The 209,393-nt window shown below is 63.1% G+C and carries 180 protein-coding genes, 1 tRNA gene and 2 pseudogenes; 62 read left to right on the forward strand and 121 right to left on the reverse strand.

The window, feature by feature from the left end; translation table 11 throughout:
- Window positions 1-340: 340 nt before the first annotated feature.
- From ABDW57_RS15485 to ABDW57_RS15495, 3 genes are all read left to right on the forward strand, one after another.
- Window positions 341-1,648, forward strand: a complete 1,308-nt coding sequence (locus ABDW57_RS15485; RefSeq protein WP_343731075.1) for a histidine kinase — start codon at window positions 341-343, stop codon at window positions 1,646-1,648.
- Window positions 1,649-1,680: 32 nt separating this feature from the next.
- A complete protein-coding gene (locus ABDW57_RS15490) occupies window positions 1,681-2,448 on the forward strand; it encodes a LytTR family DNA-binding domain-containing protein (RefSeq protein ID WP_343731076.1) in 768 nt (255 codons plus the stop codon).
- Window positions 2,449-2,530: 82 nt separating this feature from the next.
- Window positions 2,531-3,688, forward strand: coding sequence for a PAS domain-containing sensor histidine kinase (locus tag ABDW57_RS15495; RefSeq protein WP_343731077.1), 1,158 nt, complete (start codon window positions 2,531-2,533; stop codon window positions 3,686-3,688).
- 6 nt (window positions 3,689-3,694) lie between these two features.
- Here the strand turns inward: ABDW57_RS15495 and ABDW57_RS15500 are convergent, their stop codons facing one another.
- From ABDW57_RS15500 to ABDW57_RS15510, 3 genes are all read right to left on the reverse strand, one after another.
- Entirely contained in the window at window positions 3,695-4,756 is a 1,062-nt protein-coding gene (locus ABDW57_RS15500) for a porin (RefSeq protein ID WP_343731240.1), read from the reverse strand.
- Window positions 4,757-4,904: 148 nt separating this feature from the next.
- Window positions 4,905-5,558: a class I SAM-dependent methyltransferase gene (locus ABDW57_RS15505; RefSeq protein WP_343731078.1), complete on the reverse strand. Its 654-nt coding sequence runs from the start codon at window positions 5,556-5,558 to the stop codon at window positions 4,905-4,907.
- A 13-nt stretch (window positions 5,559-5,571) separates the two neighbouring features.
- Window positions 5,572-6,513: a CysB family HTH-type transcriptional regulator gene (locus tag ABDW57_RS15510; RefSeq protein WP_343731079.1), complete on the reverse strand. Its 942-nt coding sequence runs from the start codon at window positions 6,511-6,513 to the stop codon at window positions 5,572-5,574.
- Window positions 6,514-6,666: 153 nt separating this feature from the next.
- On the opposite strand from ABDW57_RS15510, the gene ABDW57_RS15515 reads away from it, so the two are divergent.
- From ABDW57_RS15515 to ABDW57_RS15555, 9 genes are all read left to right on the forward strand, one after another.
- Complete coding sequence (locus tag ABDW57_RS15515) at window positions 6,667-8,361, forward strand: nitrite/sulfite reductase (protein WP_343731080.1); 1,695 nt, start codon at window positions 6,667-6,669, stop codon at window positions 8,359-8,361.
- Window positions 8,348-8,932, forward strand: a complete 585-nt coding sequence (locus ABDW57_RS15520; protein WP_343731081.1) for a DUF934 domain-containing protein — start codon at window positions 8,348-8,350, stop codon at window positions 8,930-8,932. The genes ABDW57_RS15515 and ABDW57_RS15520 overlap by 14 nt, the downstream gene beginning before the upstream one ends.
- Window positions 8,933-8,943: 11 nt before the next feature.
- Window positions 8,944-9,660 carry a phosphoadenylyl-sulfate reductase gene (locus ABDW57_RS15525; RefSeq protein WP_343731082.1) on the forward strand — a complete coding sequence of 239 codons (717 nt, stop codon included), beginning with the start codon at window positions 8,944-8,946 and terminating at the stop codon, window positions 9,658-9,660.
- Window positions 9,661-9,670: 10 nt separating this feature from the next.
- Window positions 9,671-10,600, forward strand: coding sequence for a sulfate adenylyltransferase subunit CysD (gene cysD / locus ABDW57_RS15530; protein ID WP_161011862.1), 930 nt, complete (start codon window positions 9,671-9,673; stop codon window positions 10,598-10,600).
- Window positions 10,600-11,892 carry a GTP-binding protein gene (locus ABDW57_RS15535; protein ID WP_343731083.1) on the forward strand — a complete coding sequence of 431 codons (1,293 nt, stop codon included), beginning with the start codon at window positions 10,600-10,602 and terminating at the stop codon, window positions 11,890-11,892. Before cysD ends, ABDW57_RS15535 begins: the two co-directional genes overlap by 1 nt.
- 118 nt (window positions 11,893-12,010) lie before the next feature.
- Window positions 12,011-12,730, forward strand: coding sequence for a uroporphyrinogen-III C-methyltransferase (cobA, locus tag ABDW57_RS15540; protein WP_343731084.1), 720 nt, complete (start codon window positions 12,011-12,013; stop codon window positions 12,728-12,730).
- Window positions 12,731-12,810: 80 nt separating this feature from the next.
- Window positions 12,811-13,512, forward strand: a complete 702-nt coding sequence (locus ABDW57_RS15545) for a hypothetical protein (RefSeq protein WP_343731085.1) — start codon at window positions 12,811-12,813, stop codon at window positions 13,510-13,512.
- A complete protein-coding gene (locus ABDW57_RS15550; RefSeq protein ID WP_343731086.1) occupies window positions 13,512-14,276 on the forward strand; it encodes a glutaminyl-peptide cyclotransferase in 765 nt (254 codons plus the stop codon). The genes ABDW57_RS15545 and ABDW57_RS15550 overlap by 1 nt, the downstream gene beginning before the upstream one ends.
- Before the next feature lie 5 nt (window positions 14,277-14,281).
- Window positions 14,282-15,094: a MipA/OmpV family protein gene (locus ABDW57_RS15555; RefSeq protein ID WP_343731087.1), complete on the forward strand. Its 813-nt coding sequence runs from the start codon at window positions 14,282-14,284 to the stop codon at window positions 15,092-15,094.
- A 7-nt stretch (window positions 15,095-15,101) separates the two neighbouring features.
- Here ABDW57_RS15555 and ABDW57_RS15560 read toward each other — a convergent pair whose 3' ends face one another.
- The 3 genes from ABDW57_RS15560 to lptF are packed head-to-tail and all read right to left on the reverse strand — an operon-like array spanning window position 15,102 to window position 17,784.
- The gene (locus ABDW57_RS15560; protein ID WP_343731088.1) at window positions 15,102-15,479 is read right to left on the reverse strand and encodes a CbiX/SirB N-terminal domain-containing protein; all 378 of its coding nucleotides are present in this window, start codon (window positions 15,477-15,479) and stop codon (window positions 15,102-15,104) included.
- Window positions 15,479-16,648 carry an LPS export ABC transporter permease LptG gene (gene lptG, locus ABDW57_RS15565; RefSeq protein WP_343731089.1) on the reverse strand — a complete coding sequence of 390 codons (1,170 nt, stop codon included), beginning with the start codon at window positions 16,646-16,648 and terminating at the stop codon, window positions 15,479-15,481. Before lptG ends, ABDW57_RS15560 begins: the two co-directional genes overlap by 1 nt.
- Window positions 16,645-17,784, reverse strand: coding sequence for an LPS export ABC transporter permease LptF (lptF, locus tag ABDW57_RS15570; RefSeq protein ID WP_343731090.1), 1,140 nt, complete (start codon window positions 17,782-17,784; stop codon window positions 16,645-16,647). The genes lptG and lptF overlap by 4 nt, the downstream gene beginning before the upstream one ends.
- Window positions 17,785-17,871: 87 nt before the next feature.
- Between lptF and ABDW57_RS15575 the strand changes: the two genes are divergently transcribed.
- Entirely contained in the window at window positions 17,872-19,368 is a 1,497-nt protein-coding gene (locus ABDW57_RS15575) for a leucyl aminopeptidase (protein WP_343731091.1), read from the forward strand.
- A 26-nt stretch (window positions 19,369-19,394) separates the two neighbouring features.
- Here ABDW57_RS15575 and ABDW57_RS15580 read toward each other — a convergent pair whose 3' ends face one another.
- Both ABDW57_RS15580 and ABDW57_RS15585 read right to left on the reverse strand, forming a co-directional pair.
- Window positions 19,395-19,838 (reverse strand): hypothetical protein, encoded by a 444-nt coding sequence (locus ABDW57_RS15580; protein ID WP_343731092.1) that lies wholly within the window; start codon window positions 19,836-19,838, stop codon window positions 19,395-19,397.
- A 101-nt stretch (window positions 19,839-19,939) separates the two neighbouring features.
- Complete coding sequence (locus ABDW57_RS15585) at window positions 19,940-20,350, reverse strand: hypothetical protein (RefSeq protein ID WP_343731093.1); 411 nt, start codon at window positions 20,348-20,350, stop codon at window positions 19,940-19,942.
- Window positions 20,351-20,746: 396 nt separating this feature from the next.
- Here ABDW57_RS15585 and xth point away from each other — a divergent pair, with 396 nt between their 5' ends.
- Window positions 20,747-21,511, forward strand: coding sequence for an exodeoxyribonuclease III (gene xth / locus ABDW57_RS15590; RefSeq protein ID WP_343731094.1), 765 nt, complete (start codon window positions 20,747-20,749; stop codon window positions 21,509-21,511).
- Here the strand turns inward: xth and ABDW57_RS15595 are convergent.
- From ABDW57_RS15595 to prpB, 8 genes are all read right to left on the reverse strand, one after another.
- Window positions 21,481-24,747 carry an EAL domain-containing protein gene (locus ABDW57_RS15595; protein ID WP_343731095.1) on the reverse strand — a complete coding sequence of 1,089 codons (3,267 nt, stop codon included), beginning with the start codon at window positions 24,745-24,747 and terminating at the stop codon, window positions 21,481-21,483. The two genes, xth and ABDW57_RS15595, sit on opposite strands and share 31 nt — an antisense overlap.
- Before the next feature lie 133 nt (window positions 24,748-24,880).
- Window positions 24,881-26,545: a cation acetate symporter gene (locus ABDW57_RS15600; protein WP_343731096.1), complete on the reverse strand. Its 1,665-nt coding sequence runs from the start codon at window positions 26,543-26,545 to the stop codon at window positions 24,881-24,883.
- A complete protein-coding gene (locus tag ABDW57_RS15605; protein ID WP_343731097.1) occupies window positions 26,542-26,850 on the reverse strand; it encodes a DUF485 domain-containing protein in 309 nt (102 codons plus the stop codon). Before ABDW57_RS15605 ends, ABDW57_RS15600 begins: the two co-directional genes overlap by 4 nt.
- 70 nt (window positions 26,851-26,920) lie before the next feature.
- Window positions 26,921-28,789, reverse strand: a complete 1,869-nt coding sequence (locus ABDW57_RS15610; protein WP_343731098.1) for a propionate--CoA ligase — start codon at window positions 28,787-28,789, stop codon at window positions 26,921-26,923.
- A 24-nt stretch (window positions 28,790-28,813) separates the two neighbouring features.
- On the reverse strand, window positions 28,814-29,995 hold the full coding sequence (gene prpF / locus ABDW57_RS15615; protein WP_343731099.1) for a 2-methylaconitate cis-trans isomerase PrpF: 1,182 nt from the start codon (window positions 29,993-29,995) through the stop codon (window positions 28,814-28,816).
- Window positions 29,996-32,593: a Fe/S-dependent 2-methylisocitrate dehydratase AcnD gene (gene acnD / locus ABDW57_RS15620; RefSeq protein WP_343731100.1), complete on the reverse strand. Its 2,598-nt coding sequence runs from the start codon at window positions 32,591-32,593 to the stop codon at window positions 29,996-29,998. It abuts the gene before it with no gap.
- Complete coding sequence (gene prpC / locus ABDW57_RS15625) at window positions 32,590-33,738, reverse strand: 2-methylcitrate synthase (protein ID WP_343731101.1); 1,149 nt, start codon at window positions 33,736-33,738, stop codon at window positions 32,590-32,592. Before prpC ends, acnD begins: the two co-directional genes overlap by 4 nt.
- 95 nt (window positions 33,739-33,833) lie before the next feature.
- Window positions 33,834-34,721, reverse strand: a complete 888-nt coding sequence (gene prpB, locus ABDW57_RS15630) for a methylisocitrate lyase (RefSeq protein ID WP_343731102.1) — start codon at window positions 34,719-34,721, stop codon at window positions 33,834-33,836.
- Window positions 34,722-34,866: 145 nt separating this feature from the next.
- Between prpB and prpR the strand changes: the two genes are divergently transcribed.
- The 4 genes from prpR to ABDW57_RS15650 all read left to right on the forward strand — a co-directional run bounded on the left by prpR (window position 34,867) and on the right by ABDW57_RS15650 (window position 39,262).
- Window positions 34,867-36,465: a propionate catabolism operon regulatory protein PrpR gene (gene prpR, locus ABDW57_RS15635; protein ID WP_343731103.1), complete on the forward strand. Its 1,599-nt coding sequence runs from the start codon at window positions 34,867-34,869 to the stop codon at window positions 36,463-36,465.
- Window positions 36,466-36,661: 196 nt separating this feature from the next.
- Window positions 36,662-37,525: an alpha/beta hydrolase gene (locus ABDW57_RS15640; protein WP_343731104.1), complete on the forward strand. Its 864-nt coding sequence runs from the start codon at window positions 36,662-36,664 to the stop codon at window positions 37,523-37,525.
- Window positions 37,526-37,529: 4 nt separating this feature from the next.
- Window positions 37,530-38,564 (forward strand): histidine kinase, encoded by a 1,035-nt coding sequence (locus tag ABDW57_RS15645; protein ID WP_343731105.1) that lies wholly within the window; start codon window positions 37,530-37,532, stop codon window positions 38,562-38,564.
- The gene (locus tag ABDW57_RS15650) at window positions 38,564-39,262 is read left to right on the forward strand and encodes a LytTR family DNA-binding domain-containing protein (RefSeq protein WP_343731106.1); all 699 of its coding nucleotides are present in this window, start codon (window positions 38,564-38,566) and stop codon (window positions 39,260-39,262) included. The genes ABDW57_RS15645 and ABDW57_RS15650 overlap by 1 nt, the downstream gene beginning before the upstream one ends.
- On the opposite strand, the gene ABDW57_RS15655 is transcribed toward ABDW57_RS15650, so the two are convergent.
- The 5 genes from ABDW57_RS15655 to clpS all read right to left on the reverse strand — a co-directional run bounded on the left by ABDW57_RS15655 (window position 39,259) and on the right by clpS (window position 51,122).
- On the reverse strand, window positions 39,259-41,694 hold the full coding sequence (locus tag ABDW57_RS15655; RefSeq protein ID WP_343731107.1) for an FtsX-like permease family protein: 2,436 nt from the start codon (window positions 41,692-41,694) through the stop codon (window positions 39,259-39,261). The genes ABDW57_RS15650 and ABDW57_RS15655 overlap by 4 nt on opposite strands.
- 114 nt (window positions 41,695-41,808) lie before the next feature.
- Window positions 41,809-45,114, reverse strand: a complete 3,306-nt coding sequence (locus ABDW57_RS15660; RefSeq protein ID WP_343731108.1) for a PDZ domain-containing protein — start codon at window positions 45,112-45,114, stop codon at window positions 41,809-41,811.
- 9 nt (window positions 45,115-45,123) lie between these two features.
- Window positions 45,124-48,429 carry a S41 family peptidase gene (locus ABDW57_RS15665; protein WP_343731109.1) on the reverse strand — a complete coding sequence of 1,102 codons (3,306 nt, stop codon included), beginning with the start codon at window positions 48,427-48,429 and terminating at the stop codon, window positions 45,124-45,126.
- A gap of 87 nt (window positions 48,430-48,516) precedes the next feature.
- On the reverse strand, window positions 48,517-50,823 hold the full coding sequence (clpA, locus tag ABDW57_RS15670) for an ATP-dependent Clp protease ATP-binding subunit ClpA (protein WP_343731110.1): 2,307 nt from the start codon (window positions 50,821-50,823) through the stop codon (window positions 48,517-48,519).
- The gene (gene clpS, locus ABDW57_RS15675) at window positions 50,820-51,122 is read right to left on the reverse strand and encodes an ATP-dependent Clp protease adapter ClpS (RefSeq protein WP_008446470.1); all 303 of its coding nucleotides are present in this window, start codon (window positions 51,120-51,122) and stop codon (window positions 50,820-50,822) included. Before clpS ends, clpA begins: the two co-directional genes overlap by 4 nt.
- A 324-nt stretch (window positions 51,123-51,446) precedes the next feature.
- On the opposite strand from clpS, the gene ABDW57_RS15680 reads away from it, so the two are divergent.
- Window positions 51,447-51,650 (forward strand): cold-shock protein, encoded by a 204-nt coding sequence (locus tag ABDW57_RS15680; protein WP_008446468.1) that lies wholly within the window; start codon window positions 51,447-51,449, stop codon window positions 51,648-51,650.
- 69 nt (window positions 51,651-51,719) lie between these two features.
- Here ABDW57_RS15680 and ABDW57_RS15685 read toward each other — a convergent pair whose 3' ends face one another.
- Window positions 51,720-52,307, reverse strand: coding sequence for a hypothetical protein (locus ABDW57_RS15685; protein ID WP_343731111.1), 588 nt, complete (start codon window positions 52,305-52,307; stop codon window positions 51,720-51,722).
- 119 nt (window positions 52,308-52,426) lie between these two features.
- Window positions 52,427-53,680: an NADP-dependent isocitrate dehydrogenase gene (gene icd, locus ABDW57_RS15690; RefSeq protein ID WP_343731112.1), complete on the reverse strand. Its 1,254-nt coding sequence runs from the start codon at window positions 53,678-53,680 to the stop codon at window positions 52,427-52,429.
- A 117-nt stretch (window positions 53,681-53,797) separates the two neighbouring features.
- On the opposite strand from icd, the gene ABDW57_RS15695 reads away from it, so the two are divergent.
- Window positions 53,798-54,355: a pseudouridine synthase gene (locus ABDW57_RS15695; protein WP_343731113.1), complete on the forward strand. Its 558-nt coding sequence runs from the start codon at window positions 53,798-53,800 to the stop codon at window positions 54,353-54,355.
- A 79-nt stretch (window positions 54,356-54,434) separates the two neighbouring features.
- Here ABDW57_RS15695 and rpsT read toward each other — a convergent pair whose 3' ends face one another.
- A complete protein-coding gene (rpsT, locus tag ABDW57_RS15700) occupies window positions 54,435-54,701 on the reverse strand; it encodes a 30S ribosomal protein S20 (RefSeq protein ID WP_055937377.1) in 267 nt (88 codons plus the stop codon).
- A 195-nt stretch (window positions 54,702-54,896) separates the two neighbouring features.
- Here rpsT and murJ point away from each other — a divergent pair, with 195 nt between their 5' ends.
- Window positions 54,897-56,435 (forward strand): murein biosynthesis integral membrane protein MurJ, encoded by a 1,539-nt coding sequence (gene murJ, locus ABDW57_RS15705; protein WP_343731114.1) that lies wholly within the window; start codon window positions 54,897-54,899, stop codon window positions 56,433-56,435.
- Between the two features lie 59 nt (window positions 56,436-56,494).
- On the opposite strand, the gene ABDW57_RS15710 is transcribed toward murJ, so the two are convergent.
- From ABDW57_RS15710 to gspG, 12 genes are all read right to left on the reverse strand, one after another.
- Window positions 56,495-56,998, reverse strand: a complete 504-nt coding sequence (locus ABDW57_RS15710; RefSeq protein ID WP_343731115.1) for an FxDxF family PEP-CTERM protein — start codon at window positions 56,996-56,998, stop codon at window positions 56,495-56,497.
- Between the two features lie 230 nt (window positions 56,999-57,228).
- Window positions 57,229-57,951, reverse strand: coding sequence for a type II secretion system protein (locus tag ABDW57_RS15715; protein ID WP_343731116.1), 723 nt, complete (start codon window positions 57,949-57,951; stop codon window positions 57,229-57,231).
- 1 nt (window position 57,952) lies between these two features.
- Window positions 57,953-58,324: a type II secretion system protein gene (locus ABDW57_RS15720; RefSeq protein ID WP_343731117.1), complete on the reverse strand. Its 372-nt coding sequence runs from the start codon at window positions 58,322-58,324 to the stop codon at window positions 57,953-57,955.
- 2 nt (window positions 58,325-58,326) lie between these two features.
- On the reverse strand, window positions 58,327-58,797 hold the full coding sequence (locus tag ABDW57_RS15725; protein ID WP_343731118.1) for a type II secretion system protein: 471 nt from the start codon (window positions 58,795-58,797) through the stop codon (window positions 58,327-58,329).
- A gap of 2 nt (window positions 58,798-58,799) precedes the next feature.
- Window positions 58,800-60,797 (reverse strand): secretin N-terminal domain-containing protein, encoded by a 1,998-nt coding sequence (locus tag ABDW57_RS15730; RefSeq protein ID WP_343731119.1) that lies wholly within the window; start codon window positions 60,795-60,797, stop codon window positions 58,800-58,802.
- On the reverse strand, window positions 60,797-61,342 hold the full coding sequence (locus ABDW57_RS15735; protein WP_343731120.1) for a hypothetical protein: 546 nt from the start codon (window positions 61,340-61,342) through the stop codon (window positions 60,797-60,799). Before ABDW57_RS15735 ends, ABDW57_RS15730 begins: the two co-directional genes overlap by 1 nt.
- Complete coding sequence (locus ABDW57_RS15740) at window positions 61,339-61,902, reverse strand: hypothetical protein (RefSeq protein WP_343731121.1); 564 nt, start codon at window positions 61,900-61,902, stop codon at window positions 61,339-61,341. Before ABDW57_RS15740 ends, ABDW57_RS15735 begins: the two co-directional genes overlap by 4 nt.
- Window positions 61,887-62,435 carry a hypothetical protein gene (locus tag ABDW57_RS15745; RefSeq protein WP_343731122.1) on the reverse strand — a complete coding sequence of 183 codons (549 nt, stop codon included), beginning with the start codon at window positions 62,433-62,435 and terminating at the stop codon, window positions 61,887-61,889. Before ABDW57_RS15745 ends, ABDW57_RS15740 begins: the two co-directional genes overlap by 16 nt.
- Window positions 62,432-63,226 carry a hypothetical protein gene (locus ABDW57_RS15750; RefSeq protein WP_343731123.1) on the reverse strand — a complete coding sequence of 265 codons (795 nt, stop codon included), beginning with the start codon at window positions 63,224-63,226 and terminating at the stop codon, window positions 62,432-62,434. Before ABDW57_RS15750 ends, ABDW57_RS15745 begins: the two co-directional genes overlap by 4 nt.
- Window positions 63,219-64,889 carry a GspE/PulE family protein gene (locus tag ABDW57_RS15755; protein ID WP_343731124.1) on the reverse strand — a complete coding sequence of 557 codons (1,671 nt, stop codon included), beginning with the start codon at window positions 64,887-64,889 and terminating at the stop codon, window positions 63,219-63,221. The genes ABDW57_RS15750 and ABDW57_RS15755 overlap by 8 nt, the downstream gene beginning before the upstream one ends.
- Complete coding sequence (locus tag ABDW57_RS15760) at window positions 64,886-66,076, reverse strand: type II secretion system F family protein (RefSeq protein WP_343731125.1); 1,191 nt, start codon at window positions 66,074-66,076, stop codon at window positions 64,886-64,888. The genes ABDW57_RS15755 and ABDW57_RS15760 overlap by 4 nt, the downstream gene beginning before the upstream one ends.
- An 11-nt stretch (window positions 66,077-66,087) precedes the next feature.
- Complete coding sequence (gene gspG, locus ABDW57_RS15765; protein WP_343731126.1) at window positions 66,088-66,519, reverse strand: type II secretion system major pseudopilin GspG; 432 nt, start codon at window positions 66,517-66,519, stop codon at window positions 66,088-66,090.
- Between the two features lie 324 nt (window positions 66,520-66,843).
- Between gspG and ABDW57_RS15770 the strand changes: the two genes are divergently transcribed.
- Entirely contained in the window at window positions 66,844-67,557 is a 714-nt protein-coding gene (locus tag ABDW57_RS15770) for an NF038120 family PEP-CTERM protein (RefSeq protein ID WP_343731127.1), read from the forward strand.
- Between the two features lie 22 nt (window positions 67,558-67,579).
- Window positions 67,580-70,744 (forward strand): S8 family serine peptidase, encoded by a 3,165-nt coding sequence (locus ABDW57_RS15775; RefSeq protein WP_343731128.1) that lies wholly within the window; start codon window positions 67,580-67,582, stop codon window positions 70,742-70,744.
- Between the two features lie 27 nt (window positions 70,745-70,771).
- Here ABDW57_RS15775 and epsA read toward each other — a convergent pair whose 3' ends face one another.
- From epsA to ABDW57_RS15795, 4 genes are all read right to left on the reverse strand, one after another.
- On the reverse strand, window positions 70,772-71,569 hold the full coding sequence (gene epsA, locus ABDW57_RS15780) for an XrtB/PEP-CTERM-associated transcriptional regulator EpsA (RefSeq protein ID WP_343731129.1): 798 nt from the start codon (window positions 71,567-71,569) through the stop codon (window positions 70,772-70,774).
- 2 nt (window positions 71,570-71,571) lie between these two features.
- On the reverse strand, window positions 71,572-72,270 hold the full coding sequence (locus ABDW57_RS15785) for a winged helix-turn-helix domain-containing protein (protein ID WP_343731130.1): 699 nt from the start codon (window positions 72,268-72,270) through the stop codon (window positions 71,572-71,574).
- 110 nt (window positions 72,271-72,380) lie between these two features.
- Window positions 72,381-73,025: an NF038129 family PEP-CTERM protein gene (locus tag ABDW57_RS15790; RefSeq protein WP_343731131.1), complete on the reverse strand. Its 645-nt coding sequence runs from the start codon at window positions 73,023-73,025 to the stop codon at window positions 72,381-72,383.
- A gap of 15 nt (window positions 73,026-73,040) precedes the next feature.
- Window positions 73,041-76,034 carry an ExeM/NucH family extracellular endonuclease gene (locus ABDW57_RS15795; protein WP_343731132.1) on the reverse strand — a complete coding sequence of 998 codons (2,994 nt, stop codon included), beginning with the start codon at window positions 76,032-76,034 and terminating at the stop codon, window positions 73,041-73,043.
- Window positions 76,035-76,223: 189 nt separating this feature from the next.
- Between ABDW57_RS15795 and ABDW57_RS15800 the strand changes: the two genes are divergently transcribed.
- Window positions 76,224-76,817, forward strand: a complete 594-nt coding sequence (locus ABDW57_RS15800; protein ID WP_343731133.1) for a PEP-CTERM sorting domain-containing protein — start codon at window positions 76,224-76,226, stop codon at window positions 76,815-76,817.
- Here the strand turns inward: ABDW57_RS15800 and ABDW57_RS15805 are convergent.
- The 3 genes from ABDW57_RS15805 to ABDW57_RS15815 all read right to left on the reverse strand — a co-directional run bounded on the left by ABDW57_RS15805 (window position 76,780) and on the right by ABDW57_RS15815 (window position 80,456).
- The gene (locus ABDW57_RS15805) at window positions 76,780-77,799 is read right to left on the reverse strand and encodes a TIGR03790 family protein (RefSeq protein ID WP_343731134.1); all 1,020 of its coding nucleotides are present in this window, start codon (window positions 77,797-77,799) and stop codon (window positions 76,780-76,782) included. The genes ABDW57_RS15800 and ABDW57_RS15805 overlap by 38 nt on opposite strands.
- Window positions 77,800-77,868: 69 nt before the next feature.
- The gene (locus ABDW57_RS15810) at window positions 77,869-79,284 is read right to left on the reverse strand and encodes a mannose-1-phosphate guanylyltransferase/mannose-6-phosphate isomerase (protein ID WP_343731135.1); all 1,416 of its coding nucleotides are present in this window, start codon (window positions 79,282-79,284) and stop codon (window positions 77,869-77,871) included.
- Complete coding sequence (locus ABDW57_RS15815) at window positions 79,281-80,456, reverse strand: NDP-sugar synthase (protein ID WP_343731136.1); 1,176 nt, start codon at window positions 80,454-80,456, stop codon at window positions 79,281-79,283. The genes ABDW57_RS15810 and ABDW57_RS15815 overlap by 4 nt, the downstream gene beginning before the upstream one ends.
- A gap of 268 nt (window positions 80,457-80,724) precedes the next feature.
- On the opposite strand from ABDW57_RS15815, the gene ABDW57_RS15820 reads away from it, so the two are divergent.
- Window positions 80,725-82,605, forward strand: coding sequence for an acyltransferase family protein (locus ABDW57_RS15820; RefSeq protein WP_343731137.1), 1,881 nt, complete (start codon window positions 80,725-80,727; stop codon window positions 82,603-82,605).
- Between the two features lie 60 nt (window positions 82,606-82,665).
- Here ABDW57_RS15820 and ABDW57_RS15825 read toward each other — a convergent pair whose 3' ends face one another.
- The 21 genes from ABDW57_RS15825 to ABDW57_RS15925 form a co-directional block, all read right to left on the reverse strand.
- Complete coding sequence (locus ABDW57_RS15825; RefSeq protein WP_343731138.1) at window positions 82,666-83,814, reverse strand: NDP-sugar synthase; 1,149 nt, start codon at window positions 83,812-83,814, stop codon at window positions 82,666-82,668.
- Between the two features lie 91 nt (window positions 83,815-83,905).
- Window positions 83,906-85,387: a hypothetical protein gene (locus ABDW57_RS15830; protein WP_343731139.1), complete on the reverse strand. Its 1,482-nt coding sequence runs from the start codon at window positions 85,385-85,387 to the stop codon at window positions 83,906-83,908.
- On the reverse strand, window positions 85,371-86,348 hold the full coding sequence (locus ABDW57_RS15835; RefSeq protein WP_343731140.1) for a glycosyltransferase family 2 protein: 978 nt from the start codon (window positions 86,346-86,348) through the stop codon (window positions 85,371-85,373). The genes ABDW57_RS15830 and ABDW57_RS15835 overlap by 17 nt, the downstream gene beginning before the upstream one ends.
- Window positions 86,349-86,384: 36 nt before the next feature.
- Complete coding sequence (galE, locus tag ABDW57_RS15840) at window positions 86,385-87,383, reverse strand: UDP-glucose 4-epimerase GalE (RefSeq protein WP_343731141.1); 999 nt, start codon at window positions 87,381-87,383, stop codon at window positions 86,385-86,387.
- Window positions 87,380-88,528: a glycosyltransferase family 4 protein gene (locus tag ABDW57_RS15845; RefSeq protein ID WP_343731142.1), complete on the reverse strand. Its 1,149-nt coding sequence runs from the start codon at window positions 88,526-88,528 to the stop codon at window positions 87,380-87,382. Before ABDW57_RS15845 ends, galE begins: the two co-directional genes overlap by 4 nt.
- On the reverse strand, window positions 88,528-89,550 hold the full coding sequence (locus tag ABDW57_RS15850) for a polysaccharide pyruvyl transferase family protein (RefSeq protein WP_343731143.1): 1,023 nt from the start codon (window positions 89,548-89,550) through the stop codon (window positions 88,528-88,530). The genes ABDW57_RS15845 and ABDW57_RS15850 overlap by 1 nt, the downstream gene beginning before the upstream one ends.
- A gap of 454 nt (window positions 89,551-90,004) precedes the next feature.
- On the reverse strand, window positions 90,005-92,347 hold the full coding sequence (locus ABDW57_RS15855; RefSeq protein ID WP_343731144.1) for a hypothetical protein: 2,343 nt from the start codon (window positions 92,345-92,347) through the stop codon (window positions 90,005-90,007).
- A 217-nt stretch (window positions 92,348-92,564) separates the two neighbouring features.
- Entirely contained in the window at window positions 92,565-93,695 is a 1,131-nt protein-coding gene (locus ABDW57_RS15860) for a glycosyltransferase family 4 protein (RefSeq protein ID WP_343731145.1), read from the reverse strand.
- The gene (locus ABDW57_RS15865) at window positions 93,692-94,807 is read right to left on the reverse strand and encodes a glycosyltransferase family 4 protein (protein ID WP_343731146.1); all 1,116 of its coding nucleotides are present in this window, start codon (window positions 94,805-94,807) and stop codon (window positions 93,692-93,694) included. Before ABDW57_RS15865 ends, ABDW57_RS15860 begins: the two co-directional genes overlap by 4 nt.
- A gap of 6 nt (window positions 94,808-94,813) precedes the next feature.
- Window positions 94,814-97,105, reverse strand: coding sequence for a hypothetical protein (locus tag ABDW57_RS15870; RefSeq protein ID WP_343731147.1), 2,292 nt, complete (start codon window positions 97,103-97,105; stop codon window positions 94,814-94,816).
- Window positions 97,102-98,337, reverse strand: coding sequence for a glycosyltransferase family 4 protein (locus ABDW57_RS15875; protein ID WP_343731148.1), 1,236 nt, complete (start codon window positions 98,335-98,337; stop codon window positions 97,102-97,104). The genes ABDW57_RS15870 and ABDW57_RS15875 overlap by 4 nt, the downstream gene beginning before the upstream one ends.
- On the reverse strand, window positions 98,330-99,781 hold the full coding sequence (locus ABDW57_RS15880) for a hypothetical protein (protein ID WP_343731149.1): 1,452 nt from the start codon (window positions 99,779-99,781) through the stop codon (window positions 98,330-98,332). The genes ABDW57_RS15875 and ABDW57_RS15880 overlap by 8 nt, the downstream gene beginning before the upstream one ends.
- A 105-nt stretch (window positions 99,782-99,886) precedes the next feature.
- Window positions 99,887-100,576, reverse strand: coding sequence for an exosortase-associated protein EpsI, B-type (gene epsI, locus ABDW57_RS15885; RefSeq protein WP_343731150.1), 690 nt, complete (start codon window positions 100,574-100,576; stop codon window positions 99,887-99,889).
- Window positions 100,573-101,475, reverse strand: coding sequence for an exosortase B (gene xrtB, locus ABDW57_RS15890; protein ID WP_343731151.1), 903 nt, complete (start codon window positions 101,473-101,475; stop codon window positions 100,573-100,575). The genes epsI and xrtB overlap by 4 nt, the downstream gene beginning before the upstream one ends.
- Before the next feature lie 11 nt (window positions 101,476-101,486).
- Window positions 101,487-102,353: a chain length determinant protein tyrosine kinase EpsG gene (gene epsG / locus ABDW57_RS15895; RefSeq protein WP_343731152.1), complete on the reverse strand. Its 867-nt coding sequence runs from the start codon at window positions 102,351-102,353 to the stop codon at window positions 101,487-101,489.
- A 14-nt stretch (window positions 102,354-102,367) separates the two neighbouring features.
- A complete protein-coding gene (gene epsF / locus ABDW57_RS15900) occupies window positions 102,368-103,774 on the reverse strand; it encodes a chain length determinant protein EpsF (RefSeq protein ID WP_343731153.1) in 1,407 nt (468 codons plus the stop codon).
- 58 nt (window positions 103,775-103,832) lie between these two features.
- On the reverse strand, window positions 103,833-104,621 hold the full coding sequence (epsE, locus tag ABDW57_RS15905) for a polysaccharide export protein EpsE (protein WP_343731154.1): 789 nt from the start codon (window positions 104,619-104,621) through the stop codon (window positions 103,833-103,835).
- Window positions 104,622-104,648: 27 nt separating this feature from the next.
- The gene (locus ABDW57_RS15910) at window positions 104,649-105,605 is read right to left on the reverse strand and encodes an EpsD family peptidyl-prolyl cis-trans isomerase (protein WP_343731155.1); all 957 of its coding nucleotides are present in this window, start codon (window positions 105,603-105,605) and stop codon (window positions 104,649-104,651) included.
- A 276-nt stretch (window positions 105,606-105,881) separates the two neighbouring features.
- A complete protein-coding gene (locus ABDW57_RS15915; protein ID WP_343731241.1) occupies window positions 105,882-107,252 on the reverse strand; it encodes an undecaprenyl-phosphate glucose phosphotransferase in 1,371 nt (456 codons plus the stop codon).
- A gap of 9 nt (window positions 107,253-107,261) precedes the next feature.
- The gene (epsL, locus tag ABDW57_RS15920) at window positions 107,262-108,494 is read right to left on the reverse strand and encodes an XrtB/PEP-CTERM-associated polysaccharide biosynthesis outer membrane protein EpsL (RefSeq protein WP_343731156.1); all 1,233 of its coding nucleotides are present in this window, start codon (window positions 108,492-108,494) and stop codon (window positions 107,262-107,264) included.
- A gap of 39 nt (window positions 108,495-108,533) precedes the next feature.
- Entirely contained in the window at window positions 108,534-109,190 is a 657-nt protein-coding gene (locus ABDW57_RS15925) for a CAAX prenyl protease-related protein (protein ID WP_343731157.1), read from the reverse strand.
- 211 nt (window positions 109,191-109,401) lie between these two features.
- Between ABDW57_RS15925 and ABDW57_RS15930 the strand changes: the two genes are divergently transcribed.
- From ABDW57_RS15930 to ABDW57_RS15950, 5 genes are all read left to right on the forward strand, one after another.
- Window positions 109,402-111,312, forward strand: coding sequence for an ATP-binding cassette domain-containing protein (locus tag ABDW57_RS15930; RefSeq protein ID WP_343731158.1), 1,911 nt, complete (start codon window positions 109,402-109,404; stop codon window positions 111,310-111,312).
- Window positions 111,313-111,317: 5 nt separating this feature from the next.
- The gene (locus tag ABDW57_RS15935; protein ID WP_343731159.1) at window positions 111,318-112,046 is read left to right on the forward strand and encodes a hypothetical protein; all 729 of its coding nucleotides are present in this window, start codon (window positions 111,318-111,320) and stop codon (window positions 112,044-112,046) included.
- Window positions 112,047-112,090: 44 nt separating this feature from the next.
- Window positions 112,091-112,165: transfer RNA gene (locus tag ABDW57_RS15940), tRNA-Arg, on the forward strand.
- Window positions 112,166-112,546: 381 nt separating this feature from the next.
- Window positions 112,547-113,089: a hypothetical protein gene (locus tag ABDW57_RS15945; protein ID WP_343731160.1), complete on the forward strand. Its 543-nt coding sequence runs from the start codon at window positions 112,547-112,549 to the stop codon at window positions 113,087-113,089.
- Window positions 113,090-113,205: 116 nt separating this feature from the next.
- Entirely contained in the window at window positions 113,206-113,406 is a 201-nt protein-coding gene (locus ABDW57_RS15950) for a hypothetical protein (protein ID WP_343731161.1), read from the forward strand.
- A gap of 36 nt (window positions 113,407-113,442) precedes the next feature.
- On the opposite strand, the gene ABDW57_RS15955 is transcribed toward ABDW57_RS15950, so the two are convergent.
- The 14 genes from ABDW57_RS15955 to ABDW57_RS16020 all read right to left on the reverse strand — a co-directional run bounded on the left by ABDW57_RS15955 (window position 113,443) and on the right by ABDW57_RS16020 (window position 132,458).
- A complete protein-coding gene (locus ABDW57_RS15955) occupies window positions 113,443-114,846 on the reverse strand; it encodes an oligosaccharide flippase family protein (protein ID WP_343731162.1) in 1,404 nt (467 codons plus the stop codon).
- Window positions 114,847-115,017: 171 nt separating this feature from the next.
- A complete protein-coding gene (locus ABDW57_RS15960; RefSeq protein ID WP_343731242.1) occupies window positions 115,018-115,407 on the reverse strand; it encodes a RidA family protein in 390 nt (129 codons plus the stop codon).
- The gene (locus ABDW57_RS15965; RefSeq protein ID WP_343731163.1) at window positions 115,407-116,567 is read right to left on the reverse strand and encodes an acyl-CoA dehydrogenase family protein; all 1,161 of its coding nucleotides are present in this window, start codon (window positions 116,565-116,567) and stop codon (window positions 115,407-115,409) included. Before ABDW57_RS15965 ends, ABDW57_RS15960 begins: the two co-directional genes overlap by 1 nt.
- Window positions 116,567-117,367, reverse strand: a complete 801-nt coding sequence (locus tag ABDW57_RS15970) for an enoyl-CoA hydratase family protein (protein WP_343731164.1) — start codon at window positions 117,365-117,367, stop codon at window positions 116,567-116,569. The genes ABDW57_RS15965 and ABDW57_RS15970 overlap by 1 nt, the downstream gene beginning before the upstream one ends.
- Window positions 117,368-117,376: 9 nt before the next feature.
- Window positions 117,377-117,856, reverse strand: a complete 480-nt coding sequence (locus ABDW57_RS15975; protein ID WP_343731165.1) for a MarR family transcriptional regulator — start codon at window positions 117,854-117,856, stop codon at window positions 117,377-117,379.
- Window positions 117,843-120,158, reverse strand: coding sequence for a bifunctional salicylyl-CoA 5-hydroxylase/oxidoreductase (locus tag ABDW57_RS15980; protein WP_343731166.1), 2,316 nt, complete (start codon window positions 120,156-120,158; stop codon window positions 117,843-117,845). The genes ABDW57_RS15975 and ABDW57_RS15980 overlap by 14 nt, the downstream gene beginning before the upstream one ends.
- 1 nt (window position 120,159) lies before the next feature.
- Complete coding sequence (locus ABDW57_RS15985; protein WP_343731167.1) at window positions 120,160-121,773, reverse strand: AMP-binding protein; 1,614 nt, start codon at window positions 121,771-121,773, stop codon at window positions 120,160-120,162.
- Window positions 121,774-121,856: 83 nt separating this feature from the next.
- On the reverse strand, window positions 121,857-122,570 hold the full coding sequence (locus ABDW57_RS15990) for a response regulator (RefSeq protein ID WP_343731168.1): 714 nt from the start codon (window positions 122,568-122,570) through the stop codon (window positions 121,857-121,859).
- 78 nt (window positions 122,571-122,648) lie between these two features.
- Window positions 122,649-127,529 (reverse strand): two-component regulator propeller domain-containing protein, encoded by a 4,881-nt coding sequence (locus tag ABDW57_RS15995; RefSeq protein ID WP_343731243.1) that lies wholly within the window; start codon window positions 127,527-127,529, stop codon window positions 122,649-122,651.
- Between the two features lie 60 nt (window positions 127,530-127,589).
- The gene (locus tag ABDW57_RS16000; protein ID WP_343731169.1) at window positions 127,590-128,765 is read right to left on the reverse strand and encodes a patatin-like phospholipase family protein; all 1,176 of its coding nucleotides are present in this window, start codon (window positions 128,763-128,765) and stop codon (window positions 127,590-127,592) included.
- 37 nt (window positions 128,766-128,802) lie between these two features.
- Window positions 128,803-130,581, reverse strand: coding sequence for a gamma-glutamyltransferase (gene ggt, locus ABDW57_RS16005; RefSeq protein WP_343731170.1), 1,779 nt, complete (start codon window positions 130,579-130,581; stop codon window positions 128,803-128,805).
- Between the two features lie 14 nt (window positions 130,582-130,595).
- The gene (locus tag ABDW57_RS16010) at window positions 130,596-130,940 is read right to left on the reverse strand and encodes an SMR family transporter (protein WP_343731171.1); all 345 of its coding nucleotides are present in this window, start codon (window positions 130,938-130,940) and stop codon (window positions 130,596-130,598) included.
- Between the two features lie 26 nt (window positions 130,941-130,966).
- Window positions 130,967-131,725, reverse strand: a complete 759-nt coding sequence (locus ABDW57_RS16015) for an SDR family NAD(P)-dependent oxidoreductase (protein ID WP_343731172.1) — start codon at window positions 131,723-131,725, stop codon at window positions 130,967-130,969.
- 46 nt (window positions 131,726-131,771) lie between these two features.
- Entirely contained in the window at window positions 131,772-132,458 is a 687-nt protein-coding gene (locus ABDW57_RS16020) for a YjjG family noncanonical pyrimidine nucleotidase (RefSeq protein ID WP_343731173.1), read from the reverse strand.
- Window positions 132,459-132,626: 168 nt separating this feature from the next.
- Here ABDW57_RS16020 and ABDW57_RS16025 point away from each other — a divergent pair, with 168 nt between their 5' ends.
- Window positions 132,627-133,070 carry an OsmC family protein gene (locus tag ABDW57_RS16025; RefSeq protein WP_343731174.1) on the forward strand — a complete coding sequence of 148 codons (444 nt, stop codon included), beginning with the start codon at window positions 132,627-132,629 and terminating at the stop codon, window positions 133,068-133,070.
- Here ABDW57_RS16025 and ABDW57_RS16030 read toward each other — a convergent pair.
- The 8 genes from ABDW57_RS16030 to ABDW57_RS16065 form a co-directional block, all read right to left on the reverse strand.
- Window positions 133,057-133,494: a hypothetical protein gene (locus ABDW57_RS16030; RefSeq protein ID WP_343731175.1), complete on the reverse strand. Its 438-nt coding sequence runs from the start codon at window positions 133,492-133,494 to the stop codon at window positions 133,057-133,059. The genes ABDW57_RS16025 and ABDW57_RS16030 overlap by 14 nt on opposite strands.
- 71 nt (window positions 133,495-133,565) lie before the next feature.
- Entirely contained in the window at window positions 133,566-135,704 is a 2,139-nt protein-coding gene (locus tag ABDW57_RS16035; RefSeq protein ID WP_343731176.1) for a sodium-translocating pyrophosphatase, read from the reverse strand.
- 130 nt (window positions 135,705-135,834) lie between these two features.
- Window positions 135,835-136,491 (reverse strand): adenylate kinase, encoded by a 657-nt coding sequence (adk, locus tag ABDW57_RS16040; protein ID WP_176648666.1) that lies wholly within the window; start codon window positions 136,489-136,491, stop codon window positions 135,835-135,837.
- A 174-nt stretch (window positions 136,492-136,665) separates the two neighbouring features.
- Window positions 136,666-137,412 (reverse strand): 3-deoxy-manno-octulosonate cytidylyltransferase, encoded by a 747-nt coding sequence (gene kdsB / locus ABDW57_RS16045; protein WP_343731177.1) that lies wholly within the window; start codon window positions 137,410-137,412, stop codon window positions 136,666-136,668.
- A gap of 3 nt (window positions 137,413-137,415) precedes the next feature.
- Entirely contained in the window at window positions 137,416-137,592 is a 177-nt protein-coding gene (locus ABDW57_RS16050; protein ID WP_008446346.1) for a Trm112 family protein, read from the reverse strand.
- Entirely contained in the window at window positions 137,573-138,631 is a 1,059-nt protein-coding gene (gene lpxK / locus ABDW57_RS16055; protein ID WP_343731178.1) for a tetraacyldisaccharide 4'-kinase, read from the reverse strand. The genes ABDW57_RS16050 and lpxK overlap by 20 nt, the downstream gene beginning before the upstream one ends.
- Window positions 138,618-139,052, reverse strand: a complete 435-nt coding sequence (locus ABDW57_RS16060; protein WP_343731179.1) for a biopolymer transporter ExbD — start codon at window positions 139,050-139,052, stop codon at window positions 138,618-138,620. The genes lpxK and ABDW57_RS16060 overlap by 14 nt, the downstream gene beginning before the upstream one ends.
- A gap of 9 nt (window positions 139,053-139,061) precedes the next feature.
- Complete coding sequence (locus tag ABDW57_RS16065; RefSeq protein WP_343731180.1) at window positions 139,062-139,667, reverse strand: MotA/TolQ/ExbB proton channel family protein; 606 nt, start codon at window positions 139,665-139,667, stop codon at window positions 139,062-139,064.
- A 1,087-nt stretch (window positions 139,668-140,754) separates the two neighbouring features.
- On the opposite strand from ABDW57_RS16065, the gene xseA reads away from it, so the two are divergent.
- Window positions 140,755-142,104 carry an exodeoxyribonuclease VII large subunit gene (xseA, locus tag ABDW57_RS16070; RefSeq protein WP_343731181.1) on the forward strand — a complete coding sequence of 450 codons (1,350 nt, stop codon included), beginning with the start codon at window positions 140,755-140,757 and terminating at the stop codon, window positions 142,102-142,104.
- Window positions 142,105-142,215: 111 nt separating this feature from the next.
- Here the strand turns inward: xseA and ABDW57_RS16075 are convergent, their stop codons facing one another.
- Entirely contained in the window at window positions 142,216-143,208 is a 993-nt protein-coding gene (locus ABDW57_RS16075) for a glucokinase (RefSeq protein WP_343731182.1), read from the reverse strand.
- 225 nt (window positions 143,209-143,433) lie between these two features.
- On the opposite strand from ABDW57_RS16075, the gene ABDW57_RS16080 reads away from it, so the two are divergent.
- The 4 genes from ABDW57_RS16080 (at window position 143,434) to ABDW57_RS16095 (ending at window position 147,120) form a co-directional block, all read left to right on the forward strand.
- Window positions 143,434-144,414: a substrate-binding domain-containing protein gene (locus ABDW57_RS16080; RefSeq protein ID WP_343731244.1), complete on the forward strand. Its 981-nt coding sequence runs from the start codon at window positions 143,434-143,436 to the stop codon at window positions 144,412-144,414.
- A gap of 107 nt (window positions 144,415-144,521) precedes the next feature.
- Entirely contained in the window at window positions 144,522-145,100 is a 579-nt protein-coding gene (gene sodB, locus ABDW57_RS16085; RefSeq protein WP_343731183.1) for a superoxide dismutase [Fe], read from the forward strand.
- A gap of 77 nt (window positions 145,101-145,177) precedes the next feature.
- Window positions 145,178-146,218 carry an L-glyceraldehyde 3-phosphate reductase gene (mgrA, locus tag ABDW57_RS16090; protein ID WP_343731184.1) on the forward strand — a complete coding sequence of 347 codons (1,041 nt, stop codon included), beginning with the start codon at window positions 145,178-145,180 and terminating at the stop codon, window positions 146,216-146,218.
- Window positions 146,218-147,120, forward strand: a complete 903-nt coding sequence (locus tag ABDW57_RS16095; protein WP_343731185.1) for a LysR substrate-binding domain-containing protein — start codon at window positions 146,218-146,220, stop codon at window positions 147,118-147,120. The genes mgrA and ABDW57_RS16095 overlap by 1 nt, the downstream gene beginning before the upstream one ends.
- On the opposite strand, the gene ABDW57_RS16100 is transcribed toward ABDW57_RS16095, so the two are convergent.
- Window positions 147,121-147,480: a hypothetical protein gene (locus ABDW57_RS16100; protein WP_343731186.1), complete on the reverse strand. Its 360-nt coding sequence runs from the start codon at window positions 147,478-147,480 to the stop codon at window positions 147,121-147,123.
- 152 nt (window positions 147,481-147,632) lie between these two features.
- Here ABDW57_RS16100 and ABDW57_RS16105 point away from each other — a divergent pair, with 152 nt between their 5' ends.
- The 7 genes from ABDW57_RS16105 to ABDW57_RS16135 all read left to right on the forward strand — a co-directional run bounded on the left by ABDW57_RS16105 (window position 147,633) and on the right by ABDW57_RS16135 (window position 154,147).
- Window positions 147,633-147,950, forward strand: a complete 318-nt coding sequence (locus ABDW57_RS16105) for a DUF4148 domain-containing protein (RefSeq protein ID WP_343731187.1) — start codon at window positions 147,633-147,635, stop codon at window positions 147,948-147,950.
- 6 nt (window positions 147,951-147,956) lie between these two features.
- On the forward strand, window positions 147,957-149,390 hold the full coding sequence (locus tag ABDW57_RS16110) for an efflux transporter outer membrane subunit (protein WP_343731188.1): 1,434 nt from the start codon (window positions 147,957-147,959) through the stop codon (window positions 149,388-149,390).
- Between the two features lie 163 nt (window positions 149,391-149,553).
- A complete protein-coding gene (locus tag ABDW57_RS16115) occupies window positions 149,554-149,937 on the forward strand; it encodes a MarR family transcriptional regulator (protein ID WP_343731189.1) in 384 nt (127 codons plus the stop codon).
- 10 nt (window positions 149,938-149,947) lie between these two features.
- Entirely contained in the window at window positions 149,948-152,182 is a 2,235-nt protein-coding gene (locus ABDW57_RS16120; protein WP_343731190.1) for an FUSC family protein, read from the forward strand.
- Entirely contained in the window at window positions 152,172-152,372 is a 201-nt protein-coding gene (locus tag ABDW57_RS16125; RefSeq protein WP_343731191.1) for a DUF1656 domain-containing protein, read from the forward strand. The genes ABDW57_RS16120 and ABDW57_RS16125 overlap by 11 nt, the downstream gene beginning before the upstream one ends.
- 22 nt (window positions 152,373-152,394) lie before the next feature.
- Window positions 152,395-153,255 (forward strand): efflux RND transporter periplasmic adaptor subunit, encoded by an 861-nt coding sequence (locus ABDW57_RS16130; protein ID WP_343731192.1) that lies wholly within the window; start codon window positions 152,395-152,397, stop codon window positions 153,253-153,255.
- Window positions 153,248-154,147, forward strand: coding sequence for a LysR family transcriptional regulator (locus tag ABDW57_RS16135; protein ID WP_343731193.1), 900 nt, complete (start codon window positions 153,248-153,250; stop codon window positions 154,145-154,147). The genes ABDW57_RS16130 and ABDW57_RS16135 overlap by 8 nt, the downstream gene beginning before the upstream one ends.
- Here the strand turns inward: ABDW57_RS16135 and ABDW57_RS16140 are convergent.
- From ABDW57_RS16140 to ABDW57_RS16165, 6 genes are all read right to left on the reverse strand, one after another.
- A complete protein-coding gene (locus tag ABDW57_RS16140) occupies window positions 154,107-154,589 on the reverse strand; it encodes an ester cyclase (protein WP_343731194.1) in 483 nt (160 codons plus the stop codon). The two genes, ABDW57_RS16135 and ABDW57_RS16140, sit on opposite strands and share 41 nt — an antisense overlap.
- A 117-nt stretch (window positions 154,590-154,706) precedes the next feature.
- Entirely contained in the window at window positions 154,707-155,453 is a 747-nt protein-coding gene (locus ABDW57_RS16145) for an SDR family oxidoreductase (protein WP_343731195.1), read from the reverse strand.
- Complete coding sequence (locus ABDW57_RS16150; protein ID WP_343731196.1) at window positions 155,453-155,785, reverse strand: hypothetical protein; 333 nt, start codon at window positions 155,783-155,785, stop codon at window positions 155,453-155,455. Before ABDW57_RS16150 ends, ABDW57_RS16145 begins: the two co-directional genes overlap by 1 nt.
- A gap of 22 nt (window positions 155,786-155,807) precedes the next feature.
- Entirely contained in the window at window positions 155,808-156,464 is a 657-nt protein-coding gene (locus tag ABDW57_RS16155; protein WP_343731197.1) for a thiol:disulfide interchange protein DsbA/DsbL, read from the reverse strand.
- Window positions 156,465-156,547: 83 nt separating this feature from the next.
- A complete protein-coding gene (locus tag ABDW57_RS16160) occupies window positions 156,548-157,420 on the reverse strand; it encodes a cobalamin-binding protein (protein ID WP_343731198.1) in 873 nt (290 codons plus the stop codon).
- Window positions 157,420-159,375: a TonB-dependent receptor gene (locus ABDW57_RS16165; RefSeq protein ID WP_343731199.1), complete on the reverse strand. Its 1,956-nt coding sequence runs from the start codon at window positions 159,373-159,375 to the stop codon at window positions 157,420-157,422. Before ABDW57_RS16165 ends, ABDW57_RS16160 begins: the two co-directional genes overlap by 1 nt.
- A 137-nt stretch (window positions 159,376-159,512) precedes the next feature.
- Here ABDW57_RS16165 and ABDW57_RS16170 point away from each other — a divergent pair, with 137 nt between their 5' ends.
- Entirely contained in the window at window positions 159,513-160,307 is a 795-nt protein-coding gene (locus ABDW57_RS16170) for a class III extradiol ring-cleavage dioxygenase (RefSeq protein WP_343731200.1), read from the forward strand.
- Here ABDW57_RS16170 and ylqF read toward each other — a convergent pair.
- On the reverse strand, window positions 160,304-161,254 hold the full coding sequence (gene ylqF / locus ABDW57_RS16175; RefSeq protein ID WP_343731201.1) for a ribosome biogenesis GTPase YlqF: 951 nt from the start codon (window positions 161,252-161,254) through the stop codon (window positions 160,304-160,306). The genes ABDW57_RS16170 and ylqF overlap by 4 nt on opposite strands.
- Window positions 161,255-161,354: 100 nt before the next feature.
- On the opposite strand from ylqF, the gene ABDW57_RS16180 reads away from it, so the two are divergent.
- The 3 genes and pseudogenes from ABDW57_RS16180 to ABDW57_RS16190 form a co-directional block, all read left to right on the forward strand.
- The gene (locus ABDW57_RS16180) at window positions 161,355-163,340 is read left to right on the forward strand and encodes an oligopeptide transporter, OPT family (protein WP_343731202.1); all 1,986 of its coding nucleotides are present in this window, start codon (window positions 161,355-161,357) and stop codon (window positions 163,338-163,340) included.
- Window positions 163,341-163,395: 55 nt separating this feature from the next.
- Window positions 163,396-165,372: a S9 family peptidase gene (locus ABDW57_RS16185; RefSeq protein WP_343731203.1), complete on the forward strand. Its 1,977-nt coding sequence runs from the start codon at window positions 163,396-163,398 to the stop codon at window positions 165,370-165,372.
- A 95-nt stretch (window positions 165,373-165,467) separates the two neighbouring features.
- Window positions 165,468-165,668, forward strand: a pseudogene (locus ABDW57_RS16190) (glutathione-dependent formaldehyde dehydrogenase); the annotation flags it as partial.
- On the opposite strand, the gene ABDW57_RS16195 reads toward ABDW57_RS16190, so the two are convergent.
- Window positions 165,665-166,591, reverse strand: a complete 927-nt coding sequence (locus ABDW57_RS16195; RefSeq protein ID WP_343731204.1) for a histone deacetylase family protein — start codon at window positions 166,589-166,591, stop codon at window positions 165,665-165,667. The pseudogene ABDW57_RS16190 and the gene ABDW57_RS16195 sit on opposite strands and share 4 nt — an antisense overlap.
- Window positions 166,592-166,657: 66 nt before the next feature.
- On the opposite strand from ABDW57_RS16195, the gene ABDW57_RS16200 reads away from it, so the two are divergent.
- The 5 genes from ABDW57_RS16200 (at window position 166,658) to ABDW57_RS16220 (ending at window position 172,509) form a co-directional block, all read left to right on the forward strand.
- A complete protein-coding gene (locus ABDW57_RS16200; RefSeq protein WP_343731205.1) occupies window positions 166,658-167,578 on the forward strand; it encodes a MoxR family ATPase in 921 nt (306 codons plus the stop codon).
- Between the two features lie 6 nt (window positions 167,579-167,584).
- Complete coding sequence (locus tag ABDW57_RS16205) at window positions 167,585-168,580, forward strand: DUF58 domain-containing protein (protein WP_343731206.1); 996 nt, start codon at window positions 167,585-167,587, stop codon at window positions 168,578-168,580.
- Entirely contained in the window at window positions 168,577-170,604 is a 2,028-nt protein-coding gene (locus ABDW57_RS16210) for a DUF3488 and transglutaminase-like domain-containing protein (protein WP_343731207.1), read from the forward strand. The genes ABDW57_RS16205 and ABDW57_RS16210 overlap by 4 nt, the downstream gene beginning before the upstream one ends.
- Complete coding sequence (mltB, locus tag ABDW57_RS16215) at window positions 170,595-171,740, forward strand: lytic murein transglycosylase B (protein WP_343731208.1); 1,146 nt, start codon at window positions 170,595-170,597, stop codon at window positions 171,738-171,740. The genes ABDW57_RS16210 and mltB overlap by 10 nt, the downstream gene beginning before the upstream one ends.
- A gap of 418 nt (window positions 171,741-172,158) precedes the next feature.
- Window positions 172,159-172,509, forward strand: coding sequence for a hypothetical protein (locus ABDW57_RS16220; protein WP_343731209.1), 351 nt, complete (start codon window positions 172,159-172,161; stop codon window positions 172,507-172,509).
- A gap of 67 nt (window positions 172,510-172,576) precedes the next feature.
- Here the strand turns inward: ABDW57_RS16220 and cysM are convergent, their stop codons facing one another.
- Window positions 172,577-173,479, reverse strand: a complete 903-nt coding sequence (gene cysM, locus ABDW57_RS16225; RefSeq protein WP_343731210.1) for a cysteine synthase CysM — start codon at window positions 173,477-173,479, stop codon at window positions 172,577-172,579.
- A 146-nt stretch (window positions 173,480-173,625) separates the two neighbouring features.
- Between cysM and ABDW57_RS16230 the strand changes: the two genes are divergently transcribed.
- Window positions 173,626-175,395 (forward strand): FAD-dependent oxidoreductase, encoded by a 1,770-nt coding sequence (locus tag ABDW57_RS16230; RefSeq protein WP_343731211.1) that lies wholly within the window; start codon window positions 173,626-173,628, stop codon window positions 175,393-175,395.
- 41 nt (window positions 175,396-175,436) lie between these two features.
- On the opposite strand, the gene ABDW57_RS16235 is transcribed toward ABDW57_RS16230, so the two are convergent.
- The 17 genes from ABDW57_RS16235 to gyrA form a co-directional block, all read right to left on the reverse strand.
- Window positions 175,437-176,759 carry an MBL fold metallo-hydrolase gene (locus tag ABDW57_RS16235; protein ID WP_343731212.1) on the reverse strand — a complete coding sequence of 441 codons (1,323 nt, stop codon included), beginning with the start codon at window positions 176,757-176,759 and terminating at the stop codon, window positions 175,437-175,439.
- Window positions 176,759-178,111: a M28 family peptidase gene (locus ABDW57_RS16240; protein ID WP_343731213.1), complete on the reverse strand. Its 1,353-nt coding sequence runs from the start codon at window positions 178,109-178,111 to the stop codon at window positions 176,759-176,761. Before ABDW57_RS16240 ends, ABDW57_RS16235 begins: the two co-directional genes overlap by 1 nt.
- 62 nt (window positions 178,112-178,173) lie before the next feature.
- Window positions 178,174-178,485: a helix-hairpin-helix domain-containing protein gene (locus tag ABDW57_RS16245; protein WP_343731214.1), complete on the reverse strand. Its 312-nt coding sequence runs from the start codon at window positions 178,483-178,485 to the stop codon at window positions 178,174-178,176.
- A gap of 101 nt (window positions 178,486-178,586) precedes the next feature.
- Entirely contained in the window at window positions 178,587-179,510 is a 924-nt protein-coding gene (gene rfaE1 / locus ABDW57_RS16250; protein ID WP_343731215.1) for a D-glycero-beta-D-manno-heptose-7-phosphate kinase, read from the reverse strand.
- Window positions 179,511-179,522: 12 nt separating this feature from the next.
- A complete protein-coding gene (locus ABDW57_RS16255) occupies window positions 179,523-180,890 on the reverse strand; it encodes a UDP-glucose/GDP-mannose dehydrogenase family protein (protein ID WP_343731216.1) in 1,368 nt (455 codons plus the stop codon).
- A 54-nt stretch (window positions 180,891-180,944) separates the two neighbouring features.
- Window positions 180,945-182,120, reverse strand: coding sequence for a lipopolysaccharide assembly protein LapB (lapB, locus tag ABDW57_RS16260; protein ID WP_343731217.1), 1,176 nt, complete (start codon window positions 182,118-182,120; stop codon window positions 180,945-180,947).
- Between the two features lie 15 nt (window positions 182,121-182,135).
- Entirely contained in the window at window positions 182,136-182,438 is a 303-nt protein-coding gene (locus ABDW57_RS16265; RefSeq protein WP_176648707.1) for a LapA family protein, read from the reverse strand.
- A gap of 107 nt (window positions 182,439-182,545) precedes the next feature.
- On the reverse strand, window positions 182,546-182,851 hold the full coding sequence (locus tag ABDW57_RS16270; RefSeq protein WP_008446215.1) for an integration host factor subunit beta: 306 nt from the start codon (window positions 182,849-182,851) through the stop codon (window positions 182,546-182,548).
- A gap of 13 nt (window positions 182,852-182,864) precedes the next feature.
- On the reverse strand, window positions 182,865-184,541 hold the full coding sequence (gene rpsA, locus ABDW57_RS16275) for a 30S ribosomal protein S1 (protein ID WP_343731218.1): 1,677 nt from the start codon (window positions 184,539-184,541) through the stop codon (window positions 182,865-182,867).
- Between the two features lie 74 nt (window positions 184,542-184,615).
- Window positions 184,616-185,284: a (d)CMP kinase gene (gene cmk, locus ABDW57_RS16280; RefSeq protein WP_343731219.1), complete on the reverse strand. Its 669-nt coding sequence runs from the start codon at window positions 185,282-185,284 to the stop codon at window positions 184,616-184,618.
- Window positions 185,285-185,289: 5 nt separating this feature from the next.
- Window positions 185,290-186,603: a 3-phosphoshikimate 1-carboxyvinyltransferase gene (gene aroA, locus ABDW57_RS16285; RefSeq protein WP_343731220.1), complete on the reverse strand. Its 1,314-nt coding sequence runs from the start codon at window positions 186,601-186,603 to the stop codon at window positions 185,290-185,292.
- A gap of 96 nt (window positions 186,604-186,699) precedes the next feature.
- Window positions 186,700-187,659, reverse strand: coding sequence for a prephenate dehydrogenase/arogenate dehydrogenase family protein (locus tag ABDW57_RS16290; RefSeq protein WP_343731221.1), 960 nt, complete (start codon window positions 187,657-187,659; stop codon window positions 186,700-186,702).
- Window positions 187,660-188,769 (reverse strand): histidinol-phosphate transaminase, encoded by a 1,110-nt coding sequence (hisC, locus tag ABDW57_RS16295; RefSeq protein ID WP_343731222.1) that lies wholly within the window; start codon window positions 188,767-188,769, stop codon window positions 187,660-187,662. It abuts the gene before it with no gap.
- Between the two features lie 17 nt (window positions 188,770-188,786).
- Window positions 188,787-189,860: a prephenate dehydratase gene (gene pheA / locus ABDW57_RS16300; protein WP_343731223.1), complete on the reverse strand. Its 1,074-nt coding sequence runs from the start codon at window positions 189,858-189,860 to the stop codon at window positions 188,787-188,789.
- Window positions 189,860-190,942 (reverse strand): 3-phosphoserine/phosphohydroxythreonine transaminase, encoded by a 1,083-nt coding sequence (gene serC / locus ABDW57_RS16305; RefSeq protein ID WP_343731224.1) that lies wholly within the window; start codon window positions 190,940-190,942, stop codon window positions 189,860-189,862. Before serC ends, pheA begins: the two co-directional genes overlap by 1 nt.
- A 19-nt stretch (window positions 190,943-190,961) precedes the next feature.
- Window positions 190,962-191,498 (reverse strand): DUF2059 domain-containing protein, encoded by a 537-nt coding sequence (locus ABDW57_RS16310; RefSeq protein ID WP_343731225.1) that lies wholly within the window; start codon window positions 191,496-191,498, stop codon window positions 190,962-190,964.
- Window positions 191,499-191,579: 81 nt separating this feature from the next.
- The gene (gyrA, locus tag ABDW57_RS16315; RefSeq protein ID WP_343731226.1) at window positions 191,580-194,210 is read right to left on the reverse strand and encodes a DNA gyrase subunit A; all 2,631 of its coding nucleotides are present in this window, start codon (window positions 194,208-194,210) and stop codon (window positions 191,580-191,582) included.
- A 407-nt stretch (window positions 194,211-194,617) separates the two neighbouring features.
- On the opposite strand from gyrA, the gene ompA reads away from it, so the two are divergent.
- The 6 genes from ompA (at window position 194,618) to ABDW57_RS16345 (ending at window position 199,901) form a co-directional block, all read left to right on the forward strand.
- Window positions 194,618-195,334, forward strand: coding sequence for an outer membrane protein OmpA (ompA, locus tag ABDW57_RS16320; protein ID WP_343731227.1), 717 nt, complete (start codon window positions 194,618-194,620; stop codon window positions 195,332-195,334).
- Between the two features lie 125 nt (window positions 195,335-195,459).
- Window positions 195,460-196,305, forward strand: a complete 846-nt coding sequence (locus tag ABDW57_RS16325) for a hypothetical protein (protein ID WP_343731228.1) — start codon at window positions 195,460-195,462, stop codon at window positions 196,303-196,305.
- Window positions 196,211-196,912: a bifunctional 2-polyprenyl-6-hydroxyphenol methylase/3-demethylubiquinol 3-O-methyltransferase UbiG gene (gene ubiG / locus ABDW57_RS16330; RefSeq protein ID WP_343731229.1), complete on the forward strand. Its 702-nt coding sequence runs from the start codon at window positions 196,211-196,213 to the stop codon at window positions 196,910-196,912. Before ABDW57_RS16325 ends, ubiG begins: the two co-directional genes overlap by 95 nt.
- Before the next feature lie 8 nt (window positions 196,913-196,920).
- Entirely contained in the window at window positions 196,921-197,601 is a 681-nt protein-coding gene (locus tag ABDW57_RS16335) for an HAD-IA family hydrolase (protein WP_343731230.1), read from the forward strand.
- A gap of 81 nt (window positions 197,602-197,682) precedes the next feature.
- Entirely contained in the window at window positions 197,683-198,696 is a 1,014-nt protein-coding gene (locus ABDW57_RS16340; RefSeq protein WP_343731231.1) for a hypothetical protein, read from the forward strand.
- Between the two features lie 110 nt (window positions 198,697-198,806).
- Entirely contained in the window at window positions 198,807-199,901 is a 1,095-nt protein-coding gene (locus ABDW57_RS16345; protein WP_343731232.1) for a hypothetical protein, read from the forward strand.
- Here ABDW57_RS16345 and ABDW57_RS16350 read toward each other — a convergent pair.
- A complete protein-coding gene (locus tag ABDW57_RS16350; RefSeq protein WP_343731233.1) occupies window positions 199,898-201,169 on the reverse strand; it encodes an aminotransferase class I/II-fold pyridoxal phosphate-dependent enzyme in 1,272 nt (423 codons plus the stop codon). The genes ABDW57_RS16345 and ABDW57_RS16350 overlap by 4 nt on opposite strands.
- 139 nt (window positions 201,170-201,308) lie before the next feature.
- On the opposite strand from ABDW57_RS16350, the gene ABDW57_RS16355 reads away from it, so the two are divergent.
- Both ABDW57_RS16355 and ABDW57_RS16360 read left to right on the forward strand, forming a co-directional pair.
- The gene (locus ABDW57_RS16355) at window positions 201,309-202,181 is read left to right on the forward strand and encodes an RNA polymerase sigma-70 factor (protein ID WP_343731245.1); all 873 of its coding nucleotides are present in this window, start codon (window positions 201,309-201,311) and stop codon (window positions 202,179-202,181) included.
- Between the two features lie 88 nt (window positions 202,182-202,269).
- Window positions 202,270-202,734 (forward strand): carboxymuconolactone decarboxylase family protein, encoded by a 465-nt coding sequence (locus tag ABDW57_RS16360; RefSeq protein WP_343731246.1) that lies wholly within the window; start codon window positions 202,270-202,272, stop codon window positions 202,732-202,734.
- Window positions 202,735-202,862: 128 nt separating this feature from the next.
- Here ABDW57_RS16360 and ABDW57_RS16365 read toward each other — a convergent pair.
- The 4 genes and pseudogenes from ABDW57_RS16365 to ABDW57_RS16380 all read right to left on the reverse strand — a co-directional run.
- Window positions 202,863-203,039 (reverse strand): annotated as a pseudogene (locus ABDW57_RS16365) (helix-turn-helix domain-containing protein); the annotation flags it as partial.
- A 919-nt stretch (window positions 203,040-203,958) separates the two neighbouring features.
- Window positions 203,959-204,459, reverse strand: coding sequence for a PIN domain-containing protein (locus ABDW57_RS16370; protein WP_343731234.1), 501 nt, complete (start codon window positions 204,457-204,459; stop codon window positions 203,959-203,961).
- Window positions 204,441-204,929 (reverse strand): hypothetical protein, encoded by a 489-nt coding sequence (locus ABDW57_RS16375; RefSeq protein WP_343731235.1) that lies wholly within the window; start codon window positions 204,927-204,929, stop codon window positions 204,441-204,443. Before ABDW57_RS16375 ends, ABDW57_RS16370 begins: the two co-directional genes overlap by 19 nt.
- A gap of 113 nt (window positions 204,930-205,042) precedes the next feature.
- Window positions 205,043-205,363, reverse strand: a complete 321-nt coding sequence (locus ABDW57_RS16380) for a type II toxin-antitoxin system MqsA family antitoxin (protein WP_343731236.1) — start codon at window positions 205,361-205,363, stop codon at window positions 205,043-205,045.
- A gap of 556 nt (window positions 205,364-205,919) precedes the next feature.
- On the opposite strand from ABDW57_RS16380, the gene ABDW57_RS16385 reads away from it, so the two are divergent.
- The gene (locus tag ABDW57_RS16385) at window positions 205,920-207,434 is read left to right on the forward strand and encodes a hypothetical protein (RefSeq protein ID WP_343731237.1); all 1,515 of its coding nucleotides are present in this window, start codon (window positions 205,920-205,922) and stop codon (window positions 207,432-207,434) included.
- 217 nt (window positions 207,435-207,651) lie between these two features.
- Here the strand turns inward: ABDW57_RS16385 and ABDW57_RS16390 are convergent, their stop codons facing one another.
- Window positions 207,652-207,927, reverse strand: a complete 276-nt coding sequence (locus ABDW57_RS16390) for a type II toxin-antitoxin system MqsA family antitoxin (protein ID WP_343731238.1) — start codon at window positions 207,925-207,927, stop codon at window positions 207,652-207,654.
- A gap of 569 nt (window positions 207,928-208,496) precedes the next feature.
- On the reverse strand, window positions 208,497-209,105 hold the full coding sequence (locus tag ABDW57_RS16395; protein ID WP_343731239.1) for a hypothetical protein: 609 nt from the start codon (window positions 209,103-209,105) through the stop codon (window positions 208,497-208,499).
- Window positions 209,106-209,393: the final 288 nt, after the last annotated feature.

Genomic DNA, 209,393 nt, shown 5'->3' on the forward strand with positions numbered 1-209,393 from the left:
CATTTAATGCTTTTTGTTGCAGCACCAAATGCCCACACTTATCGACTGTTAATTTTTAAAGATCGTTACTGCTTGCTGCGAAGCGTTTTGTTCATCAGCACAGAAGCGAGATTATGAAGCGTTTCGTACATCTCGTCAACCCCTCGTTTCTTCATCGTTTCGCTTTGCAGCGTTGCGGTGTTTCGCGAGGGACCGAACTATAGCAAAGCCTTGCGCGGTTTGGCAAGTACTTCCTTTTACTTTGCCGTCCAATCCCCGTTTTTTGCAGACTGTCGCAATCGCATGGCGCGCCAGGGCGTGGCTCGTTACACTTGCATCATGTTAAGTGTGAAAGTCGTTCATGTTCCCTACGCCTAAAGTGCAAGACACCCTGAAAACCGCCGGCAGCCTGCTGCATCGCGGCTTTGACGCGACCGCCACCTGGGTCACCCAGCTGTCGTGGTGGAAGTTCCTGGTGTTTGCCGTCCTGATGCTGATTGCCGGCTCCATCCTGCAGGACGAGCTGTTCTCCTCCGGCCCGGTGCAGGACGAGATTGACCGCGGCGCGCACATGCAGAAGCGCAAAAGCGGCGACACGAATATCCTGATCGACGACAGCGGCATCCACTTCAACCCGCGCGGCAAGATTCGCAACAAGAATAGCGAAGATGCCACCCCGCCGGTGGCGGCGCCGGAAGCCCCCGAGGCGCCGGCCGCCCCGGAAGCCCCCGAAGCCCCTGCGGCGCCAGCCAAATCCGGCAAATCCGGCACCGCCTCGGTCCCTGCCCTGCCAACGCTGCCGGGTGAGGAAGTCCATATCGACCTGCCGCCGCAAATCGGCGAGGAACTGTCCAACGCGATTGAAGAAGCGGTGGACGATGCCGCCGAGCAGAAAGTGGCCCGCTACCACGGCCAGGCCTCCACCTGGTTCAAGAGCTTCATCACGCTGCTGGTGCTGGCCCTGTTTGGCACCAAGGCACTGATGGGCGGCAAAAAGCGCGCCGAGGCCGAAACCCAGACCGCCAACGCCGCCGCCGAGCGCGAATCCATGCAGCGCCAGCTGAGCGAAGCCAAGATGCAGATGATGCAGGCGCAAGTCGAGCCGCACTTCCTGTTCAACACCCTGGCCTCGGTCGAGCACCTGATCGAGACCGATCCGCCGCGCGCCTCCGCCATGCAGCGCAGCCTGATCAAATACCTGCGCGCGGTGCTGCCGCAAATGCGCGACAACGCCCTGATCACCAACCTCGGCCGCGAAGCCGACATGGTCGAGGCCTACCTCAACCTGCTGAAAATGCGCATGGAAGAGCGCCTGACCGTGCACTTCGACATCCCGGACGGCCTGCGTACCGCCGCCTTCCCGCCCATGATGCTGCAATCGATGGTGGAAAACGCCATCAAGCACGGCCTGGAAGGCAAGCCGGAAGGCGGGACCCTGAAAGTGCGCGCCGACGTGGCGCACAACAAGCTGCGCGTGATCGTCACCGATGACGGCCTCGGCTTTGGCGCCAAGCCCAGCGACGGCACTGGTCTGGGCCTGAGCAATATCCGCGAGCGCCTCAAGCTGCTGCACGGCGAGCAAGGCCAGTTGCTGATCGCCGCCAACAGCCCGAGCGGTGTGATCGTCACCATCGAAGTGCCCTACCAGCTGGCGGCAAAATCAAGTTAAAATTATTTAAACAACCATCACACCTGAACACGATGCCTACAGCAATCATTGCAGATGACGAACGTTTAATGCGCGACCAGTTGCGCATGCGCCTGGGCCAGGTCTGGCCCGAGCTGGAAATTCTCGGCGAGGCCAAGAACGGCGACGAGGCCATCGAGCTGGTCGACCAGCTCAAGCCGGACTTCACTTTTCTCGACATCCGCATGCCGGGCAAGACCGGCATGGAAGCGGCGGCCATTATTGGCAACAAGAGCAACATCGTGTTCGTGACCGCCTACGACGCCTACGCGGTGGAAGCGTTTGAGCGCGGCGCCATCGACTACGTGCTGAAGCCGCCTGAACAGGAGCGCCTGCAGGTCACGGTCGAGCGCCTGAAAGGCCGCCTGAACAAGCCGGCCGCCGCCAGCGACGTCAACGCCAGCGTGACCGCCATGCTGGCCCAGCTGACCGAAAAGATCGCCGCGCCCAAGCCGCAGCACCTGCAGTGGATCCAGGCCAGCATCGGCCAGGACCTGCGCATGATTCCGGTCGAGGAAATCCTGTTCTTCCGCTCGGACGAGAAATACACCTGCGTGCAGACCGAGAAGTACGAAGCCCTGATCCGCAAGCCGGTGCGCGACCTGGCCGAGGAGCTGGACCCGGCGCTGTTCTGGCAAATCCACCGCGCCACCCTGGTCAACGTCAACGCCATCGAGGGCGTGACGCGCGACATCCGCGGCCGCCACCTGGTGATGATCAAAGGCCGTTCCGACAAGCTGGAAGTCAGCCGCAGCTTCCTGCATCTGTTCAAGCAGATGTAAACGACTGAGTTACATCAACACCCCTGCCGGACGACTGAATTAGTGTGACTCCATGCGGCCCGTTGGCTGCATGGAGACACGCATGGCGCGCCGGCTTCCTCCCCTTCTTCTGCTTGCCGCACTGGCCTTGACCGCGCGCCTGTCGTGGCGCATGGGCTGGTCCTGCGCGCGCACCGCCAGCGCCACGCGGCGCAGCCGCGGCATCATCCAGCATGCCACCGACGCCATCATTTCCACCGACGAGCATCAGCGCATCCTGCAGGTCAACCCTTCGGCAGCCAGCATGTTCGACACCACCGCCCAGGCCATGCAGGGGGCTTCGCTGGCGCAATACATCCCGCGCGACCAGCGTCAGCGCCCCCCCAACGGCGTCGGGCAATACTTTGGCGCCACCGGCATCCGCATGCGCGTCAAGGGCCGCCGCACCAGCGACTATGCGGTGACCGGACTCAAGGCCGGCGGCCAGCACTTCCCGCTGGAAGGCAGCATTTCGTCGCTGAGCGAAAACGGCAAGCGCATCTACACCATCATTTTGCGCGACATTACCGAACGCAAGCAGGTGCAGGAGCGGCTGGAACAATCGTATTCGCAGTTGCGCGAACTGTCGGCGGCGCTGCAGACCATCCGCGAGGAGGAGCGCAAGCACATCGCGCGCGAACTGCACGACGACCTCGGCCAGCTGTTGGCCACGCTGCGCGGCGATCTGGCGCTGCTGCAGCGGCACAGCAGCAACAGCGCTGCCGCCCGCAAGCTGCAAAAAGGCATGGACGAGTTGCTGATGTCAGCCATCACCTCGCTGCGGCGGATCGCCAGCAACCTGCGACCGCGCGCGCTGGATGAAGGAGGCTTGTATTTCGCGCTGGAGAGCTTGCGCCATGATTTTGAAGCGCGCAACAATATCCGCTGCACACTGGACGCCAATGAAGAGGATTTGATACTGGACGATGCCTACAGCACCGCCATCTTCCGCATTGCACAGGAAGCGCTGACCAACATCACCCGCCACGCCGAGGCGCACAAGGTGGCGTTGTCGCTGTATCGCCAGGATGGGGCTTTGCACATCACCATCCACGATGACGGCCGCGGCATCGCCGGGCAGGACATGGACAAGGCCTCGTCCTTCGGCCTGATCGGGATGCGCGAGCGCGTCTGGGCACTGGATGGCGATATCGCCATCGTCAGCGACGGCGGCACCCGGATCATGATCCGGCTGCCGCTGCCGCCCGCCGAAACGGCTTAGACCCGCTTAGAACGCGTGACGCAGGCCGATGTTGAAGGCCTTGTCGCCGCTACCAGCTTCGTTGTTGTTACCCACGGTGTAGCCGGCGCCGTTCTTGTTCTTGATCTTGGCGTAAGCGACGTAAGTCTGGGTACGCTTCGACAGCGAGTACAGGTAACCCAGCGCCCACTGGTCGGCGTCCTGGTTGTTGGCGGTCTTGTCGTTCTTGCGGATGTACGAAGTCATGATGGTGCCGTTGCCAACTGGGATCTGGGCGCCGATCAGGACGTCGTTGCTGTCCAGCGAAGCTTTAGGCGCCACGGTGTAGCCGTAAGCATTGGCCACCGGGATCTGGGCGCTGTTCACGCCTTTGTCCGCACTGTAAGCGAAGTAAGCCTTGATGACTTTGAAGTCGTAGTTGGCGGCGAACATGGTGTTGCGGCCGGTGTCCTGCACCTTGGCCGGGGTGGTGCCGACAGCAACGGTGTCGTTGTTCTTGTTGTTGTACACCAGGCGCGCGTTCAGCGGGCCTTGGCCGTAGTTCAGGCCCAGACCGAACTGGCGGCCGGCGGTCGAGCTGCCAGCCTGCTCGCCCAGGGCGTACAGGGCGTCGGCGCTGAAGCCTTCCATGACCGGGGTCGAGTACACCAGCGCGTTGCTCACGCGGGTGTTGGCGCCGGCGGTAGGGAACAGGTTTTTGATCGAACCAGCATAGCCGGCGCCGAACGGATCAGCCACCTGGCTTTGCGCCAGGTACAGCATGGTGTATTGGCGGCCGATGGTCAGCTGGCCGGCGTCCTTGCTTTTCAGGCCCACGAAGGCTTGACGGTTGAAGATGGTGTTGGCGCTGTCCAGGGTGCCGTCGTCGGCTTTGAAGCCGGTTTCCAGCTGGAAGATGGCCGACAGGCCGTTGCCCAGATCTTCGGTGCCGCGGAAGCCCAGACGGGATTGGCCGCCAATGCCGCTGGTCACTTTGGTCAGGGAGCCGGCCGCACCGCCACGCTCACTAACCACACCGACGTCCACCAGGCCGTAGATGGTCACGTTCGATTGAGCTTGGGCTTGCGCAGCGAAGCCGCCGATGATCAGTGCTGCCAGAGTAAGTTTTTTCACTTGATGTTCTCTACTTAAGGTTGATAGAAACTGCGTGTTGATTCCACGGCCGGAATCATGCCTATCAATTACTTCAACAATGTGACAAAGGTCATTTGTTGTAAATCAACATCAAGTTTGCAAGTTATTTGAGGCGGCAGCTCAACAGATAGTAGTACTGCAGCCGCTCGATGCGGATCTGCTTGGCGTGGTTGGCGAAACGCTTGCGCAGGGTGCTGTCGGTCAGGTAATTCTTCATGATCTCGTAGCGCTGGCCGTCGTCGGCAGTGAGCTGCTGGAAGGTATTGCCCTCCGCATCGGTGCGGGCGATAACGGTGGAGTTGCCATCGACATAAGATTCATCGAGGATGACCAGCAAAATATCCTTGCCCAGCTTGGCGCGCAGGGTCTTCAGGTATTTTTCCTGGTCTTCGCGGCGCACGTGGCACCACAGGTTGCCGATGAAGACGGCGGTGTATTGTCCCTCCATGCCGTCCGGCAGGTTGAAGGCATCCAGCTGGCCGAAGGTGACCACGTCCTCGTCCAGGCCGCGGGTTTCAGCCAGATCCAGCATTTCCTGCGAAATATCGGTGGCGTAGACCGATTCGGCGGTTTCCGAGATCAGATCGGTCCAGTAGGCGGTGCCGCAGCCCAGTTCCAGCACTTTGTGGTCCTGGAACAGCTCGGCCACCATTTCCTGCAAATCGTCGAGGTCATCGTAGCGCTCTTCCTGGGCGTAGACCTGGTCGTAGTTGTCCGCGTTGACGGCGTAATATTGTGTCAACTGGTTGGTAATCATGATGTTGCTTTCTTTATAGTTCGTAATTGTCTTTTTCGCCGCTCATGGCCTGCTCGATCAATTTGCGGTTGAGCGTCGGCGTCAGCAGTTCGATAAAGGTGTAAATATAGCTGCGCAGGTAGGCGCCCTGCTTGACCGCCACCCGCGACACATTCATGCCGAACAGGTGGCCGACCGGGATGGCGCGCAGGTTCTTGTCGCGCTCGGCGTCAAACGCCATGCCGGCAATGATGCCGATCCCCATGCCCAACTCCACGTAAGTCTTGATGACGTCGGCGTCGATGGCTTCCAGCAGCACGTCCAGCTTCAGACCGCGCAGGGAAAACGCGTGGTCGATCTTGCTGCGGCCGGCAAAGGCGCCATCATACGTGATGATGGGGAAAGCCGCGATCTCTTCCAGCGTCGGCTGCTTGTTGCGCAGCAGTGGATGGTCGGGCGGCACCACCACCACGTGCTCCCATTGATAACATGGCAAGGTCACCAGGCCGGTGACGCCGGCGATCGATTCGGTGGCGATGCACAGGTCGGCCTGGTCGCGCTGCACCATCTCGGCAATCTGCTGCGGATTGCCTTGCAACAAAGATAATCTTACTTTTGGAAACTTCTGCATGAAAGCCTGCACCACCTTGGGCAGCGTGTAGCGCGCCTGGGTGTGGGTGGTGGCAATCGTGAAGCTGCCGCTGTCCTGGGCCGCATATTCCTTGCCGATGCGCTTGAGACTGTCGATTTCCTGCATGATCAGCTCGACCGACTCCAGCACCAGCCGCCCCGGCTCGGTCAGGCCGCGGATACGCTTGCCGTGCCGGGTGAAAATATCCACCCCCAGTTCTTCTTCCAGCTCGATAATCGCCTTGGACACGCCCGGCTGCGAGGTAAATAGCGCCTTGGCGGCGTCGGTCAGGTTGTAGTTCTGGCGTACTGCTTCGCGCACAAAGCGCAGCTGGTGAAGGTTCATTGCAGGTCTTGGCCCATCTTAAAATTATTAGCGTCCATGCTTATGCCCAATCCTTATATAAGCAAATAAAGACTAAGTCGTATGGAATAAAGACGAAGTTTATTACTATTAGCGCTAGTTTGGGGAATCAGCGACTATCCAGGAAGAATATTCATGTATCAATACGACCAGTTTGACCACCTCATCATCCGTGAGCGCATCGCCCAGTACCGCGACCAGGTACGCCGCCGCCTGGCCGATGAGCTGACCGAAGCCGAATTCCTGCCACTGCGCTTGCAAAACGGCCTGTACATGCAGCGTCACGCCTACATGCTCCGTATTGCCGTGCCTTACGGTTTGTTGGCAAGTAAGCAAATGCGTATGTTCGCACATATCGCCCGCAAATACGACCGCGGCTATGGTCACTTCACCACCCGTCAAAACATACAGTTTAACTGGATTGAGCTGGAACAGACCCCGGACATCCTGACCGACCTGGCCTCGGTGGAAATGCACGCCATCCAGACCTCGGGCAACTGCATCCGCAACACCACCTCCGATCCCTACGCTGGCGTGGCCGCCGACGAGATCATTGACCCGCGCCCGTACGCCGAAGTGCTGCGCCAGTGGTCGACCTTCCACCCTGAATTCATCGCCCTGCCGCGCAAGTTCAAGGTCGCCATCAACGGCGCCGTGGAAGACCGCGCCGCCATCGCGATTCACGACATCGGTCTGACCGTGGTGCGCAACGAAGCCGGCGAAATCGGCTTCAAGTTCATGGTCGGCGGCGGCATGGGCCGCACCCCGATCATCGGCAGCGTGATCCGCGAATTCCTGCCATGGCAGCACCTGCTGACCTACACCGAAGCCGTGATGCGCGTGTATAACCAGTACGGCCGCCGCGACAACAAGTACAAGGCCCGCATCAAGATCCTGCTGAAAGCCATCGGCGTGGAAGAATTCACCCGTCAGGTCGAGGAAGAATGGGCCGACCTGAAAGATGGCCCGGAAACCCTGACCGTGGAAGAAATGCAGCGCGTGATCGACTACTTCCAGCCGCCGGCCTACAAAACGCTGGAAGACAGCGACGTGGTGGCTGCGCAAGCCGGCAACAAGGCCTTCGCCAACTGGATCAACCGCAACGTCAAGCCACACAAGGTGCCGGGCTACGCGGTCGTGGTGCTGTCGCTGAAGAAGACCGGCGTGCCGCCGGGCGACGCCACCGCCGAGCAGATGGACTTCATGGCCGACCTGGCGGACCGCTACAGCTTTGGCGAACTGCGCGTCACGCACGAGCAGAACGTGGTGCTGGCCGACGTCGAGCAGTCGCAGTTGTTCGCGCTGTGGCAGGAAGCCAAGGCGCACGGCCTGGCGACGCCGAACATCGGCCTGCTGAACGACATGATCTGCTGCCCTGGCGGCGACTTCTGCTCGCTGGCCAACGCCAAGTCGATCCCGATTGCCGCCGCCATCGCCGAGCGCTTCGACAACCTCGACTTCCAGCACGACATCGGCGAGATCGAGCTGAATATCTCCGGCTGCATCAACGCCTGCGGCCACCACCACGTCGGCAATATCGGCGTGCTGGGCGTGGACAAGGACGGCAGCGAATGGTATCAGGTATCGATCGGCGGCGCGCAAGGCAACAACGCCGCCATCGGCAAGATCATCGGCCCGTCGTTCTCCGCGCTGCAAATGCCGGAAGTGATCGACCGCCTGCTGCAGGTCTACCTGCGCGACCGTTTTGAGGGCGAGACCTTCGCCGAATGCGTAGCACGCATCGGTGTCGCCCCGTTCAAGGAATTTGTGTACGCCACGCCGATCGCTGAAAAAGGCGGCCGCCTGGTTGGAGAGGATGAATATGTCTAAGCATTTGATTATCAAGGGCCGTGAAGTTGTAGAAGACGACTGGCAGGTACTGCGTCTGGCCGAACCGGTGGAAGGCGCGCCTGCGCACGATCCGGCCACCGTGGCCGTCCCTGAAGGCAAATTCATCGTGCCACTGAGCCTGTGGCTGGTGCAGCGCGAGCTGCTGGCGGCGCGCACCGCCGCCGGCGAGATCGCGGTGTGGATCGCCTCCGACGAACGTCCTGAAACGCTGAAAGGGCTGCTGGACCAGTTCCCGCTGATCGCCGTCGACTTCCCGAAATTCACCGATGGCCGCGGCTACTCGATCGCCTACAATCTGCGCACCCGCCTGGGCTGGACCGGCGAACTGCGCGCCATTGGCGACGTGCTGCGCGATCAGCTGTTCTCTATGCAGCGCGTGGGCTTTGACGCCTATTCGGTGCGCGCCGACCGCGATCCGCACGACGCGCTGAAAGGCCTGTCCGATTTCTCGGAAACCTACCAGGCTTCGGTCGATCAGAAAGTGCCGCTGTTCCGCCGCCACCCGCGCCCTGCGCCGGCAGCGGTCAACAACGACGGCGCCGGCATTTGATTGGAGTAGTCATGAGTGACCTGAGCAAGCTGATTGCGGACACGCGCGCCACGCTGTCCCGCATCGCCAGCGACTTTAGCACTGCCGTCTTCGCCTCCTCGCTGGCGGCCGAAGACATGGTGCTGACCGACCTGATTCTGAAGGGCGGCTACGACATCGGCATCTTCTCGCTTGAAACCGGCCGTCTGCACAAGGAAACGCTGGACATGCTGGACAAGGTGAAGGCGCATTACGGCTACGATATCGCGGTGTTCAAGCCGCAGGCCGAAGCGGTGGATGCCTACGTTGCGCAGCATGGCCTGAACGCCTTCTACGACAGCGTCGAGATGCGCAAGGAATGCTGCCGCATCCGCAAGGTCGAGCCGCTGGGCCGCGCCCTGTCCGGCAACAAGGCCTGGGTCACGGGCCAGCGCCGCGCGCAAGCCGCCACCCGCTCCTCGCTGATGGTGGAGGAAGACGATCCGGCCCACTTCATGACCAAGTTTAATCCGCTGGCCGACTGGTCGGAGGAAGATGTGTGGAACTACATCCGCGAGAACAAGGTGCCGTACAACGCGCTGCATGATCAGGGTTATCCATCGATCGGCTGCGAGCCATGTACCCGCGCCATCCAGCCGGGTGAAGATGTCCGCGCCGGCCGCTGGTGGTGGGAGAATCCGGAATCGAAAGAATGCGGCCTGCACGTGGTGGACGGTAAACTGATACGCATTAAATCTGTCGCAGCTTGAAAGAATTCAAATGAACGCTCTAGTAGAAAACAACGCGCACGTCAATTCGCGCCACCTCGACGCACTGGAATCGGAAGCGATCCACATCATGCGCGAAGTCGCTGCCGAATGCAGCAACCCTGCCCTGCTGTTCTCGGGCGGTAAGGACTCGGTGGTCCTGCTGCGCATCGCGGAGAAGGCTTTCCGTCCGGGTAAATTCCCGTTCCCGCTGGTGCACGTCGATACCGGCCACAATTTTGAAGAAGTCATCACCTTCCGCGACAAGCGCGTGGCCGAACTGGGCGAACGCCTGATCGTCGGTTCGGTGGAAGAATCGATCCGCAAGGGCACCGTGCGCCTGCGCAATCCGCAGACCGATTCGCGCAATGCCGCGCAGGCGGTGACGCTGCTGGAAACCATCGCCGAACACGGCTTCGACGCCTGCATCGGCGGCGCCCGCCGCGATGAAGAGAAGGCCCGCGCCAAGGAGCGCATCTTCTCCTTCCGCGATGAATTCGGCCAGTGGGATCCGAAGTCGCAGCGCCCGGAATTGTGGGACCTGTATAACACCCGCGTGCATCCGGGCGAGAACATGCGCGTGTTCCCGATCTCCAACTGGACCGAGCTGGATGTGTGGCAGTACATCGCCCGCGAAAAGCTGGAACTGCCGCCGATCTACTTCGCGCACGAGCGCCAGGTCATTCCCCGCAACGGCCTGCTGGTGCCGCTGACCGATCTGACCCCGGCACGCGAAGGCGAAACCGTCGAAACCCAGGTGGTGCGCTTCCGCACTGTGGGCGATATCTCCTGCACCTGCCCGGTGTCCTCGGACGCGGCAACCGTGGAGCAGATCATCGCTGAAACCGCGATCACCCAGGTGACCGAACGCGGCGCCACCCGCATGGACGACCAGACGTCCGAAGCCTCGATGGAAAAACGTAAAAAAGCAGGATACTTCTAATGACCACCACTACTCACGAACAAAGCCTGCTGCGCTTCATCACCGCCGGTTCCGTCGACGACGGCAAGTCCACCCTGATCGGCCGCCTGCTGTTCGACAGCAAAGGCATTTTTGCCGACCAGCTGGACGCCATGTCGCGCTCCAAGCACAAACGCACGGTGGGCGACACTGTCGACCTGTCGCTGCTGACCGACGGCCTGGAAGCCGAACGCGAACAAGGCATCACCATCGACGTGGCCTACCGCTACTTCGCCACGCCGAAGCGCAAGTTCATCATCGCCGACACGCCCGGCCACGAGCAGTACACCCGCAACATGGTGACCGGCGCCTCGACCGCCGACGCCGTGATCATCCTGGTGGACGTGTCGAAAGTGAAGCTGCGCGAGGATGGCGGCGTCGACCTGCTGATTCAGACCAAGCGCCACTCGACCATCGCCCACCTGCTGCAGATCGAGCACGTGATCGTGGCCGTCAACAAGATGGACCTGGTGAACTACGACCAGGACATTTACAACCGCATCGTCAAAGCCTACGGCGAGTTTGCCGCCTCGCTGGGCCTGAAGGACATCACGCCGATTCCGCTGTCCGCCCTGACCGGCGACAACGTGGTGGAAAAGAGCGAGAAGCTGGACTGGTATCAGGGGCCAACCCTGATCGAGCTGCTGGAATCGCTGTCGGTGTACGACGAATCGCACGACGCGCCGTTCCGCTTCCCGGTGCAGCTGGTGGCGCGTCACAACGGCCACGAAGCCAACGACTTCCGCGGCTACATGGGCCGCATTGAAGCGGGCAAGGTGTCGGTGGGCGACAAGCTGGTGGTGCAGCCATCGGGTCAGAGCGCGACCGTGAAGGACATCGTCACGCTGGAAGGTTCGCATCAGTCGGCGGTGGCGGGACAGTCGGTCACGCTGTTGCTGGAAGAGTACCTGGACATCTCGCGCGGCGACCTGCTGGCCAGCGCCGACCAGCCGGCCACGCAGCTCAAGCAACTGAAAGCCGATGTGTGCTGGATGTCCGACGAGCCGCTGGACGTGCGCCGCAAGTACTGGATCAAGCATGGCACCAGGCAGACCTCGGCCAAGGTGAAGGCCATCGAGTCGCTGCTGGACATCAATACCCAGCAGCGCCACAGCGCCGATGGCCTGAAGCTGAACGACATCGCCACCATTGAGCTGAGCGTGCAGCAGCCGCTGGCCGCCGACGCCTACAGCGACATCCGCGCGACCGGCGCCTTCATCCTGATCGATGAAGTAACGCACCAGACTGTCGCCGCCGGCATGATCCGTCTGTAACCGTCATCATCGTCATCCCGGCGCAGGCCGGGATCCATGCTGAGCATGCGTGCCAGCGCTCTATGGATTCCGGCCTGCGCCGGAATGACGACGCCACCGCCAACAAAAGAATCCCGCCATGGCCACTCCTGGAAAAGTGTATCTGATCGGCGCCGGCCCCGGCGCGCAGGATCTCATTACCCTGCGCGGCGCGCGCCTGCTGGCGCAGGCCGACATCGTGCTGCACGATGCGCTGGTGACGCCGGAAATGCTGGATCTGTGCCCGCAGGCCGAGAAAATCCCGGTCGGCAAACGCAGCGGCCAGCGTTCGGTGGCCCAGCAGGTCATCAACCAGCAGCTGGTGGAAGCGGCGCAACGCGCGCAGCTGGTGGTGCGCCTGAAAGGCGGCGACCCGATGATGTTTGGCCGCGCCGACGAGGAATTGCGCGCGCTGGAAGAAGCCGGCATCGAGGTGGACATCGTCCCCGGCATCACCACCGCGCTGGCCGCGGCGGCCGCCGCCAAACAGCCGCTGACCAAGCGCGGCATCGCCCGCAGCGTGGCGTTCTTCACCTCCTCCACCGCGCCGGAGCACTCGGACCACGACGCCATTCCGGAAACCGACACCCTGATCCAGTACATGGGCGGACGCGAAGCCATCGCCACCGCCGAGCGCCTGCTGGCGCACGGCCATGCGCCGGACAAGCCGGTGGTGGTGATCGAAAACGTCAGCCGCGCCGATCAGCAGATCCAGCGCATGACCATCGCCCAGCTGACGCAGGGTCTGGGAACGCCGCACGGACCGGTGCTGGTGATGATCGGCGAAGCCATGCGCCCGCGTGAGCATCAGCGAGATTAGCAAGGCAATAGTCATCCAACTCCGCGCCTGACTTCCATTTTTCAGTATTAGAATAGCCATTCCCACCACCTGAGGTAGTAATGGACATCGTTCAAAGACTGGAAAGCGCCTGGCAAACCCACGCCGAGGGCCATTTTGAAGCCGCCTTGCAGGAATATCGCGCGCTATTCGATGACGCCGAGGCAGCCTCGCTGCGCCTGTCCTACATCCTGGCCGCCTGGGCCAAGCTGGCCGAGGAATACCTGCCGGCCCACCATGCGCTGGTGGACCTGCGCAACCGCCTGACCGCCGAGCTGCAGTCAGCGCCGCAGCTGTTCCATGACATCCGCATTATCAATGACAAGCTGGGCGACCTGCAGAACACCTACCACTTGTTCAAGACCCTGCCGGAAACACAGGCGCAGCAAAATGCGCGTGCCGCCCTGCCCTCCATCATGGCTTGCGGCGACTACGCGCTGGCGCGCCGCTACCTGCCGCAGCCCGAGCACCATCTGGCGCTGGCGGCGATGCAGCTGAATGAGCTGAAGAACAACATCAATGTGCTGACCAACGAAGGCATGGCCGACATGCTGGCCGAAGTGTTCAACTACACCACCGAAGTGACGCTGGTGCTGGACTTGCTGAACGGCTGCGGCGATACTGACGCCGCGGCGATCGCACGCCAGCAGGCCGTATCGCTGGTGCAGTCGCCGGAAGCGCGCGCCTGCGTGCAGGCGGAGCTGGATGCTCCCGGCACCACGCTGGACGCCATGGTTGAACTCCAAAACTCGGTAACCGCATAGTGAAAAAGATTGTCGCCCAAGTTCTCCTGCTCGCCTCCCTGCTGCCTTCAGCCCATGCGGCCATCCCCACTTACGACTACAAAGTCGTGCGCAGCTATCCGCACGATGCACAGGCCTTCACCGAGGGACTGCTGTACCGCGACGGCTTCCTGTACGAGAGCACGGGCCTGAATGGCAAATCGTCGATCCGCAAGGTCGATCTGGCCTCGGGCAAAGTCCTGCAAAGCAAAGACATCCCGCCACAGTATTTCGGCGAAGGCCTGACGGTATGGGGCGACACCCTGGTGGGCCTGACCTGGCAAACCCAGACCGGCTTTGTATTCGACCTGAAGACCTTTGAGCTGAAAAGCCAGTTCGCCTATCCCGGCGAGGGCTGGGGCCTGACCCACAACGGCAAGGAACTGATCATGAGCGACGGCAGCTCGACGCTGCGCTTCCTTGATCCGAAAACCTTCCTTGAAGTGCGCCGCATCAAGGTGACGGCAGACGGCATCGCGGTCGATCAGCTGAACGAGCTGGAAGTGGTGGAAGGCGAAATCTACGCCAACATCTGGCACACGAACACCATTGCACGCATCGATCCCGCAAGCGGCAAGATCATTGGCTGGATCGACTTCGGCAAACTCTATCCCGACGCCGGCAAAGGCCAGAACGCCGAAAACGTCATGAACGGCATTGCCTACGACGCCGACAAAAAGCGCCTGTTCGTCACCGGCAAACTGTGGCCGAAAATTTACGAAGTCAAAATCGTTCCTCGAAAATAAAGCCCATGACCAAGCGCGCCTGGATTGGTATCGCAAGTCTGACGCTGGCGGCAACGGCGACGGCGCAGACGCAGGACCCCAGTCTGCCGCTATGGGAAGCGGGCCTGTTTGGCGGCGCGGCCACCACACCGGCCTACCCCGGCGCCGAAGACCGCTCGACCCGCGCGCTGGTGCTGCCGATGCTGATCTACCGCGGCAAGGTGCTGCGCTCCGACCGCTCCGGCATCGGCGCGCGCCTGATCAATACCGACCGCGTTGAACTGGATGTGGGCTTTGCCGTTTCGCTGCCGGCACGCTCAAAGGACGTGGCAGCGCGCGACGGCATGCCGGACCTGAACTCGCTGCTGGAATTCGGCCCGCGCCTGAAGGTGCAACTGCCCGGGCACACGCGGCTGGAACTGCCACTGCGGTTGCCGCTTGAGCTGCGCAATGGCTTTGAGCGCCGCGGCCTGGTATTCGAGCCGCGCCTGGTATTTGAAACCGCCGGCGCGGGCGGCAAATGGACGGCCGATGCCAGTATCGGCGCAGTCTATGGCAATACAAAACTGAATCAGTATTTTTACGAGGTCGCGCCGCAATACGCTACCGCCGCACGCCCACAGTATCAGGCCAGCGGCGGCCTGATGATGACGCGCCTCGGCCTGAGCCTGTCGCGCCGGCTGTCGCCTGACTGGCGCATCTTCGGCTTCACCCGCTACGACAATCTGAGCCATGCCGCCAACCGCGACAGCCCACTGTTCCGCAAGAGCAGCGGCCTGTCAGCCGGCATCGGCTTCAGCTGGACCGCACACCGTTCAGCGGCGCGGGCGTGGGAATGAGCGGCGATCAGCCGGGCAAGGCGCCAACGCAGTAGTCGGACAGCGCTTGCAGCACGGCGGCGTTTTCACCGGCCGCTTCCACCACCTTGAGACTCACCTGCGGATAGGCCACGCGCAGGTCGTCCAGCATCACCGGCAGGTCGCGCAGCACATGGCCGCCCTGGCCGAGGAATACCGGCACCACGGTGATGTCGTTGATGCCGCCGGCGGTCAATGCAGCCACCAGCTCCGGCAGACGTGGCGACATCAGCTCCAGAAACGCCAGCTCCACCTTTACCTGCGGTTCGCGCGCCTGCGTCATATCACGCAGGCGTTCAAACGGCGCGGCCCATGACGCGGCACGGGCGCCGTGGGCAAACAGAATCAGTGCGCGTTGAGTATTCATCAGTGTCGCTCCACCCACCACATGGCCCATATCGCCAGCAGCAGGAATAATAAACTTGGCGCGATCGCGGTCAGGATCGCCGGCCAGGTACTCAGCACGCCCAGGTGCGAGAACAGTGTATTCACCAGCAGGAAGCTCACGCCCAGCATGATGCCGAGGAAGATCTTCAGGCTGACGCCGCCGCTGCGCGTGTGCAGATAGCCAAACGGCAGCGCCAGCGCCATCAGCACAAAAATCGCCAGCGGATCGAACAGCTTTTTCCAGAACGCGATCTTGAAGCGCTCGGTTTCCTGCTTGTTCTCCTGCAGGTGGCGGGTGTACACCGCCAGTTCGTTGGCCGACATGCGCTCCGGGTCCGAGCGCGACACCGACAGGATCTTCGGCGTAATCTCGGACAGCAGATCCTTGGTGGCGCTGCGGCGCGTCTCGATCATGCTCGATTCCTGCGCGTAGTTGTTCGCCAGCGTGGCCTCGATGCCTGGCTTGAGCAGCTCTGGATTGGTGAAGATATTTTCCGTCACATCCTTCAGCAGCCACTTGTTATTGCCCTGGAAGGTACCCGACTTGGCCAGTGTGATGGAGCGCAGGCGGAAGCTGGTATCGAACTCGTACAGCTTGACATCGATCAGCGTGCCGTCCGGACGCACCTCGCGCACGTTGAAGAAGCGTGAGCCCAGCACCGTGCCGGTCATGCCTTCCGACTTCACGATATCCTTGGTCCACAAGCCGGAACGGAACTCGGTGGAGATGGCCGCGCCGCGCGCGGTCAGCTTGAATTTTTCCGCCAGCGGCGCGGTGCGCGGCACCACCAGCTCGCCGACGATGAAGGTCAGGATCACCAGCACCAGGCCGATCTTCGCCAGCATCCACGCCACCATCCCTGTCGACATGCTGGAGGCGCGCATGATGGTGAATTCCGACGTCGCCGCAAACTGCGCCATCGTGTAAATGGTGCCGATCAGCGCCGCCAGCGGCATCACCTCATACACGTGGCCCGGCAGCTGCACCAGCACGTACATGAAGGCATATTGCACCGCGTAGCCATTCTTGCCGACCTTCGGCAGTTCGCCGGTCAGGTCCATGAAGGCTTGCAGCGCCAGGAAGGCCACCAGTACAAAGGCGACCGCTTGCAGTATCGAGACCGCGAAATAGCGTTGCAGGATTTTCATTGCGATACAGCCTTCTTGTCAGCGCCATGGCGGCTGCGCTTGAGCGCAGCCAGCAACGCCAGCGGGTGATAACGATGGTTCAGGTTCAGGCGCCACGCGAACAGGGCAAACACCAGCAGCAACGCCACCAGGTGCAGCGGCCACCACGACACCGCAAACGCCGCCTTGCCCTGCCGGACGCTGGCCTCGATCAGTTTGACGAAGTTGTTATAGCTGAAGAAGATCAGCAGCGCGATGATCAGATTGGCCGAGCTGCCGGCACGCGGATTGACAAAGCCCAGCGGAATCGCCAGCAGGATCAGCACCAGGCAGGTGAGCGGCGAGGCTGCGCGCCACAACAGCTCCGCGCGCGCGGCGTTGCTGGTGTCATTCAGCAGCTGCATGGTGGGCGTGCTGTCGGTATCGCGGTCGCCGTCCAGCTCCTGGGTTTGACTGGTGACGCGCATGCTGTAGCTCTCGAACTCCATGGTCTGGAAGTCCGCCTGCCCCGGCGTGCCCTGGTAACGGCGGCCGTTTTTCAGCACCAGATATTTTTCGCCTTTCGGCCCGGCGTTGATCACGCCCTCGCGCGCGACGATGACGGCCGTGCCCTTTTCATCGACCGTGTTGACGAACACGTTCTGCACCACCGCCGTCTTGCCGGCCACGCCTTCCACAAAGAAGATGCGATTGGCCGATGCCGATTCCTTGAACTGGCCGGGCGAGACCTTCTGCAGGTCCTCGCGCTTTTCAAAGCGCTCCACGTATTCCGAGCTTTTCTGCTTGGCCCACGGCGTGGCGACAAAACTCAGCATGCCGGTCAGGATCACGATCGGCAGGCCAAAAGTCAGAACCGGGACTATCCATTTGGTGAGCGACAGGCCGGACGCGAACCACACCACCATTTCGGAATCGCGGTAAGTCCGCGTCACCACCATCAGCACAGAAATAAAGCTGGTGAGGATGAGGATAGTTGGCAGATAATTCAGCGTTGCGAACACGATCAGCGCGATCACGTCACTGGACGCCACCTTGCCGCCGGCGGCCTTGCCGAGGACGGCGATCAGGGTCCAGGTCACGCAGATGCTGAACAGGACCGTGAAGGAAGCGCCGGCCGTATTGGCCATTTCACGTCGTAGGGCGCGTTGAAAGATCATTGAAGATTATAATTCGGTAGTTTGGCTCATATATAAGCTATATGGGACCATAAAAGTTTTAAGTACGTACACGACACGGAGAATCAAATGGACTTTAGCATAAAAGCATTCGACACAAAAAACACCATCGCTACGGCCAAAGCCGGCGTCATCGCCGTCGCGGTCTTCGAGAACAAGAAGCTGTCGCAAGCTGCCAAGGCGCTGGATGGCGCTGGTGAAATCACCGCTGCGCTGAAGTCCGGCGACATTACCGGCAAAACCGGCACCACTCTGCTGCTGCGCGGCCTGAAAGGCGCCGCCGCCGAGCGCGTGCTGCTGGTCGGCCTGGGCAGCGACGAGGCGGTCAGCGAGAAAAGCTTTGCCGGCGGCGTGGCTGCGACACTCAAGGCATTCTCCTCCCTCGGCACGAGCGACGCTATTATCGCACTGCCGATGACCGAAGTGAAAGAGCGCGACGTCAATTGGGCGATCCGCAATGTGGTGCAGAGCGCCCATGAATCGGTGTTCCGTACCGATGGTCAAAAGAGCAAGAAGGATCCGGCACCTGCCGGCGTGAAGAAGATCGCCCTGGCCGTGCCAAACAGCGCCGCCACCAAGCTGGCGCTGGCGCAGGCCGTGGCCATCGCCAACGGCATGGACCTGACCAAGGAACTGGGCAACACCTCGGCCAACGTCTGCACCCCTACCCACCTGGCCAACGTTGCCAAGAAACTGGGCAAGGATTACAAGTTCGACGTCGAGGTACTGGACCGCAAACAGCTGGAAGCGCTGAAAATGAACAGCTTCCTGTCGGTCACCAACGGCAGCGAGCAGCCGCCGAAATTCATCGTCATGAAACACATGGGCGGCAAGGCCAAGGATGCGCCGGTGGTGCTGGTCGGTAAAGGCATCACCTTCGACACCGGCGGCATCTCGCTCAAGCCAGGTCCTGGCATGGACGAGATGAAGTACGACATGGGCGGCGCCGCGTCGGTGCTGGGCACCTTCCGCGCCATCGGCGAGATGAACCTGAAGCTGAACGTGATCGGCATCATCGCTTCGTGCGAGAACATGCCATCGGGCCGCGCCACCAAGCCGGGCGACATCGTCACCTCGATGAACGGCCTGACCATCGAGATCCTGAACACCGACGCCGAAGGCCGCCTGATTCTGTGCGACGCCCTGACCTACGCCGAGCGCTTCAATCCGGCCGCCGTGATCGACATCGCCACCCTGACCGGCGCCTGCATCGTCGCCCTGGGCCACCATAAGAGCGGCCTGTTCACGCGCGACGACGAAGTGCACAACAAGCTGGCCGACGAGATTCTGGCCGCCGGCAAGAACGCCAGCGACACCGCATGGCGCCTGCCGATCGGTGAAGAGTACAACGAGCAGCTGAAGTCCAACTTTGCCGACCTGGCCAACATCGGCACGCCGGGCGGCGCCTCGTGCACCGCGGCGGCGTTCCTGGAAAACTTCACCCGCAAGTACACCTGGGCGCACCTGGACATCGCCGGCACCGCGTGGAAATCGGGTGGTAACAAAGGCGCGACCGGCCGTCCGGTGCCGCTGCTGTCGAACTTCCTGATTAATCGGGCCAGCTAAGCGCTCGAACCAGGCGTTCGCATTAATCAGAACAGGGTCACGCCGGGCGCCGGCGTCGGCCCCTCCTCCTTCTCCTGCGCGGGATGCATGACAACGGTCAGCGTGGCCGGATAGTCATAGCCTGCGCCGGTATTCCGGTCCACCACATAGCCCACGCCGGCCGTCAGTGCCAGATTGCCCCACAGGTTGGCGTCCGCCCTGGACTCGACCTTCTCATATGCCCAGCCCTTGCCCGCCTTCTGGCAGTCGATGCGCAGCGGCCCCGCGCTCTTGCGCAGCGTGACGCGGCCCGGCGTCGTCACAAACCATTTGCCCACATCGTTATACAGCACGCAGCCGACACCAGCGATCTCGCGATGATCGAGCACGGTTTGCACCATGACGCTTTGTTCGGTGGATTCTGTCAGGGAAGCGCAGCCGGCCAGCAAGGCCAGTAGCGCGGTGACCGCGAAGGCGGGGCGGAGATACATGGTCTGTCTCGGAAAATGGAGTCAGACCAGTGTACCAGCCCGCCGGCGGTTTTATTCGCTTAATCAAGCGGCGTAAAGCGTTGCACTTTACGCCTTATGGCTCACGCGTTGTGGCGGTCCGGCGTTTTGGCAGCGACCGGCGCATCGACCTGTTCCTGCTGCTTCTTCTTCAGGCCCTGCACCACTTTCAGGATGTCGTCCATGCCGCGCTCACCGCCCAGCGAGGAAAACGCATCCAGCACTTCGTTCAAGACCTGATTGCGCACGGCGGCTTCGTCAGGCTTGATTGCAGGCGGACGCTGCACGGCTTCGGCGGCGCGCTTTTCAGCAGCGGCGGCCTCTTTTTGCGCGGCGGTCTTTCGGCCGCCCGGCGCTTTGCCATGCTCCAGCGCCGCTTGCCAGATAACCCAGCGGCGTTGCGTTTCGAAGACCAGATATTCATCTGGCTTGTCTTCACGGCGACGAACGATATGGCCGTCGCGCTGTGCCCATGCCTCAAATGCAGATCGCATTTTTTATTCCTTTGCAAATGCGCTAAGCGCGATTCACTGTAAAAACGACTGTTTATTTCCGTATAGTATCATTTATTGCGTCGTCACAACGCAAAAATATACAATATTGATGTTTTCTTAGTTGCTAAACGGAAACACAAGTTTTCCACTTAATTTGTATTAGTATATTTCTATTTTGTTACCTTGTCTTGCCTTTCGGTTCTATTTTGACAACAGCGAGACAGTATTGGCAATTTTTTTTTGATTTCACACATTTTGCAACATTTTAGGCCCTGAGTGGCGCGCACGAAAGGGTTTTTCATGTTTTTTCATACACCTTAGCAGAGCGGCAACTACATGTGTTAAATCCGGATGCTGTAAGATGCAAGTTACTGACCCTCAAGCATGAAAGCAAATATGAAATTAGCCACGTGGAATGTTAACTCTTTGAACGTAAGACTGCCGCACGTTATGAAGTGGCTAGAGGAAAACCCTACCGATGTGCTAGCAATTCAAGAAACAAAATTAACTGACGACAAGTTTCCACTGGCCGAACTGGAAGCCGCCGGCTACCACGTTGCCTACACCGGGCAAAAGACCTACAACGGCGTGGCCATCATTTCCAAACTGCCGATCCACGATATCGTCAAGAACAATCCCAAATTTGAGGACGCCCAGCAGCGCATCGTGGCCGGCACCATCGACGGCGTGCGCGTTGTGTGCGCTTACGTACCTAACGGCCAGGCGGTAGGCTCAGAGAAGTTTGACTACAAGATGGCGTGGCTGAACGCCTTCCATGACTGGATCCAGGAACAGGCAGCGGCATACCCGCAGCTGGCGGTGGCAGGCGACTACAACATCGCCCCCGAAGACCGCGACGTGCACGATCCGGCGGCGTGGGAAGGCATGGTACATGTGTCGCCGCAGGAGCGCGCGCAGCTCCAGCGCCTGCTGGACATAGGCCTGACCGATGCCTTCCGCATGTTTGAGCAGCCGGAAAAATCGTTCAGCTGGTGGGATTATCGTGGTCTCGGCTTCCGCCTGAACAAAGGCCTGCGCATCGACCACCTGCTGTTGTCGGAAGCGCTGAAACAGCGCTGCACCGCCTGCATCATCGACCGCGTGCCGCGCAAATGGGACCAGCCGTCGGATCACACGCCGGTCGTCGCCACCTTCGCCTGAGCGCGCGGCAGCAGCAGCTGGGCCGTTGCATGCGGCACCGGCTGCGAGAACAGATAGCCCTGGGCGAACTGGCAGCCATGCTGCTGTAACAGGGCGTACTGCCCTTCCGTCTCCACGCCCTCCGCCACCACCGATAGCTGCAGGCTGTGCGACAGCGCGATGATCGCCGCCACAATGGCGCGATCTTCCGCGCTCTGCTCCAGATCCTTGATGAAGGCGCGGTCGATCTTGATCTTCTTGACCGGGAAGCGCTTCAGGTAAGCCAGCGAGGAATAGCCGGTACCGAAATCGTCGATCGACAGGCGAATGCCCATGGCGTTGATGTGGCCGAGAATTTCCAGCGTCTGTTCGCCATGCTGCATCAGCGCGGTTTCGGTGATTTCGAATTCAATCAGCGCCGGATCGATGCCGGTGTCGTCCAGGATGCCGCGGATCGATTCCACCAGCCCGCGGTGCATGAACTGGCGCGGCGACAGGTTGACCGCCAGCGGCACCGGCGTCATGCCCTGGCTTTGCCAGCGCATGCTCTGGATGCAGGCCTGCCGTATCACCCACTCCCCGATCGGCACGATCATGCCGTTTTCCTCGATGATGGGGATGAACTGGTCGGGCGTCACCAGCTCGGTGCCGCCGCGGCGCCAGCGCAGCAGCACTTCCATGGCGTGCAGGCGGCGCGTGCCGATATCCATGATGGGCTGGAAGTACAACTCGAATTCGTCGGCCGCCAGCGCACCGCGCAGGCTGGACTCCAGTTCGAAGTGGCGCGCCGCAGTCTGGTTCATCGCCTCCTTGAAGAACTGGTAGTTGTTACGGCCGCTGGCCTTGGCGTGGTACATGGCGCCGTCGGCGTTGCGCATCAGCGTTTCCACGTCGCCGCCATCATCGGGGTAGACGCTGATGCCGATCGATGGCGTGATGTGCAGGTTGCGGCCTTCCAGCGGGAAGCTCTCCGACAGCGCCTCGATGATTTTCTCCGCCACCTGGCTGGCCTCATCCGCACTGCGGATGCCCGGCACCAGCACCACGAATTCATCGCCGCCCAGCCGGGCCACGGTATCGCTGGCGCGCACCGCGCGGCACAGGCGGCTGGCCACTTCCTTCAGCAGCTGATCGCCGGTCATGTGGCCGAGCGAGTCGTTGATCATCTTGAAGCGGTCAAGGTCGATGAACATCACCGCCAGTTTGCGCTCGGTGCGCTGCGCCGCCAGCATGGCGCGGTCCAGCCGGTCCGACAACAGCGCGCGGTTGGGCAGGCCGGTCAGGCTGTCGTGATACGCCATGTGGTGCACGCGCGCCTCGGCCTGGCGGCGCTCAACAATCTCGCCCTGCAGTTGCGCATTGGCGCCGGCCAGTTCGGCGGTGCGCTCCTGCACCCGCAGTTCCAGCTCATCGCGCGCGCGGGCCACCGCTTCCGCCGCTTCGCGCCGGGTGGTGATGTCGTCCACCAGCCACACCGAACGCCCGGTGGCTTCGGCCAGGTCGAACGGCCGGCCGGACAAGCGCGCCCAGAACGTGCTGCCATCCTTGCGCACCAGCTGATATTCGGAGACGTTGACCTGGCCGGCATGGAAGTCGCGTGCCGTTTCGGCGCGGGCTTGTTCCCATGCCACCTTGTCTGCGTAGAACGCCTGCACACTCAGGTGATTCATCTCGCCCGGCCCGTAGGCGAACAGTTCTTCCATCTTGCGGTTGCAGCGCAGGTTGCGGCCATTCTCCACCACCGAGATGCCCAGCACCGCGCTGTCGAGAATCGCCTGATTCTCCAGCAGCGCGTTGCGCAACGCCTCCTCGGCGCGCTTTTGCTCGGTGCGGTCCTCGATCACCCAGATGGTGCCCTGGGTCGGGTCTTCCGGATTGACCACGTAGCCGATCAGCTGCGCCCACAAGGTGGTGTCGTCGGCCCGGCGCATTTCGATCTCGGTCTGGAACGGCTTGCCGATCGAGAGGAAGGGATAAGCCTCGCCGCCCAGCTTGTCGTAGGACTCCTGCGACGGATACAGCGCGCGGCCCGGCAGGCCAAGGCCGGAAGTCTCGGTGTAGCGGAACATCTCGGCAAAGCCGCGGTTATAGCGCGTGATCACGCGGTTCTTGGTGAACAGGATGCTCATCGAGGCGTTGGTCATGATGGCCTCGACTTCCATCTGCGTCTGCAGCGAATGGGTCACGTCTTCAAGAATCCAGATGGTGCCGCCGCCGCGGTGCTCGTCGTCCACCGCGCGGGCGCGCACGCGGCACCAGAACAAGCTGCCGTCCTTGCGTTTGAATTCGTAGGCGTCTTTTTCAAACGGCTGGCCGGAACCCAGCAGCGGCCCGGCCTCCTGGCCAAACGCTTCGTAGTGCTGCTGCGACTGGAACAGGATCTGCGACGGCTGCCCTTCCATCTCGCCCGGCTCGTAGCCGAACATCTGCGCCAGGCGCGGATTACAGCTGCGCATCAGCTGCGCGCGCGTAAACAGGATGCCGACCGAGGCGTTGTCCAGGATGGCTTTCTGCTCCAGCAGCATGCGGCGCAGTTTTTCCTCATCCAGCCGATGCTCGTTGATGTCCTCCATGATCCACATATTGCCGTCGGCAGTGTGCATCGGATCGATGGCGCGGCCGTACAGGCGGGCCCAGAACAGCGTACCATCCTTGCGCCGCACCTGAATCTCGGCGGTGTAGGACTGGCCCTGCGCCAGCTTCGGACCAGCCTCCTGACTCAGCTTGATGAAGTCCGCCTCGCCGGGATAGACGATGGCGCTGGAGGCGCCTTCCAGTTCGTGACGGCTGTAGCCCAGCATCTCGGCACAGCGGATATTACATTCGAGGATAACGCCGTCCTTGCTGAACAAGATGCCCACCGCCGCATTTTCAAGAATGGCACGCTGTTCCAGCAGCGTTTTGCGCAGCGCGCGCTGGTCGCGCTGGGCTTCGGTGACGTCGTGGAAGACGATGGTCACGCCATCGAGACCGGCGGCCGCCGGCAAGGGCTTGGACCAGGCCTGCACCGACAGGTACTGGCCATCCGCGCACGTAAGGCAGCTGTCCCAGCGTTCCGGATTGTGCAGGCTGGCCAGGCTGGCGGCGCGCACATGGCGCGCAAACAGGTCGCCCACCGGCCGACCGCACGGATCGACGCCCAGCAAGGCAATCAACTCGGCATTCGCAGCCAGCACCAGGCCCTCCGCGCTGCAAGCGCAGGCGGGCACGCCGATCAACGCCAGCGCGTCGGCTACGAAATCGGTAGTGGTGGGCACTTGATACCTGGGAAGCATAGTTGGCAGATGATAAACCACATTACTGGCCTCCGCCATCAAACCCGTTAGCGCGCGCTCCTAAAAACGACAATGCCCGGCGAACCGGGCATTGTTGTACATCTTGCTTTTTTTATCAGTGCGCGGTGGCGCCAGCGGCGCCGATGCCGGTCTCGGAGCGCATCTGCTGCGCCTCATAACCAGCGCGATCGATGCGCGCGCGACCGCTCTTGTCCAGCAGCGAGAACACGGCGATGCAGATGAAGGCCAGCGGCATCGAGAAGATCGCCGGCGACGCGTACGGGAACAAGGCGCTGCTGTGACCCAGCACGTCCACCCACACCGACTTCGACACCACGGTCAGCCCCACAGCGGTAATCAGGCCGACAAAGCCGCCGATGGTGGCGCCGCGCGTGGTGCAGTCCTTCCACAGCACCGACATGAACAGCACCGGGAAGTTGGCCGATGCCGCAATCGCAAACGCCAGCGAGACCATGAAGGCGATGTTCTGCTTTTCGAACACGATGCCCAGCACCACTGCCACGATGCCGAGAACGATGGTGGTGATCTTCGATACTTTCAGCTCGCTGCCGGCGGCAGGCTTGCCCTTCTTGATGACGGTGGCGTACAAGTCGTGCGACACAGCCGATGCGCCGGACAGGGTCAGGCCAGCCACCACCGCGAGGATGGTCGCAAACGCCACCGCCGAGATGAAGCCCAGGAAGACGTTGCCGCCCACGGCTTTGGCCAGATGCACCGCCGCCATGTTGTTACCGCCCAGGAGTTTGCCGGCTGCGTCCTTGAATTCCGGATTGGTGCTCACCAACACGATGGCGCCGAAACCGATGATGAAGGTCAGCACGTAGAAATATGCGATCCAGGTGGTGGCCCAGAACACCGACTTGCGCGCCTCCTTCGCGCTAGGCACGGTGAAGAAGCGCATCAGGATGTGTGGCAGGCCGGCGGTGCCGAACATCAGCGCCATGCCGAACGAGATGGCGGAGATCGGATCCTTGATGAAGGTGCCCGGCCCCATGATGGCTTCCTTGTTCGCGTGCAGTTCCACCGATTTGGCGAACAGCGCCTCAGGGCTGAAGTTGAACTGCGCCAGCACGGCAATCGCCATGAAGCTTGCACCGCCCAGCAGCATCACGGCCTTGATGATCTGCACCCAGGTGGTGGCGGTCATGCCGCCAAACAGCACGTAGATCATCATCAGCGTACCGACCAGCACCACGGCGACCCAGTATTCAAGGCCGAACAGCAGCTTGATCAGCTGGCCCGCGCCAACCATCTGCGCGATCAGGTAAAACGCCACCACCACCAGCGTACCGGAGGCCGAGAAGATGCGAATCGGCTCCTGCTTGAAGCGGTAGGCGGCAACGTCGGCAAATGTGAAGCGGCCCAGGTTGCGCAGGCGTTCCGCCATCAGGAAGGTGATGACCGGCCAGCCGACCAGGAAGCCGATGGCGTAGATCAGGCCATCGTAACCGTTCAGGAACACCGATGCGGAGATGCCGAGGAAAGATGCGGCCGACATGAAATCGCCAGCGATGGCCAGGCCATTCTGGAAGCCGGTGATGCCGCCGCCAGCCGTGTAAAAGTCCGATGCGGAGCGGGTCTTGGCCGCCGCCCATTTGGTAACGAACAGCGTGAAGACCACGAAGGCCGCGAACATGATGATCGCGGTCCAGTTGGTCGGCTGCTTGACAGCCTGGCCCAGATCGCCGCCGGCTGCGAAAGCGGCGCCGCTGGCGGCCAGCAGCGTCAACGCCGTGATATTGCGCTTAACGGCATTCATGCTTGCACCTTCTCGTGGATCGCCTGGGTCAGTTCGTCGTAGCGGCTGTTCGCGCGGCGCACATACACGCCGGTGATCAGCACCGTGAAGACGATGACGAACAGGCCAATCGGCATGCCCCAGGTCATGACGCCGTCGCCGGTTTTCTTTGCGAGGAATTCTTTGTCGAACGCGATCAGCAGGATGTAGCCGTAGTAGACCAGCATCATGAGCGCAGTCAGCGCCCAGCCGAAGCGGGAGCGCGATTTGACCAGCTGGTGATAGTTGGGATCGCGCTTGATTTTTTGTACGAGGTCGTCGTGCATGATGTGTCTCCTTTTTTAATTTATGCTGCCAGATTAAAGCCGGAGACTTACCGCTCGCTTACGCGCACAATTATTTTTGCAGCACCCGCTCGATCTGCTGCAACGATGAAGGATCTTCAATCGAGGTCAGGTCGCCGGGATTGCGGCCTTCGCAGATCGCTTGTATTGAACGGCGCAGCAGTTTTCCGGAGCGCGTCTTCGGCAGCTGCGTGACGAAGTACACGCGGGCAGGCCGCGCCACCGCGCCCAGCTGGCGATCCACCACGGCCATGACGTCCTGCTCACTGGTAGCCGCGCTGGCGTCCTTGAGAATCGCGAACGCCACTGCCACCTGCCCTTTGATCTTGTCTTCCACGCCGACCACCGCCACTTCCGAGACGTTGGGGTGACTGGTGATGGACTCTTCGATCTCGCGCGTGCCGAGCCGATGGCCGGCGACGTTGATCACATCGTCGGTGCGGCCGAGGATAAAGTAGTAGCCGTCCGCATCGCGCACGCCCCAGTCGAAGGTGGAGTACAGCATCTTGCCGCCGGATTCGGTCCAATACGTATCGATGAAGCGCTGATCGTTGCCGTACACAGTCTGCATGCAGCCCGGCGGCAGCGGGCCCTCGATCATCACCACGCCTTTTTCATTGGCCGCGCATTCCGCACCGGTGGTCTCGTTCACCAGCTTGACCTTGTAGCCGTACATCGCCACGCCCGGGCTGCCAAGTTTTGTTGGCGCGTCCTCTATACCCTTTGCGATAGACAGGATAGGCCAGCCGGTTTCGGTCTGCCAGTAGTTGTCGATGACAGGCACGCCGAGTTCTCCGGCGACCCAGCTGGACGTCGTTTCATCCAGCGGTTCGCCGGCGAGATACAGCGCCTTCAGCGACGACTTGTCGTGCTTGCGCATGAACTCCGGCGGCTGTTTGCGCAGCACGCGAATCGCGGTTGGCGCCGAAAACATGCGCGTGACCTTGTACTTCCCGACGATGCTCCACCAGATGCCAGGGTCCGGGCAGATCGGCAAACCCTCGTACATGATGGTAGCCATGCCGGCAATCAGTGGGCCGTAGACAATATAGGAGTGCCCCACCACCCAGCCGATATCGGACGTAGCAAAGAACGTCTCGCCAGCGTTACCGCAGAAGTTGTGCTTCATCGACGCCGCCAGCGCCACCGCGTAGCCGCCGACATCGCGCTGCACGCCCTTCGGTTTGCCGGTGGTGCCGGAGGTGTACAGGATGTAGGACGGCTCGTTCGACTCCAGCCACGTCACCGGAACTTGCGCCGCCAGATGTGAAGCGCGCAGCGCGGCGTAATCGACGTCGCGGCCCTCCACCTTGTTCATTGGCGCCAGGCCGCGATCCACCAGCAGCACGCGCGATGGCTTGGACGATGACAGCGCAATCGCCTCATCCAGCAGCGGCTTGTAGGGAATGGCTTTGCCGTTGCGCGAGCCGGCGTCGGCGGAGACGATCAGCACCGGCCTGGCGTCGTCGATGCGGCTGGCCAGGCTGTTGGCGGCAAAGCCGCCGAACACCACCGAGTGCACCGCGCCAATGCGGGCGCAGGCCAGCATGGCGAATGCGGCTTCCGCGATCATCGGCATGTAGATCAGCACGCGGTCACCTTTGCGCACACCGAGCGACTGCATCATGGCCGCCCAGCGCTGTACTTCCGCGCGCAGTTCGTTGAAGGAGTAGCTGCGCTCCGTGCCGGTTTCGGTGGAAATGGCGATCAGCGCCGGCTTGTCGCCTTGCGTTGCGCACCAGCGGTCCACCGCGTTATGACACAGGTTAGTCCTGCCGCCCACAAACCAGCGGGCAAAGGGCGGGTTCGAGTAATCCAGCACCTGGCTGAATGGCGTGTTCCAGTCGATGAGCGCAGCTTCGTCCTGCCAGAACTGTTCAGGCGTGACGATAGAGCGCTGATAAAAATCAGCGTACTTCATGTCTCCTCCGTTTTTTGTCACTGCTCAAGCGGGTACGCGTACCCAGCCTTCCATCAGCACCCGCGCGCTGCGGCTCATTACCGCTTTTGTCACGCTCCATTCTCCGTTCTGCTGCACCGCCTCCGCGCCGACCCGCAAGGTGCCGGATGGATGGCCGAAACGCACCGCGCCGCGTTCACCGCCGCCGGCCGCCAGATTCACCAGCGTGCCGGGAATGGCGGCGGCGGTGCCGATGGCGACAGCGGCCGTGCCCATCATGGCGTGATGCAGCTTGCCCATCGAGAGCGCGCGCACCAGCAGGTCCACATCGCCCGCCGCCACAGGCTTGCCGCTGGACGCGGTGTAGTCCTTGGGCGGCGCCACAAACGCCACCTTGGGCGTGTGCTGGCGCGTGGCCGCTTCGCTCAGTTCCTTGATGAGGCCCATGCGCAGCGCGCCGTGCGCGCGAATGGTTTCAAACATCGCCAGCGCCTTGGCGTCGCTGTTGATGGCGTCTTGCAGCTCGGTGCCGGTGTAGCCGATGGCGCCGGCGTTGATGAAGATGGTCGGAATGCCAGCGTTGATCATGGTGGCCTTCAGCGTGCCGACGCCGGGGACTTCAAGATCGTCCACCAGTTGGCCGGTCGGGAACATCGAGCCGCCGGCGCCCTCCTCTTCCGCCGCCGGGTCCATGAATTCCAGTTGTACTTCGGCGGCCGGGAAGGTCACGCCATCCAGCTCGAAGTCGCCGGTCTCCTGCACCTCGCCGTCGGTCATCGGGATGTGGGCGATGATGGTCTTGCCGATATTGGCTTGCCACACGCGCACCACGGCCACGCCGTCGCGCGGCACGCGGGCCGGATCAACCAGTCCGCCGCTGATGGCAAACGCGCCCACAGCTGCAGACAGGTTGCCACAATTGCCGCTCCAGTCGATGAAGGCCTGGTCGATGGAAACCTGGCCGAACAGATAGTCCACATCGTGCTCCGGACGGCTGCTCCTGGCAAGAATCACCGTCTTGCTGGTGCTGGAGGTTGCGCCGCCCATGCCGTCGATCTGCTTGCCGTAAGGGTCCGGGCTGCCGATCACGCGCAGCAGCAACTGGTCGCGCGCGGCGCCGGGCTGCTGCGCCGCTTCCGGCAGATCCTGCAGACGGAAAAACACACCCTTGCTGGTGCCGCCACGCATATAGGTGGCGGGGATTTTGATTTGCGGTTTGTGCGTCATTTAAGCTGCCTTTGCCGATTCAAGGAAGTCCTGCGCGAAGCGCTGCAGCACGCCGCCGGCTTCGTAGATCGACACGTCTTCCGACGAATCGAGACGGCAGGTCACCGGCACTTCCAGGCGCTCGCCATTGCGGCGGTGGATCACCAGCGTCAGCGTGGTGCGCGGTGCGCGCTCGCCAATCACGTCGTAAGTCTCGGTGCCGTCCAGCGCCAGCGTCAGACGGTTCACGCCTGGCTTGAACTCCAGCGGCAGCACGCCCATACCCACCAGATTGGTGCGGTGGATGCGCTCAAAGCCCTCGGCCACAATCGCTTCCACGCCAGCCAGGCGCACGCCTTTGGCCGCCCAGTCGCGAGACGAGCCCTGGCCGTAGTCGGCGCCGGCGATCACGATCAGCGGCTGCTTGCGGTCCATGTAGGTCTCGATGGCTTCCCACATGCGGGTGACTTTACCCTCTGGTTCCACGCGCGCCAGTGAACCGGCTTTCACATTGCCGTCCGTATCGCGCACCATTTCGTTCTTCAGCGTTGGATTGGCGAATGTGGCGCGCTGCGCGGTCAGGTGGTCGCCGCGATGGGTGGCGTAAGAGTTGAAGTCCTCTTCCGGCAAACCCATTTTGTGCAGATACTCGCCGGCGGCGGAATTCATCATGATCGCGTTCGACGGCGACAGATGGTCGGTGGTGATGTTATCGCCCAGCAGCGCCAGCGGGCGCATGCCTTTCAGCGTGCGCTCGCCTGCCAGCGCGCCTTCCCAGTACGGCGGACGGCGGATGTAGGTCGATTGCGGACGCCAGTCGTACAGCGGCGCGGCACGCTCGCCGCTATCTTCGCTGCGCGCGAACATCGGAATGTAGACTTTGCGGAAGTGATCCGGCTTCACGCTGGCAGCGACGATGGCGTCGATCTCCTCGTCACTCGGCCACAGGTCTTTCAGCGTGATGGCTTTGCCGCTGGCGTCATGGCCCAGCACGTCCTTCTCGATATCAAAGCGGATGGTGCCGGCGATGGCGTAGGCCACCACCAGCGGTGGCGAAGCCAGGAAAGCCTGCTTGGCGTACGGGTGGATGCGGCCATCAAAGTTACGGTTGCCCGACAGGACGGCGGTGGCGTAAAGATCGCGCTCCACCACTTCCTGCTGGATCACCGGATCGAGTGCGCCCGACATGCCATTGCACGAGGTGCAGGCATAGGCCACCACGCCGAAGCCCAGCTTTTCCAGCTCCGGCATCAGGCCCGCTTCCTCCAGGTAGAGCGTGACCGCCTTGGAGCCTGGCGCCAGCGAGGATTTGACCCAGGGCTTGCGCAGCAGTCCTGCCCTGTTGGCATTGCGCGCCAGCAGGCCGGCGGCGATCATGTTGCGCGGGTTGTTGGTGTTGGTGCAGCTGGTGATGGCGGCGATGATGACCGCGCCGTCCGGCATCTTGCCCGGTTCATTTTCCACCACGCCCGAGATGCCGCGCGCCGCCAGATCGGTGGTGGCCACGCGCTTGTGCGGGTTGGATGGACCGGCGATGTTGCGCACCACGGTGGACAGGTCGAACTTCAGCACGCGCTCATATTCGGCGGTCTTCAGGCTGTCCGACCACAGGCCGGTGTGCTTTGCGTATTTTTCGACTAGTTCCACCAGCGCGTCATCGCGGCCGGTCAGCCTGAGGTATTTAATGGTCTGCTCGTCGATCGAGAACATCGCGGCGGTGGCGCCGAATTCTGGCGCCATGTTGGCGATGGTGGCACGGTCGCCCAGCGTCAGCGCCGTGGCGCCTTCGCCGTAGAACTCCAGATAGGCCGACACCACTTTTTCCTTGCGCAGGAATTCGGTCAGCGCCAGCACGATGTCGGTGGCGGTGATGCCGGCTTGCGGTTTGCCGCTCAGCTCAACGCCGACGATATCCGGGAGGCGCATCCACGACGCGCGGCCCAGCATCACAGTTTCCGCTTCCAGGCCGCCGACGCCAATGGCGATCACGCCCAGCGCGTCCACCATCGGCGTGTGCGAGTCGGTGCCGACCAACGTGTCCGGATAGGCCACGCCGTCGCTCACCTGAATCACCGGCGACATGCGTTCCAGATTAATCTGGTGCAGGATACCGTTCCCCGGCGGGATCACGTCCACGTTCTGGAAGGCTTTCTTGGTCCAGTCGATGAAGTGGAAGCGGTCTTCGTTGCGGCGGTCCTCGATGGCGCGATTCTTGTTGAAGGCATCGGGATCGAAGCCGCCGCATTCCACCGCCAGCGAGTGATCGACCACCAGCTGCGTCGGCACCACCGGATTGACCAGTGACGGATCCCCGCCCTGGTCGGCAATGGCGTCGCGCAGGCCGGCCAGATCAACCAGCGCGGTCTGCCCCAGAATGTCGTGGCACACCACGCGCGCCGGGAACCATGGGAAGTCCAGGTCGCGCTTACGCTCGATCAGCTGCGACAGCGAGGCATTCAGCGTGGCCGGATCGCAGCGGCGTACGAGGTTTTCCGCCAGTACGCGCGAGGTGTACGGCAGTTTGGCCCAGGCGCCTGGCTGGATCGCATCGACGGCTTCACGCGCGTCGAAGTAGTCCAGCTGGGTGCCCGGCAAAGGCTTGCGGAAATGGGTGTTCATTTGCGGTCCTTGATCGGGACGAATTTCAGGTCTTCCGGGCCGACGTAGTTGGCGCTTGGACGAATGATCTTGTTGTCGATGCGCTGTTCAATGATGTGCGCCGACCAGCCGGAGGTGCGCGAGATGACGAACAGCGGCGTGAACATCGCGGTCGGCACGCCCATCATGTGGTACGAAACCGCCGAGAACCAGTCCAGGTTCGGGAACATCTTTTTGATTTCCCACATCACCGATTCCAGGCGCTCTGCGATGTCGTACATTTTGGTGGAGCCGGCTTCTTCCGACAGCTGGCGCGCCACTTCCTTGATCACCACATTGCGCGGATCGGAAACGGTGTACACCGGGTGGCCGAAGCCGATCACCACTTCCTTGTTGGCGACGCGGTTGCGGATATCGGCTTCCGCTTCATCCGGATTGTCGTAGCGCTTCTGGATTTCGAAGGCAACCTCGTTGGCGCCGCCGTGCTTCGGACCGCGCAGCGCGCCAATGGCGCCGGTGATGGCCGAATGGATGTCGGAGCCGGTGCCCGAGATCACGCGGCTGGTGAAGGTCGAAGCGTTGAACTCGTGTTCCGCATACAGGATCAGCGAGGTGTGCATCGCACGTACCCACGAGTCGCGCGGCTTCTCGCCGTGCAGCAGATGCAGGAAGTGGCCGCCGATGGAGTCGTCGTCGGTTTCCACTTCGATGCGCTTGCCATTATGGCTGTAGTGGTACCAGTACAGCAGCATGGAGCCGAAGGAGGCCATCAGGCGGTCCGCGATGTCGCGCGCGCCTGGCGTGTTGTGGTCATCTTTTTCCGGCAGCACGCAGCCCAGCACGGAAACGCCGGTACGCATCACGTCCATCGGATGGGCCGATGCGGGCAGTGCTTCCAGTGCCGACTTCACGGCTTGCGGCAGGCCGCGCAGGGATTTCAGTTTGGCCTTGTAGCCTTTCAGTTCGGAGACGGTCGGCAGTTTGCCATGCACCAGCAGATAGGCGATCTCTTCGAACTCGCAGGTGGTGGCGACGTCCAGAATGTCGTAGCCGCGATAGTGCAGGTCATTGCCGGTTTTGCCGACAGAGCACAGCGCAGTGTTACCGGCGGCGACACCCGACAGGGCGACGGATTTTTTTGGTTTGAAGGTGGTAGCTTCGGTCATTTCGTTATCTCCAGTGTGCGTCGTTCCGGCGTAGGCCGGAACCCATAGAACGCATGCTCAGAATGGATCCCGGCGCGCGCCGGGATGACGAGGGGTTATTTCTTCTGTGCGGCGAACAGTGCATCCAGCTTCTGTTCGAAATCGTGATAGTTGATGCGTTCATACAGCTCGGCGCGGGTCTGCATGGTGTCGACCACGTTCTTCTGCGTACCGTCGCGGCGGATCGCGCCGTAGACGTTTTCCGCTGCCTTGTTCATGGCGCGGAAGGCGGACAGCGGATACAACACCAGTCCCACGTCGGCGCTGCGCAGCTCATCCACCGTAAACAACGGGGTCGAGCCGAATTCAGTGATGTTGGCCAGCACCGGCACCTTGACGGCGGCGGCGAACTGCTTGTACATATCCAGCGTGATCATCGCCTCCGGGAAGATCATATCGGCGCCCGCCTCTACGCAGGCCACGGCGCGTTCGATGGCGGCGTCCAGGCCTTCCACCGCCAGCGCGTCGGTGCGGGCCATGATGACGAATTGGTCGTCGGTGCGCGCATCAACGGCGGCCTTGATGCGATCGACCATTTCATCCTTGCTGACGATCTCCTTGCCCGGGCGGTGGCCGCAGCGCTTGGCGCCGACCTGGTCTTCGATGTGAGTGGCGGCGGCGCCGAACTTGATCAGCGATTTGACGGTGCGGGCCACGTTGAAAGCGGAGGCGCCAAAGCCGGTGTCCGAGTCGACCAGCAGCGGCAGATCGCACACATCGGTGATGCGGCGCACGTCGGTCAGCACGTCGTCCAGATTCGAGATGCCGAGGTCCGGCAGGCCGAGCGACCCCGCCGCCACGCCGCCGCCCGACAAATAGATCGCCCTGAAACCGGCGCGCTTGGCCAGCAAGGCGTGATTGGCATTGATGGCGCCAACCACCTGCAGCGGAGATTCTTCCTGAACGGCTTTGCGGAACGCGGCGCCTGCGGAGTAGTGACTCATGTTGAGACCTTTCGATGTTGCGTTGAAGTTAGGCACTGTAGTGCAAGGGCTATGCCAGACGTGCAATCTATACAAATCAATCACTTACAGCCAATCCAGTGTTTCATAATGAAACACTGAAACAGATTTGAACTATAATTGAAACATGCGACACTCCACGCCCCTGCCCTTCGACGCCAACGACAAGCCGGTTATCTGGACGGTTTCCGTGTCGCGCCTGTCCGATCTGTTCCGCGACATCACACTGGAATACGACAGCCTGGCAACGATCGAGCCGATCAATCTGGGCTTCGACGAAGCGGCCAAACACATACGCGAGCGTCTCGCCAGCGAGCGTTGCGACGCGGTGATCGCGGCCGGCTCGAATGCGGCGTATCTGAAAGGCCGCCTGTCGGTGCCGGTGGTGATCGCCAAATTCAGCGGACTGGATGTGATGCAGGCGCTGGCGCGGGCACGGCGCGTGTCGGACCGCATCGGCATCATCACCTATCAGGACCGGCTGGCGGAACTGGCCGAATTCTCCAGCACCTTCGGCTTCGACGTGGCGCAGCGCACTTACGTAACCGAGGAAGATGCGCGCGCGCAGATCAACGATTTGAAAGCGGCCGGCATCAAAGCGATCGTCGGCGCCGGTCTGATTACCGATCTGGCCGAGGAAGCGGGGCTGACCGGCGTATTCGTGTACTCGGCCGCGTCGATCCGCCATGCGTTTGACGATGCGCTGGAGATGGCACGCCTGACGCAGCTGGAATCGAACCGCAGCCGCGCGCGCAGCGCGGTGGTGACCGACACACTGCGTGCCAGGCATGGCATCAACGATCTGCGTGGCGATTCGGCGGCGATGGAGACAGTACGGCAATCGGTGGTGCTGTATGCGAAATCGCCGGCGACCGTGCTGATACAAGGCGAGACAGGCAGCGGCAAAGAGCTGGTGGCACAAGCCATCCACCGTGAAGCGCCGCGCACGCTGGGCCAGAACCGTCCCTTTGTAGCGGTGAACTGTGGCGCGATCGCAGAGTCCCTGCTGGAATCAGAATTGTTCGGTCACGAGGAAGGCGCCTTCACCGGTGCGCGGCGCGGTGGACATGCGGGCTTGTTTGAAGCGGCCAACCGCGGCACGCTGTTCCTCGACGAAATCGGCGAAATGCCGCTCACGCTGCAAACGCGTTTGCTGCGCGTGCTGGAAGAACGCGAAGTGGTGCGCGTGGGCGGCACGCGGCCGATACCGGTCAACGTTCGCATCATCAGCGCCACCCACTGCGACCTTGAACAGCGCGTGCGCGAAGGCCGGTTCCGCGCGGACCTGTTCTATCGACTGGCCGTATTGCGTCTGACGCTGCCGCCGCTGCGCGCACGCGCCGAAGACGTGCTGCCGCTGGCTGAATGGTCGCTGAAAAACGCCCTGGCATCATTGGGCGCGCGCCCGCATCCCAACCTGCACGCCGAGATAGCGGCCTGCGCGTCCCTGCTGGAGCGCTACGACTGGCCGGGCAACGTGCGCGAACTGCGCAACCTGGCAGAGCGCCTGGCCCTATTCCTGGCAGCTGAACCGCTGCAAGCGCTGACGCCGGCGTTCATCCTCAGCATCGCCCCGGAACTCGCGGCCCGGGGCCTGGGCACGGTGCCGGCGACCGAACGCGTGTCCGACGTCCTTGCCCGCTTCGGCGGGCGCCGCGACGCCGCCGCCGACTACCTCGGCATCAGCCGCACCACCCTCTGGCGCAAACTCAAAGCCGAAAGCTAACTCCGGGGTCAGGTCCGTCATTTCTACACGGTCTCATCCGTAACGTACGTTACGGATGAGACCGTGTAGAAATGACGGACCTGACCCCGGAGTTATGGCCGCTCATCACGGCGGTAAAGCCGCTCATCCCAAAGCCGTCGCTGCTGGCGTGGGGCGGCGATAGCATGGCCCCACTTAATCACCAACGGAGACCACCATGCTGATCAAAACCATCGCCGCACTGGCCACTACCTTGATGCTGGGCCATGCAGCAGCAGCCGAGCACCCCGCCTTCAAGGTCGATGTCACCGGCACCGGCGCCCCCATGATCCTGATTCCAGGACTGGCGTCGTCCGGCGACGTCTGGGACGGCACTGTGCGGCACTTCTGCGGCAGCGGCAAGTATCAGTGCCATGTGCTGACCCTCGCCGGTTTCGCCGGCCAACCAGCCATTCAGGAGCCATTACTGCCCGCGGTCGAGCAGCAGTTAAGCGCCTATATCAGCACCCATAAATTCAACCGGCCGGTCATCATCGGCCATAGCCTCGGCGGCTTCCTCGGCATGAAGCTGGCGGCGAACCACCCCGAACAGGTCGGCCAGTTGGTGATCGTCGATACCCTGCCGGCACTCGGCGCGGCACAGATGCCAAGCCTGACGCCCGCTCAACTGAAGGAGATGGCCGCCGGCATGCGCGCCAATATGCAGGCGCAGGATGCAGCCACTTTCAACGCGGCGCAATTGCGGACCATGCGCACCATGATCACGCGCCAGGAAGATATCGATAAGGCGCTGGCCCGTGGCGGGCTGTCCAACCGCCGCACCGTCATCGACGCGATGGCCGATATGATGGGCACCGATCTACGCCAGGACATCAGCCGCATCCAGGCGCCAACGCTGGTGCTGGGCACCTGGATCGCCTACAAGGATTACGCCTCCAAGCCGGTCATCACCGCCGTCTATACCTCCCAGTACGCGCAGCTCAAGGGCGCCAAAATTGAAATGGCCGACAACGCACGCCACTTCATCATGTACGACGATCCGGCATGGATGTATGATCGCATTGATAACTTCCTCAACTGAGCCCATGAACCACCAACGCCCACTCATCGCGCGCCTGAACTGGTACTGGATCTTCCAGCTGACCGGCTGGGGCTTCCTCCCCCTGTTTGCCGCCGCCACGGGCGCGACCAGCATGCCGGGCCTGATCTGGGTGATGTGGTGGGGTGCCGGTACTGGCATCGTGATCAGCAACTGGTGGCATCGCCTGCTCAAACGACGCCTCAGCATTGGGCAGCGCATCAGCTGGACCACGCTGCTGTGCGGAGTGCTGGCGCTGGGCACGATTCACACCTTCGTGCAGTACCTTGGTTTCCTGATGTTCGCCGCGCCCATGGTGACAAAAGGCTTCGGCTGGGTGCCCGGTGCGCTGCTGGCGTGGTGGGCGACTTACCTGGTCTGGAATATCTTCTATATGGCAGTGCTGTCGCTGCGGCGCGCCCATCGGGCGGAGGCGGAATCGCTGCGGCTGGAAGTCGCCGCCAAGGACGCGGAGCTGCGCGCCTTGCAGGCGCAAGTCAATCCGCACTTCTTCTTCAACAGCATGAACAGCGTGCGCGCCCTGATTTACGAAGACCAGAATGCGGCGGCGCAGATGATCGATCAGTTGGCCAGCGTAATGCGCTATGCCCTGCAATCCGGACATCACGACACCGTACCGCTGTCAGCGGAAATCGAGGCCGTGCAGGCTTATCTCGCCATCGAAAAAATCCGCTTTGAAGAACGCATGCAGGTCAGCGTGGACATCGGCGTCGGGCTGGAGCAGGTGCGCATTCCGCCAATGTCGCTGCAGACGCTGGTGGAAAACGCGGTCAAGTATGGCGTCGAGGCCAGTCCCGCCGGCAGCGAGATCCGCATCCGCGCACAGCGCAGGGACGATGGCGCGGTGCATATCGAAATTGCCAACCTCGGCGCCATCGTGCCGTTCGCCAACTCCACCAGGGTGGGCCTGGTCAATACGCGCAAGCGCCTGGCGCTGGCATTGGGCGCCAATGCGCAGCTGGATTTGTCGGAAAACAGTGGCTGGGTACGCGCCACGCTGACTTTGCCGGAGGCTGCGTGATGCGGGCATTACTGATCGACGACGAGCGCCTCGCACGCGCGGAACTGCGACGCTTGCTGGCCGCGCATCCTGAGGTGGAAATCGTTGGCGAGGCGGTCAACGCCGCCGATGGCGTGCAGCAGATCGCCGCGCTCAAGCCCGACCTGATTTTCCTCGATGTGCAAATGCCCGGCGGTTCCGGCTTCGACATGCTGGCCGCGTTGGAGGAAGCGCCCGAAGTCATCTTCACCACCGCCTTCGATCAATACGCGCTGCAGGCGTTTGAAGTGAACGCGCTGGACTACCTGCAAAAACCGATACAGGCCGCTCGCATGGCCTCCGCATTACAACGCTGCGCGGCGCGCCAGCACCGCGAGGCGGTGTCCACCGCGGGCAAAAAACTGTTCATCAAGGACGGCGATCGATGCTGGTTTGTCGCCATGCAGGACATTCGCCTGTTCGAATCCGAAGGCAACTACACGCGCGTCTACTTCGGCCAGCATCAGCCGCTGATGCTGCGCTCTTTGAACCAGCTGGAAGAGAAGCTCGACCCGCAGCGCTTCTTCCGCGCCAGCCGCCGCCACATCGTCAACCTCGACTTCATCGAACAGGTCCAGCCCAACGACAGCGGCGGCCTCGATCTCACCCTGCGCGACCAGACCGCCATCGAAGTCTCCCGCCGCCGCGCTGCGCAATTCAAGGCGTTGAGCGCCATCTAACCACGCAAAGCCTGCGCTGGCGGCAGGCGCATGGCGGTCCAGGTGTGGCGGGTGATGGCGATGAGGGCGGTCATCAGCGTCAGCAGCAGCGCGAAGGCCAGAGTCCAGTAGCCGATCGGGGCATGTTCGATGTAGCTGCTCAGGTGACGCTCGATCAGCACCAGCGCGATCGGCAGGCTGATGGCGGCCGAGATCAGCGTCATGGCGCCGATCTCGCGGATCACCAGCAGACCAATGTCGGCCCGCCGCGCGCCGTGCAGTTTGCGCAGGACGATTTCCCTGGCGCGGCGCTGCACGGTGTTGGCGGACAGTGCATAGGTGCCGAAGGCGGCAATCGCCAGCGCGATGCCGGTTGCTACCGCCAGCAGCCTGGCCATGCGGGCATCTTCGGCGTAATGCGCTTTCAGCACGTCCGCTGCGCGGTAGATCTTGGGCAGCGCGTCCGGGAAGTATTGGGGCCACAGCGCTTGCGCGGCACGCTCGGCGTCCGCCGGTGCGCCCGCAGCGCGCACGCTCAGCACCATGCCGTTATCGCCCAAGGCGTAGGCCGTGGCGGCCGGCGTCTCGCGCAGGGAGTGGAAGCGCAGCTCCGGTGCGATGCCGACGATGCGCGCCGCGATCACGGCATTGTCGAATCCTGTGAAGCTGACCGTTTGCCCCACCGCCTGCTCGGCACTGGCAAAGCCCAAAGCGCGGGCGGCGACAGCGTTCAGCACCATGCTGGTGGCGTCGTTGTCTTTGTCGATAGCCGACTGGAACAGCCGCCCTGCCGCTGGCGCGATGCCGTACAGTTCAAAGAAGTTGGCGCTGACGGTTTTCATTTCCATCAATGCGCTCTCGCCGCCGGGCCGCTTGAGTGTGCGCGTCCACATCCAGTCGAGGCGACCGACCGGGTCTTCAGAAACAGCGACGCCGGCCACGCCGGGTTGCGCTTTCAAGGCCGAGATCAGGCGTTTGGCCTTGCCGGCGTCACGGATATGACCCGGCATGTCCACCACCACGATCGGCGCCGGATCGAAGCCCGGCGCGGCGCGCATGGCGTAATCGGTCTGCCAGGCGATGGCGATGGTCACGCTGGCCAATCCCATCGCGGTGCCGATCTGGATCACGGTCAGCGCACGGCGCCATTGCATGCTGCCGCGCGATTCGGTATCCGGACGGCCGGCCAGCACCTGCGTCGGACGCACGCGCAGCGCGATCCACGCTGGATATGCCGCCGTGGCAGCCCCCAGCAGCGCTCCAATCCCAAACGCCGCCGCGATGTTCTGCGGCGAGAACAGACCGTCCAGCTGCCGGTTGACCAGCTGCGAAAAGACCGGCAGCGCCAGCCACGCCAACAACAAGCCAATCGCGGTTGCGGCCATCGCCAACAGGATGGACTCCAGCAGAAACTGCGCCACAATCCGCGGCATGCCGGCGCCCAGCACTTTGCGCATGGCCATCTCGCGCTGCCTGCGCAGCACGCGCACAGTGGTCAGGTTGACGTAGTTGATCGCGGCCAGCAGCAGGATCAGTGCGGCCAGCACCGCCAATCCCGCGACCACACGCGGACTGGCGCGGTCGCCCGGCAGCGCGATGAAACTGTTGGCGACTTTGTCGTCGAAGTAGGCATCGCGCAGCGGCGAGATGGCCAGCTCGATGGCCTTGCGCTGGCCGAGACGTTCGCGCACTTCAGGCGGGAACTGGTTCAGGCTCGGCGCCTTGTCAACCGCCTGCTGCAATTGTGCGAGGATGAGCGGTAGCGAAGCGCCGGGCTTGAGGCGCAACAGCATCTTGGTCATCCAGCCATGCTCTCCGGTCAGCATCTCGTGACGGATGTCCGGCTCCACCACGGCGCCGTTCACACCGAACAGGACTTCGAACGGAATGGTGGTGTTGGCCGGCGGCGCAGCCACCACCGCGCCGACCTGCATGGTGTGGCCATCCGCCACCATGGTCCGGCCCATTGCGTTGCGCGTGCCGAACAGCCGCAACGCTGCGGACTCCGTGATAACGAAGCGGTCCGGCCGTTCCAGCGCGCTGGCCAGATCGCCCTGCAACGCGCGTATGCCCAGCACCGATGGGAAGCCGGGCAGCGTGATCAGGCTCCGCACCGTCATCAGGTTACGGTCCGCGCGCACGGTCAGCGGCGTGATTTCAGGACGCGCGGGAATATAGCTGGTGACGTCGGCCACACCAGGCGTCTTCAGCGCCACCTCGCGCAAGAACATCGGCGCCAGGTCGAACAGCGGTGACGATGGTTCGACATTGAAGTGGTGCTTGACCACGTACACCTGCTCCACCTCCGGCAGGTGGCTGTCGTATTCCAGCGAGTAGCGCACAAAACCCAACAGCAGCAAGCTCGCCGCCAGGCCAACACTCAGGCTCAGGATGGCCGTGAGTGTGTATGCAGGTTCTTGTATCAGCGTGCGCCAGGCGATGCGTAAATCCATGTTTCAAAATCCTGTGATGAAGTTATCGCATCAACTGCAACAACCATGCCACGCGCTTGCAGGCCTGCTTTGTCCGGAACTGAACGCGCACGGTGTTCAATTCCGGACAGTCCATCATTTGACCTTGTTCGGGAAGGCCGGGTGCACCGGCCGCACCGGCGGATTCTTCGCCAGTTCGGCCTTGATGACTTCAATCGCCTTTTCCAGCTGCGGATCGCGGCCTGCGATGACGTCGGCCGGATTCTGATCCACTTCGATATCCGGCGCCACGCCTTCGTTCTCCACTCCCCAGCCTTTGTCGCGGGTCCAGAAGGCCAGGTTGGGCGCGGTGATGGTGCCGCCGTCCAGCAGCACCGGGAAGCCGAGAATGCCCACCAGCCCACCCCAGGTGCGCTTGCCGATCAGCGGCCCCATTTTATTTTGACGGAACATCCAAGGCAGCAGGTCGCCGCCCGAACCCGCGGTTTCGTCGATCAGCATTGCGCGCGGCCCCTGGATCGAGGCCGATGGGGTCTTCATGTCGGCTCCATAGCGCATGGTCCACCAGGCGATTTCCTTCTTCTGCAAAATCTCCAGGTAATAATCGGCCACGCTGCCGCCGCCGTTGAAACGCTCATCGACAATGACGGCGTCTTTGTCGGCCTGCGGGAAGAAGTAGCGCTTGAAGTAAGTGTGACCCAGCGTGGCGGTATTTGGCACGTAGACGTAGGCCACGCGGCCGCCGGTGGCGGCGTTCACCTTGCGGATATTCCCTTCGATCCAGTCGCGGTTGCGCAGCGCATCCTCGGCGGCAACCGGCACCACGGTGATGGTGCGCGATTTGCTGCCGTCGGCATTCGGGCCGACGGTGATGTCGATCGCTTTGTTGGCGGTGTTTTCGAAGGCACTGTACAAATTGGTTTGCGCCAGCAGCGGTTTGCCATCCACTGCCAACAGGTACTCGCCCGCCTTGACGTTGAGGCCAGGCTCGGTCAGCGGCGCGCGCAAGGCCGGGTTCCAGTTCAGGCCACCGTAGATTTTCTTGAAGCGGTAACGGCCCTCGCTGATTTCATAGTCCGCGCCCAGCAAGCCGCCCGGCACCGGCTTGGCGTCGGTGAAGAAATCGCCGCCGCCACCGCGATGATGGCCGACGCCGAGTTCACTGCACAGCCACTGGATCAGGCGATTCAGGTCGGCGCGGCTGGACAGCTCCGGCAGGAATTGCGCATATTTGGCGCGCATCTTGTTCCAGTCCGCGCCGTGCATGCCGGGATCGTAGAAGTAGTCGCGATTGATGCGCCAGGCTTCGTTGAAGATCTGCGCCCACTCCGCGCGTGGTTCGGCGCGCACTTCGATGGCTTCCACCTTGACCTTGCCTTCGCCCGGCGTCAGCGTCTTGGCGGTGGCGCTGCCCATGGCCCACGCTTCCTTCACGCGGTACAGCAGCTTCTTGCCATCGGAAGAAACCTCATATTGATCGGCTTCGGCCAGTAGCGTTTCGGCCTTGCGGTCCTTCAGGTCGAAGCGCTGGATGGCATTCTTGCCGTCGTTCTGACGCAGGAAGAAGATCTGGCCAGCTTCTCCGGCCTGCAGCTCGGAGAGTTCGGCGGCAGGTATCGGCAGGTCGACGATGCGGGTCTCGATGCCGTCGAAGTCGATCGAAATCGGCCCCACTGGCGCCACCGTGACTTTGGGGTCATCACGGCCGGTCTTGGGATCGACTTTCGGCGCCTCCGGCTTGGCTGCGGCGGCGACAGGCGCTGGCTGCTGCGCGGCTGCGCCCTTTTCTTCGTCGCTTTCCTTGATCAGCGGCGACGGCAGATCGCGCCGCAGCGTCGCCATCCAGATGGTACGGGTGACGCGGTTGTCCTCATTCTGCTGCGAGAACCAGTTATTGCTTGGTCCTGCATTGGTCGAGGCGAAGAAGTAGAGATACTTGCCGCTCTTGTCGAACACCGGCTCCACCACATCGGACAAACCATCCGTCACCTGCCACGATTTATTCTGCTCCAGCGAGTAGATGTAGGCGCTGCGCGTGTATGTCATCGAGTTGAGCGCATAAGCGATCCAGCGCGAATCCGGCGCCCACGCCGCCTGCAGCGTCTTGTTCACGCCATACAGCGGTTCGGAGGCGATCTTCTTGATCACGCCGGAAGCTACGTCCAGCACATACAGCGTCCACGCATTATCGGTGTAGGCCAGCTTTTTGCTGTCCGGCGACCACACCGGGTTGTCGTAAAAGCCGGCGCCAGTCAACTTGTATTTGCGCGGCTCGCCCTTGCCGTCCTGCGAGCGGATGTGCAGCATGTACTCGCCCGATTCGTCGGAGAAGTAGGCCACCGAGCGGCCATCGGGCGACCATGCCGGCGAACGCTCATGCGCGGCCGGAGTTTGGGTCAGGTTGCGCACATCGCCTTTATCCGCGGGGATGGTGACGATCTCGCCGCGGAACTCATACGCCACGCGTGCGCCGGATGGCGAGATCGAAGCATTGCGGATGTACTTCGCGCCGCTGACCCAGCGCGGGCGCGACAATCCAAGGTCGGCATTCACGCCGATGGTGAGCTTGTGCGCCTGCCCGCTGGCCAGATCCAGTGCATGCAGATAGCCGGCCTGCTCGTAGACGATGCGGTTGCCGGATGCGGAGACGTTCAGCACCGGGAAATCGCTGTGCCGCGTCAGCGCGCTCACCAACCTGGTCTTGACGTCGTAGGCATACAGATTGAATTCGCCATCGCGGTCGGAGCGGAAGTAGATGGTGTCACCGATCCATACCGGATCGACGTCGTTGGAACCGCCAGCCGGCTGCGGAATCTGCAGCACCGACTGACCGCCGCGATTGAACAGCCACAGGATGGAATGCGTACCGCCGCGATAGTGCTTCCACTGCATGAAGGCCGCAGAGAACGGGTTATAGACGATCTGCTTGCCATCCGGCGACCACGCGGCGCGCGCGGCGTTCGGCACTTCCAGCTGGGTCTCGACGCCGCCGCCAACCGGCACCGTGAACAACTTGCGGAAGCGGTTGTTGAAAGCCGCGCGCGGCGACGTGAACATCACCGCTTTGCCATCCGGCGTGAAGGCTTGTGCGACATCGGCGCCCGGATGCCAGGTCAGGCGCCTGGGCACGCCGCCTTCGACGGGCAGCAGGTAAACGTCGGTATTGCCGTCAACCTGCGCGCTGTAAGCGATCAGTTTACCGTCCGGCGAAAAGATGGGATTCGACTTCTCGCCGGGATCGGACGTGAGACGGCGCGGCGCGCTGCCGTCGGCATTGGCCAGCCACACATCGCCGGCATAGATGAACGCCAGATGCTGCGCGGACAATGCCGGTTCGGTCAACATGCGGGTATCGCTGGTGCTGGGCAGCGCCAGCGCAGGTGCGGTAACACCCAGCGCCAGCAACACGCCCGCCAGGGCGCGCGCGCTCACGTGCTTCATACAGCCTCCTTATTTCAGAGCAGGGATCACCTGCGGTTGATAGGGCCTGATCGGCTTTTCTTTCATGGTTTTTTCCAGCAGCTGCAGGGCCACTTCCAGCTGACGGTCCTGTCCCTGGAAGGTGGCATGCGGCAGATTGTCGACCACCAAATCCGGCGACACGCCGATGCCTTCGATAAGCCACTGGCCATCCTGCGTGTTGAACTGTCCCATCTCCGCCACGCGCGCCATGCCGTTGTCGCTGAGGCGATTGTTATCGCTCAGCCAGACGCCGGCGCCGGCCGTGCGCTTGCCAACCAGCGGCGCCAGACCAAGCGACTTGACGCCGGCCGCAAAAGTCTCGCCGTCCGAGTACGTGTATTCGTCGATCAGCACCACCAGATGACCGCGGAAGGTGTTCTGCATATTCGGCGACGGCGCCACACCCGGCGGCGCCCAGAACGCCCAGGCCTTGCGCAGCAGCTTCTCGATGATCCAGCTGTCGATGTTGCCGCCGTTGTTGCGACGGACGTCGATGATCAGCCCTTCGCGATTGACGTTGGCGTAGAAGTCGCGCGCAAACGAGGCGATGTCGTTCGGCCCCATGGCGCGCAAATGCAGGTAGCCGATGCGGCCCTTGGATGCGGCCTCCACCTGGCGCGCACGCGATTGCTCCCAGTCGCTGTAGCGCAAGGCGGCCTGCTTACCCATATTCACCGGCAGCACAATGACCGAGCGCGTATCGTTCTTGCGCTTCACTTGCAGCAGCACTTGTTTGTCCGCCTGATTCAGCAGCAGATCGGCAATGTCGCGCGCTTCCAGCACCGGCTTGCCGTTGACGGCGGTGATGATGTCGCCCTCTTTCACGTCCACGCCGGCTTGCGCCAGCGGGCCGCGTTGCGACGGCAGTTCAGGTTCGCTGGCGTAGATGTGATCTACGCGATAACCTTCAGCGGTGCGCGACAGCACCGCCCCAAGACCCGCCGGCGTGCCTTCCGGCGGCGAGCGGCGGATGTCGCCGGGGCGGATCTGCGAGTGCAGCGCGCCGACCTCACTGATCATCATGCCCAGCACATCGTCCAGTTCCGCGCGGTCGGTCACGCGCTCCACCAGCGGCGCGTATCTGGCGCGCACGGCCGGCCAGTCGGCGCCGCGCATCTTCACGTCGTACAGGAAGTCACGATGCATGCGCCACGCGTCGTTGAACATCTGCTTCCACTCCAGGCGCGGATTGGAAGTGAAGGTCCAGTCATCCAGCTTGATCCTGGCTTTGCTCACATCCGTTGGCGCTTTGGCGCCGGCATCCACCACATACATATCACCGGCGCCGGCGGCGAAAGTGCGATAGTAGACATGCTTCTTGTCGAGGGACAGATCGTATTCACGCACGCCGGCCGCGAACACTTCCGGCTGCGGACCATTGCTGGCGATGGCCAGCGTTTTCAGATTGGCCTTGCCATCGTTGCCGTCGGCGTCGAGGAAGTACAGGCGCTTGTCGTCCATCTGCAGCGCGCGATAGTTACCGGCTGCCAGCGGCACTTCGTACAGACGATCCGCCAGGCCGGCGTAGACGATGGCCGGCAGGGTCTTGCCGGTGGCTTTGGGCGCAGCCTTGGCGACGGCCTTCTCCGCGGCTTTTTCCGCCGCCTGCTCGGTCGCGCCTTCGGCCGGCTTGTCGCCTGGCTTGCTCAGTTCATCGTCCGGTTTGAATGGGAAGCGGTTTTCCGGCTGCAGCGCCAGCGCGTAGATGCCGGTGCGCTTGTCGAACACCGGCCCCATATTGCGGTCGCCCCACGGTGAACCATTCGCCAGCTGGAAGTTGCGCGCCGACAGGAAGTACAGCCATTTGCCATCCGGCGAAAACACCGGCGAGCGCGAGGTGTAGCGGTCGCTGGTGACGAAGGCCAGCTGCTTGCTGTCGATGTTGTAGAGGCCAATCTGGTTGCGCTGCTCGGTGCTGGCGGCGCGTACCAGCGCCAGATTCCTGCTGTCGGCCGACCACAGGATCTCGTCATAGTCACCCAGGCCCGACTTGCCGGCGTCGTCGATCACGGTGTTGACCTTGGTGGCCAGGTCCAGCAGCCAGAAGCGGCCCTTCTTGTCGGTGTGGCCCAGCCAGCGCCCGTCCGGCGATGGGTATAGCTGCCAGCGGTGGTTGTTGCCGTCCCTGGTCAGCTGTTCGCCCTTGCCGGAACCGTCGGCGGCGAATTTCCAGATTTCGTTTTCGCCGGTGGTGTCGACGATGGCGTAGACCGATTTGTCATCGTGGCTGAACACCGCCTGGCGGGCGCGCGCGCCTTCCGGTATCGCGATCTCCACGCGGCGCTGCGCGCCGGTGCCGGCCACGCTCACGCGGCCGCGCGCAGTCAGCACGACGCGTTCAAACTTGCCGGCGATTTGCACGTTGGTCAGGCTCTCCAGCGGCGAACGGATCTGGCGCGTGCGCTGCTGGTCAAAGTCAGAGACGAGACTGATGGCCAGCTGTTCATCCTTGCTGCTGGCCAGATCCAGCACGTGCAGGTCGGCGCCCAGCTGATAGACAATGCGGCCATCGCCGATGGCGGCATTGCGCACGTCCCATGTAGTGTGCTGCGTCAGCTGGCGCGGGTCGCTGCCGTCGGCGGCCATCGACCACAGATTGTCCGAGCCACTGCGGTCGCTGATGAAATACAGGCGGCCCTGCCACCACATCGGCCGCTTGTTGTTGCCGGCATCGGTAGCCAGCAGCTGCACCGCTTCCGCATTGCCATTCACTTCATAGCGCCACAGCTGCGCGTGCGCGCCGCCGCGATAGGCTTTGACGTTATCGTTGGTCAGCGCCAGGCCGTTGCGGGTGAAGTACAGGGTCTTGCCGCTGTCATCAAGCGCGGCGTCGTTGGCGTCGGCCAGCGGGAAGATGCGGCGCTGCAGATCATCCGGTTTGACGGCGGCGATCACGAAGCTGCGGCCCGGGCCAGTGCCACTGGCCATGCTGACCAGCACCTCGCCCTGCGCGCTCCAGTCCAGCACCGAGACCGCACCATTCTCAAACGTGATGCGCTTGGGCAGGCCGCCCGCCAGCGGCATCACATAGGCTTCCTGCGCCCCTTCATACGAGGCGGAAAACGCCACCCAGCGGCCGTCATGCGAGATGGCGGCGTTGGTTTCGGCGGAAGGATGGGTGGTCAGGCGCTGCGCCTGGCCGCCGTGCGCGCCGGTGCGCCACAGATCGCCTTCGGCGGTAAACACGACATGGTCGCCACGGATGGCGGGGAAGCGGTAATAAGCATCGGCAGCGTAGGCAGTGGACAGCAGACCGGCGGACATCAGGAGCACGGCGAGGCGGGACAGTTTCATGAGACGGGCATCAGTGGTTGTCAAATGGAACGAACATTCTAGGCGAAAAAAAACCCGCCGTAGCGGGTTTTCTTGCGGTGGTGTGGCTTAGTCGACTTCGACGGTTTCCGGCGGCTGGCTCGGGGCCGCATCCGGCGGTTCCGGGAAGTCCAGCTTGACCACGTCCTTGTCGTCCAGATCGACGATGACCTTGCCGCCGGTGACCAGGCGGCCGAACAGCAGCTCGTCGGCCAGCGCCTTGCGGATCATGTCCTGGATCAGGCGCGACATCGGCCGCGCGCCCATCAGCGGATCGAAGCCTTTCTTCGCCAGGAAGGCGCGCAGTTTTTCGCTGAACACCGCTTCGACCTTCTTCTCGTGCAGCTGCTCTTCCAGCTGCATCAGGAACTTGTCGACCACCCGCAGAATGATTTCCTCGTCCAGCGCGCGGAAGCTGATGATGGCGTCCAGGCGGTTGCGGAACTCCGGCGTGAACATGCGCTTGATGTCGCCCATTTCGTCGCCAGCCTGCTTGCTGGTGGTAAAGCCGATGGTCGACTTCTGCAGCGACTCGGCGCCCGCATTGGTGGTCATGATGATGATCACGTTGCGGAAGTCCGCCTTGCGGCCGTTGTTGTCGGTCAGCGTGCCATGGTCCATCACTTGCAGCAGGATGTTGAAAATGTCCGGATGGGCTTTTTCAATTTCATCCAGCAGCAGCACGGTGTGCGGCTTCTTGGTGATGGCTTCGGTCAGCAGGCCGCCCTGGTCGAAACCAACGTAGCCGGGCGGCGCGCCGATCAGGCGCGACACCGCGTGGCGTTCCATGTATTCCGACATGTCGAAGCGCACCAGCTCGATGCCCAGGATGAAGGCCAGCTGCTTGGCCACCTCGGTCTTGCCGACGCCGGTCGGGCCGGAGAACAGGAAGGAGCCGATCGGCTTGTCGGTCTTGCCCAGGCCGGCACGCGCCATCTTGATGGCCGACGCCAGTGCTTCGATCGCCGGGTCCTGGCCGAACACCACGTTGCGCAGGTCGCGGTCGATGGTTTGCAGCTTGCTGCGGTCGTCCTGGTTGACGGTCTGCGGGGGGATGCGCGCGATCTTGGAGATGATGTCCTCGATCTCGGTCTTGCCGATGGTTTTCTTCTGCTTGGACTTCGGCAGAATGCGTTGCGCCGCACCCGCTTCATCGATCACGTCAATCGCCTTGTCCGGCAGATGGCGGTCGTTGATGAAGCGCGCCGCCAGTTCGGCCGCGGTCGACAGCGCCGACGACGAGTATTTCACGCCGTGGTGCTCTTCGAAGCGCGACTTCAGGCCGCGCAGGATCTGCACCGTCTGTTCGACGGTCGGTTCATTGACGTCCACTTTCTGGAAGCGCCGGCTCAGCGCGTGATCCTTCTCGAACACGCCGCGGAACTCGGTGTAGGTGGTCGCGCCCACGCATTTCAGCTGGCCGTTGGCCAAAGCTGGTTTCAGCAGGTTGGACGCATCCAGCGTGCCGCCCGACGCCGAACCGGCGCCGATGATGGTGTGGATCTCGTCGATGAACAGGATGCCGTGCGGGTTGTCCTTCAGCTGCTTCAGCACCGCTTTCAGGCGCTGCTCAAAATCGCCGCGGTACTTGGTGCCAGCCAGCAGCGCGCCCATGTCCAGCGAGTAGACGATGGCGTTCTGCAGGATTTCCGGCACGTCGCCCTGGGTGATGCGATAGGCCAGGCCTTCCGCGATGGCGGTCTTGCCGACGCCGGCCTCCCCCACCAGCAGCGGATTGTTCTTGCGGCGGCGGCACAGGATCTGGATCACGCGATCCACTTCCTCTTCGCGGCCGATCAGCGGATCGATCTTGCCGTCGGCGGCCGATTTGTTCAGGTTCTGGGTGAACTGGTCGAGCGGGCTTTCCTTGCTCTGGCCTTCGCCGGCCGGCGCGCCCTCTTCCACGCCTTCCGACGCTTTCGCGGTATCGGACTGCTGGTCCTTGCGCACGCCATGCGAGATGAAATTCACCACATCCAGGCGAGTCACGCCCTGCTGGTGCAGGTAGTACACCGCGTGCGAATCTTTTTCACCAAAAATCGCCACCAGCACATTGGCGCCAGTGACTTCCTTCTTGCCATTCGACGCCGACTGCACGTGCATGATGGCGCGCTGAATCACGCGCTGGAAGCCGAGCGTAGGCTGGGTATCCACTTCGCCGGTGCCGGGCACGGTCGGGGTATTGTCGCCAATAAAATTGGTCAGGGTTTTGCGCAGATCTTCAATGTTGACGGCGCATGCGCGCAACACTTCGGCAGCCGAAGGGTTGTCCAGCAAGGCCAGCAGCAAGTGCTCCACCGTGATGAATTCGTGGCGCGCCTGTCGGGCTTCGACAAACGCCATGTGCAAACTTACTTCCAATTCCTGCGCAATCATACTTCCTCCATCACGCACTGCAGGGGATGGCCTGCCTTGCGCGCATGCGTTAAAACAAACTCCACTTTGGTACAGGCTATATCTTTCGAGAACACGCCGCACACGCCTTTGCCGTAGCGATGCACACTCAGCATGATCTGCGTCGCGGTCTCGCGATCCTTGTTGAAATACTCCTGAATAATTGCGACCACAAATTCCATCGGGGTGTAGTCGTCATTCAGCAACGCCACCTGGTAAAGCGGTGGCGGCTTTAGCGTTTGCCGCTCCAAGAGGGTTTCGGTGTCATGCTTGGTTGCCATACGCTTATATTCTAATGCTTTCGGGGTTCATGCAATGTGCATTTCGCTGCACACATCCAATTGTTTTCCATCTTACGCGCTTTCTCAACTTGACGCAGATGGCGACCCATTCCGCAAAATCAAGAGTTGCTTTTTCACCAATCGTCTCAAAAGTAGCAAAATGCCCACAAATCTGCTTGACTTTCAAATTTGGTCCGCTAACAATGCGTTATCGGCTTCGTGCAGAAATGTACACGTTGATAAGAAGTGGGCGTGAGGAGAGGGGCAAGAAGCTTCTTGCTTTTATGGCTCGTGTGATCTGTTTTAATTTTGAAAGTTCTTTTTATGGCAACTGGTACTGTTAAGTGGTTCAATGATTCCAAAGGTTTTGGCTTCATCACTCCAGATGACGGCGGCGAAGATTTGTTCGCTCACTTCTCCGCAATCAACATGAACGGTTTTAAGACCCTCAAAGAAGGTCAAAAAGTTCAGTTCGAAGTCACGCAAGGCCCTAAAGGCAAGCAAGCTTCCAACATCCAGTCGGCTTAATTCCTGGCCACCGATGTAAAAAACCCCGCGCTGCGGGGTTTTTTTTCGCCTGCCGCTGTTGTAAATCGATCAGAAACGCGCCCACAGCTCCGCCACGCTGGCGGTCTTCCTGCGCAGCAGATCTTTGCGGTAACTGGCGACCAGCGTCTTGACCAGCCTGGACTCCAGCGCCACCGCGATCTGCAGCATCACGATCTTGCCGGCTGTCACCTCGGGACGGCCAAACACCTCGTTGTAGCGCTCGTCAAATACCTGGTACTTGCGGTGCGTGGTCCATGGCTCGCCCAGGTCAAACGCGATCAGCGTCAGGCCCGCGACTTCATTGGAGATGGTGACCGCGCTCCCGATCGGCTCTCCGCGCTTGACGGCCAGTGCATAACTGCCGCCATAGTGTTTTTTGAACTCCTGCTGCAGCCGCGCCTGAATCGGATGGTTGGACTTGAAATCGCGCGCCTTGACGGCGCCCTGGTTGACGTAAATGCCGTCTATGCCTTTATCGCCGGCCTGGTCGCAGACACAATCGGTCGCCTCCAGCTCGTCGAGGCGGTAGTAGTTAACCAGATACCAGATCAGGAACGCAGCACTCTCGGAGCGCCGCGCGCCCTGGTAGGCTTGGATGCGCGCCAGCAGCGCGGCGTAACGCAGATCGATAGACATGGCGGCCGCACTTCCAGGGCAGTTCATCACGCTCTCCAGGATAGATATCGGTCCGGTTAGACCGTTCAATCTGGATCAAGGTTCAGCGCAACGACCAGCCTGCCCGGCCGCATGAGCACTTACTGCATCTGCTCGATCATCACGTCGCCAAAGCCCGAGCACGACACCTGCACGGCGTTTTCCATCAGGCGCGCGAAATCGTAGGTGACGTGCTTGGAGTCGATCGCCTTCTCCATCGATTTGATGATCAGGTCGGCCGCTTCGGTCCAGCCCATGTGGCGCAGCATCATCTCGGCCGACAGGATCATCGAGCCGGGATTGACGTAATCCTTGCCGGCGTACTTGGGCGCGGTGCCGTGGGTGGCTTCAAACATGGCCACCGAATCCGACATATTGGCGCCCGGCGCAATGCCGATGCCGCCCACTTGCGCCGCCAGCGCGTCCGAGACGTAGTCGCCGTTCAGGTTGAGGGTGGCGATCACGCTGTATTCCGCCGGGCGCAGCAGGATCTGCTGCAGGAAGGCGTCCGCGATCGAATCCTTGATGGTGATGTCGCGGCCGGTCTTGGGGTTCTTGAATTTGCACCACGGGCCGCCGTCGATCAGCTCGGCGCCGAATTCCTTTTGCGCCAGCGCGTAGGCCCAGTCGCGGAAACCGCCTTCGGTGTACTTCATGATGTTGCCCTTGTGGACAATGGTGACCGATGGCTTGTCGTTGTCGATGGCGTACTGGATGGCCTTGCGCATCAGGCGCTCGGTGCCCTCCACCGATACCGGCTTGATGCCGATGCCCGAGGTTTCCGGGAAGCGGATCTTGTTGGCGCCCATTTCATTGAGCAGGAAGTTGATCAGCTTTTTCGCGCCCTCCGAACCCTGCGCGTATTCAATGCCGGCGTAGATGTCTTCCGAGTTCTCGCGGAAGATCACCATATTGGTTTTCTCCGGCTCTTTCAGCGGCGACGGCACGCCGGTGAAGTAGCGCACCGGGCGCAGGCACACGTACAGGTCCAGTTGCTGGCGCAGCGCCACGTTGAGCGAGCGGATGCCGCCGCCCACCGGCGTGGTCAGCGGGCCCTTGATCGAGACCAGGTAATCCTTCACCGCCGCCAGCGTTTCTTCCGGCAGCCACACGTCCGGGCCATAGATCTGGGTCGATTTTTCGCCGGCAAAGATTTCCATCCAGCGGATCTGGCGCGTGCCGCCGTAGGCCCTGGCGACCGCCGCGTCCACCACTTTCAGCATGACCGGCGTAATATCGCGGCCGGTGCCGTCACCCTCGATATAGGGAATGATCGGGTTATCTGGTACATTCAGGGAAAAATCCGCGTTGACGGTGATTTTCTGGCCGTCCGCCGGTACTTTGATATGTTGCATCGTGGGTTCTCCGTAGTCCAAGTCTTCTATAAGATATAAGACGAGTGTTTCACATTATGCACGAGTATGTCGCGGCGCGCCAAGGTTTTCAAGCCTACACTACTATAGCTTTCAATAATGTCCTTAATTCTATTCAATAAGCCGTTCCAGGTGCTGTGCCAGTTTTCCCCGCAGGACGGCAAGGCCACGCTGGCCGACCACCTGGCCATTCCCAGGATCTATCCCGCCGGCCGCCTCGACTACGACAGCGAAGGCCTGATGCTGCTGACCGACGACGGCAAGCTGCAGCACGCCATCGCCCACCCCGACCACAAGGCCGGCAAAACCTATCTGGTGCAGGTGGAAGGCGTGCCGGACGCCGGTGCCCTGGCGCGGCTGCAGGCGCCGCTCAACCTGGGCGACTTCATCACCCAGCCGTGCAAGGCGGTGCAGATTGCCGAGCCGGAGTGGCTGTGGCCGCGCCATCCGCCGATCCGCCAGCGCGCCGGCCAGCCGACCAGCTGGCTGGCCATCACGCTGCAGGAAGGGAAAAATCGCCAGGTGCGGCGCATGACGGCCGCGGTCGGCCTGCCGACCCTGCGCCTGGTGCGCAGCGCCATTGGCGGCATCTCGCTGGCCACCCATCCGCTGATGCCGGGCGAGTGGATGGACGTGTCGCCCAAGGACCTGGGCTGAGCCGGCAGGCTGCAAACGACAAAAGCCGCACTGGCGATGCCAGTGCGGCTTTTTTGCTTGGTCTTCCTGAAAAGGAAAATTAAGCGGACAGTGCTTTCAGGGCAGCTGCCAGACGGCTCTTGTGACGAGCTGCCTTGTTTTTGTGGATGATCTTCTTGTCAGCGATGGAGTCGATGGTCGACACGGAAGCTTGGAAGATGGTCGTCGCAGCAGCTTTGTCACCAGCCTGGATGGCCTTACGCACAGCCTTGATAGCGGTGCGCAGGGTCGAACGCTGAGCCGAGTTGTGAGCGTTTTGCTTAACTGCTTGACGAGCGCGTTTGCGCGCTTGTGCGGTATTTGCCATGAAATTTCCTAAACAGGTAAATGATGCGTTTGCAAACATTAATGTTTGCCAAACAGGTGCGTCCTAGGTTGCCATCAGGGCGAACCGTGTGAGTCAAACTACTGCCTGCCAAACATTAATGTCTGCGCAACAGAATTTTGTACAGCCTGTGATTATAGCGATATTTATCAGCAGGAGCAACTATAATCACGTCCCATGAACTTGCTTAAGACACTTACCGCCATCTCCAGCATGACCATGCTGTCCCGGATTACCGGCCTCCTGCGTGAAACCCTGATCGCCCGCGCCTTCGGCGCCGGCGGCCTGACCGATGCCTACATCGTCGCCTTCCGCATTCCCAATCTGCTGCGCCGCCTGTTTGCCGAGGGGGCGTTTTCGCAAGCGTTCGTGCCGATCCTGGCCGAGTACAAGAACAAGCAGGGCCACGAGGCCAGCAAGCAGCTGACCGACCATGTGGCCAACACGCTGGTGTGGGCCACGCTGATCGTCACGGTGATCGGCATTATAGCGTCGCCGCTGTTTATCTACCTGATCGCCACCGGGCTCAAGGAGTTTGACGCGGCAGTGTGGATGACGCGTGTGATGTTCCCCTATATTAGTTTCATGGCCTTCGTGGCGCTGGCCGGCGGCGTGCTCAATACCTGGCGCGAATTCAAGATCCCGGCCTTCACGCCGGTGCTGCTGAACCTGTCCTCCATCCTGGCGTCGCTGTTCCTGCAGCAGCACCTGGCGCAGCCGATCTACGCCATGGCGATTGCCGTGTTTGTCGGCGGCGTGCTGCAGGTGGCGATCCAGGTGCCGGCACTGATCCGCATCGGCATGCTGCCGCGGCTGTCCTGGAACCCGGCCGCCGGCCTTGGCGACCCCGGCGTGCGCCGTGTGCTCAAGAAGATGGGACCGGCCGTGTTTGCCGTCTCGGCCGCCCAGATCAGCCTGATGATCAACACCAGCATCGCCTCGCGCCTGGCCGATGGCAGCATCTCGTGGCTGTCCTACGCCGACCGCCTGATGGAATTCCCCACCGCCCTGTTGGGCGTGGCGCTGGGCACCATCCTGCTGCCCAGCCTGTCCAAAGCCCAGGCCGACGACGACAAGCAGGAATACTCGGAGCTGCTGGACTGGGGCCTGCGCCTGACCTTCCTGCTGGCGCTGCCGGCGGCGGTGGGCATGGCGGTGCTGGCCGAGCCGATGATCGCCACCTTGTTCCACTATGGCGCCTTCAGCGATGAAGCCACCACGCAATCGGCGCGGCCGCTGATCGCCTACTGCGTCGGCCTGCTGGGCATTATCCTGGTGAAGACGCTGGCGCCGGCGTTTTACGCGCAGCAGGACATCCGCACGCCGGTGCGCATCGCCCTGATGGTGCTGGTGGCTACCCAGCTGATGAATTTGCTGTTTGTGCCCTATCTGCAGGTGTCCGGCCTGGCGCTGTCGATCGGCATGGGCGCCTGCCTGAACGCCGCCTTCCTGTACACCGGCCTGCGCAAGCGCGATATCTACCGTCCGCGGCCAGGCTGGCCGCTGTTCTGTCTCAAGCTGGTGATCGGCTGCGGCCTGATGGCGGCGGCCGCCTGGTTGGGCGCGCGCCAGATCGACTGGATCGGCTTGCAGCACCACGCCTTGCTGCGCGCGGGCGCCCTGCTGCTGCTGGTTGGCATATGCGCCGCAGTGTACTTCGGCGCCCTGCTGGCAATGGGCTTCCGGCTGCGCGACTTCAAGCGCATCGCGCGCTGAGCGCCAGGCGCCGGACGAAAAAAAACCCGCCGAGGCGGGTTTTTTAACGCGAGCCTGACTTAGGCTTTTTTGCGGCGAGCAGCAACAGCACCAACCAGTGCCAGGCCACCCAGCATCATGCCGTAGGTGGTTGGCTCTGGAACTGGCAGGGCCGACACGGTAGCGGTGTAGGTGGTGTTTTTCAGTTCGGTGTGACCCCAGATGTGCACGGTGTAGGTACCAGCGCCCAGCGAGCCAGCCCAAGCCAGGTTCTGGGTCGAACCGGTGGTGATTGCTGGGCCGAAGGTGCCGTAGCCAACCAGTTCACCGCCGAAGCCGGAGATCGCGCCAGCTGGAGCAGCGAAGGTTTGCTGTGCGCCGAACGAGGTTGCCGATGGCACGTCGATGGTGAAGGTCCAGGTGTCCAGGAAGTCGATGTTCGCGCCGTATTTGGCCGAACCTTGCGACACGGAGTCAAAACCGGTCGAATCCAGGGTGCCCAGATCTTTGGTGGTGCCTGCTGCGAAAGCGCTCACCGAAGCAACAGCCAGTACTGCGCCGGCTGCGAAAGATTTCAATTTCATATGATTATCCTTAATCAGACGAATTGTGGCTGTGCTTGCGCCAACCACTTGTGGGTTAATAGGAGTGCTGCTAGGACGAACAATAACATAAAAACATTAATTACGATTGTAAATTTTTTATTTTTAATTGCTTTTTTATAACTTTTTTCGCATCGCAAAAAAAACCTATCTGCGCCGCACCATTTTGGCAATGCTTTTGGAAACTTTTTGGTGAGAAAGTTGATTTTTACTCACATATCGCGCTGTTCCGCCGGTGCCGGTTCAGGCTCCGGCGACGGCGCTTTTTCAGAGGAAGAAGCGGGCTCCTCCATAGCGGGCGCGGGTTCCTGGGGCGGCTCAGGCTGGTCAGTTTTGGGGGGCGATATTGGTGCAGGTAAATTTTGTTGGCGTGAGCCCAAACCTTGTTGTAAATCAGATACAGTCTTGCTAGTTTGTGCTTGATTTCCCGTTTGCGCCGTATCTGCCACCATCATAAATTTCCACTCGGAAATTCGACTCTTGCCTTCAAATCCAGAATATCGTGGGGGGAAATTGCCAATTTTCACAGGTTTTGCATCGGACAGGCTATACACCGCCAGCACGCCGACCTTATCGCCGCGGTAGACAATCCCCCACTCGGCTTTGCCCGTCATCGGGTCGACAAAAATCTTGCGCAGATGCCGGCGCGTGCCGGGGAAGCGCGGATCTTTCAGCAATTCTTTCAGGGAAGGCGGCTGCGTGGGCTGCCCCTGCGGCGTGGCGTCAGCGTAGCTTTTGAGCGCATCGCTGAAGGCGCCGCCGATTTCCAGCAACTCCTGCTCGACCCTGCTGCGCTGCAACACTGAACCCAGTTTTATGGTCGAAGCCGTTAACAAAGCGACAATGGCAACCACGATAATCAGGCTCAGATAGGTGAATCCGCGCGCGCCGTTGATGCGCCGCGCGCTGCCTGGCAATGTTGATGCTTCGGCCATATCACCAGTCGGCGTAAGGCTTGCCGCTGCGGTCGTTGCCGGCAGCGCCGCTGCGGATGGTGTAGACGCTGCCCTTGCTGCTGTCTTCCGGCGGCACGATGATCCAGGTGGTGTCGCTTTCGGCGACGGGGTCGTACGGCAAGGCGCGCAGGTAGCGTTTTTCCACCAGTTGCTCCAGCGAATCCGGATAGCGGCCGGTGTCGCCGTAATATTGGTCCAGCACCTGCCGCACATTGCGCAGGTTGTCAGCCAGCACCACCTCTTTCGACTTGTCGATGCTGGGGAAGTAGCGCGGCACGGCCAGCGTCAGCATCAGGGCCACGATGCCCAGCACCACCAGCAGTTCGATCAGTGTGAATCCGTTGCGCTTCATGCTCACCACTTCTTGTAAGGTACGCCGTTCAGGCCGGTCTTTTCACTGAGGCTGTAGACATCGTAGACATCTTCGCCCTCCTTCGGCTGATCGGCCTCGCTGGCGTAGCTGCGCTTGCCCCAGGTTTGCGCGTCGCTCAGCAGGCTATCCGGATTGAACGGGTCGCGCGGCACCCGGCGCAGGAAGAAGATCCTGGCGTGCTTGGGGTTTTGCAGATCCGGCACGCCTTCCACCAGCGTTTCCAGCGTCTTCGGGTAGCCGCTGGCGCCCAGCGACTTGGCAATGCGGCCCTGATCGTAAGCCAGCTTGTAGGCGTCCAGCGCATGGCGGATTTCACGCAGCGATTCGCGCAAGTCCTGCTCCTGCCGCCGCTGCACCACGACCTGCGCGGTCGGGATCACCAAAGCGCTGAGCAGGCCGAGGATGGCCAGCGTCACCAGCAGCTCGATCAGGGTGAAGCCGCGCGCGCGCATGATTACTGCTGCACCGGTGCGGATTCGGTGGCCGGCGCCGGCGATGGCTCGGCCGCTGGCGGCTGCACCGCTTGCGGCTGCGCGCCTTGCGTGGCCGGCAGTGGCGCCGGTTGCGATTGCGAGATCGATGTCGCCTGCACCGGACCTGGCGCGGGCTGCGGCGTGGCCGGTGCGCCAGGCGCGGCCGGTGCCGGTGCGGGCGCCGGCCGCGCCTGGCCCGGCAGCGGCACATTGGCGCGCGGCGTCAGGTCCGGACGGCGGCGGAAACTGGCCTCGGTGCCGGCCGAGAACTCCGACGCCGACGCTTCCGGACGCTGCACATTGCGGATCAGGTGCGGCGTAATCGACAGCACGATCTCGGTCTTCTGGTTGTCGTCACGCTGGCTGCCGAACAGGCGGCTGACGATCGGCAGCTCGCTGAAGCCCGGCACCTTGTTGGACGAATTGCGTTCCTCGTTGTTGATCAGCCCCGCCAGCACCTGGTTCTCGCCATCCTTCAGCTGCAGCATGGTGGACGCCTGGCGCGTGCCCAGCTGGTATGCGGTGGTGCCGTTCTTGGTGGTGATGGTGCTGACCAGATTGCTGACTTCCAGCTGCATACGGATCGCCACCTCGTTGTTCAGGTAAATGGTCGGCTCGGCGTTCAGGGTCAGGCCGACGTCGACGTAGGTGACCGAATCGCTGGCAAAGCCGCCCACGCCGGAAGAGACGGTGGACGTAATTACCGGCAGCTTGTCGCCAATGACGATCTTGGCCTTCTCCTTGTTGCGCACACGGATGCGCGGATTGGCCAGCAGATTGGAGTCGGAGTCGTTCTTGTTGGCGTTGACGCCCAGCTGCACGCCGGTGACGCCGATGGTGCGCTGGTTCAGATTATTCAGATCGCGGATGGTGATGCCGGTGCCGCCCGAGGTGGACAGCGGTGCGAACGTGACGGAAGTCGGCCACACCACGCCCAGGTCCATCAGGCGCGAACGCTTCACTTCCAGGATCTCCACTTCCAGCATGACTTCCGCTTCCGGCGCATCCTGCAGCGTGATCAGGCGCTCGGCCAGGCGGATTGCTTCCGGCGTGTCGCGCACGATGATGAGATTGAGCTTTTCATCCACCACCACGTCGCGCGACTTGAGGATGGTCTTCAGCGTGTTGGCCACCAGCTTGGCTTCGGCATTCGCCAGGAAGAAGGTCTTGACCGTCATCTCCTGGTATTCCTTCAGCTTGGCCGCCACGTTCGGATAGATCAGGATGGTGTTGGCGTCCATCACCTGCTGCTCCAGCTGATTTGTCAGCAGCAGGAAGTAGATGGCCGATTCCACAGTGCTGTTCTTCAGCAGCACCGTGGTTTTCTGGTCGGTCTTCACGTCCTTGTCGAACACGAAGTTCAGGCCTGAGCGGCGCGAGATCACCTCAAACACCTGCTTCAGCGGAGCGTCACGGAACTCGATGGTGATCGGCTGCTTGTAAGCCTTCGACAGGCCTGACTCCACCGCCGGCGGGGCGCTCTTCTCGGCCGCTTCGCGCAGCATGGCGCGCGCCTTGTCGTTGCCTGGCGATTCGGTCAGGATGGCGTTGAGCTTTTGCCTGGCCAGTTCGTATTCGCCCTTGTTGAAATGCTGGGTGGCGGCGTCCATCAGCCTGGCCTGGCGGCCATCGCGCTCCAGCGCGCGCAAGCCGGCTACTGCGCGCTCGTTCTGCGCGTCGAGGCTCAGCACACGGCGGTAGCCCTGCTCCGCCTGAGCGCTGCGGCCTTCGGCCTGGTCGCGTTCAGCCGTTTCCAGGATGCGTTGGGTGGCGCGCTCGCGCGCACTCAGGTAGGCGCTGCGATATTGTGCGTTGTACGGGTCGGCCTGCACCGCCTCCTGGTATTTGGCGAGACCGGCTTCGACCTGATTCTTCGCGATCAGGTCATTGCCGTCGCGGTAGGCCATTTGCGCGGCGCAGCCGCTCAGCAGGATCGCCAGCGCAGCACAGCTGCCTAGTTTCTTCAGAGGGCTAGCCATCACTCAAGAGCTCCAATATTCATCTGTTGTTGCTGATTCAAAGGCAAATAAGTCAGGGACATCATCGGCGGCGCGATCTTCTCCACGCGGTAGGTGCCGTCAATGACAGTCTGAACCCGCACCGAGTACGTTTTATCTCCACGTGCCAGGAACACCTCCCACGCGCCGTCGGCCAGCGCCTTGCCGATGTAGGTGAACGGCATGGGCGGCGCCATCGGCGGTGGCGGCGGCGTTTTCGACGGCGGCGGAGGTGGCGGCGGCGGTGGATTCCAGTTCTGCCCCATGAACACACCCTCGCCAGCGGCGAACGTGGCGTCGCCGGCCTCGCCCACCAGTTGCGCGCGCGGGACCAGCGCAAGGATGGCGGTATCGGCTTTGCCGTCGCTGGCGCCGGCGTCGCGCGGCGCCTGGGATGGCGCAGGTTTCGACGCGTTGGCACGCGCCACCGGCTCCGCGATGTCGGCCGAGGGCGAGTTATCGCCAAACAGCACCAGGCCGGCCGCGCCCACCAGTGCCACTGCCATCACGATCTGGTAGGGCTTCATGGTTCGGCGTCCTTCAGGTACAGGGTAAAGCGCAGGCGCGCTTCCACCGTGGGATCGGCAATGGTGTCGCGGCGGAAGCCCACTTCATCCAGCGAGGCATACGGCATCTCGCGCAAGCCTTGCATGGCGAACTGCCAGATCGACTGATACGGGCCCTTCACCGGCAAGATGATCTGGTAGGTGCTGACGCGGCTGGCCTTGTCGTAAGCTGCTTTGTACTCGCCCTGGTTCAGAGTCAGGCCGGCTTTGGCGGCCAGGTCGAACAGCACTTTCACCTGCTGTTCGGCGTAGCGTTTTTCACCCAGCGTGTCGTAGAAGGCAGCCAGATTCTGATTGGCCGACGGCGGTGGCGCAGGCGTCACCAGCGTCGATGGCGCAGGTAAAGGCTGTGCCATCACGCGCGCTTGCGCCGCGCGTTGCGGCAGCAGCCATGCCCACGCAACCACGCCAGCCGCGCACAAGATCAGCGCCACGCAGGTCGGCACGCCCCGACGCAGCACGGCGATGCGGGCGCGCAGCAGCAGCGCGGCCACGTTCATGTTATTCATCGCGCCTGCCATGTCGCCTCCAGCTGGAAACGCAGCGGGCGGTTCGGGTCCGCATCGTTGACTTCATGGCGCGTCAGAATCACGCCGCTAAAGCTTTCCTGTTCTTTCAAGGCGGCCACGTAGTCGACCATGTCGTCGCTGGTCCTGGTCTCGGCGGTGATCTTGAGGACGCGCTTGCGCGGATCGGGCTCCATCGCCACCAGCGCCACGCTGCGCGGCGTGGCGGCCAGCACGGCATCCTGCAGCTCGCGCCAGGGCAGGTTCAACTGCATGATGGCGCTGTTGACGAAATTCGCCTGCGCTTCGGGAATGGCGACGCGCGCCACCTCCGCCGGCGGGCGCGCCGACAGCGCCTTCACGCGCTCCTGCAAATGCTGCAGCTGGTGCTGGCGCTCACGCTGCTGCTCGACCAGTTGCCAGCCGCCGAAAGCCGCGCCGGCGCACAGCAGCACGCCGGCGCCGGCCAGCGCCAGCACGGCCGGATGGATGTGGAACAAGGTGCGGCGCACGCTGCGCGGCGCGAAATCGATCTTCATGGCCTTCATGCGGCGCGGCCCTCCAGCACACGGCATGCGATGTGCGCCGCGCTGCCCGACGGCTGGGTCCACGCAGCGGGCGCATCGCCGTTCACCTGCAGCAGCGATGGCGCCTCCATGTCCAGCAGCAGGGCTTCGCGCTGCAGGGTTTGCGTCAGCCAGGCCTGATCACCGCCTTGCGGGATCGGCAGCGAGCGCACGGCGCGCAGGTTTCCGCCATCCGCTTCGGTGGCAGCCACGGTAAGCAGGCCATCGTGCACATGACCGAACCAGGCGCCTGGTTTCAGGCCGCGCCGGCTGCGGTTCCAGGCGCTGACAAAGCGCGGCTCGATGGCGACGATCGACAGCTTGCAGTCCTGCGCCACCACACTGAGTTCCGCCAGCAGGGGGCGCGGCACGGCGGCGGCAAAGAATGGCTGCACCGCGTCCCAGTCGGCCGCTATCTGCCATGCCGACGGTGGCTCGCCGTACAGCGACTGGAAGCGCAGCGCAGCCGCCGCTTCCAGGTCCGCCATGCGCGCGGCGCCGGCCGGCGGCGTCACGCGCCACATGCGCGTCAGTTCATCGGCCAGCACAAAGCTGACCGGCCAGCCGGCTACATTCAATTCGCCCAGCACCGCACGCAAGGCGTTGGCGATGGCGTCAAACGGATGCTCGGCCGATGGCGCGATCTGCTGCGACGCCAGCGTTTCCGGCGCGGCTGCCGCGCGGCCCGGCAAACGCCAGCCGCCTGCGCGCTGCACGCTGACCGCGTGCGGCGCGACGTCGATGCGCAGTGATTGTCCGATAGCTCTACGCATGCAAGGTCACTCGTTTAATTTCGGTCAGGGTGGTGGCGCCGCGCTTGACCACTTCCAGCGCGGCCTGGCGCAGGCTGCGCGTGCCGTTGTCATAGGCGGCCTGCTTGATCTGGCGGATCGGCCGCTTGTCGACGATCAGTTCGCGGATTTCGTCATTCAAGGTCAGGATCTCGGCAATCGAGCGGCGGCCCTTGTAGCCGGTGCCGCGGCAATCGCCGCAGCCCTTGCCCTGCATGAAGCGGTAATCGTAGACGTCGGCGCGCGTCATGCCGACGCTGGCCAGTTCATGATCGTCCGGCGTGTATTCGGTGGCGCAATGCGGGCAGTTGGTACGGATCAGGCGCTGCGCCCAGATGCCGTTCAGCGCCGACACAAACGCGTACGGATCAATGCCCATGTGGGTGAAGCGGCCGAACACGTCGAACACGTTATTGGCGTGCACCGTGGTCAGCACCAGGTGGCCGGTCAGCGCCGACTGCACGGCGATTTCCGCCGTCTCGCGGTCGCGGATTTCACCGACCATGATTTTGTCCGGGTCATGGCGCAGAATGGAGCGCAGGCCCTTGGCGAAGGTCAGGCCCTTCTTTTCATTGACCGGGATTTGCAGGATGCCGGGCAGCTGGTATTCCACCGGATCTTCAATGGTGATGATTTTTTCGCGGCCATTATGTATCTCGGTCAGCGCGGCATACAGCGTGGTGGTTTTGCCGGAGCCGGTCGGCCCGGTCACCAGCAGCATGCCGTAGGCTTCCTGCGCCAGCGTGCGCAGCGTGGACAGGGACGGCGCGTCAAAGCCCAGCGCTTCCAGCGTCAGAGAGCCATACGCTTCGATCATGGCGCGCTTGTCGAGGATACGGATCACCGCGTCCTCGCCGTGAATGCTCGGCATGATGGAGACGCGCAGATCGATCTCGCGGCCATTGGCCTCGACGCGGAAACTGCCGTCCTGCGGCACGCGGCGCTCCGCGATATCCAGTTCCGCCAGCACTTTCAGACGCGAGATGATTTGTTCGGCCACGTCCACGCCGTTGACGGCGGTGGCGTGATCGAGCACGCCGTCAACGCGGTACTTGACCGCCAGGCCGCCGGCCGTGCTTTCCAGGTGGATGTCGGAGGCGCCGGCTTTCAGCGCATCGTACAAGGTGGAGTTGACCAGGCGGACCGCCGGGCTGGCGCCTTCCGAAACCGAAGCAAACGACAGCACCGCAGCCGTCTTGCCGTCGCGCCGGCCTTCGCTGGCGCCAGGCAGCAGCGAGTCGGTGGCGCGCGCGGATTCCTCCTGCTTGGATAGATAGGCCTGAATATCGGCCTGCAGCGCCAGGCGTGTGATCAAGGGCGCGGCCGGCGTGGCGCGCGCCTGCGTGCCGAGCCAGGTTTGCAGGTCCAGATCAAACGGATCGGCAATCACGCCGATCACGCCGTCGGGGCCGCGCAGCAGCACGCAGTGGCGCGCCATCGCCTGCGACAGCGGCAGCAGATCCCAGGCCGGCTCGTAGGCCAGCATGTCGACCGTCTCCAGCACCGCCATGCCGAACGGCTGCGCCAGGTCACGCACCAGCAGGCGCGGTTCGGCGCCGGTCAGCCCCTCCAGTTCTTCCACCAGGGTGCGTTTGGACTGCTGGCGCAAGTGGCGGGCGCGCGCCAGCAAGGTGGTATCGATCATGACATGTCTCCCGCCAGATCGAAGATCGGCATGTACAACAACACCACGATGGCGCCGACCACCAGGCCGATGGCCGCCATCAGCAGCGGTTCAAAAGTGCGGGTGAAGCGTTCGATCCAGCGGCTGATTTCGCCGTCGTAGAACGCCGCCGATTGCGTCAGCATCGGCCCCATGTCGCCGGTGCGCTCGCCCACGCGCAGCATGCGCAGCGAGATCGGCGTGGTCAGATGGGCAGCCTCAAAGGCAGTCGACAGCGGCAGCCCCGACTCCACCGCCGCGCGCGCGGTTTGCAGATTGGTGCGCATGGCCGGCGACACCATGCCCTGCACCGTCTCGATGGCGTGCACGATGGTGATGCCGCCCTCGCTCAGCATGCCAAGCGTGAGATACAGGCGCGATAATTCATAGATGCGCACCCGCTCGCCGATGCCCGGCAGCTTGCCCAACAGACGCGCGATGCCGCCATTGGCCATCAGCTGGCGCACGCCCAGCACCAGCGCGGCCAGCACGGCGGCGATGCCGGCCAGCAGCAGCGTGGTGTGGGCGCCGGCGAACTGGCCCCAGTTGAGCATCTGCTGCGACAGCCACGGCAGGTTGCGGCCGGCGCCCTGATACACCTCGGCAAAGCGCGGCACCACATAACCGATCAGGAACAGGCTGACGCCGCCGCCCACCAGCAACAGGATGCAGGGGTAAATCGCCGCCGACACCAGCTTGGCGCGCACCAGGTCGATGCGCTGCTGGTAATCGATGAAGCGCGCCAGCGAACGTGGCAGGTCCGAGGTGCCCTCGGCCGCCTTGACGATGCCGACGTACAGCGGCGGGAACAAGTCCGGCTGCTCGGCCAGCACGGCGGAAAAGCGCTGGCCTTCGCGCAGGCCGCCCAGCAGGCGCTCCAGCACGCCGCGGGTGGCCGGGTTGGCTTCCTTTTCCAGCAGCGCTTCCAGCCCCTCGACGATGCCCAGGCCGGCGGTCAGCAGCGCCAGCAACTCCTGGCTGAACAACACCAGCGAGAGCGCGCGGCGCTTGCCGCCGCGGCCCGGCAGCCCGGCACGCACCGGCGCGATCGAACTGACGAACAGCCCGCGCGCCTCGACCTGGCGCCGCGCGTCCGCCTCATCGCGGCCATCGACCACCAGGTGGGAGATGACCATATCGGCAGACAAGGTACGGACGTCGAACTGCATGGGCGGATGGTTTAGCGCGAGGTGATGTCGGCGTCTTCGCCCGTGCCGCCAGGTTGGCCGTCACGGCCTTCCGAGGTGATGATGAATTCCGCGCCCGCCTCCGGGCCCTTGTACTTGTAAGCGTGGCCCCATGGATCGGGCGGAACGCCCTTCTTCAGGTACGGGCCGTTCCACTTGGCGCCGGCGGTGGCTGGCGCTGTGATCAGCGCGCCCAAACCTTCCTCGGTGGTCGGATAGCGCCCGACATCAAGACGATAGGTGTCGAGTGCCTTTTCAAACGCCTCAATCTGCGCCTTGGCGATGGTCACTTCCGATTTGCCCAGCTGGGCGAAGTATTTCGGTCCCACGTACGCCGCCAGCAAACCAATGATGACGATCACCACCAGCAGCTCCAGCAAGGTAAAGCCGGCAGCCCTGCGCCCGCCATTTCTTACTACGTTCATCCCGCCAACTCCTCTGCGATCATCCTGCGGATACAAAGCCAGAGGCTACCACGCGGTTTGCATCTACGACAATCTTTTCTTCGCGTACGGCCCAGGTTTCAAGCTTGTGGCTTTTTTCGCACAAGCTGGCGCATGTTGTTGGCACCAGGTTTTCATTCTTACATCGGAACAAATGCCCCGTTCGCTGTATGAATAAACAAATTTAATGTGTTAGCACAATAGCCATCAAATTAATAATAACAATATACTTACTGACAATCTCGTCCGTAGTACCCGCCGCACCGCCCCGTGTTGTTTTACCTACCTACCCTGAAGGAAAGACTCATGAAACGCGCTTTGCATGCACTTCTGTTGGGCTTGATGACCTTGGCGGCGCTGCCGTCCGCCTCGGCTAACGACATTACCCTGGACTTCGAGAATATGCCGCCCGGGCCGCTGTTCCAGGGCGACGCCTTCGACGTCGGCCACGACGTCTATTTCGAACCGTTTTCTGTGTCTTCGTCCGCCCAGCCGGGCGACTACGTGGGTGAAGTGGTGGAAAGCGCCTGGGCCGGCGAGCAATGCGGCCAGGTGCAGTGTCCGGGCACCGGCGGCACCTACCTGGCGGCGCTGAACGACAGCGCGTTTTATTTTTCCACCTTCTCCGGCAACGCCTTCAGCGTCAAGTCGCTGGACGCCAGCTTCCTCGGCCCGCAGGCCGACAGCTACTTCCCCACCATGGGCGCGCTGCGCATCCAGGCCAACCGCGCCGACGGCAGCTACGCGCTGGCCACCTTCTACCTGGGGCCGCCGGGCGACAACGGCTATGAGTTCAGCCACTTCACCACCAGCAGTGCGTTTGCCAACGATCAATTCGTCGAGATCTATGTGTTCGGCCTGGCGTGCAACAGCGCCGGTTCCTGCTCGGCCTTCAACAGCGACCGCGGCCAGTTTGCGCTGGATAACCTGGTCCTGACCTCGGCCGTGCCCGAGCCGTCGACCTGGCTGCTGCTGGGCAGCGGCCTGCTGCTGATCGGCGCCATCCGCCGCCGCGCCTGAACCCAAGAACGAGGAGATCCCCATGAAACTACGCCCAGTTCCCGTAGCCATCCTGCTGCTGTCCAGCGTGCTGTCGCTGGCCCACGCCGCCGACGAGCGCCGCTCCTACCTGGTGCTGCTGGCCGACAAGCCGGCCGCCACCTACACCGGCGGCATCAGCGGCCTGGCCGCCACCCAGCCGGTGGCCGGCACCCGCATCGATCCGTCCAGCACCTCGCTGCAGCTGTACAGCGACTACCTCGGCCAGAAACAGGACGCGGTCAAAGCCACCGTGCCGGCCGCCGAGATCGAATACCAGTACAAGGTGGTGCTGAACGGCTTCTCGGCGCGCCTGACCGATGACGAAGTGCGCACCCTGCAAACCAACAGCGCCGTCAGCGCCATCCGCGCCAACACCGAGCGCCACCTCGACACCAGCTACACCCCGACCTTCCTGGGCCTGGACGGCCCCGGCGGCCTGTGGGAAAAAGCCGGCGGCAGGCAGCAGGCCGGCGAGAACGTCGTGATCGGCGTGATCGACAGCGGCATCTGGCCGGAAAATCCGTCCTATGCCGACCGCGTTGACAGCGACGGCCGCCCCACCTTCGACAACAGCGGCACGCTGGCCTACAGCGCGCCGCTCAACTGGAACGGCACTTGCCAGAGCGGCGAAGGCTTCACCGCCGCCAACTGCAACAACAAGCTGATCGGCGCGCGCTACTTCCGCGACGGCTTCGAGCGCTCCGGCAATACCCAGCACTGGACCGAGTTCATCTCGCCGCGCGACTCGATCGGCGGCGCGCTCGGCCAAGGCGGCCACGGCACCCACACCTCCACCACCGCCGGCGGCAACTATGGCGTGGCCGCCAGCCTGGGCGGCATGGACATGGGCTCGGTATCCGGCATGGCGCCGCGCGCCCGCCTGGCCGCCTACAAGGTATGCTGGACCTATGTCGATGGCACCACCCGCGGCAAGAACAGCTGCTGGGAACAGGACAGCATCGCCGCTATCGAGCAGGCCGTGCTGGACGGCGTGCACGTGCTGAACTACTCGATCAGCGGCGGCGCCACCCCGACCGATTCAGTCGAGCTGGCCTTCCTCAACGCGGCCGCGGCCGGCGTGTTCGTGTCCGCCTCGGGCGGCAATGATGGCCCGGGCCAGGCGGTCAATCACGCCGGTCCTTGGCTGACCACGGTGGCGGCTGCCGCGCATGACCACTTCCGCGTTGCCAAACTCACGCTGGGCAATGGTGCCACCTATCAGGGCGCCTCGCTCAGCAACAAGGCCTTGCCCAACGATACGCCCATCGTGCGTTCTGAAGACGTGGCCGTGACTGGCGCCGATGCCGAGGCGGCCAGGCTGTGCTTCAGCGCCGGCTGGGCCGGCAAACCGGTGCTCAATCCGGCACTGGTGGCCGGCAAGATCGTCACCTGCGTGCGCGGCACCAATGACCGCGTCGACAAAAGCCTGGCGGTAAAAGAGGCCGGCGGCGTCGGCATGGTGATGGTGGATAACGGCAACGGCCTGGTGGCCGAGCTGCACTCGGTGCCAACCGTGCACGTCACGGCCGCCGACGGCGCCGCCATCAAGACCTACGCGGCGGCCAGCGGCCGCATCGCCGGCCTGTCGCACTTCTTTGAAGCGCCGGGCGTCGGCCCGATCATCGCCGGCTTCTCCTCGCGCGGCCCCAACCAGGGCGACGGCAACGTCCTCAAGCCCGACCTGGCCGCGCCCGGCGTCGACATCCTGGCTGGCGTCACGCCGGAACTGACGTCGGCCCAGCAGGCCAGCCTGAACACCGGCACCCTGCCCAATGTCCCGCTGGCGTGGGGACTGCTGAGCGGCACCTCGATGGCCGCGCCGCACGTGACCGGCGTGGCAGCCCTGCTGCGCCAGGCCTATCCGGACTGGTCGCCGGCCGCCATCAAGTCCGCCCTGATGACCTCGGCCACGCAAACCTTCCCGGACACCGAGACCGGCTTGTCGGCGGGCGTGCTGCCGTGGTCGCAAGGCGCCGGCCATATCAACCCGCGCGGCGGCCTGCCCAACTATGGCAGCCGTGACACCAATCCGGGCGGCGCCATCACGCCGGGGCTGGTGTACGACATTGCCGCCACCGACTACCGCAAATACCTGTGCGGCGGCGGCGCCAACGCGTATTGCGGCAATGGCGCACTGGCCAGCTACAACCTGAACGTGCCATCGATCACCCTGTCCAACGTGCTGGGCAATGTGACCGTGACGCGCAGCGTCACCAATGTCGGCCCCAATGCCGCCACTTACAGCGCGCAAATCGCGGTGCCGGGCTACAGCGCCACGGTGGAACCGGCCAGCCTGGCGCTGGCGCCGGGCCAGAGCGCCAGCTTCAACGTCAAGCTGAGCCGGACCACGGCGGCCGACAACACCTGGCAGTATGGCGCGCTGGTCTGGCGCGATGGCAGCCACATCGTGCGCATCCCGGTCACCGCGCGCAGCGGCAAGCCGATCAGCTCGACGCCGCTGCTGACCAGCGTGCGCCCGACCGGCAGCACCGTGATCACGGCCGGCACCGGTTATGCCGGCCGCATGAGCGCCAAGACCGGCGGTTTCAAGCCGGTGGTGAAGAGCGGCGCGCTGACGGTTGGCCAGGCCGAAGCCGATGTCGACACCGGCGACCAGATCGCCGCCGCCTGCAACAGCAACGATCCCGGCATCACGCGCATTCCGGTCACCTTCCCGGCCAACACGGTGGTGGCCTCGTTTGAGTTGTTCAACGATGACACCACCCATGGCAGCCAGGACGACCTCGATCTGGCGCTGATCAACAGCGCCGGCCAGCTGGTCGACTACAGCGGTCACGGTGGTTCCAACGAAGCGCTGCTGGAATTGTCGCCGGCCGCCGGCAGCTACAACGTATGCGTGATCGGCTATAAAACGCCGGGTGGCGGCAGCACCAGCTTCAAGCTGTCGTCCGCCATCTCCAGCCGCACCGACACCGGCGGCAATCTGCGCGCGGCCGTGCCCAGCCAGATCTACCCAGGCAGCACGGCCAGCGTGAGCGCCAGCTGGTCCGGCCTGGCGACCGGCCAGCGCTTCTTCGGCGGCGTGCAACTGCTGGATGCCAACGGCAACGTCAGCACCACCACCGCGCTGCTGGTGCAGACCAACAGCCCGATCCCGCAGGTGGAAGCAGCCGACCGCAGCGCCAAGCGCATCAGCGCCAAGTAGCAGATGTGAAGCGGGACTGGCGCGGGCCTAGGCGGCCCGCGCCAGCGCCAGCGGCGGCCCGTCAAACAGATGCAAGGCCATGCCGCGCGCAATCGCTTGCGCGCGGTTGGACACCCCCAGCAGCCGGTACAGGCGCTGCAAATGATTTTTCACCGTCAAGCCTGAAATGCCGAGGATCAGACCGATCTCCTCGTTGCTCTTGCCTTCGCGCACCCAATGCAGGATTTCCGCCTCGCGGGCGCTGACCGGCCGCGCCAGCGAGCCGGCGCGCGCCTGCGCCTGCTGGCGGTTGATGCGCTGCAGGCTCATGTGCAGATACGGCAGCAGCAATTCCAGGAAATACGCGTGACGCGGCCGCGGCCGGTGCGGCAGGCCAAACAGTGCGTAGAAGGTAGAACCGCCCGGCAAGCGTTCGCTGCCGTGCACCAGCAGGTTTTCCAGCCCCAGCTCGCGCAGCTCGCCCTGGAACGGCGCCAGCCCCTGACCGGCTTTCAGCGGATCGGCGCCAGGGCCGGCATCCAGCATGGCTGGCAGGCGCAGCGAGCGGCAGTGGCGCGCCAGGCGCAGCGCCAGGCCATCGTCGCGATGACTGAGGCGGTCGCGCAAGCTGGCGTCCAGCACCGTGCTGTGCAGGCACTCCACGTGCTGCAACTCGTCCTGCGCGCCAAACTGCAGGCACACCATCACCTGGTGCGGCAGCAGCGCCTGCAACTGGCCCTGGGTCCACAGAAAGAACTGGCGCGCGTCCTGCAGCGGCAGCGCGGCCTCGATGGCGTGCAGCAGGTATTCCTGCTCCAGCTTGCTGAGGATGACCAGCTGCTCCATGCTTACGCCTGCGCCGCGACAAAGCGGTAGCCGCTGCCGCGCACGGTTTCGATGCGCTGCCGATAGCCGCTCGGCTGCAGCGCGTTGCGCAGGCGGCCGACGTGGGTGTCGACCGTGCGCTCGTCCAGATATGCGGCGCTGCCCCACACCTGGTCGAGCAGCTGGGCGCGCGTGTGCACGCGCTCGGGGTGGCTCATGAGGAAGTTCAGCAGCTTGAATTCCACCCGGCCCAGCGCCAGCTCGCGCGCGCCGGCCGTCACGCGCTGGGTGCCGGGATCGAGCCGCAGGCCGGCCAGTTGCACCGGCGCGTCGGCGGTGGTGCGCGGCGACCAGCGGCGCAGCAGGCAGTGCACGCGCGCCACCATCTCGCGCGGGCTGAAGGGTTTGGTCATGTAATCGTCGGCGCCGCTTTCAAGCGCCATGATCTTGTCCGGCTCGCCGCAACGGGCGGTCACCATCATGATCGGCAGGTTGCGCGTACGGGCTTGCGCGCGCAGGCGGCGCACCAGCGACAGGCCGGATTGGCCGGGCAGGTTCCAGTCCAGCAGCACCAGGTCCGGCAGACCGTCCTCCAGCATCAGCAAGGCCGTTTCGGCGTCGGCCGCGCGACTGATCTGGTGGCCCGCCATGCCCAGGTTAAGGGCAATCAACTCCTGGATCGCGGGTGTGCTTTCGATGACGAGGATATGGGCGGCTGGCATAGTGTTCCCCTGTAAAGGAAACACTATGCATTAAGCAATGTGGCTTTACTAATATGATTTCTATCGCCGATTCAGAGCTTTGCGATATAAATCCAGCCGTTTTGCCGGGCTTACGCCTGCTGGCGGCGGCGCGCCAGACCCAGCAGCGCCAGACCGCCGGCCAGCATGGCCCAGGTCGAAGGTTCCGGCACCGGCGCGGCGATGGTCGGAATGGTGTTGACCAGTGGCGTTGCCGCCACGGAACCGGCATCGGCCGTGACGCCGGCGGTCCAGTTCAGCTGCACCAGCGAGCCGGACGGATCGGTGGAACCAAGGTAGGCGTTGGCGTCCGCATTCATCAGCGACACGGCAAACACCGAACCAGGCGAGGTCTGGCCAGGGTCGGCGTCGCCGCTGAAGCTGACGTTGAAGCCTACCTTGCCGCCGCTGAAGACGACTTCGTGGAACAGGTCGTTCCAGCCGCCCGCACCGTCGTTGCTGATGGTGTAGCCGCTGGCCAGCGAGCCGCTCACGCTGCCGGCGATCTGGGCGGTGGCGCTGCTGCCGAAGCCGATGAAGTCGGTCAGTGTGACCGAGGCCAGCGCGGTGCCGGCATTGCCCGGGTTGAACTGCAGGTCGATCCAGCCATTGTCGCCGAAGCTGGAGGTGTCGAACTCCACGTGGTAAGTAGCGGCCGAGGCCAGGCTGGCGCAGGCGCTCAGGGCCAGCGCCAGCAGGCTGCGGCGCAAGGAGATGGTGGTGTTAGCGAAAAACATGGTGATGATCCTTACTTAGAAAGTGCCGCTGTAAACTTGGGTGGTGTAGCTGATCGCCGCGCTGCCGGTCTTGGTGAAGCTGACTGGCACGCTCAGGGTGGCGCCGGCCGCCAGGCTGCCGGTGTTGGCAGTGATGTACGGCACGCCGCTGCGGTTGCCGCTGGCGTTGACCAGGGTCACGCCGGCCGGCAGGCCGCTCAGGGCGATCTGCAGCGGGCCGTTCAGCGCGGCGCCGCTGGTGTTGGTGATGCTCAGGGTGCCGCTCCACTGGCCGCTCAGGCGCGCGTAGGTCAGGCCCGACGGCACGGCCTTGATGCTGGCGCTGACGTCGGTGTACGGCGCTTGCAGGTTGAGGCTGATCACCACCGGATCGTGGTCGGAAGCGCGGTACGGCGCGCTGGTGTACTTGTCCTGCGGCTTGCCGTCGGTGTTGTAGTCCAGCACGGTCGGCTCGTCGGCGTTGTTATGCCATTCGGCGGCATCCACCACTTGCGGGCTCAGCGCGGCGCTGGCCAGCGCGTGGTCGAGGTAGCCGGCTTCGCCGTTGAACACAAACGAGTACGGCATGTTGCCGCTGCCGCGCACGAAGCGCTCCAGCTGGTTGACGTAGCCGGTGGCGGTGATGGCCGCGATCGGGTCTTCGTGGCCGTAGGAGTTGAAGTCGCCGATCAGCAGCACCTTGGCGTCGCCGGCGGCGGCCACCACTTGCGGCACGAAGGCATTCACCAGGCGCTGGGCCTGCTGGATGCGCTGCGCGTTCCAGCAGCTCTGGCCATCGCCCTGGTCGGCGTTGGCGCCGCTGGCCGGGCAGCTGCCCTTGGACTTCAGGTGGTTGACCACCAGCGAGAATTTGGCGCCGTTGACGGTCTTGAAGGTCTGTGCCATCGGCGGACGGTTGTTGATGGCGTCGGCGTCGGACAGCGCGCCGCCCACCAGCGTCAGCGCGGCCGGCTTGTAAATCATGGCCACGCGGATGGCGTCGGTGCCGGTGGCGGCCGGCTTCGGTACCACGGCGTAAGTCTTGATGCCGGTGCCCGGCGAGATCGCTTCGTTGAGCGCGTCGACCAGCTTGGTGACGGTGTATTCGCCGCTGTTCTGGATTTCCATCAGGCCGTAGACGTCGGCATTGATGGCCTTCAGTTCGCCAACGATTTTGGCGGTCTGGCGGTTGAACTCGTTCAGGTTGTCGGCGCCGCGGCAGTTGGATGCCAGCACCTTGCCGTCCAGCAGGCAGCCCTGACCGGTCTGGCCCTGGTCGTTGCTGCCGTTGGTGAAGGTGGTGAAGTAGTTCAGCACGTTGGCGCTGGCCACCTTGACGTTGCCCGGCACCAGTGCCGGCGCATCGGTGCGCGGATTATCCTGCGAGAACACCGGCGCTTCGGTTGGCTGCAGCTTGAAGCCGGCGCCGCCGCCGCCCTTGGCGCCAAAGTCCACCACCCCGGTCAGGTTGGAGACGCTGTCGCCGGCGCGCAGGGAGCCGTCTTCGGTCAGGTAAGGAATGGTGGTCGGCGCGACGAAGATGCCGTCATCCAGGATGATCTGGTTGAGCTGGTTGGCGGCGGCCTGCGCCACCGCTTCCGGCGTGCCCGGACGGTAGCGGTTGGAGGCAATTTCCAGCCGGCCCGAGGACAGCGTGATCTCGCCGCGCGAGCCGAGGAACTCCAGCTGCGACACGGTCAGCTTGCCAAAGCGCACCAGCATGCCCTCCACCTGGCCCAGGTTCGGGTGCGGCAGCGCGACATTGGTCGGCGTGATGCTGATGCCGCCCGCCAGCTTGGCAATTGCGCTCACATTGGTCAGCTCGGTGTACGAGCGGGTGGCGGCGGTCGGCGTGTACTCGCTGACCGTGCCGGTGATGCGGATGCGGTCGCCCACCTGCACGGTGCCGATATTGGCCGCGGTGGTGAACACAAACAGGCCATCCGAGGTATTCGGGTTGCCGTCGCCGTTTTCATCCTGGATGAAGAAGCCGGAACCCACCTTGGCCGTGACCACACCTTCGGTGGTCTGCACGGTGTTGGCATACGGGCTGCTGTCGCCCTCGCCCTGGATTTGCGGAATGGTGTGGGTCACGGCGGCCGGCGCCGCTACCGTCACGCTGATGGCGCAGCTGGCTTCCTGCGACTGGTTGTTGCTGAACTTGATGCTGACCGGGTAGGTGCCGGCCGGTACGCTGGCCGCCACGCTCAGATTGGCGGTGGCAGTGCCGCCGGCGGCATTCGCCGCCAGGAAATTGACCAGGCTGATGCCCGGCACCGCCGCCGAGGTCAGCACCGCGCTGTTGACGATGCCGTCGGCATCGGTGGCGCTGAGATCGGCGCTGCCGTTGACGCCCAGCGCCAGCGCCAGGTTGGCCGGGCAGGTGGCCACGATCGGCGGCTGCGGCGGCGCGCCGCACACATTGAGCGGGCTGGCAGTGTTGCGCGGGGTCGGCGCGGTGACGCTGAAGTCGGCGCTATTGTTGTCGGTATCGGTGCAGCCGCCGTTGGCGCGCAGCGCGGCGGTGCTGTTGCTGAGGGCGCCGGTGGCCGTGCCCTCGGCATAGTTGGCGCTACCAAAGCCGACCAGGTCGACAAAGCTGCCGGCCGCCGGCGAGGCGCTCGACAGCGCGGCGGTGCCGGCCACCAGCGCCACTTTACCGGCGCTGGCGCTCATCGGAATGGTGCCGGTAGCATCCACGGTCGGCAGGGCCGGCGAGCTGCCGCTGCCGGCCGCTTCCTGCACCAGGTAATACTGGCCCGGCTGCAGCACCTTGCTGAGCGCGGTCACCTGCCAGGTGCCGCCGCTGGCGCTGGCGTATTGCACGCTCCAGCCGCTCAGGTCGACCGGGGTGTTGCCGCGGTTGAACAGTTCAATAAAGTCGTTCTGGTATTTGGCGCCGCTGTTGCCGCCGCCGCCGTACACCTGGCTGATGACCACCGACGAATCGGCCATGGCAGGCGCCGCCAGGGCGCCAAGCAGCGCAGCAGCGATGGTGGTGCGCGCCGGCGGAGGGAGGATTTTTTTCATTGAACAGTCCCGGAATAGAAACAAACAGTTGGAAATCTTGCTATTTGCATATTACGGCCAGCGGTTGACGCCTTCATGACATGGCTTTAGTCCGTTCGGACTAAGCGCAAGTTTACCTGGCATCCTGCAAAACAAGTGCTATGCTTGTATAAAGGCAATAAAAATTATCAACAAACATTACTCGTTGCCATGAGACGCCTTCCCTGCCCCCTGCTGTTGTGCTGCCTGCTACTGGCCGGTCAGGCCGGCGCGGCGCCGCCCGTGCCGCAGCAACAGCCGCAGCAACAGCCGCCCAGCGCCTGCGCCAAGGCCTTGCAGGAGCAGCAGCAGGTACAGCAGCAGCCGCAGAAAAAAGTCGATCCGGACGCTTTGTACGATCCTTGCCGGCTGAGCGATGGCAATCCCAACCATGACATCGGCAATAACGAAGGCGAGTCGCCGCCGGATCTGTACGACAAACTGGACGAATGGGTGGAATGGAACCGGCGCCTGGCGGACAACAATGAAGCCGCCCTGCGCTTATGGTCCAACGGCGAGGATGTGGCCGTGATGCCACGCGGCACCGCGCATGGCGATGAAGAATGGTCGTACTGGCGGCTGTCCGAGCGCTACAACAGCGGGCACAGCCAGCCGTGGCTGGCGCCGGCGGGCGCCGCGCCGGCCGTGCCGGAACCGGCCAGCGTAGGGTCGTTGGCAGCCGGACTAACGCTGCTGGCGGCGCTGCAGCGGCGCCGGCGCCAGGCCATCAATGCCGGTAAGGCGCGGCCAGCGGCTCGCCAATAAACACGCCCTGGGTCGGCCACGACACGCTCTTCCAATACGCCTCGATGGCGGTATTGCCGCGCAAATAATTCACCAGCAAGACATTCGAATTCGGGAATTTCTGCCAGTGATTGCACGGCTCGCTGACAGTGCCGTAGCTGGCGGTGGCGCCGGCGTCCAGCCATTTCAGGCTGCTCATTTGCGCCGTGCTCAGCAGGTCGCCGCCGACCGAGGTCAGGTGGTCGGCCAGGGCGCCGGGCAGGAATTTCAGCGTCTCCAGCTTGGGCACGAAATCGCGTCCGGTCTGGTAAATCATGATGTCGCTGACGTTCTCGATGCTGTCAGCCTGCAGCGTCTTGATGGTCAGCTTCTTTTGCGGCACGGTGATCGAGCGCGGGAAGAAGCGCGCCCGGCTGCTGCGCGCCACGTCGCTGGTCTGCAGGAAATACGCGGTGGCGGTCGGCACCGCAAAGCCGCTCAGCACGCCGCGGTCGATCAGCGCCTTGCTGGCCGCCACCGACTCGGTCGGCATTTGCATGGAGATGCGCATCTTGAAGTCCGTCATCGGCTGGCGCGACGGCGAGTTGAAGTACGGGCTGGGCTTGCTGGGATTGCAGGAATTAGCGCACAGGCTGGTATCGAGGCCCATGGTGTAAGCCGCCGTCAGGGCATTGCACTCCACCGCATAGGGCGCGGTCCACACCATCAGCACAGCCTGGATATTCGGTCCCAGCTTGCTGTCGATCTGCGCCTTGAGCGCCTCGAACTGCTCGGCATCCAGCTTGCGCGGGCGGTTCGGGATGCGCACGTGGACCATATTCGCGGCCGGGATGGCGCGCGCCTTGCGGTAATACTCGGCAATCTCGACACTATTCGGTTCATCGTCGTTGACGATCACGGCCAGTTGATTGGCGCTCAGGCCAACCGGCGCACTCGGGCCTTGGGCATGGGCGGGGATGGCGGCGTACAGCAGCACGGCCAGCAGAAGGGAGAAAAGTCGCAAGAGTCGTTATCGGTCAATGAGGTCGTAAAAAAGAACGGAGGCCGCAGCCTCCGTTTCATTATAGCGCCGTCAGGTGCGCTGATACACGTCCTCGATGCGGACAATATCGTCCTCGCCCAGGTAACTGCCGGACTGCACCTCGATCAGGTGCAGCGGCAGCTTGCCGGGATTCTCCAGGCGGTGGGTGGCGCCGATCGGAATGTAGGTCGACTCGTTCTCGGTCAGCAGGGTGACCGCATCGCCGCAGGTCACGCGGGCGGTGCCGCTGACCACGATCCAATGTTCGGCGCGGTGGTGGTGCATCTGCAGCGACAGCTTGCCGCCCGGATTGACCGTAATGCGCTTGACCTGGAAGCGGTCGCCGACGTCGATGCCCTCGTAGCAGCCCCACGGGCGGTACACCTTGGTGTGGTGCAGGTGCTCGGTGCGCGACTGCGACTTCAGATGCTGCACCACGTCCTTGACGCGCTGCACCTGATCCTTGTGCGCCACCAGCACGGCGTCGGCAGTTTCCACCACCACCAGATCCTGCACACCGACCACCGCCACGATGCGGCTTTCAGCGCGCACCAGCGAGTTCGACACGCCGTCCAGGAACACATCGCCGCGCGTTGCGTTGCCGCGCTCGTCCTTGGCCTGCACTTCCCACAGCGCCGACCACGAGCCCACGTCGCTCCAGCCGATGTCGGCCGGGACCACAATGGCGTGCTGGGTGTGTTCCATCACCGCATAGTCGATCGAGTCGGACGGGCAATCGGTGAACGCCGCTTCCTGCAGGCGGCAGAAATCCAGATCGCTGTACCCTTGTTGCACGGCCTGTTCGGTGGCAGCCGCAATGGCCGGCTGCAGCGTGCGCAGCTCTTCCAGGTAGCTGGCGGCGCGGAACAGGAACATGCCGCTGTTCCAGTAATAATTGCCGGCAGCCACAAAGCCCTCGGCGGTCTCGCGGTCCGGTTTCTCGACAAAGCGGTCCACCTTGTAGCACTGGGCGGCGCCGGCCGGCGCGCCGCTGCGGATGTAGCCATAGCCGGTTTCCGGACTGGTCGGCACGATGCCGAAGGTGGCCAGCGCACCGCTGGCGACCGGCACGGCGGCATGGCTGATGGCCTGGTAGAAGGCATCCACATCATTGATGACGTGGTCGGCCGGCAGCACCAGCATCACCGCCTCCGGATCGCGCGCCGCCAGGTAATGGGCGGCGGCGGCCACCGCCGGCGCCGTATTGCGGCCGACCGGTTCCAGCAGAATCGCCAGCGGCGTGATACCGATGTCGCGCAGCTGCTCGGCCACCAGGAAGCGGTGATCGTTACCGCACACCACCAGCGGCTGCATCAAGCCCGGCCGTCCGGCCAGACGCAACGCGGTGTCCTGCAGCATCGTCTGCTCGCCCATGACCGGCAATAATTGCTTGGGCAGTACCGCGCGCGACAAAGGCCACAGGCGCGTTCCCGCGCCGCCTGACAGGATGACCGGATAAATCTTCATGCAATGAGTCTCTTCTCTATATGGGCTGTTAAATCGGTGTCGGTGCTTTCCACCGTGCGACGCTTGTTGCGGCGGTCGCGGGCATTCGACCACACGTCCAACGGCAACTCAGAAACGTGCTTCATGACACCGGCACGGTCGACACTATAATCCTTGAAGACGATAATTTCTTCCAAAGAAACATTCGGTAACACGCGAGTATATTCGAATAGCACGCTGCGCACTATCTTAGCACCATGACAAATGTGGCTGCCATGGCCGATCCACGCCGGGCCGATGATGGTGGTGCCAGCCTCGATGCGCACGCCGGAGCCAATATACACCGGTCCCTCGATGTGGGTATCGGTCCAGTCAATACTCGTGTTCAGGCCGACCCACAGGCCCTCTTTCAGCTGGATGCCGGGCACGTCCAGGTGAGCCACTTCGCCGCGCAGCACATCCTGGCACACCTCCCAGTAATCGCGCACGGTGCCGATGTCGATCCAGTTGAATGGGCGGGTCTGGGCGTAGAACGGCAAGCCTTTTTCCACCAGCAGCGGGAACAGGTCGGAGCCGATGTCAAAGGTGGTGCCGGACGGGATCAGATCGAGCGCTTCGGGCTCGAAAATGTAGATGCCGGTGCTGGCAAAGTTGGACAGCGCCTCTTCCTGCGATGGTTTTTCCTGGAACGATTTGACGCGGCCGTCGGCCTCGGTCACCACCACGCCGTAGCTGGACACCTTGTCCCACGGCACTTCCTTGGTGATCACGGACGCGATCGCGCCCTTGCGCTTGTGTTCGAACAGGGCCGCATTCAGGTCGAGGTCGATCAGGGCGTCGCCGCACAGCACAATGGTGGTCTTGTCAAAGAAACCGCCGAGATCCTGAATTTTCTTCATGCCGCCGGCCGAGCCGATCGGCTGCGGCACCACTTCGCCGGCATCGTTGGTGTAGCCCTCGAACGAGTAACCGATCTGCACGCCGTATTGGTGGCCTTCGCCAAAATAATTCTCGATCTTCTCGTGCAGGTAGGCAACGTTGACCATGATTTCCTTCACACCGTACTTTTCAAGGTACTCGATCAGGTAGGCCATCACCGGTTTGCCCAACAGTGGAATCATGGGCTTGGGTAAATCATACGTCAACGGACGAACCCGCGTACCTTTACCTGCGGCCAAAATCATGGCTTTCATAGTGTCGCTCCTGGAAGTTAATAAAAGGGCTATCCGCTGTAAAATTTATGCCGCACTGCAGCACTTGGCTATCGTACAATATTTTCAGGAAATTGCCCACACGTTTGCTTTTCGTGGCGGCAACGTGCGGAAAGAAAGCCACCCCGCCCGGCCGACAGCAGCGGCCTGACTTGCTGCGATGCGAAATACATCCGTTCGCATTCAATTGTTTGCCTCAAATGCGCGGTCACAGGCATAATCGTTTCCCATCAGACAACTGGAAGGTAAGATGGACTTTAGAAGAGATATCAACGGCTTGCGGGCATGGGCCGTGCTGGCAGTCATCCTGTTTCACTTCAACCCGGCCTGGCTGCCCGGCGGTTACGCCGGCGTCGATGTGTTTTTTGTCATCTCCGGCTATCTGATGACGTCGATCATTTGCCGCGGTCTGCAGCAGGACAAGTTCCGCGTGTTCCAGTTTTACCTGGCCCGCGGCCGCCGCATCATTCCGGCCCTGCTGGCGCCCTGCCTGCTGCTGCTGGTGTTGGGCTGGTGCTTCCTGCTGCCCCCTGAATACCTGGCGCTGGGCAAACATGTGGCGGGCAGCCTGGCCTTTGTATCCAATATGGTGTACTGGAAGGAAGCCGGTTACTTTGCCGCCGGCGCCCACGAGAAATGGCTGCTGCACACCTGGTCGCTGTCGGTCGAGTGGCAGTTTTACCTGCTCTATCCGCTGGCGCTGATGGCCGTGCGCCGCCTGCTGGGCTTGCGCGCCTTGCGCTGGGCTGTGCTGGCCGGGGCGTTGCTGTCGTTCGGACTGTCGGTGTACGCCACGCCGCGCTTCCCGGATGGCGCCTTCTTCCTGCTGCCGACGCGCGCATGGGAAATGATGATGGGCGGACTCGCCCTGCTGTTCCCGCTGGGCTGGCTGACACAGCGCCCGCGCCTGACCGAGGCATGCGGCCTGCTCATGATTGCGGCCAGCTATATCCTGATTTCAGAAAGTAACCCATGGCCAGGATCGCTGGCACTGCTGCCGGTGACCGGCGCGTTTTTGGTCATCCAGGCCAATCGCCAACAAGGCGTGCCCACCAATAACCCGCTGTTCCAATGGCTGGGGAATATTTCCTACTCGCTGTATTTGTGGCATTGGCCAATTGTGGTCCTGCTGGCCTATTGGGGGGTACTGACCGAGCCTGCATGGCAGCTGGGCGGCATTGCAGCCTCGCTGGCGGCGGCCTACGCCTCCTATCTTTGGGTGGAGCAGCCGATGCGCACGCGGGTGCAGCCGCGCTGGTCGGCCTCGTGGGCCGGGGCCTCGGCCGCGCTGCTGGCGATGGGCGGAGCAGTGGTTCTGACCAACGGCATGATCGGCGCCTATCGTCCGGTCAGCGTGTCAGACCGCGCCAGCTTTGTGGCCGCCTACGGCGAGAAATACAAGCACCTGACAGTGTCGCACTGGATCGACAAATGCAACGTGGTGGACGTGTTGTCGCGCACCGGCAAGCCAGATACCGATCCGATCTGCACCACCAAGCAAGGTGATGGCGGCGTCTTCCTGTGGGGCGACTCGCACGCCGAGGCATTGTCGTTCGGCTTGCGCGCGCAGTTGCCCAAAGGGACGCCCTTCTACCAGGTCACCTCCGCTGGCTGCCGCCCCAGCCTGCACGACGACATCAAACAGAAAGGTCTGTTTGCCGTGGCGTGCAAGTATTCCAATCAGTTCGCCATGAAAAAGATTGCCGAGCTGCGCCCGACCACCGTGGTCATGGCACAGCAGCGCGATCATGAAAAGACCGACTGGCGTGAAATCGGCGCAGCCCTGAAGGCCGCCGGGGTGCGCCAGGCCATCCTGGTGGGGCCAGTGCCACAGTGGCAGCCTTCGTTGCCGATCGTAATCGTCAACCGCCACTGGAGCGACCCGCACCCCTACATTCAGGACGCAGCGCTGGACCAGAGCATTCTGCGCACCAACGCCAAGATGCGGGCCCTGACCGCCGGCACCGGCGTGACCTTTGTCTCCGTAATCGATCAGCTGTGCCGGGCCGAGGCGTGTCTGGCGCGCGTACCACCGGCCAGCGACCTGCTGCTGGTGGACTACGGCCACCTGTCGGAAGAAGGCTCGTCCTACGTGGTGAAAAACCTGCTGGTGCCACAGCTGATGCGCTAGGCAAGGCGCAATAAAAAAAGCGACCTTTGTGAGGTCGCTTTTTTCTGAGCCGCCAACCGCTCAGGCGGCGTTGCCGGTACTTTCCTTACCGACACGACGCTTGTTGCGACGGTCGCGCGCATTGGCCCAGGCATCCGGCTCGTATTCCGAAATGTGCTTCATCTCGCCAGCCCGGTTGACGCTGTATTCCTTGAACACAATGATCTCGCTCAGCTCCACCGCCGGCAGGATGCGGGTGTATTCAAACAGGATGCTGCGCTCAACGGTGGCATCCTTGCAGATGTGGCTGCCATGGCCGATCCAGGTCGGGCCGATGATGGTCACGCCCGACTCGATGCGGGTGCCGGAGCCGATGTAGACCGGGCCTTCAATGCGGGTGCCGTGCCAGTCGATGCTGGTGTTGAGACCGACCCACAGGCCATCGTTGATCTGAATGCCGGGCACGTCCATGTGGGCCACCTCGCCCATCAGCACGTCCTGGCACACTTCCCAGTAATCGCGCACGGTGCCGATGTCGATCCAGTTGAACGGGCGGGTCTGGGCGTAGAACGGCAGGCCTTTTTCCACCAGCAGCGGGAACAGGTCTGAGCCGATGTCGAAGGTGGTGCCGGACGGGATCAGGTCCAGCACTTCCGGTTCAAAGATGTAGATGCCGGTGCTGGCAAAGTTGGACAGCGCCTGCTCTTGCGACGGCTTTTCCTGGAAGGACTTGACGCGGCCGTCAGCCTCGGTCACCACCACGCCGTAGCTGGAGACCTTGTCCCACGGCACTTCCTTGGTGATCACGGACGCGATCGCGCCCTTGCGCTTGTGCTCGAACAGGGCCGATTTCAGATCGAGGTCGATCAGGGCATCGCCGCACAGCACGATCGTGGTTTCATCAAAGAAACCGCCGAAATCCTGGATTTTCTTCATGCCGCCAGCCGAGCCGATCGGCTGTGGCACCACTTCGCCATCGTCGTTGGTGTAGCCCTCGAATGAGTAACCGATCTGCACACCGTACTGGTGGCCCTCGCCAAAGTAATCCTCGATCTTCTCGTGCAGGTAGGACACGTTGACCATGATTTCCTTGATGCCATACTTTTCCAGATGCTCGATCAGATAGGCCATTACCGGCTTGCCCAGCAAGGGGATCATGGGCTTAGGCAGGTCGTAGGTCAGTGGCCGCACCCGGGTTCCCTTGCCTGCGGCAAGTATCATCGCTTTCATGAGGTAACTCCTATAATTTTGAATATCACAGCATCTTAAAACACTCAGGCGGGCAATGAGCGCCGTGTTGGCTCAAGTGCACACTTACGGCTTACAGCAAGCCGCGGAAATCGGTCAGGCGCGCGGCGAAGCCTCCCACCAGTACCAGCCCCATCAGGACCGCACTAAGCAGAACCACCGGATGGCGCTGGCGCAGGGTGGACCGCATGTGTGGCGCCAGCAACAACCCGGACAGCAATATGGCCAGGATGCTCCAGTAGGCATAGCGCACGTCCGAAGCTACCCCGACCAGCAGGTAGGCCAGCAGATACAATTCGCCCGACACCAGCAAGGCCAGCCCGGCGCGGCCGGCAACACTGCTGCGCCCATCACGCGCCATCAGCCAGAAGGCGATGCCTGCCGCCACCCAGACGATGGGCCAGCCAAGGAAGTTCTTCTTGATGTAATCCGAACGGACCTCGCGCGCCACTTCGGCAGCGCTGGCGCGGCTCCATGGATATACCCACGGCGCCTCAACGCCGCAGCCAGGCGCATAACGACAGTGTTTTGCCGGCACCAGGAAGAACATCTCGGAATTAAAGGCACGCAGGCGATGGTCGAGGTAAGCCAGTGGATGGCTCAGTACAGCATGCGCCCACTGACGTCCCAGTTCCTGACGGGCCGGCGAATCGGTTGGCCCCAGTCGCTCAGACACGACGCGGCAGTAGCCCCAAGGGCTGAACGTATCCCAGAAATACGGCGTGTAGCAGCGCTGCACGTCCGCCAGAGTCAGCCCGGTGGCTGGCGGCAGCACCCCGGCGTCACCGGACTGGCGGGCGATGCCGGCCATGTCAAACAACTGCAGCGACTGGATCGCACCTGAATTGCGCGCGCCGATCACCTGGTGGTTGATCACACCTGACAGCAGCAGCGCCAGCACGGTGGCCAGCGCCGACCACAGCACGGTCGCCCACAACTTGCGCTGCGGTTTGTCAAAGAACAGGAACAACAGCAATGGCCCCAATGCGAACACGGCGTTGGTGCGCACCAGCGCGCCGTAGGCCAGCAACAACAGCGCAGGCAGCAAGACCGTCAACGGTGGACGACGTCCTTGCAGACGATACCAGGCCAGCAGGCCGAAACCAGCGATCAGGGCCGACGCCATGCCGACGTCTTTCCAGATGCCGCCGTTGTAAAACACCAGCACCGGGAAGGCTCCGGCCAGCAATACCAGCAGGGCCGTCCGCACGCGGCCGGAGCGCGCCAGGCCGTCAGCCAGCAGGCCCAGGCCCAGCCAGTGCAGTCCCAGGTGCAGGATCAGCATCGGCGCCGGTCCATGCATCACGCGGTCCAGCAAGGTCCACAGCACCGCCATGATGGGTGGATGCCAGTCAGTATAGATACCGGAACGCACCTCCTCATACTGCAGCCACGAGTCGTTGTTCATCGTGCCCGGATAATGCAGGCCGACATTGACCAGCAACAGCAGCACGACCAGCGCGAGCAGCAGCCCGCTGCGCGCGCGCGGGGTGCGTTCAGCCCAGAACCGCGTCAGCAGCGGCCGGCGACCGCCGCGCTCAGCTACGGTAGGCATCCGTGCCCGCCAACAGGCTGCGTTCGAACTGCAGGCGCTGCTGGTGACTCAGGGAATCAAGTATCAGTCCGATCGCCAGCAGCACGATGGCAAAGATTTGCAGGCTGGCCGCCAGCACGGCCAGCGGCACGTGGTAGATGTACTTGTAGGAGAACCAGTCGATCAGCACCGGCACCGCTGACAGCACGCCCAGCAGACTGGCCAGCAAGGCTAGCGAGCCGAAGAACATCAGCGGGCGGTAGTAACGCAGGATCTGGGCGATGGTGAAGATCACCTTGGCGCCGTCCGACAGCGTGTTGAGCTTGGAGAAGGAGCCGGCCGGACGGTCCTTGTACTCGACCGGAATTTCGACGATGCGGAAACGCTTGTGCAGCGCGTGCAGGGTCATGTCGGTCTCGATCTGGAAGCCTTCCACCAGGATCGGGTAGCTCTTGACGAAGGCGCGGCTGAACACGCGGTAGCCGCTCATGATGTCCACCAGCTTGGCGCTGAACAGGGTATTGACCGCGTGCTGCACCAGCGCGTTGCCAAAGCCGTGCAGCGAACGGGTGTTTTCGCGCGCGTAGTGGCCGCCCGAGTGGCGGTCGCCCACCACCATGTCGGCGCGGTTTTCCACGATCGGCGCGATCAGGTCGCGCGCGCGGCTGGCCGGGTAGGTCATGTCGGCATCGGCCAGCACGTACACATCGGCGTCAATGCTGTGGAAGGCGCGGCGCAAGGCGTTGCCCTTGCCCTGGCGCAGTTCGTCAATCACGCCGCCGCCACAGCCCAGGCCCGCCAGCACCTCGCGCGCGATGGCGCCGGTCTTGTCCTTGGAATTGTTGTTGATGACGTAGATACGGGCTTCCGGCAAATGCGTGGCGAAGTCCCGGATGGTATCGGCGATGGTCAGCTCTTCATTGTAGGCTGGCAGCACCACGGCGATCCGCGGAACAGCGCTACTGACATTTTCTTTTTGCATTACACCCTCTCGTTCAGTTCATGGTTTTGCCGGCGCTTAGCCGGCGTGCGATTGCCAGCGCCAGGAATCGGCGCACATCTGGTGAATATCCCGCTCGGCTTTCCAGCCCAGCTCGCGCTCGGCCAGGGCGGCGTCGGCGTAGCAGGCGGCAATGTCGCCCGGGCGGCGCGCCACGATCTGGTACGGCACCGGGCGGCCGCTGGCCTGCTCGAAGGCGCGCACCATGTCCAGCACGCTGTAGCCGCGGCCGGTGCCGAGGTTGTAGGTGTACACGCCCGGACCGGCCTGCAGCTTGTCAATGGTCTTGACGTGGCCCAGCGCCAGGTCGACCACGTGGATGTAGTCGCGCACGCCGGTGCCGTCCGGGGTCGGGTAATCGTTGCCGTACACCGACAGCTGCGGACGGCGGCCCACCGCCACCTGGGCCACAAACGGCAGCAGGTTGTTGGGGATGCCGTTCGGGTCTTCACCGATCAGGCCGCTTTCGTGCGCGCCCACCGGGTTGAAGTAGCGCAGCAGCGCGATGCGCCAGGCCGCGTCCGAGCGCGCCAGGTCGCGCAGCAGTTCTTCCACCATCAGCTTGCTGCGGCCATACGGGTTGGTGGCGCCCAGCGGGAAGTTTTCCAGGATCGGCACCGAGGCCGGGTCGCCGTACACGGTGGCCGAGGAGCTGAACACGATCGACTTGACGCCGAACTTGGCCATGGTCTCCAGCAGCGCCACGGTGCCGCCAACGTTGTTGTCGTAGTAGCGCAGCGGCTCGGCCACCGATTCGCCCACGGCCTTGAGGCCGGCAAAGTGGATCACCGAGTCGATCTGATGCTGGCTGAACAGCTGTTCCAGCGCGGCGCGGTCGCGCACGTCGCCTTCCACGAAGGTGAAGTGGCGGCCGGTGATCTGTTCGATGCGCTGTTGCACCGAGCTCTTGGCGTTGCACAGGTTGTCGAGGATGACCACGTCGTGGCCGGCATTGCTCAGCTCGACGCAGGTATGCGAGCCAATGTAGCCCATGCCGCCCGTTACCAGTATTTTCATGACGATGCTCCTTGTTGTTCAGTCAGTGTACGGTCCACCAGGCCGAGGAATTGCGGCGCCAGTGCCGACCACAGGTATTTTTTGCCCGAGGCATGCGCGGCCTGCGACACCGCCGGCAATTGCGCACGCTGGGCGGCCACGGTGCCGATCACGTTGGCAAACGCCTGCGCGTCATAGTCGAAGATCCAGCCGTTGCGGCCATCGACCACGTAGTCCGAGTGGGTGCGGATGCGGCTGCCCAGCACCGGCAGCCCGGCCACCAGGTATTCAAACAGTTTGGTCGGCGGATTGAAGCGCCACCAGATGCGGTCTTCCCAGATGCAGATGCCAACGTCGGCCTCGGCCAGATAGCGCGGAATCTCGCTGCCGGGCACCCGCCCCACCACTTGCACGTGGTCGGCAATGCCCAGCTCGGCGGCGCGCTGCCGGCAATAAGCCAGCTGGTCGTCGGCGGCGCCGACGATGGTCAGGGTGGCGTCATGGCCCTGCTGGCGCGCCAGCGCCAGGCCTTCCAGCATGACGTCACGGCCGCGCTCGCGCATCACGGTGCCGGTGTACACCAGGCGCAGCGCGGCGGCGCGGTTGACCTGGGCCAGGAAACCGAAGCGGTCTTCGACGCCCATGTAAATCAGTTCGGCGCGCTGCGGATCGACGCCGTGGTTCAACAGGTCTTCCAGGTGGGCCTCGCCGATCGGCATCACCTTGCTGACCCGGTTGGCGGCCGCGTAGTTCAGGCGCAGCAGCAGGCGCGAGGCCAGGCGCTTGACCGGGTGGCGGTAATCCGGGAAGAAGAAATGGGTCGGGTGCTCGTTCCAGTACAGCAGGGTCGGCAATCCCGTGAGGCCGTAGGCGGTGATTGCCAGCTGCGAGCCGAGCAGCACCACCAGGTCGGTCGGCTGGCTGCGGCAAAAGCGCGCGCAGGCGCGCATGAAGCGCAGCTGGTCCAGCACCGAGGTGCCCTTGGTGCTGAACACCCGGGTTTCCAACGGCAGGCCCTCAAACTCCTTTTCGAAGAAGGCATTGCGCAGCAGCAGCGTCACGCGGTAGCGCTCAGCCAGCGCCTTGATGCGGTACTTGAAATCCAGGTAACCGGGTTGCCCCTCGTAGAACCAGGTGGCGATCACGATATGCACAGGCTTCCCCATCAGGCCACCGCAGCCGCTTCCTGTTGGCTCACCTTGGCCACCGCATCGTCGAAATCGCTGGCAAACACGGCGATCTCGGACGGATGGGTCCAGGCCTGGTGGAAGGTGGAAATCTTGCCGTAATCATTGTCCAGCACCACGTGCGGCTTGTTCAGCAGCAGGCACAGGATGTGGGCGTGCAGACGGTCGGTCAGCACTACCTTGCCCTGTGACAGCAGACGCACACCGCGCTGCAGGCGCGCCTGGGCGGTCATATTGGCCAGGCCCACCATCAGCTTGCGGCCCACCGCGTGGCGGTTCCAGCGCGCGTTGAACTTGCACAGCTGGTTGGACAGCTTTTGCTCGAACCAGTCCGACACCAGCCAGTCGTCGCGCAGCCAGCGGCCCGGCAGGCGCTCCAGCGCCAGATGGCGCACCGCGCCGGCGCCGGCCGCTTCGATGTCGTCGCGCGCCAGCACAAAGCCGTCCACCTGGGGACGCTGTGGCGTGATGGCGCCGATGAAGAAGGCCATGTCCGGCGACTGGTGGATGGCGCAGCTGTCGCCAAAGTATTCGCGCGCCTGGCGGTCGGTCACCTGGTCGCGCGTCAGCAGCACGAACTGGCCGTGGGCGCGGATCGCTTCCTGGGTCTCGGCAATATTGGCCGGGTTGTCAAAGCGCACGGTCTGCGGGAACTGCACCAGGCGACAACCCTTCAGCTCGCGCAGCGCGCGCAGGCGCAGCGCATGCGGCTCCGGCCAGCGGTCGCCAAAATTGCCGCCGCCCTGGAACAGCACCACGCCGTCCGGACCGATCACACGGCGGATCAGTTCAGGGTCGAAGGCTTCGTGCCAGCAGATGTACTCGATGCTGGCGCCGCGCTGCTGCAGGTAGGCGATCTGGCCCAGCCAGATATAGGAATCGCCGGCATTGGCGTACTGGGGAAAGTCGATCACGGCCACCTTCTGGCCGGGCTGAATATAGCGATCCAGCACCGAGCCGGCGGCTTTTTGCAACTGAGAAATTAATTCCGTCTGTTTCATACTGTGTTTATCCTGTTATTTCTGCAGTTATCCTCACCGGCCCCGCGTGCAGGCGAGGCGCGCGCCTTCCGGGCCCTGCCCAACGCCCGGTTGTCTGGTCCAACGGGAACGGCCTCCCAGCCACGCAGAAACTTGCAAGATCCCTCACGCACCCGGCCCGCGCCGGCCGGCAGCGGCCGCCCTGACTGGACGGCACAACGGCGGATGAGGCGCCCGCCCGCTGCCATGTGGACCAGGCACGACTACGCAAGACATGCTGTTTCTTTGTCATCCCACCGGCAATCGCTGGTCACTGCCGATAGTATCGCCGCTACCCACGGCATGGTCAATCGAAATGTTGCCCAAACGTCCATGTTCATGGCGCAGGCATTGCGGAGAGGAAATGAAGTGCGCGCACGGCGCGGGCGGAAGGAAAAAACCCGGCCGCAGGAGGCGGCCGGGCGGGGTCGATCAGTTACGGCGCAACAATTTCAAAGTAGGTGGTCGGGCCGTGCGTCAGCTTGGACGTGTCCAGCGTGACGGTCAGCGTGCTGCCGCTCACGGTACCGGGGATCAGGTCCTTGCGCACGCCGTTCAGGGTGTTGGAATACACCTTGAGGGCAGCCGCATTGCTGTTGGTCAACGTCAGGTTGACGGTGCCAGTCTTGATCATGACCGGACCGGTGCCATTGTCCAGCATGGTGGTCTCGTTGGCGTCCGAGAACTTCATATTGCTGTTGCGGGCATCGGTGGCAAAGATCACCAGCATGCGCTTGCTGGAACCGATAGGCTGGCCATCCATCGACGACACCGACACCAGGGCCGGGCCGCTGGCGGTATTCACGCGCAGGCTGCCGATGGTCAGCGCTTCCGGCGTGGCGAACACCACCCCTTCAGTCTTCGGCGTCTTGACGATCATGCGCTTGCGGCTGGCGTCCACGTTCAGCTCGCCGGTATCGCTCTGGAACACGCCGGACACCACGTTGTCGCGCACATTGTTGACGTCAAACAGGTGTGGCGCGTTGCCAGCGGCGGTGGCGGTTTTGCGCATGCTGGTCACGCGGTTGTTGAACACGTCCAGGTCCCAGTTGCCGGTGGCGCTCGATTCGGCCGGCGGCACCCAGGGGGTGGTCGTGGTCGGGGCTGCCAGCAGCGTGGACGAGGCCGTATCCAGCGGCTGCTTGGCCAGCGCCGGGTCCAGGCTCGGGTTGTAGATCACCTTCAACTGGTAGTTGTTGGGGACCAGTTCCGCGTCGTACAGGTTGCGGCCGGCCGCGGCGCCGTTGTAGTCGATACCGATCTGGCTGATCATGCTGATGCGGCGCATGTCAAAGTTGACGTTGGTGTACGGGGTGCTGACATCCACGTTGGCCGGCGTCATCTTGATCGCATAGCGGCGGCGCGCCGGCGACACGTCGCCACGCAGGAACAGCAGGGCTGCCAGCGTTTCATTGGCGCGCTGGATCGGGTCAGTGCCGACCATGTACGGGTACATGCGGTCCTTGCGGCCGGTGCCCTCGTCATAGCCCAGGATCACAGCCAGCGTATGCTGGGAAATCATGCTCCATTGCTGGAACGCGGCGATCGCCGGTACCGCCATGCCGGACTCGCGGCGGAATTTGTTCCAGTAGATCTGGCCATATTCCGAGACCGTGAATGCCTTGCCATACACGCGGCTGGTGCTCAGGTCGACGATGTATTGTCCCCAGCCCGCCAGCATGCTGTCCTGGCTGCTGACAGAACCCGGGTCGACAAAGTTGCTGGCCGCCCCGTTGAAATAGCTATGCATGTCGATCCAGTCGAACTGGGCGCGCGAGGCGGTGGACTGCGCCGAGACCCAGGCATCGTAGGCCGTGACCAGCCCTTTGTAGCCATAGTTGGGCAGATCCTGGCGCAGGTAAGCCGTCATCCAGTCGGCGGTAGTTTTTTCCAGGTCGGTCAGGAAGCGCAGGGTATCGGCCATGCGCGGGGTCGAGCCGGCCGAGAGCGACGCCAGGGCCACAGTGTTGGCCTCAAGGGTTTCGGTCGATTTCAGCTCGGTCTTCCAGGTCGTGGCCATCACGCTGGTGGTGCCGTATTTCTTTTTCAGCCAGGCGTTGAACAGCGGCGTCAGCCCCGGCGAGAAGCCGTAGCGGTTGACGAAGATGCTGCCGCCTTCGTTGACCAGGATCAGGCCGGCCAGGGCCGGGTCCTTCAACAGGCTCATGCCGGTATATGGATTGACCGAGGCAAACAGCTTGTCCACCATCTTCTTCCAGTGGGCCTGCGCTTCCGGATCGAAGAACACGCGCTTGCCGAGGTACTTGGAATCAATCCAGCGCTTGGTGATATTGCCGTAGCCGCCATTGCCGGACGTGATCACGTCCATGACGTAATAGATGCCGTTTTTCTTCATCTGCGCCAGCAGGTAGTACAGATTGTCCAGCTGGGTAGGATTGAAATCGAAATCGCCCAGACGGTTATCCATCAGGATCGAATCGACAAAGTGCAGGCGCACCATGTTATAGCCGTGCATTTTCCACTGCTGGATGTACAGGTCGGCCTTGGCACGTGGCGGAATGCCGCCGGTGGCGGGGTCGAAGCCGGACGACGCCATCAGGAAGCGTTTGGGCACGGAGGGCGCGCTGGCCACGGCGAACTGGCCGTTCTTGACGATCAGCGGGCTGGTGATGGCCACGCTGGGCGGCGCCAGCGAGGAAAAGTCAAGAATGCTGCCAGCACCGATCTGCAGCGACACGTCTTTGACAGGAGCCCAGGTATCCTGCGCAAAACTGACGAGTGGTAAGGCTGCCAGCAATAGCGACGCGATTTTCTTCATTTAAAACTCCTGTTTCGAAGTAGCGGGAAACGCCGTACGCAGTCGCGCCGTCATTTCGAGTAATACAGTGGATATTGGGACGTTGAGCTGGAATGTATTAGGCCCGGACTGGGCAAGTAAAACGAGTTTACATCCAATTTTCAGCAATAACCAGAGAAGAATTGGTTATAGCCTGACCGCAATTATAGTTATATTCAATGATATAAATCAGACAGGGTTAGCGCTTACTCAAACCTCTTGCCTGCTTGTACACCTCCAGCGTCGCCGCAGCAATGGCGTCCCAGTCGTAGCGGCCCTTCACCCACTGGCGCCGCTGCTCGCGCAACGCATCCGAATTGGGCTGCACCGCAAACGCTTTCATGCGTTCCGCCAGCGCCGTCACCTCTCCTAATGGAGTGTAGTGTTCTTGCGACAAACCAACTTCCAAGTTGGCAGGAATGTCGCTGGCGATCACAGGCAAGCCATACGACAATGCCTCCAGCAGAGCAATAGGCAAGCCCTCATGCGATGACGGTAAGACAAACATGCCAGCATGGCCATACAATTGCGCCAGAGCAGCGCCGCCCTGGGCACCAGTGCAGACAATGGCCGGTGACGCTTCGGCGCGCGCCAGCACCGAACGCTGGTATTCGTCCGGGTGGTCCGAGCCGCCGACGATGGCCAGCTTCCAGCCCGGCAGCGCCGCCTGCTCGAAGGCATCGATCAGGTCCAGGTGGCGCTTCTCCGGCACCAGCCGGCTGACCAGCACCACGTACTTGCCCGCTTCCAGGCCGAATTTCTGCAGGGTGTCGGTGGCCTCAGGCAAAGTCGGCAGAACCACGCCGTTGGGCACCAGGGTGCTGTCGCGGCCGTGCTTGTCGCGCACGATAGCGGCAATCACGCGCGAGATCACAATGCGCCCCTGCGACAGGCGCATGCCCCAGCGCTCGCCAGTGCGCAGCGCCCAGCGCGCGAAACCGCCCCATTTCTGGCGGTCATAGTCGGGGCCGTGGTGGGTCACCACCACGCGCAGGCCCAGCAGGCGCGCCGGCAACGTGACGATGGCCGGGCCGATGGCCTGGATGTGCAGGATGTCCGGCCGGCGCCAGGCCGCATACAGCACCCCCAGCAGGCTGTGCGCGATCGCTTCCAGGCCCTTGGACTTGGGCGCCCACAGCGAGACGAATTTCACGCCGCGCCATTGCGGGCCGGTCTCCGGCAGCTGGTAGGGCTTGCGCGCCAGCACCGTGACGTCGCAGCCCAGCGCCGCCAGGCGCGGGCACAGGTTCTCGGCGTGGGTTTCCACCCCGCCCTGCACGCCCGGAAAGCCGCGCAGGCCCAGCATCATCACACGCAATGGTTTGCTCACGTGCGCGCTCCGTCAAACACGGCCAGCACCTGGCGCGCCAGCACGGTCCAGCTGTAATCCGATTCCAGCAGCTTGCGGCCGTTGCGGCCCAGTGCGGCGGCATGCTCGGGGTCGTCCAGCAGTGCCAGGATCTTGGCCTGCATGGCGTCGAAATCGTCCGGCGCGGCCAGCGCGCCGGTCACGCCCTCGGTCACCAGGCCGCGGTAGAACAGGAAGTCCCACACCACGGCTGGCAATTGCATGGCCATCGCTTCCAGGCAGGTGCCCGGCAAGCCCTCGTAGTACGAGGTGGCCGCGTACACGTGGCTGCGGCGATAGTAATTCACCATCTGTTCAAATGGCACCTTGCCGGTCAGGGTGACGTTGGCGGACAGCGGCGCCAGCTCGCTGTTCACCCAGGCGTCATCCTCGCCGTAGCCGACGATGCAGATGCGGATGTCCGGCCTGGCGGCCACCAGCTGGCGGCACAGGCGCACCATCGGCACACTGCCCTTGCGGCGCTCGATACGGCCGGAGAACAGCACGTCGATGTCCTTGGCCACGCTGTCGTCCGGCTGAAACTTGCGGGTGTCGGCGCCGTTCGGGATCACAGTGATCGGGCCGCGGTAGCCGTAGGCCTGCACTTCCTGACGGCCCTGCTCGGTCAGCGTGATGACCTTGGCGCTGTGGGCAAAGATGCGCTGCTCCATCCATTTCTTGATGGTCAGCGACAGGCCTTTCCACTGGCTGTCAAAGTGGCGCACCGGGTAAAAGCCGCCCGACATGCCCAGGTAAGTGGTGTGCGCGGTCAGCACCATGGGGATGTGCGGCGGCAGGAACAGGCCGGGAATCAGCGGCGGGAAGTGGAAGTTCACCCACTGGATCTTGCCTTCGCGGTGCAACTGGGTGAGCACCTTGCGTGCCTGCCAGGCCCAGGTGAACAGGCTGAAACGGCCGGTGCGCAGCGGCAGGTGGATGACTTCCACGCCCGGATAGCTGCGCGGGGTCTGGTAATCGTCGCCGGTGACCAGGTACACCGGCGGGTGGCCGGCCGGCAGATTGGCCAGGAAGGAGTCGACATAACGGGCAATCCCGTGCACGCCATAAAATTGCGGGAAAGCGATGGCTATCATACGGCCTTAATCCTTGGAGGTGATTTCGAAATAGGTGGTTGGTCCCTGGGTCAGCGCGCCGGTGTCGAGGGTGAAGGTGATGCGCTGGCCCTCGCGCGTGAACGGAATCAGATCACCGCGCTGGCCGCGCAGATCGACCGCGTACACCTTCAGCCTGGCGGCATTGACATTGTCCAGGCTCAGCTTGATGCGACGGTTTTGCAGCAGCACCGGGCCGGTGCCGAGCTCGCGCAAGGTGGTCTCGGCGCCATCCTCGAAGCACATGCCGGAGTTGCGCGCATCGGTGGCCAGCACCAGCAGCATGCGCTGGCTGGAGGCCAGCGGCTGGCTATCCACCGACGACACCGCCACCATGGCCGGGCCGTCCGCTTCCAGTACGTTCAGCTGCCGCAGGGTTTGCGGTTCCGGCGTATCGAACACCACGCCCTCGGTGTGCGGCGTGGTGACGCTGAAGCGGCGGCGCTGGGTTTCCATCAGCAACTGGCCGGTGTCGCTCTGGTAAATGCCCTGCATGGCGTCGCTGCTGTTGGCGGCCGGCAGCAGGCCGCCCGTGCGCAACGCGGCCAGGCGGCGGCTGATGCGCGCCAGGATGGCCGGACGGCTGTTGTCCACCCGCTCCCCTGCCTTGCCGCCGTAGTCGCGCGCCAGCGCACCCAGCTTTTCGGTCACGCTGGCCGGCGCGTCCACGGTCTTGCCGGTGCTGCTGAGGACGATGCTGCCGGCGCCCGGCTTGATCATCGCCTCGTAGCGCGCAGTTGCGCCGGCGCGCGCACCGGTATCGAGCGCAAAGCCGGTCACCAGCGCCATGCGCGAGACATCGATGGCGATATTGCCGTAGAACGGGTTGTCCTCGAAGGCGTAGGACGGGGTCAGCTGGAAGGCCACGGTGGACTTGGCCGGCGCCACGTCGCCGCGCAGGTAGAGCAGCGCAGCCAGGGTTTCGCCGGCACGCGCCACCGGATCGGGGCCGACCATGAACGGATAGATACGGTCTTTGCGTCCTCCACGCTCGGCATAACTGAGCGTGACCGGCGCATTGTGCTGGGCAATCACGTCCCATTCCTGAAAAGCGGCGTAGGCCGGCAAGGCCAGCGCCGATTCGCGTCGATAGCGGTTCCAGAACACCTGGCCGTACTCGGACACCGAGTAGGCACGGCCCAGCTGCTTGCCGGACGCCAGTTCGGTAATGTAGCGGCCGCCCTCCCCGATCATGCTGTCCTGGCGCATGACCGACCCCGGCGAGACAAACTTGCTGGGCTCGGAAAAATACGCGTGCAGGTCGACCCAGTCAAACTGGGCGCGCGCCAGGTGGGCCGCCGGCGACGGCCAGTTGTCATAGGCCGTCACCAGCCCCTGGTAGCCGAGCTGACGCAGGTATTGGGTCATCCAGTCGGCGGTGGATTTTTGCAGCGACACGTAGAACTGCTGCGTATCAGCCATGCGCGGGCTGTTCCATGCCGACTGTTTGAGGAAGCCGACCGATTTGGCCTCCACCGCTTCGCCGGCGGCCAGGTCGCTCTTCCAGGCCTTGGACAAGGCGCCTGAGCCTGGGTATTTCTTTTGCAGCCAGGCCGCGAACGGTTCGCGCAGCTCGTCCGACACACGGCCGCGGGTGACGAACTCCAGCCCGCCTTCATTGACGAGGATGATGCCGGCCAGCGCCGGATCGGCCAGCGTGCTGATGCCGGTGTAGGGATTGACCACGCCGTAGATCTTTTCGATCAGTTTCTTCCAGTGGGCCTGGGCTTCCGGATCGTAATAGACGCGCTGCTTGAGGCTGACGGGACGCGTCATGCCATTGTTGCCGTAGCCGCCCGTGTCAGAGGTCAGGCCATCCACGATGTAGTAGATGCCGGCCTTTTTCAGCGCTGCCAGCAGGTAGTGCATGCGGTCCAGCTGGGCGGGGTTGAAGTCGAAGTCGGCCTGACGTCCGGCCATTAGCGAAGCGTCGGTGAAGTGCAGACGCAGCATGTTGTAGCCCCGCATGCGCAGCTGCTTGACATACAGGTCGATACTCATGCGGTCCGGGAAGGCGCCGGTGGCCGGATCGAAGCCTGCCGAGGCCATCAGGAAGCGCTGCGGGCGCGACGGCGAACCGGCGCGCGCCAGTTGCCCGCCCGGCGTCACCACCAGGCGCTCAGTTACCGGCGCGGGCGGCGTCGGCAGCAGGTCCGAGAAATCCAGCACGCTGCCGGGCGCCACCATCAGCGAATTGTCGCGCAGCGGGCGCCAGCCGTCCGCTGCCTCGGCCGACAGCATGAGCGCACCGGCCAGCATCACCACCATCTGTTTTTTCATGCCCTGCTTTCCACTGCGGCGCGCTCGGCCTGCAGCCGGCGGTAAGTTGCGGCCACACTGCGCGCGATGCTGTCATAGCCGCGCTGGCGCAGCACGTACTCGCGGCCCTTGCGCCCCATCTCGCGCATCGCTTCCGGCTCGGCCAGCAGTTCGATCACGGCTTTGGCGAATGCATCCGCGTCCAGCGGCACACAGCGGCCGGCGCCGCTCTCGCGCACCACTTGTTGTTGATCGGGATTGTCATTGACCACCACGGGCAGGCCCAGCCCCATGTATTCCACCGCTTTGGTCGGCGAGGCGCTGTCCAGCAGATAGCCGCGCGGGAACGGCGACAGTCCGATCTCGGCGGCGCGCACATATGACCAGGCTTCGGCCGACGGCCGCCAGCCCAGCCACAGCACGTGCCGGCCCAGGTCGAGCCGCTCCAGTTCTGCCTGCAGCCAGGCGCGGTGGGCCGTGTCCTCGGTGTCGCCGGCCAGTACCAGCAGTACATCTGGATAGTGCTGACGCACAATCAGCAACATGTGGAACAGCACGTCGATCTGGCGCACCGGATCCATCACGCCGAGGTAGGCCAGCACGCGCCGGCCCTGCAGGCGCGCATCGGTGCTGGCGACCACCTGGTCGGGGCCAGCCACTTCGGTATCGACGCCCATTGGCACCGGCGTCATCTTGTCCATCGGCACGCCGCGTGCGGCCAGGTCGCGCTGCATCTGATCGCTTTGCACGAATACATGGTCGGCGCGCGGCAGCACCAGGCGGTACAGCAGCCATTTGCCGACATGGCCCTGCAGCAGCGGGAACCAGAAGCGCATGCCGCCCTTGAGGCCGCGCTTGAGCGCGCGGTCGATCTGCCCTTCCGATTGCGGATACGAAAGCCAGTAGTAGAACGGCAGGCCGCGCAGGCGCGCCACCAGCAGGCCGGCCACCGCGGTGACCGACATGTCGCGCACCTGGATGGCGTCGTAGCGGCGCGCATCCATGCGCATCAGCCCGCGCAGGCCATGCCACAGCTTGACTACATACTGCGCCGCGCGGCCCTGCGGCGCCTGGCACAGCAAGGCGGTGCCGCCGGGCCAGTCGGGCGCCGGCGCCTGCAACTGCTCGGTCAGCAGATCGGTGTGGATGCCCAGACGCGGCAGATACTTGCCAAACAGGGCGATGAGGTCGGCGCGGTGGGTGGGCCAGCCTTCCGCCGTCAGGTACAACAGGCGCACGGGCTGATCAGGCATAGCGCGCCACCTGGGCGCGCACCGCCACTTTCGAGCGCAACAGGCCGTGCGCATTCATCAGGTAGGCCAGGTAACCCAGCACCACCGCCACCACGATTTCCAGCGACACCAGATTGATGATCGAATCGGCATACACCAGTCCCAGCCCGAACAGCACAATGGCGGCCTGGATGGCCAGCGCATCGGCCTTTACGCCCGGATCGTTGACCTCGTTATGCAGACGGCTGGCGGCGAACCAGGCGCTGACCAGGATGCTGACGAACAGCAGGCAGCCGATCATGCCAACGTCCCACAGCAAGGTGGAGATGGCAGTCATGTTGATGCCATAGTTCAGGTACTTCAAGGCGACGTGACCATTGTTGGTCACCGACGAGAAAGAACTGCCCAAGCCGTTACCGATCAGGAAGCTGATCATGTCGTCGCCCTGGCGGCCGAACCAGAAGGTCATGGAGGTAAAGCGGTTCAGCACCATGCCGGTCGAATAGCCCTGGTCGCCCATGTTATAGCGCAGCGAAGTGGCGATCACCTCGGCAGGCGTGCTCTTCATCATGACCACCACGTAGATGTAGCCCAGCGCCATCGTCATCAATGCCATGGCCAGCAAGGCCGGCAGATACCGCAGCGGCGCCTTCATCAAATCCTTGCGCAGCAGACTCAGGCCCACCAGCGGCAGCATCACCACCGCGATCTTGGTTTCGCCCATGCCCAGCGGCGCCAGACAGATGGCTGACAACAACAGCATGCGGCCAGTCTTGAGCAAGCCGGCGCGCCAGCGCGCCAGCAGGAAAGCCACCACGATAAACAGGTACATGACCATCACGGCGTTCGGGCTGCCGCCGTCGAGGTTGGCACCGAAGGTGCCGGCCACCACGTCGGTGGCATCGCTGCCATGCGCCAGTCCGCCGCGCATCGGCACCAGGACGAACAGCTCAAACGCCGCAAACGGCAATTGCAGCAGCCCCACCACCAGCAGGAATTTTTTCCAGCGCTCATACGCTTCGGGCGGGAACACGATCAGGCTGAGCGCCAGCATCAGGCCGAAGGCCTGGAAGTAACGCTTGAAGCCGGCCACGAACTCGCCCAGCGAATACCAGCGCACCGCCGTCACCAGCACCGCATACACCAGGAACAGCACGGCCAGCTTCATGAAGGTCGGCAGGCGGCGCTCTTTGCTCCACATCATGTTGATCAGGGCCGGCGGCAGCAGCAGCATGCTCAGCAGCGATGCGCCCCAGGCCAGCTTACTGAACTTGGGACTGCCGGACAGAATGCCCAGCACCAGGCCCACAATCAGCAGCACCCAGATGGTCAGTTCCGGCACCATCAGCAGCAGGGGGCCGACGATCATGGCGGCCGCCAGGCCAACCAGCAGCGGGCTGCCGGTCACCGCGACCAGGCCGAACAGCAGTGCCAGGCCGAGGCCGCCCAGCAGCAGCGCGACCAAGGTCCAATTCCCCTTCGTGCGGCGGCGATATGTCGTAGAGAGGGTTCTCAAAATACTGTCCTTCAAACTATAGGGTAGACCGCGCCGGCAGGCCGCCGGCCGCGCTTAATCGGCGTTCGGTCCCAGCCCGGCCACACGCGCCAGCGCATCGGGCGGCAACACGCGCAGCATGGACTGGATGAATTCCTGTTGTACTGCGTAGGCATCGGCGGCATTGCCGTCGATCGACGAGACGCGCACCAGCAGGCCGTCCGGCACCTGACGGCGTACGGCGTAGCGCATCTGCTGCTTCTTGCGGTCCCAGTCGCTGTTGACGGCGTGCTCGCCGACGGTGAACCAGTAGCTGACCATCTCGTGGCGCGCGCCGCTCAGCGCTTCCATGCGGCGGATCGGCAGCGCGCCTTGCGCCACGTTCAGCACGTCCTTGCTCTTGGACATGATCTGGAAGCCCTGGGCCGGGTAGCAGCCTTCCGGGTCGTGCGCAGCCAGGCCGTCCGACTGGTTGGCGCCGTACGGCACGCTCAGCATGATGCGGTAGCCCGACTTGTTGACGTAGGTGCGGGTCAGCACCTGGGTGTAGATCTTGGCCAGCGCGGCACTGACGTCCGGGCTGACTTGCTGGTAAACCACCTTGTCGTCGACGATCCAGTCGCCAAACTGGCGCGGCACCAGCGTTTCCAGATTGACCGCCGGCCCCATGTCAGCAATGCGCTCCGTCGGGCGCAGCACCACGGCCATGGCCGAGGAGCAGACCATCAGGCCCAGCAGTACCAGGTTGCGTGCAGAGTTTTTCATAATGCAGCCTCGCGCGCGGCCGGCGGCTGGCGCCGGCGCACGATATATTGCAGGAAGGTGTCCAGACCCAGGATCAGCAGCAGCGCGCTGATGAACAGAACCATGCCGGCAAAGCCGTGCAGGAAGCCCTGGCCGGCGGCGTCGCCGAAATAATACGTGATCAGGGTCAGCGTGATCACACGGATCACGTTGGCGGTAAACGAAATCGGAATGATCAAAATGGCCAGCGCAATATTGCGGAACGCCGAGGTATGACGCACCACGTTCAGGTAGAACAGGCCCAGCGACTCCAGCGTCAGCAGGGTCTGCAAACCAGCGCAGGCGTCCGCCACCATCAGCTGGTACTGGCCGATCTGCAGCACCACGCCGGTACGGGCGATCGGGTAACCGACCCAGAACAGCAGATGCTCGGTGGCGTACGATACCGCCATCTTCATCGGCATGGTCACGCTGTCGACAATCACGCTAGGCAGCGGGATCATGAACAGCATGAAGAAGAACGGGAACCACTGGCGCTTGAGCGCAGCGCCGCCATAGACCATGAGCAACAGGCCGGCCAGCATGACGATGAAGGAGCCCATCTCGAACATCAGGATCTCTTGCGAGCGGCCGATGATGTACAGCAGCAGCGCAAAGCCCACCAGCGTCCAGCCGCTGCGGGTGGCCGGCGCCTGGCCGGCAGCCTGCTGCTGCATGTCGCCCCATTGGCGCTGCAGCAGCCAGATCGACAGGACCAGGATGATCGGTCCGTGCGCGTAGTTCTCGTTGGTCCAGATGCCGGTCAGCAGGTCGTACAGAGTCGGCAGATACAGGATCAGCAAACCCAGCTGTACCGGCCACCAGGCCGACACCCGCTGCTTCCAGGCAGCAGCGGAGTGCATGGCGGCGCTATTGCTCATGACCTGGCTCATCACTTGTCAATCATGACTGCGCCGACCACTTCGGCGCCGCTGTGGCGGATTTCCTCGGCCACAGTGTTGATGTCGGCCAGCAGCGTGTGGTCCTTGCGGCCGATCAGCAGCACGCCGCCGGCGCGCGCGGCCACCGCCAGCGCATCGGCGCCGAGGGCGAACGGCGCCACGTCGTACAGGGTGACGTCGTGGTTGGTTTCCAGCTGGGCATTGAGGGCGGCAAACGCCGCGCGGCCCAGCAGTTCCTGCGGATTCGGCGGCAAGGTGCCGGCGCTCAGCAGCGACAGCGAGACAAAGCTCGGGATGCGGGTGACCGCGCTGACATCGGCACGGCCGGCCAGGATGTCGGACAGGCCAGGACCCGGACGCTGGTCAAACACGGCGTGCAGGCCCGGCTTGCGCAGGTTGGCGTCCACCAGCAGGGTGTTTTCGCCCAGTTGCGAGAACACCACGGCCAGGTTGGCGGCAAACATGCTGGCGCCGTCCGACTCGTTGACCTGTACCACCGCCAGCGACTTGCGGCCGCGCGCGAACCAGCGCAGCATCAGCTGGCTGCGCACCGCGCGCAGCTGCTCCACTTGCGGGCTGAACGGCTGGTACGCGGCCAGCAGCTCTTCCGAGAATTTGTTTTCGCCGGCCTGCAGATAAGGATAGTCAAACTGGCGCGCCAGCACTTGCTGGATGTCGGCCTCGGTAATCAGGCCCAGACGCTGGGCCGCCTCGCCGAAGCGGATGCCCAGTTCTTTTTGCATGCGCAAGACGCGCTCAGCGCTCTCAGGCGTGATCTTGCCCGAGGCAAGCAGGATGCCGCCGATGCTGGAATCGGCCGAGCTTGGCATGGTCGGAATCGACATTGGAGAATTCATGGCAGTGTCTTTCATTAGTTCAAACGCAGGCGACGCGACAGCAACAACTGGGAGCCGCCAAAGCGCGGCTTGCGCTTGGCGTGCATGTCCAGCACGCCGAATACCGGGATGCCCAGCACATCGCTCAGGTCATCCGACGAGCGCAGGCGGCGTTCCAGCATTTCCGCCACCAGGCCCAGGCCCACGCCCAGCATGGTGCCCAGCACCAGTGCCAGCGCGGTATTCAGCAGCACTTTCGGGCCGCTCGGCTGGGTCGGCACCACGGCCGGGTTCAGGATGGCGATGTCGGCCTGCTCGGACTGGCCTTCAATGCGGGTTTGCGAGGAGCGCTGGGCCGCGGTGTCAAACGCGCGCTGGGCGCTTTCCACGTCCTTCAGCAGCACGCCCATCTCGTCGCGGGTGCGGTTCAGTTCCAGCACCTTAGTCTTCTGCTGGGCCAGGGCGGCACGGATTTCCGCCTCGCGCTGACGCATGATCTGCTCGCTGTTGGTGACCGCGTTGGAGGTGGCCTTGATCTGGGCCGCCAGCTCGGCACGCAGCTTGTCCAGCTCGGCCTTGGTGCTCTGGTATTGCGGGTGGTTCTTGTCCAGACGGTTGGACACGTCGGCGAATTTCGCCTCGGCGTTGCTGACCGCCATGCGCAGATTCTGGATCAGCGGGTTGTTGGCCACGTCCGGCGATTCACCGGCCTGGCCCGAGGCCACGTGACGGCGCGAGCTGGCTTCAATCAGCTGGCTTTGTGCCACCACCAGCTGCGACGACAGGTCGTTCAGGCGGGCCGATTCCACGTCCAGGCGGTTGTCCACGCTGACGATGCCGTGTTCCTGCTGGTACTTGGACAGGCGGCCCTGCGCCGCTTCCAGGTTGTCGCGCAGGATCTTGATCTGGTCATTCAGGTAGACCGAGACTTTTTTCATCGGGTCAACCTTGAGCAGGATGCTCAGGCGCTGGTATTCCTCGGCAAAGGCGTTGGCCACCGCCGCCACGAACTGCGGATCGGAACCCTTGAAGCTGATTTCGACCAGGCTGCTTTCCTTGGCCGGCATGGCTTCGATCTTGCGCAGCAGCAGGTCCGCCAGCCAGTCGCGCACATTGCCGGCGCCGCCGGTGGCGTCGTTGAACTGTTCCACCACGGCCGGGCTTTCCGCCAGTTTCAGGCGGTCCACCACGCGCAGCGCGACGTTTTTGCTGGTGATGATGTCCACCTGGGTGGCCATATAGCCGGGCAACATCTGGCCTGGCATGCTGAGGCCGGTGACCGGGTCCACGCCCTTGGCATTCAACAGAACGGACGAGCTGGCCGTGTAGGTCTTGGGCAGCAACTTGCTGACCACGAAAGTGGTGATCACCGTCACCAGCACGGTGGCCAGGATGATCTTGTAGCGCGCGCGCAAGATAAGCAGGAACTGGGACAGATTCATGGCGTATTTCTCTTAGGTAAGACTCCCGGACGGCAGGCGCCGTCCGGTCGGATGGGGCTTAGAACCAGCTTTCGCTGACATAGACTACATCATCGTTGCGCAGCAAGTCATCATGCTTGGCCTTGATGACTTCCAGTTTGCCACTGGCGTCACGGCGCTTGATGCGGATGTCGCGCTCGGTGCCGCGCGCGGTCAGGCCGCCGCCGGCCGACAGCGCCTGCACCACGGTCATGCCGCGCTCCAGGCGGAACGAGCCCGGACGCTGCACTTCGCCGTAGATGTAGACGCGCGGCGCGCGCTCGACGTACAGCACGTCGCCGCCGGCCACTTCCAGGTTGCCGGCCAGTTCGCCGTCGCGCACCAGGCCGATGACGTCGATCACCTGGCGCGTGCTCTTGCCATCTTTGTTGCGGATCAGCACCACCGACTCGGCGCCATCTTGCGCCATGCCGCCGGCCTGGGCCAGCATTTCCAGCACGCTGCGGCGGCCATCCAGCGGGTAGCGGCCAGGGCGGTTGACCTGGCCCAGCACCGACACTTGCTGGCTATTCAGCACGGTGACCAGCAGATTGACCTGCGGTTTCTTGACGAAGCCGCCGCTTTCCAGCAGGCCGGCCACCTTTTTTTCCGCCGCGGCGGTCGACAAGCCGGCCACCGGCACGTCGCCGATCAGCGGCACCGTGATGGCGCCGTTTTCTCCAACGCGGGTTTCCAGCGACAAGTCGGGATTGCCGTACACCGACATCTTGACGACGTCGCCGGCGCCCAACAGCACTTCAGCCGCGCCCGCGCTGCCGACCAGTGCCGCCAGCATCAACCCTACAGCCCAACGCAACAGTTGTTTCATGATCCACCTGACCTTGTAATGTAAAAATTATTTCAAACCGGCTACGCCGCGTTCATTCGCATCCTGCGCCGCGCTGCTGGCCGCAGCCGCCGAAGCGGCCGGCGTCGATGCCGCCGGGGCGCCGCCCGCCGGCGCGTTCAGGTACTCGATCTTGGCGCTGGCGCGCAGACGCTTGACCTCGGCTTCAGCCGCTTCCTTGTTCTTCTTGTTGAACAGGAACTGGGTGATCTGCGGCGTGGCCGTTTCCACCGAAATCGGCGGCGCATCCTTGATTTCAGCAATGCTGATCAGCAGGCTGCGCTCGCCCTCGCGGACGATGAACAACTGGCCTTTCGGCAGCGCCAGCAGCTTGTTGACCAGCTCGGCCGGCAGCTCGGAGCTGGTGCGCGACACCTGGTTGCGGTTGTACTTGACGTGGTGCGCATCAAACCAGGCGGCCGCGTCGTCCAGCGACTTGGCGTTGTCGATCGCCGCCTTGGCGTCGGCATCCAGGCTGGCCGTGGCCAGCACCAGCTGGCGCATGTCAAACTGCTTGCGGTTGGTGAAGAACTGCGGGTTCTTGTCGTAGTATTCCTGCACCTCGGCCGAGGTTGGCTTGGCCGGGGTGCCGATGCGCTTTTGCATATAGGCCTGGGCCAGCAGCAGCGACTTGGCGCGCTCCAGCGCCAGCAGTACTTTCGGATCGCGGTCGAGGTTTTCCTTGATGGCGGCGCTTTGCAGCAGCTGGCGGTCGATCAGCGACTCCAGCAGCTGTTTGCTGGCAGTGGCCTGCTGGCCGGCCTGCACATTGGCGTGCGCCAGCTCGTCGTTGAGCTGCAACACGGTGATTTCTTCGCCATTCACGCTGGCCACAGCCTGGCCAGGTTTTTTGTTTTCTTTCGAGCCACACGCAGACAGCGCGGCTACCGCGATCATGGTCGCGGCACCCAGCCGCAGCGCGCGGCGTGGGAACAGGTTGGCGGAACGAACGGACTTGGTCTGCATCACAATTGCTTCCCCTAGTTGGTGAATACCCAAAATGTTTAATAAAATGGCAAATCCGTTGCACGCGAAGAAGTATGGAACTTGCCTCGCTGATTGTCAACGGCATAATGAAACCCACCCGCCACGGCACGGCCGCGACGCGGCCGGGATTTAACTAAGCTTCAACACAATTGACGCCATTGTAACGGTTTCAGGCCCGCACACCGCTCGACAATTGCGACAATTCGCCGCCTTAAGGCGGCTTTAAGCGCCCTGCCCCGGCAGCGCCGGCCGGCCTCAGTGCGCGTTTTCCCGCTTGAGCACCGTCTTCACGGTGCAGATCACAATCCACAGATCCAGCCACAGCGACCAGCGGCGCAGATAGTCGAGGTCGTAGCGGATGCGCGCTTCCATCTTGTCCAGCGTTTCAGTTTCGCCGCGCAGGCCGTTGACCTGGGCCCAGCCGGTAATGCCCGGCTTGACCTTGTGGCGCAGCATATAGCCCTTGATCAGCTTGCGGTACTGCTCGTTGTGCGCCACCGCGTGCGGCCGCGGGCCGACGATGCTCATGCGCCCCTGCAGCACGTTGATGAACTGCGGCAGCTCGTCGAGCGAGGTGCGGCGCAGGAAGGCGCCGACCCGGGTCACGCGGGCGTCATCCTTGGTGGCCTGGGTCACCTTGCTGCCGTCCTCGGTCACGCGCATCGAGCGGAACTTGTAGACGATGATCTGCTCGCCGTACAGGCCGTAGCGGCGCTGGCGGAAGATCACCGGCCCCGGCGAGCTGAGCTTGACGGCAATGCCGACCGCCAGCATGATCGGCAGCAGCAGGATCTGGATCACGGCCGCCAGCAGGATGTCGCTGCCGCGCTTGACCAGGCGGTTGAAGCCGGTGAACGGGCTCTCGCAGATGGCAATCACCGGCATGCCGACCACATTGTCAAAGCGCGCCTGCATCAGGTCGAAGGCATAGATGTCCGGCAGGAAGTAGACCGAGGCGGTGGTGTCCTGCAGCTCATCGAGCAGCTTGCGGATGCGCGGCTGGGCCGAGATCGGCTGGCTGATGAAGATCATCTTGATCTGGTGCTTGCGCACATAGGCCGCCACGTCATCCATCGCGCCCAGCGTCGGGTGCTGCATGCCGGGCGGACGGCGGTCTTCCGAGCGGTCGTCGAAATAGCCGTGCACCTGCATCGGCAGGTGGTTGTAGGCCATGATGTTGTTGGCGAACTTGATGCTGACGCCGTTGGCGCCGACGATCACGATCGAGCGTACCTCGCCGTCGCCGCCGATGCGGTGCGCCAGCATGTGACAGCCGAGCAGGATCAGCGGCGTCACCAGGAACCAGGTCAGCACCACTTGCTGGTTGTAGTGCGAGGTCATGCCGGCCGCCGAGCCGAGGAACACCAGCACGGCGGCGGTCACCACCCAGCCGGCCAGGGTGTCGCGCGCGAAGGCCAGCATCTTGCCGCTGTGCCAGGCGCGGTAGGGATCGATGTTCTGGTACACCGCCGAGGCGATAAAGAAGGCCAGCACCATCAGCACCAGCGCGTAGCCGTCAAACCGCACCCCGTACAGCCAGGACACCAGCAACAACGTCCCCATGATGATCAGTGGATCGAGTACTCGCTGAAAAAATGAAATCAGGGGGATATCGTTAACCATTATGTCGACTTCTTAGAATTGAACGCGGGCGCTGAGCGACACGCCGTGCGAGCGGAAGGTGTTGCTGGCGGCGCCGCTGCGGTTTTCGCGGAAGGCACTGAGGTACAGGCGCACCGGCGTCACCGGCGCGTAGCTCAGGCCGGCGTTATAGGACTTGGTGTCGTCATCCAGACGGGTAAAGGTGGTCACGCCCGGGATCGCGATGAAATCGCGGCGCTCGCGGCGCGCGCTGAAGTCGGCGCTCATCTTGCCGGTCAGCTCCCATTGCGCATTCAGGCTGCCGCCCTTGTTGAAGCTGTTGCTGACTTCGTTGCTGTCCACGGCCGCGTACTCGCGCCAGGCGGTGGCGGTCATGCGCAGGCGGCGCAGCATCGACCAGTTGAAGGTGCCGCGGCCGTTCAAGCCGCTGGAATCACGCGCGGCGAAGAAATTGTGCTTGCGGTCGACGCGGCCGGCCAGCATCTGGAACTGCGAAGTGGCGCTGAAAATCCACTGCACATTGAGCTTGACCTCGTCCTGGGTGTAGCTGTCGTCGATCGGCTGGCCGTTGGCCAGGAAATGGTTGTCGTAGCGCCCCTTGGCGCGGCCGACCTGCAGACCGACCCGGCTGCCGGTGCTGGCAATGTAGTCGAGGCCGACGTTGTTGTAATCCTCGGTGCGGTTGTTGAACTTCTGGGCCGGCAGGTCATAGGTGAACTTCTGCGTGCTCCAGCCGGCACGCACGCGCCAGCTCGGGTGGAAGCGCCAGCCGCCGTCGAAATTCTCGCGGCGCTGCACCTGCAGGTTGCGGGCGGTCTGGCGGAAGTCGGCAAACGAGGTCAGCGACTGGGAATAGGCGCCGCCCACGTGGCCGTCCAGATTGTTGCCGATGTGCCATTCGAGGTCGGCATTGAAATCCTTGCCGGTGTAGTCGAGGATGTCATAGCGGTCAAACGCCACCTTGGACACCTTGAACTGCCCGGTCAGGCGCTGGCGGCTGATCGGCTGATCGATGCTCAGCCCGGCCATGGTCTGGGTCAGGTAATCGGAACGCTGGTCTTCCGGCACCGGCGAGTTGTCGGCATAGCGCAGCAGGTTGGCGTCGTAGCTGCGCGTGACCGACACGAATGGATGAATGGTATCGCTGATTTCAGCGTGCGCGGCGCCGCTGGCCGCCATGCCGAGCAGCACGCCGACGGCGGCTGCCACGGGGGTCGCGGGCGTTGCCCAGCGCGCGCCCGGATTGCTAAAAAGGGAACTCAGCATGTGAATTTTCTTTTAATAGTCGATAATTAGGAAGCAATACTACCAGTAAGACCAGTTTCCGGTACAGGTAATCCACACCCCCAGTGCGCCGTTGGTGACAGCGTGCGCCAGCACCGGCGACCACAGGTTACCGCTGCGCATATACAGCCAGCCGTACGCCACCCCGGCCACCACCCCGGCAAACCACAGATTATGCTCCACCCCGAACAGCAGCGCGGTGATCACAAAACCACGCAGGCCCACCCGTGCAGGATGAACTTCAAGAAACTTCGGCGCCGCCAGCCAGCGCATCAGGAACGAGCGCCAGAACAACTCTTCCATCACCGGCACCACCAGCGCGGCGCCGGCAATGCGCATCAGCACCAGCGGCCACTGAATGGCGCCGCCCGCGGTCGGATCGAAACCGGCCGACTGGCCGATCACCATCCAGCCGGCGTCCAGATTGACCCACAACACCAGCACCACCAGGCCGACGGCCACCGCTTCCAGCAAGCCGCGCGCGCCCGGCAGCGGCGCTTTCAATTCGTCGTAACGGCGCCACCAATACAGCAGCGCCAGTGCCACCACCCCCACCTTGACGCCATACAGCCAGCGCGGCGGGTCCGTCATCCAGCCCAGCAGATCGGCCAGCGCAATAAACCCCATATACAGCGCAAATGGCACGATACGCGGCCACGCCGCGCGCTCAAACCCCATGGAAGGCCCCGCTGATGCTTGTGACTAAGAAATGCATGTATCCTCGGTGTAGGCTCAATCCTGCCCATTGTAATTGCAGCAAGTTTAACTGTCCACACACATGCCGCGCTTGCACAACGGCAAGCTGCGGTGTGCCGGCCAGCCATTTGCCGGTACAATGCGGCATTTCCCCCTTCAATTCCCGGCGCGCCGCCGCCGCATCCGTAAGCATATGGCAGTTATATCTCTTTCCTCCGCACAATTGGCATTTGGTCACGTCGCCCTGCTCGACCACGCAGAATTTTCGCTTGAGCCGGGCGAGCGCGTCGGCCTGATCGGCCGCAACGGCACCGGCAAGTCCTCGCTGCTGAAAATCATCGCCGGCCGCACCAGGCTGGACGACGGCCTGCTGGTGATGCAGCAAAACCTGCACATTGTGTACGTAGAGCAAGAGCCGGTGTTTGCGCCCGGGATGAGCGTGCATGACGCGGTGGCCGAAGGCCTGGGCGCCCTGCCCGCCCTGCTGAAGGAATACGAGACGCTGACCGGCCAGTTCGGCCAGGGCGACGACGACGCCCTGATGGCGCGCATGCACGACATCCAGGTCCAGCTCGACGCGGCCGACGGCTGGAACCTGAGCAACAAGGTGGAAACCGTGCTCGACAAGCTGAACCTGCCGGGCCAGCTGCTGATGCGCGAACTGTCGGGCGGCATGCAAAAGCGCGTGGCGCTGGCGCGGGCGCTGGTGTCGGCGCCGGACGTGCTGCTGCTGGACGAACCAACCAACCACCTGGACTTCAGCTCCATCATGTGGCTGGAAGGTTTGCTGCGCGACTTCAAGGGCAGCGTGTTGTTCATTACCCACGACCGCTCCTTCCTCGACAACGTGGCCACCCGCATCATCGAGCTCGACCGCGGCCGCCTGCTGTCCTTCCCCGGCAATTTCAGCACCTACCAGACCCGCAAGGCCGAACTGCTGGAAAACGAGGAAGTGGAAAACGCCAAGTTCGACAAATTCCTGGCGCAGGAAGAAGTATGGATACGCAAGGGTGTCAAAGCCCGCCGCGTGCGCGACGAAGGCCGCGTGCGCCGGCTGGAAGCGCTGCGCCTGCAGCGTGCGGCACGGCGCGACCTGCAGGGCCAGGTCAAGCTGGAAGTGACGGTGGGCGAGCGCTCCGGCAAGGTCGTGGCCGAGCTGGACAACATCAGCAAGTTCTACGGTGAGCGCGCGATCGTCAAGAATTTCACCGGCACCATCCTGCGCGGCGACAAGGTCGGCCTGATCGGCGCCAACGGCGCCGGCAAGACCACCCTGTTGAAAATGATCCTGGGCGAGCTGGCGCCGGACAGCGGCGTGGCCAAGCTGGGCACCAAGCTGGAAGTGGCTTACTTTGACCAGATGCGCACCCAGCTCAACGAAGAAGCCAGCCTGATGGACACCATCTCGCCCGGCAGCGACTGGGTGGAAGTGAACGGCCAGCGCAAGCACGCGATGAGCTACCTGAGCGACTTCCTGTTCTCGCCGGAGCGCGCGCGCTCGCCGGTCAAATCGCTGTCCGGCGGCGAGCGCAACCGCCTGCTGCTGGCGCGCCTGTTTGCCAAACCGGCCAACTGCCTGGTGCTGGACGAACCCACCAACGACCTCGACATCGACACCCTGGAACTGCTGGAAGAACTGCTGGAAGACTACACCGGCACCGTATTCCTGGTCAGCCACGACCGCACCTTCCTCGACAACGTGGTCACCCAGGTGATCGTGGCCGAGGGCGAAGGCCACTGGCGCGAATTCGTCGGCGGCTACAGCGACTGGGAACGCGTGCGCGACACCGTCCCGGCCGCACGCGCGGCAGCGGCCAAAGCGGCCGCCCCGGCGCCGGCGCCCGCCGCCCCAGCCGTCGCCGCGCCCGCCAAACAAAAAAAACTCAGTTTCAAGGAACAGCGCGAGCTGGAGGAACTGCCCAAGCTGATCGCCAGCCTGGAAGATGAGCAAAGCGCGCTGACGCTGCAACTGTCCGATCCCGACTTCTACAAAAAAAACGCGGCCGAGGCGCGGCGCGTCAACCAGCGCATTGAAGAAATCGAAACCGAACTGCTGACCGCGCTGGAGCGCTGGGAACAGATCGAAGCGCGCGCCAACGGTTAAGCCTCATGATCGCCCGCCTCCGCTCCCGACAACAAGGCGCAGCCGTGCTGATCCTGCTGTTGATGCTGAGCCTGGGCGCGGCGACCCTGTTGATGAACGGCTTTGGCGCCGAGCGCGCCGACACGCGGCGCCAGCGCGACACCATCGCCGCCCTGGCGCAGGCGCGCGAGGCCTTGCTGGGCTACGCCCTGGTGCATGGGCGCCTGCCGCGTCCGGCGATCTCGGCCAGCAACGGCGCCGAATCCCCGCAGGATTGCGCCAACGCGGCCGCCTGCACCGGCTTCCTGCCATGGGTCACCTTAGGCATCAGCGGCACCGACAGCTGGGGCAAACTGCTGCGCTACAGCGTCACCCCTGCCTTTACGCAAGCGCCGGTACGCGAGAACACCAGCGTGGCCGATAAACGCGTGGTTGGCCGACATCCCAACGGCAGCACCTACTTCCTGGCCGGCCACCCCGCCTGCGACCTCCAGCACCAGTGCGCGCCGGCCGTGATTTTTTCCAGCGGCCGCCACAACCCGTCGGTCAACGCCAACGGCATCCCGCAGGTCAGCGATAGCGCCAGCAATCTGGACGAGGTCTACAACTACAGCGCCACCAACGACTTCGTCCAGCGCCCGACCACGCTGCCCGGCGACAGCAGCGCGCCCGGCGGCGAATTCGACGACCTGGTGATCTGGCTGCCGCTGGTCTCGCTGTACCAGCGCATGGGCGTGGCAGGGGTATTGAACTAGATGCTGCCCAAGGGCGCGCGTCTCGGCTATAATCTCGGCGCGTCCTCCCCGTAGCACAATGGATAGTGCACATGCCTCCTAAGCGTGGGATACTGGTTCGATTCCAGTCGGGGGGACCAATCAACACTCGAAAAATTCCAATCGATCTGAATAACCCGCCTTCGTTATCGAAGAGCGGGTTTTTTGTTACCAAAGCAAACCACCACAAGCGACACTCGCATCGAAGCAATCGAAAGTGAAAATGTTGCAATTTAGCAAACTTTCACTTATTGTGGCCTTGTTCAGATTTGATGAAGGTCATATATGATACGGGATGCATTAAAATTGAATTGACGTGCCTTATACTTGGACAATGACATCCAAATTTTTCAAATCGGTGAAAAAATTGATCGCATCGGAAAAGCATATTCCGGCTGCGGAAGGCGAGGTGCTTTCGTCAATCGCAACTGATCTTCGCTCAAAGGAACTGGAAGCCCTCAAACACCGCGAAAAGGTCAAAGATGCAATTAATAAAGGCACAAGAATCACCAAGCGAAGAATACCTCTCTGACTTCCTCTACATTGATACAGCTCGACTAGCCCATTATTACAGCCAGCTTTCGGTAGACGGTCTTGTTACCCAATCCAAACGCCTTTCAAAAGACACAACCAAATCCATAGACAATGTTGGTGTAAAAGCTGTAGTCACTGGGTCTCGCCAGTCCGAGACCGGCAGCGAAACGTCTATCGAACTGCAGATAGACCCGACCTTTTCACGCCCTCAAGATACGCTTGATGCACTATATAGCGCTGGCTATATCGGCGACGGCCTGACTCAGTCCGGAATCGGCACGCTGTTCCTCACCAAAGGCAACATTTCGATGTTTGATGTGCGCATGCTTAAGACCATGTGGCCTCATCTGGGCGAAATTGTGGCCGAGGAAGGCGCAAAGAATGTTGTAGGCCATGCGCAGCAACAGAAAGCTCGGGCAGCAGCGAAAAAAGAGTACAGCACAATTATGCCGCTGATCGCAACCTTCCCCATTCTTTGCACGGAAGCTTAATCAGCGCGGAAGACAGCGATACTGTTGCGTGGTTCACTCTTAAGCCGGAATGCATGCTCGTTAATCCGGACGACTTAGCATTCAAGCATGGCTGTGATCTTCCTGGAGACTGGCATATGCTAGGAATCGTCGATGCCAAGCCAAATGACATGATTGAAAATTTGGTCAGAGCGGAGGGGCTGAACTCACAGCTTGAGGGCGCGATGAGGGTTATGCTTCTTCATATCCGCCAGTTTTTTGGCAGGCCTGAAGACCGCTATGGCGTCACGCCAGTTCTGATTTTCCGCACTATCAAAAAGCCGAAAAACAAAATGTAGGTTCCAGTCGAGGCGTGCAGTCCCCACCACCAAGCGCTATTTACGCAAGGTTCTGAAGCTTCTCACCATCCACAGATAAGACAGGCCGATCATTACGCCCACCACCGCCATGTGCAGCAGGGTGCCGCGCACGTCCGCTGAGACGTGGCCTTTCATTCCCAGGTAAGCCAGCACCGCCAGCGCGGCTGTGACCACGCCGGGTACCAGGGCCAGCGCGACCTGGCGGACCGAGAACTCGACCACGCCACGGATCAGATACCACCCCAGCAGCATGCTGATGATGGCGCGCGCCGCCTGCGACATGATGAAGATGAACATGCCCAGATGGATGGTCACCACCATCAGCGCCGCCCCGCTCAGATTGCGCAGCACCGCATAATAGAAGGTGCTGGTGGCATCAGCCTTGAGCATCACCATCGACCAGTTAAACTGGTGCAGCGGGAACAGCACGCCGACGATGCAGAAATACTGCAGGATCGGCGCTGAGCCGTCCCAGCGCGCACCAAACATCAGTTGCACAACCTGCGGCGCAAACAGATAGAGGGCCGAGTAAAACGGCACCACCAGCCAGGCGCAATAGCGGATCGCACCAATGAACATGGAGGACAGCAGCGCCTTGTCGCCCTTGGCCTGGTAGAAGATCGGCCCGGCCACCTGGGCGGCGATGCCGTTCAGCAGCTCGCTGCTGATCAAATACAGCTTCTTGCCAATCGAGTACAAGCCCAGTTCGGCCTGCCCAATGAGCGAACCCACCAGCAGGTCGTCGATATTGGCAAACAGCATGTCGCACACGCGGCTGCCGACCATGTAGCGGCCATAGTGGAAAATCTTGGTGAAGCCTTCCCAGCCCGCGCCCCATTTCGGCCGCCAGTCGCTGGAGCGCCATAGCAAAGCCGTCATGACGGTGGTTTCGGTCAATTGCTTGAACACCAGGCTCCACATGCCGGCGCCAGCCAGGGCCAGGCCGACACCGACCACGGCGCCCGCCAGCATGCCGCACAGGGAACGCACGGCGATGCTCTTGAAGTTCAGCTGGCGCCGCTGCAAGGCATCCTGCACCGCGGACAAGGCGGCCAGCGGCAGGATCAGCGCCAGGTAGGGTGCCACCGTCGCGGCATCGGCCTGACCCATCGCGCGCAGCAGGGCCGGGCCGCCAAGGCAGGCAAGCACCGCCACGCCGGCCGCCAGGAACAGCTGGAACCAGAAGATCTGGTTGCGCGAGCGGTCGCTGTCGTCGACATAAATCAGGTACTCGGCCAGGCCCATTTCGGTCAGCGCCACCAGGATGGCGATCGCGGCGCTGACGAAGGCCACGGCACCGATGGCCCGGGCGTCGAGCAGGCGGGTCAGCAGCATGAAGACCAGCAACGACGTCAGGCGCCCGCCCCAATTCTTGACCAGCGACCACAGCAAACTACTGATAATTTTGTTTTGTAACATCGGAAATTGGATGAGAGAAGGGGCGATACCGCTGAATTCGCCAGGCTAGGCGGCAAACGCAGAGTATCGCTGCTCTGCACAATAGGGTCAATTGAAAGTTGTGTAAACGCCTAGATTTCAACGCATTTTCAAAGGACCGAATTGCCTAAATGCATCTTCCGCAAAGCAGCATCACGGGACCATGGCGGTCACTTCAATTTCCACTTTGGCGCGCTCTTCCACCAGCGCCGCCACCTGCACCGCCGTCATGGCCGGGTAGTGCGCGCCGATGATTTCGCGGTAGGCGCGGCCGATTTCCTTGTAAGCGCCAACGTATTCGTTTTTATCCACCACGTACCAGGTCATGCGCACGATGTGTTCGGGTCTGGCGTCGGCCTCGGCCAGCACGGCCACGATGTTGAGCAGCGCCTGGCGCACCTGGCCGGCGAAATCGTCGGTGTGGAACACACCCTGCCCGTCCCAGCCAATCATGCCGCTGACACACACCATGCGGCCGCTGGCGGCGATGCCGTTGGCGTAGCCGCGCGGACGCGCCCAGCCTGGCGGTTGCAGAATCTCCATCATGCCTCCTTCAGCAGCTCGCGCGCGATGATCAGTTGCTGCACCTCGGTCGCGCCTTCGTAAATGCGCAGCGCGCGGATTTCGCGGTACAGGCTTTCCACCACCTGGCCGCTGACGACACCGAGGCCGCCGAACATCTGCAGCGCGGCGTCGATCACCTGCTGCGCGGTTTCGGTGGCGTGCAGCTTGGCCATCGCCGCTTCCTTGGTGACCTTGCCGCCCTGGTCGCGCTGCCAGGCGGCGCGGTAGGTCAGCAGCGCCGAGGTGTCGATGCCGGTCGCCATCTCGGCCAGTTTGGCTTGCGTCAGCTGGAAGTCGGCCAGCACCTGGCCGAACATCTGGCGCTGGGTGGCGCGCTGCAAGGCTTCGTCCAGCGCGCGCCGCGCAAAGCCCAGCGCCGCTGCCGCCACCGAGGTGCGGAACACGTCCAGCGTGGCCATCGCCACCTTGAAGCCCTGCCCTGCTTCACCCAGCCGTTTGGTCGCCGGCACGCGGAAGTTGTCGAACCTGAGTCGCGCCAGCGGGTGCGGCGCGATGACGTTGATGCGCTCCGCGATCTCCAGGCCCGGCGTGCCGGCATCGACGATGAAGGCGCTGATGCCGCGCGCGCCCGGCTGCTCGCCGGTGCGGGCAAACACCACGTAGAAGTCGGCGATGCCGCCGTTGGAGATCCAGGTCTTCTCGCCGTTCAGCACATAGTGGTCGCCGTCCTGCACGGCGGCGCACTGCATGGCGGCGACGTCGGAGCCGGCCTGCGGTTCGGACAGTGCAAACGCCGCTATCGCCTCGCCGCGCGCCACGCGCGGCAGGTATTCAGCGCGATTGGCCTCGCTGCCAAACAGACTGATGGCGCCCGAGCCGAGGCCCTGCATGGCAAACGCAAAGTCGGCCAGGCCATTGTGGCGCGCCAGGGTTTCACGGATCAGGCAAATGGCGCGGGTGTCGATGCTTTCGGAGACGCCGCCATGCGCGGTGCCGCCGATGGCGTGGCGCAGCCAGCCGCCCTCTCCCAGTTGACGCACCAGTTGTCGGCAAGCTGCATCGACGTCATCGTGATGCGCATGCGCCGCGTGCTGTGCGGCCCAGGCGTCCAGCGTCTGCTCCAGCGCTGCGTGGCGCGGCTCGAAGAACGGCCAGGCCAGATAATGTTTATCGCTCATCAGTTGCCCTCGAACTGCGGTTTTTGCTTGGCCACGAAAGCGTGATAGGCACGATGAAAGTCCTGGGTCGCCATGCAGATGGCCTGCGCCTGCGCTTCCGCCTCGATCGCTTCGTCCACACCCATATTCCATTCCTGCTGCAGCATCTTCTTGGTCATGCCATGCGCGAAGGTCGGGCCGCTGGCCAGCGCCTGCGCGTAATCGCGCGCGGCATCCAGCAACGCGGCCGGTTCCTGCACGCTGTTGAAGAAGCCCCAACGCTCAGCCTCGACGCCGGACATCGAGCGGCCGGTGTACAGCAGCTCCGCCGCCCGTCCCTGCCCGATCACGCGCGGCAGCAGCGAGCAGGCCCCCATGTCGGCGCCGGCCAGTCCCACGCGGGTGAACAGGAAGGCCGTCTTGCTGCGCTCCGTGCCGATGCGGATATCGGACGCCAGCGCCAAAATGGCGCCGGCGCCGGCACATACGCCATCCACTGCCGCGATGATCGGCTGCGGGCAGTGCCGCATGGCTTTCACCAGATCGCCGGTCATGCGCGTGAAGGCCAGCAGGCCGGGCATATCAAGCCTGGTCAGCGGGCCGATGATGTCATGGACGTCGCCGCCGGAGCAGAAGTTCTCGCCGGCGCCGGTCAGCACCACAGCCTTGATGTCGTTGTCGTAGGCCAGCGCGCGGAACAGATCGCGCAGCTCGGCGTACGATTCAAAGGTGAGCGGATTCTTGCGCTCCGGGCGGTTGAGGGTCAGCGTGGCGACGCCGCCGCTGACCTCAAACAGAAAATGCTGGGGTGTGTACTGCATGGTGATTCCTTATTTCAGTTTCTGCTTGATGGAGGACAGCATATCGATCATCTGCGCCTTGTCGGCGCTGGAGACGTCCTGCAGCAGTTCCTCGATCCAGCCTTCGTGTTCGGCCGCCATGGTGGCAAAGGCCTTGCGGCCGGCGGCCGTCAGCTTGACGCTGTAGGCGCGGCCGTCTTTCGGGTCCGGCACGCGCACCACCAGCTTTTCCTGCTCCAGTTGATCGGTGATGCCGGTGATGTTCCCACCGGTCACCATCATACGCTTGGACAGCTCCCCCATGCGCAGCCCTTGCGGATGCCGTTCCAGTTGCGCCATCAGGTCAAAGCGCGGCAGCGTGATGCCGAAGGTGGCGCGCAGCCGGCTGCGGATTTCGTTTTCGATCTTGACGGTGCAGGACAACATGCGCAGCCACAGCTTCAGTGACTGGTGGTGGTCTTGTGTCAGGCGGCTGGCGAGATCCAGCTGTTCTTCATCATCTTCCATCATTTCCTCTGGCGAGATTTCTTTCCATTTGCTGTTTGCCGGGCAGGTATTGTTTGGGCCACGCCACCGCCGTGTAGCCGATGCGCGCCGCTTCGGCCAGTGTCCACGCCGGGTTGGCCAGATGCGGACGCCCCACCGCGCACAGGTCGGCACGGCCGGCGGCGATGATGCTGTTTGCGTGGTCGGCCTCATAAATCGAGCCGACCGCGATGGCGCCGATGCCGGCCTCGTTGCGGATGCGGTCCGCGAAAGGCGTCTGGAACATGCGGCCATACACCGGTTTCTCAAGCTTGCTGACCTGACCGGACGAGCAATCGATCATATCGGCGCCGGCGGCCTTGAACAGGCGCGCGATCTGCACCGCGTCGTCCGGCGTGATGCCGCCCTCCACCCAGTCGTGGGCCGAGATGCGCACGCTCATCGGCTTATGCGAGGGCCAGGCCGCCCGCATGGCCTGGAAGATGCGCAGCGGATAGCGGCAGCGGTTTTCCAGGCTGCCGCCGTAGTCGTCGCTGCGCTGGTTGGTCAGCGGCGAGATGAAGGACGACAGCAGGTAGCCGTGGGCGCAGTGCAGCTCCAGCCAGTCGAAGCCTGCGGCATCCGCAGCCAGCGTGGCGCGCACGAAGTCGGCCTGGATGCGGTCCATGTCCGCTGCCGTCATTTCACGCGCGGTTTGCGATATGCCTTGCAGGTACTGCTGCGGCGAGGCGGAGATCAGCGGCCAGTTGTCCCTGTCCAGCGGCTGGTCGATGCCATCCCACATGGCGCGGGTCGAACCCTTGGCGCCGGCGTGGCCCAATTGCAGCGCGATGGCGGCATCGGTGTGCTGGTGGACAAAATCGACAATGCGCTTCCAGGCTTGGGTGTGCTCGGGCGCGTACATGCCGGGGCAGTACGGCGTGATGCGGGCGTCGGCTGAGACGCAGGTCATTTCGGCAAACACCAGCGCCGCACCGCCCAGCGCACGGGCGCCAAGGTGGGCCAGATGGTAATCGCCGGCCACGCCGTTGACGGCGCTGTATTGCGCCATTGGCGAGACGGCAATGCGGTTCTTCAGCGTGAGGCCGCGGACTTTGACGGGCGTGAACATCGGCGGCGGTGCGGCGGCAGCGCGTGCGGCGGCGGGCGGCAGACCTGCCTGCGCGGCGGCGCGTTGCGCAAACCAGCGTTCGTAGTCCGCCACGTAGGCCGCGTCGCGCAGGCGCAGGTTTTCGTGCGACAGACGCTGGCTGCGCGTCAGCATGGAGTAGGCGAACTGCGGCGCTTCCATGGCCGTGTAACGTTCAACATTCTCAAACCACTCCATCGAATTGCGCGCCGCACTTTGCAGCTTGAGCACCTCGACCGCACGCAGTTCCTGATAGGCAGCCAGCGCACTGGCTTTGTCGGCATGGGCGTCGAAGCAGCGCGCCAGCTCGATCGCGTCTTCCAGCGCCAGCTTGGTGCCAGAGCCAATCGAGTAATGGGCGCTGTGCGCCGCATCGCCCATCAGCACCACCGGCACAGCGCCGTTCCAGTGCACCCATTGTCCGCACACGATGCGCGGGAAGGTGATCCACATGGCCGAACCACGCAGGTGGGCAGCATTGGACATCAGCTCGTGGCCATCCAGCTGCTCGGCAAACAGCTGCTCGCAGAACGCAATCGACTCCTCCTGAGACATGGCGTCCAGGCCGGCCGCGCGCCACACCGTCTCCGGCGTCTCGACGATGAAGGTCGAGGTGTCGGCGTCGTACTGATAGATGTGGGCCTGGAACCAGCCGTACTCCGTCTGTTTGAAGGCGAAGGTGAACGCGTCGAACTTCTTGCGCGTGCCCAGCCATACGAAGCGGCAGCGGCGCGCTTCGATCTGCGGCTGGTAGCTGTCCGCGTAGCGCGCGCGTATGCGGCTGTTCAGGCCATCGGAGGCGATGATCAGATCCGCGTCGTACTGCTGCTCGTCGGTCACCTCGGTTTCAAACACCAGCCTGACGCCCAGCTCCTCACAGCGGTGTTGCAAAATGTTGAGCAGGTGCTTGCGGCCGATGCCGCAGAAGCCATGGCCGCCCGATGTCACTTTCTCGCCCTTGAAGAAGACGTCGATATCGTCCCAGTGATTGAAAGATGCTTCGATGGCCTGCGCGGTCGGTGCGTCCGCCTCGGCCAGATTGCCCAGCGTCTGGTCGGAGAACACCACGCCCCAGCCGAAGGTATCGTAGGGACGATTGCGCTCCACCACCGTGATCTCGTGGGCCGGATTCTGCTTCTTCATCAGCAGCGCGAAGTACAGGCCGGCGGGGCCGCCGCCTATGCAGGTTATCTTCATATCATTCAGTACGCAGTTTGAAGCGTTGCAGCTTGCCGGTTTCGGTGCGCGGCAAGGCCTCCAGGAATTTCACCGAACGCGGATACTTGTACGGCGCGATCTGCTGCTTCACGAACTCCTGCAACTGCGCCGCCAGCTCCGGCGAAGGTGCAAAGCCGGCGCGCAGCACCACATGCGCTTCCACGATCTGCCCGCGCTCCTCGTCGGCCTTGCCGATCACGCCGCACTCCGCCACCGCTGGATGGCGCAGCAGCACGTCCTCCACCTCCGGTCCGGCGATGTTGTAGCCGGCCGAGATAATCATGTCGTCGGTGCGCGAGCGGTAGAAGAAATAGCCATCCGCATCCATCTCGTACGCATCGCCAGTCAGGTTCCAGCCGTTGAGCACATAGTCGCGCTGACGTTCATCATCCAGATAGCGGCACCCGGTCGGCCCCTTCACCGCCAGCCGGCCGACCACGCCCGGCCCCACCGGCCGCCCGTCCCGATCGAGTATGCAGGCCTGATAGCCCGGTATCGGCTTGCCGGTGGCGCCGGGCCGCACCTGGTCGCCAGCGGCGGAGATGAAGATGTGCAGCATCTCCGTCGCGCCGATGCCGTCTATCATCACGATGCCGGTGGCCTGGCGCCAGCTTTCGCGCGTGGCCTGCGGCAGCGCCTCGCCGGCCGATACAGTTTTCTTCAGGCTCGATAAATCAAACTGCCCCGCCAGCGCCGCCATCTGGCGGTACAGCGTCGGCGCAGTAAAGCACACCGTGGCGCGGTAGGTCTGTATGGCTTTTAGCAGAGCTTCCGGCGTCAGCTTCTCCAGCAGCACCGCGGTCGCGCCCACGCGCAAGGGGAACAGCAACAGGCCGCCCAGGCCGAAAGTAAAGGCCAGCGGCGGCGTGCCGATGAAGACATCGCTGCGCTGCGATTGCAACACCGAACGCGGGAAGCAATCGCAAATCACCATCACGTCGCGATGGAAGTGCATGGTGCCTTTGGGGATACCGGTGGTGCCGGAGGTGAAGCTGATCAGACACACATCCTCCGCAGCCGTATCGACCGCATCGAAATACGCCGGCTGCGCCGGCAGCAGCTGCTCCAGCGCGGTGTCGTCCGCGCCAAACCACAATGTGTTGGCGCGCGCGGCGTCCGGCAGCGCGGCCGCTTCCATTTCCGCCCGCAGGTTGTCGGCGCACAGCACCGCGTTGACCTGCGCCTTGCCGGCGATCGCGCCCAGTTCGCGCGCGCGCAGCAATGGCATGGTCGGCACGGCAATCAGCCCGGCCTTGATCACGGCCAGGATGCAGGCCGCCATCATTGGCGTATTGGCGCCGCGCAGCAGCACACGGTTGCCGGGTTCCAGCTTCATCGGCCCGCGCAGCACGTGGGCGATGCGGTCGACCTGCTCGCGCAATTGCCCATAGGTCCAGTCGCCGCGCGCTCCGCGCAGCGCCAGATGCGCAGGATCGGCCGCCGCGCCATCCAGCAGCACGGCGGCGCAGTTCAGGCGCGCCGGATACTGCAGTTCGGGCAGGTCGAAGCAGAGTTCCGGCCACAATTCCGGCGGCGGCAAATGCGCGCGGGCGAAATGGTCGGTGTAGGCGCTGGCTGCAAGAGATGAGTTCATGGTCGCCCTGAAGTTGGAAGTCAATGAGGTATCCGCTGCACTGCGCAGATACTTTAAACTTAAACTATCTCAACATCAAGCGTTTATGCAGATTCCTGTCGCACCAGGCCAGCCTGGTGGATAACAGCGCGCAGCACATCCGACAACACGGCTTGCACCGCATCGTTGGACAATTGACCGGGTGCGATGTTCTTCAAGGCGTCGGCGGCGCCGTGCAGGCCCAGCGTCACGCAGCCCGCATGCAGTCGGTCGATGCGCGCCTGCGCCTCCGCTTGCTCGCCGTTGGCCAGCAAGGTCTGCAGGTCGCCGGCAGCGGCGGTCAGCTGATTCTGGAAGCCGCTCAGGTAGACCAGCAGACGCTCGGCGTTGATGCCCAGGCGACGCAAGGTATCGGCCGGCGATTCGGCCTGGTGGTCGTAGCCGCTGGCGGCCTGGTCGAGGAAACTCACCAGATGCACGCGCACCTGCTCCGCCTGGAACGGCTTGACGATATAGCCGGCGGCGCCGGCCTTGGTGGCTTCCTGAACGGTATCCTTGTCGTTGGCCGACGTCACCAGCACGAACGGCATGCTGTTGATTTCAGCATGCGATTTCACCCGCTGCAGCAACTCCATGCCCGACAGGCGCGGCATGCGCAAGTCGCAAAAACAAATGGCAGGACGTAGACCGTCTTCCAGCTGTTGCCATGCATCGGCGCCATCTTCCGCCTCAACGATGTCAAAACTGCCACAGCTATCGATCAGGTGCATCAGCACCATGCGCGAGACGACATCATCGTCCACTACCAGAACTTTCATGTGGTTTCCTGTGTCGTTTTGTCTGATCTTACATCAATCAGTATTTCTTGCAACGTCCCGGACAGCAAACGTTGCGCCTTACTGCGTGCTAGCCGCCCGCGCCTGCTCCAGCAAGCGGCGCAGCTGCGGCATGGCCGATTCCACCTGCGCCCAGTTGCCATGGTCCGCTTCCATCTCCAGGTCGCCGCACAGCGCCTGCAATTCCTGCTCTTCCAGATAACCGGCGCTGCCCTTCATCCCATGCAGCAGGCGACTGGCAACTTCGCAGTCACGGTGGGCCAGCGCCAGTTCCAGATCCGCCAGCCGCAGTGGCGCATCCTGATTGAAGGCGCTGCGCAAACGGGCTTTCAGATCGCTAGCGCCGCCGCTGTGCTGCGCCAGGCGCGAGGTCTCCAGCGAGGCCGGCGCCACGCCAAACATGGCGTCCAGTTCCGGCGTGCCCATGGCCGGATTACGGCGCGGCTGCATGCGCGGCAGCTGGAAGCCGCGCTGCAGCTGGCGCTCGATGGCGCGGCTGAGCTGGAAGTGCAGCTTGTCTTCGTCGATCGGCTTGGTCAGGAAATCGTCCATGCCGGAAGCCAGATAGCGGCTGCGGTCTTCCTCGCTGGCGTTGGCGGTCAGCGCGATGATCATCAACTCCTGGTCGCGTACCGGCGCGCCATCCGGGCCGCCGGAGCGGATCAGCCGCGTGGCGCTGGCGCCGTCCATCTCTGGCATGCGCCCATCCATCAGGATCAGATCATAACGCGTCAGCGAGCAGGCTTTCACGGCCAGTGCGCCATTGGCCGCAATATCTACCTTATGGCCGAGGTCTTCCAGCATCATGCGGATGATGATCTGGTTGGTCGGGAAGTCTTCCGCGCACAGCACCTTGAGCTGATGGCTGTGCGGCTCGCGCGGCACATGCGGCACCACCGGCGGCGGCACGCCGTTCGGCAGCGGCAATTCAAACATGAACACACTGCCCTCGCCCGGCGTGCTGATGGCGTTGATGCTGCCGCCCATCAGCTCCACCAGCTGACGGCAGATCGCCAGTCCCAGCCCGGTGCCGCCATAACGGCGCGTGGTGGAAGCGTCGGCCTGCTCGAACTGCTGGAACAGGCGCGGAATGGCGTCGGCCTCGATGCCGATGCCGGTGTCGGCCACGCTGAAGCGGATCAGATTCTGCTGGCTGTGGTCCGGCACGCGCTCCACGCGCATCCTGACCGAACCTTGCTGCGTGAACTTGAAGGCATTGCCGACCAGGTTGACCAGCACCTGCCGCAGGCGGGTCGGATCGCCGACCACAAACTGCGGCAGGCTCTCGTCAAATTCCAGGCTGAAGCCGACGCTGTGCGCGGCCGCCTGCTCCTCAAACAGGCTGACCACGTTCTCCACCGCCGCCGACAGCGAGAAGTCGATGTTCTCGATGGTCAGCTTGCCCGCCTCGATCTTGGAAAAGTCCAGCAGGTCGTTGATGATGGACAGCAGCGACTGCGCATTGGCCTGGCCGCGCAGGATCTGTTCGCGCGTGCCGGCCGCCAGGCTCGGATCGCGCAGCGCGAAGCCCAGCATGCCGATCACGCCGGCCAGCGGCGTGCGCATCTCGTGGCTCATATTGGCCAGGAATTCCGACTTCTGGCGGGTGGCGTCTTCCGCCTTCTGTTTGGCGTAGCGCAGGCGTTCCTCGTTGTCCTGCAAGGCGCGGTTGGCCAGCGCCAGCTCCTCGGTATGCAGGCGCACCTGGCGTTCCTGGGCCAGCAGCTGATCCTGGGTCTGGCGCAGTGTTTGCAGCGTATCCTCCAGCTGCTGGTAGGCGCGCGCGTTTTCCAGGCCGGCCGCCGCGTGCGACGCCAGCGTTTGCAGCATGTCCATATGCACCCGCTGATAGGCGTTGCGCTCGGTGCTTTGCACGCAGATCAGGCCAACCACGCGGTCGCCCACGATCAAGGGCGCGTACATCATCGAATGGGCAGGCGCCACCGGCTTGCCGTCCTCGCGCACGCACGGCACCAGCGAATCCAGCCCGGATTCGTCCATGTAATCGCGGAACTCCTTGCGGAAGTCGTTGATGAAGATCGGCTTGCGGTGGCTCAGGCACCACACCGCCAGCTGATTCGGCTGGCTCAGTTGGCGCTGATAGGGCAAGGTGCGCACGCCGCCTTCAATCGCAAACGGAAAGTCGATCACGCCATCGGCTTCGCGCACGAAACCGATGCCGAAGATCTGCGCGTTCATCAGGTCATTCACGTGGCGGTACAGCGTCTGCATGGTGGTTTCCATGTCCAGCGAGGCGCTCATCTCGCGCCCCAGTTCGCTCAGCACGGAGATGTTGCGGTGGGCCTGCTCCACTTCTTCTTTCTGGCGCTCGGTATCGATGCGGCGCTGTTCGGCCTCGGCGCGCTGGGCTTCCGCTTCCAGCCGGCGGCGCTCCAGTTCATGCTTTTGCTGCTGCAACTGCTGGTTCTTGTATTCGACTTCCGCCGTGCGCGAGCCGACCAGATGCTCCAGCCGCCATTGCTGATGGCGCAGCGCGCGCACGCGCGCATGGTAGGCGGCGTACGCGGCGCCCGCCGCCAGCACCGCCAGCACGCTGCGGAACCACCAGGTCTTCCAGAACGGCGGCTGGATGGTGATCTCCAGCGTGGCCGCGTTGTCGTTCCAGATGCCATCCTTGTTGGCGGCCTTCACGCGGAACACATACTTGCCGGGATCGAGGTTGGTGTAGGTGGCAAAGCGCTTGGTGGAATCGGTCACCACCCAGTCTTCGTCAAAGCCCTGCAGCTGATAGGCGAAGCGGTTGCGCTGCGGCGCGGCGTAGTGCAGCGCCGCGAACTCCAGCGAGAACACCGAGTCAGCTTCCAGCAGCGTCAGGGCGCTGGTGTGTTCGATCGCGGTCTTCAGCACGTCGCCATGATCGCCCTGCCCCGGCTTGAGCGACTTGTTAAAAATCTGGAAGTCAGTGATGGCCACCGTCGGCGCCACGCTGTTCTCGCGCACATCGGCCGGCGCGAAGGCGGTGATGCCATTAAAGCCGCCGAAGTACAAGGTGCCATCGGCGGTGCGCAAGGCGGCACCGTCAAAGTAGGCGCCCTCGATGGTGCCGTCGGCGCCGCTGTAGTTGCGCACCAGCCCCGTTTCGATATTCAGGCGCGACAGGCCGCTGTTGGTGCTCATCCAGAGATTGCCGGCATCGTCCGGCAGGATGGAGGCGATGGCGTCATCCGCGATGCCGTCCTTGCGCAGGTAGCGGCGGAACCTGATGCTGCCATCGGCCGCCACTTCCATCTTGTTCAGGCCCGCCGCCGTGCCGACCCAGATGGCGCCGCGCGGGTCTTCGTACAGATAATGCACCTCGTCGTGACTAAGGCTGTTCGGATCATTCGGATCGCGCCGGAAGTGGCGGAACTTGCCGCTCTTGCGGTCCAGCAGATCAAGGCCGTTGAAGGTGCCGATCCACAGCTGGCCGCGCCGGTCCTCCAGGATCGGCCGCACCACATTGTCCGACAGGCTGGCCGGATCGGCCGGGTCGTGGCGGTAGGTTTGCGATTCCAGCGTGACCGGATCGAGCCGGTGCAAGCCGCCGCGCGAGGCGATCCACAACATGCCGCTGCGGTCCCCGACGATATTGCGGATGGTGTCGCTGGCCGGGTCGCCGCGCACAAACGACAGCGAGCGGATCGCACCGGTGGCCAGATTCAGGTGATTGACGCCGGCCGGCCCGCCCAGCCACAGATTGCCATTCTTCTCGCGCCACAGCGCGGTGACCTGGTCGTCGCTGATGCTGTTGGCGTTTTGCGGATTGTGGCGCCACACCTTGCTGTCGCCGCTCACCGGATCATACAGATTCAGGCCGCCGCTGCTGCCCAGCCACAGCTTGCCGCGGCCGTCCGAGATGATGCTGCGGATCTTGTTGTCCGACAGGGAGTTGGGCTGGTCGGCCTGGCGCACGATGCGCGCAAAGCCGCCGCTGCCCATGTCGACCCGGCTGACGCCATCGTTCCAGGTGCCGACCCAGAAAGTGCCCAGGCGGTCGCGGTACATGGAGGAGATCTGGTTGTCGGCCACGCTGTGGGTATCGCTGACCTGGTGCCGGTACTGGACCAGCCTTTCTTCCGACGGCATCCAGCGGAACAAGCCATCGGCCAGCGAGCCGACCCAAAGATTGGTTTCGGCGTCCTCGTACAAGGTGGTGATGCTGACGCCGGGCCTCAGCCCCTCGCGCAGGCCGAGGCGGCGGCGCTGCGGCTCCGCGCCCAGCAGGCGCCATTGTTCCAGCCCGGCCTGGGTGCCAACCCACAGCGTCTGCGCGCTATCGACCTGCAGCGCGATCACGGAATTGAACTTGCTGTCGCCGCTGGCGTCGATGGCGTAGTGCTGGAAGCGCGTGCCGCCCGGCGGCAGCATGTCCAGCCCGGACGCCGTGCCCACCCACAAACGGCCGGTGGCGTCGCGCGCCAGCGCATTCACATGGTCGTTGGCCAGGCTGCCGGCATCGGCCGGGTCATGGTGCCAGCTGGTGAAGCGCTTGCTGACCGGGTCGAAGTGATGCAGGCCGTCTGCGGTGGCGACCCACAGGCCGCCCAGGCCATCGTCCGCAATCGCGCGCACATGGCGGTTGCCATTGCCGCGCTGCGACGATTCGCGCGGCAGGTAATGGGTGAAGGTCTTGGTGGCCGAGTCATAGCGATCCAGGCCGCCGTCCGTGCCCACCCACAGCTGGCCGGAGCGGTCCAAATGCAGCACGCGCACCCAGTTGTCGGCCAGGCTGCGCGGGTCGGACACGGCGCTTTTGTAGGTGATGGTGCGGTAGCCGTCAAAGCGGGTCAGGCCGGCCTGTGTGCCGAGCCAGATGAAGCCTTGCTTGTCCTGCACGATGGACAGCACGGTTTCCTGCGCCAGCCCGTGCTCCACGCTGAGCTGCTCGAAACGCAAGGTGCGCGGCGGCGCGGCGGCCGATGCCGCGCCCTGCCACAACATCAGCAGCGGCAGCAGAGGCAATAACACTCGGCGGCAAAGGCGTTTAAGGCACAACATGCATCAGGATTCAAAGAAGGCCAGCACATCGCTCTTGCGCGCATGGGTGTCGCGCTGGCCGAGACGAATCAACTCGCAAGTGTAGGTGGATTCAAACAGCAGATAGGAAGCCAGCGCCGCGCCGCGCGCCTCGGTGGCGCCAATGCCGGACAACATGGTGCGGATCGGCGCCGGCAGGCTGGCGATGTGGCGGCTGGCGATATCGTCCAGCCGTTCGGACGGCGCGATCACCAGCAGCTTGATCGGCTTGAGCGGCGTCTTCTCAAGGTACTCGGGCGGCAGCAGTGACAAGGTCTTGTTGACCCGCTCCAGCCGCTCGATATCGACCGCCAGGCTGTCGAGGAAGATCGACGACATGGCATGGCCGGCGATCTGCGCCAGGCTGGGATAGCGCGCCGCATTCTTTTCGGCGGCGCTGCGCGGCGGCTCGGTCAGGCGGCCGGCGCCCACCACCAGCACCTTGCTGGCGCCCAGATGGATGGCCGGCGAGATCGGCGCCAGCTGGCGCATCGAACCGTCGCCGCAGTATTCGCGGTGGCCGCCCATGTACAGCGGCGTGGCCGGGAAGATGAAGGGAATCGCGGACGACGCCAGCAGGTGCTCGACGCCGATCTGGTCCTGCAGCGCCACGCGCTGCATGCGTATCCACGGCGCGATGTCGGCGGCGGTCTGGTAAAACGTCAGGTGATTGCCGCCGGTGTAGGACGAGGCGGTGACGGCCAGCGCGTGCAGCAGGCCTTCGGACAGCACCGTGTCCAGGCGCGGCAAATCCAGCATGCGGTGCAGCAGGCCGACCAGCGGCGTGTTATCCAGCAGGGAGGCCGGCGGCGCCGCGCGCCATTTGCGCAGCAGCCAGCCGAAGGACAGCAGCGACAGCCAGCGCGCGCCGGAACGGATCACGCCCAGCGAATCGGCGCGGTAGACTTCTTCCACCTGGATGTGCTGCCAGACGTCGAGCAGCTTTTGCACGCCCTCGCCAAAGTTATCGGCGCGGCAGGCCAGCGCCGTGGCGTTGATTGCCCCGGCCGAGGTACCGCAAATGATGTCGAACGGATTGCGGGCCGGCGGCCAGCCCTCCTCCCACAAAATCTCCGATATTGCCTGCAGCACGCCGACCTGATAGGCGGCACGGGCGCCGCCCCCGGTCAGGATCAGGCCTGTTTTCTTATCTCGTCCCATGTTGCAAGATTAGCAGGGTCTATGCCGTTTGGGGAGGTTAATCCCCTAAAACCACACCTTCCCGGCGCGGATCGGCGCCGCCGAACCACTCTTCCTTGCCGTTGACGGTGCGGCGCTGGATGCCCTGCAGGCCGGAATTCTGGTCGTATTCGCGGATATCGTGGCCGCGCGCCTTGAGCTGCTCCACCACCGCGCGGCTGACGCGTCCCGCTTCCAGCTCGGTCGGGCCATTGCGGCTGCCGAGATTGGGCAGGCTGATGGCCTGCTGCACATCCAGCCCCCAATCCAGCGTCCCGACCAGCACCTTGGCCACGTAGTTGATGATGGCCGAACCGCCCGGCGAACCGGTGGCCAGCACCAGCTTGTGGGTGCCTTTGTCGAACACCAGCGTTGGCGACATGGCGCTGCGCGGACGCTTGCCCGGCTGGACGCGGTTGGCGATCGGGCCGTTTTCATCCTGCGAATCGAAGGAGAAGTCGGTCAGCTGGTTATTCAGCATGAAGCCATCCACCATCTGGCGCGCGCCAAAGGCGTCTTCCACCGAGGTGGTCATCGACAGGCCGCCGCCAAACGCGTCCACCGCCACCAGATGCGAGGTGGATGGCTTGTCGATGGCGGTATCGGCGCCCCATGCCACCTGCATGGTGGCGGGCGTGCCGTATTTGGCGCGGCCCATGGATTGCTCGCCGATCAGCGAGGCGCGCTGCTTCAGGTAAGCCTTGTCCAGCATGGCGCTCACGCCTTTGCCGGGCAGCGGCACGAAGTCGGTATCGGCCACATAGCGGTTGCGGTCCGCGTAGGCCAGGCGGCCGGCTTCCGTAAACAGGTGGATGCCTTCGGCGGTCAGCTGGCCATTCACCGGCTTGTACGGGCTGATGTCCTTGTTTTCCAAAATGCCCAACATCTGGGCGATGGCGATGCCGCCGGACGATGGCGGCGGCGCGCCGCACACGGTCCATTTTTTATAGTCGCTGCAGACCGGATCGCGCTCCTTGGCCTGGTAGCCGGCGATGTCGGCGGCGGTCAGCTTGCCGGGATTGGTCGGATGCGAGGCCACCTTGGCGGCGATGTCGCTGGCGATGCGGCCCTTGTAGAAAGCATCGGCGCCGCCGTCCGCTATTTCGCGCAGGGTGCGCGCCAGCTCGGGATTCTTCAGCAGGTAGCCGACGGCACGCGGCTTGCCTTGCGCATCAAAGAAGTAGGCGCGCGCCACCGGATCACGCGCCAGGAATTTATCGTAGGAGATCAGCGCGTTCAAACGCGGGCTGACCGCAAAGCCGTTTTCCGCCAGCTGAATGGCCGGCTGGAACAGGGTTTTCCACGGCAGTTTGCCGTGCTGCTTGTGCGCCAGCTCCAGCATGCGCAGCACGCCCGGCGCGCCGGTGGAGCGGCCGCCCACCACGCCCACTTCGCGCGAGACCGGCTTGCCGTCCTTGTCCTGGAACAGATGTTCGTCCGCCGCGGCGGGCGCGGTTTCACGGCCGTCATACGCTTGCACGCGCTTGCCGTCCGAGTACATCAGGAAGGAACCGCCGCCGATGCCGGACGATTGCGGCTCCACCAGCGTCAGCACCATCTGCACCGCGATGGCCGCGTCGATGGCGCTGCCGCCCTGCTTCAGCATCTGATAACCCGCTTGCGTGGCGAGCGGATTGGCGGCGGCCACCATGAACTTCTGCGACGACTTGCCGGCTTTCTCGGCATAGCCGGTGGCGATTTCGGGCGCGGCGTCCGGCGTCGCGCGCTGCGCGTAGACTGGCGCCTGCAAGGCGCCCATGAGTGCGACGCTGAGCGCCAGTACGGTCATCCGATGCATGGAGACTCCGGTGATCAGCGCGCGACCACGAAGGCGCCGGCGCCAATCAGAATCAGTCCGATGATCTTGGTCGGCGTCAGCGCTTCATGCAGCAGCATGGTGCCAAGCAGCGTCACCATCACGATGGTCACCGCCGTCATGAACGGATAGGCGAGACTGATTTCAAGCCGCGCCAGCGCGATGGCATAGCAGACGAAGCCCAGCGCGTAAGCCGTGCCGGCGCCGCCCAGCCAGGCCAGACGCACCAGATTGATGCCGGTGCCGGCCTGGCTGGACATCTTGATGAGGAAAGTGGCGGAGGCACTCGCAACGGAAGCCAGCACCAACCAGAGGTAACCCGCGATAGATGTAGTATTCATACGCGGATTATACAGCCCTCCCCGGCTTACTTGGGTTGCATGCGAATCGCACCGTCCAGGCGAATGGTTTCGCCATTCAGCATCGGGTTCTCGATGATGGCTTTGGCCAGCTGCGCATATTCACCCGGCTTGCCCAGGCGCGGCGGGAACGGCACCATGGCGCCCAGCGCATCCTGTACTTCCTGCGGCATGCCCATCAACATCGGCGTTTCAAAGATGCCGGGGGCGATGGTCATCACGCGGATGCCGTTGCGCGACAGGTCGCGTGCCATTGGCAGCGTCAGGCCGGCCACGGCGGCCTTGGAGGCGGCATAGGCGGCCTGGCCGATCTGGCCGTCAAAGGCCGCCACCGAGGCGGTGTTGATGATGAGGCCGCGCTCGCCGGTGTCCAGCGGCGCGTTCTTGCTCATGGCATCCGCCGCCAGGCGCGCCATGTTGAAGGTGCCGATCAGGTTGATGCTGACCACGCGCTGGAACAGCTCCAGCGGATGCGGGCCATCCTTGCCGACCGTCTTGGCGGCTGGCGCCACACCGGCGCAGTTGATCACGCCGCGCAGCGTGCCTTGCGCCAGCGCGGCCGCCACCACGGCCTGGCCATCGGCTTCCGAGGTAACGTCGCACTTGACGAAGGTGCCGTTCAGCTCGGCCGCCAGCGCCTGGCCGGCTTCGGCCTGCACGTCCGCCAGCACCACCTTGCCGCCCTGCTCCACGATCATGCGCGCCGCGCCGGCGCCCAGTCCCGAAGCGCCGCCGGTGATGATGAATACCTGATCCTTGATTTGCATGCCTGTCTCCTGTTTTTGCTATTTGACGTTTACGTAAACGTCAGCATTATAGCAAGGCAGGCGGGATCGCATCCAATCGGGCCACTTCATAGGTGGGCACGGCTTCCGAGGTGTTGGGCAGATGGTCCGGATTGAACCAGCAGCTGTCGATGCCATAGCGGTTGGCGCCGAGGATGTCGGCGTCCAGCCGGTCGCCAACGATGATGGTTTCAGCCTTGCCGGCGGCGCGCGCCATGCCGACCGCATAGTCGAAGAAGCGGCTGTCCGGCTTGGCGTAGCCGCAGGCTTCCGAGGTGGCGATGAAGGAAATGTACTGGCCCAGCCCGGAAGCGGCGATGCGGCGCTGCTGAATGGCGTCCACGCCATTGGTGATGATGCCCACCTCGCCGGCCGCCGCCAGTTGCGCGCACAGCGCCTGGGCGCCATCGATCAGCACCACGGTTTCGGACAGCGATTCCAGGTACAGCGCGCTGGCCGCGGCCGGATCGAGCGCCAGCCCGTTGGCCGCGAAGGTCTGACGGAAGCGTTCCACCTTGAGGAATTCCTTGGTCACGCCGCCGGTTTCAAAACTGCGCCACAGCGCGGTATTGATGGCCTGATATTGGGCGAACAGGCTGTCGCTCACCTCGTGGTGGCCCAGCTGCTGCACAGTTCTCACAAAAGACAGCCGCTCGGAAGCCTTGAAGTCCAGCAGCGTGTCGTCCAGATCAAAAAGAAAAAGTCGGTATCTCATTGTCGACAGTATACTTCAGCCCACCAGTTAAGCCTGTCGTTCCGGCGAAAGCCGGAACCTATAAAACGCCTGAGCTGTGTTAACGCTGGCTTACTATGGATTCCGGCCTGCGCTGGAATGACAGTTCAGGCACTAACTGAACGGCATCAGCCCACCAGCGGAGGAATTATGACGGTACACAACTACAAGCTCACGGTGACATGGTCCGGCAATCGCGGCACCGGCACCTCGGGCTATCGCGACTATGAGCGCAGCCACGTCATCAGCGCGGACGGCAAGCCGTCGATTCCCGGCTCGTCCGACCCGGCGTTTCGCGGCGATGCCACGCGCTGGAATCCGGAAGAATTGCTGCTGGCATCCGCCTCGGCCTGCCACAAGCTGTGGTATCTGCACTTGTGCGCCGACGCCGGCATCGTGGTCACGGCGTATGAGGACCATGCGCAGGGCACGATGAACGGCGACCGCTTCGAACGCATCGTGCTGCGTCCGCGCGTCACCATTGCCGCCGGCGACCGCGCACTGGCCATGCGCCTGCATCACCAGGCCCATGCGCAATGCTACATCGCCAAATCGGTCAATTTCCCGATCGATTGTGAGCCTAGCATTGAATAGTGGCGCCTGAGCGGTTGCACACCTTGCCCGACGGCGTGACCACCGCGCCGGCGCCGAGACTGTTGTAGCGCACGCCATTGGCGCCATAGCAGCCGGCGGCGTCGCAACTGGTGGTGGGCACTGGCGGCTTGACGATGCCGTCCAGCGCCGGCAGCGGCGGTGAAGTCGGCATCGCCACCTTGGGCGGCGGCTTGGTCTGCGGCATGCGCTGTATGATCTGCGGCACCGGACGGCGCGGCATCGGCACCTTGGCCGGCGCGGTGCGGCAAGGCTCTACCGCCAGCGACTTGCCATCCTCGCTGAGCGTGCAGACCGGCAACTTGGCGTATTCCTCATTGTCCACCGGCTCGGCCCAGGCATTGCTGCAGACCAGCATGCCGAACACGAGCGTGGCAGTCATGGCGGCTGGCTTGATGATGTGCATGGCGTTCCCTCCCTGGCTTCATTATTAGCCGCGCACGGGTGGGAGGGAAGCCATGGAAACAATTCGTAACCTTACTGCTGGACCGGCATCGGCGGCGGCGGCGGCACCTCGGCCGGCGCCACCAGCGCCGGCGGATGGGCCGGCGGCACCGATACCGCCAGCCAGCCGGCCGCCGGCAACAGCGGCACCAGCAACAGCGCCACGATGTTGATGATCTTGATCAGCGGATTGACCGCCGGCCCGGCGGTGTCCTTGTAGGGATCGCCCACGGTGTCGCCGGTGACGGCCGCCTTGTGCGCATCCGAACCCTTGCCGCCGTGATGGCCGTCTTCGATGTATTTCTTGGCGTTATCCCAGGCACCGCCGCCGGTGGTCATGGAAATCGCCACGAACAGGCCGGTGATGATGGTGCCCATCAGCATGCCGCCCAGCGCGGCCGCCCCCAGCAGCATGCCCACCAGAATCGGCACAATCACCGGCAGCAGCGACGGCACGATCATTTCCTTGATGGCCGACGCGGTCAGCATGTCGACCGCCTTGTCGTACTGCGGCTTGCCGGTGCCTTCCATGATGCCCGGGATGTCGCGGAACTGGCGGCGCACTTCCACCACCACCGCGCCGGCCGCGCGTCCCACCGCCTCCATCGCCATGGCGCCAAACAGGTAAGGCACCAGGCCGCCGATGATCAGGCCGACGATCACCATCGGATTCGACAGGTCGAAAGTAATGCTGCGTCCGGCCGATTCCAGCGCATGCGTGTAGTCGGCAAACAGCACCAGCGCCGCCAGCCCGGCCGAGCCGATGGCGTAGCCCTTGGTCACGGCCTTGGTGGTATTGCCCACCGCGTCCAGCGGATCGGTAATCGCGCGCACCGAATCCGGCATGCCCGACATTTCAGCGATGCCGCCGGCGTTGTCGGTGATCGGGCCGTAGGCGTCCAGCGCCACCACGATGCCGGCCATGGACAGCATGGCGGTGGCCGCAATCGCCACGCCGTACAGCTGGCCCAGCTGGTAGGACACAAGGATCGCCGCGCACACCGCCAGCACCGGCCACGCGGTCGACTTCATCGACACCCCCAGGCCGGCAATGATGTTGGTGCCGTGGCCGGTGGTGGACGCTTCCGCGATATGCTTGACCGGATGGAAGTCGGTGCCGGTGTAGTACTCGGTGATGTAGACCATCAGACCGGTCAGAACGATGCCGACCACGGTGCAGCCCAGCATTTTCATGCGCATGGCCGGGTCCGGCCACAGCTGCCAGGTAACCACCACGAAGCCGATCAGCGACAGCCCGGCCGCCCACCACAAACCGGTGTACAGCGCCGACATGATTTTCTTGCCCGGCTTGGCCTTGACCATGGCGCAGCCGATGATGGAGGCAATGATGGACACCGCGCCCAGCAGCAACGGATAGGTCACCGCGGTGGCGCCCGCCGTCCCCATCAGCAACGCGCCCAGCAGCATGGTGGCGATCAGCGTCACCACATAGGTTTCAAACAGGTCGGCCGCCATGCCGGCGCAGTCACCGACGTTGTCGCCGACGTTATCGGCAATCACCGCCGGGTTGCGCGGGTCATCTTCCGGAATCCCGGCCTCGACCTTGCCGACCAGGTCGGCGCCGACGTCCGCGCCCTTGGTGAAGATGCCGCCGCCAAGGCGGGCAAAGATGGAAATCAGCGAAGCGCCAAACGCCAGGCCGATCAGCGGCTTGATGATGTCATGCAGGGTCAGCGACGGGTGCGGATAGGCCGACGAGGCCACGCCGGTCAGGAACATATAAAACAGCGCCACCCCCAGCAGGCCCAGGCCCACCACCAGCATGCCGGTGATGGCGCCGCCCCTGAAGGCCACGTCCAGCGCTTCGTTCATGCCCTTGGCCGCCGCCTGCGCCGTGCGCACATTGGCGCGCACCGAAACGTTCATGCCGATGAAGCCGCAGGCGCCCGACAGCACCGCGCCGATCAGGAAGCCAATGGCGGTATACATATCGAGCAAAACACCGATGAGGATGAGCAGCACCACCCCGACGATCCCGATGGTGCGGTATTGGCGCGCCAGGTAGGCGGCGGCGCCCTGTTGTATCGCCAGCGCGATTTCCTGCATGCGCGGATTGCCCGCGTCCTGTCGCAGTATCCAGCTCCGCGACCAAAGTCCATAAACCACGGCAATGATGCCGCACGCAACCGCAAACCATAAGCTGCCTGCCATAGTGTCCCCTTATTTTTGTTGATCAAGCTGTACAACCACACTGCAAAGGTGCGAACTGCAAAACTTCAAAAAAAATCGGGATGGCGCTGGCTAAAAAAAAGCGGACCATCGGTCCGCTCTACTTTAAACCTTATTTCGATAGCGCGGCAAACGCGCTGTCGCGAATTTGCTCAACCGGGCCGACGCCCTCGATGCGGCGGTACTTTGGCGCGCCAGGCTCGCCCGATTGTGCCCAGGTATTGTAGTAACCCAGCAGCACTTCGGTCTGGTTGTGGTAGACGTCCAGACGCTTCTTCACCACTTCCGCCTTGTCGTCGTCGCGCTGCACCAGCGGTTCGCCGGTGACGTCGTCCTTGCCTTCTTCTTTCGGCGGGTTGAACTTGACGTGATAGACGCGGCCCGAAGCCGGGTGGCAGCGGCGGCCATCCATGCGTTCGATGATCTGCTCGTCCGGCACGGCAATTTCCAGCACATAGTCCACGGCCACGCCGCCATCTTTCATGGCATCCGCCTGGGCGATGGTGCGCGGGAAGCCGTCAAACAAATAGCCGTTGGCGCAGTCCGGCTGGGCCAGACGGTCCTTGACCAGACCAATGATGATGTCATCCGAGACCAAACCACCCGCATCCATGACCTTTTTAGCAGCCATGCCCAGTTCCGTGCCAGCCTTGATGGCCGCGCGCAGCATATCACCAGTGGAAATTTGCGGGATGTTGTATTTTTCTTTGATGAAATTTGCCTGGGTGCCCTTGCCGGCACCTGGTGCTCCTAACAGAATGAGACGCATGAAGTTTCCTAAAACAGATATGGGATATGGGTTAGTTAGTGTCAGATCGTACGAAACTTACCACAAAACTTAGTCTTTACGCCAATTTCAAGCTGATATTCCGTGTGAATATCGCACAGTTACAGACGTTATATCAGTGCTTACTGACTCGTAGCTGACACTTCTGAAACGGGTTTAATAGTGCCGGCGCACCCGTTCCAGGTCTTCCGGCGTATCCACGCCGGCGGCCGGCGCCGCGTCGGTCACGTGCACGGCGATCGGGTAGCCGTGCCATAGCACGCGCAGCTGCTCCAGCGCTTCGATCGATTCCAGCGGCGACACTGCCAGCGCCGGATAGGCTTGCAGGAAGTCGTTGCGGTAGGCGTACAGTCCGATGTGGCGGAGCGGTACGTAGCCGGCAGGCAGGTGATCCCTGGACTGCGCAAAGGCATCGCGGTGCCACGGTATGGTCGCGCGCGAGAAATACAGGGCCCGGCCGTTTTTGTCCAGGACGACTTTCACCACATTGGGATTGAAGGCGTCGGCGGCGTCGTGCAGCGGGTGGGCGCAGGTGGCCATCGGCACCTCGGCGCCGATGCAGGCGGCGGCCGCCTGCAGCAGGGCCGGATCGATCAGCGGCTCGTCGCCCTGCAGGTTGACGATGACCGCATCCAGCGGCAGATTCAGCGTGTGCGCCACCTCGGCAATGCGGTCGGTGCCGGACGGATGGTCGGCGCGGGTCATGCACACTTCCACGCCATGCAGCTCGCAGGCGGCCTGGATGTCGGCATGGTCGGTGGCGACGATGATGCGGGACGCGCCGGACAGCTGGGCGCGTTCAGCCACGCGCACCACCATCGGCTTGCCTCCCAGGTCGGCCAGCGGCTTGTTGGGCAGGCGGGTCGACGCCAGGCGGGCCGGGATGATGACGATGAAGGACACCGCTTATTCTGCCTTGTCTTGCAGGGTGCGCGCTTCGTCGGCCCACATGATGGGGATGCCGTCGCGGATAGGATAGGCCAGGCGATCGCCTTTGCAAATCATCTCCTGCGCCTTTTTATCGTACTCCAGCGGGCCTTTGCAGACCGGGCATACCAGGATATCAAGCAATCGAGCGTCCACGACATTTCTCCACAATTTGGTCGGCCAGCGCGCGGTCGATGCGCGCTGTTACCGGGACGACCCACAGGCGTGGATCGTCGCTGAGTTCTTCAATTTGCGCACATTTTACTGCATCCTTCTCGGTCATCAAGATAAGGTCGGCTTCCAGGCCGGCAAATGGCCGGTCCTGGAAGTCGTGATGATCGGGCAAAGGCAGCTCGGTGATGTGCAGGCCGGCGGCGTTCAGCATGCCGAAAAAGCGTGCCGGATTGCCGATGCCGGCAGCGGCAACGATGCGCAGCGCGCCCCCGGCCTGCTGCCGCGCCAGCTCAGCCAGCGGGCGGCGCTGCGTGCGGTCACGCAGTTGTTCCGCGACGTCGCCGGTCAGCGTCATCTGCACGGCCGCGCCGCCGACGGCCGCGACCAGCGCCGGCGTCAGCTGCGGCGCGTTGATCACGGTGAAATCGCGCCGGCGCGAAACCGGCTCGCGCAGCGGCCCGGCCGGCAACAGCCAGCCATTGCCGGCCGCGCGACCGTCGAACAGAATGATTTCCACGTCGCGCTGCAGCTTGTAGTGCTGCAGGCCGTCATCGGTCAGCAGGATATCGACCTGCGGGTGAGCGGCCAGCAGCGCGCGGCCGGTGGCGGCACGGTCGCGCCCCACCATCACCGGTGCGCCGGTGCGCTGCCTGATCAGCAAAGGCTCATCGCCCACCTGCGCCGGGGTCGAAGCGGCGCTCACCTCGCGCGCGCCCTGTTCGGCACTGCCAAAGCCGCGCGAAATCACGCCGGGCGTCATGCCGGCCGCCTGCAACGCCTGCACCAGCCAGATGGTCAGCGGGGTCTTGCCGGTGCCGCCGATGTAGATATTCCCCACCACCACCACCGGCACCGGCAGCCGCGACGACTTCAGCACGCCGGCGCGGAACAGGGCCGCGCGCAGCGCGCTCAGCGCACGAAACACCAGGGACACCGGCCACAAGGCACAGGCCAGCGGACCGCGCCGCAGCCAGTTGCGTGTCAGCGTGGATGCCAGCGCCGACGAATTATTTTGAGCCACCGGTTTGCGCCGCGAAAGTCAGTTTCTCGTAGCCGGCAAGGCGCGCGGCTTCCATCACATGGATCACCATCTGATGCATGGCGAACTGGTCGGCATTGACAATCACCACCGGCGACTTGCCGGCCGCGCCGCCCTTGCCGGCCGCCTCGCGCAGCGCCTGCGCGAAACCGTTCACATCGCGGAACGAGACGGGCTCGCCGTTGATGGTGTAATTGCCCTTGGCGTCCACCGTCACATTGAGTTCAAACGGTTTCTCGGTGGCCTTCTGCGCATCGGCAGTCGGCAGCGTGATCTGCAGCTCGGTGAACTTGCTGTAGGTGGTGCTGACCATCAGGAAAATCAGGATCACCAGCAGCACGTCGATGAACGGGATCAGGTTGATCTCCGGATCTTCGCGGCGCTGGCCTTTGCGGAAATTCATGACGCGTCCTTATTTGCGCTTGCTGTGGACGATGTCGACAAACTTCACCGCCTGCTGCTCCATGTCGATGATGAAGCTGTCCACCAGCGCGCGGAAGTGGCGGTAAAACACCAGGGTCGGCATCGCAATCGCCAGACCGAAACCGGTGTTATACAAGGCCACCGAAATACCGTGCGCCAGCTGCGCCGGATTGGAACCGGCCGCATTCTGCGAACCGAAAATCTCGATCATGCCGACCACCGTGCCGAACAGCCCCATCAGCGGCGCCAGGGTGGCGATGGTGCCCAGGGTGGTGAGGAAGCGTTCCAGCGTGTGCGCCACGCCGCTGCCGGCCTCTTCGATCGATTCCTTCATCACCTCGCGCGGCGCGTCCACATTGCGCAGCGCGGCCGACAGCACGATGCCCAGCGGCGAACTCTTCTCCAGCTTGTCGATGATGTCGGGCGTGATGTTGTTGTTGCGGTAGACCTGCACCACCTCGTCCAGCAGCTTTTTGGGGATGATCTTGCCGCGGCGCAGATACATCAGGCGTTCGATAATCAGGGCGGTTGCGACGACGGACGCAATCAACAACAGCCAGATGGGCCAACCAGCAGCTTGGAATATGGCGAGCAAAACGAACTCCTAGATATTAACAACCGAATGGCGCAATGTATCGTGTTGGGCCAAAGTCAGCAAGTGTCTGGTGGAGTTCTCAACATTTTCTGTGGACAATAATGTGAGCAAGCCAACAGCTTCCCCCCTAAACCATTGATCTGTAAGGAAATAATTGCTCAGCTTAAAAATCGCGCAGCCAGACGGGAACTTCTCTCAGTTATGCCCAATTTCTGTGGACAAGATTGTGAGCAAGGAAGCGAACTCATGCCAAACGCTTGATTTACAAGGAGATTTTTCCTCTGCGTAAAAAAAGCGCAGCGCTTTGGTAGCCAGACTACGCTCTGCACTTCTACACACTTCTTGTGGACAAGATTGTTAGCAAGCACTTCCACAACATGAAATGCCCTTGATTTATAAGGGATTTTTTGCCCTGAGTAAAAATTTAGCACACCAGTGTTTTTAGCCTGTTTTGAGAGCGAAAACCGGCTTATCCACCACTGACCGGCGAAACGCGACTGATCGCTTTCAGCTATCGCGTGCAACTGGGCACTTCTGCACATTTTGTGTGGATAAGATTGTTAGCAAGGCGCAAGTTACAAAAGCAAGTCATTGATTTGTAATATTTTTATTGCCATGCGCAAAAATAAAGCAGCTGATTTTGAGCGACCGGACCTGCCGCCGCGTGCACTGAAATTCACGTCCAGCGATAGTTCCCGGACGCGGTCTCATCATGGCCGGCACAGAGTTTTGCACAAATTCTGTGGATAAAAGTGTGCGGAACGGTGCACAGGCAGGCTTAAGTCATTGATTTATCAAAATATACTTTCTTTGCGTAAATTTTGAGCATGACAAAATCGGCAACAAGAAAAAGACTATCGATCACCAAAGTTCCACACATCTTTTGTGGATAACTTTGTGCGTAACCGCTGCGGGCGTGGGCAAAGTGCTTGATCCATAAGGCTTTTTCCTACATGCACGCAAATACGGCAGAAATGTTTACCCTTTAAAATCATAGACCTACCTATAATACCTACCGCATTTACTACTCTGTGACCGCTATGTGACCAAACTCACATAGTGTGGATAGTTTCCATTTTTGAAATCCATGAACTTCGACGACCGTAACCAATCCGCCCCTGCCGCCGCGCCGGTAATGAGCGTCAGCGCCCTGAACCAGGCCGTGGCGCGGCTGCTGGAGCGCAGCTTTCCCCTGACATGGATTGCCGGCGAAATCTCCAACTTCACGCGGGCGGCGTCGGGCCATTGGTACTTCACCCTGAAGGACGATGGCGCCCAGGTGCGGGCGGTAATGTTCCGCGGCCGCGCGCAATACGCCAACTTCGTGCCGCGCGAAGGCGACAAAGTCGAGGTGCGGGCGCTGGTGACCTTGTACGGGCCGCGCGGGGATTACCAGATCAATGTGGAAGCCATCCGCCGCGCCGGCGTGGGCTCGTTGTTTGAAGCCTTCCAGCGTCTCAAGGAAAAGCTTGATGCGGCCGGCCTGTTCCACCCGGACCGCAAGCGCGCCCTGCCGATGTTTGCGCGCACGGTAGGCATCGTCACCAGTCCGCAAGCGGCGGCGCTGCGCGACGTCCTGACCGCCTTGCAGCGGCGCGCGCCGCATGTGCAGGTGATCCTCTACCCGACCCCGGTGCAGGGTCAACTGGCGGCGGAAAAGATTGCGGCCGCCATCGACACCGCTTCGCTGCGCGGCGAATGCGACGTGCTGATCGTCTGCCGGGGTGGCGGCAGCATCGAGGACCTGTGGTCCTTCAATGACGAAGAAGTGGCGTACGCGGTGGCGAACTGCCGCATGCCGGTGATTTCCGGCGTCGGCCACGAGACCGACTTCACCATCTGCGACTTCGCCGCCGACTTGCGCGCCGCCACGCCAACGGCGGCGGCCGAACTGGCGGTGACGCCGTGCGCCGACTGGATCGGTTCATTGAAGGCCGACGTGATCGACATCCGCCGCGCCATGCGCCGTGCGCTCAACGACGCCGAGCAAACGCTGGACGGCTACACGCGCCGCCTGCTGAATCCAACGGCGCAAATCGACCAGCAGCGCCACAAACTGCGCGCGCTGGCAAGCAATATGACGCACGCCAACCGTGCACCGCTGACGCAAGCGCGCCACCAGCTGGATCGGCTGAGTGGCAGACTGAGTGGTCGCAAGCCGGACGTGAGCGCCTCGCGCTCCATGCTGGCCGGCCTGCAGCACCGCGCCGTGACCAGCATCGGCCGCCAGCTGCATCAGAAGCGCGACGCGCTGGCCGCCCTGGCCGCGCAGCTGGAATTATTGAATCCCCAGCGCACGCTGGAACGCGGCTACGCCATCGTCACCAACGACGACGGCGCCATCGTCCGCGCGCCATCGCAACTGAAGCCGCAAACGACCATGAGCGTGCGCCTGGCCGAAGGCAGCGCCCAGATCGGCATCAACACCGTCACCTAAAATGGGGTCAAAGTCGGGGTCAGCTCTGACATTCGGACAATCGGGAACTTAATTTTTTTCGAAAGTTCCCTAAACAGGGCCAAATGTCCGAATGTCAGAGCTGACCCCGAATTATGCTGCGGAAAGCATGGCGGACATGCCGGTCAGTACGGGGTTTTGCTCGATGATGACGTAGGTGGGGATGTGCGCCAGGTAGTCGGAGAAGCGGCCTTTTTGCTCGAAGCGGGCGCGGAAGCCGGAGCGTTCGAAGAAGTCGCTCATTTTCAACACGGTGCGGCCGCCGATGTAGATGCCGCCTTTGGCGCCCAAGGTCAGCGCGACGTTGCCAGCCACCGTGCCCAGCATGTCGCAGAAGGCCAGCAAGGTTTCTTCACATACCGGGTCCAGCCGGTGCAGGCCACGGTCCATGATTTCAGCGCTGCTCAGATTCTGCGGTTCCACCCGCGCCCGTTCGCACAGGGCGCGGTACACCAGCGATATGCCTATCCCCGACACCAGCCGCTCGCTGGAGACGTGCTCGTGGTAGCGGCGCGCATAGCGCAGGATGTCGATTTCACGCTCGTTCATCGGCGCGAAGGTGGCGTGGCCGCCCTCGCTGTCGATGGCGATCCAGCGGTCGCCGGCCGGCACCAGGCCGGATACCCCCAGCCCGGCGTCCGCCCCCACCAGCCCGATGGTGGCGCCGCTGCGGATGATGCCGCCGCCGATCTGGTGCTTGTGCTCCGGCGCCAGGTAGGGCAAGGCGCTGGCCAGCGCGGTGAAGTCGTTCACCACTACCAGCGATTTCAGACTGAATTGCGAACACACGGCCTCGATCGAGAACGACCAGTGGTGGTTGGTCATGGTCACCCAGTCGCCGTCGATCGGGTTGGCAATGGCGATGCCGGCAAAGCGCGCCTGGTAGCCGCCCGCCGCCACCGTCGCCGCCTGCGACAGGTAGGCCACCAGCGCCGCCCCCAGGGTGGGATAGGCCTGGCATTCGGTCACCCAGATCGCTTCGATCTGGTTCGGCGCCGTCTCCAGCCCGAAGCTGGCGCTGGTGCCGCCGATGTCGGCCAAAATGCGCGGGCCGTGCGCGCGGTGCGAAAAAGCGTCGCGTTTCATGTCTCGTTCCGTTCTGTCTCTTGTCGTTCTTGCAGGCGCTTAAATTATATGACATACAATGTCATGAAAACGTTTTCAGGCGGCTGTTTATTAAATACCGCCTGCCGCCGAAAGTCAATGCGCCGCAAGATTTATGGTAACCTTCGGCGAAAAGGTTTTCATAACTACATCGATAAAGGAAGCACCTTGGCAGATACACCCCACTCCTCCGGCCCATCAACCCTGATGGATGTTGCGCGCCAGGCGGGAGTGTCACCGAGTACGGTTTCCCGCATCCTGAATGGCACCGCCAAGGTCTCGGACGAGAAGCGCCAGGCGGTGCTGGCCGCCATCGAGCAGATGAATTTCGCGCCCAACCAGATGGCGCAGGGCCTGAAAAAAGGCCGCTCGATGACCATCGGCATTGTGGTGCAGGATATTTCCTCCCCTTTCTTTGACGAAACGCTGCGCGGCGTCGACGATGGTTTGAAAGGCACCGGCTTTGCCTCGGTCATCGTCAGCGGCCACTGGAACGCCGAAGAGGAAGCCGACCGCATCCGCCTGCTGCTGGCGCGCAAGGTGGACGGCATCATTCTGCTGTCCGGCCGCATGGCCGATGACACGGTGCTGAATTTCTCCGCCCAACGCCCCATCGTTTCCACCGGCCGCGCGTTGCACACCCGCACCGCGCTGGGCTTCAAGATGGACAATGAATACGGCGCCTACCTGGCGGTGCACCACCTGATCGAGCTGGGCCACCGTCAGATCGCCTTTATTTCCGGGCCGTCCAACAACAGCGACGCCGATGAGCGTCTGGCCGGCTATAAGCGGGCGCTGCTGGAAGCCAGTCTGCCGCTGGACGAGAACCTGATCGTCGAGGGTAATTATCACGAGGCCAGCGGCATGCTGGCCATGAACCGGCTGTTCGACACGCACCAGAATTTCACCGCCGTGTTTGCCGCCAATGACCTGAGCGCCTACGGTGCGCGGCTGGCCCTGTACCGCAAGGGCATCCGGGTGCCGGACGATATTTCGCTGGTCGGCTTTGACGATCTGCCCGGATCGTCCTACACCACCCCGCCGCTGACCACCATCCGCCAGCCGCTGTACGACATCGGCCGCATCGCGACCCAGGCGCTGCTGCGCATCATCAACGGCGAGGAGGCGCGCGGCGAGGTGCCGCCGCTGGAGCTGATCGTGCGCGAGACCACGCGCCGGGTGCGTTGACGCCGGTAGTATCCACACAAAAAGCGGGCCTTTTCTGCGGTCGCCGCCCATCCGTTTTACAATGGTGGGCGTTTCGACATTTTTAACACCATCACAAAGGATGAACAATGGAACATACCCTGCCACCTCTGCCATATGCCATCGACGCCCTGGCGCCTGCCATTTCGCAAGAAACGCTGGAATACCACTACGGTAAGCACCACCAAACGTATGTCACCAACCTGAACAACCTGATCAAGGGTACTGAGTTCGAAAACCTGTCGCTGGAAGAAATCATCAAGAAATCGTCGGGCGGCATTTTCAACAACTCGGCACAAATCTGGAACCACACCTTCTTCTGGAACAGCCTGACCCCGAACGGCAAAGGCGCACCGGAAGGCGCGCTGGCTGACGCCATCAACGCCAAGTGGGGCTCGTTCGACAAGTTCAAGGAAGAGTTCACCAAATCGGCGGTCGGCAACTTCGGTTCGAGCTGGACCTGGCTGGTGAAAAAAGCTGACGGTTCGCTGGACATCGTCAACACCTCGAACGCCGCCACCCCGCTGACCACCGACGCCAAAGCGCTGATCACCATCGACCTGTGGGAACACGCTTACTACATCGACTACCGCAACGCCCGTCCTAAGTTCATCGAGACCTTCTTCAAGCTCGCCAACTGGGACTTCGCTGCCGCCAACTTCGCCTGAGCGATCCCGGCAGCGTAAGCCAGAAAGCCCGCAGCGCCTGCGCCTGCGGGCTTTTTTTATCCATCGGAGATTGACCCATGACCTACCTCGCGTCCCCCCACCGTTATGACGAGATGCAGTACCGCACATGTGGCCGCAGTGGCTTGAAGCTGCCGCTGATGTCGCTCGGCTTGTGGCATAACTTTGGTGATACCAATACCCGCGCCGCGCAGCGCGAGATGCTGCGCACGGCGTTTGATCTGGGCATCACGCACTTCGACCTGGCCAATAACTACGGGCCGCCCTACGGTTCCGCCGAGGCCAATTTCGGCCACCACTTCAAGCAGGATTTCAAGCCGTATCGCGACGAACTGATTATCTCGACCAAGGCCGGCTGGGATATGTGGCCCGGCCCCTACGGCCAGGGCGGCGGTTCGCGCAAGTATGTGCTGGCCAGTCTCGATCAGTCGCTGCAGCGCATGGGCCTCGACTATGTCGACATCTTTTATTCGCACCGCTTCGATCCCGACACGCCGCTGGAAGAAACCATGGGGGCGCTGGCGCACGCGGTCCAGCAGGGCAAGGCGCTGTATGTGGGGGTGTCGTCCTACTCCGCCGAGAAAACCGCCGAAGCCGCGCGTCTGCTGAAGGAGTGGAAGGTGCCGTGCCTGATCCATCAGCCTTCCTACAATATGCTCAATCGCTGGATCGAGACCGAGGGCCTGCTCGACACGCTCGGCCAGGAAGGCATCGGCTGCATCACCTTCACCGCGCTGGCGCAGGGCATCCTGAGCGACAAGTATCTGAACGGCGTGCCGGCCGATGCGCGCGTCAATCGTCCGGGCGGCGGTTCGCTGCTGCCTTCGCATCTGAGCGAGGCCAATCTGGAACGCGTGCGCGGCCTGAATGAGATCGCCAGGCGCCGCGGCCAGACCCTGGCGCAGATGGCGCTGGCCTGGGTGCTGCGCGATCCACGCATCACTTCCACGCTGATCGGCGCCAGCAACGCCGCGCAGATCCGCGAAAATGTGGCCGCCCTGAAGCACCTGAGCTTCAGCGCCGAAGAGCTGGCGCAGATCGACGCCCAGGCGCAGGAAGGCGCCATCAATCTCTGGGCCGGATCGTCGTCGCACCGATAATGGATCGCTTCAATGCCATGCGCATTTTCACCCGCATCGTCGAGCTGGGAAGTTTCAGCAAGGCGGCGGAGGATTTGCAGATACCCGCCGCCACTGCCACTTATACCATCAAGCAGCTGGAGGCGCGCCTCGGCGTGCGCCTGCTGCAGCGCACCACACGCCACGTCAGCACCACGCTGGACGGCCAGGCGTACTACGAACGCTGCGTGCGCATCCTGGCCGACGTGGAAGAGACCGAGGCCGGCTTCGGCAACAGCGGCGTGGCGCCGCGCGGCAAGCTGCGCGTGGATTTGCAGGGTACTCTCGCCCGGCATTATGTGCTGCCGCGATTGAAGGAGTTCTTTGCGCGCTATCCCGCGATTGAATTGGAGATCGGCATGGGCGACCGCCTGGTCGATCTGGTGCGCGATGGCGTCGATTGCGTGCTGCGCGTCGGTGAGCTGCGCGACTCCAGCATGGTCGGCCGCCGCGTCGCCAGCCTGCAGCAGGTGACCTGCGCCAGCGCCGCTTACTTCGAGCAGCATGGCACGCCGCTGACGATCGACGACCTGCACACGCAAGGCCACCGCGCGGTGAATTTCTTCTCGTCCGCCACCGGCAAGATGTTCCCGTTCGACTTTATCGTCGATGGCGAGGAGCGCAGCATGCATTTGCCGGGCAGCGTTTCGGTCGGCAGCGCCGAGGCCTATGCCGCCTGTTGCGCCAACGACCTGGGACTGGTGCAGATGCCGCGCTATCACGTCGAGCAGGAACTGCGCAGCGGCGCCTTCCGCGAGGTGCTGGCCGCGTGGCGCCCGCGCCCGATGCCGGTATCGGTGCTATACCCGCACCAGCGCCAGTTGTCACCACGCGTGCGCGTGTTCGTCGACTGGCTCAGCGACGTGATGAGCGTCGCCAGCTAGTCAGCTGGTGCGCGACCAGTCGCGCCGTTCTTCACGCGCCGACTGCGGCGGCACGTCACGCTCCACATCGCCATCTTCCTGCTCCGGCACGGCGTCGCGGAATTCGCCATCTACCACCGGTATCGTTTCGACGTGATCGAAGCCGATGTCGCTGCCCGCTTCCGCCATGTCCACGCTGGCGCGCTCGCCGGTGCCCTCGGCGTCGGTGTCGCTGTCCAGTTCCGTATCCGGCTCGCCCACCACGTCGCTGCCGCTGTCGGAGTTGTCGCTCGGGCCAAGCGCGCGCGTGCCGTGGCCGCGCCCCAGCGTGCGGTCGGTGCCTGCCGGGATGTTATCCGGATCCAGTGTACTGTCAGCCATGACTGCCTCCTTGTCAAAAAAATCATTTGACCACCGCACTGCCCGTCCGTCGGTGTGCCACCGAACATAAGGCTATCGTACTCATAGGAATTTTTTACTTTACAAATGTAATGTTCATCTCTATAGTTAAGCCATCAACCAAGGAGAACATCATGAGCACCACGACCAAACACCTGCTGTCCGCTGTCGCCACCGTCGCTTTCGCCATCGCCGCCACGGCCACCACCGTGACCAGCGCCTTCGCGCAGACCACCACCACGCCGGCCGCCACCACCGCCGCCGCCACCAGCACCGCCGCCCAGAACACCGTGGCCAACAGCGCGCTGGCATCGGTCAAAGTCCAGCCAGTGGGCAAGACCCGCGCCGAAGTCCAGGCTGAATTCCTGGAAGCCCGCAAAAACGGCACTCTGCTGGAAACGGAAGCCGACTTCGACGTGGCCCAGACCCGCAAGCATGTCGCCGGCAAGTAAGCAGCAGTGAACAAGCGCTCGTCCGCCGCCGCCCTTTCCCTGTTGGCCTGTGTGCTGGCAGCTTGCGCGGACATGGGCAAGCTCCAGCCGCCAGCCGTGCAGCTGAGGCCCGCCGATCTGAATCCGGGCAAGGCACTCAGCGCCGCCAGTGCCAGCGTCGCCTGGCCGCAGGAGCACTGGTGGGTAGCTTTGCATGACGCGCAGCTGGACAAGTTGGTGAACACCGCGCTGAGCGACAACCCATCGCTGCGCGTGACGCTGGCCCGCGTGCGCCAGGCCGAAGCGCTGGCCGGCGTCGCCAGAGCCGCCACGCAGCCGCGCGTGGACGCCGCGGCCAGCGCCGACCGCGAGTTGTACTCGGCGCACAGTACGATCCCCGCACCACTCGCCGGGAACTACGCGTGGAAGAACACGGCCGCGCTATCCGGTTCCTACGATCTGGATCTGTGGGGTCGCAATCGCGATGCGCTGGCCGCTGCGCTGGATGAAGTGCACATGGCAGCCGCCGAATCGCAGATGGCGCGCCTGACGCTGGAGACTTCCATCGTCCGCAGCTACATCCAGCTGTCGCTGGCGTATGCGCTACAGGACAGCGTGGCGGAAAACCTGGCGCAGCGCCAGCGCATTCTGGACATCACGCGCCGCCGCAAGGCGGCCGGCCTGGCCAGCGATCTGGACGTGGCAAGCATCGAAACAACGCTGCCGGCGGGACGGCGCGAGCATGAGCAATATGGCGAGACCATCGCTCTGCTGCGCAACCAGCTGGCGGCACTGATCGGCAAAGGACCGGGCGACGGCGATACGATCGCCCGGCCAATGCTGGCCTTGCAGGCAGGCGCGCATGACGCGGTGCCGGCCAACCTGCCGGCTGAACTGGTGGGCCGCCGGCCGGACATTGTGGCGCAGCGCTGGCGCGTGGAGGCCGCCGGCTGGCGCATCGAAAGCGCAAAGCAGGACTTCTACCCGAATATCAACCTGGCCGCGTTTGTGGGCATGCAATCGCTGGGCTTCGGGCACTTCCTCGATGCCAGCTCGCACATGCGCGGCGTCACACCGGCCATCAGCTTGCCGGTGTTTGAAGGCGGACGTCTGCGCAGTCAGCTCGGCAATCAGAGCGCGATCTACGACGGCGCGGTCGAGCAGTACAACGCTGCGGTGATACAAGCGATGTCGGACGTGGCCAACGCGGTAGTGAAGATGGAGTCGGTCAGGCAGCAGGATCTGTTGGCACAACGCGCGCTGGCATCGGCGCGGCGCCAGCAGGAACTGGCGGAACGCGCGTATCAGTCAGGCTTGACCGACACGCTCAACGTCATCAACGCGCAGCTGACCTTATTGAACGAACAGCAGCAGATGGCGCAAGTGGCAAGCAAACAACTGGATAACTTCGCATTGTTGATGTCTGCGCTGGGTGGGGGCATAAATCTGGATTCACATTGATACATAAATAGTACAATCAATCCTTTCCAAGAATATTAGAGGAGTGGCAATGAGTAGTTTTGAAGCGACTAAAAAACGCCTAAAAAACATCCATGGCCGAATACCGGAGTTCCCAGAGGAGTTGATGCGCCTGGTGCGCATGACTTACCACATCCAGAAACGGATGAAAGATTTGAGTAACGCCGCATTGCGCAAGTACGAGCTGGTTGACGCCAGCTACATGGTGCTGGCAGTGCTGTACGGTTCGGACAATGAGACGTCGACCGCATCCACGCTGGGCGAAGCCTGCATGGAGAAGCCGGCCAATCTGACGCGCGTTTGTAACGACCTGGAAGCACAAGGGCTGATCACGCGCGGCAACCGCCCTGGCGACCGTCGTTGCGTGATGATCTCGCTGACTGACGAAGGCCGCGCATTGGCCGAGAAGGTGCTGCCGGAAGTGTGGAACAAGACCACCCGCGCCTACGATGGCTTTAGCGCGGACGAAATAAAGCAACTGGAAGCGCTGCTGAAACGGCAGCTCGATAACTTAGAATCTCTTAGCTAGACTTCATCACATGAACGCATCTCCCGCCGCCCAGCCTTCCACGGAACACAGCGCGGCGCGGAGAGCCCTCAACTGGTTGTACGTCGAGACAGCCGACTGGCTGCGCACCGAAGGCGAACGCTGGGTCTTCGTCGCCAAGGCCATGCTGGCCTCCTTCTCCGCCTTGTGGCTGGCCTTCCGGCTGGGCCTCGACGCTCCCTACACCGCACTTGCCACCACCATCATTCTCGCAATGCCCAGCAGCGGCATGGTGCTGGAGAAGGCGTTCTATCGTTTTCTCGGCACGCTGGTCGGCTGTTCGGCCGCGCTGGCGCTGGTGGCCTTGTTTCCACAGATGCCGACGCTGCTGTTTATCGGCCTGGCGCTGTGGGTGGCGCTGTGCACCGGCGGCGCAGCCATGCATCGCAATCAGCAGTCGTATAGTTTTGTGTTGGCCGGTTATACGGCGGTGATGATTGCGGTGCCGGCGGTCGATGCGCCTTCCAATGTGTTCGCGCTGGCGGTGACGCGGGTGACTGAAGTGGGCTTGGGGATTATTTGTTCGGCAGTGGTGCACGATGTGATTTTCCCGCGCCGCCATTCGCGCGCGGTGATGCGCACGGTGCAGGCGCGCTATGCGGGCTTTATCGGCTTTTGCCAGCAGGTGCTGGCGCATCGCATTACGCCGGCGGAGGCGGAGCTTAATCATTTGAAGTTCGCCGCCGATATCGCCGCCTTGGAATCGGGGCGCGCTGCGGCCTTCTTTGAAGCCGGTCACTCACGCTGGCACACGCGCCAGCTGCACGCCTTCAACGCGGCCTTCATGACGGCGCTGACCACCTTCTACACCCTGCATCGCCTCAGCCACCGCCTGCGTGCGGCCGGCGCGATCACCCCGCCCCTCGCCGCGCGCGCCCTCCACCCCGCAACCAACTGCACGGGCCACGGCGTGAGCGATGCAAACGGCGGCGTGGACGGCGGCGCGACCGGCGTGGAGCGGGTGTTGGCGCTGGTGGAGCCGATGTATGCGCATCTGGCCGGCGCGCTGCGCGACGATCTGACTTCTGCGCGGCTGGCGCAGATGCGCCATGCGCTGGCGACCGATGTCGCCGCCGCGCGCAGACAGCTGGCCGCCGGCCCGGCGCTGGAGCGCGCGCAGCAGATCGACTTCGACACCGCCGTCGAGCTGCTGGAACGCTTCGCCGGCAACCTCGCCGACTTCGCCACCTTGTACCACGGCCTGACGCAACAGAAGCGTCAGCAGATCAGCGATCCCGGCGCCTACTCGCCCAGGACGCCGCCCGCCATCATCGCCGCCAGCGGCTTCCGCGCCGGCGCTACGCTGCTGGTCACCGCTGCCATGTGGTATTGGCTGGCCTGGCCCGCGACCATCAACGCCATCCTGATGGCGACGATTTTCTGCGCGCTGGCCTCATCCTCCCCGCGCCCGACCGCGCTGGTGCAACAGGTGCTGATCGGCTTCCTGCTCGCCATGCCGGCCGCCTTCGTCACCGAATTCCTGCTGGTCTCCAAGGCCGACAACTTCTACCCGCTGGTGCTGGCCGCCCTCCCCCTGTTCGCCTGCGGCGCCTACCTGAGCAGCGGCCCGCGCTGGGGCGGCGTCGGTGTCGGTCTTGGCATGTTTTCCGCCACCCTGGTGGTGCCGAGCAACCTGATGCACTACGACGTCGAAGCCTTCATCAGCAGCGAACTGTCGCTGACCATGGGCGTCGTCGTGGCCTATCTGATGTTCAAGGTAGTGCTGCCCGAACACACCATGGGTCACCGCGGCCACGTCGCTGCCGCACTGTGGCGCGAAGCGCAGAACGCCTGCAGCGCACGCCTGCACCGCCTGAAGCGCCGCTTCGACAACCGCGTCCGTGATCTGCTCAGCCAACTCAACGCCGCCGCCGGTCCGGCGCCCAACGTTGAAACCCGCGCCGTCGTGCGCCAGGGCCTGACCTTGCTGGAACTCGGCCACGCCATCATCGAACTGCGTCAGCTACTGGCCGCCTCGCACGCCGGCGCCGCGCGCGACAGCCTGGAAACCGTGCTGCACCTGCTGGCCGCCTATCTGCACACGCCGTCGCGCCAGGGCGGCGAACGCGCAGTGCAAGCCGTGCTGGATGCCGGCACCGCCGTCCGCGCCGCCCTGCCGGACGCTCATCCCGAACGGCGCGCGCGCCTGCACATTGCGCTGACCGATCTGCATTCCATTTACACATCCTTGCTGGACCAGTTATCAGGAGATTTCCATGCCGCGTGAAGTTGATTTTTTTGGCGTGCTGCTGCCCGGCGTAGTGCCGGTGTTTCTGGCCGCCGTGCTGCTGCAGCTGATGCTGGACGCAGGCCTGAGCCACGTCGGCGCCTACCGCCGCAGCTGGCATCCGGCACTGGTGCGGCTCTGCATGTTCGTCTGCATCTTCAGCGCCCTGCTGGTCACCCTGTACCAATAATTTTTATCCGAGAGAGCCTTCTGTGAGCGCATCTAAAATTTTTCGATTTTGCCTGACCTTGCTGTTGCTGGCGGCGGCCCTGTGGATGGGCCGCTCGGCATGGGACCACTACATGGAATCAGCCTGGACCCGCGATGGCCGCATCAAGGCCGATGTAGTCAACATCAGCGCCGACGTCGCCGGCACCGTTACCGAGGTGCTGGTGCACGATAATCAGCTGGTGCAGAAAGGCGATGTGCTGTTCGTGGTCGACAAGGCGCGCTATGAAAATGCGCTGGCGCAGGCCAAGGCCATGCTGACGTCGCAGCAGGTGGAAAAAGGCCGTCGTACGCAGGAAGCCAAGCGCCGCGCGGCGCTTGACAACGCCATCATCTCGGCCGAAAGCAAAGAGACGGCGGAAGCGGCGGCAGGCACCGCGTCGGCACAATATCAGGCGGCGCTGTCGGCCCGCAATCTGGCGGAACTGAACCTGGAACGCACCGTGGTGCGCGCGCCGGTGAGCGGCTACGTCACCAACCTGAATGTGCACGCGGGCGACTTCGCCGCCGTGGGCGCGTCCAAGCTGGCGCTGATTAACGCGGATTCGTTCTACGTAGTCGGCTATTTTGAGGAGACCAAGCTGCCGCTGTTGAAGGTGAACGACAAGGTGGAAGTCCATATGATGAGCGGCGAAACACAGCTGCGGGGTCATATCGAAAGCATCGCGCGCGGCATTACGGACCGCGACGCCAACATGGGCCGCGAAATGCTGGCCGATGTGAATCCAACCTTCAACTGGGTACGTCTGGCGCAGCGCGTGCCGGTGCGTATTCACATCGACGACAAGCCGAAAAATCTCGATCTGGTGGCCGGCACCACCTGCACGGTGGTGATTCATGGATAGCCAGCTGCTACGTCTGTTCCTCGATGCCGCGCAGCTGGGCAGCTTTTCGGCAGCGGGCCGCAAGCATGGCTTGTCGCCGGCGGCGGCCAGTGCCAGCATCCAGCGGCTGGAGGCATCCTTGCAGGTCAAGCTGTTCGAGCGCACCACGCGCCAGCTGCGTCTGACCGAGGAAGGCCGCCTGTATCGCCATTTCAGCGAGCAGGCCATGGCCTTGATGGCGGAAGCGGAAGCCAGCCTGCATGCCGGCAGTGGCGCGGTACGCGGCGTGGTGAAGATTTCCGCGCCATCGGACCTGGGCCGCAATGTGCTGCTGCAGATGCTGGATGCGTTCCGCGCCCTGCATCCGGAAGTGGCGTACGCGCTCACGCTCACCGACAACACGGCCAATATGGTGCAGGAGGATATCGATCTCGCGCTGCGCTACGGCCAGCTGGCGGACAGCGAGATGGTGGCGCGCGTGCTGGCACCCAGCCGGCGCGTGGTGTGCGCGGCACCGTCGCTGATCGCGAAAGATGGCGGACCGGCCACACCCGACGCGCTGGCCTGTCTGCCCACGCTGGTGCTGGTGACGGAGCGCGGGCCAATGCAGGAGTGGCGCTACCGCAGCAATGATGAAGCTGACGAGCGCCTGTCGGTGCGCGTCCGCCGCACGCAGCAGAGCAATGACGGCGAGGTGATACGCAAGTGGGCGATCGCCGGCCAAGGCTATGCCTACAAATCCATCCTCGATATTTCAGATGATCTGCGCTGCGGGCGGCTGGTGACGGTGCTGGACGAATATTTTACCGACAGTGCGCCGCTCAATCTGCTGTATCACCGCAACCGCTATCAGCCACCGCGCATTGCGCAGCTTATTGGTTTTTTACAGGAGCGCTTTGCGGACCTGACATGAGGCCCATTTGCCGCAGCAGCGTGAGATTGTCTTCCAGGTGCCAGTTCTCGGTGATACGGCCGTCGACCACGTGATACAGATCGAAAGCCTGGAAGTCGATGGCCTGGCCCTGCCCCTGCGTGCCGCCGAATTGACCGGTGAAGTGGCCGGTAAAATGCAGCCGCACGGAGACATGGTCACCGTGCGGCACGATGTGGGTGGCTTCGGCTTTCAGATCGGGCACGGCAGCGCGGAAGGCTTTGGAGGCTTGCAGCGGACCGTTCGGGCCTTGTTCGCGGCCCGGCGGCAGCGTGCGGTCAATGAAGCCGGGCGCCAGCGCCTGTTGCGCCAGCGCGGGATCGCCACTGTTCCAGAAGGCGGCGTAGGTGCGGGCGGCATCAACGACCGGATCGGCGTGGGCCGCGCTGGCGGTCAGCAAGGTGGCAAGGACAAGTGCTTTCATGGTGGGCTTCCTTTGGTGGAGTGGATGGAAGCCATTGTCGGCGCAGTGCGGCCGCAGCGGAATGCGGCCGGCGCTTGAAGCACCTTCAATGCCAGGTTGAAGATGCGGCGGTGGGGACTAGCGGGCGCCGGCGGCGTCGATGATGGCGCCGCTGACGTAAGAGGACTGCTCGCTCAGCAGCCACAAAATGGTTTCAGCAATTTCTTCCGGCTGGCCGCCGCGCCCCAGCGGCACGGTGGAGGCCAGCTTGTTCACGCGATCGGCATCGCCGCCGCTGGCGTGGATGTCGGTGTAGATGATCCCTGGCCGCACGCAGTTCACGCGGATGCCTTCCGGCCCCACCTCTTTCGACAATCCCAGCGTCAGCACATCCACCGCGCCCTTGGAGGCCGCGTAATCGATGTAGACGTTACCGCCGCCATGGCGCGCCGCGCCGGACGACACATTGACAATGCCGCCGCCCTGCCCGCCGCGCGCGGTCGACATGCGCCGCACCGCCTCGCGGCTGCACAGGAAGTAGCTCAGAATATTGGTATTGAAGACGCGCTGCAACCGCTCGGCCGACATATCGGCCAGCTTGCCCTGCTGTTCCAGCACGCCGACATTGTTGACCAGCGCCGTCAGCGGCCCCAGTTGCTGGTCCACTGCCGCGAACAGGCGCAGCACGTCGGCTTCGACGCCAACATCGGCCTGCACGGCGATCGCCGTTCCGCCTTCGCCCGTGATCTGCGCGAGCAAGCGCTCGGCCGCGTCGGCGTTGCTGTGATAATTGATGCAGACCGCATAGCCGCGGCGGCTGGCCAGCAAGGCCGTCGCCGCGCCGATGCCCCGGCTGCTGCCGGTGACCAGCATCACCTGCTGCATTACTTCTCAGGGCTGAGATGACTCAGCGCGTAAGTCAGATGCTGCCACCAGTGGTCGCGCGACTGCACGGTGCGCAGGCACTTGCGGTCCAGTTCCGTCTTGAAAATCGGGTCCATGCACTGCTTGGTCAACAGCGCGTTGCGCTGGTTTTCGGCATTCACCAGCGCCACGCACAGCCAGAAGATCACGCCCAGGAATACCACCACCAGGCTCCACGCCAGATGATTGATGTAGGCCCATTCAAACAAGGTCTCCAGTGCCGGTGAAGATTCCTTGTAAATCTTCATGACCTGGCCTTCGGCCTCCTCTTGCTCGTTTCGTGGGAATTTCATCGCCTTACCCGTCCTTCCTTGATTACTTCTTGCCGGCGCGTTCCTGCAGCGACTTGGCCACCAGGCTGTCCACCACCTGGAACATCACTTTGTGCGCCGCGTCGGCCGAGGTCAAACCGTGGCCTGCCACTGCCGGCGAGGTGGTGTAGCGACCGTCGATCACCAATGCCGGCACACTATCCAGTTTATACTGAGTTGCCACTTGCTGCGCGCGTTTCAGCTTGGTCTGGACGCCAAACGAATTGAAGGCTTCCAGGTACTTGGCCTTGTCCACGCCGTTCTTTACCACGAAGTCCAGCAGCGCGGCGTCGGTGTTCAGGCGGTTGCGCTCGACATGGATGGCGCGGAACAGCTTTTCATGCAGGTTGGTGACGTTCATCGCCTCCAGCGTGTAGAACGCCTTGGCCTGCGCGTCGTCGCCCATGTGCATGCGCTTGAAGACCACCTTGTCGCTGTTCTTCTTCACCCAATCAGCCAGCACCGGATCCAGGGCGTTGCAGTGCGGGCAGTGATACATGAAGAACTCCAGCACCTCGACCTTTTTGCCGGTGTCCGGACGCGGGCCGTTGACGGTGTTGTAGTCCAGGCCATCCTTGAAGTCGGCGGCGGAGGCGCCGGCGGCAGCGGCCATGAAGGCGACGGTGGCAAGCAGTGGGCGCAGGAAGCTCAGGAAACGCATAACAGTCCTTCAATCAGAGATAAGTGGCAAACGCGGGCAGATTACCACTTTTTGCGCCGTTCGGCCCATGTATTAAGCTGGCTTTAAGGACGGTGCTGTCGGGCTGTATCGAGTTTCTCGCACAGCACGGCCAGGCCGTCGGCAATCCGCGGCGTGGCGCGCACCAGCAGTTCGCTGTCCAGCATGAACAGGTTGTTGCGCTGCACCGCCAGCAAGCCCTTGTACGGCTTCCAGATGTTGATGCCGGCCTGGCCGTCATGCTGCTCGCCGCCGATGATGGCTTCTGGATTTTCCTGCAACACGGCTTCGGTACTGACCGAAGGCGCGGTCACCTTCAGCCCCGCAAACACATTGCGGCCGCCGCACGCGCGCAAGGCATCCGTGACAATATGCTCGCCGTTGAGCGTGAACAGCGGTTTTTCCCAGATCTGGTAGAACACCCGCACCGGCGGGCGCTGGGCGTAGGCGGCCGTCAGCTTGCTGACCTTCTGGCGATAGTCCCCGGCCGCCGCTTGTGCGGTGGCTTCAGTGCCCAGCAGCTTGCCGAGCCGCGTCAGGCTGGTGGCCACATCGTCAAGCTTCTTTGGTTCGCTATGGAACACGGGGATGCCGAGGCTTTTCAATTGCGCCAGCTGGCGCTCGGTGTTCCCGCTGTGCCAGACCACCAGCAGATCCGGGCGCAGCGCCAGCAGGCGCTCCACATCGATCCGCGCGTCGCTGCCGATGACCGGGATGCGTTTGGCCGCTTCCGGATAATCGCTGTAGCTCATGGTGCCGACCACGCGCTCGCCGCCGCCGGCCGCGAACAGCAGCTCGGTGATGTGCGGCGCGGTCGAGATCACGCGCTGCGCCGGTCTGGCCAGCGTGACGCTGTTGCCGGCATCATCCTGCACGGTGATTGCCGCTTGCGCCGCGCCGGCCAGCGCCAGCATCAACATCGGAAGCGCGCGCCGCATCAGAAGTCGTAGCGCGCCGAGAGTTTCAGCTGGCGGCCGTTGGATGGATAGATGCCGCCCTTGCAGCTGAAGGCTTGCGAATAGTATTCCTTGTCCGTCAGGTTCTGGCCCGCCACGGCCCACTCCCACTGGCCGAACCTGCGCGCGTAGCGCGCGTCCAGCGTGGTGTAGGATGGGATCTGGCCCGGGCAGCTGTTGCTGAAGTCCGAACCGTAGCGCTGCTGGTCCACCCACTGCGCGCCGATATCGGCGGTCTGGCCCTCGCCGGTCCAGCCCAGGCGCACGGTCAGGGTGTTCTTCGGCACCAGCACCATCTCCCTGCCGTTATTCGCCCCTTCGCGGAACTTGGCCTGAACGTGCTGGTAATGTGCGCTGACGGCCCATGCGGCATCGATCTTCTGCTCCGCATCCAGCTCGAACCCCTGGCGGCGGGTCGGGTCCAGATTGGTGTTGGCGCCAAAGCCAAAGTTCAGCGTCGGGTCGTAGAAGATTTCGTTGGCCAGATTGTGGCGGAACACCCGCGCGGTGACCTTTTGCATGACGGCGGCGTAGCTCAGACCCAGTTCAGCGTCGTGCGACTGCTGCGGTGCGAGCGGCTGGTTGTTCTGCGGCGTGACCGCATTTTCGTCCGAATTGGCCACGCGATAGCTCTGACCCAGCTTGCCGAACACGGTCAGGCTGGCGGCCGGCATATAGCTGGCTTGCAGTTCCCATGCGTTCAGGCCTTGCACGACGTTATAGCCGGCGGTGGCGTAGTTGAGCGGATCGCTGAAATCCTTGTCGAAGATTTCGCGCCGCACGCCGGCCGAGATGCGCCCCTCGTGCGCGGCATCGAAGCGCAGTTCATCGCGCACATAGAGTGCTTTGGATTTCTGGTTGGCGTCGGCGTTGGAGCTGGCAAAGCCAGCGAAGTCGGCCAGGCCGGTGCGCTCCCACTTGATGAAGTCGATGCCGGCGACCAGTTCATTGACCAAGCCGTTGATGGCGCCCAGCTTGCGCACGCGCGGTGAGAACTGCCACGTTTTGCTTTCCGCGCTGGTTCGGTATGCGCCAGCGTCGGAGAAGTAGGCCGCTTCCACCGTCTTCTTGCGGTAGGAAAGATCAGCGGCGAGGTCGTGACCGGCCACACGGTATTGGCCGAACACAGTCAGGCGGTCGCTGTCGAGCGAGCCGTGGTCGTTCGGGGTTTTGGTCTGGCGCGGATTGGCGTTGAATTCCGCTTCCGTCAGCGAACCGGCAAAGCGCATGTCCTGGCGTGCGCCTTCATAGCGGAAGCCGATACGGTCGAACTGGTTGGCAAACCATTGCGCACCGCCGCTGAAGTGGGTTTGCTTGAAGTCGTTGTTGTCGCGGTAGTTGTCGGTGCGCTGGGTGTCGAGCGTGGCGTCGGCCGCGAAGTTGTCCCATGCCTGCGCACCGGACACGCGCACTTCGCCGGCGCGGAACTGGCCGCCCTCGACAAACACGCTGCCACGGCGGCTGTTGGCGCCCGGACGTTTGGTGACGATGCTGATTACGCCGCCGGTGGCGCCGTCGCCATACAGCACGCTGGCGCCGCCGCGCGTGATTTCGATGCGCTCGACGGTGTCAATCGGGATGGTCGACAGGATAGCGTTGCTCAGTTCATTTTCCGACAGGCGCACGCCATCCATCACGATCACCAGGTTCTGGCTGCTGTTGGTGCCGAAGCCGCGCAGGTCGAGACCGAAGTCCGGGCTGCCGTCCAGCGACTGGCGGCCGTACACGCCGCCGATTGTGCGGATGGCCGCATTCACGTCGTTCGCGCCCGAGCGGCGAATCTCATCGGCGTTGATGATGATGGCGCCTATCGGTGCCAGCGATGGATCAGCGTCGAAGCGCGCGCCGGTGACGGTCACGGTGCCGACGTCTTCGGCGTGGGCGGCAAAACACAGGGATACGGCGGCAGCCAGCAGGCAGGGACGGAGTGCGGTCATGATCAGTCTTTCAAAATTAAGGCCCCGGCATTATACGCTCGGCAAGATCATTCAGCTTTTAGATATGATCTATCTATATTTACAGCATTGATTGCACGGGCATGGGTGCTTATAGTGAAGTCTGAAAGGAATTCGCCATGAAACTACCTACTTACTTCCTGTCGCACGGCGGCGGCCCGTGGCCATTCATGATGGATCAGGTTGGCCATTTATACGGCAAGCTGGACGCCTCGCTGCGCGATATTCCGCGCCAGATCGGCGTCACGCCCAAGGCGGTGCTGGTGATTACCGCGCACTGGGAGGGCCGCGATTTCATGCTGTCCTCGTCCGCGCAGCCGCCGATGATTTACGACTACGGCGGCTTCCCGCCGCACACCTACCAGGTGCAGTACCGCGCGCCCGGTGCGCCGGAGCTGGCGGCGCAGGTGCAGGCTTTGCTGGAAGCCGGCGGTCACAAGGCGCTGCTCGATGCGCAGCGCGGTTTCGATCACGGCACCTTCAGCGCCATGTACCCGGTGTATCCGAACGCGGATGTGCCGATCGTGCAGCTGTCGCTGAAACATGGACTGGATCCGCAGACCCACCTGGAAGCGGGCCGCCTGCTGGCGCCCCTGCGTGAACAGGGTGTGCTGATAGTCGGCAGCGGACTGAGTTTCCACAACCTGCGCGCCTTCAACGCGGCCGGCGCGGCGGCGTCGCATGCGTTTGATGGCTGGCTGCAGCAGACCATGGCACTGCCGCCGCAGGAACGCAGCGCGCAGTTGCTGGCGTGGGAGAAGGCGCCGGCCGCGCGCATGGCGCATCCGCGCGAAGAGCACTTGCTGCCGTTGATGGTGGTGCTGGGCGCGGCGGAGAACGACGCCGCCGCCATGCCGTATCACGAAGACGCCTTCATGGGCGGCCTCGCGGTCAGCAGCTTCAAGTTCGGTTAGGTGCCGCGCTTGCCGTTGGCGGCGGCGCGGGCTTTCTCTTCTGCGATGGCGGCTTTCTCGGCCGCCTTCTTCGCCATCTCCGCTTCGTGCTGCTCCAGGCGCACCTTGCGCGTCTCCGGCGTCTCCAGCGAAATGCGGCCCAACACGCCGCTGCGGTAGTCGCCGAGGAAGGTGTGCGCCGCCTTTTCGTAATCGAGGTCGCCGCCCTTCTGGCGGAAGCCGCGCTTGATGCCCACGCCTTCCACCACGCCGATGGCGTCGAACTTCTCGATCTCCTTGAAGCCGTAGCGCGCCACCAGCAGGTCCGGGTAATGCACCAGCAGTTCGCCGGCCAGGAACTCGGCCACTTCTTCTTCGATCAGCGCGTTGGAGCCGATGGCGTGGCTGGCGGCCAGCATCAGGCCATCACTGGGCAGCGCGATCTTCGGCCACAGCATGCCGGGCGTGTCGACCAGGATGGTGTTCTTGTCGAGGTAGAGCTTTTGCTGCTGCTTGGTGACGGCCGGCTCGTCGCCGACCTTGGCCACGCGCTTTTTCAGCAGGGCGTTCATCAGGGTCGATTTGCCGACGTTGGGAATCCCCATGATCATGATGCGCAGCGGCTTGGTCGGCACGCCGCGGTGCGGCGCCAGCTGCCTGGCCAGCTCCGGAATGCGCGCCACGTCGGCCGGCTTCTTGGTGGTCATGGCGTAGGCGGTCACGCCTTCCTGCGCGTTGTAGTAGGCAGTCCAGGCCGCGGTGGCGGCCGGATCGGCCAGATCGATTTTATTCAGGATCTTCAGGCATGGCCGCTGGCGGAACTTGCGCAATTCCTCCACCATCGGGTTGGTGCTGGCTTCGGGCAGGCGCGCGTCGACCACCTCGATCACCAGATCGGTGTTCTCCATCTGCTCCGCCGCCTTCTTTTTGGCGGCGTTCATATGCCCCGGGTACCATTGTATCGACATGCTCTGACCTTCAAAAACGTTCTGACAACCCGCTATTTTACCTTTATCATGGGGCGCTTTACACCATAATTAAACAAACAACAACTCCGGAGTGCTGAAGATGAGCATAGCTGCACCGTCCAACCCGAAGGAAATCACGCTTCGCGGGATTATTCTGGGCATTCTGATAACGCTGGTATTCACCGCCGCCCAAGTCTACCTCGGCCTGAAAGTCGGCCTGACCTTCGCCACCTCGATCCCGGCCGCGGTGATCTCGATGGCGCTGCTCAGTGCCTTCAAGGATGCCACCATCCAGGAAAACAACATCGTCCAGACCATTGCGTCGGCAGCGGGCACGCTGGCGTCGGTGATTTTCGTCCTGCCCGGCCTGCTGATGATCGGCTGGTGGGCGCACGTGCCATTCTGGCCCACCTTTGGCGCCTGCGCCGTCGGTGGCGTGCTGGGCGTGATGTACACGGTGCCGCTGCGGCGCGCGCTGGTGTCGCAATCCACCCTGCCGTATCCGGAAGGCGTGGCGGCGGCCGAAGTGCTGAAGGTCGGCATGGCCTCGCGCGAAGGCGCGGCTGAAGGCAAGGCTGGCCTGCGCGCGGTGATCTGGGGCAGCGTGACCTCGGCCCTGTTTGCCGCCGGCGGCGCCGCCAAGCTGATGGCGGCCGAAGTGGCGATCTTCTTCCGCACCGGCGCCGGCGCCACCGGCATTGGCGCCTCCAGCTCGCTGGCCCTGATCGGCGCCGGCCACCTGATGGGCATCACGGTCGGCATCGCCATGCTGGCGGGCCTGATCATCGCCTGGGGCATCCTGGTGCCGCTGATGACCAACCTGACGCCGCTGGCGGCCGGGGTGGAAGTGGCCGACCATGCGCTGGGCATCTGGAAAACCGAAGTGCGCATGATGGGCGCGGGCGTGATCGGCATTGCCGCCATCATCACCCTGGCCGGCCTGGCCAAGCCGATTCTGGGCGGCCTGAAGTCGGCCATGGACAGCGCGCGCAAGGCCAGGCTGGAAGGCGCCGCGCTGGACCGCACCGAACTCGATATCCCGATCTTCATCGTCGGCCTGGTGACCCTGATTTCGATGGTGCCGGCCGGCTGGCTGCTGGCCAGCTTCCTGCAGGGCGGCCCACTGGCGTCGCTGGCGGTGCCGCTGGTGGCGGTGGGCGTGGGCTATGTGCTGGTGGCCGGCATCTTTGCCGCGGCCGTGTGCGGCTACATGGCCGGTCTGATCGGCTCCTCCAACTCGCCGGTGTCCGGCATCGCCATCCTGACCATTCTGGGCGCCGCGCTCAGCGTGGGCATGGTCGGCCGCAGCGTCATGGGGCCGGAAGTGGCGCAGGCGCTGATCGCCTTCGCGCTGTTTGTCACCACCGTGGTGCTGGCGGTGGCGGTGATCGGCAACGACAACCTGCAGGACTTGAAGACCGGGCAGCTGGTCAACGCCACCCCGTGGAAGCAGCAGGTCGGCTTGCTGATCGGCGTGGCCGCCGGTTCGTGCGTGGTGCCGCCGGTGCTGGAGCTGCTGAATCACGCCAACGGTTTCGTCGGCGCGCCAAATCTCGATTCGATCTCCGACCAGCCGCTGGCCGCGCCGCAGGCGCTGCTGATCTCCACCCTGGCCAAAGGCGTCATCGGCGGCAACCTGCAGTGGAACCTGCTGGGCTACGGCGTGCTGATTGGCCTGGTGCTGGTGCTGATTAATTTCGCGCTGAAGAAATCCAGCAACGACAAATACAGCCTGCCGCCGCTGGGCGTGGGTCTGGCGATCTACCTGCCCAGCGCGGTGATCACCCCGGTGGTGATCGGCGCCGTCACCGGCTGGCTGTTCGACCGCGCGGTCGAGAAAAAGGTCGGCGGCGAGGCGGCCAAGCGCATCGGCGTGCTGGTGATGTCCGGCTTCATCGTCGGCGAAAGCCTGTTCAACGTCGCGCTGGCCGGCCTGATCGTGCTGTCGGGCCAGGGCGAGCCGCTGGCCATCGCCAACAGCATGGGCGAAGGCCAGTCCATGACCGTCGCCCTGATTGTCGGCACCGCCATCGTCTGGGGCCTGTACCGCTGGTCGGCCAGGAACGGCCAGGCGGTCCACGGTTAATAGACAAGCCGGCCCTGGGCCTTTATGATTGCCAAATTGCAATCATAAAGGCCCCATGAAAACCCTGCTCCTTCCTCTTCTCCTGCTGACCGGCGCCACCCAGGCCGCCGCCCCCGGCGCCGCGAGCTTTTTCCAGTCTCCCAAAATCAGCCATGTCGAACTATCGCCCAAAGGCGGTTATGTGGCATCGGTGGTCAGCCTGGCCGATGGGGTGACTGTGCTGGCGGTGCGCGATACCAGCGACCTGTCCCAGTACAAGGCCATCCTCAAGACCACGGACCAAGAACGCGTCACGGCGGTCCACTGGATCAATGAGAACCGCATCGGCTTCACCATCAAGAATCTGCGCATCGAATTCGAGGGCAATCTGGATGAAATGGCGGCCGACCGCGATGGCGCCAACCTGACTCACCTCATCAGCGGCAATTGGGAACACCAGCGCGAAGTCACCGGCCGTGCGATCAAAGCCAACCTGCTGACCGCCGACTATGCATTCTTTGACGTGGCGCACGATGGCTCGGACGATATCCTGGTCGAGAAATACAGCTGGAATCAGATCGACCGCGCGCCCGACCATTCGCGCCTGTACCGTTTGAACACCCGCACCCGCCAGCTGCGCGGCCTGATGGAGGGCGTACAGCCGCCCGCCGTGCAGTGGTGGGGCACCGACACCGCGGACGTGCCGCGCCTGACGATCTCGCAGCTGAACGGCCGCTGCATCACCTCCTATCGCGGCGCCAGCGATAACGAATGGCGCGAACTCGATAATGGCGTGTGCTATCTCGACCGCCGCTTCACGCCGCAGTTCTTCGACGGCGACGACACCTTGTACGTACGCGCCAACCACAAGGGCTACGGCGCGCTGTTCCGCTACAACCTGAAAACCATGAAGATGGATGCGGAGCCCTTCATTTCCGTGCCCGGCTTCGATTACAACGGCACGGCGCAAATCGATTACAGCAGCCGGCGGCTGATGGGCATCCACCTGCAAACCGACGCCGGCAGCACCTACTGGCTGAATTCCGCGATGAAGGCCGAGCAGGCCAAAATCGACAGCATGCTGCCGGCCACCACCAACACCCTGCACTGCGCGCGCGAGTGCCTGCAAGCGCCGGTGGTGCTGGTGGTGTCGTCGTCCGACCGCCAGCCCAACCAATACATCATTTACCACCGCGCCAGCGGCAAGCTGGTGGCACTGGGCGTGGAGCATCCCGACATCAACGCCGAGCAAATGGGACTGCGCGACTTTCACCGCTACAGCGCGCGCGATGGCCGCAGCATTCCAGCCTATGTGACGTTGCCGCCGGGCCAGGCCGCCGGCCCGCGGCCGGCCGTGGTGCTGGTGCATGGCGGCCCGAATGTGCGCGGCACGTACTGGGACTGGGATGACGAAGCGCAGTTCCTGGCCTCGCGCGGCTATGTGGTGATCCAGCCGGAATTCCGCGGCAGCACCGGCTTCGGTTCAGATCACTTTTCCGCCGGCCTGAAACAATGGGGCATGAGCATGCAGGATGACTTGGCCGATGCAGCGCAATGGGCGGTCAGGCAGGGCTGGGCCGATCCGAAGCGCATCGCCATCATGGGCGCCAGCTATGGCGGCTATGCCACGCTGATGGGTCTCATCAAGCATCCGGACATCTACCGCTGCGGCGTCGAGTGGGCTGGCGTGGCGGACATCGGACTGCACTTCAACACCCCGCAATCGGACGCCTCGCAGGAGACGCTCAACTACAGCCTGCGCACGCTGATCGGCGACCCGGACAAGGATGCCGAGCAGTTCCGCCAGTATTCGCCGCTGTTGCGCGCGGCCGAGCTGAAGCAGCCTTTGCTGATGGCACACGGCCTGGAAGATGTGCGCGTGCCGGTCGAGCATGCCCAGCGTTTCTACGCGGCGGTCAAGCGCCACAACCCCAACGTGGAACTGATCACGTATCACAACGAAGGCCACGGCTGGCGCCACGACGACAACCGTATCGCGTTCTGGCAGCGGGTCGAGGCTTTCCTGGACAAGCATCTCAAGCAGGCCAACTAGGCGCCCTCCTACCCGCACATGGCCGGTGCGCCGACCACGCGCAGCATGATGGGGCTTCACCAGCCCAGGGAGGCCCGCCATGCGCGCGCATGCTAAAAGGCATTACCATGCGCGGCGGGCAAACCCACGTGCAGCGCTACATGCCGGAGCTGCTGGAGCGAATCTGGGAAGGCAAGCTGCAGCCGCAGGCCATCATCACCCACCGTCTGCCGCTGGAGCTGGCCGCCGAGGGGTATCGCCTGTTCGACCGGAAGCAGGACAATTGCCGCAAGGTGATCCTGCGGCCGGGCACTTAGATTTCAGCCAGCGCCTTGAGGTGGGCCACCACGCTGCGGCCCAGCGCCGACAGGTTGTAGCCGCCCTCCAGGCAGCTGACGATGCGGCCCTGCGCGTACTGACGCGCCACGGCCATCACCTGCTCGGTGATCCAGGCGTAGTCCGCCTCCACCAGTCCCATGCCGCCGATATCGTCCTCGCGGTGCGCGTCAAAGCCGGCCGAGATGAAGATCATCTGCGGCTGGAAGGCGTGCAGCGCCGGCAGCCACTGCTCCGTCACGATCTTGCGCACCACGTCGCCGTTGCTGTAGGCCGGCACCGGCACATTGACCTGGTTGGCGGTGATCGGCTGCGGCTCGCAGTAGGGGTACAGCGGGTGCTGGTAGAAGCTGACCATCAGCGCACGCGGCTCGTTGATAAAGGCTTCCTCGGTGCCGTTGCCATGGTGGACGTCGAAGTCGACGATGGCCACGCGCTGCAGGCCGCGCACGTCCAGCGCATGCTTGGCGGCGACGGCCACGTTGTTGAACAGGCAGAAGCCCATCGGTTCGATCGGGCGCGCGTGGTGGCCGGGCGGGCGCACCGAGCAAAAGGCGTTGTCGATCTCGCCATCGATCACGGCGTTGGTCGCGGCCACGGCGGCGCCGGCCGCGCGCTGGGCGGCGCGCCAGCTCCAGGCGTTGAGCGAGGTGTCGGCGTCGATGGGATAGGTGTCGCCTTCGGCCGGCACGTTGTCGCGCACGATGGCGATGGCGTTGCAGCTATGGTTGCGTTCCAGGTCGGCCAGCGCGACCAGCGGCGCTTCGCGGTGTTCCAGCAAATCGCTGATGTGCGAGCCGATCAGCTGGTCGGCAATTGCCTGCAGGCGCGCCGGCGATTCGGGATGCCAGTCGCCCATGTCGTGGCGCTGACAGTCGGGATGGCTGTAGATGGCTGTGGTCATTTTTTTTACTGCTGCGAGCTGTTTCTCGCATAGAATCCCCTCAGGCGCTAATCTACCATACATATCATGTACACAAAATTGCATGCCGTGGCTCGCCAGGTGGGCGACATCATTGTCGGCAAGGATTTGCAGGTGCGGCAGGCGCTCACTTGCCTGCTGGCAGGCGGCCATCTGCTGGTGGAGGACGTGCCGGGCGTGGGCAAGACCACGCTGGCGCATGCGCTGGCGATTTCGTTGGGCTTGCGCTTCAACCGCATCCAGTTCACCAGCGACCTGCTGCCGGCCGATGTCAACGGCATCTCAATTTATGAGCGCGAGCAGAATGGTTTTGTGTTTCATCCGGGGCCGATTTTCACGCAGGTGCTGCTGGCCGACGAAATCAACCGCGCCACGCCGAAAACCCAATCGGGCCTGCTGGAAGCGATGGAGGAGCGCCAGGTCAGCGCCGACGGCGTGACACGCGCCCTGCCCGAGCCCTTCTTTGTGATCGCCACCCAGAATCCAACCCATCAAATCGGCACCTTCCCGCTGCCGGAATCGCAGCTCGACCGTTTCCTGATGTGCCTTTCATTGGGCTACCCTGACGCCGCCGCCGAACGCGCGCTGTTGATGGGCGAAGACCGGCGCGTGCTGCTCAAGTCCCTGCCGCCGGCCATGACGCCGGCCGAACTGGCGCAGGCGCAGCAAGGGCTGCGCCAGATCCATGCCGCGGCCGCGCTGATCGATTACGTGCAGGCGCTGGCGGCGGCCTCGCGCCAGAACGGCATGTTTGCCGAGGGCCTCAGTCCGCGCGCGGCCATCGCACTGCTGCAGGCGGCGCGCGCGTGGGCGGCGCTGGAGGGGCGCGACCATGTGCTGCCGGAAGATGTGCAGGCGGTGCTGGTGCCGGTGTGCGCGCACCGCTTGCGGCCGTTGAAGTCGGCGCATGGCGTGGCGCTGGCCAGCCGCGATCTGGTGTTGCAGCTGCAAGCGTCGCTGCCGGTGTAGCGCAGCATGGTGGCGGCGCTGCAATCGCTGTATCGCAAGGGCCGCGACAAGTGGCTGTTCCAGTTGCGCGACAGTGAGCCGGGCGTGGTGACGCTGACCATGCGGCGGGTGTTCATCCTGCCCACGCGGGCGGGACTGGCGTTTGCGGTGCTGCTGCTGGTGATGCTGATCGGTGCGCTGAATTACAACCTGGGACTGGGTTTTGCGCTGACCTTCTTTGCCGGCGCCTGCGCGGTGGCCGACATGTATCTGACCGCGAAAAATCTCGCCCTGCTGCAGCTGGCACCGGGCCGCGTGCAGCCGGTGTTTGCCGGCGAGGCGGCGCAGTTCGAGCTGCATCTGCTGAACCGCGGCAGGCAGGATCGCTATGCGGTGTGGCTGGGCTTTCAGGCCGACGGCGCGCCGCGCCATGTGACCGATGTGGCGGCCGGTGCCAGCAGCGTGGTGCTGCTGGCGGCGGCTACGCGCGCACGCGGCTGGCTGGCGGCGCCGCGCGTGCGGCTGGTGACGCGCTTTCCGCTGGGGCTGTTCCGGGCATGGAGTTACTGGCGGCCGGATGCGCGCGTGCTGGTGTATCCAGCGCCGGAGTGGCCGCCGCAGCCGCTGCCGGCCAGCGGCGCGGCCAGCGAGGATGGGCATGGCACGGTGGGGCTGGATAATTTTGCCGGCATCCGCAGTTACCAGCCGGGCGATCCGCTCAAGCACCTGGCGTGGCGGCAGATTGCGCGCCATGATCCGGCGCTGGGCGGTCAGCTGGTGGCCAAGCATTTCGAGGGCGGCGCGGTGGCCGGCTTGTGCCTGGATTTTGCCGCGCTGCCGCTGCGGATGGATCTGGAGCAGAAGCTGTCGCGCATGGTCAGCTGGGTGCTGGAGGCCGAGCAGCGCGCGCTGCCCTACCGCTTCCGCCTGGCGCAGCACGACTACGGTCCGGCACTGGGCGACGCCCACCGCGCCGCCTGCCTGCGTGCGCTGGCCCTGTTTGGCCAGGAGGGCGCGCAATGAGCGCCCTGCCGCCGGCCGCCGCGCGGATCTGGCTGGCGCAGGGGCTCACGCGCGACAAGGCCGACACGCTGCTCCTGCTGGCCGCCGCGCTGATGGTGCTGGCGCCGCACGCCGCGCATCTGCCGTTGTGGGTCAGCCTCCTGAGCGGCGCCACGCTGCTGTGGCGCGCGGCCATCACCTGGCTCGGCAAGCGCATGCCGCCGGTCTGGCTACTGGTGCCGCTCGCCGTGGCCGCCATGGCCGGCGTGTACGCCACTTACCGCACCCTGCTGGGCCGCGACGCCGGCGTCGCCATGCTGGTGCTGCTGCTGGCCTTCAAGCTGCTGGAAATGCACGCCCGGCGCGATCTGTTCGTGGTCACCTTCCTTGGCTTCTTCGTGCTGCTGACCAGCTTCCTGTATTCGCAATCGATGCCCACCGCGCTGTGGGTGGCGTGCGCGCTGGTGATCCTGCTGACTGCCCAGCTATCGTTCCAGTACACCGGCGTGGTGCCGCCGCTGCGCCAGCGCCTGCGCGCCAGCCTCAAATTGTGTGCGCTGGCGGCGCCGCTGGCGGCGCTGCTGTTCATCGGCTTCCCGCGCATCCAGGGGCCGCTGTGGGGCCTGCCCGGCGACGCCCAAGGCGGCAAGACCGGCTTGAGCGACAGCATGGCGCCCGGCAGCCTGTCCACCCTGGCCCAGTCCGACGACCCGGCGTTCCGCGTGCGCTTTCTGGGCGCCGCGCCGCCGCGCCACCAACTGTACTGGCGCAGCATCGTGCTGGGCGACTACGACGGCCGTACCTGGACCCGCGTGCCGCGCAAGCGCGGCCTGCAGCGGCTGGAGATCGCCATCCACGGCCGCGGCCAGCCGGTGCGCTACGAAACCACCATGGAGGCCAGCAACACGCGCTGGATCGCGCTGCTGGAACTGGCCGGCCCCGACGTGCGCCTGCCCGGCCACCGCGTGCGCGACACCGATGAGCTGGAACTGTACGCCGCCGATCCCATCGAACACCGCCTGCGCTTCAGCGCCAGCGCCTATCCCGACTACACGCTGCAGGCCGGCGAGCTGCCGCAGCGCATGACGCGCTGGCTGGAACTGCCGGCCGGCTACAACCCGCGCACGCTGGCGCTGGCGCAGCAATTGCGCGCGGCCCAGCCCGAAGCCAGCGCCCAGCAGCTGAGCAACGCGGTGCTGGCGCGCTTCCGCAGCCAGGGCTACGGCTACACGCTGGAGCCGCCGCTGCTGGGGCGCGACGCGGTCGATGAATTCCTGTTCGACAGCAAGGCCGGCTTTTGCGAGCACTACGCCGGCGCCTACGTGGTGCTGATGCGCGCCATGGGCGTGGCCGCGCGCGTGGTCACCGGCTACCAGGGCGGCGAGCTGAATCCGGTGGACGGCTACCTCACCGTGCGCCAGTCCGACGCCCACGCCTGGGCCGAGATCTGGACCAGCGCCGCCGGCTGGCAGCGGGTCGATCCCACCGCCGCCGTGGCGCCCGAGCGGGTCCAGCGCAACCTGGCGCGTGCCCTGCCGCGCCCGGCCGCGTTCGGGCTGGCGCCGCTGCTGGAACTGCAAAACAATCCCGATTCGTGGCTGGCGCAACTCAGATACCACTACACCGCGTTGAATAATTCTTGGAATCAATGGGTACTGGATTACAATCCCGAAAGGCAGCGAAGTTTCCTTGAAGAACTAGGCGCCGCCTTCGGCAACTGGCGTAGCGCGCTGGGCATGGGATTGGTGCTAGCCTTGCTGTTTGCGCTGCGCTGGCAGCGCCGGCGGCAGCCCGCCGATCCGCTGGATGCCTTGTACGCGGCGTTTTGCCGGCAGCAGGCGCGTCGCGGATATGAGCGGCGGCCGGCCGAGGGGCCGCTCAGCTATGCCGCGCGCCTGCGGGCGATGCCGGCCAGCCAGGAAAAACACGCTGCCATGGACCAGTTTTTGCACCTGTACGGCTTGCTGAAGTATGGCGCCGGCGGGACCGAATCACGCCCGGCGTCGCTGGCGACGCTGAAAACCCTGTTACCTTTATGCCGATGAAGACTTTGATCACCGCCCTGCTGCTCAGCGCAGCCACCCTCAGCGCCACGGCCGCGCAGGTAGACCGCTATGGCTACACCCTGCCGCCCAGCATGCAAAAGAAAAAGAAGCCAGCCGCCCCCAAGAAAAAAGCCGTACCGGCCATCGATTACGTCGGCGAATACGTCAACTTTGGCGACTGGAAAGAGGTGCGCGCCTTCCTCGATGACGTCGCCACGCGCGACGGCTTCGACCGTGCCGAGCTGAACACGCTGATGACGCAAGTGCGCTATGTGGATGCCGCCGTGCAGCTGGTCAAACCGGCGCCGCCCGGCAAGCCGAAAAACTGGCAAGCCTACAGCAAGCTGATGATCGACCCGGTGCGCATCGACGCCGGCGTCAAGTTCTGGAACGAGAACAGCGAAGCGCTCAGCCGCGCCGAGTCGCTGTACGGGGTTCCGGCCGAAATCGTGGTCGGCATCATCGGCGTGGAAACTGTGTACGGCCGCAACACCGGCCGCTTCCGCGTGCTGGATGCGCTGACCACGCTGGCCTTCTCCTACCCGGAAGCGCCGCAGCGGCGCGAGCGCATGGAATTCTTCCGCGGCGAGCTGGAAGCGACCTTGCTGTTTGCGCGCCAGACCGGCATCGATCCGCTGTCGCTGAAAGGCTCGTTTGCCGGCGCCGTCGGCATGCCGCAATTCATGCCCAGCAGCATGATGAAATATGCGGTGGACTTTGACGGCAACGGCAAGATCGATTTGCTCAACTCCAGCACCGACGCCATCGGCAGCGTGGCGGCGTTCCTGATCGCGCACGGCTGGCAGCGCGAACAGGGCGGCCCGCTGGTGTACGCGGCCGCCGTCTCGCCCAACCGTGCGTGGGAACCGATGCTGAATCAGGGTTTGGCCGCCAAATACCGGCCGCAAGAACTGACAGCGGCCGGCGTCACCCCGGCAGTGGCGCCGCCGGAACAATTGTATGGCCTGGTGGACTTGCAAAACGGCGCCGAGCCCACAGAATACTGGTTGGCCAACGCCAATTTCTTTGCCATCACGCAGTACAACCGCAGTTATTTCTATGCGATGTCGGTGGTGGAACTGGGACGGGCGGTGAAGCTGGCGCGCGCAGCATCAGGAATCGCTTCAGGGATGTAAGCAAGCGTAAAAACTTTTGTACCGCGGGCTTGCTCGCGGTATTGTTTAGTTGACACTTGGAAATTATTTGTCCACACTGCACGATAAGCAGTAAGAGATGGGCTACTTTACAACGAAATTGTTATACAATTAACTTTAACCGTTAATTAAAAGTGCGCACAGGCAGCTTAGCACAGAACTCGGTGTATAATTCTCACACAATGTTGCAGTCGGACAACAATACTCTGCGGGAAGTCAGTTTTTTTTATTGCTGCCGAGTATGAGATTGCGGACTGTTGTACAATTGAGTATATATTATGAAACTTGTTATCCTGGAACCCGTGTCCGTGTGTGAGTCTCCTGGTAAGGATGGACATTGACGCAGCAAAGCCCCGAGTGTTGTACTTTGCAGGACAACTTTACAGAAGGAAAAGACGACATGACAAACCAAGTCGGCATAGACATGAACAACGATGCGGATGGCGATGATCTGCTGCAATACAATCCCAACCGCCTGCTCGATACCCTGATCGAGAACCTGCGCCTGAAAAACGACGCAGCGCTGTCGCGTGCGCTGGAAGTGGCACCGCCCGTGATCAGCAAGATCCGTCACCACCGTCTGCCGGTCGGCGCTTCGCTGCTGATCCGCATGCACGAGGTGAGCGACCTGAGCATTCGCGACCTGCGTTACCTGATGGGCGACCGCCGCAACAAGTTCCGCATCAGCGACAAGCAGTTCAAGCCGAAAGAAGGCGAAACCCCAGGCGGCAGCAACAACAACCAGGGCTGATCCAGCCCGCGTGTTGCGCGCCTGACAGTGCCCTCCTCCCTGCGCAAGGGACGAGGGCATTTTGCTTTTAAGCCGGGAACACGCCGGTGGACAGGTAGCGGTCGCCGCGGTCGCAGACGATGAACACGATGGTGGCGTTTTCCACCGTGTTGGAAATACGCAGCGCGATCTCGCAGGCGCCGGCGGCGGAGATGCCGCAGAAGATGCCTTCCTCGGCCGCCATGCGGCGCGCCATGCGCTCGGCCGCCGCCTGCGACACGGCTTCCACCCGGTCCACGCGCGAGCGGTCGTAGATTTTCGGCAGATAGGCTTCCGGCCATTTGCGGATGCCCGGGATTGACGAGCCCTCTTCCGGCTCGGCGCCGATGATCTGGATTTCCGGATTCTGTTCCTTCAGGTAGCGCGAGGTGCCCATGATGGTGCCGGTGGTGCCCATGGCGCTGACGAAGTGGGTGACGCGGCCGTCGGTGTCGCGCCAGATTTCCGGGCCGGTGCTTTCATAGTGGGCGCGGGCGTTGTCCTGGTTGCCGAACTGGTCGAGGATGATGCCCTTGCCGTCCTTTTGCAACTGCTCGGCCATGTCGCGCGCGTATTCCATGCCGCCGGTCTTGGGCGTGAGCATGATCTGGGCGCCGTAGGCAGCCATGCTCTGACGCCGTTCCACGCTCAGGTTTTCCGGCATCAGCAGCAGCATCTTGTAGCCGCGGATGGCGGCGGCCATGGCCAGCGCAATGCCGGTGTTGCCGCTGGTGGCTTCGATCAGCGTGTCGCCGGGCTTGATGTCGCCGCGCTCTTCAGCGCGCTTCAGCATCGACATGGCAGCGCGGTCCTTGACCGAGCCGGCCGGGTTATTGCCTTCCAGCTTGCCGAGGATGATGTTGTTGCGGGCGGCGGCCTCGGCGCCGGGCAAGCGCACCAGCTGCACCAGCGGCGTGTTGCCGATCGTATCTTGCAAAGTCTTGTAAGCCATCGTCTTGTTGGTTGGGGTTTGCGAAAACAACCATTTTAGCCGAGTTGACAGAAAGCAGCCGACTACCTCTTAAGACTTTGGACTGGGCGACTGGCTTACGCTAGACTGGCGACACTCCTGCAACCAGCTTCATATTTGGAATTGTCATGGCCACCACTCCTTCCGAACTCCTGCCCGAATTAACCCCGGATGATCCGGCGCCCATCACGGCGCACAACCTGGAGCAGCGCCAGCACCAGATGTTCCCGGTCCTGAGCGCCGCCGACATCCGCCACATGCACCGTTTCGGCCACGTGATGTGCTTCCGGGATGGCGAGATGATCTTCGAGGCCGGCAAGACCAGCTTTGGTCTGATGCTGGTGCTCAAGGGCGGCATCCGGGTCGACCGCTACGACGGTCTGGGCAACACCTCTTACGTGACCACCCACATGCCGGGCCAGTTCAGCGGCGAGGTGGCGCAGCTGTCGGGCCGGCCGTCGCTGGGCAATGGCCACGCGGTGGGCGATGTGGAAGTGCTGGTGGTGCCGTCGGAATCGCTGCGCGCGCTGCTGGTGGCGCATGCCGACCTGGGCGAGCGCATCGTGCGCGCGCTGATCCTGCGCCGCGTCGGCCTGATCGAGCAGGCGTCGGGCGGGCCGGTGATTGTCGGTCCGCGCGGCCATGGCCGCATCCACACCCTGCAAACCTTCCTGCAGGCCAATGGCCACCCGCACATCGTGCTCGACCCCGAGCATGACCGTCAGGCCGCCGACCTGATGGAACACTACCGCCCGCGGCCGGAAGAACTGCCGCTGGTGGTGTGTCCGGACGGCGTGGTGAAGAAAAACCCGAGCGTGGTCGACATCGGCCGCTGCCTCGGCATGCTGCCCGAGCTGGACACCGACAAGGTGTGGGACGTGATCGTGGTCGGCGCCGGCCCTGCCGGCCTGGCGACGGCGGTGTACGCGGCCTCGGAAGGCTTGTCGGTGCTGGCGCTGGAAACGCGCGCCTACGGCGGCCAGGCCGGCGCCAGCGCGCGCATTGAAAACTACCTCGGCTTCCCGACCGGCGTCTCGGGCCGCGCGCTGGCCGGACGCGCCTACGTGCAGGCGCAAAAGTTCGGCGTCGAGATCGCCATCCCGGCGCCGGCCGGGCGGCTGATCTGCGACACCTATCCGCTGGAAGTGGAAATGTGCGGCAGCCTGCAGCGCCTGAAAGCCAGGACTGTGGTGCTGTCCTGCGGCGCGCGCTACCGCCGCCCGTCGCTGGCCAACCTCAAGCAGTTTGAAGGCAAAGGCGTGTATTACTGGGCGTCGCCGGTGGAAGCCAAGCTGTGCAAGACAGAAGAAATCGTGCTGGTCGGCGGCGGCAACTCGGCCGGACAGGCGGCGGTGTTCCTGTCCAACTATGCCTCCAAGGTGCACATGCTGATCCGCAAGGACAGCCTGTCGTCCACCATGTCCAGCTACCTGATCGAGCGCATCCAGGCCACGCCAAATATCGCGCTGCACACCTGCAGCGAAATCATCGCGCTGGAAGGCGACGAGGACGGCCTCAAGCAAGTCCGCATCCGCAACAGCAAGACCGAAGAGGAATGCGACTTCGACGTCTGCCGCGTGTTCCTGTTCATCGGCGCCGACCCGAACACCGGCTGGCTGAGCGACTGCGGCGTGGACGTCGACGCCAATGGCTTCATCCGCACCGGCTTTGACGTCACCAAATCGCAATGCAAGGCCAACTTCGCCAACGGCGTGTATCCGAAAGACCTGCCGTCGCGCGCGGCGCTGGAAACCAGCGTGCCGGGCGTGTTCGCGATCGGCGACGTGCGCGCCACCTCCACCAAGCGCGTGGCCGCCGCCGTCGGTGAAGGCGCCGCCGTGGTCTCGCAGATCCACCAATTCCTGGCAAACTTGCCTGCCGACAAGTTGAGGACATAGACGTTCAGCAATGGCAATGGCCGCGTTGTCGGTGCAAGGCTTTATCCCTGCTGCGCTGAACGTGCCTTGATGCGTGCCAGCTGGGCGGCCTGGTAGGCGGCGAAGGCGTTGTCGAACAGGGTGCGGATCAGCGGATCGTCGACGATGTCGGCATCGGCCGGGGCGCCGTTGATGCGCATGTACATGGAGGTCAGCGATTCGCCCAGTGCCAGGCCGGCATACAGTTTGGCGGCCGGGATTTCAGTGATCCAGGTCGGCGCCTCTTCGTCGCCGCATGGCGCGATGCTGTCGCCGTGCACGCGGTAGCGGTAGTGCTGGGCGGTGCCTTGGTGGTCGTACACCGATAGCTGCCATACGCACGGCGTGGCGAAGTAGCTGTCTTCCGGCAGCTGCATGTCTTCGTAGCGCGCTTGCAGGCCGCCCTGGCAGAACGCCTGCACCAAGGCGGTTTGCTCCGCAGTCAGCGCGGCGAAATGACGCGCGATGTCGGCAGTGGGCGGCGGCACGATGTCAGGATCGTATTCGTAGTCGAGGTCCTGCTCCCCCACCGGCTGCACCCACGACAGCGGCGCCGCCGGCGTGAGCGCAGCAGCGCTCAGCACCACCGCCACCGATGGGTTCAGACGCACCACTTGCGCGGCCGGCAGCCACTCGCTCAAGGCCGCGCCAAACTGCCGGTAGGTGATCGGGAACAGCGCGTGGTTGTACCACGACCACGGCTCCTGCCGGAACTGGCAGGAACTCGGCACCACGTAGCGCGGCGCCAGTGCCTGCAGCTGCTCCGGCCATTCCTCCGGCAGCGCAACCGGTCCCCGTTCGGCACGCGATGGCGCGATCACGTCCACTTCGCGCATGGTCTGGAACGGCCACAGCACCATGTCCCACGGCGCGTAAGGCTTGAGCTGCTCCAGCGTCTCCGGATCCATCCACGAATCGACCACGTTCAGTACATTCAGCCCTTCTGCGCGCACCTGGAACATGGAGTCCACATCCGCCTCCAGCGCGCGGCGCGGGATCACTTCAAAGCTGCCCACGCGCACCGGCTCATCGATCGTCAGCGGCCGCACCTCCACAAAGCCCAGTTCACGGAGCATGGCGAACAGTTCGTCAAACAGGCAGTAGAGATAAATCGGCGTGGCGCGGTCCAGCAGATCGAGGCTCTCCAGCGAGCAGTGATCGTCATGGAAGTGCGAGATGAACACTGCATCCGGCCGCAGCGCCCTCACCTGCGCCAGGTCGAAGCGCACGTCCGGATAGGCGTGGCAGTTGCGACTGAACGGGTTCTCGAACACCGGGTCGAACACGATCTGCGTGGCGCCGCTCTCAAACACGTAGCCGGCGTGGAGGATGCGCGAAATCTTCATCAGCGCAGCGGCGTCGGATAGCTGGCCGGGCTGACGTTGCCGTCCACATCGACCGCCTGCACGCCGAAGAACACATTGTCCTTCGACTGCGGCATGGTGTATTCAGTCACTTTGCCGACGAACTTTGCGTGCTGCCAGTCCGCCGCCGTGGTGTCGCGCCAGACGATGCGATAGCCCGCCAGATCAGGCTCGCTGTTGGCCTGCCAAACCAGCTCGGTATCGTTCTGCAGCTTGGCGGTGCGCACCTGCACCTTCTGCGGCGCGGCCGGCGCCAAGGCCAGCGTCGACAAGGCCGCCGCATTCACGCGCGCCACCTTGGCGATGTAGTTGTAGTCGTTGTACTGCGGCAGGTCGCCAATCAGCACGCCGTTCTCGGTGCGGATGTTCTGGTGCTGGTGGTTGAAATCCTCGGCCGGCTCGGTGAAACGCAAGGCCGCATAGCCGCGCTCCAGGAACGGCATGTGATCGCCGCCGCGCAGATAGCGGTCGCGCCGCTGGATCACGTTCACTTTAAACTTCGGCACATAACGCTCGCCCGCTTCCTTCACGGCACGCGCCAGTTGCCGCGACAGCGAATCGTTCTCGCCGCCGGTCTGGATCAGGGTGCGCACCACATCGCTGTTTTCCTTTTGCACCGGCAGGCCTTCCGCAAACAGGCGCACCTGCGTGTCGTCCTTGCGGCCATACTCATCGCGCGAGCTGCCGATGATATCGTTGGTGAACATGCCGGCGATGTTCCAGTTCTTCTGCTTCGCCTGCTCGGCCCAATGCGCCGCGCCCAGCAAGCCCTGCTCCTCGGCCGCCACCGTCATGAACACCAGCGTGGCGTCGAATTTGTACTTGGCCATCACGCAGGCCATCTCCATCACAGCCGCCGTGCCCGAGGCATCGTCATTGGCGCCGGGCGCGTCGCCCACCGCGTCCATCACATCGGTATTGCGCGAATCATAATGGCCGCTGACCACATACATGCGATCGACCGAGGCCGACTGCGTGCCCGGCAAGGTGGCCACCACGTTGACGATTTCGGTCGGACGACTGATGCGCGCGGAGACCGGCGCCACATGGCTGTCAAAGCTCACCTGCAGAGGCGTGCCAGCGCCGCAGCGCTCCAGCTCCGCCTTGATCCAGCGCCGCGCGGCGCCGATGCCCTCGGTCTCCGACACGGTATCGGACATGGTATGGCGCGTGCGGAAGCTCACCAGCTTGCGGATAGTGGCCTCGATCCGCGCCGGCGAAATCTCTTTGACGATTTGATCGATCTGCGCCTGGCGCCGGACGGCGCCAGGTTCCGCCGCAACGGCAGGCAGGGCCGCCAGGGCGGCGGCAAGGAGTACATACTGGTGTCGCATACGGCGTCTCCGATGAAAAGATGCAGTATCTTCTCACGGATCGGCCGTGGTGTGGCCGGCGCCTATTTGCCAGACTTGGCCGGCTTGTCGGCCGCCATCGGCGCGCCGTCTTTCGACTTGCCGTTCACCTGCAGGCCGGCCTGGGACAACCTCAGCGCACTTTTCTCGCCGATGCCCTTGACCCGCTGCTCCAGGTCGGCCCAGTCCTTGAATTCGCCCTTCTTGCGCTCTTCCAGTATCAGCTTGGTCTTGGCTGGCCCCAGGCCGCGGATGCTGTCCAGCGCGGCCGCATCGGCCTTGTTGACATCGACCTGGGCCCAGGCCGCCGCCATTGACGCCAGCATGGCCAGCGTCAGCAATAGTTTCTTGATCATCGTAGTCTCCGTTAAAGTAAGGCAAGGCACGCCGATCGCACCTTGAATCACCTTAACGGCGCCCACCGGCCGCGCCGTTGACGGCGCGCCCTTGAGCCAGATCAAGCGCCGAACAATTCCTCGCGCGTGACAGTGGCTGTACCGAGCTTGCCGACCACGATGCCGCCGGCGCGGTTGGCGGTTTCCACCGCCTCCTGCCAGCCGGCGCCCGCGCCCAGCATGCAGGCCATGGTGGCAATCACCGTGTCGCCGGCGCCGGAAACGTCAAATACCTCGCGCGCCTGGGCCGGCGTGTGGAACTGCGCGCCGTCGGTGTACAGCGTCATGCCCTCTTCCGAGCGGGTCAGCAGCAGCGCGTCGAGTTTCAGCTCGGCGCGCAGGGCTTGCGCCTTGGCGGTCAGCTGCTCCTCGCTGTTCCACGAACCGACGATGCGCTTCAGCTCCGACTTGTTCGGCGTCAGCACGGTGGCGCCGGCGTAGCGGGTGAAATCGTCGCCCTTGGGATCGACCATCACCACCTTGCCGGCTGCGCGCGCGGCGGCGATCATGTCGGCCACCGCCACCAGGCTGCCCTTGGCGTAGTCCGACAGCACGATCACGTCGTAATCGGCCAGCAGCGCCTTGAACTGTTCCAGCTTGTCGCGCAGGACCGTATCGGTCGGCGCCTCTTCGAAATCGATGCGCACCATCTGCTGCTGGCGGCCGATCACGCGCAGCTTGATGATGGTGGAAATGGCTTCGTCGCGTTTCAGGTAGCTGCGGATGCCGCCGCCCTCCAGCAGCGAGGCCACTTCATCGCCGGCTTCGTCGTTGCCGACAATGCCCAGCAGGCCGGCCTGCGCGCCCAGCGCCGCCGCGTTGCGCGACACGTTGGCGGCGCCGCCCAGGCGCGCTTCGCGCTTCTCGATGCGCACCACCGGCACCGGTGCTTCCGGCGAAATGCGGCTGACCTCACCGAACCAGTAACGGTCCAGCATCACGTCGCCCACCACCAGTATGCGTACTTTATCCAGATTGGTCGTCACGGTGCGGCCTCGTTAAGTGCGGGTCAGGATGGAACGGCCGATGCCGTGGTATTCAAACGCCGCTTCGGCCATCACCTCCGGCTCGAACAGATTGCGGCCGTCGAAGATCACCGCCTGCTTCAGCGCGGCGCGAATGCGTTCGAAGTCCGGGCTGCGGAAGGCCTTCCATTCGGTGACGATCACCAGCGCCTCGGCGCCGCTCAGCGCATCCATCGGGCTGCCGGCAAAGCGCACGCGCGCCAGTTCATCGGCCGTCAGGTCCAGCGCCAGCACGCGCTTGGCTTCGGCCATGGCGACCGGATCGTACACCGCCACCGTGGCGCCGGCGTCGATCAGCTGGCGCAGCAGCACGCGCGACGGCGCTTCGCGCATATCGTCGGTGTTCGGCTTGAAGGCCAGGCCCCAAATTGCGAAATGCTTGCCGCGCAAATCCTCGCCAAAGCGCTTGATGACCTTCTGGCCCAGCACCAGCTTTTGCTTGTCATTGACCGCTTCCACCGCGCGCAGGATCAGCAGGTCCTGGTCGTACTGGCGCGCGGTGCGCTCCAGCGCCTGCACGTCTTTCGGGAAGCACGAGCCGCCGTAGCCGGCGCCGGCATACAGGAAGCTGTGGCCGATGCGCGGATCGGAGCCGATGCCATGCCGCACCGCCTCGATGTCCACGCCCACGCGGTCGGCCAGGTTGGCCAGTTCGTTCATGAACGAGATGCGGGTGGCCAGCATCGAGTTGGCGGCGTACTTGGTGAACTCCGCCGAGCGCACGTCCATCCAGAAGGTACGCTCGTGATTGCGGTTGAACGGCGCGTACAGCTTTTTCATCATGGCGGCGGCCTTCTGGCCTTCCGCCGTACTGTCATGGCCGATGACGATGCGGTCCGGGCGCATGAAGTCCTCAACCGCCGCGCCCTCTTTCAGGAATTCCGGATTCGACACCACCGAGAAGCTGGCACTGGCGCCACGTGCCGCCAGTTCCTCCTGCAGCGCCGCCTTCACGCGGTCGCCGGTGCCGACCGGCACGGTGGACTTGTCGACGATGACCTTGAAGCCGGTCATGTGCTTGCCGATGTTGCGGGCGGCGGCCAGCACGTATTGCAGGTCGGCCGAGCCATCTTCATCGGGCGGCGTGCCGACCGCGATGAACTGCACGTCGCCGTGCGCCACCGAGGCCGCGACATCGGTCGAGAACTGGATGCGGCCGGCGGCGCGGTTGCGCGCCACCACTTCTTCCAGGCCCGGCTCGTGGATCGGGATGCCGCCGTTGTTCAGCAGGTCGATCTTGCGCTGGTCGAGGTCCAGGCAAAACACGTCGTTACCCAGTTCCGCCAGGCAGGCGCCGGTGACCAGGCCCACATACCCGGTGCCGATGATGGTGATTTTCATAGTGACTCTTTCGCTACCCCGTCATTCCGGCGCAGGCCCGAATGACAGCGCTGGTTAATTCATGACATTCAATTCTTCGGTGCGGCGCGGCGGGTAAGTCTCCCAGCGGCTGCAACCAGGACACTGCCAGTAGAACTGGCGCGCCTTGAAACCACAATGGCTGCACTGATAGCGCGCCAGCTTCTGCGTATAACCGTGGACCAGATTCTTCACCATCGACAGCTCCGGCATCACTGCCGCCGGCGCATCCATCAGGCGCGCTTCCAGGAACTTGTCCAGTCCCAGCAGGGTTGGCGTGCGGCGCAGCTGCTCGCCAACCAGCTGCTTGGCCGCTTCCACGCCATCGAGCTCCAGCACCGCCTTGTACACCACCTCCACCAGGTCGATCGAAGATGCCTGCTCAAGGTAGGATTTCAAGAGGTTGACGCCTTCCTGCGGGCGGCCCACCTTGCGGTAGCCATCCATCAGGCGCTGCGCCACCAGCGCCACGTGCGGCACGCTGATCTGCTCGACGCGGCGCCAGGTCAGCAGCGCACCCTCGACGTCGCCCAGCGCCAGTTGCGCATCGCCGGTCAGCAGGGTGGCGCGCACGTTGACGCGGTCGGCCTGCAGCGACTTTTCCAGCAGCTCCAGGGCCTGTTCCGGATGCAGATGCACCAGCGCGTCCTGCGCCAGCTCGCAGTAGAACTGCGCGATTTCCTTCTGGCGCGAACCGGCACCCGATTCCTGCAGGCCGATGGCCGCCTCGATGGCGCGCGGCCACTCCTTCTCACGCTGGAAAATCTCCAGCAGCGCGCGCCGCGCCTGGGCCGAATACTGGCCGTTCAGCAGGGTGTTGAAGGTCTCTTCCGCGCGGTCCAGCAGGCCGGCCTTGAGGTAATCCATGCCCAGCTCATACTGCGCCTGGTCGGTCTGCTCCGGCGGCAGATCCGGGCGCGCCAGCAGGTTCTGGTGCACGCGGATGGCGCGCTCGGTCTCGCCGCGGCGGCGGAACAGATTGCCCAGCGCGAAGTGCATCTCGGCCGATTCCGGGTCCAGCCGCACGATCTCGATGAAGGCATCGACCGCCTTGTCCGGCTGGTCGTTCAGCAGATGGTTCAAGCCCTTGTAATAGCCGCGCGGCAGGGTGCGCGACTCCGACAGCAGCTGACGGATATCGACCCGCGCCGCGACCCATCCCAGGCCAAAGAAAACCGGGATGCCCAGTAACCACCAGAGTTCAAATTCCATGCTGTGTGCTTGTCGTTATTGTGTATTGACGCTGTCCGGCTGCGGCTGGCGGTTGGCCTGCTGCGCCGACGCTTGCAGCGTATGTATGGTTGTTTTGTGTTTATTGGCTTCGCGGCGGTGGCGGAACACCGTCGGCGTCAGCGCCAGCACGCCCAGCACGGCGCCAGCCACGAAAAAGCCCAGCAGCATCAGCACCAGCGGGCCGCGCAGCTCGTAGTGCAGGAACAGCTGCAGATCGACTTCCTGCGAGTTTTTCAGCGCGAAGCCGAAAAACAAGACGAAGATGATGAAGCCTATGAGGGTGGAGATGAATTTCATCAGCCAGAGTCCTGTGGTGTAGTTCCGAGGGTGCCAGTATCGCACCTCGGGCAACAAAAAAAAAGCGGCATCCCGAAGGACGCCGCTTTGTCTACCGATTGAATGCTTCAGTCCTCGATGATCGGTTGCCCGACCATCGCGTCAACCCGCTCGCGCAATTGCTTGCCCGGCTTGAAGTGCGGCACCCGTTTTTCCGGCACCATCACCTTGTCGCCCGACTTCGGGTTGCGCCCGATGCGCGGCGGCCGGCTGTTGAGGGCAAAGCTGCCAAAACCGCGGATCTCGATGCGCTGACCGGTCGCCAGGGCGTTGGTCATCGCATCCAGAATGGTCTTGACGGCGTATTCCGCATCTTTGGCCACCAGCTGAGAGTAACGCTCAGCCAGGCGGTTGATCAGTTCGGACTTGGTCATCGCGAACCAGGTCTTAGTTCTTGTTGTCCAGCTTAGCTTTCAGCAGTGCGCCCAGGCTGGTGGTGCCCGAAGCGGCGTTGCTGTCAGCAGCGATGTTTTTCATCGCTTCAGCGGTGTCGGCCGAATCTTTGGCCTTGATCGACAGCTGGATCGAACGTGCTTTACGGTCGATGTTGATCACCAGCGCTTCGACGGTGTCGCCGACTTTCAGGTGGGTGCCAGCATCTTCCACGCGGTCACGCGAGATTTCCGAAGCGCGCAGGTAGCCTTCCACTTCTTCCGACAGCTGGATCACAGCGCCTTTCGGCTCAACCGACTTGACGGTGCCCGAAACCAGGGCGCCCTTGTCGTTCATGGCCGCGAAGTTGTTGAATGGGTCACCTTCCAGTTGCTTGACGCCCAGGGACACGCGCTCACGCTCAACGTCGATCGCCAGCACCACGGCTTCCAGTTCGTCACCTTTCTTGAACTTGCGCACGGCTTCTTCGCCGGACTCGGTCCACGACAGGTCGGACAGGTGCACCAGGCCGTCGATGTTGCCAGCCAGGCCGATGAACACGCCGAAGTCGGTGATCGACTTGATCGCGCCCTTGACCTTGTCACCCTTCTTGTGGGTCACGCCGAAGTCGTCCCATGGGTTGGCCTTGCACTGCTTCATGCCCAGCGAGATACGACGACGCTCTTCGTCGATCTCCAGCACCATCACTTCGACTTCGTCGCCCAGCTGGACAACTTTGTTCGGCGCGACGTTCTTGTTGGTCCAGTCCATTTCGGAAACGTGTACCAGGCCTTCGATGCCTTGTTCAACTTCAACGAACGCACCGTAGTCGGTCAGGTTGGTCACTTTACCGAACAGGCGGGTGCCTTGTGGGTAACGACGCGACAGACCGGTCCATGGGTCGTCGCCCAGTTGCTTCACGCCCAGCGAAACACGGTTCTTCTCTTGATCGTACTTCAGAACCTTGGCGGTGATTTCCTGGCCAACGGTCAGCACTTCCGATGGGTGACGCACACGACGCCATGCCAGGTCGGTGATGTGCAGCAGGCCGTCGATGCCGCCCAGATCCACGAACGCGCCGTAGTCGGTGATGTTCTTCACCACGCCGGTCACCACGGTGCCTTCTTTCAGGGTTTCCATCAGCTTCTGACGCTCTTCGCCCATCGACGCTTCGATGACGGCGCGGCGCGACAGCACAACGTTGTTACGCTTGCGGTCCAGCTTGATCACTTTGAATTCGAGGGTCTTGCCTTCGAATGGGGTGGTGTCCTTGACTGGACGGGTGTCCACCAGCGAACCTGGCAGGAAGGCGCGGATGCCGTTGGTCAGCACGGTCAGGCCGCCCTTGACTTTGCCGTTCACGGTGCCGACCACGATCTCGCCCGACTCCATTGCTTTTTCCAGCGCCAGCCACGATGCCAGACGCTTGGCCTTGTCGCGCGACAGGATGGTATCGCCGAAACCATTTTCCAGCGATTCGATGGCCACGGAAACGAAGTCGCCTACTTTGACTTCCAGTTCGCCCTGGTCATTTTTGAATTCTTCAACAGGGATGAAAGCTTCCGATTTCAGGCCTGCGTTGACGATCACGAAGTTGTGATCCAGACGAACGACTTCAGCCGAAATTACTTCGCCCGAGCGCATATCTTGACGCGACAGGGATTCTTCGAAGAGGGCTGCAAAACTTTCCATAATAATAAAACTTCCAGGTTAGCCAGTAAGGCCCGCACAATGCGGCTTCAACTGGGTTAGGGTTGATAAAGGTGTTACTTGGTGATGCCGGCGTACCATTGCAAGACCTGATCGACCGCTTCATCCGCGTTCATATTCGAGGTATCCAGCACGAAAGCGCCCTCTGCTGGCGCGAGCGGGGCGATGGTCCGTTTTGTATCCCGGTCGTCGCGCGCCTGTAAATCCACCAGTAGGTCTTGCATATTAGCAGAAAATCCCTTGTCTATCAATTGCTTATATCGCCGTCCGGCGCGCGCCTCGACCGAGGCGGTCAAAAACACCTTGAGCGCGGCGTGCGGGAAGATCACCGAGCCCATGTCGCGGCCGTCCGCCACCAGGCCCGGCGCCTTGCGAAAACCAAGCTGCAGCCCCACCAGCGCGTGGCGCACGGCCGGGAAGGTGGCGATCTTGGAGGCCGTGTTGCCGACCTCTTCCGCGCGGATGGCATCGGTGACGTTTTCCTGCGACAACACGATATCGCCGCCCTGGAAACTGCACTGCAGGTGCTCGGCCAGCTTGGCCAGCGCGTGCTCGTCCTTGAGATCAGTGCCGCGACGCAATGCCGACAGCGCGGTCAAGCGGTACAGGGCGCCCGAGTCCAGGTAATGGAAGCCGAGCTTATCGGCAACGCGGTGTGCGACCGTGCCCTTGCCGGATGCGGTAGGGCCGTCGATGGTGATGACTGGAATCTGGGAAGTTGGCATATCAGTTACTTTGCAATTTTCGCAAATGCGGTGAAATAGTCAGGGAAAGTCTTGTTCACGCACTTCGGATCGTTGATGCGCGTGACGGCGCCCTTGCGCAGCGCGCCGTCCAGCGATACCAGCGAGAAACACATGGCCATGCGGTGATCGTCATAAGTATCGATGGTAGCAGGTGCGATCGCCGCCGGCGGCGTCACCTTGATATAGTCCGGCCCCTCCTCCACCGTGGCGCCGACCTTGCGCAGCTCGGTGGCCATGGCGGCAATGCGGTCGGTTTCCTTGACGCGCCAGCTGGCGATATTGCGCAGCGTGCTGGTGCCGTCGGCGTACAGCGCGGCCACGGCGATGGTCATGGCGGCGTCCGGGATGTGGTTGAAATCAGCGTCGATGGCCTTCAGCGGGCCGTTGGCGCGCGCCTCGATCCAGTTGTCGCCCATGGTGATCTGCGCGCCCATCTGCTCCAGCGCGGCGGCAAAGCGCACGTCGCCCTGAATGCTGTTGTTGCCGACGCCTTCCACCCGCACCGGCCCGCCGCCGATGGCGCCGGCGGCCAGGAAATACGATGCCGAGGAGGCGTCGCCTTCCACGTGAATGGTGCCCGGCGACTGGTAGACCTGGCCGGGCTGGATGGTGAACGACTCCCAGCCATTCTGCTCGACCTTGACGCCGAAGCGGCGGATCAGATTCAGCGTGATTTCAATGTACGGCTTGGAGATCAATTCGCCAACGACGTCGATGGTGATGGCATGTTCTTTGGCCATCAGCGGCGCCACCATCAGCAGCGCGGTCAGGAACTGGCTGGACACATCGCCACGCACCGACAGGCGCTGGGTGGTGATCTTGCCCTGCTTGATGTGCAACGGCGGATAGCCTTGGTTGCCGGTGTATTCGACATTGGTGCCGGCGGCGTTGAGGGCGTCGACCAGATCACCGATCGGGCGCTCGTGCATGCGCGGCACGCCGTGCAGCGTGTAATCGCCGCCGATGACGGCCAGCGCGGCGGTCAGCGGGCGAATCGCGGTGCCGGCGTTGCCCATGAAGAGATCGGCCGACTTATTCGGCAGCACGCCGGCCACGCCGGTGACGTGGTGAATGGTGCCGGTGGCGGTTTTCTCTTCGGTCCACTCGACGCCGAGGGAGCGCAGCGCGGCCAGCATCACGGCCGTATCGTCGGAAGCCAGCAGATCGACGATGGCGACCTGTCCTTGCGACAGCGCCGACAGCAGCAGGATGCGGTTGGAGATGGACTTGGAGCCCGGCAGGCGCACCGCGCCCTCCACGTGAGGGACCGTTTGCAGGTCAAGATATTCATGAGTCATATTAATCCTTTACTCCGGGGTCAGGTCCGTCATTTCTACACGAGCACAGCCGTGCGTGGTTGAGCTCGTGTAGAAATGGCGGACCTGACCCCGGATTTAGTCTGCTTTATCTTGCGATGGCGGCGCTTCGGCCGTTTCGATCGCGGTTATCCATTGGTGGCGGGCCTGCTGGGCGTTGCGGTAGACCCGCTCCAGCGCGGCGCCGTCGCCGGCGGCCAGTTGCGCCCGCAGTGTGGTCAGCTGCGCCATGTAGGCGTCCAGTTCCGTCAACAGCGCCGATTGGTTGGCCAGGCTGATGTCGCGCCACATCTCCGGCGACGAACCGGCAATGCGGGTGAAATCGCGGAAGCCGCTGGCGGCGTACTGGAACAGCAAGTCGGCGTGCGGCTTCCTGGCGATATCGTCCACCAGCGCGTAGGCCAGCAGGTGCGGCAGGTGGCTGACCGCCGCGAACACTTTGTCGTGCTCCTCCGGCGTCAGGCGGTGGATGATGGCGTCGCAGGCGCGCCATGCTGCCGCCACGCGCTCTACGTCAGCCTCTGTATTCTCGGCCAGCGCGGTGATCACCACTTTTTTGCCGACATACAGATTGTCGATGGCCGCATCCGGCCCGTTGGTCTCGCGGCCCGCGATCGGATGGCCGGGCACAAACTGCGCCACTTTGCCGCCCAGCGCGCGCCGCGCCGCAGCCACCACGTCCGACTTGGTGCTGCCGGCGTCCGTGACCACCGTGCCGGCCTGCAGATGCGGCGCGATGGCGGCCAGAATCGCCTCGGTCTGCGCGACCGGAGCGGCCAGCAGAACGAGCTCCGCGCCGTGCAGCGCCTCAGCCAGCGACAGCGGAGCGCCAGTGGCCGCGCCCGCCGCCGAGGCGTGCGCGCCGGAGCTGGCGCTCACGCCGATCGCATCGACGATGCCCAGCTCCAGCGCACGCGCCATCGATGCGGCCGAGCGGCCGACTCCGACGATGCTGCGCACCGCGCCCGCCTTTTTCAGCGAGCGCGCGAACGAGCCGCCGATCAGGCCTACGCCAAAAATAACGACCTTGTTCAGCATTTACTCCGCCAATGCTTTCGCCAGCGCTGCGATGAAGACCGCATTTTCCTGCGGCAGGCCAATCGAAATACGCAGCCACTCCGGCAATCCATAATTGCCCACCGGGCGCACAATCACACCTTGCTTGAGCAGCGACAGGTTCACCCGCGCGCCCGCGCCGGCATCATTGCCCACTTTGACCAGCACGAAGTTGCCATACGAAGGCACATACTCCAGCCCCATCTGCTCAAACGCTTCGACAAACTGCTGATAGCCAGCCGCGTTATTGGCCGCGCTCTGCTTGAGGAATTCCTTGTCGTTGAGCGCCGCGATCGCCGCCGCCTGCGCCAGCGAATTCACATTGAACGGCTGACGGATACGGTTCATCAGATCCGTCAGCGCCGGCTGCGCAATCGCAAAGCCCACGCGCAGCCCCGCCAGACCATAGGCCTTCGAGAACGTGCGCGACACCAGCAGATTAGGATACTTCTTCACCCACTCTGCCGACTCAAACTGATCCGCCTCCGACAGGAACTCGTTGTAGGCCTCATCCAGCACGACAACGACGTGCGCCGGCACCTTGGCCACGAACGCCTCGATCTGCGCCGCCGGAATGAAGGTGCCAGTCGGGTTGTTCGGGTTGGCGATGAACACCAGACGCGTATCGTCGCGGATCGCCGCCAGCATGGCCGGCAGATCGTGGCCATGCGCCTTGGCCGGCACCACGATGTGCTGCGCGCCCACGCCCTGCGTCGCCAGCGCATACACCGCAAACGAATACTGCGAATACACGATCGACTGGCCGCGCTCCACAAACGCATGCGCGGCGATTTCCAGAATATCGTTGGAGCCATTGCCCAGCGTGATCCAGTCCGCCGGCACGTCATAGCGCTTCGACAGCGCGCCCTTCAGGTCAAAGCCGTTCGCATCCGGATAGCGCCCCAGCTCCGCCACCGCGGCGGCCATGGCCTGCTGCGCCGACGCCGGCACGCCGAACGGATTTTCATTCGACGCCAGCTTGACGATGGAAGCCTCGTCGAGGCCAAATTCACGCGCCACTTCCGAAATCGGTTTGCCAGCCTGGTAAGGGGCGATAGCACGGACGTACTCCGGGCCGTAGTTCTTGCTCATGTTATCTCTCTTCGAAATCAGGTCAGGCTGACCGGGTAAGAACCCAGCACCTTGAAGAATGCAGCATTGCCTTGCAGCTCATCGAGCGCCTTGGCGACGGCGGGGTCCTGCACATGGCCTTCCACGTCGACGTAGAAGTAGTATTCCCAGGTGCCGGTGCGCGCCGGACGCGACTCGAAGCGCGTCATCGACACATTGTGCGCGGCCAGCGAACCAAGCAGGCGATAAATCGACCCCGCCTTGTGCGGCGCCGCCAGCGCCAGCGAGGTGCGATCCTCGCCCGACGGGCCGGCCTGCAGCGAACCAATCACCGCGAAGCGCGTGCGGTTGTGCGGATCGTCCTGGATGTTGGCCTTGACCGTGCCCAGGCCATAGCGCACGCCGGCGCGCTCGCCGGCGATCGCGGCGATGCCATGGTCGTCGCGCGCCATGCGCGCCGCTTCCGCATTTGACGACACCGCGCGCCGTTCGATATCCGGATAGTTATTGTTCAACCAGATCTGGCACTGCGCCAGCGCCTGCGCATGCGCGCAGATGGCGGTGATGCCGTCCATATTGCCGGTTGCCGTCAGCAGGCTGTGACGCACGGCGATCGACACCTCGCCGCTGATGGTCAGCGGCGTATGCAGCAGCAGGTCCAGCGTGCGGCCGATGGCGCCCTCGGTCGAGTTCTCGACCGGCACCACGCCAAATTCCGCCGTGCCGGCCTCGGTGGCGCGGAACACCTCATCGATCGACGAGCAAGGCAGCACGTCGACGGCGGTGCCAAACTGCTGGTACACCGCCTGTTCGCTGTAGGTGCCGGCCGGGCCGAGGAAAGCCACCGTCACGCGCTTTTCCAGCGCGCGGCAGGCGGACATGATTTCGCGCCAGATGGTCTGCAGCTCGGCGTTGCCCATCGGGCCGGGATTGCGCTCGGCCACGCCGCGCAGCACCTGCGCCTCGCGCTCCGGACGGAACACCGGCGCGCCGGTTTCCGCCTTCACATGGCCGACTTCCTGCGCCACTTTCGCGCGCCGGTTCAGCAAATCCAGAATCTGCGCGTCGATCGAATCGATCTGCTCGCGCAAGGGTTTGAGTTTATCGTTCATTACAGGCCTGCGAATTCATTCAAGTAGTCTACGAGCGCTTGCACGCCCTCGATAGGCATCGCGTTATAGATCGATGCGCGCATACCGCCGACGGACTTGTGGCCCTTCAGTTGCAGCAGGCCGCGCGCTTTGGCGCCGGCCAGGAATGCTTCGTTCTTGCTTTCGTCCTTCAGGTAGAAGGGCACGTTCATGCGCGAGCGGTTAGCCGGCGCAACCCGGGTTTCGTAAAAATCGCTGGCGTCCAGCGCGTTGTACAGCAGCTCCGCCTTGGCGATGGCGCGGCGCTCCATCTCGGCCACGCCGCCCTGCTTTTTCAGCCACTGGAACACCAGGCCGGCGATGTAGATGCCGTAGGTCGGCGGCGTGTTGTACATCGACTCGTTGTCGGCCACCAGCTTGAAATCGAACGCCGATGGGCAGAACGGCAGCGCCTTGCCCAGCAGGTCGTCGCGGATGATGACGATGGTGACGCCGGCCGGGCCGATGTTCTTCTGCGCGCCGGCAAAGATCACGCCGTATTTCGACACGTCGATCTGGCGCGACAGGATGTGCGACGACATGTCCGCCACCAGCACCAGATCCTTGAAGCGCGGATCATGGAAGTCCGGCTGATATTCGACACCGCCGATGGTCTCGTTGGTGCACATGTGCAGATAGGCCGCGCCGGGCGTCAGCTGCCATTGCGCCTGCGGCGGCACGGCGATGTCGGACGAGGCGGCCACGTTCACGTTAGCGTATTTGCGGGCTTCCTTGATGGACTTGTCCGACCACGAACCGGTGTGGATGAAATCGATGGTTGCGCCTTCGGGCTTGTGGCCCAGCAGGTTCAACGGAATCAGGGCGTTCTGCGACAAACCGCCGCCCTGCATGAACAAAATCTTGTAATTGTCCGGCACTGCCAGCAGCTCGCGCAGATCGCGCTCGGCTGCCTTGTAAATCGATATGAATTCCGGTCCGCGGTGGCTCATCTCCATCACTGACATGCCGCTGCCATGCCAGTCCAGCATTTCGGCGGCGGCTTGCGCCAGCACTTCCTTCGGCAATACGGCGGGGCCGGCGGAAAAGTTATAGATGTGCGTCATTGCGGTCCTTAAGTGTGATTTATTTCTGTCCCTGCTGCAGCTTCTGTAGCATCGGGCCGAGACGGCGCTGAACGATCTGCTGGCCGATCTGCATGCCCTCGCCCATCAGCTGCGGCATCAGGTTCAGCATCTTGGCGCCCACCGGGGTGCGGTAGAAAGCGGTGATCTGCTTCAGTTCATCGGCGCTGAAATGGCGTGCGTACACCGGCACCGTTTCAGTCAGGATGTCATCCACCAGCGTCGGGTCATTCAGCACGCTCTGGATGGCGTTGATGGCGGCCGGCAGTTCGGCTTCCATCTTGGCCAGCGCCTTCTGCTTGTCGGCGTCGCTCAGCTTCGCGTTGTTCTTGATCGACGCCTCGGCGCCGGCGCGCATCGAGGCGCTCATGCCCTTGGCCATCTGCTGCATGGCGCCGACCATGACGGCGCGGTAATTCATCGAGTCGAACAGTTCCTTGGCGGCGGCGGTGGACGCGGCGTCGGCGGTTTGCGCGTACACGGCCGGTGTACCGATCAGGGCCAGCGAAGCGGCCAGGCAAGCTACGATCTTCTTCATTTCTTCTCCTTGAAATAATAACGGGGCCAGTTCTATTGTCGCGCAATAGTCGTGGCCCCGCTGACTCCTATACAGTGAGCTTTACTCCGTCGCTGAATCCGGGCCCGGTTCCAGCTCGACTTCGTCAATATCGGTCTCCACCACGCGCTGCAGGCCGGACAGCTTGGTGCCGTCTTCCACCGCGATCAGGGTCACGCCCTGGGTCGCGCGGCCCATCTCGCGGATCTCCGACACGCGGGTGCGGATCAGCACACCGCCAGTGGTGATCAGCATGATTTCGTCCGACGAATCCACCAGCGTGGCCGCCACCACCTTGCCGTTACGCTCGGAGGTCTGGATCGCGATCATGCCCTTGGTGCCGCGGCCGTGACGGGTGTACTCGATGATCGGGGTACGCTTGCCGAAACCATTCTCGGTGGCGGTCAGCACCGACTGCTGCTCATTCTCGGCCACCAGCAGCGCGATCACGCGCTGGCCTTCGTCCAGGTTCATGCCGCGCACGCCGCGGGCGTTACGGCCCATCGGGCGCACGTCGTTCTCGTCGAAGCGCACCGCCTTGCCGGCGTCGGAGAACAGCATCACATCGTGCTCGCCGTCGGTCAGCGCGGCGCCGATCAGGAAGTCGCCCTCGTCCAGATCGACCGCGATGATGCCGGCCTTGCGTGGATTGCTGAAGTCTTTCAGCGGCGTCTTCTTCACGGTGCCCAGGCTGGTGGACATGAACACGTAGTGGTCTTCAGGGAAGGTGCGGTTCTCGCCCGACAGCGGCAGGATGACCGTGATCTTCTCGTTGTCCGCCAGCGGGAACATGTTCACGATCGGCTTGCCGCGCGAGTTGCGCGAGCCTTGCGGCACTTCCCATACCTTCAGCCAGTACATGCGGCCGCGGTTGGAGAAGCACAGGATGTAATCGTGGGTGTTGGCGATGAACAGCTGGTCGATCCAGTCCTCGTCCTTGGTGGCCATGGCCTGCTTGCCGCGGCCGCCGCGCTTCTGCGCGCGGTATTCGCTGATCGGCTGCGCCTTCATGTAACCGGTGTGCGACAGGGTCACCACCATGTCCTGCGGCGTGATCAGGTCTTCGGTATTCAGGTCGCTGGCGTTGTGCTCGATGTTGGAGCGGCGCGGGTCCTTGGTGGTGTCGCCGAATTCGGCCACCATCGAGGTCATCTCGTCGGTGATGATGGTGGTCACGCGGGCCGGCTTGGCCAGGATGTCCAGCAGGTCGGCGATTTCCGCCATCACGTCCTTGTACTCGTTGACGATCTTGTCCTGTTCCAGCCCCGTCAGGCGCTGCAGGCGCATTTGCAGGATTTCCTGGGCCTGGTCGTCGGACAGCTTGTACAGGCCGTCGGCCTGCATGCCGTAGTGCTTCGGCAGGTGCTCCGGACGGAAGGCGTCGACGCTGTTCGGGTGCTCGCCCTCGCCGGTGCGGGCCAGCATCTCGCGCACCAGCGACGAATCCCAGGAACGCTCCATCAGGGCGGTCTTGGCCACCGGCGGCGTTGGCGCGGCCTTGATGATGGCGATGAATTCATCGATGTTGGCCAGTGCCACGGCCAGGCCTTCCAGCACGTGGCCGCGCTCGCGCGCCTTGCGCAGCTCGAACACGGTACGGCGCGTCACCACTTCGCGGCGGTGCGACAGGAAGCACTGCAGCATTTCCTTCAGGTTCAGCAGGCGCGGCTGGCCGTCGACCAGCGCCACCATGTTCATGCCGAAGGTGTCTTGCAGCTGGGTTTGCTTGTACAGGTTGTTCAGCACCACTTCCGGCACTTCGCCGCGTTTCAGCTCGATCACCACGCGCATGCCCGACTTGTCGGACTCGTCGCGGATGTCGGAAATGCCTTCCAGCTTCTTGTCGCGCACGTTTTCAGCAATGCGCTCCAGCAGCGATTTCTTGTTGACCTGGTACGGCAGCTCATCAACGATGATGGCGGTGCGGCCGCCATCCTTGCCGTATTCCTCGTAGTGGGTCTTGGCGCGCATCACCACGCGGCCGCGGCCGGTGCGGTAGCCGTCGCGCACGCCCGACACGCCGTAAATGGTGCCGCCGGTCGGGAAGTCCGGCGCCGGGATCAGTTCGATCAGTTCGTCGATCGAGCAGTCCGGGTTGTTCAGCACGTGCAGCGCGCCGGCAATCACCTCATGCAGATTGTGCGGCGGAATGTTGGTGGCCATGCCCACCGCGATGCCGGACGAACCGTTGATCAGCAGGTTGGGAATGCGGGTCGGCAGGACGGTCGGCTCTTTTTCCTTGCCGTCGTAGTTGGGCTGGAAGTCGACCGTGTCCTTGTCGATGTCGGCCAGCAGTTCGCTGGAAATCTTGTCGAGACGGCACTCGGTGTAACGCATGGCCGCCGCGCCGTCGCCGTCGACCGAGCCGAAGTTGCCCTGGCCGTCCACCAGCATGTAGCGCAGCGAGAAGTCCTGCGCCATGCGCACCAGCGTGTCGTAAATCGACGCGTCGCCGTGCGGGTGGTATTTACCCATGGTCTCGCCCACCACACGGGCGCATTTGACGTAAGGACGGTTCCACACGTTGTTCATTTCGTGCATCGAGTACAAGACGCGGCGGTGTACCGGCTTCAGGCCGTCACGCACGTCCGGCAAGGCACGGCCCACGATCACGCTCATGGCGTAATCGAGGTAGCTCTTGCGCATCTCTTCTTCGAGGGAAATCGGGATTGTTTCTTTTGCGAATTGATCCATTGGCCGGTCGTTTTACTGTGGTTTGTTTACGCCTCTCCCAGGAGACAGGCAAGCGTACGATTTTAGCATGGGCGCACGGCAACCAGCGGAAAACCGCAGCAGCCCAGCAGCCGCGCGGTGTAGCGGCGTGCCGCACCGAGTAACAAGTTGTAATATTCATGACACATTACTCAATTATTATCGACAATCACGTTGCAACAAAACAACATTTTGGTTGAACGCGGAATGGCGCCGTGTTGGCGCTATTTAAACGACTTTCATCGCTTGTGGCAAAATGGACGAGAAGTCAATTGCTTGAATCACAAGCGGAAAACGAGCCTGACGCCCCTGCGTGGTAGAATTCGCCCCACGCAAAGAACTACGTCGCGCAGTTTTCTGCAGATATCACCCCCGAAAGGAACAAAAATATGAAAAAACTGATTTCGATGTTGGCCATTTCGGCTGCATTCGCCGGCTCGGCTATCGCCCAGACCGCACCAACCGCGCCACCATACGCCCCCGTCACCCAGGACATCAAAGCTCCGACCCCGAAAAGCGCCTACGTGCAAGATGCACGCGGCGTGATCGCCCGTGACCCGTTCGGCCTGTGCTGGCGCACCGGCTACTGGACCCCGGCTGACGCCGTGCCAGGTTGCGATCTGCCGATCTGCGTTGAGCCAGAGAAGCTGGAAAACGGCAAGTGCGTGGCGCCGCCGCCACCACCGCCACCAGTGGCCCCGGCACCGGCACCAGCCCCTGCGCCAGCCCCAGCACCTGCGCCCGTGCCAACCGCACAAAAAGTGAGCTTCGCTGCTGACGCCTTCTTCGACTTCGACAAGGCCGTGCTGAAGCCAGAAGGCAAAGCCAAGCTGGACGACCTGACCTCGAAGCTGGGTTCGATCAACCTGGAAGTCATCATCGCCGTGGGCCACACCGACTCGGTGGGCACCGACGAGTACAACCAGAAGCTGTCGGTACGCCGCGCTGAAGCCGTCAAGGCCTACATCATCTCGAAAGGCGTTGAAGCCAACCGCGTGTACACCGAAGGCAAAGGCGAGAAACAACCTGTCGCGGACAACAAGACCGCCGAAGGCCGCGCCAAGAACCGTCGCGTAGAAATCGAAGTGGTCGGCACCAGCAAGTAAGCCGCCGCACTGACAGCGCCCGCGCCAGCGGGCCAGGATGCCGCCCTGCCATGCAGGGCGGCATTTTTTTTGCGGTAACTAGCTGTTCCGTATGGATAGACTTCACAGCTGAAAGCAAAAAAACAATGTTAGTTTGCGCGTGGCGCCCGGCCAACACGGCGCGCCACAAAACCAACTACATCAAGGGGTACATCATCATGACTTTCCGCACACTGTTTTTGGCCGCGACGCTGGCACTGTCCGCCCTGCCGGCATCGGCCGGCATCACCATCTACACCGACCAGGCCGCCTGGCAGGCGGCATTGTCGGGCCAGCAGGTCATCACCGAGGATTTCGAGGACAGCACGCTGATCGACGGCCTGGTGTTCGAGCCATCGTTGTCGCCCCCAAGCGTCCACGACGGCGCCATGTGGACCAGCGTGGCGACATGGGGCGGCAGCCTGACGTCCACCTGGTTCAATTTTGAGTCGCTGGGCACGCCGCTGGTGGGCTTTGGCGGCCATTTCGATTTGTCTGACCACCGTCCCGGCACCGGCCTGCAGATGTATCTGGTGTATGACCGCACGCTGGTCGGCGGCGGCATGCTGGATCTGGAAGTGCCGAACACCTACACCGGCCAGTTCTTCGGCTTTATTTCCACCCTGCCCTTCGAAGGCGTGCACATGACCACCGGCACCCAGACCGGCGAATGGATCGGCAAGGAAGGCGGCGACTATATCTACGGCGAGGCCTACCACATGAACAATCTGGTGATCGCCGTGCCCGAGCCCTCCGGCGGGCTGATGCTGCTGAGCGGCCTGCTTCTATTGGCGCTGACTGCCCGCAAGCTGCCGCCCTGCTTTAGAATAGCGGGATTGATCTCTTACCTGATTGCCCATGAACGCCGATCCATTAGAACTGCAAAAATTTTCCGAACTGGCGCACCGCTGGTGGGACCCGACCTCCGAATTCCGCCCGCTGCACGAAATTAATCCGCTGCGCCTGGAATGGATCAACGCCCGCGCGCCGCTGGCCGGCAAGCAGGTGATCGACATCGGCTGCGGCGGCGGCATCCTGTCGGAATCGATGGCGCGCAAGGGCGCCACCGTGACCGGCATCGACCTCGGTGAAAAAGCCCTGAAAGTGGCCGATCTGCACTCGCTGGAATCGGGCGTGCAGGTGCGCTACAGGCTGATCGCCGCCGAAGAGATGGCCGCCCAGGAAGCCGGCCTGTACGACGTGGTCACCTGCATGGAAATGCTGGAGCATGTGCCCGACCCGGCCGCCATCGTGCGCGCCGCCGCCGCCCTGGTGAAACCGGGCGGCCATGTGTTCTTCTCCACCCTGAACCGCAACCCGAAATCCTATCTGTTTGCCGTGATCGGCGCCGAGTACATCCTGCGCATGCTGCCCAAGGGCACGCACGACTACGAGAAATTCATCACCCCGGCCGAGCTGTCGCAGTTCATCCGCAGCGCCGGGCTGGAACTGCAAGGCTTCAAGGGCATGGGCTACAACCCGCTGACCAAGATTTACTCGCTGAACGACGACACCAGCGTCAACTACCTGGTGGCCGCGCGCCGCCCACTGGAAGGCTGAGCATGAGCATGCCTGCCGCCCCCCGCGCCATCCTGTTCGACCTGGACGGCACCCTGGCCGACACCGCGCCCGACCTGGCCGCCGCCGTCAACCTGCTGCGCACCGTGCGCGGGCTGGAGCCGACCGCCTACGACATCCTGCGGCCGACCGCCTCGGCCGGCGCGCGCGGCATGATCGGCGCCTCCTTCGGCCTCAAGCCGGACGACGAAGGCTACGCCGAACTGCGCGACGGCTTCTTCAGCAATTACGAAGCCGCCATGGCGGTGCACAGCGGCCTGTTCGACGGCATCCGCGACCTGCTGGCCGGAATCGAGGCGGCCGGCCTGCAATGGGGCATCGTCACCAACAAGCCCAAACGGTTTACCGACCCGCTGCTGCCGCAGATCGGCCTTGGCCACGCGGCCTGCGCCATTTCCGGCGACACCACGCCGCACGCCAAGCCGCACCCGGCGCCGCTGCTGGAAGCGGCCAGCCGCCTGCAACTGGCGCCGCAACAGTGCTGGTACGTGGGCGACGACCTGCGCGACATCCAGGCCGGCAAGGCGGCCGGCATGCTGACCATCGCCTGCGGCTGGGGCTATTGCGGCCCCACCGAGCCGCAGCAGTGGCAGGCCGATTATGTATTCCAGCAGCCGTCCGAGCTGCTGGCCTTGTTGAACCGGGTCACGGCCATCGATTTGGTTGCCTAACAGATCGCTGCCGCGATATTTGTTGCCGTATGGATAGAGTAAGCGTACTCTCGCAGGCTTACTCCACATTTCAGGTGCATTATGGATATCCCCGCGCAGGCCGCCCCATCCCCGCAGCCGCAGGCCGATGCAAGCCCACCCCGCCGCCCACGCGGCGGCGCCCCGCAAAGCTGGATGGTGCGCGTGGCCGATGCCAAGTATTACTGGTACGACCTGCTGGCCGACTTTGCCGACAAGCCGGATATCCGCGATCCCATCGGCCGCTACCTGCGCCGCATGGAATTCGAACTGGACGCCACCGCCGCCCAGCGCCACCTGTTCCTGGCCGTCACCCGGCCGCGGGTGCGCTTTGACATTGCCGGCGCGCTGCAGTGGGGCTATATCTCGCTCAAGCTGACCCTGCCGCTGCTGCTGGGCGCCGAGCGCCGCAAGGACAGCATTACGGTCGAGCTCACAGTGCCGCCCAAGGCTGCCCTGAAAAAACCGACCATCACCCTGACCGAGGCCTTCCTCACCCTCAACTGGGGCAACCTGGTGGAAGTGTTCTCGGTGCACGACCTGCTGCGCACCCACGCGCCGGCCCTCAACCTGCCCAGCCAGGTGGTGTACGTCGGCCAGACGCGCGACCCCGAAGGCCGGCTTGGCAAGGGCCGCCTGCCGGCCATGCAGCAGATGCGCGCCCAGTTCGGCGCCGAAGACGATACCCTGCTGCTGGTGCTGGGCACCAGCGTCGAGGTCCAGAGCGCCGCGCGGCCCGCCCCTCACCCGCTGGCCGCCGACGCCGTGCAGGCCGAGCGCGTGGACGTGATCGAGGCCGCCCTGATCCGCTATTTCGCCGGCAGCCAGCCGCCCGGCCACAGCAGCGGGGAACGCCGCCAGCGCAGCGAGCGCATCACGGCGGTTCAGCAGGACAAGCACCTGGTGCAATACACCATCGACCTGGCCCTGCCGGCCGATTGCGGCAGCTACAATCAGCTGGGTTCGGAGCTGGTCAGCGCCGCCCCGCGCCACCTGCTCAGCTGCTTCATTGCCGACGGCCAGGCCCAGGTTGCAAGCATGCCACTGCCAACCGTGCCGGAGGCAGGCAAAAGCTGACTAGTGTTACATTGAGTGATATTCTTTGCCCCAGGCGGTTGTTTCCGCATGGAAATACTACGCCGCAGGCACTATAATCACCATACGATGAGACACTTGGAGCGCGCAACATGAGCAATGACGACGACGATTACCCAGATCCGTCGCCGGAAGAGCTGGGCATCGGCGCGCTGTTTGAAGAAGCGCCCGAGCCCTTCCATGACCTGGTGGCGCCGCCGCCGGACGAAATGGAAGAGTTGCTGCCGCTGATGCCGCAACGCACCGCCGCGCCCCAGACCTGGGTGGTAACGGTGGCTGACGCCAAATTCCACTGGTACGACCTGATCGCCGGCTTCCCGGAAGTGCCGGACATCCGCGACCCGGTCGGCCGCCACCTGCGCCGCATGCAGTTCGACCTGGAAGCCACCAGCGAAAAGCGGCTGATTTATTTTGCCGTCAACCGCCCGCGCGTGCGTTTCGATCCCGCGCGCAGCACCAGCTGGGGCTTCTTCTCGCTCAAGCTGACCGTGCCGCTGCTGGTGGGGCCGGAGGAAAAGAAGGAAACGCTGACGCTGGAATTGACTGTGCCGTTTGCCGCCACCCTGAAAAAGCCCAGCGTGGTGCTGACCGACCGCTTCCTCACCCTCAACTGGGGCGGCCTGATCGAGGCGCTGTCGATCCACGACGTGCTGCAGCAATATGAGAACAACCTGAACTACAAGACCGAGGTGCAATACGTCGGCCAGACCAAGGACCCGCTGGGCCGGCTGGCGCGCGCGCGCCTGGTGCCGGTGCAGCGCGTGCACCAGAAGTTCAGCGAAGACCATGACATGCTGCTGCTGATCCAGCGCTTCAACGTGGAAGTGCTGTCGGATGACGGCGATCCGGCCGAGCTGGAAGTCAACCAGAACCCGGTGGCCGCCGACATGCTGCTCAAGGACCGCATCGACATCATCGAATGCGCCCTGATCCGCTACTTCGAAGGCCCGGAAATGCACGGCCGCAGCGACAAGGAGGCCGAGGTGCGCAAGCAGCGCCTGCGCGAGGCGCAGGCCATCAACCAGCTGCACAGCTTCCGCATCGACCTGCGGCTGGAAGACGCCGGCAAATACCACGAACTGTACTCGCGCCACGCCGGCGCCTCGCGCAGCCACATCATCGATTGCGAAATCGTCGACGGCGAGGTGCTGGTCACCCGCGTGCCGGACAAGATCGCCAAACCTTAAACCGCCGCCAGCGCCTGCGCCAGATCGGCCAACAGGTCGTCGCTGTGCTCGATGCCGATCGACAGCCGCACCGTATCGCCGGTGACGCCGGCCTTGGCCAGTTCCTCCTCGTTGAGCTGGCGGTGGGTGGTGGAGGCCGGGTGGCAGGCCAGCGACTTGGCGTCACCGATGTTGACCAGCCGGGTAAACAGCTTGAGCGCATCCTGGAAACGCGCCCCGCCCTCGACGCCGCCCTGCACGCCGAAGGTCAGCACGCCGGACGGCCGCCCGCCCAGGTATTTGCGCGCCAGCGCGTGGTCCTTGTGCTCTTCCAGCCCGGCGTAGTTGACCCACTTGACCTTGGCATGCTGCCCGAGGAACTGCGCCACCTTGCGCGTGTTGTCGACAATGCGCTCCATGCGCAGCGCCAGCGTTTCTATCCCCTGCAAAATCAGGAAGGCATTGAACGGCGACAGCGCCGCACCGGTATTACGCAACGGCACCACGCGCGCGCGGCCGATGTAGGCAGCCGCCCCCAGCGCCTCGGTGTAGACCACGCCGTGGTAAGACACGTCCGGCTCGTTCAGGCGCCGGAAGCGCTGCTTGTGCTGCTCCCACGGGAACTTGCCGGAATCGACAATCGCGCCGCCGATCGAATTGCCGTGACCGCCCAGGTACTTGGTCAGCGAATGCACCACGATGTCGGCGCCGTGCTCGAACGGCCGCAGCAGGTAAGGCGTGGCCACCGTGTTATCCACGATCAGCGGCACGCCATGCTGGTGGGCGATGGCGGCAATCGCCGCGATGTCGGTAATGTTGCCGAGCGGGTTGCCGATCGATTCGATGAACACCGCCTTGGTGCGCTCGTCGATCAGCGCGCCAAACGAGGCCGGGTCGCGCGCATCGGCAAAGCGGGTGCTGATGCCGAACTGCGGCAGCGTGTGCGCAAACAGGTTGTAGGTGCCGCCGTACAGGGTGGCGGCCGAGACAATGTTGTCGCCGGCTTCGGCGATGGTCTGGATGGCATAGGTGATGGCGGCCTGGCCGGACGCCAGCGCCAGCGCGCCGACACCGCCCTCCAGCGCGGCGATGCGCTCCTCCAGCACGTTCTGGGTCGGGTTCATGATGCGGGTGTAGATATTGCCCTGCACCTTCAGGTCGAACAGGTCGGCGCCGTGCTGGGTGTCGTCAAAGGCGTAAGCGACGGTCTGGTAAATCGGCACGGCCACCGCCCGCGTGGTCGGGTCCGGGCTGTAGCCGCCGTGGACGGCGATGGTTTCCAGTTTCATGCTGTCTCCTCAAGGTTGGTGCCTGAAAAGGTAGCGGGAAACCGCCGGCGCGGCCACGAATGATTCCAAAAAAGCAAATGCGCAATCCAGATAAGGTATGCTGTCACAAACCGGCGGACTGGCCCGTCTAAGTGTCATGATGACCGATACCCCTACTTTTACCGCGCTGCGACCGCGCCTGTTCTCGATCGCCTACCGCATGCTGGGCACCCGCGCCGACGCCGAAGATGTGGTGCAGGACGCCTGGCTGCGCTGGCATGGCAGCGCGCAGGGCAGCGTGCAATCGCCGGAAGCCTGGCTGGTGACCATCACCACCCGGCTGGCCATCGACCGCCTGCGTGCCCGTGCCGCCGAGCGCGCATCCTACGTCGGCTGGTGGCTGCCCGAACCCATCGTCGAGCTGGACGAAAACACGCCGGAAAGCCGGGCCGAAATGGCTGGCGAGGTGTCGATGGCGTTCCTGTGGGTGCTGGAGCGGCTGTCGCCGGAAGAGCGTGCGGCGTTCCTGATGCGGCAGGTGTTCGAGCATGACTACGCCGACATCGCCAGCATCCTCGGCAAAAGCGAGGCGGCCTGCCGGCAAATGGTGCACCGGGCGCAGGAGCGGGTGCAGCAGCAAAAACCGCGTTTTGACGTGGCACGCGAGCAGCACCAGGCGCTGCTGGGCCGCTTCATCGCCGCCGCGCAGGTGGGCGACCGCAGCGCCATGAAAACCATGCTGGCCGACGACGTGCAGCTGGTGGCCGACGGCGGCGGCAAGGTCAACTCCTACCTGCACATCCTGCACGGCGCGGGGCGGGTGGCGGGCTCGTTCTGGTCGCTGGAACACAAATTCCCGCAGCAGGTGGTGTACCGCCAGGCCCGCGTCAACGGCGCGCCAGGGCTGGTGCGCTACGTCAACGGCCAGCTGGAATCGGCACAATCGTTCGTCATCGAAGGCGCGCGCATCGTCGCCGTCTTCATCGTCCGCAATCCGGATAAACTGACGGGCGTGCCGCAAACTATTTTCTGAAAGCTGTCACAACCGGCGCGGGTGGTCCGTCTTACAGGGTATGGAGGGCGCAATCGTGCGCTTTCCGCTGACACTGAAAGGCATCATCATGACCCAAGCTGCCCGTATCCCCTTCTTCCAACTTGCGCCAGCCAACCTGCAGGCCATGATCGCGCTGTCCGCCTCCGTCAAGAAAAGCTCGCTGGGCGTGCGGCTGGTGGAACTGATCAATTTGCGCGTCTCGCAGATCAACGGCTGCGGCGTGTGCGTCGACATGCACTGGCGCGACCTGATCAAGCAAGGCGCCGATCCGCGCCACCTGAATGCCGTGGCCGGCTGGCGCGAGGCGCCCTTCTTCAGCGCGCTGGAGCGCGCGGCGCTGAACTGGGCGGAAGCCGTCAACGCCCTGCCTCACAAGCATCCGAGCGATGAGGATTTCGCCCAGCTGAAAGAGCACTTCACCGACAATGAAATCGCTGAAATGAGCTACGCGATCGCCGTGATCCGCGGTTGGAACGTCATCAACGCCAGCCTGCACAACCAGATCCCGGAAGTGCCGCCGCCAGGTTTCTAAGTCATTCCGATAAACCAAGCCCCCGGCGCTGACGCGCCGGGGAGCGAATAGGCGTCACAAATATGATCGAGTTGCCCGGCTAACTCATTTGAGCTATCTGATGTAGCAAAGGAGCCGCGCATGGGCACTCGGATCCATGCCAAAAATTGGAAGGCGTATTGGCCGACGCGTTTCGAGCGCCGCGTAGCGTAGGCTGGCTCTATGGTTTCCAAGCGCAGATAGCGCCGAACGGTGTTTCGTGAGATGCCTAAACGCCTGGCGATCTCTCTTGTTGATACCCCGGTATCGTTGAGCAGGGCTGACATTGGCAAGATGGCGCCAGGAGATACGTAACTGTAAACAAAAGAAAACGCCGTCACTTGGACGGCGTTGGATGCTACTAGAGTATTTTGTGGTGGAGACGGCGGGAGTCTCCAGTCTCCACCATCGGCACACATAAGCTATTGATTTCTCAAGGCTGCCCACTCCGACCAGGCCACACTTTGCACCCCGTTTGGGGTGCGGACTAGGGGTATTCTAGCACCAACCAAACCTGACGCCGGGTGGGGTTCCTCTGACATATAGGGAACCAAACCGCAGTTCCCACCTACTCTACGCACGAAGCGATGGCGAGCATTTCCCCGGTGAAATACTCATCGAAAGGTACGGGTTTTGTACAGAAACGCGCTGCCTTTTTTGCAATACTTATTGAAAGGTCCGGGTTTTGTATGGACAACGTAGATCCAGATCGTCCTACTTGATGGCGGATTCAGCCACCAAGCTCACTACCTGGGCGGTGAGGCGCAGGCATAGGGCCGCCGGCCAAAGCCGAGATTCGCGAGATCGAGGAGAGGCTGGTCATTGCAGAGCCATCTACCATCGCCGGCGCTGACTCCACCAAGCTGATGAGCTGCCCGTCGGCCACCGTATACCCATCCCGGACGAGTTGTGCCAGTCGCACTACCGGATCATACCGCGCGCTGAGACAGCCGGCGGCGGACGAAACCTCAAGCTGCACGATGCGGGAGGGCAATGAGATTGGAGGCGGCGTTTTCCCGCTGGTCGTCAAGTAGGGCGCCCTGGTGGTCTGGCTGAAAGGTCTAAACGCGGCGAGCGCGACCGCTGGATGCCGCACGTGGAAAATACCCTGACCGTGATCGAAGCTTATCTGGCGCACATTTCGAACGAGCCGTACCTTGCCGCCCAAGCGACGGGAGATGAATTGCTAGAGCAGCTTGTGACGTTTTAGGCTGCCGCCGACGACGCAGTTGCAGACGGGGGTAGTGGCGCACCTGGTACCCAAGTTTTGCTCTCCTTACCGTCACTACCAACCGACGTCACCCATTGTCCTTGATATGGCGTTTCCACCCGGACATGAGGGTAGCCCACAAAATCTGAAGGATTTCTCGTTAGTATGATGCGGCCTGTCACCGCTGCTGTCGCGCCGATTATCGCGTCAGGAAGACGCTTGTGGCCATATCCCTTACCAGTAGCGGCGTTCTGGTTGAACGCGGAGGCAAGCTTGATGATGGTTTCGTTGGTATGAATAACGGCAATGTCGGGATCGCCTGATAGCATGCCGTCGAACATAACCAGGTCGGAAGGTGTGCATCCCGAGGCGACCTCCATGTAATTGATGGCACTCATGGCAATATCATCATTGTTGTAGATAACCTCCAATGCCTCGGGTGCTCCACCAAGTGCATCAACCCAAATATTCGTGTCGATCAGGTATTTCGGGTCCATGAAGCTCGCATTTTGTCCTGATACTCAACTCCGTCAATCGGGCCACCTTCGCGATCTTTCCACAAGCCAGCAATCAAGTTGACTGCTTTGCGTCGACGTTCTCGCTTTTGCTCTTTGATCTGCGCGGCAACGGCCGACTCAATCTCAGCTTGAGCGTTTTGAATCTTTTCGCTGTGTTCTAGCAAGTATTGTGCAATCAATGCGTCGCTCGCCTGGGCGCTGAGACTCCAAGCGCGATTAAGCGAGGCTTCATATTCGGAACCCGCAGAGTATGCCGCTGCAGTTGCACAGGAGAGTTTCGACGGCGGAAGCGCGCCAACTGCCATCTCGTTAAGGTTAAGACAGTAGTTCGGCAGGGTTTGGGCAACGCCACCAATGTTGTAAGTCACAGTTGTCTGCCGCAATTGCTCCAACAGACGCCTGAGTTCGCGGCCGCCGGCGATACTTTCTATGTTGTTGGGCTGGGCCATGCCGGCCTCCGTCTAATATTGTGGTTGCATAGCCTACACGATACCACTTCCCCGCAGAATATGCACAGTAGCGGTCAAATTTCAAGCACTCGATCGGATTATGGCTAATTACGCTACCATTCCGCGCGTTGCTCCAATTGATAGGCCAGGCCATCCACCGGCCCGCCCTCGCGATGTTTGTTCAAGCCCATAAGGTTGCGTAGACCCTGGCGCCGTGCGGCGCGCTGGGCTTCGGTCAAGACGATCGCCGGCGCGGAGCGGCGAGCCTCAAGCTCGGCGTCAGTCGCCCTCTGCTGCTCAGTCAGCATCGTGCCGCATTGTTGACAAAAGTAGCCGGTGACGCTCCCTGCGGCGTGCACGCCGCCGGCGTGGGTGTAATACAGCGCCTTGCTCTCATGGACGACATTAGCGCCGCCGCAGGCAGGACAATTCATGATACCCCCTCCATTAACCGCGACGTGATACGGTGCACGACGCGTGACAGTTTAGCCGGATACATCTGCGCGAAAGCATTACGACCGCCGCGCAACATGATTTTCAAATTCTATCCCTAGTTGTTCAAGCCTATGCCATGCCGGTGGTCTTTTTTTTCTAGGACTTCCACTTTCTGCCAGGGCCGCGCCAGGAGACCGCCAGACCGGGTCGGCATCGCCCTGTTGCTTAGGCCTACCATTTTTGCATCGTCCCGATCTGCCCGCCGGGCAGGTTTTGCCAGCCGCGCGCGTCCGCCGACGGATGCGTCGCTCGGTGAGTATTGTCATCGCGAACTCTAATATGTCTCCACGCCATTCTTATTGATCCCCCACCCAATCCAACTGCACGCTACTAATTGAACTGGTGACATTTCGTGTATTTTTCAGATGAGCAAGATGTTATGCTCTGAGGTTACGGACTAACGAGGCACAAAGCGGCCCTCAAATTTCCAAAGAGAAAATTATATGGCTGACATATAAAATCCGCGCAAATCGGCATTTAAATAAAAGGAAAACAATGGCACTTCTCGATCATTTACTGAAATACGTTCGAACGGGCACAGCTGAAGGAGATAAATCCTTACTTGGCAATCTCTTTATTACGCCCTCTCAATTTGATCAACTGTGTGCAATTGAACCTGGAGGCATGCGAATTCTTGTTGGAAATAAAGGGATTGGAAAAAGTGCGATTGTTGAATGGATCGCTGCAGTATCCAAGAAAGATAATTTGCCATGCCTTCTTATTCGCCCCGACAATATTGTAGGGAAAGATTTTCCAACAGCACAGGACATTGGAACGCTAAAAGCTCATTACTATGGTATTTTGGTAAAAACCATTGCTGCAAGAATTGGGTCTCAGCTGAAAGGATTCTTAAAGGGGGATGCCGCCAAGCTATATAAAGAAGCTAAAGATCAAGGCTTAACCGAGGCGGACCTTGTTGAAAAATCACTTGAATTATTTAGCGCCATATCATCACCTGTACATAAAATTGACGGCGTAAAATTAGCAAAAGATCTTGCTGGTGTAAATTCTCCCAACTCGCTTATCGCAGCAATTAATTCACAGCTACTAAATGGTGCCGGTGTATTTTATTTACTTATTGATGACACCGATCAATTGGCTGCACCAGATCAAAGTGCACATCTCAATAGGATTTGGGCGTTATTACTGGCTGTTCGTCGCCTGGTAGGTGAATGCACCGATGTGCGAGCGATAGTTACTCTGCGCTCAACTGTATGGGAGCGAATGTCAAGTGAAAGTGTTGGGCAACGCGACCAGACGGACCATTTAAGGGGCTTAGTGGTTAGCTTGAAAGCTAACGACACCTTAATGGAAAGTATTATCCGCCGGCGCTTGGAGATGGCTGCTAAAGACGCTGGAAAGGGAATAAAGGATCCATACACGATATTTTTCAGTGGCACACATGTGAATTTACCGTCTAGTACTGAAGTGCGGCCTTGGGATGGATTTATCATTAAATCAGCGAGGGAGCGGCCTCGTGACGCTATACAATTCATCAAAAATATGATCGATTCCGCCACAAATTCAACAAAACCTATTGGTGCCGATGAGGCAGACAAAGGAATGAAAGTCTATTCTAAAGAACGTGTTGATGATGTTGTCAATGAATTTTCTCTAGATTGCAGCAATATTCGCGATATAATAAATTCATTTATTGATACTGATTTTGAAATGGATTTTGAAGCACTAAGGACGCATTTACAAACAATCCCTAGTCGCTCATCGACGTCCATTCGAGGAGAAACCATAAAGCCGGAAACAAATGAGGGAGCAATAAAAATTTTATCGCTCTTACATGAGTGTGGCTTTATTAATGCACGTGTCTTAGATAATCGAAAACCAAAAGGTTTTGATCATATACTTTTCCAAGATGATCCAAATTTCGTCCGCTTGGATAATTGGAATAACTTGCAGTCAGCGCACTGGGAGATTCATCCTGCATTCAGAACTTACCTAATGGGACTGAAGCAGTCTCAGGCGGCTAAGAAATTGATACTCTCCGGTCGTTAGCTTAGCCTTCTAACGGCGACAGACGGCTTACGGGAAAGCCGTCTGCCATGACCGGTCTCACTGCCAACTGTCATACGCTATGGTGAGCGAAGAGGTCAGATGGTGGCAATGATGAAATTATCATCTCACTCCTTCGACGCACCTACTCAAAGCCGCCTTGACTGAGCCTGGTAGCCGATCGGTTGCACGGCGGCGCTGCTACGGTCAGCAGGTGAGATTACCACTCCGAGCGCACCTTCTTCTGATACTCAACGCCGTCGATTGAACCGCCGTCGCGGTCCTTCCAGAGGCCGGCGATCAGGCTGACAGCCTGTCGGTGCTTCACGAGCTTCGCGTAACGCGCGCCCTGCTCCGTGTCGAGCACCATGCCGACGCAGGCAGGGCAGAAGTCGCCAGTGACTGCCTCGATGGTGCTGGTGGCTCCATTTCGGCTGAAAGGAACATCCCGCGTGTCGTGGACAAGTTCAGCGTTGCCGCAGGTCGGGCATTTCATGGTCGCGGCTCCTATACGGTCTTGAGTGCTGGCGCGTCTGAAGTAGCTCAATGAATACCGCAGCAAACTTGTATTGGCGAGCGCTTAGTCGCAGGCAGTCAGCAGCTACCGAGCTGCTCGCCGCCAGCAGTGGCGCCGAGTAATAGCGCCGCCACGAAGAAGGGAGGTTAAATTGGCCATTTCGCTGAAAAATCAATAGCTTGGCAATTATTCTGCTGGAATAATTGCTTCTATTTAGCGATCTGAGCGACGCCTGACGGAGTTTGCGCCGGCAGCACCAGAGGCGCCGTGTGGCTGGGAGGTTAAATTTGTAATTTTTGTTACAAATCAATTACTTAGCAATTATTCAAGTTGAATAATTACTGCCGTTTTGCGATCTGAGCGGCGCTTGGCGGCGTTTACGCCGGCGGCGCCAGAGCCGCCGCACGGCGGGGAAGTTAAATTGGCTATTCCCGTTAAAAATCATACGCTTGGCGATTATTCCCGGGGAATAATCCGTTCACTTTCCGGCATGCTGCGCTCCTAGAGGTGTTTGCGCCGCTGGTTGCGCTGACGGCAGCGCAACCAGCTCAAGTCAGCTCAACGACGTCATCATCAACCAAATGATCGTCGTCCTGCGCCTGGCACAGCAGCTCCTCGCTCGGAAGAGCTGCACCACCGTCTTGCTCGCCCTGCTGGAGCCGAAGTTGCTCGACGTCCTCTGCAGTCAGCTCCGTGATGACCAGCTCCGGCAGCTCGTCCAGGGAGTTGTCGCGCTTCTCAAGCTGGAGGCTGTGGCGCACCATGTCGGACGTGTTCTTGAGGACCGTGGACTGAGCCGCCAGCGCGCGCATGACGAGGGCCGCCTCCTTCAAGTTCGTTGGCGAAGCCAGGTGGCGCGAGGCGTCCAGCGCCAGCTGGCGAAGGTGCGCCGCGTGGGCGAGGTCATCGGCGATGAACCGAGCAGCCTGCTCTTGGATCGCGTCATTCGAAGTCACGAGGCTCAGGAGGCGTTTTTTTGCTTCATCCCTCAGTTCACCCTTCGCCTCGCCTTTGACGGTGCCAGCGGCGCTAAAAATGCGTTGCAAGGAACGTTCGCTGATGCCGGTCTCTTGGCTGATGGCAAGAACAGTCCAGCCTGCGGCTCGCATCGCGAGCGCACGGCTGGTCTGTTCGGGACTGTGGGACTTTCCTGGCATTCGTTTCCTTCCTGGTTGTTGGGTGTATCAGAGTCGTCTGTTTAATGTCTTTTGTAAGACACAGTATTAGTTATTAGGATTTCGCCTTTGGAGGTGGCTTCGCCCAGGTCCAAGAAGGCCTGTAAAGCCGCATACACACTGCGCCTCAGCGCTTTCACCGCCCCCTCCGTGCCAATATAACTTGAGACACCTACCCGATTAATTTAGAGTACAGCGGTAGGTCCCCAATATGCACAACCGAAAGCATCAAATTAGCACTCCAGCAGCCCATCAAGACAGCCTCAACGC

This window comes from Duganella sp., from assembly GCF_039595735.1.
GTDB lineage: Bacteria > Pseudomonadota > Gammaproteobacteria > Burkholderiales > Burkholderiaceae_D > Rugamonas.

What these genes read in the sequence shown, in the direction of transcription:
- ompA (WP_343731227.1), top strand. Translation starts at nt 194,618, where the DNA reads ATGAAAAAACTGATTTCGATGTTGGCCATTTCGGCTGCATTCGCCGGC.
- sodB (WP_343731183.1), top strand. Translation starts at nt 144,522, where the DNA reads ATGGAACATACCCTGCCACCTCTGCCATATGCCATCGACGCCCTGGCG.
- gyrA (WP_343731226.1), bottom strand. Translation starts at nt 194,210, where the DNA reads ATGGATCAATTCGCAAAAGAAACAATCCCGATTTCCCTCGAAGAAGAG.
- ABDW57_RS15950 (WP_343731161.1), top strand. Translation starts at nt 113,206, where the DNA reads ATGCTAGGAATCGTCGATGCCAAGCCAAATGACATGATTGAAAATTTG.
- ABDW57_RS15680 (WP_008446468.1), top strand. Translation starts at nt 51,447, where the DNA reads ATGGCAACTGGTACTGTTAAGTGGTTCAATGATTCCAAAGGTTTTGGC.
- ABDW57_RS16115 (WP_343731189.1), top strand. Translation starts at nt 149,554, where the DNA reads ATGAAAGATTTGAGTAACGCCGCATTGCGCAAGTACGAGCTGGTTGAC.
- ABDW57_RS16370 (WP_343731234.1), bottom strand. Translation starts at nt 204,459, where the DNA reads ATGGACCCGAAATACCTGATCGACACGAATATTTGGGTTGATGCACTT.
- ABDW57_RS15685 (WP_343731111.1), bottom strand. Translation starts at nt 52,307, where the DNA reads ATGTCTATCGATCTGCGTTACGCCGCGCTGCTGGCGCGCATCCAAGCC.
- ABDW57_RS16015 (WP_343731172.1), bottom strand. Translation starts at nt 131,725, where the DNA reads ATGCAAATCAAGGATCAGGTATTCATCATCACCGGCGGCGCTTCGGGA.
- ABDW57_RS15710 (WP_343731115.1), bottom strand. Translation starts at nt 56,998, where the DNA reads ATGAAATTGAAATCTTTCGCAGCCGGCGCAGTACTGGCTGTTGCTTCG.
- ABDW57_RS16355 (WP_343731245.1), top strand. Translation starts at nt 201,309, where the DNA reads ATGACCGATACCCCTACTTTTACCGCGCTGCGACCGCGCCTGTTCTCG.
- ABDW57_RS16395 (WP_343731239.1), bottom strand. Translation starts at nt 209,105, where the DNA reads ATGCCAGGAAAGTCCCACAGTCCCGAACAGACCAGCCGTGCGCTCGCG.
- prpC (WP_343731101.1), bottom strand. Translation starts at nt 33,738, where the DNA reads ATGACCGAAGCTACCACCTTCAAACCAAAAAAATCCGTCGCCCTGTCG.
- serC (WP_343731224.1), bottom strand. Translation starts at nt 190,942, where the DNA reads ATGACGCACATCTATAACTTTTCCGCCGGCCCCGCCGTATTGCCGAAG.
- epsA (WP_343731129.1), bottom strand. Translation starts at nt 71,569, where the DNA reads ATGGAGCAGCTGGTCATCCTCAGCAAGCTGGAGCAGGAATACCTGCTG.
- rpsT (WP_055937377.1), bottom strand. Translation starts at nt 54,701, where the DNA reads ATGGCAAATACCGCACAAGCGCGCAAACGCGCTCGTCAAGCAGTTAAG.
- ABDW57_RS16165 (WP_343731199.1), bottom strand. Translation starts at nt 159,375, where the DNA reads ATGACCGCACTCCGTCCCTGCCTGCTGGCTGCCGCCGTATCCCTGTGT.
- cysM (WP_343731210.1), bottom strand. Translation starts at nt 173,479, where the DNA reads ATGGCTTACAAGACTTTGCAAGATACGATCGGCAACACGCCGCTGGTG.
- ABDW57_RS16075 (WP_343731182.1), bottom strand. Translation starts at nt 143,208, where the DNA reads ATGAAACGCGACGCTTTTTCGCACCGCGCGCACGGCCCGCGCATTTTG.
- ABDW57_RS15725 (WP_343731118.1), bottom strand. Translation starts at nt 58,797, where the DNA reads ATGCGCGCGCGCGGCTTCACCCTGATCGAGCTGCTGGTGACGCTGGCC.
- ABDW57_RS16335 (WP_343731230.1), top strand. Translation starts at nt 196,921, where the DNA reads ATGCCTGCCGCCCCCCGCGCCATCCTGTTCGACCTGGACGGCACCCTG.
- ABDW57_RS15510 (WP_343731079.1), bottom strand. Translation starts at nt 6,513, where the DNA reads ATGAACCTTCACCAGCTGCGCTTTGTGCGCGAAGCAGTACGCCAGAAC.
- ggt (WP_343731170.1), bottom strand. Translation starts at nt 130,581, where the DNA reads ATGCATCGGATGACCGTACTGGCGCTCAGCGTCGCACTCATGGGCGCC.
- ABDW57_RS15965 (WP_343731163.1), bottom strand. Translation starts at nt 116,567, where the DNA reads ATGAGCGATAAACATTATCTGGCCTGGCCGTTCTTCGAGCCGCGCCAC.
- ABDW57_RS16155 (WP_343731197.1), bottom strand. Translation starts at nt 156,464, where the DNA reads ATGCGTTTCCTGAGCTTCCTGCGCCCACTGCTTGCCACCGTCGCCTTC.
- ABDW57_RS15830 (WP_343731139.1), bottom strand. Translation starts at nt 85,387, where the DNA reads ATGCCTACCGTAGCTGAGCGCGGCGGTCGCCGGCCGCTGCTGACGCGG.
- ABDW57_RS16140 (WP_343731194.1), bottom strand. Translation starts at nt 154,589, where the DNA reads ATGAAAGCACTTGTCCTTGCCACCTTGCTGACCGCCAGCGCGGCCCAC.
- ABDW57_RS15980 (WP_343731166.1), bottom strand. Translation starts at nt 120,158, where the DNA reads ATGAAGATAACCTGCATAGGCGGCGGCCCCGCCGGCCTGTACTTCGCG.
- ABDW57_RS15820 (WP_343731137.1), top strand. Translation starts at nt 80,725, where the DNA reads ATGGACTTTAGAAGAGATATCAACGGCTTGCGGGCATGGGCCGTGCTG.
- ABDW57_RS15600 (WP_343731096.1), bottom strand. Translation starts at nt 26,545, where the DNA reads ATGAATGCCGTTAAGCGCAATATCACGGCGTTGACGCTGCTGGCCGCC.
- ABDW57_RS15695 (WP_343731113.1), top strand. Translation starts at nt 53,798, where the DNA reads ATGTCCTTAATTCTATTCAATAAGCCGTTCCAGGTGCTGTGCCAGTTT.
- ABDW57_RS16185 (WP_343731203.1), top strand. Translation starts at nt 163,396, where the DNA reads ATGAAAACCCTGCTCCTTCCTCTTCTCCTGCTGACCGGCGCCACCCAG.
- ABDW57_RS15750 (WP_343731123.1), bottom strand. Translation starts at nt 63,226, where the DNA reads ATGCGTAGAGCTATCGGACAATCACTGCGCATCGACGTCGCGCCGCAC.
- ABDW57_RS15640 (WP_343731104.1), top strand. Translation starts at nt 36,662, where the DNA reads ATGCTGATCAAAACCATCGCCGCACTGGCCACTACCTTGATGCTGGGC.
- ABDW57_RS15850 (WP_343731143.1), bottom strand. Translation starts at nt 89,550, where the DNA reads ATGAAACAGACGGAATTAATTTCTCAGTTGCAAAAAGCCGCCGGCTCG.
- ABDW57_RS15865 (WP_343731146.1), bottom strand. Translation starts at nt 94,807, where the DNA reads ATGATAGCCATCGCTTTCCCGCAATTTTATGGCGTGCACGGGATTGCC.
- ABDW57_RS16350 (WP_343731233.1), bottom strand. Translation starts at nt 201,169, where the DNA reads ATGAAACTGGAAACCATCGCCGTCCACGGCGGCTACAGCCCGGACCCG.
- ABDW57_RS15665 (WP_343731109.1), bottom strand. Translation starts at nt 48,429, where the DNA reads ATGAAACTGTCCCGCCTCGCCGTGCTCCTGATGTCCGCCGGTCTGCTG.
- ABDW57_RS15660 (WP_343731108.1), bottom strand. Translation starts at nt 45,114, where the DNA reads ATGAAGCACGTGAGCGCGCGCGCCCTGGCGGGCGTGTTGCTGGCGCTG.
- ABDW57_RS15735 (WP_343731120.1), bottom strand. Translation starts at nt 61,342, where the DNA reads ATGAAGCCCTACCAGATCGTGATGGCAGTGGCACTGGTGGGCGCGGCC.
- ABDW57_RS16010 (WP_343731171.1), bottom strand. Translation starts at nt 130,940, where the DNA reads ATGAATACTACATCTATCGCGGGTTACCTCTGGTTGGTGCTGGCTTCC.
- ABDW57_RS15990 (WP_343731168.1), bottom strand. Translation starts at nt 122,570, where the DNA reads ATGAAAGTTCTGGTAGTGGACGATGATGTCGTCTCGCGCATGGTGCTG.
- aroA (WP_343731220.1), bottom strand. Translation starts at nt 186,603, where the DNA reads ATGACTCATGAATATCTTGACCTGCAAACGGTCCCTCACGTGGAGGGC.
- ABDW57_RS16375 (WP_343731235.1), bottom strand. Translation starts at nt 204,929, where the DNA reads ATGGCCCAGCCCAACAACATAGAAAGTATCGCCGGCGGCCGCGAACTC.
- ABDW57_RS15730 (WP_343731119.1), bottom strand. Translation starts at nt 60,797, where the DNA reads ATGGCTAGCCCTCTGAAGAAACTAGGCAGCTGTGCTGCGCTGGCGATC.
- ABDW57_RS16210 (WP_343731207.1), top strand. Translation starts at nt 168,577, where the DNA reads ATGAGCGCCCTGCCGCCGGCCGCCGCGCGGATCTGGCTGGCGCAGGGG.
- ABDW57_RS15775 (WP_343731128.1), top strand. Translation starts at nt 67,580, where the DNA reads ATGAAACTACGCCCAGTTCCCGTAGCCATCCTGCTGCTGTCCAGCGTG.
- ABDW57_RS15930 (WP_343731158.1), top strand. Translation starts at nt 109,402, where the DNA reads ATGGCAGTTATATCTCTTTCCTCCGCACAATTGGCATTTGGTCACGTC.
- ABDW57_RS15585 (WP_343731093.1), bottom strand. Translation starts at nt 20,350, where the DNA reads ATGCGATCTGCATTTGAGGCATGGGCACAGCGCGACGGCCATATCGTT.
- adk (WP_176648666.1), bottom strand. Translation starts at nt 136,491, where the DNA reads ATGCGTCTCATTCTGTTAGGAGCACCAGGTGCCGGCAAGGGCACCCAG.
- ABDW57_RS16000 (WP_343731169.1), bottom strand. Translation starts at nt 128,765, where the DNA reads ATGGGACGAGATAAGAAAACAGGCCTGATCCTGACCGGGGGCGGCGCC.
- ABDW57_RS15800 (WP_343731133.1), top strand. Translation starts at nt 76,224, where the DNA reads ATGAGACGCCTTCCCTGCCCCCTGCTGTTGTGCTGCCTGCTACTGGCC.
- rpsA (WP_343731218.1), bottom strand. Translation starts at nt 184,541, where the DNA reads ATGGAAAGTTTTGCAGCCCTCTTCGAAGAATCCCTGTCGCGTCAAGAT.
- ABDW57_RS15910 (WP_343731155.1), bottom strand. Translation starts at nt 105,605, where the DNA reads ATGCAGACCAAGTCCGTTCGTTCCGCCAACCTGTTCCCACGCCGCGCG.
- ABDW57_RS15755 (WP_343731124.1), bottom strand. Translation starts at nt 64,889, where the DNA reads ATGATCGATACCACCTTGCTGGCGCGCGCCCGCCACTTGCGCCAGCAG.
- ABDW57_RS15535 (WP_343731083.1), top strand. Translation starts at nt 10,600, where the DNA reads ATGACCACCACTACTCACGAACAAAGCCTGCTGCGCTTCATCACCGCC.
- ABDW57_RS15650 (WP_343731106.1), top strand. Translation starts at nt 38,564, where the DNA reads ATGCGGGCATTACTGATCGACGACGAGCGCCTCGCACGCGCGGAACTG.
- mltB (WP_343731208.1), top strand. Translation starts at nt 170,595, where the DNA reads ATGCCGATGAAGACTTTGATCACCGCCCTGCTGCTCAGCGCAGCCACC.
- ABDW57_RS16380 (WP_343731236.1), bottom strand. Translation starts at nt 205,363, where the DNA reads ATGAATTGTCCTGCCTGCGGCGGCGCTAATGTCGTCCATGAGAGCAAG.
- ABDW57_RS15655 (WP_343731107.1), bottom strand. Translation starts at nt 41,694, where the DNA reads ATGGATTTACGCATCGCCTGGCGCACGCTGATACAAGAACCTGCATAC.
- ABDW57_RS16080 (WP_343731244.1), top strand. Translation starts at nt 143,434, where the DNA reads ATGGATGTTGCGCGCCAGGCGGGAGTGTCACCGAGTACGGTTTCCCGC.
- galE (WP_343731141.1), bottom strand. Translation starts at nt 87,383, where the DNA reads ATGAAAATACTGGTAACGGGCGGCATGGGCTACATTGGCTCGCATACC.
- murJ (WP_343731114.1), top strand. Translation starts at nt 54,897, where the DNA reads ATGAACTTGCTTAAGACACTTACCGCCATCTCCAGCATGACCATGCTG.
- ABDW57_RS16160 (WP_343731198.1), bottom strand. Translation starts at nt 157,420, where the DNA reads ATGCGGCGCGCGCTTCCGATGTTGATGCTGGCGCTGGCCGGCGCGGCG.
- ABDW57_RS16145 (WP_343731195.1), bottom strand. Translation starts at nt 155,453, where the DNA reads ATGCAGCAGGTGATGCTGGTCACCGGCAGCAGCCGGGGCATCGGCGCG.
- ABDW57_RS16135 (WP_343731193.1), top strand. Translation starts at nt 153,248, where the DNA reads ATGGATAGCCAGCTGCTACGTCTGTTCCTCGATGCCGCGCAGCTGGGC.
- ABDW57_RS16310 (WP_343731225.1), bottom strand. Translation starts at nt 191,498, where the DNA reads ATGAAGAAGATCGTAGCTTGCCTGGCCGCTTCGCTGGCCCTGATCGGT.
- ABDW57_RS15870 (WP_343731147.1), bottom strand. Translation starts at nt 97,105, where the DNA reads ATGAAAAAACAGATGGTGGTGATGCTGGCCGGTGCGCTCATGCTGTCG.
- cmk (WP_343731219.1), bottom strand. Translation starts at nt 185,284, where the DNA reads ATGCCAACTTCCCAGATTCCAGTCATCACCATCGACGGCCCTACCGCA.
- ABDW57_RS16020 (WP_343731173.1), bottom strand. Translation starts at nt 132,458, where the DNA reads ATGAGATACCGACTTTTTCTTTTTGATCTGGACGACACGCTGCTGGAC.
- ABDW57_RS15645 (WP_343731105.1), top strand. Translation starts at nt 37,530, where the DNA reads ATGAACCACCAACGCCCACTCATCGCGCGCCTGAACTGGTACTGGATC.
- acnD (WP_343731100.1), bottom strand. Translation starts at nt 32,593, where the DNA reads ATGAACACCCATTTCCGCAAGCCTTTGCCGGGCACCCAGCTGGACTAC.
- clpS (WP_008446470.1), bottom strand. Translation starts at nt 51,122, where the DNA reads ATGGCAACCAAGCATGACACCGAAACCCTCTTGGAGCGGCAAACGCTA.
- ABDW57_RS15740 (WP_343731121.1), bottom strand. Translation starts at nt 61,902, where the DNA reads ATGGCAGGCGCGATGAATAACATGAACGTGGCCGCGCTGCTGCTGCGC.
- ABDW57_RS15995 (WP_343731243.1), bottom strand. Translation starts at nt 127,529, where the DNA reads ATGTTGTGGCAGGGCGCGGCATCGGCCGCCGCGCCGCCGCGCACCTTG.
- epsF (WP_343731153.1), bottom strand. Translation starts at nt 103,774, where the DNA reads ATGAATCTGTCCCAGTTCCTGCTTATCTTGCGCGCGCGCTACAAGATC.
- prpB (WP_343731102.1), bottom strand. Translation starts at nt 34,721, where the DNA reads ATGAGTCACTACTCCGCAGGCGCCGCGTTCCGCAAAGCCGTTCAGGAA.
- prpF (WP_343731099.1), bottom strand. Translation starts at nt 29,995, where the DNA reads ATGACGCACAAACCGCAAATCAAAATCCCCGCCACCTATATGCGTGGC.
- cobA (WP_343731084.1), top strand. Translation starts at nt 12,011, where the DNA reads ATGGCCACTCCTGGAAAAGTGTATCTGATCGGCGCCGGCCCCGGCGCG.
- ABDW57_RS15520 (WP_343731081.1), top strand. Translation starts at nt 8,348, where the DNA reads ATGAATATGTCTAAGCATTTGATTATCAAGGGCCGTGAAGTTGTAGAA.
- ABDW57_RS15760 (WP_343731125.1), bottom strand. Translation starts at nt 66,076, where the DNA reads ATGCAGTTCGACGTCCGTACCTTGTCTGCCGATATGGTCATCTCCCAC.
- pheA (WP_343731223.1), bottom strand. Translation starts at nt 189,860, where the DNA reads ATGAACGATAAACTCAAACCCTTGCGCGAGCAGATCGATTCGATCGAC.
- gspG (WP_343731126.1), bottom strand. Translation starts at nt 66,519, where the DNA reads ATGAACGTAGTAAGAAATGGCGGGCGCAGGGCTGCCGGCTTTACCTTG.
- ABDW57_RS15960 (WP_343731242.1), bottom strand. Translation starts at nt 115,407, where the DNA reads ATGGAGATTCTGCAACCGCCAGGCTGGGCGCGTCCGCGCGGCTACGCC.
- ABDW57_RS15555 (WP_343731087.1), top strand. Translation starts at nt 14,282, where the DNA reads ATGACCAAGCGCGCCTGGATTGGTATCGCAAGTCTGACGCTGGCGGCA.
- ABDW57_RS15525 (WP_343731082.1), top strand. Translation starts at nt 8,944, where the DNA reads ATGAGTGACCTGAGCAAGCTGATTGCGGACACGCGCGCCACGCTGTCC.
- ABDW57_RS15770 (WP_343731127.1), top strand. Translation starts at nt 66,844, where the DNA reads ATGAAACGCGCTTTGCATGCACTTCTGTTGGGCTTGATGACCTTGGCG.
- ABDW57_RS15815 (WP_343731136.1), bottom strand. Translation starts at nt 80,456, where the DNA reads ATGAAAGCCATGATTTTGGCCGCAGGTAAAGGTACGCGGGTTCGTCCG.
- ABDW57_RS15925 (WP_343731157.1), bottom strand. Translation starts at nt 109,190, where the DNA reads ATGGGGTTTGAGCGCGCGGCGTGGCCGCGTATCGTGCCATTTGCGCTG.
- ABDW57_RS16235 (WP_343731212.1), bottom strand. Translation starts at nt 176,759, where the DNA reads ATGAAGATTTCGCGCATCCTCCACGCCGGCTACGTGTTTGAGAGCGGC.
- ABDW57_RS16390 (WP_343731238.1), bottom strand. Translation starts at nt 207,927, where the DNA reads ATGAAATGCCCGACCTGCGGCAACGCTGAACTTGTCCACGACACGCGG.
- lptG (WP_343731089.1), bottom strand. Translation starts at nt 16,648, where the DNA reads ATGAAAATCCTGCAACGCTATTTCGCGGTCTCGATACTGCAAGCGGTC.
- ABDW57_RS15790 (WP_343731131.1), bottom strand. Translation starts at nt 73,025, where the DNA reads ATGTTTTTCGCTAACACCACCATCTCCTTGCGCCGCAGCCTGCTGGCG.
- ABDW57_RS16170 (WP_343731200.1), top strand. Translation starts at nt 159,513, where the DNA reads ATGAAACTACCTACTTACTTCCTGTCGCACGGCGGCGGCCCGTGGCCA.
- ABDW57_RS16105 (WP_343731187.1), top strand. Translation starts at nt 147,633, where the DNA reads ATGAGCACCACGACCAAACACCTGCTGTCCGCTGTCGCCACCGTCGCT.
- ABDW57_RS15495 (WP_343731077.1), top strand. Translation starts at nt 2,531, where the DNA reads ATGGCGCGCCGGCTTCCTCCCCTTCTTCTGCTTGCCGCACTGGCCTTG.
- ABDW57_RS15485 (WP_343731075.1), top strand. Translation starts at nt 341, where the DNA reads ATGTTCCCTACGCCTAAAGTGCAAGACACCCTGAAAACCGCCGGCAGC.
- ABDW57_RS16150 (WP_343731196.1), bottom strand. Translation starts at nt 155,785, where the DNA reads ATGAAATTCCCACGAAACGAGCAAGAGGAGGCCGAAGGCCAGGTCATG.
- ABDW57_RS16025 (WP_343731174.1), top strand. Translation starts at nt 132,627, where the DNA reads ATGACGGTACACAACTACAAGCTCACGGTGACATGGTCCGGCAATCGC.
- ABDW57_RS15605 (WP_343731097.1), bottom strand. Translation starts at nt 26,850, where the DNA reads ATGCACGACGACCTCGTACAAAAAATCAAGCGCGATCCCAACTATCAC.
- ABDW57_RS16265 (WP_176648707.1), bottom strand. Translation starts at nt 182,438, where the DNA reads ATGAAATTCATCTCCACCCTCATAGGCTTCATCATCTTCGTCTTGTTT.
- ABDW57_RS16205 (WP_343731206.1), top strand. Translation starts at nt 167,585, where the DNA reads ATGGTGGCGGCGCTGCAATCGCTGTATCGCAAGGGCCGCGACAAGTGG.
- clpA (WP_343731110.1), bottom strand. Translation starts at nt 50,823, where the DNA reads ATGATTGCGCAGGAATTGGAAGTAAGTTTGCACATGGCGTTTGTCGAA.
- ABDW57_RS16345 (WP_343731232.1), top strand. Translation starts at nt 198,807, where the DNA reads ATGAGCAATGACGACGACGATTACCCAGATCCGTCGCCGGAAGAGCTG.
- lapB (WP_343731217.1), bottom strand. Translation starts at nt 182,120, where the DNA reads ATGGAATTTGAACTCTGGTGGTTACTGGGCATCCCGGTTTTCTTTGGC.
- ABDW57_RS16100 (WP_343731186.1), bottom strand. Translation starts at nt 147,480, where the DNA reads ATGGCTGACAGTACACTGGATCCGGATAACATCCCGGCAGGCACCGAC.
- ABDW57_RS16385 (WP_343731237.1), top strand. Translation starts at nt 205,920, where the DNA reads ATGGCACTTCTCGATCATTTACTGAAATACGTTCGAACGGGCACAGCT.
- ABDW57_RS16240 (WP_343731213.1), bottom strand. Translation starts at nt 178,111, where the DNA reads ATGCGACACCAGTATGTACTCCTTGCCGCCGCCCTGGCGGCCCTGCCT.
- ABDW57_RS15855 (WP_343731144.1), bottom strand. Translation starts at nt 92,347, where the DNA reads ATGAAGAAAATCGCGTCGCTATTGCTGGCAGCCTTACCACTCGTCAGT.
- ABDW57_RS15875 (WP_343731148.1), bottom strand. Translation starts at nt 98,337, where the DNA reads ATGCCTGATCAGCCCGTGCGCCTGTTGTACCTGACGGCGGAAGGCTGG.
- ubiG (WP_343731229.1), top strand. Translation starts at nt 196,211, where the DNA reads ATGAACGCCGATCCATTAGAACTGCAAAAATTTTCCGAACTGGCGCAC.
- ABDW57_RS15575 (WP_343731091.1), top strand. Translation starts at nt 17,872, where the DNA reads ATGGACTTTAGCATAAAAGCATTCGACACAAAAAACACCATCGCTACG.
- ABDW57_RS16125 (WP_343731191.1), top strand. Translation starts at nt 152,172, where the DNA reads ATGCCGCGTGAAGTTGATTTTTTTGGCGTGCTGCTGCCCGGCGTAGTG.
- ABDW57_RS15515 (WP_343731080.1), top strand. Translation starts at nt 6,667, where the DNA reads ATGTATCAATACGACCAGTTTGACCACCTCATCATCCGTGAGCGCATC.
- ABDW57_RS15785 (WP_343731130.1), bottom strand. Translation starts at nt 72,270, where the DNA reads ATGCCAGCCGCCCATATCCTCGTCATCGAAAGCACACCCGCGATCCAG.
- ABDW57_RS15810 (WP_343731135.1), bottom strand. Translation starts at nt 79,284, where the DNA reads ATGAAGATTTATCCGGTCATCCTGTCAGGCGGCGCGGGAACGCGCCTG.
- epsE (WP_343731154.1), bottom strand. Translation starts at nt 104,621, where the DNA reads ATGAAACAACTGTTGCGTTGGGCTGTAGGGTTGATGCTGGCGGCACTG.
- ABDW57_RS16230 (WP_343731211.1), top strand. Translation starts at nt 173,626, where the DNA reads ATGGCCACCACTCCTTCCGAACTCCTGCCCGAATTAACCCCGGATGAT.
- ABDW57_RS16060 (WP_343731179.1), bottom strand. Translation starts at nt 139,052, where the DNA reads ATGAATTTCCGCAAAGGCCAGCGCCGCGAAGATCCGGAGATCAACCTG.
- ABDW57_RS15505 (WP_343731078.1), bottom strand. Translation starts at nt 5,558, where the DNA reads ATGATTACCAACCAGTTGACACAATATTACGCCGTCAACGCGGACAAC.
- epsI (WP_343731150.1), bottom strand. Translation starts at nt 100,576, where the DNA reads ATGAAAAACTCTGCACGCAACCTGGTACTGCTGGGCCTGATGGTCTGC.
- epsL (WP_343731156.1), bottom strand. Translation starts at nt 108,494, where the DNA reads ATGCTGAGTTCCCTTTTTAGCAATCCGGGCGCGCGCTGGGCAACGCCC.
- ABDW57_RS16220 (WP_343731209.1), top strand. Translation starts at nt 172,159, where the DNA reads ATGACAAACCAAGTCGGCATAGACATGAACAACGATGCGGATGGCGAT.
- ABDW57_RS16095 (WP_343731185.1), top strand. Translation starts at nt 146,218, where the DNA reads ATGGATCGCTTCAATGCCATGCGCATTTTCACCCGCATCGTCGAGCTG.
- ABDW57_RS15720 (WP_343731117.1), bottom strand. Translation starts at nt 58,324, where the DNA reads ATGAAGCGCAACGGATTCACACTGATCGAACTGCTGGTGGTGCTGGGC.
- ABDW57_RS15975 (WP_343731165.1), bottom strand. Translation starts at nt 117,856, where the DNA reads ATGATGGAAGATGATGAAGAACAGCTGGATCTCGCCAGCCGCCTGACA.
- ABDW57_RS16200 (WP_343731205.1), top strand. Translation starts at nt 166,658, where the DNA reads ATGTACACAAAATTGCATGCCGTGGCTCGCCAGGTGGGCGACATCATT.
- xth (WP_343731094.1), top strand. Translation starts at nt 20,747, where the DNA reads ATGAAATTAGCCACGTGGAATGTTAACTCTTTGAACGTAAGACTGCCG.
- ABDW57_RS15560 (WP_343731088.1), bottom strand. Translation starts at nt 15,479, where the DNA reads ATGAATACTCAACGCGCACTGATTCTGTTTGCCCACGGCGCCCGTGCC.
- xrtB (WP_343731151.1), bottom strand. Translation starts at nt 101,475, where the DNA reads ATGAGCAATAGCGCCGCCATGCACTCCGCTGCTGCCTGGAAGCAGCGG.
- cysD (WP_161011862.1), top strand. Translation starts at nt 9,671, where the DNA reads ATGAACGCTCTAGTAGAAAACAACGCGCACGTCAATTCGCGCCACCTC.
- ABDW57_RS16270 (WP_008446215.1), bottom strand. Translation starts at nt 182,851, where the DNA reads ATGACCAAGTCCGAACTGATCAACCGCCTGGCTGAGCGTTACTCTCAG.
- ABDW57_RS15985 (WP_343731167.1), bottom strand. Translation starts at nt 121,773, where the DNA reads ATGAACTCATCTCTTGCAGCCAGCGCCTACACCGACCATTTCGCCCGC.
- ABDW57_RS15490 (WP_343731076.1), top strand. Translation starts at nt 1,681, where the DNA reads ATGCCTACAGCAATCATTGCAGATGACGAACGTTTAATGCGCGACCAG.
- ABDW57_RS16120 (WP_343731190.1), top strand. Translation starts at nt 149,948, where the DNA reads ATGAACGCATCTCCCGCCGCCCAGCCTTCCACGGAACACAGCGCGGCG.
- prpR (WP_343731103.1), top strand. Translation starts at nt 34,867, where the DNA reads ATGCGACACTCCACGCCCCTGCCCTTCGACGCCAACGACAAGCCGGTT.
- ABDW57_RS15955 (WP_343731162.1), bottom strand. Translation starts at nt 114,846, where the DNA reads ATGTTACAAAACAAAATTATCAGTAGTTTGCTGTGGTCGCTGGTCAAG.
- ABDW57_RS15745 (WP_343731122.1), bottom strand. Translation starts at nt 62,435, where the DNA reads ATGAAGGCCATGAAGATCGATTTCGCGCCGCGCAGCGTGCGCCGCACC.
- ABDW57_RS15835 (WP_343731140.1), bottom strand. Translation starts at nt 86,348, where the DNA reads ATGCAAAAAGAAAATGTCAGTAGCGCTGTTCCGCGGATCGCCGTGGTG.
- ABDW57_RS16030 (WP_343731175.1), bottom strand. Translation starts at nt 133,494, where the DNA reads ATGCACATCATCAAGCCAGCCGCCATGACTGCCACGCTCGTGTTCGGC.
- ABDW57_RS15610 (WP_343731098.1), bottom strand. Translation starts at nt 28,789, where the DNA reads ATGAAGTACGCTGATTTTTATCAGCGCTCTATCGTCACGCCTGAACAG.
- lptF (WP_343731090.1), bottom strand. Translation starts at nt 17,784, where the DNA reads ATGATCTTTCAACGCGCCCTACGACGTGAAATGGCCAATACGGCCGGC.
- mgrA (WP_343731184.1), top strand. Translation starts at nt 145,178, where the DNA reads ATGACCTACCTCGCGTCCCCCCACCGTTATGACGAGATGCAGTACCGC.
- ABDW57_RS15935 (WP_343731159.1), top strand. Translation starts at nt 111,318, where the DNA reads ATGATCGCCCGCCTCCGCTCCCGACAACAAGGCGCAGCCGTGCTGATC.
- ABDW57_RS16180 (WP_343731202.1), top strand. Translation starts at nt 161,355, where the DNA reads ATGAGCATAGCTGCACCGTCCAACCCGAAGGAAATCACGCTTCGCGGG.
- xseA (WP_343731181.1), top strand. Translation starts at nt 140,755, where the DNA reads ATGAACTTCGACGACCGTAACCAATCCGCCCCTGCCGCCGCGCCGGTA.
- icd (WP_343731112.1), bottom strand. Translation starts at nt 53,680, where the DNA reads ATGCAACATATCAAAGTACCGGCGGACGGCCAGAAAATCACCGTCAAC.
- ABDW57_RS16325 (WP_343731228.1), top strand. Translation starts at nt 195,460, where the DNA reads ATGTTAGTTTGCGCGTGGCGCCCGGCCAACACGGCGCGCCACAAAACC.
- ABDW57_RS16255 (WP_343731216.1), bottom strand. Translation starts at nt 180,890, where the DNA reads ATGAAAATCACCATCATCGGCACCGGGTATGTGGGCCTGGTCACCGGC.
- ABDW57_RS15845 (WP_343731142.1), bottom strand. Translation starts at nt 88,528, where the DNA reads ATGGGGAAGCCTGTGCATATCGTGATCGCCACCTGGTTCTACGAGGGG.
- ABDW57_RS16035 (WP_343731176.1), bottom strand. Translation starts at nt 135,704, where the DNA reads ATGGCAGGCAGCTTATGGTTTGCGGTTGCGTGCGGCATCATTGCCGTG.
- ABDW57_RS16245 (WP_343731214.1), bottom strand. Translation starts at nt 178,485, where the DNA reads ATGATCAAGAAACTATTGCTGACGCTGGCCATGCTGGCGTCAATGGCG.
- ABDW57_RS16360 (WP_343731246.1), top strand. Translation starts at nt 202,270, where the DNA reads ATGACCCAAGCTGCCCGTATCCCCTTCTTCCAACTTGCGCCAGCCAAC.
- ABDW57_RS15945 (WP_343731160.1), top strand. Translation starts at nt 112,547, where the DNA reads ATGCAATTAATAAAGGCACAAGAATCACCAAGCGAAGAATACCTCTCT.
- epsG (WP_343731152.1), bottom strand. Translation starts at nt 102,353, where the DNA reads ATGAATTCTCCAATGTCGATTCCGACCATGCCAAGCTCGGCCGATTCC.
- ABDW57_RS15545 (WP_343731085.1), top strand. Translation starts at nt 12,811, where the DNA reads ATGGACATCGTTCAAAGACTGGAAAGCGCCTGGCAAACCCACGCCGAG.
- hisC (WP_343731222.1), bottom strand. Translation starts at nt 188,769, where the DNA reads ATGAGCAAGAACTACGGCCCGGAGTACGTCCGTGCTATCGCCCCTTAC.
- ABDW57_RS16290 (WP_343731221.1), bottom strand. Translation starts at nt 187,659, where the DNA reads ATGCTGAACAAGGTCGTTATTTTTGGCGTAGGCCTGATCGGCGGCTCG.
- ABDW57_RS15715 (WP_343731116.1), bottom strand. Translation starts at nt 57,951, where the DNA reads ATGGCCGAAGCATCAACATTGCCAGGCAGCGCGCGGCGCATCAACGGC.
- ABDW57_RS15970 (WP_343731164.1), bottom strand. Translation starts at nt 117,367, where the DNA reads ATGCAGTACACACCCCAGCATTTTCTGTTTGAGGTCAGCGGCGGCGTC.
- ylqF (WP_343731201.1), bottom strand. Translation starts at nt 161,254, where the DNA reads ATGTCGATACAATGGTACCCGGGGCATATGAACGCCGCCAAAAAGAAG.
- ABDW57_RS16195 (WP_343731204.1), bottom strand. Translation starts at nt 166,591, where the DNA reads ATGACCACAGCCATCTACAGCCATCCCGACTGTCAGCGCCACGACATG.
- ABDW57_RS15795 (WP_343731132.1), bottom strand. Translation starts at nt 76,034, where the DNA reads ATGAAAAAAATCCTCCCTCCGCCGGCGCGCACCACCATCGCTGCTGCG.
- ABDW57_RS16340 (WP_343731231.1), top strand. Translation starts at nt 197,683, where the DNA reads ATGGATATCCCCGCGCAGGCCGCCCCATCCCCGCAGCCGCAGGCCGAT.
- ABDW57_RS15580 (WP_343731092.1), bottom strand. Translation starts at nt 19,838, where the DNA reads ATGTATCTCCGCCCCGCCTTCGCGGTCACCGCGCTACTGGCCTTGCTG.
- ABDW57_RS15825 (WP_343731138.1), bottom strand. Translation starts at nt 83,814, where the DNA reads ATGAAAGCGATGATACTTGCCGCAGGCAAGGGAACCCGGGTGCGGCCA.